Origin of the sequence: Staphylococcus pasteuri (genome assembly GCF_030547725.1) — a bacterium.
GTDB classification, from domain to species: Bacteria; Bacillota; Bacilli; order Staphylococcales; family Staphylococcaceae; genus Staphylococcus; species Staphylococcus pasteuri.
The window spans coordinates 115,343-292,795 of the sequence record NZ_JAUOQO010000004.1; the positions used below are offsets into that span (position 1 = coordinate 115,343).

165 protein-coding genes, 3 tRNA genes, 1 rRNA gene, 1 other RNA gene, 1 pseudogene, 2 riboswitches and 2 other annotated features are annotated in these 177,453 nt (G+C 32.3%); of the genes and pseudogenes, 97 read left to right on the plus strand and 74 right to left on the minus strand.

Features of this window, described 5'->3' with window-relative positions:
- Positions 1–78 precede the first annotated feature (78 nt).
- From Q4528_RS05570 to hutH, 12 genes are all read right to left on the minus strand, one after another.
- Positions 79–151: transfer RNA gene (locus tag Q4528_RS05570), tRNA-Asp, on the minus strand.
- A gap of 7 nt (positions 152–158) precedes the next feature.
- Positions 159–233 (minus strand) — tRNA-Glu (locus Q4528_RS05575).
- 325 nt (positions 234–558) lie between these two features.
- Positions 559–1,842, minus strand: coding sequence for an adenylosuccinate synthase (locus tag Q4528_RS05580; RefSeq protein ID WP_017636739.1), 1,284 nt, complete (start codon positions 1,840–1,842; stop codon positions 559–561).
- Positions 1,843–2,127: 285 nt separating this feature from the next.
- A complete protein-coding gene (dnaB, locus tag Q4528_RS05585; protein WP_017636738.1) occupies positions 2,128–3,528 on the minus strand; it encodes a replicative DNA helicase in 1,401 nt (466 codons plus the stop codon).
- 29 nt (positions 3,529–3,557) lie between these two features.
- Complete coding sequence (gene rplI / locus Q4528_RS05590; protein WP_017636737.1) at positions 3,558–4,004, minus strand: 50S ribosomal protein L9; 447 nt, start codon at positions 4,002–4,004, stop codon at positions 3,558–3,560.
- Positions 4,001–5,968, minus strand: a complete 1,968-nt coding sequence (locus tag Q4528_RS05595; RefSeq protein ID WP_046467301.1) for a DHH family phosphoesterase — start codon at positions 5,966–5,968, stop codon at positions 4,001–4,003. Before Q4528_RS05595 ends, rplI begins: the two co-directional genes overlap by 4 nt.
- Positions 5,969–5,982: 14 nt before the next feature.
- On the minus strand, positions 5,983–6,924 hold the full coding sequence (locus Q4528_RS05600) for a YybS family protein (RefSeq protein ID WP_026083452.1): 942 nt from the start codon (positions 6,922–6,924) through the stop codon (positions 5,983–5,985).
- A 139-nt stretch (positions 6,925–7,063) separates the two neighbouring features.
- Positions 7,064–8,029 carry a homoserine O-acetyltransferase MetX gene (metX, locus tag Q4528_RS05605; protein ID WP_029056648.1) on the minus strand — a complete coding sequence of 322 codons (966 nt, stop codon included), beginning with the start codon at positions 8,027–8,029 and terminating at the stop codon, positions 7,064–7,066.
- Positions 8,030–8,094: 65 nt separating this feature from the next.
- Positions 8,095–8,200: riboswitch (SAM riboswitch) on the minus strand.
- A gap of 103 nt (positions 8,201–8,303) precedes the next feature.
- Complete coding sequence (locus Q4528_RS05610) at positions 8,304–8,633, minus strand: branched-chain amino acid transport AzlD family protein (RefSeq protein WP_029056647.1); 330 nt, start codon at positions 8,631–8,633, stop codon at positions 8,304–8,306.
- Positions 8,630–9,322 carry an AzlC family ABC transporter permease gene (locus tag Q4528_RS05615; protein WP_029056646.1) on the minus strand — a complete coding sequence of 231 codons (693 nt, stop codon included), beginning with the start codon at positions 9,320–9,322 and terminating at the stop codon, positions 8,630–8,632. Before Q4528_RS05615 ends, Q4528_RS05610 begins: the two co-directional genes overlap by 4 nt.
- A gap of 332 nt (positions 9,323–9,654) precedes the next feature.
- Positions 9,655–10,941: a serine--tRNA ligase gene (gene serS / locus Q4528_RS05620; protein ID WP_017636731.1), complete on the minus strand. Its 1,287-nt coding sequence runs from the start codon at positions 10,939–10,941 to the stop codon at positions 9,655–9,657.
- An 84-nt stretch (positions 10,942–11,025) separates the two neighbouring features.
- Positions 11,026–11,243, minus strand: a binding site (T-box leader).
- Between the two features lie 78 nt (positions 11,244–11,321).
- A complete protein-coding gene (hutH, locus tag Q4528_RS05625) occupies positions 11,322–12,821 on the minus strand; it encodes a histidine ammonia-lyase (protein ID WP_046467303.1) in 1,500 nt (499 codons plus the stop codon).
- A 346-nt stretch (positions 12,822–13,167) separates the two neighbouring features.
- Between hutH and Q4528_RS05630 the strand changes: the two genes are divergently transcribed.
- A complete protein-coding gene (locus Q4528_RS05630; RefSeq protein WP_046467304.1) occupies positions 13,168–13,980 on the plus strand; it encodes an NAD(P)H-hydrate dehydratase in 813 nt (270 codons plus the stop codon).
- 100 nt (positions 13,981–14,080) lie between these two features.
- On the opposite strand, the gene gyrA is transcribed toward Q4528_RS05630, so the two are convergent.
- The 6 genes from gyrA to dnaA all read right to left on the minus strand — a co-directional run bounded on the left by gyrA (position 14,081) and on the right by dnaA (position 23,248).
- Positions 14,081–16,765: a DNA gyrase subunit A gene (gene gyrA / locus Q4528_RS05635; protein ID WP_303520813.1), complete on the minus strand. Its 2,685-nt coding sequence runs from the start codon at positions 16,763–16,765 to the stop codon at positions 14,081–14,083.
- A gap of 37 nt (positions 16,766–16,802) precedes the next feature.
- Complete coding sequence (gene gyrB / locus Q4528_RS05640) at positions 16,803–18,737, minus strand: DNA topoisomerase (ATP-hydrolyzing) subunit B (protein ID WP_026083451.1); 1,935 nt, start codon at positions 18,735–18,737, stop codon at positions 16,803–16,805.
- A gap of 9 nt (positions 18,738–18,746) precedes the next feature.
- Positions 18,747–19,862 carry a DNA replication/repair protein RecF gene (gene recF, locus Q4528_RS05645; RefSeq protein WP_046467306.1) on the minus strand — a complete coding sequence of 372 codons (1,116 nt, stop codon included), beginning with the start codon at positions 19,860–19,862 and terminating at the stop codon, positions 18,747–18,749.
- Positions 19,859–20,104 carry a S4 domain-containing protein YaaA gene (yaaA, locus tag Q4528_RS05650; protein WP_176745273.1) on the minus strand — a complete coding sequence of 82 codons (246 nt, stop codon included), beginning with the start codon at positions 20,102–20,104 and terminating at the stop codon, positions 19,859–19,861. The genes recF and yaaA overlap by 4 nt, the downstream gene beginning before the upstream one ends.
- 324 nt (positions 20,105–20,428) lie before the next feature.
- A complete protein-coding gene (gene dnaN / locus Q4528_RS05655) occupies positions 20,429–21,562 on the minus strand; it encodes a DNA polymerase III subunit beta (RefSeq protein ID WP_017636724.1) in 1,134 nt (377 codons plus the stop codon).
- A gap of 321 nt (positions 21,563–21,883) precedes the next feature.
- A complete protein-coding gene (gene dnaA / locus Q4528_RS05660) occupies positions 21,884–23,248 on the minus strand; it encodes a chromosomal replication initiator protein DnaA (protein WP_017636723.1) in 1,365 nt (454 codons plus the stop codon).
- Positions 23,249–23,992: 744 nt separating this feature from the next.
- Here dnaA and rpmH point away from each other — a divergent pair.
- From rpmH to Q4528_RS05705, 9 genes are all read left to right on the plus strand, one after another.
- Positions 23,993–24,130, plus strand: coding sequence for a 50S ribosomal protein L34 (rpmH, locus tag Q4528_RS05665; protein ID WP_000240855.1), 138 nt, complete (start codon positions 23,993–23,995; stop codon positions 24,128–24,130).
- A gap of 189 nt (positions 24,131–24,319) precedes the next feature.
- Positions 24,320–24,667 (plus strand): ribonuclease P protein component, encoded by a 348-nt coding sequence (gene rnpA / locus Q4528_RS05670; protein ID WP_017636722.1) that lies wholly within the window; start codon positions 24,320–24,322, stop codon positions 24,665–24,667.
- 166 nt (positions 24,668–24,833) lie between these two features.
- Positions 24,834–26,213 (plus strand): tRNA uridine-5-carboxymethylaminomethyl(34) synthesis GTPase MnmE, encoded by a 1,380-nt coding sequence (mnmE, locus tag Q4528_RS05675; RefSeq protein WP_017636721.1) that lies wholly within the window; start codon positions 24,834–24,836, stop codon positions 26,211–26,213.
- Positions 26,214–26,297: 84 nt separating this feature from the next.
- Entirely contained in the window at positions 26,298–28,175 is a 1,878-nt protein-coding gene (gene mnmG / locus Q4528_RS05680) for a tRNA uridine-5-carboxymethylaminomethyl(34) synthesis enzyme MnmG (RefSeq protein WP_046467307.1), read from the plus strand.
- The gene (gene rsmG / locus Q4528_RS05685; RefSeq protein WP_046467308.1) at positions 28,175–28,894 is read left to right on the plus strand and encodes a 16S rRNA (guanine(527)-N(7))-methyltransferase RsmG; all 720 of its coding nucleotides are present in this window, start codon (positions 28,175–28,177) and stop codon (positions 28,892–28,894) included. Before mnmG ends, rsmG begins: the two co-directional genes overlap by 1 nt.
- A 42-nt stretch (positions 28,895–28,936) precedes the next feature.
- Positions 28,937–29,776 (plus strand): nucleoid occlusion protein, encoded by an 840-nt coding sequence (noc, locus tag Q4528_RS05690; RefSeq protein ID WP_017636718.1) that lies wholly within the window; start codon positions 28,937–28,939, stop codon positions 29,774–29,776.
- 201 nt (positions 29,777–29,977) lie between these two features.
- Positions 29,978–30,337, plus strand: coding sequence for a DUF3147 family protein (locus Q4528_RS05695; protein WP_046467309.1), 360 nt, complete (start codon positions 29,978–29,980; stop codon positions 30,335–30,337).
- A gap of 19 nt (positions 30,338–30,356) precedes the next feature.
- Positions 30,357–30,752: a DUF3147 family protein gene (locus Q4528_RS05700; protein ID WP_029056637.1), complete on the plus strand. Its 396-nt coding sequence runs from the start codon at positions 30,357–30,359 to the stop codon at positions 30,750–30,752.
- Entirely contained in the window at positions 30,718–31,257 is a 540-nt protein-coding gene (locus tag Q4528_RS05705; protein WP_017636715.1) for a TetR/AcrR family transcriptional regulator, read from the plus strand. The genes Q4528_RS05700 and Q4528_RS05705 overlap by 35 nt, the downstream gene beginning before the upstream one ends.
- Positions 31,258–31,428: 171 nt before the next feature.
- Here the strand turns inward: Q4528_RS05705 and Q4528_RS05710 are convergent, their stop codons facing one another.
- Positions 31,429–32,103: a YIP1 family protein gene (locus Q4528_RS05710; RefSeq protein ID WP_046467310.1), complete on the minus strand. Its 675-nt coding sequence runs from the start codon at positions 32,101–32,103 to the stop codon at positions 31,429–31,431.
- Between the two features lie 233 nt (positions 32,104–32,336).
- On the opposite strand from Q4528_RS05710, the gene Q4528_RS05715 reads away from it, so the two are divergent.
- Genes Q4528_RS05715 through Q4528_RS05725 form a run of 3 tightly spaced genes read left to right on the plus strand, consistent with a single transcriptional unit; the run spans position 32,337 to position 35,345 of the window.
- Positions 32,337–33,467, plus strand: a complete 1,131-nt coding sequence (locus Q4528_RS05715; protein ID WP_046467311.1) for an efflux RND transporter periplasmic adaptor subunit — start codon at positions 32,337–32,339, stop codon at positions 33,465–33,467.
- Entirely contained in the window at positions 33,464–34,150 is a 687-nt protein-coding gene (locus Q4528_RS05720) for an ABC transporter ATP-binding protein (protein ID WP_017636712.1), read from the plus strand. The genes Q4528_RS05715 and Q4528_RS05720 overlap by 4 nt, the downstream gene beginning before the upstream one ends.
- A complete protein-coding gene (locus Q4528_RS05725; protein WP_017636711.1) occupies positions 34,143–35,345 on the plus strand; it encodes an ABC transporter permease in 1,203 nt (400 codons plus the stop codon). Before Q4528_RS05720 ends, Q4528_RS05725 begins: the two co-directional genes overlap by 8 nt.
- Positions 35,346–35,534: 189 nt before the next feature.
- Here the strand turns inward: Q4528_RS05725 and Q4528_RS05730 are convergent, their stop codons facing one another.
- Entirely contained in the window at positions 35,535–36,269 is a 735-nt protein-coding gene (locus Q4528_RS05730) for an SDR family NAD(P)-dependent oxidoreductase (RefSeq protein WP_303520815.1), read from the minus strand.
- Between the two features lie 244 nt (positions 36,270–36,513).
- Here Q4528_RS05730 and Q4528_RS05735 point away from each other — a divergent pair, with 244 nt between their 5' ends.
- From Q4528_RS05735 to isaB, 3 genes are all read left to right on the plus strand, one after another.
- Positions 36,514–37,356, plus strand: coding sequence for a patatin-like phospholipase family protein (locus tag Q4528_RS05735; protein WP_029056631.1), 843 nt, complete (start codon positions 36,514–36,516; stop codon positions 37,354–37,356).
- A gap of 177 nt (positions 37,357–37,533) precedes the next feature.
- Positions 37,534–38,244, plus strand: coding sequence for an SDR family NAD(P)-dependent oxidoreductase (locus tag Q4528_RS05740; RefSeq protein WP_046467314.1), 711 nt, complete (start codon positions 37,534–37,536; stop codon positions 38,242–38,244).
- A gap of 583 nt (positions 38,245–38,827) precedes the next feature.
- Positions 38,828–39,349, plus strand: a complete 522-nt coding sequence (gene isaB / locus Q4528_RS05745; RefSeq protein ID WP_046467315.1) for an immunodominant staphylococcal antigen IsaB family protein — start codon at positions 38,828–38,830, stop codon at positions 39,347–39,349.
- A gap of 492 nt (positions 39,350–39,841) precedes the next feature.
- Here the strand turns inward: isaB and Q4528_RS05750 are convergent, their stop codons facing one another.
- The 4 genes from Q4528_RS05750 to Q4528_RS05765 form a co-directional block, all read right to left on the minus strand.
- Positions 39,842–40,054, minus strand: a complete 213-nt coding sequence (locus Q4528_RS05750) for a hypothetical protein (protein WP_017636704.1) — start codon at positions 40,052–40,054, stop codon at positions 39,842–39,844.
- 154 nt (positions 40,055–40,208) lie between these two features.
- A complete protein-coding gene (locus Q4528_RS05755; protein ID WP_046467316.1) occupies positions 40,209–40,403 on the minus strand; it encodes a VraH family peptide resistance protein in 195 nt (64 codons plus the stop codon).
- Positions 40,404–40,422: 19 nt separating this feature from the next.
- Positions 40,423–42,303, minus strand: coding sequence for an FtsX-like permease family protein (locus tag Q4528_RS05760; protein ID WP_046467317.1), 1,881 nt, complete (start codon positions 42,301–42,303; stop codon positions 40,423–40,425).
- Positions 42,293–43,051 (minus strand): ABC transporter ATP-binding protein, encoded by a 759-nt coding sequence (locus Q4528_RS05765; protein ID WP_046467318.1) that lies wholly within the window; start codon positions 43,049–43,051, stop codon positions 42,293–42,295. The genes Q4528_RS05760 and Q4528_RS05765 overlap by 11 nt, the downstream gene beginning before the upstream one ends.
- Positions 43,052–43,328: 277 nt before the next feature.
- Between Q4528_RS05765 and Q4528_RS05770 the strand changes: the two genes are divergently transcribed.
- The 3 genes from Q4528_RS05770 to Q4528_RS05780 all read left to right on the plus strand — a co-directional run bounded on the left by Q4528_RS05770 (position 43,329) and on the right by Q4528_RS05780 (position 44,841).
- Entirely contained in the window at positions 43,329–43,466 is a 138-nt protein-coding gene (locus Q4528_RS05770) for a hypothetical protein (RefSeq protein WP_176745274.1), read from the plus strand.
- Positions 43,467–43,493: 27 nt separating this feature from the next.
- Positions 43,494–44,069, plus strand: a complete 576-nt coding sequence (gene lepB / locus Q4528_RS05775) for a signal peptidase I (protein WP_046467319.1) — start codon at positions 43,494–43,496, stop codon at positions 44,067–44,069.
- 229 nt (positions 44,070–44,298) lie between these two features.
- Entirely contained in the window at positions 44,299–44,841 is a 543-nt protein-coding gene (locus Q4528_RS05780) for a GNAT family N-acetyltransferase (RefSeq protein WP_046467320.1), read from the plus strand.
- 65 nt (positions 44,842–44,906) lie between these two features.
- Here Q4528_RS05780 and Q4528_RS05785 read toward each other — a convergent pair whose 3' ends face one another.
- The 4 genes from Q4528_RS05785 to Q4528_RS05800 are packed head-to-tail and all read right to left on the minus strand — an operon-like array spanning position 44,907 to position 47,352.
- Entirely contained in the window at positions 44,907–45,539 is a 633-nt protein-coding gene (locus Q4528_RS05785; RefSeq protein ID WP_017636696.1) for an ABC-2 transporter permease, read from the minus strand.
- Positions 45,539–46,381, minus strand: coding sequence for an ABC transporter ATP-binding protein (locus Q4528_RS05790; RefSeq protein WP_017636695.1), 843 nt, complete (start codon positions 46,379–46,381; stop codon positions 45,539–45,541). Before Q4528_RS05790 ends, Q4528_RS05785 begins: the two co-directional genes overlap by 1 nt.
- 48 nt (positions 46,382–46,429) lie before the next feature.
- Positions 46,430–47,152, minus strand: a complete 723-nt coding sequence (locus Q4528_RS05795; protein WP_046467321.1) for a DUF3169 family protein — start codon at positions 47,150–47,152, stop codon at positions 46,430–46,432.
- Positions 47,149–47,352: a helix-turn-helix transcriptional regulator gene (locus Q4528_RS05800; protein ID WP_046467322.1), complete on the minus strand. Its 204-nt coding sequence runs from the start codon at positions 47,350–47,352 to the stop codon at positions 47,149–47,151. Before Q4528_RS05800 ends, Q4528_RS05795 begins: the two co-directional genes overlap by 4 nt.
- A gap of 134 nt (positions 47,353–47,486) precedes the next feature.
- Between Q4528_RS05800 and Q4528_RS05805 the strand changes: the two genes are divergently transcribed.
- Genes Q4528_RS05805 through Q4528_RS05815 form a run of 3 tightly spaced genes read left to right on the plus strand, consistent with a single transcriptional unit; the run spans position 47,487 to position 48,750 of the window.
- The gene (locus Q4528_RS05805) at positions 47,487–48,014 is read left to right on the plus strand and encodes a DUF3267 domain-containing protein (protein ID WP_046467323.1); all 528 of its coding nucleotides are present in this window, start codon (positions 47,487–47,489) and stop codon (positions 48,012–48,014) included.
- Between the two features lie 24 nt (positions 48,015–48,038).
- The gene (locus tag Q4528_RS05810; RefSeq protein ID WP_046467324.1) at positions 48,039–48,239 is read left to right on the plus strand and encodes a hypothetical protein; all 201 of its coding nucleotides are present in this window, start codon (positions 48,039–48,041) and stop codon (positions 48,237–48,239) included.
- Positions 48,223–48,750 (plus strand): MepB family protein, encoded by a 528-nt coding sequence (locus tag Q4528_RS05815; RefSeq protein ID WP_046467325.1) that lies wholly within the window; start codon positions 48,223–48,225, stop codon positions 48,748–48,750. The genes Q4528_RS05810 and Q4528_RS05815 overlap by 17 nt, the downstream gene beginning before the upstream one ends.
- A 463-nt stretch (positions 48,751–49,213) precedes the next feature.
- Here Q4528_RS05815 and Q4528_RS05820 read toward each other — a convergent pair whose 3' ends face one another.
- A complete protein-coding gene (locus tag Q4528_RS05820; protein ID WP_046467326.1) occupies positions 49,214–50,938 on the minus strand; it encodes a glycoside hydrolase family 3 protein in 1,725 nt (574 codons plus the stop codon).
- A 14-nt stretch (positions 50,939–50,952) separates the two neighbouring features.
- Positions 50,953–51,789: an HAD family hydrolase gene (locus Q4528_RS05825; RefSeq protein WP_046467327.1), complete on the minus strand. Its 837-nt coding sequence runs from the start codon at positions 51,787–51,789 to the stop codon at positions 50,953–50,955.
- Between the two features lie 51 nt (positions 51,790–51,840).
- Here Q4528_RS05825 and Q4528_RS05830 point away from each other — a divergent pair, with 51 nt between their 5' ends.
- From Q4528_RS05830 to Q4528_RS05885, 12 genes are all read left to right on the plus strand, one after another.
- On the plus strand, positions 51,841–53,073 hold the full coding sequence (locus Q4528_RS05830) for an AraC family transcriptional regulator (RefSeq protein WP_046467328.1): 1,233 nt from the start codon (positions 51,841–51,843) through the stop codon (positions 53,071–53,073).
- A gap of 408 nt (positions 53,074–53,481) precedes the next feature.
- On the plus strand, positions 53,482–54,123 hold the full coding sequence (locus Q4528_RS05835) for a bifunctional 2-keto-4-hydroxyglutarate aldolase/2-keto-3-deoxy-6-phosphogluconate aldolase (protein WP_046467329.1): 642 nt from the start codon (positions 53,482–53,484) through the stop codon (positions 54,121–54,123).
- Positions 54,124–54,127: 4 nt separating this feature from the next.
- Positions 54,128–55,138, plus strand: coding sequence for a sugar kinase (locus tag Q4528_RS05840; protein WP_108000187.1), 1,011 nt, complete (start codon positions 54,128–54,130; stop codon positions 55,136–55,138).
- Between the two features lie 15 nt (positions 55,139–55,153).
- Positions 55,154–56,557 carry a glycoside-pentoside-hexuronide (GPH):cation symporter gene (locus Q4528_RS05845; protein ID WP_029056613.1) on the plus strand — a complete coding sequence of 468 codons (1,404 nt, stop codon included), beginning with the start codon at positions 55,154–55,156 and terminating at the stop codon, positions 56,555–56,557.
- Between the two features lie 15 nt (positions 56,558–56,572).
- Positions 56,573–57,976 carry a glucuronate isomerase gene (uxaC, locus tag Q4528_RS05850; RefSeq protein WP_046467331.1) on the plus strand — a complete coding sequence of 468 codons (1,404 nt, stop codon included), beginning with the start codon at positions 56,573–56,575 and terminating at the stop codon, positions 57,974–57,976.
- A gap of 12 nt (positions 57,977–57,988) precedes the next feature.
- The gene (gene uxuA / locus Q4528_RS05855) at positions 57,989–59,035 is read left to right on the plus strand and encodes a mannonate dehydratase (protein ID WP_303520821.1); all 1,047 of its coding nucleotides are present in this window, start codon (positions 57,989–57,991) and stop codon (positions 59,033–59,035) included.
- Between the two features lie 20 nt (positions 59,036–59,055).
- Positions 59,056–59,898, plus strand: coding sequence for an SDR family oxidoreductase (locus Q4528_RS05860; protein ID WP_029056610.1), 843 nt, complete (start codon positions 59,056–59,058; stop codon positions 59,896–59,898).
- A gap of 19 nt (positions 59,899–59,917) precedes the next feature.
- Entirely contained in the window at positions 59,918–61,726 is a 1,809-nt protein-coding gene (gene uidA, locus Q4528_RS05865) for a beta-glucuronidase (protein WP_303520823.1), read from the plus strand.
- A 574-nt stretch (positions 61,727–62,300) separates the two neighbouring features.
- A complete protein-coding gene (locus Q4528_RS05870; protein ID WP_154875764.1) occupies positions 62,301–63,485 on the plus strand; it encodes an acetyl-CoA C-acetyltransferase in 1,185 nt (394 codons plus the stop codon).
- Positions 63,486–63,753: 268 nt separating this feature from the next.
- On the plus strand, positions 63,754–64,293 hold the full coding sequence (locus Q4528_RS05875; protein ID WP_303520830.1) for a hypothetical protein: 540 nt from the start codon (positions 63,754–63,756) through the stop codon (positions 64,291–64,293).
- A gap of 34 nt (positions 64,294–64,327) precedes the next feature.
- A complete protein-coding gene (locus Q4528_RS05880) occupies positions 64,328–64,891 on the plus strand; it encodes a DUF805 domain-containing protein (RefSeq protein ID WP_017636677.1) in 564 nt (187 codons plus the stop codon).
- Positions 64,892–64,908: 17 nt separating this feature from the next.
- Entirely contained in the window at positions 64,909–65,463 is a 555-nt protein-coding gene (locus Q4528_RS05885; protein ID WP_046467336.1) for a zinc-ribbon domain-containing protein, read from the plus strand.
- Between the two features lie 656 nt (positions 65,464–66,119).
- Here the strand turns inward: Q4528_RS05885 and Q4528_RS05890 are convergent.
- The 4 genes from Q4528_RS05890 to Q4528_RS05905 all read right to left on the minus strand — a co-directional run bounded on the left by Q4528_RS05890 (position 66,120) and on the right by Q4528_RS05905 (position 68,673).
- The gene (locus Q4528_RS05890; RefSeq protein WP_038978326.1) at positions 66,120–66,683 is read right to left on the minus strand and encodes an LPXTG cell wall anchor domain-containing protein; all 564 of its coding nucleotides are present in this window, start codon (positions 66,681–66,683) and stop codon (positions 66,120–66,122) included.
- 225 nt (positions 66,684–66,908) lie between these two features.
- Positions 66,909–67,829, minus strand: coding sequence for a membrane lipoprotein lipid attachment site-containing protein (locus Q4528_RS05895; protein WP_017637592.1), 921 nt, complete (start codon positions 67,827–67,829; stop codon positions 66,909–66,911).
- Between the two features lie 29 nt (positions 67,830–67,858).
- Positions 67,859–68,179: a hypothetical protein gene (locus tag Q4528_RS05900; RefSeq protein WP_017637593.1), complete on the minus strand. Its 321-nt coding sequence runs from the start codon at positions 68,177–68,179 to the stop codon at positions 67,859–67,861.
- Positions 68,180–68,193: 14 nt separating this feature from the next.
- Positions 68,194–68,673, minus strand: coding sequence for an HTH domain-containing protein (locus Q4528_RS05905; protein WP_017637594.1), 480 nt, complete (start codon positions 68,671–68,673; stop codon positions 68,194–68,196).
- A 687-nt stretch (positions 68,674–69,360) separates the two neighbouring features.
- Here Q4528_RS05905 and Q4528_RS05910 point away from each other — a divergent pair.
- A complete protein-coding gene (locus Q4528_RS05910; protein WP_017637596.1) occupies positions 69,361–70,506 on the plus strand; it encodes an MFS transporter in 1,146 nt (381 codons plus the stop codon).
- Positions 70,507–70,810: 304 nt separating this feature from the next.
- Here Q4528_RS05910 and Q4528_RS05915 read toward each other — a convergent pair whose 3' ends face one another.
- A complete protein-coding gene (locus Q4528_RS05915; RefSeq protein WP_017637598.1) occupies positions 70,811–70,993 on the minus strand; it encodes a hypothetical protein in 183 nt (60 codons plus the stop codon).
- A 29-nt stretch (positions 70,994–71,022) separates the two neighbouring features.
- Positions 71,023–71,223, minus strand: a complete 201-nt coding sequence (locus tag Q4528_RS05920; protein ID WP_046467337.1) for a hypothetical protein — start codon at positions 71,221–71,223, stop codon at positions 71,023–71,025.
- 340 nt (positions 71,224–71,563) lie between these two features.
- On the opposite strand from Q4528_RS05920, the gene Q4528_RS05925 reads away from it, so the two are divergent.
- Positions 71,564–71,806, plus strand: coding sequence for a hypothetical protein (locus Q4528_RS05925; protein ID WP_046467338.1), 243 nt, complete (start codon positions 71,564–71,566; stop codon positions 71,804–71,806).
- Positions 71,807–71,933: 127 nt separating this feature from the next.
- On the opposite strand, the gene Q4528_RS05930 is transcribed toward Q4528_RS05925, so the two are convergent.
- From Q4528_RS05930 to Q4528_RS05940, 3 genes are all read right to left on the minus strand, one after another.
- Positions 71,934–72,569, minus strand: coding sequence for a class I SAM-dependent methyltransferase (locus Q4528_RS05930; protein WP_303520839.1), 636 nt, complete (start codon positions 72,567–72,569; stop codon positions 71,934–71,936).
- Between the two features lie 191 nt (positions 72,570–72,760).
- Positions 72,761–72,943, minus strand: coding sequence for a hypothetical protein (locus tag Q4528_RS05935; RefSeq protein WP_046467340.1), 183 nt, complete (start codon positions 72,941–72,943; stop codon positions 72,761–72,763).
- A gap of 41 nt (positions 72,944–72,984) precedes the next feature.
- The gene (locus tag Q4528_RS05940) at positions 72,985–73,158 is read right to left on the minus strand and encodes a hypothetical protein (RefSeq protein ID WP_197073467.1); all 174 of its coding nucleotides are present in this window, start codon (positions 73,156–73,158) and stop codon (positions 72,985–72,987) included.
- Positions 73,159–73,312: 154 nt separating this feature from the next.
- Between Q4528_RS05940 and Q4528_RS05945 the strand changes: the two genes are divergently transcribed.
- Positions 73,313–73,444, plus strand: a complete 132-nt coding sequence (locus Q4528_RS05945; RefSeq protein WP_303520843.1) for a hypothetical protein — start codon at positions 73,313–73,315, stop codon at positions 73,442–73,444.
- A gap of 280 nt (positions 73,445–73,724) precedes the next feature.
- Entirely contained in the window at positions 73,725–74,327 is a 603-nt protein-coding gene (locus tag Q4528_RS05950) for a stage II sporulation protein M (protein ID WP_177244147.1), read from the plus strand.
- Positions 74,328–74,637: 310 nt separating this feature from the next.
- Here the strand turns inward: Q4528_RS05950 and Q4528_RS05955 are convergent, their stop codons facing one another.
- A complete protein-coding gene (locus Q4528_RS05955; protein ID WP_046467343.1) occupies positions 74,638–75,207 on the minus strand; it encodes an LPXTG cell wall anchor domain-containing protein in 570 nt (189 codons plus the stop codon).
- A gap of 299 nt (positions 75,208–75,506) precedes the next feature.
- Entirely contained in the window at positions 75,507–76,388 is an 882-nt protein-coding gene (locus Q4528_RS05960) for a LysR family transcriptional regulator (RefSeq protein ID WP_046467344.1), read from the minus strand.
- A gap of 103 nt (positions 76,389–76,491) precedes the next feature.
- Here Q4528_RS05960 and Q4528_RS05965 point away from each other — a divergent pair, with 103 nt between their 5' ends.
- From Q4528_RS05965 to Q4528_RS05990, 6 genes and pseudogenes are all read left to right on the plus strand, one after another.
- Entirely contained in the window at positions 76,492–77,067 is a 576-nt protein-coding gene (locus tag Q4528_RS05965) for a UbiX family flavin prenyltransferase (protein ID WP_046467345.1), read from the plus strand.
- Positions 77,068–77,080: 13 nt separating this feature from the next.
- Positions 77,081–78,511: pseudogene (locus tag Q4528_RS17155) on the plus strand (non-oxidative hydroxyarylic acid decarboxylases subunit C).
- Between the two features lies 1 nt (position 78,512).
- Entirely contained in the window at positions 78,513–78,740 is a 228-nt protein-coding gene (locus Q4528_RS05975; RefSeq protein WP_046467347.1) for a non-oxidative hydroxyarylic acid decarboxylases subunit D, read from the plus strand.
- Between the two features lie 12 nt (positions 78,741–78,752).
- Positions 78,753–79,220 carry a hypothetical protein gene (locus tag Q4528_RS05980; RefSeq protein ID WP_046467348.1) on the plus strand — a complete coding sequence of 156 codons (468 nt, stop codon included), beginning with the start codon at positions 78,753–78,755 and terminating at the stop codon, positions 79,218–79,220.
- Between the two features lie 159 nt (positions 79,221–79,379).
- Positions 79,380–79,724: a hypothetical protein gene (locus Q4528_RS05985; protein WP_052728893.1), complete on the plus strand. Its 345-nt coding sequence runs from the start codon at positions 79,380–79,382 to the stop codon at positions 79,722–79,724.
- Positions 79,725–80,048: 324 nt separating this feature from the next.
- A complete protein-coding gene (locus tag Q4528_RS05990) occupies positions 80,049–81,029 on the plus strand; it encodes a tRNA dihydrouridine synthase (protein WP_046467349.1) in 981 nt (326 codons plus the stop codon).
- Positions 81,030–81,254: 225 nt separating this feature from the next.
- On the opposite strand, the gene Q4528_RS05995 is transcribed toward Q4528_RS05990, so the two are convergent.
- From Q4528_RS05995 to Q4528_RS06005, 3 genes are all read right to left on the minus strand, one after another.
- Positions 81,255–81,983, minus strand: coding sequence for a CHAP domain-containing protein (locus Q4528_RS05995; protein ID WP_029056602.1), 729 nt, complete (start codon positions 81,981–81,983; stop codon positions 81,255–81,257).
- A 402-nt stretch (positions 81,984–82,385) separates the two neighbouring features.
- Complete coding sequence (locus tag Q4528_RS06000) at positions 82,386–82,691, minus strand: hypothetical protein (protein WP_303520847.1); 306 nt, start codon at positions 82,689–82,691, stop codon at positions 82,386–82,388.
- Between the two features lie 419 nt (positions 82,692–83,110).
- The gene (locus Q4528_RS06005) at positions 83,111–83,194 is read right to left on the minus strand and encodes a type I toxin-antitoxin system Fst family toxin (RefSeq protein WP_225880645.1); all 84 of its coding nucleotides are present in this window, start codon (positions 83,192–83,194) and stop codon (positions 83,111–83,113) included.
- Positions 83,195–83,288: 94 nt separating this feature from the next.
- Here Q4528_RS06005 and Q4528_RS06010 point away from each other — a divergent pair, with 94 nt between their 5' ends.
- Positions 83,289–83,495 (plus strand): DUF6440 family protein, encoded by a 207-nt coding sequence (locus Q4528_RS06010; RefSeq protein WP_017637506.1) that lies wholly within the window; start codon positions 83,289–83,291, stop codon positions 83,493–83,495.
- Positions 83,496–83,765: 270 nt separating this feature from the next.
- On the opposite strand, the gene Q4528_RS06015 is transcribed toward Q4528_RS06010, so the two are convergent.
- The 5 genes from Q4528_RS06015 to Q4528_RS06035 are packed head-to-tail and all read right to left on the minus strand — an operon-like array spanning position 83,766 to position 90,841.
- A complete protein-coding gene (locus Q4528_RS06015; RefSeq protein WP_046467350.1) occupies positions 83,766–84,509 on the minus strand; it encodes a cyclase family protein in 744 nt (247 codons plus the stop codon).
- 21 nt (positions 84,510–84,530) lie between these two features.
- Positions 84,531–86,777, minus strand: coding sequence for a 5-methyltetrahydropteroyltriglutamate--homocysteine S-methyltransferase (metE, locus tag Q4528_RS06020; RefSeq protein ID WP_046467351.1), 2,247 nt, complete (start codon positions 86,775–86,777; stop codon positions 84,531–84,533).
- Positions 86,774–88,612 carry a bifunctional homocysteine S-methyltransferase/methylenetetrahydrofolate reductase gene (locus tag Q4528_RS06025; RefSeq protein WP_029056599.1) on the minus strand — a complete coding sequence of 613 codons (1,839 nt, stop codon included), beginning with the start codon at positions 88,610–88,612 and terminating at the stop codon, positions 86,774–86,776. Before Q4528_RS06025 ends, metE begins: the two co-directional genes overlap by 4 nt.
- Complete coding sequence (metC, locus tag Q4528_RS06030) at positions 88,566–89,741, minus strand: cystathionine beta-lyase MetC (protein ID WP_303520852.1); 1,176 nt, start codon at positions 89,739–89,741, stop codon at positions 88,566–88,568. The genes Q4528_RS06025 and metC overlap by 47 nt, the downstream gene beginning before the upstream one ends.
- A complete protein-coding gene (locus Q4528_RS06035) occupies positions 89,738–90,841 on the minus strand; it encodes a PLP-dependent transferase (protein WP_046467353.1) in 1,104 nt (367 codons plus the stop codon). Before Q4528_RS06035 ends, metC begins: the two co-directional genes overlap by 4 nt.
- A 62-nt stretch (positions 90,842–90,903) precedes the next feature.
- Positions 90,904–91,282, minus strand: a binding site (T-box leader).
- Between the two features lie 255 nt (positions 91,283–91,537).
- Here Q4528_RS06035 and Q4528_RS06040 point away from each other — a divergent pair.
- The 4 genes from Q4528_RS06040 (at position 91,538) to ychF (ending at position 94,715) form a co-directional block, all read left to right on the plus strand.
- The gene (locus tag Q4528_RS06040; protein ID WP_046467354.1) at positions 91,538–92,380 is read left to right on the plus strand and encodes a ParB/RepB/Spo0J family partition protein; all 843 of its coding nucleotides are present in this window, start codon (positions 91,538–91,540) and stop codon (positions 92,378–92,380) included.
- A 123-nt stretch (positions 92,381–92,503) separates the two neighbouring features.
- On the plus strand, positions 92,504–93,382 hold the full coding sequence (locus Q4528_RS06045) for a mechanosensitive ion channel family protein (protein ID WP_046467355.1): 879 nt from the start codon (positions 92,504–92,506) through the stop codon (positions 93,380–93,382).
- Positions 93,383–93,402: 20 nt separating this feature from the next.
- The gene (locus Q4528_RS06050; RefSeq protein WP_017637499.1) at positions 93,403–93,606 is read left to right on the plus strand and encodes a DUF951 domain-containing protein; all 204 of its coding nucleotides are present in this window, start codon (positions 93,403–93,405) and stop codon (positions 93,604–93,606) included.
- A gap of 11 nt (positions 93,607–93,617) precedes the next feature.
- Positions 93,618–94,715 carry a redox-regulated ATPase YchF gene (gene ychF / locus Q4528_RS06055; protein ID WP_017637498.1) on the plus strand — a complete coding sequence of 366 codons (1,098 nt, stop codon included), beginning with the start codon at positions 93,618–93,620 and terminating at the stop codon, positions 94,713–94,715.
- Between the two features lie 131 nt (positions 94,716–94,846).
- Here the strand turns inward: ychF and Q4528_RS06060 are convergent, their stop codons facing one another.
- Entirely contained in the window at positions 94,847–95,038 is a 192-nt protein-coding gene (locus tag Q4528_RS06060) for a hypothetical protein (protein WP_017637497.1), read from the minus strand.
- A 64-nt stretch (positions 95,039–95,102) separates the two neighbouring features.
- A complete protein-coding gene (locus Q4528_RS06065) occupies positions 95,103–95,924 on the minus strand; it encodes a GH25 family lysozyme (RefSeq protein WP_046467356.1) in 822 nt (273 codons plus the stop codon).
- Positions 95,925–96,302: 378 nt separating this feature from the next.
- Here Q4528_RS06065 and rpsF point away from each other — a divergent pair, with 378 nt between their 5' ends.
- The 8 genes from rpsF to Q4528_RS06105 all read left to right on the plus strand — a co-directional run bounded on the left by rpsF (position 96,303) and on the right by Q4528_RS06105 (position 103,229).
- Positions 96,303–96,599 (plus strand): 30S ribosomal protein S6, encoded by a 297-nt coding sequence (gene rpsF, locus Q4528_RS06070; RefSeq protein WP_017637495.1) that lies wholly within the window; start codon positions 96,303–96,305, stop codon positions 96,597–96,599.
- Positions 96,600–96,620: 21 nt separating this feature from the next.
- Positions 96,621–97,136: a single-stranded DNA-binding protein gene (gene ssb / locus Q4528_RS06075; protein WP_046467357.1), complete on the plus strand. Its 516-nt coding sequence runs from the start codon at positions 96,621–96,623 to the stop codon at positions 97,134–97,136.
- A 43-nt stretch (positions 97,137–97,179) separates the two neighbouring features.
- On the plus strand, positions 97,180–97,422 hold the full coding sequence (rpsR, locus tag Q4528_RS06080; protein WP_002451519.1) for a 30S ribosomal protein S18: 243 nt from the start codon (positions 97,180–97,182) through the stop codon (positions 97,420–97,422).
- 253 nt (positions 97,423–97,675) lie between these two features.
- The gene (locus Q4528_RS06085; protein ID WP_046467358.1) at positions 97,676–99,538 is read left to right on the plus strand and encodes a DUF262 domain-containing protein; all 1,863 of its coding nucleotides are present in this window, start codon (positions 97,676–97,678) and stop codon (positions 99,536–99,538) included.
- A gap of 447 nt (positions 99,539–99,985) precedes the next feature.
- The gene (locus Q4528_RS06090) at positions 99,986–100,504 is read left to right on the plus strand and encodes a VOC family protein (RefSeq protein ID WP_029056593.1); all 519 of its coding nucleotides are present in this window, start codon (positions 99,986–99,988) and stop codon (positions 100,502–100,504) included.
- Between the two features lie 559 nt (positions 100,505–101,063).
- Entirely contained in the window at positions 101,064–101,315 is a 252-nt protein-coding gene (locus Q4528_RS06095; protein WP_046467359.1) for a GlsB/YeaQ/YmgE family stress response membrane protein, read from the plus strand.
- A gap of 683 nt (positions 101,316–101,998) precedes the next feature.
- The gene (locus Q4528_RS06100) at positions 101,999–102,628 is read left to right on the plus strand and encodes a LysE family translocator (protein ID WP_303520858.1); all 630 of its coding nucleotides are present in this window, start codon (positions 101,999–102,001) and stop codon (positions 102,626–102,628) included.
- A gap of 22 nt (positions 102,629–102,650) precedes the next feature.
- Complete coding sequence (locus tag Q4528_RS06105; RefSeq protein ID WP_046467361.1) at positions 102,651–103,229, plus strand: histidine phosphatase family protein; 579 nt, start codon at positions 102,651–102,653, stop codon at positions 103,227–103,229.
- A 76-nt stretch (positions 103,230–103,305) separates the two neighbouring features.
- Here the strand turns inward: Q4528_RS06105 and Q4528_RS06110 are convergent, their stop codons facing one another.
- The 5 genes from Q4528_RS06110 to ahpC form a co-directional block, all read right to left on the minus strand.
- Positions 103,306–103,686 carry a YdeH family membrane protein gene (locus Q4528_RS06110; RefSeq protein ID WP_017638452.1) on the minus strand — a complete coding sequence of 127 codons (381 nt, stop codon included), beginning with the start codon at positions 103,684–103,686 and terminating at the stop codon, positions 103,306–103,308.
- 177 nt (positions 103,687–103,863) lie between these two features.
- Positions 103,864–104,490, minus strand: a complete 627-nt coding sequence (locus Q4528_RS06115) for an NDxxF motif lipoprotein (RefSeq protein ID WP_017638451.1) — start codon at positions 104,488–104,490, stop codon at positions 103,864–103,866.
- 139 nt (positions 104,491–104,629) lie between these two features.
- Positions 104,630–106,363, minus strand: a complete 1,734-nt coding sequence (locus tag Q4528_RS06120) for a hypothetical protein (protein ID WP_303520859.1) — start codon at positions 106,361–106,363, stop codon at positions 104,630–104,632.
- Positions 106,364–106,572: 209 nt separating this feature from the next.
- Positions 106,573–108,096 (minus strand): alkyl hydroperoxide reductase subunit F, encoded by a 1,524-nt coding sequence (gene ahpF, locus Q4528_RS06125; RefSeq protein ID WP_046467363.1) that lies wholly within the window; start codon positions 108,094–108,096, stop codon positions 106,573–106,575.
- Between the two features lie 17 nt (positions 108,097–108,113).
- Positions 108,114–108,683: an alkyl hydroperoxide reductase subunit C gene (ahpC, locus tag Q4528_RS06130; RefSeq protein WP_002451489.1), complete on the minus strand. Its 570-nt coding sequence runs from the start codon at positions 108,681–108,683 to the stop codon at positions 108,114–108,116.
- A 494-nt stretch (positions 108,684–109,177) separates the two neighbouring features.
- Between ahpC and nfsA the strand changes: the two genes are divergently transcribed.
- Complete coding sequence (nfsA, locus tag Q4528_RS06135; RefSeq protein ID WP_046467364.1) at positions 109,178–109,933, plus strand: oxygen-insensitive NADPH nitroreductase; 756 nt, start codon at positions 109,178–109,180, stop codon at positions 109,931–109,933.
- Between the two features lie 68 nt (positions 109,934–110,001).
- Here nfsA and Q4528_RS06140 read toward each other — a convergent pair whose 3' ends face one another.
- Positions 110,002–111,390, minus strand: a complete 1,389-nt coding sequence (locus Q4528_RS06140) for an L-cystine transporter (protein WP_017638448.1) — start codon at positions 111,388–111,390, stop codon at positions 110,002–110,004.
- A gap of 307 nt (positions 111,391–111,697) precedes the next feature.
- Between Q4528_RS06140 and Q4528_RS06145 the strand changes: the two genes are divergently transcribed.
- From Q4528_RS06145 to Q4528_RS06160, 4 genes are read left to right on the plus strand one after another with little or no spacing between them, the layout of a single operon-like run.
- On the plus strand, positions 111,698–112,414 hold the full coding sequence (locus Q4528_RS06145) for a D-ribitol-5-phosphate cytidylyltransferase (protein ID WP_096807861.1): 717 nt from the start codon (positions 111,698–111,700) through the stop codon (positions 112,412–112,414).
- Positions 112,407–113,432 (plus strand): ribitol-5-phosphate dehydrogenase, encoded by a 1,026-nt coding sequence (locus tag Q4528_RS06150; protein WP_046467366.1) that lies wholly within the window; start codon positions 112,407–112,409, stop codon positions 113,430–113,432. The genes Q4528_RS06145 and Q4528_RS06150 overlap by 8 nt, the downstream gene beginning before the upstream one ends.
- Positions 113,433–113,450: 18 nt before the next feature.
- Positions 113,451–115,139 carry a teichoic acid ribitol-phosphate polymerase TarL gene (gene tarL, locus Q4528_RS06155; protein WP_096807860.1) on the plus strand — a complete coding sequence of 563 codons (1,689 nt, stop codon included), beginning with the start codon at positions 113,451–113,453 and terminating at the stop codon, positions 115,137–115,139.
- 40 nt (positions 115,140–115,179) lie between these two features.
- A complete protein-coding gene (locus Q4528_RS06160; protein WP_046467367.1) occupies positions 115,180–116,661 on the plus strand; it encodes a glycosyltransferase in 1,482 nt (493 codons plus the stop codon).
- Between the two features lie 54 nt (positions 116,662–116,715).
- Here the strand turns inward: Q4528_RS06160 and Q4528_RS06165 are convergent, their stop codons facing one another.
- From Q4528_RS06165 to Q4528_RS06175, 3 genes are all read right to left on the minus strand, one after another.
- Positions 116,716–117,615, minus strand: coding sequence for a coiled-coil domain-containing protein (locus tag Q4528_RS06165; RefSeq protein ID WP_046467368.1), 900 nt, complete (start codon positions 117,613–117,615; stop codon positions 116,716–116,718).
- Between the two features lie 117 nt (positions 117,616–117,732).
- A complete protein-coding gene (locus Q4528_RS06170; RefSeq protein WP_046467369.1) occupies positions 117,733–118,401 on the minus strand; it encodes a hypothetical protein in 669 nt (222 codons plus the stop codon).
- Positions 118,402–118,563: 162 nt separating this feature from the next.
- Positions 118,564–118,971 (minus strand): general stress protein, encoded by a 408-nt coding sequence (locus tag Q4528_RS06175; protein WP_029056579.1) that lies wholly within the window; start codon positions 118,969–118,971, stop codon positions 118,564–118,566.
- Between the two features lie 214 nt (positions 118,972–119,185).
- Positions 119,186–119,288, plus strand: a riboswitch (purine riboswitch).
- Positions 119,289–119,552: 264 nt separating this feature from the next.
- On the opposite strand from Q4528_RS06175, the gene xpt reads away from it, so the two are divergent.
- The 5 genes from xpt (at position 119,553) to Q4528_RS06200 (ending at position 125,887) form a co-directional block, all read left to right on the plus strand.
- A complete protein-coding gene (xpt, locus tag Q4528_RS06180; RefSeq protein ID WP_017638440.1) occupies positions 119,553–120,131 on the plus strand; it encodes a xanthine phosphoribosyltransferase in 579 nt (192 codons plus the stop codon).
- Positions 120,131–121,399, plus strand: a complete 1,269-nt coding sequence (gene pbuX, locus Q4528_RS06185) for a xanthine permease PbuX (protein WP_046467370.1) — start codon at positions 120,131–120,133, stop codon at positions 121,397–121,399. The genes xpt and pbuX overlap by 1 nt, the downstream gene beginning before the upstream one ends.
- Before the next feature lie 36 nt (positions 121,400–121,435).
- Positions 121,436–122,902 (plus strand): IMP dehydrogenase, encoded by a 1,467-nt coding sequence (gene guaB, locus Q4528_RS06190; RefSeq protein ID WP_017638438.1) that lies wholly within the window; start codon positions 121,436–121,438, stop codon positions 122,900–122,902.
- 25 nt (positions 122,903–122,927) lie between these two features.
- Entirely contained in the window at positions 122,928–124,469 is a 1,542-nt protein-coding gene (gene guaA / locus Q4528_RS06195; protein ID WP_017638437.1) for a glutamine-hydrolyzing GMP synthase, read from the plus strand.
- A 218-nt stretch (positions 124,470–124,687) separates the two neighbouring features.
- Positions 124,688–125,887 (plus strand): GTP-binding protein, encoded by a 1,200-nt coding sequence (locus tag Q4528_RS06200; RefSeq protein ID WP_017637009.1) that lies wholly within the window; start codon positions 124,688–124,690, stop codon positions 125,885–125,887.
- Positions 125,888–125,990: 103 nt separating this feature from the next.
- On the opposite strand, the gene Q4528_RS06205 is transcribed toward Q4528_RS06200, so the two are convergent.
- Positions 125,991–126,848 carry a trypsin-like serine peptidase gene (locus Q4528_RS06205; protein WP_083426153.1) on the minus strand — a complete coding sequence of 286 codons (858 nt, stop codon included), beginning with the start codon at positions 126,846–126,848 and terminating at the stop codon, positions 125,991–125,993.
- Positions 126,849–127,508: 660 nt separating this feature from the next.
- Positions 127,509–127,577 (minus strand): hypothetical protein, encoded by a 69-nt coding sequence (locus Q4528_RS16825; protein ID WP_219906379.1) that lies wholly within the window; start codon positions 127,575–127,577, stop codon positions 127,509–127,511.
- A gap of 786 nt (positions 127,578–128,363) precedes the next feature.
- Here Q4528_RS16825 and Q4528_RS06210 point away from each other — a divergent pair.
- From Q4528_RS06210 to Q4528_RS06220, 3 genes are all read left to right on the plus strand, one after another.
- Positions 128,364–129,863, plus strand: coding sequence for an NADH dehydrogenase subunit 5 (locus Q4528_RS06210; RefSeq protein ID WP_046467372.1), 1,500 nt, complete (start codon positions 128,364–128,366; stop codon positions 129,861–129,863).
- 14 nt (positions 129,864–129,877) lie between these two features.
- Positions 129,878–132,454, plus strand: coding sequence for a DUF2309 domain-containing protein (locus tag Q4528_RS06215; protein ID WP_046467373.1), 2,577 nt, complete (start codon positions 129,878–129,880; stop codon positions 132,452–132,454).
- 118 nt (positions 132,455–132,572) lie between these two features.
- Entirely contained in the window at positions 132,573–132,944 is a 372-nt protein-coding gene (locus Q4528_RS06220; protein WP_017637013.1) for a Na-translocating system protein MpsC family protein, read from the plus strand.
- 53 nt (positions 132,945–132,997) lie between these two features.
- On the opposite strand, the gene Q4528_RS06225 is transcribed toward Q4528_RS06220, so the two are convergent.
- Positions 132,998–133,243: a hypothetical protein gene (locus Q4528_RS06225; RefSeq protein ID WP_026083468.1), complete on the minus strand. Its 246-nt coding sequence runs from the start codon at positions 133,241–133,243 to the stop codon at positions 132,998–133,000.
- A gap of 485 nt (positions 133,244–133,728) precedes the next feature.
- Here Q4528_RS06225 and Q4528_RS06230 point away from each other — a divergent pair, with 485 nt between their 5' ends.
- The 4 genes from Q4528_RS06230 to Q4528_RS06245 all read left to right on the plus strand — a co-directional run bounded on the left by Q4528_RS06230 (position 133,729) and on the right by Q4528_RS06245 (position 137,016).
- Positions 133,729–134,403: a phosphatase PAP2 family protein gene (locus Q4528_RS06230; protein WP_046467374.1), complete on the plus strand. Its 675-nt coding sequence runs from the start codon at positions 133,729–133,731 to the stop codon at positions 134,401–134,403.
- Between the two features lie 66 nt (positions 134,404–134,469).
- Entirely contained in the window at positions 134,470–135,201 is a 732-nt protein-coding gene (locus Q4528_RS06235; protein WP_046467405.1) for an alpha/beta hydrolase, read from the plus strand.
- Positions 135,202–135,228: 27 nt separating this feature from the next.
- Positions 135,229–135,471 carry a hypothetical protein gene (locus Q4528_RS06240; RefSeq protein ID WP_017637016.1) on the plus strand — a complete coding sequence of 81 codons (243 nt, stop codon included), beginning with the start codon at positions 135,229–135,231 and terminating at the stop codon, positions 135,469–135,471.
- Between the two features lie 216 nt (positions 135,472–135,687).
- The gene (locus tag Q4528_RS06245; RefSeq protein ID WP_096807859.1) at positions 135,688–137,016 is read left to right on the plus strand and encodes a sodium-dependent transporter; all 1,329 of its coding nucleotides are present in this window, start codon (positions 135,688–135,690) and stop codon (positions 137,014–137,016) included.
- A gap of 71 nt (positions 137,017–137,087) precedes the next feature.
- Here the strand turns inward: Q4528_RS06245 and Q4528_RS06250 are convergent, their stop codons facing one another.
- The 3 genes from Q4528_RS06250 to Q4528_RS06260 form a co-directional block, all read right to left on the minus strand.
- Complete coding sequence (locus Q4528_RS06250; RefSeq protein WP_177244148.1) at positions 137,088–137,708, minus strand: LysE/ArgO family amino acid transporter; 621 nt, start codon at positions 137,706–137,708, stop codon at positions 137,088–137,090.
- A 205-nt stretch (positions 137,709–137,913) separates the two neighbouring features.
- On the minus strand, positions 137,914–138,792 hold the full coding sequence (hchA, locus tag Q4528_RS06255; protein ID WP_303520879.1) for a glyoxalase III HchA: 879 nt from the start codon (positions 138,790–138,792) through the stop codon (positions 137,914–137,916).
- 145 nt (positions 138,793–138,937) lie between these two features.
- A complete protein-coding gene (locus Q4528_RS06260) occupies positions 138,938–139,474 on the minus strand; it encodes a pentapeptide repeat-containing protein (protein WP_017637020.1) in 537 nt (178 codons plus the stop codon).
- A 295-nt stretch (positions 139,475–139,769) separates the two neighbouring features.
- On the opposite strand from Q4528_RS06260, the gene Q4528_RS06265 reads away from it, so the two are divergent.
- From Q4528_RS06265 to Q4528_RS06280, 4 genes are all read left to right on the plus strand, one after another.
- Positions 139,770–140,678, plus strand: coding sequence for a PLP-dependent cysteine synthase family protein (locus tag Q4528_RS06265; RefSeq protein WP_096807858.1), 909 nt, complete (start codon positions 139,770–139,772; stop codon positions 140,676–140,678).
- Positions 140,671–141,816, plus strand: coding sequence for a bifunctional cystathionine gamma-lyase/homocysteine desulfhydrase (locus tag Q4528_RS06270; RefSeq protein ID WP_046467379.1), 1,146 nt, complete (start codon positions 140,671–140,673; stop codon positions 141,814–141,816). The genes Q4528_RS06265 and Q4528_RS06270 overlap by 8 nt, the downstream gene beginning before the upstream one ends.
- A gap of 258 nt (positions 141,817–142,074) precedes the next feature.
- Positions 142,075–143,142 carry a Leu/Phe/Val dehydrogenase gene (locus tag Q4528_RS06275; protein WP_046467380.1) on the plus strand — a complete coding sequence of 356 codons (1,068 nt, stop codon included), beginning with the start codon at positions 142,075–142,077 and terminating at the stop codon, positions 143,140–143,142.
- A 736-nt stretch (positions 143,143–143,878) separates the two neighbouring features.
- The gene (locus tag Q4528_RS06280; protein WP_303520885.1) at positions 143,879–144,280 is read left to right on the plus strand and encodes a YSIRK-type signal peptide-containing protein; all 402 of its coding nucleotides are present in this window, start codon (positions 143,879–143,881) and stop codon (positions 144,278–144,280) included.
- A 203-nt stretch (positions 144,281–144,483) separates the two neighbouring features.
- Here the strand turns inward: Q4528_RS06280 and Q4528_RS06285 are convergent, their stop codons facing one another.
- Positions 144,484–144,717: a hypothetical protein gene (locus Q4528_RS06285; protein ID WP_303520888.1), complete on the minus strand. Its 234-nt coding sequence runs from the start codon at positions 144,715–144,717 to the stop codon at positions 144,484–144,486.
- Between the two features lie 115 nt (positions 144,718–144,832).
- Here Q4528_RS06285 and Q4528_RS06290 point away from each other — a divergent pair, with 115 nt between their 5' ends.
- On the plus strand, positions 144,833–151,237 hold the full coding sequence (locus Q4528_RS06290; RefSeq protein ID WP_303520890.1) for an Ig-like domain-containing protein: 6,405 nt from the start codon (positions 144,833–144,835) through the stop codon (positions 151,235–151,237).
- A gap of 99 nt (positions 151,238–151,336) precedes the next feature.
- On the opposite strand, the gene Q4528_RS06295 is transcribed toward Q4528_RS06290, so the two are convergent.
- Both Q4528_RS06295 and Q4528_RS06300 read right to left on the minus strand, forming a co-directional pair.
- Positions 151,337–151,696, minus strand: a complete 360-nt coding sequence (locus tag Q4528_RS06295) for a DUF1304 domain-containing protein (protein WP_029056568.1) — start codon at positions 151,694–151,696, stop codon at positions 151,337–151,339.
- 154 nt (positions 151,697–151,850) lie between these two features.
- Positions 151,851–152,051 (minus strand): cold-shock protein, encoded by a 201-nt coding sequence (locus Q4528_RS06300; RefSeq protein WP_002461971.1) that lies wholly within the window; start codon positions 152,049–152,051, stop codon positions 151,851–151,853.
- A 374-nt stretch (positions 152,052–152,425) separates the two neighbouring features.
- Between Q4528_RS06300 and Q4528_RS06305 the strand changes: the two genes are divergently transcribed.
- From Q4528_RS06305 to Q4528_RS06320, 4 genes are all read left to right on the plus strand, one after another.
- Complete coding sequence (locus Q4528_RS06305; RefSeq protein WP_017638304.1) at positions 152,426–153,448, plus strand: methionine ABC transporter ATP-binding protein; 1,023 nt, start codon at positions 152,426–152,428, stop codon at positions 153,446–153,448.
- A gap of 4 nt (positions 153,449–153,452) precedes the next feature.
- Positions 153,453–154,112: a methionine ABC transporter permease gene (locus Q4528_RS06310; protein WP_029056567.1), complete on the plus strand. Its 660-nt coding sequence runs from the start codon at positions 153,453–153,455 to the stop codon at positions 154,110–154,112.
- Between the two features lie 38 nt (positions 154,113–154,150).
- Positions 154,151–154,993 (plus strand): dipeptide ABC transporter glycylmethionine-binding lipoprotein, encoded by an 843-nt coding sequence (gmpC, locus tag Q4528_RS06315; RefSeq protein WP_017638306.1) that lies wholly within the window; start codon positions 154,151–154,153, stop codon positions 154,991–154,993.
- Positions 154,994–155,341: 348 nt separating this feature from the next.
- Positions 155,342–156,346 carry a LysM peptidoglycan-binding domain-containing protein gene (locus Q4528_RS06320; RefSeq protein ID WP_017638307.1) on the plus strand — a complete coding sequence of 335 codons (1,005 nt, stop codon included), beginning with the start codon at positions 155,342–155,344 and terminating at the stop codon, positions 156,344–156,346.
- A gap of 185 nt (positions 156,347–156,531) precedes the next feature.
- Here Q4528_RS06320 and Q4528_RS06325 read toward each other — a convergent pair whose 3' ends face one another.
- The gene (locus tag Q4528_RS06325) at positions 156,532–158,040 is read right to left on the minus strand and encodes a glycosyltransferase (protein ID WP_017638308.1); all 1,509 of its coding nucleotides are present in this window, start codon (positions 158,038–158,040) and stop codon (positions 156,532–156,534) included.
- A gap of 229 nt (positions 158,041–158,269) precedes the next feature.
- Positions 158,270–158,554, minus strand: coding sequence for a hypothetical protein (locus Q4528_RS06330; RefSeq protein WP_017638309.1), 285 nt, complete (start codon positions 158,552–158,554; stop codon positions 158,270–158,272).
- Between the two features lie 164 nt (positions 158,555–158,718).
- Here Q4528_RS06330 and Q4528_RS06335 point away from each other — a divergent pair, with 164 nt between their 5' ends.
- Positions 158,719–159,105, plus strand: a complete 387-nt coding sequence (locus Q4528_RS06335; RefSeq protein WP_017638310.1) for an NUDIX hydrolase — start codon at positions 158,719–158,721, stop codon at positions 159,103–159,105.
- 12 nt (positions 159,106–159,117) lie between these two features.
- Positions 159,118–159,582, plus strand: coding sequence for a GNAT family N-acetyltransferase (locus tag Q4528_RS06340; protein ID WP_046467382.1), 465 nt, complete (start codon positions 159,118–159,120; stop codon positions 159,580–159,582).
- 58 nt (positions 159,583–159,640) lie between these two features.
- Here the strand turns inward: Q4528_RS06340 and Q4528_RS06345 are convergent, their stop codons facing one another.
- The 3 genes from Q4528_RS06345 to gltC all read right to left on the minus strand — a co-directional run bounded on the left by Q4528_RS06345 (position 159,641) and on the right by gltC (position 162,540).
- Complete coding sequence (locus Q4528_RS06345; RefSeq protein WP_046467383.1) at positions 159,641–160,414, minus strand: YibE/F family protein; 774 nt, start codon at positions 160,412–160,414, stop codon at positions 159,641–159,643.
- Positions 160,411–161,523, minus strand: coding sequence for a YibE/F family protein (locus Q4528_RS06350; protein ID WP_046467384.1), 1,113 nt, complete (start codon positions 161,521–161,523; stop codon positions 160,411–160,413). Before Q4528_RS06350 ends, Q4528_RS06345 begins: the two co-directional genes overlap by 4 nt.
- Positions 161,524–161,664: 141 nt before the next feature.
- Positions 161,665–162,540, minus strand: a complete 876-nt coding sequence (gene gltC, locus Q4528_RS06355) for a glutamate biosynthesis transcriptional regulator GltC (protein WP_046467385.1) — start codon at positions 162,538–162,540, stop codon at positions 161,665–161,667.
- Between the two features lie 193 nt (positions 162,541–162,733).
- Here gltC and gltB point away from each other — a divergent pair, with 193 nt between their 5' ends.
- From gltB to Q4528_RS06415, 12 genes are all read left to right on the plus strand, one after another.
- A complete protein-coding gene (gltB, locus tag Q4528_RS06360; RefSeq protein WP_046467386.1) occupies positions 162,734–167,230 on the plus strand; it encodes a glutamate synthase large subunit in 4,497 nt (1,498 codons plus the stop codon).
- 15 nt (positions 167,231–167,245) lie between these two features.
- Complete coding sequence (locus Q4528_RS06365) at positions 167,246–168,709, plus strand: glutamate synthase subunit beta (protein ID WP_017638316.1); 1,464 nt, start codon at positions 167,246–167,248, stop codon at positions 168,707–168,709.
- 53 nt (positions 168,710–168,762) lie between these two features.
- Positions 168,763–168,855, plus strand: a tRNA-Ser gene (locus tag Q4528_RS06370).
- A gap of 311 nt (positions 168,856–169,166) precedes the next feature.
- The gene (gene treP, locus Q4528_RS06375) at positions 169,167–170,603 is read left to right on the plus strand and encodes a PTS system trehalose-specific EIIBC component (RefSeq protein WP_046467387.1); all 1,437 of its coding nucleotides are present in this window, start codon (positions 169,167–169,169) and stop codon (positions 170,601–170,603) included.
- A gap of 75 nt (positions 170,604–170,678) precedes the next feature.
- The gene (gene treC / locus Q4528_RS06380; RefSeq protein ID WP_046467388.1) at positions 170,679–172,316 is read left to right on the plus strand and encodes an alpha,alpha-phosphotrehalase; all 1,638 of its coding nucleotides are present in this window, start codon (positions 170,679–170,681) and stop codon (positions 172,314–172,316) included.
- 24 nt (positions 172,317–172,340) lie between these two features.
- Positions 172,341–173,075, plus strand: coding sequence for a trehalose operon repressor (treR, locus tag Q4528_RS06385; protein WP_046467389.1), 735 nt, complete (start codon positions 172,341–172,343; stop codon positions 173,073–173,075).
- A gap of 90 nt (positions 173,076–173,165) precedes the next feature.
- An RNA gene (ffs, locus tag Q4528_RS06390) (signal recognition particle sRNA large type) lies at positions 173,166–173,435 on the plus strand.
- 159 nt (positions 173,436–173,594) lie between these two features.
- Positions 173,595–174,125, plus strand: a complete 531-nt coding sequence (locus Q4528_RS06395; protein ID WP_303520914.1) for a GNAT family N-acetyltransferase — start codon at positions 173,595–173,597, stop codon at positions 174,123–174,125.
- 70 nt (positions 174,126–174,195) lie between these two features.
- Complete coding sequence (gene dnaX, locus Q4528_RS06400) at positions 174,196–175,896, plus strand: DNA polymerase III subunit gamma/tau (RefSeq protein ID WP_046467391.1); 1,701 nt, start codon at positions 174,196–174,198, stop codon at positions 175,894–175,896.
- A gap of 90 nt (positions 175,897–175,986) precedes the next feature.
- Positions 175,987–176,304 carry a YbaB/EbfC family nucleoid-associated protein gene (locus tag Q4528_RS06405; RefSeq protein WP_017638322.1) on the plus strand — a complete coding sequence of 106 codons (318 nt, stop codon included), beginning with the start codon at positions 175,987–175,989 and terminating at the stop codon, positions 176,302–176,304.
- Between the two features lie 4 nt (positions 176,305–176,308).
- Positions 176,309–176,905, plus strand: coding sequence for a recombination mediator RecR (gene recR, locus Q4528_RS06410; protein ID WP_046467392.1), 597 nt, complete (start codon positions 176,309–176,311; stop codon positions 176,903–176,905).
- Between the two features lie 473 nt (positions 176,906–177,378).
- Positions 177,379–177,453 (plus strand): 16S ribosomal RNA (locus Q4528_RS06415); the annotation flags it as partial.

Sequence of the window (177,453 nt, forward strand, 5' to 3'; positions counted from 1 at the left end):
ACGAATAAGTTGATGAACGACTTTGCTAATCAGTAAAAATAAACATAAAAAAATGCCTACCCTCTTGGGTAGGCAATACGGTCTCGACGGGAATCGAACCCGCGATCTCCTGCGTGACAGGCAGGCGTGTTAACCGCTACACTACGAGACCTAAAAAATGGTGACTCCTACGGGACTCGAACCCGTGTTACCGCCGTGAAAGGGCGGTGTCTTAACCGCTTGACCAAGGAGCCGTTCTTAAGCACAAGATAGATTATAGCATAGCCGTTATTTACATGACAAGCTATTTTTTTACATAAATATAACATTATTTTTGAAATGTTAATAAAGGAGAAATATTGCTATAAAAGTGACGATAGACTTATGATTATTTGAAAATGACTTACTTGAATTGAATATGTGTATATACAATGGCATTGAATTGAAATGATTTAAACATGCTCCCTCATTACCACAAATTTTAATTGTTTATTTAAACAAGAAAAAACCGATTCGCTTTTATGGACGAATCGGTTTTTTTCAAAATATTAGAGTATAAAATTTATTGTTCCCTAAACTTTACCATAATTTTTCTAATAGGTTTGTTTGCTCACGGTCTGGACCAACTGAGAAGATTGAAATGTGTACGCCACATAACTCAGAAATACGTTCTAAATATTTACGTGCATTTTCAGGTAATTCTTCTAAACTGCGACAACCCGTAATATCTTCTGTCCAACCTGGTAACTCTTCGAAGATTGGTTTACAACGTTGTAATTGATCTAGGTTTGCAGGATATTCAGTAATTTTTTCACCGTCTAATTCATAAGCAGTACAAATTTTAACTGTATCTAAACCTGTTAAAACATCAATTGAGTTAATAGATAAGTCTGTGATACCACTCACACGACGTGAATGACGTAATACTACTGAGTCGAACCAACCTACACGACGAGGACGTCCTGTTGTTGTACCATATTCACGACCAACTTCTCTAATATGATGTCCATCTTCATCAAATAATTCAGTAGGGAATGGGCCATCACCAACACGTGATGTATATGCTTTACAAACACCAATTACTTTAGACACGTAAGTTGGACCTACACCTGTACCTACAGTTACGTTACCTGCTACTGGGTTACTTGAAGTTACGAATGGGTATGTACCATGGTCGATATCTAACATAACACCTTGTGCACCTTCGAATAATACTTTCTCATCCGCAACAAATGCATCATCTAATATTTTAGGTGTATCTGTAACGAATTCTTTTAAACGTTGACCTGCAGCATAATATTCTTCAAACATATCTTCAAAGCTAGGGCAAGTTTCGTTAAACATACCTTTGAAATATGCTGATTTATATGCAATATTTTCTTTTAGACGTCTTTCGAAAGTTTCTTTTTCCATTAGGTCTCCCATACGGATACCAATTCGTTGTGCTTTATCTACGTATGCTGGGCCGATACCTTTTTTCGTTGTACCGATTTTATTATCACCACGAAGACGCTCTTCAAATTCGTCTTGTGCGATATGATAAGGTAAAATCACTTGCGCGCGGTTTGAAATACGTAAGTTATCTGTTGAGATACCACGTTCATTTAAACCGTCTAATTCTTTAAGTAATGCAACTGGATCTACAACTACACCATTACCGATTACTGCTAATTTATCTTTATAAAAGATACCTGATGGTACTAAATGTAATTTATATGTTTCTCCACCAAATTGAATGGTATGTCCTGCGTTATTACCACCTGAAAAACGTGCAATAACATCTGCTTGCTCTGCTAAGAAATCAGTAATTTTACCTTTACCTTCGTCTCCCCATTGTGTCCCAACTACTACGATTGATGACATATGAGCACCTCCAAATTTTTCTCATTTAACCATGAAGTATTTTACCAATATAAATACCATAATGCAAATAAAAATCGAACATTAATTTTGGGCAACATGATTTACCTTTTAAGAAAATATATAATCTTCAAAAGTCTGACAAACCCTTTAAATAAAGTATTCTAGAGTAATTAACTAAAAATCAATATACAAAATTATTCATAATATCAAGCTAAAAGACAAAATAAAAACCGTACAATAAAACTAAAATTAATTTTATCGTACGTAAATTTATTTGTAATATTTTTATCCCATTTCTGCATGAGCATAATCAATATCAGTAAATTTATTATATTGTTTCATGAAGTGTAGTTTAACGGTACCGGTTGGGCCGTTACGTTGTTTAGCGATGATGATTTCAATTTCACCATTATCATCATTAGTTTGTGGTTCAAAGCTTGAATCATCGTCATCATCCTCATCTTCACCACGATTATAATAATCATCACGGTATAAGAAAGCGACGATATCAGCATCTTGCTCGATAGAACCTGATTCACGAATATCACTCATCATTGGTCGTTTATCTTGTCGTTGTTCCACACCACGTGATAACTGACTCAATGCGATAACTGGACATTCTAATTCACGGGCAATAGCTTTAAGCGTACGTGAGATTTCAGATACTTCTTGTTGACGGTTGTCTGAGAATCTTGAACCACTACCTTGTATTAATTGAAGATAGTCAATCACAATCATATCTAAACCGTGTTCTTGTTTAAGTCGACGGCATTTAGAACGTATATCATTGATTCGAATACCCGGCGTATCATCGATAAATATTTTAGTTCGGGATAACTTACCGACTGCAATAGTAAATCTGTTCCAGTCTTCTTCCGTCATAGTACCAGTTCTCAAACGGTTAGAGTCGACATTACCTGAACTACAAATCATACGTGTAGCTAATTGGTCTGCACCCATCTCTAGTGAGAAGATTCCAACAGTATATAAATCTTCATGTGTCGCTACCTTTTGTGCAATATTAAGCGCGAAGGCAGTCTTACCTACAGATGGACGTGCCGCTAATATAATCAAATCATTTCGGTTAAATCCTGCTGTCATTTGGTCTAAATCACGGTAGCCTGTTGGTATACCTGGTGTTTGACCACTATTTTGATCGAGTTCTTCCGCAGTTTCATACACTTTACCTAATACGTCTCTAATATCTTGAAAGCCATCACTCTCACGTGTGGATGACAATTCTAAAATACGTCGTTCCGCATCACTTAAAATAGTATCTAATTCTAATTCATCATTATATCCATCATTAGCAATACTATCTGCAGTTTGAATTAACTTACGTTTAAGCGCGTGTTTGAATACGATATCCGTATAATACTGAACGTTTCTTGTAGTAGGTACGTTTGTAGATAATTCTGCAAGATATTGCGGACCACCCGCTTCACTTAAACTTCCTTCAGTTGTAAGTTGATCCATCAACGTCACAACATCAATTTCTTTGTTATCTTCATTTAAGTGCATCATCGCACGGAAAATGTGTTGATGGGCGCCTCTATAAAATGACTCAGGAAGTAACACTTCCTGAGTTGTATTAATCAATTCTGGATCAATAATAATGGCACCTAAGACAGATTGTTCGGCTTCGTTGCTATGTGGCATTTGATTTTGCTCGTACATATTATCCATTATTGATCACACCTCTATTTCAATCCATCTTATTGTTCTACTGTATGCACACGAATTGTACCTTCAACTTCTTTATCTAATTTAACAGGTACGTTTGTATAACCTAATGTGTGGATACCTTGTGGTAAATCCATTTTACGTTTATCAAGTTTAATATCATGTTGATCTTTAAGTGCTTGAGCAATTTGTTTCGTACTTACTGAACCAAATAATTTGCCGCCTTCACCAGTTTTAGCAGATACTTCAACTTCGATATTTGCTAATTTTTCTTTTAATGCTTTAGCATCTTCAATCTCTTGTTGTCTATCTGCTTCAGCACGTTTATTTTGTTGTTCTAATTGTTTTAAGTTACCAGGAGTCGCTTCTACAGCGTAATTATTTTTTAATAAGAAATTATTTGCATAACCTACTGGTACATCTTTAACTTCGCCTTTTTTACCTTTACCTTTAACATCTTGTGTAAAAATTACTTTCATGCGTTTTCACTCCTACTCATTTGTTCTGTTATAGCTTGTTGTAATTGTGCGATAGCCTCTTCAACTGAGACACCTTTTAATTGAGTCGCTGCGTTAGTTAAGTGTCCACCGCCACCTAAGGCTTCCATAGTTAACTGAACGTTAACAGCACCTAATGAACGGGCAGATATACCAACTAAATTATCTTCACGTTTCGCGACTACATAAGAAGCTTCTATACCTTCTAAACTTAACAACTCATCGGCTGCTTGTGCAACTGTAACAGGATGATAAATCTTATCGTCAGATCCATGGGCAATTGCAACGCCATTATCTTGTACTTCTACTGTTCTAATTAATTCAGAACGATTAATGTACGTATCGACATCATCTTTTAAGAAGTGTTGCGTTAAGATTGTATCTGCACCATGAGCACGTAAATAGCTTGCCGCATCAAACGTTCTTGAACCTGTACGTAATGTAAAGTTACGTGTATCGACAATAATACCAGCATACATTACTGTTGATTCAAGTCTTGTTAAGCGTTGTTCTGTTGGTTGATATTCTAATAACTCTGTTACAAGTTCTGCTGTTGAACTTGCGTAAGGTTCCATATATACCAATAAAGGATTAGAAATAAAGCTTTCGCCTCGTCTATGGTGATCAATGACTACTTTACGGTTAGCTTTGTTTAATACATTTTCATCTAAAACCATTTCTGGTTTATGTGTATCAACGACAACGACTGTTGTTTTCGAAGTCATCATGTCCCATGCATCATCTGACGTAATGAAACGTTCTTTAAGTTCTGGTTTCTTGTCAATTTCATCCATAACACGACGCAATGTTGGGTCGATATCTGATTCATTTAACACAACATATGATTCTAAGTTATTCATTAATGCAAATCTAGATACACCGATTGCTGCGCCTATAGCGTCTAAGTCTGGTCGTTTATGTCCCATAACGATAACTTTATCGCCTTCAGTTAAGATATCTTTTAATGCATGTGAAATAACTCGCGCTCTTACACGTGTACGTTTTTCCATTGGGTCAGTTTTACCACCATAGAAACGTACGTTACCGTTCATATTTTTAATAGCAACTTGGTCACCACCACGGCCTAATGCTAAGTCTAAGCCTGATTGTGATAATTCACCAAGGTCAATAAGATTTTCAGTACCTTCACCAACACCTATACTTAATGTAAGCTGGGCGCGGTAGCCGACACTTTTTTCACGTAATTGACTTAGAATATTGAAATTTGAGTTTTCAATTTCTGCTAAAATCTTTTGGTTTAAATATGCTACGAATTGATCTGAATTATAACGTTTAAAGAAGATACCATATTCTGAAGTCCATCTGCTGATTACTCGTGTAACCATAGAGTTAATTTCAGAACGTTGTGTATCGTTCATATTTTGTGTGATTTCATCGTAGTTATCTAAGAATAATGTCATGATAATTGGTTTAGAATCTTCATATAACTGATTTGTTTGTACCTCTTCTGTAATATTAAAGAAGTATAAACAATGTTCATTATCAGAATAACGTACTCTGAAATGATAATTTTCGTGTTCAATTTCAATTTCTTGAACTTTCTCTAATTGCTTTAAAATATTGGGAAATACTTCATTAACCGATTCTGAAATCACGTTTGTTGTTAGATGTTCAGACATAAATTGGTTAACCCATTCAATATGGTCATTTTCATCTAATACAATCATCCCGATTGGCAAGTGTTTAATTGCCTTATTACTACTCGTTGTAATATGGCCACTTAAATCATCCACGTAATTGTCCATTTTCATAAAAGCTTGTCTCAACAAGAATCCACTAGCAATCAACATCACTAGTAGTACTCCTGCCGCTATACCTGCGATAATTTGGTTAAATATAAACCAAACGACGACTAAGGCAATGGCTGTTAATGCCATTACAATAAAAGGTATGAGCAAAGCTTTTTTAGTGGATTGACGGTTCATTTTTCCACCTCTCATCACTTTTTATTATTATTGTTATTCATTAGTTGTTTTAAATTAATACATAAATCAATGACACCAATTAATCCTACAATGTGTGTCATAGGTGTTAATAATGTTCCTAAAATCATTAATATAACTGTTACTACATTCGGTAATCGTTTCGCTTTCCCGAAGAAATGAATGACGCTCATCCCTTGAATGTACATCACTAATGATAACACAACTTCAAAGTTCAAAACGATACTCTGGAAAGTATTTGGTTGAGTCGCAAACATCACGCAAATTAAATCAATAATATAGATTGTTAATAGCGTACGATTCATTTGCCAAGCAAATAATGGCTTGAATATAGGCGTCGCTACTTTGAATTTACGTAGGATTGGAAATGTTATAATCAGATTAATTAAAACGATAAGGAAAACGATAATAATGAGATAACTTGGGAGTTGGACCGTCATTTTGCGGATGCTTTCTTCAAGCATCTGTCTATAATCAGCATTTGCTCCACTTGTTAATAAAACGTTATGTACGGTTTCTTTAACAGGGTTAACTAATGCGGTTGCTCTTGGTATTTTTTCAAATACTTGTAATAACATGAATCCTATCAATGTCATTAAGCTTAGAGATACCGTTGTTACATATAAAATTCTTTCTTTTGTTGCTCTTTCCTTAAGTAATTGTCCAATGATTAAACTTGTTAAAATCACTAGAACCATGATACTTAAGACGAATGTATTACCTAATAAGGTTGTAATTATAACTGTTACTAAAGCACTAATTCCAAATGATTGAATAGATTTATTCCATAACACGACACCTGGGATTGTTGCAAATAAACATAAAATTAAGCCGAGAATAGGTAATACATGTGTTACTAAAGCTACTATTGCTAATACTAAAGTCCCTATAATAGTTGCTTTAGGTTGTATTTTTGAAAACACACACGCCACTCCCATACTTTTTTTGACTATAACTACTATTTTAACCTCTTTGAAAAAAATAAACAATAAAGTACTATAGTCATTTACGAAGGGTGATTTCTCGCATGCTTCCTATTAAAAATATTTATTCTAATTACTACTTCAAGTTAGTTAACTAACGTCTTATTTGTTTTAAATTTAAAAAGTAATATAGATTAGGTGCCCAAGTTTCAAAGTTTAGTAAAAAGCCATCATGTCCAACATTATCTGGTACGAAAATGTGACGATGATATTTAAATCGTTGCCCGGCAGCTAACACTTGGTCGTCAGGGTATAATAAATCATCAATAAATCCCATTGTTAAGACTTTAGTATCTAGTGATTTGAACACTTCATCAACATCATCTCTACCTCTATCAATATTATGACTATCTAAGACATCTAGCAGTGTTAAATAGCATGATAAATCAAATGATTCTTTGAATTTATCTCCTTGATGTTGTTGGTAATTGACAACTTCTTCTGGAGTGAATCGCTGATCATAACTTTTCGAAGAACGATAAGTTAAGAATCCTAATTGACGAGCAATACTTAAACCTTCCTTGCCTCCGATATGAATGGCTTGTCTTGCAATTTCATTAAATGCTCGACTATATGATGACGTTTTTTCAGTAGCGGCTAGTATGACCGCTTTATTCACTGGAAAACGTTGATTATAAAGAAATTCTAACGCTTGCATACCACCTAAGCTTCCACCAATCAATATATCAATTTTATTAAATCCTAATGCTGCTATCCCTTTTTCAAGGGCACGAACTATATCTCTTAATGTTAAATGATTAGGAAAGTGCTTATCGTTAAATTTTGAACTTGAACCAAACGGACTGCCAATGACGTTAAATGTTAAAAATTGATAATCATTAATTGGCATATATCCACCATCAATAATTTCACGCCACCAACCTGGATTGTCATTAGTACCATATGTTAAATGATTACCAGTTAGCGCATGACAGATTAGTGCTAATGGTTGTCCAGGATAACCTACATGTTCATATCTTAGTTTCAAATCTTGTATTGTTTCTCCTGACTCAGTCGTGAATTCGCCTAAATGTAATGTATCAACAATATAATTCGACATATATCAATCCATCCTCCTTTAAATAAAAAAGCTTCTTACTCTTTGAAAAGTAAGAAGCGGTTCAGTACTTATCATTCGAGTAATCGTTGGTTTTAGCACCGTACTCTTAATATTTGTAGCCGGTTGCTGAAGCGTCTACGGGCCAAGTCCCTCAACTTCTCTGAATAAGGTTTTATGATTAAGTTTTTAAGAAAAACGATAATTATCAAAATATTCTAATTACTTAAAGTTTAACTAACTCGAATTTGAAATTCAATATGATACGAAGAAAATGTTAAATAAAATATCTTAAAATCGCTATAAAGACAATACCACCTAAAATAGTCCAAGTTAGACTTCTCGTTAAAATTGCTAAAAGTACTGTAGGTATAAGAGCAATAATGAATGGAATATTTAAAGTGTATCCTACACTACCCTCATGTTGTTGAATGATGCCGTCTAAAACGAGTGCTGTAAAAAGTGTAATAGGAATAAATGAAAGCCATCGTATCACAACATCTGGCAAACTAACTCGTGAAATCATCATAAATGGAATAATTCTAACCAATAGTGTAACTACACCACATAATATGATTACAACTAACATATGCGTATCTGTCATCATCTATCCATCACCACCCCAAGTGCAGAAGCGACCACTGCTGAAATAATAATCGCTACATATGATGGCATAACAAAGCTTAACGCTAGCATCATCACAATAACGAATAAAATTAAAACAAGATAAATATTAATTTTAGATTTCTTAACCGATTCAAATTGAGCGATACCTAAGAAGACGAACATAGCAGTAATAGCAAAGTCTAATCCTAACATTTCTGGGTTTGAAATATATTTTCCAAAGAGCGCCCCAACCACACATGAAAATGTCCAAAATAAATATGCAGTAATATTTAATCCATGTAACCATCGATCATTAATTGATTCTCCCTTTAAATACGGCGTGATGGCAACACCAAATGTTTCATCGGTTACGAGTGACCCTAAACCAACTCTATTCCATAAACTATAAGATTTATAATTGGGCGCTAAAGTCATACTCAATAGAAACATGCGTGAATTCACAATAAATGTTGTTAATACTATCGCAGTTATAGGTGTACCTGCAATTACTAAAGCACAAATAATAAATTGAGCAGCACCTGCATAAATAATTAAACAAAGTAAAATAATTTCTAACAAACTAAACTTTTGAGATGCGGCAACAATTCCAAACGAAATACCTACGCCTGCATATCCAAATAAAGTTGGAATACATTCTTTCACGCCTTGTCTAAATGTGAGATGTGTCATATATGTATGTGTCGCCCCCTTTTTCATTCTATTTATAAGATCGTAAATAATAAATTCAAGTCTAATATACAATTCACAAAACGGCAATATTTTTAGACTACTGTATGTGTGACGTTAGACAAACTTCCGTTTAAAACCGTTGTCATTACAACGTTTAATATATGACAGAATTTTCAATAAATATTTAGACTTACCCGCATATAATTACAGATATTTTTTTAAATTTAATGCTCCCCTACCCTGCTTCATATATAAAATGGCATAAAAAAATACGTGGCAATGATGGCTCTTCATTACCACGCATGTTTACTATTTATTCGCAAACAATCTTATTATTTAGTTGGCTTTTGAATGTGAGTTTTACCACCCATGAATGGTACTAAGGCTTCAGGGATTGTTACAGTACCATCTTCATTTTGGTAGTTCTCAACGATTGCTGCGAATGTACGACCTACAGCTAAACCACTACCATTTAACGTATGCGCTAATTCAGGTTTAGCTGCATTATCACGTTTGAAACGGATATTTGCACGACGTGCTTGGAAATCAGTACAGTTTGAGCAAGAACTAATTTCTTTGTAATCATTGTAGCTTGGTAACCATACTTCTAAGTCATATGTTTTACTAGCACTGAATCCGATATCTCCAGTACAAAGAATCACACGACGGTATGGTAAACCTAATTCTTCTAAGATAGCTTCAGCGTTTGATGTCATTTCTTCTAAAGCATCCCAAGAATCTTCAGGTTTTTCGAAACGTACCATTTCAACTTTATCGAATTGGTGTAAACGAATTAAACCTCTTGTATCTCTACCAGCTGAACCCGCTTCACTACGGAAACATGCAGATTGTCCAGTGAATTTTTCAGGTAATACACCTGGTTGAATAATTTCATCACGGTAGAAGTTAGTTAAAGGTACTTCAGCAGTTGGGATTGTGTATAATCCTTCTTTTTCTACTTTAAATAAGTCTTCTTCGAATTTAGGTAATTGTCCTGTACCAAACATAGTATCAGAGTTAACTAATTGAGGAACCATCATTTCAGTGTAACCATGTTGAGTTGTATGTTTAGTAATCATATAGTTCATTAAAGCACGTTCTAATTGTGCGCCATCTCTTGTTAAGTATACGAAACGTGCACCAGAGATTTTAGCAGCACGATCAAAATCAGCCATTTTAAGATCTTCTACGATATCCCAGTGAGCTTTAGCTTCAAAATCAAATTCACGTGGTGTACCCCATTTTTTAACTTCAATATTTTCTTCATCTGAATCACCTTGAGGTACATCATCATTGATAAGGTTAGGAATACGGACAAGAATGTCAGTCATTTTATTATCAATTTCATTTAATTGTGTATCATATTCTTTAATATCATCACCTAATTGACGCATTTCAGCAATAACGTCATCAGCGTTTTCTTTATTACGTTTCTTCTGAGCAATTTCTTCACTTACTTTATTACGTTGTGCTTTCATTTCTTCTGTCTTGCTAATTAAAGTACGACGTTTTTCGTCTAATTCTAATACTTCATCGACTACTTTAGGGTCGTCTCCTCTTAATTCAATTTTGCTCTTAACTCTATCTGGCTCAGTTCTAAAAAGTTTAATATCTAACATGAAACCTTCATCCTTTCCCATTTCCTATAATTTATATTTAGCGTGACAACAATGTATAAAAGCATACAAAAAGACCACGCCCCAACAAGGGACGTGGTCTACGCGTTGCCACCCTATTTAACAAACAAAGAAAATATCTAACAAAGATATTACTTTATCTGCACTTAACTAAAATAACGGTTATTCACCGGTTGTTCACTATATGTAGGTAGATTCACATTAAAGTGGATTACTTGTTCTCACTAACCACAAGCTCTCTGAAATCCATCATTAATACTACTTGGCCTACGAACAATATTTTATTAACTTACTCACAATATAGCAAAGTTTTTTGTAATTTTCAAGTTATTTTAAAATTCAATAATTTTATTTAACTGATCTTAATGATATGCACTATCTTTTAGATACTGGGATACAGCTTCTATATCTTTATGGAATTGTCTGTCTTGTTTAATAGATGGCACAATATTTCTAAATTCGTCATATTTAGCACGTGTTTTTGGTGATAATCCTTCTATACCTTTAAGTTCGACAGCTTGTAAGGCAATAATACATTCAATTGCAATAACTCTTCTCGCATTTTCAATCATTTGATAACCGTGTCTTGAGGCGATAGTTCCCATTGAAACATGGTCTTCTTGGTTAGCTGAAGAAGGGATAGAATCTACACTCGCTGGATGAGCTAATGTTTTATTTTCAGAAACTAAACTTGCTGCTGCATATTGCATAATCATCGCACCACTTTGTAATCCAGGCTCTGGACTTAAAAATGCTGGTAAATCTCCATTAAGTTGTGGATTAACTAAACGTTCAACACATCGCTCAGAAACGTTTGCTAGTTCGCTCACACCTAGTTTTAAATGATCTAAAGCAAATGCAATCGGTTGGCCATGGAAATTACCTCCAGAAATAACTGTAGTTTCACCATCTTCTTCAAATATAAGAGGATTATCATTAGCGGCATTCATTTCAAACTCTAACTTTTCTTTTACATAATTAAACACTTGATAGCTAGCGCCATGAATTTGTGGAATGCAACGTAAAGAGTATGCATCTTGAACGCGAATTTCAGCTTGTCTTGTCGTTAATTGAGAATCTGCTAACCAGTCACGCATACGTGCAGCTACATCAACCTGTTCTTGACTATTTCTAACGGTATGCACTCTATGGTCATATGCATCAATGATACCGTTTAATGCTTGGTGAGTTAATGAAGCAACCCATTCTGCTTGGTATCCTAAATCTTCCGCTTCTATATAGTTGATAACGCCTTGAGCTGTCATAGCTTGTGTACCATTGATTAAGGCTAATCCTTCTTTTGCTTGTAAATGTAATGGTGTTCTTCCTAATTCATTTAAGACATATCGACTGTCTACTTCTTCATTTTTATAATATACAAGACCTTCACCGATAAGCGCTAACGCTAAATGGGATAAAGGCGCTAAGTCACCAGAAGCACCTAATGAACCTTGTTGTGGAATCACAGGTATAATGCGTTCATTGATAAAATATTGTAATTGATCAACTAATTCTAATGTTACACCGGAATGTCCTTTCAATAATGTATTTAAACGTAAAATCATCATAACAAGCGATACTTCTTCAGAGAAGGGTTCACCCATACCACATGCATGTGAACGTATTAAATTGACTTGTAAATCATTATATTGCGTAGAATCAATACGCACATCACTAAATAGACCGAAACCAGTTGTAATACCATAAATCGTTTCATTATTATTAATAATTCCTTCTACTACACTTCTACTTTTTTTAACTCTTTCTAATGCTTCTTCTGTAATTTCAATTTTTAAATCTTGGTGTAATAATTGTTTGATATCTTCAATCGTTAAAGCATCTCCATTTAAAAATAAAGTCATAGAAACAGCTCCCTTTTTGTAGAATTAAAACTTCTATTAGTAAAAAGTATACGTTTTCATTTTTACATAAACAATACCTTTTATAATTTTTGTATTACATTACCAATTTAATTATTTAATACGCTAAAATATTTTAATTTTGATGTATGAGGTAGACTGTGATATTTCTTAAATACCTATTGACGAAAGTCTATTACAGGTATAGTATTTTCTATTGTATTTGAAATGAGTAAGCCTTTTTCATAAGTAAATGTATTAGGCTACAACTATATATTAATTAAAAATTTGAACCCGGTAAGTACTGTTAAATCAAATAGATAATACCGGTAAAAGGAGGTTTAGGTAGATGGAAACTTTAGATACGGTTAATATCCCCAAAAGAAAAGAAGATACTCATAAAGGCGATTACGGTAAAATTCTATTAATTGGTGGCTCTGCCAATTTAGGCGGTGCAATTATGTTAGCGGCACGTGCATGTGTCTTCAGTGGTAGTGGATTAATCACTGTTGCGACGCATCCAACAAACCATGCAGCATTACATTCTAGATGTCCAGAAGCCATGGTAATTGATATTAATGATACTAAGATGCTTACTAAAATGATAGAAATGACTGATAGTATCTTAATTGGTCCAGGACTTGGTATAGATTTTAAAGGGAATAATGCGATTACTTTCCTACTACAAAATATTCAACCTCATCAGAATTTAATCGTCGATGGTGATGCAATTACTATCTTTAGTAAACTTAAACCTCAATTACCATCATGTCGTGTTATCTTCACGCCTCATCAAAAGGAATGGGAACGATTAAGTGGTATTCCAATTGATGAACAAACATATGAACGTAACCGTGAAGCGGTAAATCAATTAGGGGCTACAGTTGTACTTAAAAAACATGGTACTGAGATATTCTTTAGAAATGAAGATTATAAATTAGCTATCGGTAGTCCAGCAATGGCTACTGGTGGTATGGGTGATACACTAGCTGGTATGATTACTAGTTTTGTAGGACAATTTGATAGTATTAAAGAAGCGGTAATGAGTGCCACATATACACATAGTTATATTGGCGAAAAGTTATCAGAAAAGATGTATGTAGTACCACCATCTCGTTTAATTAGTGAAATCCCATTTGCTATGAAGCAATTAGAAGAATAGGATATAAGATATTTCTTAAAGTCCGATTTCAATCATATATAACACAAAATAAGACTTCCCTTATTATAGGGAAGTCTTATTTTTAGTCTATATTTTAATTTTATTCTTCTTCGTTATCTTCGTCTGAATCATTTTCAATGTCTTCGTTGACACGATCCATAAAGTCTTGTCTTACATCGATACGTTCATCGTTATCTGAATTATCTTCAGTATCTTGTTCTTCGTCAGTAACTTCTGTTTGAATAGCTTGACCAGGTGCGCCACCTTCAATGACTTCTTCATTGCTAGGTCCAGTTCGATCATTTTGAGTACTGTCTTCGTTCTCATCTTCTACATCTGCTTCGTCTTCTTGTTTTACTTTAGCAACTGTAGAAACGAATTGTTCGTTACCTAAACGCATAAGTCTAACACCTTGTGCAGAACGTCCATTTTGAGAAATATCATGTACATCAAGGCGAATAATCACACCTGCGTTTGTTACAACCATTAAGTCTTCTTCACCTGTTACTGTAGTAATACATACGATATTACCATTACGTTCTGTAATCGTTGCAGTTTTAATACCTTTACCACCACGATTAGATAATCGGTATTCACCAACTGGTGTACGTTTACCGTAACCATTTTCAGTAACAACTAACACTTCGTCTTCACTATTAGCATGAGCAACGTCTAAGCCAACAACTTCGTCATCTTCACGTAAGGTAATACCTTTCACACCTGCTGCTGTACGACCAAGTGGACGTAACGCTTTTTCAGAGAAGCGAATTAATGATGCATGTGCTGTACCGATGAGTATATCTTCTTCACCATCTGTCAGTCTAACCGCAATTAACTCATCATCTTCTTTAAAGTTAATTGCAATTTTACCATTTTTGTTAATACGAGAGAAATTACTTAATGATGAACGTTTAACGATACCTTTACGTGTAGCAAACACTAAGTAGTTATCTTCTCTTTCTAAGTCTTTAACAGCTATCATTGTACTAATACTTTCATCATTTTCAAGTTCAATGGCATTCACAATTGGAATACCTTTAGATTGACGAGAAAGTTCTGGTAATTCATAGCCTTTAAGTTTGTATACGCGTCCTTTATTTGTAAAGAATAAAACGTTATCGTGTGTACTTAACGTAACCAATTGACTCACGAAATCTTCTTCTAAAGTATTCATACCTTGTACACCACGACCGCCACGATTTTGTGCACGATATGTAGATACAGGGAGACGTTTAATATAGTTATTATGACTTAGAGTAATAACAATTTGTTCTTCTGGGATTAAGTCTTCATCTTCAATGTCATCTAAGCCACCAAGTTGAATTTCTGTACGACGTTCGTCACCGTAACGTTCTTTAACCTCTGTTAATTCGTCACGAACTAATTGTAATAACACTTCTTCGTCCGCTAGAATAGCTTCTAATTCATCGATGTATGCTAATAAATCGTTATATTCTGATTCAATTTTGTCTCTTTCTAAACCAGTCAGACGTCTTAAACGCATGTCTAAAATGGCTTGTGCTTGTCGCTCAGACAATTTAAATCTTTCTTGCAAGCTTTCCATTGCGACTTTATCTGTTTCAGACTCACGAATTGTCGTAATAATTTCATCGATATGATCTAGCGCTATACGTAAACCTTCTAAAATATGCGCACGATCTTTGGCTTTTCTTAAGTTATATTCAGTACGTCTACGTACGACTGTTTTTTGATGTTCTAAGTAGTGTACTAATGCTTCTTTAAGATTGATTAGTTTAGGTCTGCCATTAACTAGGGCAATCATATTCACACCAAATGATGTTTGTAATGGTGTTTGTTTATATAAGTTATTTAATATAACGCTAGCATTTGCATCTTTACGAATATCAATAACAACTCTTACACCTGTACGTAAACTTGTTTCATCACGTAAATCAGTAATACCATCGATTTTCTTATCACGAACAAGTTCAGCAATTTTCTCTATCATACGTGCCTTGTTTACTTGGAAAGGTATTTCTGTAACAACGATACGTTGACGACCGCCACCACGTTCTTCGATTTCAGCACGTGAACGCATTTGTATAGAACCTCTACCTGTTTCATAAGCACGTCTAATACCACTTTTACCTAAGATAAGGCCTGCAGTAGGAAAATCAGGACCTTGGATATCTTCCATTAATTCGCTAATAGAGATATCTGGATTCTTACTTAAACTTAAGACACCATCAATGACTTCAGTTAAATTATGTGGTGGTATATTCGTTGCCATACCAACCGCGATACCTGCAGCACCGTTTACTAATAAGTTAGGAAAACGAGCAGGTAAGACTGACGGCTCTCTTTCATTACCATCATAGTTATCAATAAAATCAATTGTATCTTTATTGATGTCACGTAAAAGTTCTAAAGTGATTTTAGTCATACGTGCTTCGGTATAACGCATGGCAGCAGCTCCATCACCATCCATAGAACCAAAGTTACCTTGTCCATCAACTAATGGATAACGATAACTGAATTCTTGTGCCATTCTTACCATTGCTTCATAAATTGATGAGTCACCATGGGGGTGATATTTACCCATTACGTCCCCAACAATACGTGCTGATTTTTTATAAGATTTGTCTGGTGTCATACCTTGTTCATTTAATCCGTATAAAATACGACGATGAACTGGTTTCAATCCGTCTCTGACGTCTGGCAATGCACGAGAAACGATAACACTCATTGCATAGTCTAAAAATGATTCGCGCATTTCATTGGTTATATTTCGTTCATTAATTCTTGATTGAGGTAATTCAGCCATCAAGAGATCCTCCTTCAAAAGTTCAGTTCATTTCTACTTAGAAATCTAGGTTGGCATAGACTGCGTTATCTTCGATAAATTGTCTACGATTTTCAACAACATCTCCCATTAACATTTCAAATGTTTGGTCGGCATCAATAGCATCTTCTAAAGATACTTGAAGCATTGCACGATGTTCTGGATTCATTGTTGTTTCCCATAATTGATCAGCGTTCATTTCACCAAGACCTTTGTAACGTGCAATTGACCATTTAGGTGTTGGATTCAATTCTTCTTTTAATTTATCTAATTCTCTCTCGTTAAAGACGTAATATTTTTGTTTACCTTGTGTTAATTTAAACAATGGCGGTTGTGCAATGTATACATAGCCCGCTTCTATAAGTGGTCTCATAAAACGATAGAAGAATGTTAATAATAATGTTCTAATATGCGCACCGTCTACATCGGCATCTGTCATAATAATAATTTTATGATAACGTGCTTTTGAAATATCAAACTCTCCGCCAATACCTGTACCAAATGCAGTAATCATAGAACGGATTTCATTGTTATTTAAAATACGATCTAAACGTGCTTTTTCAACGTTAAGGATTTTACCTCTTAATGGCAAGATTGCTTGTGTACTTGAGTCACGTCCTGATTTTGTAGACCCACCTGCAGAGTCACCTTCGACAATAAATATTTCACTTTCTTCTGGGTTTTTACTTGAACAATCAGCAAGTTTACCAGGTAAACTTGAAATTTCTAAAGCTGATTTACGACGTGTGACTTCACGTGCTTTTTTAGCTGCTACACGCGCACGAGATGCCATAATACCTTTTTCAACAATAATTCTAGCCACATTAGGATTTTCATATAAGAAACGTTCAAAGTATTCAGCAAACAATTTATCTACTACTTGACGTACTTCTGAGTTACCTAATTTCGTTTTAGTTTGACCTTCGAATTGAGGATCACCATGTTTGATAGAAACAATAGCTGTTAAACCTTCACGTGTATCCTCACCTGAAAGTCTATCTTTATCTTCTTTGATAATTTTACTACTCATACCATAACTGTTTAGTACACGTGTTAATGCTCGCTTGAAACCATCTTCATGTGTACCACCTTCATACGTATGAATGTTATTAGCATATGTTAATAGGTTAGTTGCGTAGCCTTTATTATATTGCATCGCAATTTCTACTTCGATATCGTCTTTAGATTGATGAATATAAATTGGCTCGCCGTGAATCGGTTCTTTATTTTCATTTAACATTTCTACGTAAGACTTAATACCACCTTCATAGTGATATGAGTCTTGTCTTATTTCATCTTCATCACGTTCATCAGTTAAAGTGATTTGAATTCCTTTGTTTAAGAAAGCTAATTCACGAATACGTTGTTGTAATGTTTCATAGTTGTAAACAGTTGTCTCAGTAAAAATACTACTATCTGCTTTAAAACGAATGACTGTACCTGTCTTATCAGTGCTACCAACTTCTTTTAAATCAAATTGTGGTACACCTTTTTTATAAGCTTGGTGGTAAACTGTTTCGTTACGATGTACATATACTTCTAAGTCTTCTGATAAGGCGTTTACTACAGATGACCCAACACCATGTAAACCACCTGAGACTTTATATCCACCGCCACCGAATTTACCTCCGGCGTGAAGTACAGTTAAGATAACTTCAACTGCTGGGCGTCCCATTTTTTCTTGAATATCAACTGGAATCCCACGTCCATTGTCAGTAACTTTAATCCAATTATCTTTTTCAATTGTTACGTTAATTTCATCAGCATAACCTGCTAATGCTTCGTCAATACTATTATCAACAATTTCCCATACTAAGTGGTGCAATCCTCTTTCTGAAGTTGAACCGATATACATACCAGGTCGCTTACGAACCGCTTCCAGTCCTTCTAGTACTTGGATCTGGCCAGCACCATAATTATCATTGTTGTTTACATCTGACAATGTATTCACCATCACTTTCTGTTACTTTATAATTTCACCTTGATTAATACGGTATAACTTAGCGTTATTCATGATTTCATGATCAATACCGTCTACGGATGTCGTAGTTACAAATGTCTGTACTTTATGTTGAATTGTGCTTAATAAATGTGTTTGTCGAGAATCATCTAGCTCACTTAACACATCATCTAATAATAAAATTGGATATTCTCCAACTTCTATATTCATTAATTCAATTTCTGCTAGCTTAATAGACAATGCAGTTGTTCTCTGCTGTCCTTGTGACCCATATGTTTGTGCATCCATGCCATTAACATTGAAACCTAAGTCATCACGATGAGGTCCAAACAGACTTACACCGCGGTCTTTTTCTCTTTGAAGATTGTCATTAAGTAATGCTAACACCTCTTCAAGCATTTCTGATTCTGATTGGTCGTGGTTGCTTATTTTCAAACTTGGTAAATATTTGAGCGCTAATCGCTCACGCTCGTTTGTAATACCTGCATGTATGGGTTGAGCTAATTGTTCTAATTCTTTAATAAAATGTTCTCGACGTAACGTTACCTTCAACGCATACTCTGCAAATTGCTCATTTAAGACTTCTAGCATAGTTGTGTCAGTCTTATTTCCAATTTGTAATTGTTTAAGGTAATTATTCTTTTGTTTTAAAATACGTTGATATTGAGAAAGGTCGTTTAGATAGACAGCTGAAATTTGTCCCAACTCCATGTCTATAAAACGACGACGTACTAGAGGTGCTCCTTTAACGATGTTTAAATCTTCTGGCGCAAAAAGCACCACATTTAGATGTCCGATATATTGTGTCAATCGACTTTGCTCTAAGTGGTTAACTTTAACTTGCTTACCTCTTTTAGTAATGAACATCGTTAGTGGCATTGTGCCATGTCTATAATTTAGCTCACCTTCTATTTTAGCATACTCAGAATCAAAACGTATGAGTTCCTTATCATTTGAAGTTCTATGGCTTTTTGCCAAAGCTAAAGTGTAAATTGATTCAAGGAGATTCGTCTTTCCTTGTGCATTCTCGCCAATGAGAATATTCACTTCAGGATGACAATCGATTGTAACCTCTTCATAGTTACGATAGTTTTCCAATTGGAGTGTATTTAGTTTCATTGTTCACCTTGGTGAATGATTAAAAAGGCACCTGTATCTTCAGGTAATTCAAGTATATCGATACGGTCATGATGTTCTAATTTTTTGCCACGTCTTACTTCACGTTGCCCATTGATTAAAACTTCGAAATCTTGTAAGAACCATTTCGCTTGTCCACCTGATTCAATAATACCTTCTGTTTTCAGAAATTGACCTAAAGTAATGTCACCTTCTACAACAACTTCTTGAATCAAATTCATCACTCCATTTCTTTTTATGTCATTAATATATTATACCTGTTTTGCGCTTAAATTTCATGTAAAACAAAGAAAGTAAACGTTTACTTAATGTGATAATTTTCTATTTTTATTTTTAAAGCACATTTTAATACGATTTTCGAGAGTTACATTATCTTTTTTTAATTTTAAAGGCAATATTTGCTTCGTTTTTTCTGAAACGATAAATTCCTCCTAAAATTTTTTCTTAAGCTTATACAGAGGCTCACACACTTTAAAACTCAAATAAAATAAAAAAGCTGAGACAAATATTTGTGTCTCAGCTTTTTTACTTTTGATCTATAACATATTTTAGTAAGTACGAATCGGTAATATAAGTTGTGTTACTGAATCGTCATCTTTCGGTTTTAAGATAAATGGTTTCATCGTACCGAAGAATTCAACTTCAACTTCGTCATTATCAATGGCTTTTAAGGCATCCATCATATATTTTGAGTTGAAAGAAATTTTAAGATTTCCACCTTCAACATCAGTTGCTGTCACTTCTTCTTTAACAGTACCGATTTCTGGAGATGTTGAAGACAATTCAACTAATTCGTTTCCAGTACTTAACTTGATAACATTATTGCCGCCTTCTCTTGCTAATAATGAGGCACGATCAATTGCGTGATAGAACTCACCGTTGTTAATACCTAACTTAATTTCATAGTTTTCAGGGAACAAACGAGTTGTATCAGGATAATGACCTTCAAGTAAACGAGAAATGAAATTGACATGTCCTACTCTGAATAACACTTGGTTAGACGCAAAGAAAATATCAATATCTTCGTCAGTGTCACTCATAATTTTATTTAATTCAGATAATGCTTTACCTGGAATGATGACATTTTTGTTTTCAGATGTATCTTCTAATTTCAACTTTCTTACAGCCAAGCGGTGTGAGTCAGTTGCTGTGCATATTAATTCATTATCTTGTATAAGCCAGTTCACACCAGTTAGTACTGGGCGTGTTTCTGAGGTGGACACTGCAAAATTCGTTTGTGCAATGATATTTTTTAATACTTTTACAGATAATTGAATTGCATCATCTCTAGATACCTCAGGTAATAATGGATATTGATCTGGATCTAAACCACTTAAGTTAAATTCAGAATGACCTGATGTAATTAGTGTTTGGAATTGTTCATTAGTAGATAATTTAACGTCTTTTCCTGGTAACTTTTTGATAATATCAACGAAGAAACGACCAGGAAGTACGACTGAACCAGTTTCTGATATATCTACAATATCTTCACCATCTACTTGTTTAGGGATTGAGATTTCAATTGAGATTTCAGAATCTGAACCAGTTAAGATGACTTCATTATCTTTAGCGTCGATTTTAATACCTGTAAGTATAGGTAATGTAGTTCTTGGTGAAATAGCTTTTAGTGTATCGTTTAATTGATTAATAAAATAATCTCTTTTAATAGTGAATTCCATCATTAAAATTTAAACTCCTTCCAGTCGTTTATATATAATTATATAGGTTTTAAATTCATAGTAATAGTAGTAGGGCTTGTGAATTAGTGGATAAGTGACATTAAGTCTGATGTGCCAAAGTTATACACATGTGGATAAAGTGTGTATACTGTGTACACCTTTTCAACATTGTCCACAATCCACAAGTTGATTATCTCTATTAGCTTTATAAAAGAAAAAGTAAGCGAAATAAAATATCCGATGTAATTATTCCCTTTTAGAGTTAAATTCAATCTTAAATTATAGCTGTATTATAACAGTTTAATATTTAAAATTATTTCCCAACTATTGATTTCTAATTTCTTTCTCTAAATTCTCTACTTCTTGTTTGAATGTTGGATCTGCTTTAATATCATTTACAATTTTTTCGTGAGCGTGAATCACAGTAGTATGATCACGACCGCCAAACTCTTCCCCAATCTTAGGTAGTGAGAAATCTGTTAGTTCTCTTGAAAGATACATCGCGATTTGTCTTGGATAGGCAATGGATTTAGTACGTTTTTTAGCACTAAAGTCTTCAATACGTACATTGTAGTATTGACCTACCACTTTCTGAATATCTTGAATTGTAATCTTTTTAGATTTAGGTGCTTGAATAATATCTTTTAAAGCTTCAGCAGCTAATTCAGTTGTTATTGGTTTACCTTGAAGTTGTGAATAAGCCAACAAACGTGTTAGCGCACCCTCGAGTTCACGAATATTGGATTGAATTTGATTAGCAATATAATTTAGAGATTCCATTGGTATATCTAAATTTTCTTCTTCTATCTTTTTCTGTAAAATAGCCATTCGTGTTTCGTAGTCTGGTGGTGTGATATCCACAATTAAACCCCACTCGAAACGTGAACGAAGTCTATCTGATAGTTTAGAGATTTCTTTAGGTGGGCGATCGCTTGAAATAACTATTTGTTTACTATTATTATGTAGCTCATTAAATGTATGGAAAAATTCCTCTTGGGTTTGTTCCTTATTTTGGATGAACTGAATATCGTCGATTAATAATACGTCGATATTACGGTATTTCTCTCTAAATGCATCACCTTGATTATCACGAATAGATTTAATAAATTCATTCGTAAATTTCTCACTAGATGTATAAATCACATTAGCATTAGGATTATTACTTAAAACATGATGCCCAATCGCATGCATAAGATGGGTCTTTCCTAATCCAACTCCACCATAAATAAATAAAGGATTATATGCTTCTGCTGGTGCTTCAGCTACGGCTAAACTGGCTGCGTGTGGGAAGCGGTTGCCTGGACCAATAACAAATGTATCAAACGTATTATGTGTATTAAATTGTTCGATACCACCTGGGTTTTCAACATTATGTGAAGTTGTTTGTTCTTTAGTAGAAGTTGGTTCAGGTTGTTTTTGATCTGGGTTCATATATTTAGACAATTCTTCTTCAGTTATAAAATGTGGTTTAACCTCATAACCAATGACGTCATATATGATGCTTTGCATAATCTCACTATATTTTTGATTTAGCCAACTCGCATTAAATGATTCACTTACTAATACGATGGCTTCGTCATTTTGGAGTGAATAGAGTTGCGTATCTTTTACGAAGGTATCAAAGCTTATTTTTGAAATTCGTTCTTTGGCAAGATCTAATACTTTTTCCCAAATTTCTTTTTCAGACATAAATAACTCCATCTTTCTCAAAAATTTTTAGTTATACACAAAAATAACACCCGTGGATAAAAATAATCACAGCATGTTAATAATTATCCACAAGTTAATCACAGATAGTGGATAACTTAATTCATACTATGATTTGTTCACAGACTTTTTGTATATAAATCTAATAAATAAATCCTTATAAAATCAATGATTAAACGACTTATCCACACAATTATACTTTTTCAGTCAGATAGATGTCAAATGACTGTGAATATGTTCGTAAAAGATATGTAAACTTGTGCATAGTATAGTAATTATCCACACAGAAAACACGAATCACTGTTGATAAGTGGATAACTCAACGTCATACTTATTAATAATGAAAATAAGGGACTATAACAGTTTGGGAAATAATTTATAAAGCTGTATGAAAAATGAATATGAATAAGAGGCTATGTTTTTAAGAAAATAAAAAATCACGAATTATAGTTAAGATTAAATCGTAATAGCGTATTAAAATGAGCTTGCTTTATAAGTAGTAATTTGTTATATTGTAGTAGTTGCTTGAAATATGACTAGATAATAAGTATATTAAACCAAGAATTTCTTATAGCAGTCAGTCAATAAGAGGTATCTCTTATATATAAGTTTTGTTGCTATTACATTAATAGTTACACACTTTAACAATTTATCTATCTATGAAATTTATCAGGAAGTTTAATCCTGGAGATGTTAGATAACTTAATAAAGATGGAGGTGTTTTGCATGGTAAAACGTACTTATCAACCAAATAAACGTAAACATAGTAAAGTTCATGGTTTCAGAAAACGCATGAGCACTAAAAATGGCCGTAAAGTCTTAGCGCGTCGTCGTCGTAAAGGCCGTAAAGTATTATCTGCATAAGATCACTGACTCATCAGTGGTCTTTTTTTTCGTTTAGAATAAGAAAAGCTAACTAACTTCAGATAAATGATACAACTAGACTTCAATTGAAATCAGCGTTTTCCCGATAAATGCTGGTTTATTTTTAGTTAAAAAATGAAATGAGTTATAATAATGCAGTAAGAGAATTTAATAAGCGAGTGATGTTTGGTGGAAAAAGCGTACCGTATAAAAAAGAATTCAGATTTTCAAAAGATATATAAAAAAGGAAAGTCTGTTGCAAATAGACAATTCGTTGTATATACCTATGACAATAGTGAACAAGAACATTTTCGCTTAGGCATTAGTGTTTCAAAAAAGATAGGAAATGCTGTCACAAGAAATAGAATTAAGAGAGCGATAAGAGAAAATTTTAAAGTTCATAAACAAGATATGATCTCGAAAGATATTATAGTTATTGCAAGACATCCTGCAAAAAATATGTCGACATTAGAAATACAAGGAAGCTTAGAACATGTTCTCAAAATAGCTAAAGTATTTAATAAGAAGATTAAGTAGGGTGGGGGAAGAGAAAAAGGGGCGGACTTTTAGACAACCCTAAGTCTAACCTCAGACAACCCTAAGTCTAACCTGTCTATTTCAAAACAAGATAATAGCTTTTTAAAAAGAAACAATTTACAATATAATATTGAAAATTTACTTGAATAAGGAGGCCAGCCTAACAATGGATTTTGATACAATAACTAGTATTTCAACGCCAATGGGTGAAGGTGCAATTGGTATTGTGAGACTCTCAGGTCCACAAGCAATTGAAATTGGCGATAAGTTATATAAAGGTAAGAAAAAATTAGCAGAAGTAGATTCACATACAATTAATTACGGTCATATTATTGATCCGGATACTAAAGAAACAGTTGAAGAAGTTATGATTTCAGTTTTAAGGGCACCTAAAACTTTTACTAGAGAAGATATCATCGAAATCAATTGTCATGGCGGTATATTAACAATTAATCGTATTTTAGAATTAACAATGACACATGGTGCACGTATTGCTGAACCAGGTGAATATACAAAACGAGCTTTCTTAAATGGAAGAATTGACTTATCTCAAGCAGAAGCAGTAATGGATTTTATTCGTTCTAAAACAGATCGTGCTTCTAAAGTAGCGATGAATCAAATTGAAGGTCGTTTGAGCGATTTAATTAAACGTCAACGTCAATCAATATTAGAGATACTCGCACAAGTAGAAGTGAATATTGATTATCCTGAGTATGACGATGTAGAAGATGCAACCACAGAGTTTTTATTGCAACAATCTAAACGTATAAAACAAGAAATTAATCAATTACTAGAAACAGGCGCTCAAGGTAAAATTATGAGGGAAGGACTCTCAACTGTTATTGTAGGTCGACCAAACGTAGGTAAGTCTTCCATGTTAAATAACCTTATTCAAGACAATAAAGCGATTGTGACTGAAGTAGCTGGTACCACACGTGACGTACTTGAAGAATATGTTAACGTCAGAGGCGTACCATTAAGATTAGTAGATACAGCAGGTATTCGAGATACTGAAGATATCGTTGAGAAAATAGGTGTTGAACGATCACGTAAAGCACTTAGTCAAGCAGATTTAATCTTATTTGTATTAAACAATAATGAAGCATTAACAGAAGATGACCAAACATTATATGATGTCGTTAAAAATGAAGATGTCATTGTTATTATCAATAAAACAGATTTAGAAACGAATTTAGATATAAATGAAGTAAAAGAAATGATTGGTGACACACCATTAATTCAAACGTCTATGTTAAAACAAGAAGGTATTGACGAATTAGAGATACAAATCAGAGATCTATTCTTTGGTGGAGATGTTCAAAACCAAGATATGACATACGTATCAAATTCACGACATATTTCATTACTTAAACAAGCAAGACAGTCTATTCAAGATGCGATTGATGCGGCAGAATCTGGTATTCCGATGGATATGGTACAAATCGATTTAACACGCACTTGGGAAATACTAGGTGAAATCATTGGTGAGTCAGCAAGTGACGAACTTATCGATCAATTATTTAGTCAATTTTGCTTAGGAAAATAAGGATTCACAAGATTAAAGGCAGTCAAAAACAAAATCAAAATGTGAGATGTATATAGATTTACGATTAATAAGGAGGTTAAACAATTGGTTCAAGAATATGATGTAATTGTAATTGGTGCAGGCCATGCAGGTATTGAAGCAGGTTTAGCATCAGCAAGACGTGGCGCTAAAACATTAATGTTAACAATCAATTTAGATAATATCGCTTTTATGCCATGTAACCCATCTGTTGGCGGCCCAGCTAAAGGAATAGTTGTACGTGAAATAGATGCATTAGGTGGACAAATGGCAAAAGCAATAGATAAAACGCATATCCAAATGCGTATGTTGAATACTGGTAAAGGGCCTGCTGTGAGAGCATTACGTGCCCAAGCAGATAAAGTACTATACCAACAAGAAATGAAAAAAGTTCTTGAAGACGAAGAAAATTTAGATATCATGCAAGGTATGGTAGATGAATTAATTATTGAGGATGAAGAAGTTAAAGGTGTACGTACAAATATTGGTACCGAATACCGTTCTAAAGCTGTTGTTGTAACAACAGGTACATTCTTACGCGGTGAAATCATTCTTGGTAATATGAAATATTCAAGTGGTCCTAATCACCAATTACCATCTGTGACATTAGCAGATAACTTAAGAGGATTAGGTTTCGAAGTTGTACGATTTAAAACAGGTACACCACCACGTGTAAATTCTAAAACAATTGATTATTCAAAAACTGAAATCCAACCAGGTGATGAAGTTGGACGTGCATTCAGTTATGAAACAACTGAATACATTTTAGATCAATTACCATGTTGGTTAACTTATACAAATGATAAAACGCATCAAGTTATTGATGATAACTTACATTTATCAGCAATGTACTCAGGTATGATTAAAGGGACTGGACCAAGATATTGTCCTTCAATTGAAGATAAATTTGTGCGTTTCAATGACAAACCACGTCATCAACTATTCTTAGAGCCAGAAGGACGTAATACTAATGAAGTTTATGTACAAGGACTTTCAACAAGTCTACCTGAACATGTTCAAAGACAAATGTTAGAAACAATCCCAGGCCTAGAAAAAGCAGATATGATGCGTGCAGGTTATGCTATTGAGTATGATGCAATTGTTCCAACTCAATTGTGGCCAACACTTGAAACTAAAAAAATTAAAAACCTTTATACTGCAGGTCAAATCAATGGTACTTCTGGTTATGAAGAAGCGGCTGGACAAGGTATTATGGCAGGAATTAATGCTGCTGCGAAAGTATTAGGTAAAGAGGAAGTTATCTTAAGTCGTTCTGACGCTTATATCGGCGTTTTAATTGATGACTTAGTAACTAAAGGAACTAACGAACCATATCGTTTATTAACATCACGTGCAGAATATCGTTTATTGCTACGTCATGATAATGCTGATTTACGCTTAACTGATTTAGGTTATGAATTAGGTATGATTTCTGACGAACGTTATGAAAAATTCAACCATAAACGTCAACAAATTAAAGATGAAATTCAAAGATTAACTGAAATTCGTATTAAACCAAATGAACATACTCAATCTATAATTGAAGCAAATAATGGTTCTAAACTTAAAGATGGTATTTTAGCAATTGATTTATTACGCAGACCAGAAATGACTTACAATACTATTCTAGAAATTTTAGAAGAAGACCATCAATTACCTTCAGATGTTGAAGAACAAGTTGAAATTCAAACTAAATATGAAGGTTACATCAATAAATCATTACAACAAGTTGAAAAAGTAAAACGCATGGAGAAAAAGAAAATACCTGAAGACTTAGATTATAGTAAAGTGGATAGCTTAGCTTCTGAAGCAAGAGAAAAATTAGCTGAAGTTAAACCATTAAACATTGCACAAGCATCAAGAATTTCAGGTGTAAATCCAGCAGATATTTCAATTTTACTTGTGTATTTAGAACAAGGTAAACTTCAAAGGGTGAATCAATAATGAGTATAGAATGGCTATCTGAGAAATTAAAAGAACACGACATCGAATTATCTAACACTCAAAAAGAACAATTTCAGACATATTATCAGTTACTTGTTGAATGGAACGAAAAAATGAATTTAACAAGTATTACCGATGAACATGGTGTTTATTTAAAACATTTTTATGATTCCATTACACCTAGTTTTTATTACGACTTTAATGGACCATTAACTTTATGTGATGTGGGTGCAGGTGCAGGTTTCCCTAGTATTCCATTGAAAATTATTTTTCCTGAATTAAAAGTTACTATTGTTGATTCATTAAATAAACGTATTCAATTTTTAAACCACTTAGCAGATGCATTAGGGCTACAAGATGTAAGTTTTGTTCACGATCGCGCAGAAACATTTGGTAAAGGAGACTACAGGGAGTCTTACGATATCGTTACTGCTCGTGCAGTAGCTCGTTTAACAGTACTTAGTGAATTATGCTTACCATTAGTTAAAAAAGGTGGACAATTTATAGCTTTAAAATCATCTAAAGGCGAAAAAGAGTTAGATGAAGCCAAGTTTGCGATTAATGTGCTAGGCGGTAACGTGAAAGAGACGTTTAACTTTGAATTACCAGAAGACGCAGGAGAAAGACAAATGATTGTCATTGATAAACGACGACAAATATCTAAGAAATACCCGAGAAAACCCGGTACACCCAATAAATCCCCTTTACTTGAAAAGTAAGATGTGATGATATAGAAATAAATGAGAGGGAGCGAATGGATTATGAAGAAACCTTTTTCAAAATTATTTGGTTTAAAAAACAAAGATGACATCATGGGTTCTATTGAAGAAGACCGAAATAATAATGTTGAGTCCATTCATATTGAACGTATCGTACCTAATCGTTATCAACCACGACAAGTATTTGAACCAAGTAAAATCAATGAACTTGCTGAATCTATTAAAGAACATGGATTATTACAGCCGATTGTAGTAAGACCAATCGAAGAAGATATGTTTGAAATCATTGCTGGTGAACGTAGATTTAGAGCAATGCAATCTTTAAATATGTCTCAAGCAGATGTGATTATTCGCGATATGGATGATGAGGAAACTGCAGTTGTTGCACTTATTGAAAATATTCAACGCGAAAACTTATCTGTCGTTGAAGAAGCGGAAGCCTATAAAAAACTACTTGAACTTGGTGATGTGACACAAAGTGAATTGGCTAAAAGTCTTGGTAAGAGCCAAAGCTTTATTGCTAATAAGTTACGTTTACTTAAATTAGCACCTAATGTTATTACACGATTAAGAGAAGGTAAAATAACAGAACGCCATGCTCGAGCTGTCCTTGTACTATCACATGAAGATCAAGAAGAATTGATTGAACAAGTCATAGCACAGAAATTAAATGTGAAACAAACAGAAGATAAAGTTCGCCAAAAAACTGGTCCTGAAAAGGTTAAAGCTCAATCATTCCAATTTTCACAAGATGTGACACAAGCGCGAGATGAAGTAGGTAAAAGTATCGAAGCTATACAACAATCAGGTTTATATGTTGAACAAAAAGATAGAGATCATGATGATTATTATGAAATTAAAATAAGAATATATAAGAAATAGCGATAACTCCTTTTGTCTGTAACTGACGGAAGGAGTTTTTTTGTTGAAACAAATTTAGAAAAGACCTAATGGACGGCTGTAGCAAACGTTAATAATTAGAAAATTAGGTATATTCATTTTAATGTTTACAAGATAGTAGGACAGTTTTAAACTAAAAGTAAACGAAACGTTTCGTTTAATAATTAGCAAAGAAGGATTATTGTGTTCGGAATATCTATTTCAAGTGCGATACTTCATTTTGTCATTGGTGGGTTTGCAGTAGCATTAGCTTCTATTATTGCTGACAAAGTTGGCGGTAAATTAGGAGGCATAATAGCCACAATGCCTGCAGTCTACTTAGCAGCAGTAATAGCATTAGCTATAGATCATCGTGGAGATTCGCTCGTTAAAATGTCTATGCATTTAAGTACAGGTGCCATTGTCGGTATTATCTCTTGCATTTTAACTGTATTTTTCACCTCAATTTTTATAAAAAAGAAAGATTATAAGAGTGGTACAGTATTTGCCGTATTATGTTGGTTTATTATTTCTGTAGATATTTTTATAGTCAGACATTTATAAAAAGGGAGGTACATTTTTGATGAAATTAACAATAATTAAGTTTTTAGTTGGAGGCTTAGCAGTATTAGTCAGTTACATCGTATCAGTAGTACTTCCTTGGAAAGAATTTGGAGGTATTTTTGCTACGTTTCCTGCAGTCTTTTTAGTGTCTATGTTTATATCTGGTATGCAATATGGAAATAAAGTAGCTATGCATGTCAGTAGAGGTGCGATTTTCGGAATGACTGGTGTTTTATTCAGTATATTAGCTACATGGGGCATGCTAAAGGTAACAAATATTTGGTTGCTTAGCATTATTGTTGGATTTATAGTATGGTTTGTTAGTGCATTTATAATATTTGAAATCGTGGAAGTCATTGCACGAAAAAGAAGGGAAAAATATGGCTGGAAGACCGAAAGACCCAACAGTAAATAAAAAAATTTATCAAGAAATTAATCGTTTATTAGAAACAACACATTTTAAAGATATGACCATTGATCAGATTGCTGAAAATACAAGCGTATCAAAGGCAACGATTTATCGTCGATGGAGAGACAAAGAATCAATGATTGTTGATATGTTTGTAGACCAATCACGTATTATTGAGCCAGAATTCGATACTGTATTTGATAATTTATATGACTTTTTAATCAAAATAATGAACATCTATAAGACACCTTTAGGTAGTGCTGTGATAGAAATTCTAATTAGTAATCAGCAAACTGAAGCAAAAGATAAGTTTATGAAAGAATACTTTGAACGTAATAGAAGTATTTTAAAGTCAATTATTAGTAAGGATATTGATGAAGCGGACCAAGATTTATTTATAGATATTATTTTTTCACCTATTTATTTTAATATTTTAATTAAACCGCAAACACTAACTAAAGAGTATATAGAAAATATGTTGAGCGTTGCTTTAAAAGCTTATGATATATAATTTTACGACGTCCTTGATAGAGGGCGTTTTTAATTTGGCTAGAATAAGGAGATAGTCTAAAGGAAGTCTTATAAAAGCTATTTTAAAGAGATAGATTATCGCAATTCGACTAACTATACTCATACATAATTATATCCTGAGACACATACCTATGCCCCAGGATAATTAATTTTATTGCATATTAGCTAAGCCTTTCATAGATTCTGTAAACGCAGCTCCTCCTAGCGTAAAGCCAACCATCACGATTAAGGCAATGACTGCCCAAATAATAGATGCTTTTTTAGAAAGTTTACTTGTACCGTAATAAACTGTAAAAATAACATAGGCAGCTAATAAATTCGATAAACTAAAGGCGGCTAAATAATTATTACCCTTGTCGAATATATTCAGGCTATCTAATTGAGTTTCTGGAATTGTAAGACCAAATAATGCTTGTATCGCATAAACAATAATTGAAAATGAAGTTGTAATGATTAAGTAAGAGATAGATGCAGAAAAAATATGTATTGCTTGTGCATCAGATTTCATAATTTTAGAGATAACTAAGAAAATTACAAATGTGATTAATAATCCTAGGATAAGACCACCAATTGATTGTCCAATAGTAACTGCTAAATTGAATTGATTTTGTTTATCAATTTCAGATTGGCTCATTCCCATATCTTTGAGCATTTTGGTGTTGTCAGTTATATGTGCAGTTAAAAGTCCTAAAATAATAGATAACACAATAAGTACAATCAATTTCACTATCCATTTAGGATTTTGACGGATTTTTCTAAAGTGATCAACAAAAGGTAAGTTAGAACTTGTCTCTTCTTCAGTCTGTGTTGCATTAGATTGTTCCATTTATGTATCTCTCCTTTTTTAATATTTATTAACAGAATAACATTGTTAACTAATATTTAAAATATCAATTTTTATTTTGAATAAGTATAATAAATAGACTAAGTAAAAATAATATTAAAAACATTTCATTAATCTCAAACTTAAAAATAACTTAAATATCCTTAAATTCAATATATATAATAATTAAAGTGTGTTATCATGCAAAATATAATACATTTTAAGGAGCATAGGATATGAATAAGAAACTATTATGGAGTATTATTGGCGTGGCAATTATCTTACTTCTTATCATTGCCGCATTTATCGCAAAGCAATCAACAAGCTCTGACGATAAAGATAGTAAGGGATACGATACATATACAGTTAAAAAAGAAACACCGATTAGTTTGGAAGGTAAAGCATCTCCCAAATCAGTCAAAACATATAACAACAATAGCCAAATAGGCACATTCCAAAGTCCTGCCGTAGACGATGGTCAAAAGGTTAAACAAGGCGACCGTCTCTTAAGCTACGACACGAATAATAGTAAACGCCAACAACTCGCAAATAAAGTTGATCAAGCACAACAACAAGTGAACGATGATTATCAAAAGATCAATCAAAGTCCAAATAACAATCAACTACAGTCTAAATTGACGCAAGATCAAAGTTCACTTAATGAAGCACAACAACAATTATCACAACATGATAAACAAATGAATGACAGTATTTATGCATCATTTGACGGTAAGGTAAATATTAAAAATGGTGAAGATGCTGGTGAAGGTCAACCTGTTCTACAATTGATTTCAGACAATCCACAAATTAAATCAACGGTTACTGAATTTGATGTCGATAAAATCAAAGAGGGTGACGAGGTTGATGTAACCGTGAATAGTAACGGTAAAAAAGGCAAAGGTAAAATCCTTAAAGTAGATGAACTACCAACTAGCTATGATGATAGCGCGAGTGGTGAATCAAGTGGAGCTCAGGCAAGTGCTGGAGGTCAAGGCGAAGATAGTGAAGAAGGCGCAAGTGCAGCCCAAGCTTCTAATCCAACAGTTAACAATCCTTCTGGCGGTAAAGAAGGAGATACGTCTAAATATAATGTCATTATTGGTGATTTAGACATCCCTGTACGTGCTGGATTCTCTATGGATGCTAAAATTCCTTTAAAAACTAAGAAATTACCTAATAATGTGTTAACAAAAGATAATGATGTATTTGTAGTAGATAAACATAATAAAGTTCATAAACGTGATATTAAAATTGATCGCAGTAATGGCCAAATTATTGTGAAAAAAGGACTTAAAGCAGGTGACAAAGTCATCAAAAATCCTAAAGGTAATCTAAATGATGGAGAAAAAGTTGAGGTGTCATCATGATTGAATTGAAAAAAATCAATCGACACTTCAAAAATGGTGACGAAACGAATCATATCTTAAAAGATATTGATATCCATATTGATGAAGGCGAATTTATCGCTATTATGGGACCATCCGGTTCAGGTAAGAGTACCCTCATCAATATCCTTGGATTTATTGATCGTGGTTATGAAGGTGAATATCTTTTTAATGGTGAAAATTATAAAAAAAGTTCAGATAATAAACTCGCAACCATTCGTAATCACACAGTAGGATTTGTCTTCCAAAACTTTAAGCTTATTCAAAATAATACAATTCTTGAAAATGTCAGCATCCCACTCATATACAACGGTATGGGTAGTAAAGAACGTAAAGACAAAGTATTGAAGGGATTAGAAGATGTTGGCCTTCACAACAAGGAAGACTTACTTCCCAATAAATTGTCTGGTGGTCAACAACAACGTGTAGCTATCGCAAGAGCCATTATCAATGAACCTAAGTTTGTCATTGCTGACGAACCTACAGGGGCTCTTGATTCAAAAACATCAAAAGACATTATGGATTTATTTGTAACGTTAAATAAAGAAAAAGGTACAACCATGATTATGGTAACCCATGATCGTGAGGTCGCGAACAAAGCGGATCGTATCATTCATATTTTAGATGGTCGTGTGAAAGAGGAAGAGGTGTTGGCGCATGAGTAACTTTTCTAATATTTTGTCTGTCGCCTTTCGCTCTATTTTAAAAAATAAACGCCGTAATATCTTTACGATGATAGGGATTATTATCGGTATTGCTGCTGTTATTACAATCATGGCATTGGGTAATGGTTTCAAAAAGACAACCAATGAACAATTTGATGATGCAGGTGCAGGTAAAGACCAAGCCATGATTACTTATATGACAGAAGATATGAGTGCACCTAAAGACAACCCGTTTAAACAAGAAGATCTCAGTGTTGTAGAACAAGTTAAAGGTGTTAAAAGCGCGAAAGTAAAGGAAAGTAAAGATAGTACTTATGCCGCTAAAATTACAAATACTCATGGAAGTGGCGATGTTGATTTGAAAAAAGCGAGCCAGGTCTCAGACGTTGATCATGGACATGGTTTTACAAAAGATGATAATGACACACAGGAAAAAGTTGTGGTTATAGATAATAAAGTCGCTAAAAAAGTCTTTCATAATGCAGATAGTGCGGTAGGAAAATCAATTTATATTAATGGGGAAGGCTTTAAAGTCGTTGGTGTTGGTGATGCAAGCGGCCAAGATGCGAGTGGCATGCCTCTCGAAACGGTTGTTCAAATGCCAACGAAAACAGCTGACCATTATATGAGTAACCTGTCTCAAGGAACACCTCAAATACAAGTAAAGGTCAATGATGGCGAAGATAAAAAAGAGATCGGTAAAAAAGTTGAAAAAGAACTGAATAAAAAAGGAACTGGTGTTTCAAATGGCCAGTATAGTTTTAATGATAACGAAGAAATGATGAAAAGCATTGGTAAAGTCTTAGATACCATCACATACTTTGTGGCAGCAGTCGCAGGTATTTCACTATTTATCGCAGGTATTGGTGTCATGAATGTGATGTATATTTCTGTTACAGAACGAACAGAGGAAATTGCGATACGTCGTGCCTTCGGTGCTAAAGGTCGAGACATTGAAATACAATTCTTAGTTGAAAGTGTTGTACTTTGTCTACTAGGTGGTATTATCGGCTTAATACTAGGTATTATCATCGCTACAGTGGTCGATATAGCAACACCAGATATGGTTAAAAGTTCAGTTAGTATAAGTTCAGTCATCTTGGCTGTAGGCGTATCAACGCTTATTGGTGTTGTCTTCGGTTGGATACCAGCCCGCGCAGCCTCTAAAAAAGAATTAATAGACATTATTAAATAATAATATTTCAATTTTAACTAAATATATATGAAAAGTTCGTCACAATTATCATTTGTGGCGAACTTTTTCTACTCCAATTATTATAATATAAATAATATTTTCTGAGATACAGTATTTATTTTTATAACTAAAAATTAACAAGTTGGTATGAGATGTATTTATGTTTAATTAACATTTTATCTATATTAATTAAATCGCTGTAATGCCACCATCTATAACAAATTCTGAACCTGTAGAGTAAGAAGCCTCATCGGATGCTAAGAAACAAACCATGTTTGACACTTCTTCAACTTCAGCTATACGTCGCATTGGTATTTGTTTAGCAAATTCATCGACGGCTTCTTTAACATCTTTTTGTTGAATCATAGGTGTATTAATAACACCTGGGTGAACAGAATTTACGCGAATATTATACGGCGACAATTCATGTGCTGCAGCTTTAGTCATACCTCTTACTGCAAATTTTGTATCAGTATAACCAATGGCACCTCCAACTAATCCATCAATAGAAGAAATATTGATAATGGCACCATTTTGTTGTTCTTTCATTACCTTAGCTACTGATTTGATACCTAAAAAGACAGAGACTTGGTTAATATTAACAATCTTCATATAATCGTCTAGTGTTAAAGACTCTAACGGCTTGTTATAAGTCATACCTGCATTATTAACTAGAACATCAATTTTATTCCATTTTGCTAAAACAGTTTCAATTACATTATGCCAATCATCCTCACTAGTCACATCATGTTTGATAAAAAGCGCATTAGAGCCTAAAGTTTTGGCTAATTCATTTCCTTTTTCCTCATTGATATCAGTGATAACGACTTTAGCACCATGTTCTATAGCTTTTTTTGCCTGCATTTCTCCCATACCTTGAGCGCCACCAGTAATAATCATTACCTTATTATTTAGCTTTTGCATATTGTTATTCCTCCTTAAAAATACGACATTCCTTTATATGAAATAATTATAAAACTTATTATAAATAAAGTGTAATACTAACTAAAAATTATGATGATTTTTGTTGTGCGAATCTTTATTATTTAAAATTTTACCTGCTATAAGTACAATGCTTTTAACTGTTTATATAATGGGAAATAATATATTGTATATAATCATAGTAACAACATGTAATTTAGACGGAATAACGAGGGGGTAGTCTAAAATGAGTAAGGATAAAGCACTTGTATTAGGCGGCGGTGGTATTACAGGAATTGCTTGGGAAGCTGGCGTACTAGCAGGGTTAATAGATTCAGGTATAAAAATGAATCAAGTAGATAAGATATTAGGTAGTTCTGCAGGTTCATTTGTTGGAGCGATTTTAGCAAATAATCAAAACATGCAAGCATATTATCAAGATTTAGCAACACATCATAGTGAATCCGATAATGCTCAACTTGATCCAGCGATATATGGCTTGTGGACTAAAGCATTTATTAAAGGTAGGGATAATGAACAATTAATCGGTCAGTATCTAGGAGATATTATTAATAGTCACCCATCAAATGTTTCACCAGAGACTCGAAGTGATTCAATACAACAAAGATTAGGTAATGCTAAATGGACGGATCAACTTGAAATTACTGCGATAAATGCAAGGACAGGCAAGTTGTCGACTTTTAATGAGAATAGCGGCGTGAGCTTAAAAGAAGCAGTGACTGCTAGCGGTGCTGTGCCAGGTCTTTGGCCACACATTAATTTATTGGGAGAATCTTGGATTGATGGTGGTATGGTTTCATCAACAAATGCGATGTTAGTGTCAGACTATCAAGATATTATTATTCTGGCTCCTCTTAGTCAAAAACTAGGTCAAGTGCCTTCAGTGTATGAAGAAGCGGAGAAATTAAAAGAACAAAGTAACGTTACCTTAATTGTACCTGACGAAAACAGTAAAGGTAGTATAGGTCAAAATATTTATTCATCAAAAAATATTAAAGAAATTGGTGATGCTGGATATGAACAAGGGAAGACACTAGCGACATCTTTAACTGAAAATATTGAGAATTAGAAATAAAATATGAAATTGTAACAAAAAAACCTCATTAATGATTGTATTGAGGGAATTTTTTCTTTAACAATGAAAGTATCATTGTCAGCTATTATATTAAGAGGTGTGTCTAGTTAATAAAGCAATATTGTAGTAATGTAAATTTAAAGAGATAAGTCATGAAAAAGGAGACTTAATATGACACAAAAAGTATTAATTACAGGTGCGAATAAAGGATTAGGATTTGAAACGGGGAGACAATTAGGAAACAAAGGATGGGCTATTTTATTAGGTGCTAGAGATGAAGTAAGAGGTACTGAAGCGGTAAAGACGTTACAACAAAAAGGTATTAATGCGGAATGGATCAAAATTGATTTCAATGATTTAACAACCATTCACGAAGCGGCAAAATATGTTGAAAATAACCATGCTGATTTAAATGTACTCATTAATAATGCAGGCATTTCAGGAAATATGGAAGCATCTCCATTAGATGTTGATATTGAAGAATTAAAAACAGTGACAGAGGTCAATGTTTATGGAAACTTTGAAATGGTTAAGTCGTTCACGCCAATCCTAGCACGCAATAAAGGGAGAATACTCAATTTAACCATTCCTACTAAACCAAGTAATTTTTTCCATCCATTTAGTTATATGACAACGAAAACGGCACTCAATTCAATGATTAAATTATTTGCGAAGTATTTTAAGAAACATAAGATTTCTGTTGAAATATTTGGAGTCATGCCTGGTGGTATTACAACAGATTTAAATAATAACCAAAAAGGCTTTTTAATGCGTACAGTAAATGAAGGTGCACAATCAATTGTTAATGTAATAATGGATAAGCGTAATCATAACGGGAAAATTTTGATTCGATTGAGACCTTTTAAAATATTTAAAAAATAGAAATGAAGAGTTATAAGTACCGTTATTAAGAGCGTAAAATATAGAATAAAATTATAAGATTTATTTTATCTATTATTGTATAATATTTAAAGTAAGCAAGTTGAATGATGGTGGCTAATCTCATAATAATGGGGTGATGCCTATGATTTTGGTTGTTACTCCTAGAAAGGAGTAACATGACTGATTATGAAATATTAATGATCGTTTTAACGATTATTGGCTTAATATTAATTAGTAGTAAGCAAAATTAATAGACCATCTCAACTTTAGCAATTAGATGGTCTAAATAGACAATTTCAAAAGCTACCGTCTTTTTAACGGGCTTACATAGGCGCAAGTGTTGGTAGCACTTGTGCTTTTTATTTGTTGCTCTCTATTAAATAGAGAAACAATTTACACCCTTATTATATAATCCATTCCTATATATGTAAATATTTATATTATTTTTGAGAGTGATGTATCTAGAATACAGAACCAAGGAATGTGTAATTTGAAACGTTGTAACTTTTGTGTAATAATGTAATCGAAATGTAATCGCTTGCATTTGTATTGCATTTCAAAAAATAAAGAGGAGAGATTGAATATGAAAAAGACTACAAAAGCAGTTGTTGGATCAATGTTAGCAGTAGGAACAGTATTCGGAATCGGCGCCTCAGTAGAAACACCACAAAGTAACGAAGCACATGCAGCAACACAACCTTATTATAATTATCAAGGTCATGCAGGTAATGACACAAGCTTTTTACTTACTAACCAATTTAAAAATGGAGTTAAATACGGAAATGTTAAATTTAATGGTAAAAAAATAGTTCAGACAAAAGGTGAAGGCCGCGTTAATATTTATGATCAAAGATTTTCTGGCGTAACAAAATCAGGTAAAAGTGCATCAGATGTTTCATTTGATGTCAAAGATAATTTATCAGTTTCGCAAATTAAGAACTTTTACGGCAATGACTTAAACAGAGTAGGTCCACCTAATACGCCGGAAAGTAAAGAGTCTGTATACAGTTATAGACCTTCTAACAATGGACCAAACGTTCTCTTTACTACGAAAAATAATAAAGTTACAAATGTTAGTGTAACTTATCAAGGAATTGGATTTTAATAATTAAATATAAGTTGATGTAATTGAATAATTAAACCATTTAAATTTTAATCGATAGAATTATAAAAGAAGGGCAGTCTAATAAGATTACGCATTAGGCTGCTTTTTTATATTGAGGTTTTGATATGACATCTAATTCAAAAAATTTGTAACTTAATGATTAGATTTGAGATAAGCGGGTATATAATATGAATTATTATTATTTTAATAATTTGCATCTGTAAAAAACTTAATTTGTTTAATTATCAAAAGTAAGAACAAATAGTTTTTACGCTTAAATTAAGTTGTTATATACATTTTATAAAAATGGTGTTATACTACAAGTAGTTTGTTAGGTAAAAAATCTTGTTTTTTTTAAGTCTATGTACGCCCGTTCAGCGGACATAGGCTTTTTTTATTATATATAGAAGTTATAAATACAAACACAGCTAAATTGATTCAAAAAAAAAGCTACTCGCTTATTAAATAGCAAGTAGCATAAATATATGACAACTAATGAATGATGACGTAGGACAAACCTGTTAACGTAAGTGTCAGAATAATTGTTAAAACAAGTATTGTTATGATTTTTTCTTTAAAAGATACAGGTTTTAAACCTATGAAAACTGTTAAAGTAAAGAAAAATAAACTTGCGATAAGATAAAATATAAACAATATAAAGATAAAACTATCAGGATGATTTAAAAACTCTTGATATTGATTCATAAGGAAACTCCTTAATATGTATTAATAATCCCAATATAACAAACATGTAAAGTGGTAGCTAATGTTTATATATTTAAATATTCCAAGCTATAAAATATGATCAAATCAAAAAACATGTGCGCTCAATGAATAATGAGCACACACTTTTTTTATATTATAAATTCTTTTTTTCATCTCTGCGTTTTAAGAAGTAAGCGCCACCTAATAATCCGACTGGAATACCTGCAATCGGTGTGATAGCACTACTTAGTACTATGATTATAAGTGTGAGCATCACTACATTAAATAAGTTCACTTTTAAATTTTTTAAATCCTCATATGATTGTTTGATTAAGTCTTTGAATTTCATTATAAATCTCTCCTTTATTTTATATCGTTTTTTTAATAATGCGATTTGAATGTATGAAAGCAATGAGTGCAAATGCGAAATAGACGAGAGAGTATATGACCATTACGACAATAATAGGTGTGTAAGAGACGTTACCCATCAATTTCATAAACGCAATTGCTGCAAAAAGTGCGTGTAATAAAGCAATGATAAGTGGTAAACCGAAATTAAAGATAATTTTCAATCCGAGTCCTTTCAACATATCCATTTGAGTGAAACCAATTCGTTTTAAAATACGGAAGTTATCAATCTCATCTTCGGTTTCGTCCATTTGTTTAATATAAATGATACAACCGGCAGTGATAAGGAATGATAAACCTAGGAATGATGTGACAAAGATTAATATGCCATTGGTTGAATCTAAGAGTTTTTTAACTTCATCGCGTGGTTGAATTTCAGGATTGATCTGTTTAGCAATAGCTGCTGCTTTCTTCATATCAGTATGATCTTTGATATTGATGCCATACATATTTTGCATGATGTCATTTGTCTTCAATTTATTAAATTCGGCCCTGCTAATTTCAATTACTGGCATATTAGTCGTCAAATCAAGGGGAAGCATTGTTTCTTTATCCTCTTTTGTTACTTTAAACGTTTGTTGTTGTTTACCTTCGACAGTAACGGTTTTATTTAAATTAATTTGCATCATACCTGGTGTATTTTTAGTATTTGTAATAATTGCATTGGTGCCTTTAAGTTGATCATTAGGTACTAAAACGTTTTTGGCAGACATACTTTTACTATCATCTTTTAACGTCATCACCTTATCTTCTATTGTTTCGGCTGAAATAGACTCATACGTTTTAGTGCTATATCCGATATGATTTTTATCTAATTGCTGTTTGAATTGTTGTGCTTGTTTTTTGGATGAAAAATCAAAATCTTGTGGTGACATTGTTTGGAAAGTATTATTACTATTTTCCTGAGTTATTGTCGCAAAGCAAAGGACAGTTACCGTGATCGCTGAAATCACTGCAATAACAGTAAGCGACATCGCATTTTTCTTCATTCTATGCATAATTGAAGCAGTGAACACGACATCCGTAATAGATACATGACCATTTTTGAAATGTTTCAATGATTTAAAAATGAGTGATACAGAACTTCTGAAAAATAAATAGGCACCAACGACCGTTAAAAATAATATGATGAATGGTGAAGTCATAGTAAATGTTAATTTTTTAAATGTACCAAACATTTCAGTCGCTATATAGTAACCGAACACTATCATGACAATGCCTAATATACCGCTTAATACTTCTAAAAATGTAATTTTAACTTTTGTAGTTTCAGTTTGACGGCGGTCTTTCATCAATGCCAATATACTGCGTTTTTTCAAAAATAAATAACTTTGAAATAAAATAAGTATAAAAGCAGTGAGTAATAAAAATAATGTTAATGCTAAAGCCATAGGTTCAAAATTAATAGATAATTTTACTGTTAAATGCATTAACTTAGATGCAACATATAGTAAAAATTGAGAACCAAATATACCTAAAACGATGCCCAATAATCCAGTTATTACAAAAATAGCGATCTGTTCGACACAAAGCATTCTTAAAATATTATTTCTAGTAAAACCTATCAACTGAAATAACGCAAATTCTTGAGTACGTCTTTTAATAAATAGGTGGTTGGCATACATTAAGAAAATCGCTATCATAATAAATAAAAATATTGAGCCGACTGATGCACCCTTTCGAATAATAGCTAAAGACTGATCATTATTAATACTGTCAGTGAACTGTAATGTCGTAAAACTAAAATATAATATGATACTCAATAACAATGAAAATAAATACATACCATAATGTTTTATATTCATTTTTAAATTTTTGAGTGTAATTTGATTAAATGACATTCGCTACACCACCTAAAGAAGATTGCAGTTGAATAATGTTTTGATAAAAATCTTGTTTAGAATCTTCTTCTTGGTTTATTTCAGAATGAATATGTCCGTCTTTTAACATAATGACACGTTTGGCAAAGCTCGCTGCGACTGAATCATGTGTGACCATAATAATTGTTGATTGGAATGTACGATTCATTTCTTCAAGACGGTTGAGTAAATCTTTCGCACTTTTCGAATCTAATGCACCAGTTGGTTCGTCGGCAAAAATAATCTTCGGTTTATGCACAAATGCTCTGGCAGCGGCTGTTCGTTGTTGTTGACCTCCTGATATTTCACTTGGATATTTATTTCCCAGGTCATGAATACCTAATGCTTCAGTGACTTCTTGATAAGATTGTTCCATTTCTTTTTTGCCGTAATGCTGAACTGATAAAGGTAGCATAATGTTTTCTTTAACCGTGAGAGTTGGTAATACACTGTAATCTTGGAAAATAAATCCTAATGACTTTTTACGATATTGTGCAAGTTGTTTATTCTTTAATTGACTAATATTGTGACCGTCAACAATGACTGAGCCGCTTGAAATTGTATCAATCGAACTTAGAACATTGAGCAATGTTGTTTTACCAGACCCTGAAGGCCCCATTATTGCTACAAATTCTCCCTTTTCAACTGAAAAATTAATATCATTCAATGCTTGATATTGCTTCTTCTTACCATAAATTTTTGATAAATGATCGACTTGTAAAATTGACATGTTATCACTCCTTATTGCTTATATCTTAATTTTAGGAGCAATAAGATATTCCAGCCTTTATCTAAACTTACAAAATACGCTACCAAACTTACAGCATTGAAAGGTTAGATTTAAGAGGGAAGGGATAGTGGATTTTTGAATTTTTATAGAGGATTAACTAATAATAAAAAATAAAAGTTTAGTTTTTGTAAATATAATTGAAATAAATAATTAAGTTATGTAATGATAGAATTAATTGATTTTACATATGAAAATTTAATTTAAGTTGAAGCATCAAATGAAAGATGGAGAAAAATTATATACCGTCACAGTGGATACTAAACAAGGTAAACGTGTTGTGGTTTTACCTAAAAAACAGTACGACAAAGTGCAAAAAGGACAGCACATTAAAATAAAAAATGGTGTTGTAGAATAGTGATTAATAAATGCGAGGAGAGCTTATATGGGAAAAGAATTAGTTGAGTGGATTATTACCTTAGCGACAGGTATTATCATAGCTATCATTCTAACTGTATTTATCGGTACTTCATATACGGTATCGGGAGAATCAATGCATCCCACTTTTGAAGATAGAGATAAAGTTATAGTGAATAAAATTTCGAAAACATTGAATCACATTGATTCAGGGGATGTTATTATTTTTCACGCTACTGCTAAAAAAGATTATATTAAACGGTTAATTGGTAAACCTGGTGATACTGTTAAATATAAAAAAGATCAACTGTATATAAATGATAAAAAAATAAAAGAGCCTTATTTGAAAGAAAATAAAAAGAATAAAGTAAGCAAATATTTAACAGAAGATTTTAATTCCAAGACACTGAAAGGTGCTAAAGGGCATGCTAAAATTCCTAAAGATAAGTATCTAGTATTAGGGGACAATAGACAGAACAGTATAGATAGTAGATATGACGTTGGGCTAATTGATAAAAAGCAGATTGTAGGAAAAGTTATGTTTAGGTATTGGCCTATCAGCAAATGGGAAGGCGGTTTTAATCCAGATACTTTTCCAAATTAAATGTTAACAATCTCCATAGTTGATTCATTTTTATGTAAACAATGAATTGATTATGGAGATTTTTTATAGGCGTGGATAATTGGCACGGCTGTGGATAGATTTTGATTGATATTCTTTAAAACACTGTTATATCAGGGGTTTGATATGTAATTTGAGTTATCCACAGCATATGTTAAAATGTTGATAATTAACAGAATTGTGTGACAATAATGTAAATGGGGTGTAAAGCATGTTTGGATTTAAGGTAAACGATGAAGTGACTTTAAAAATATTAGAAACAAGAGAAGCGGATGCACTTTTTAAACTTATAGATCAATCACGAGCGTATTTAGCAAAATGGTTACCTTTTGTAGAATATACAAATCAAGTTGAAGACAGTCAGAAATTTATTCAAGCAGCATTACAACAATTTGCTAGTGGTAATGGATTCCACTGTGGCATTTGGTCAGAAAATGAATTAGTTGGTGTGATTGGCTTACATTATATCGATACTGTTAATAGAAAAACGTCTATTGGTTATTATTTAGGTGAAAGTCATCAGAAAAAAGGAATTATGACGCAATGTACTAAGGCGGTTATTGATTATGCATTTAATGAGTTGGATTTAAACCGTGTGGAAATTAGAGCTTCAGTGGAAAATACGAAAAGCCAAGCTATTCCAAAAAGATTAGGATTTACAAAAGAAGGAAAATTACGAAGTGAAGAATGTGTACAAGGAAAATTTACAGATAGTTATGTATATAGTTTATTAAAATCAGAATGGCAATCATAGAAAAAAGACTAGGCGAGATTAGGGCATAATCATAAGGTTAGCCCAATCTTACCTAGTCTTTGATTTTATAAATCTTGCTTGTTGAAAATCTTAATAGATAAAATGTATGAAATTACTGTTGTCATAATACCAAATAATGCATAAATGATTAGTACAACTTGATTGAAAGGTGTTAATACATTTTCAATATTATCTGCACCACCCATACCAGGGAATACAAAGGCAAATACTACAATGAAATAGAATAGCATTACAATAAGAACCGTTGTTGTTAAAACAGCATTTGAATTTTCAGGACCAAATTTAAAAGTTAATGGAAATGCGACAGCATATGTGCCAGCAGCTCCTATGCCAATAAGAGCAGATGCTATGATTATATTTAGATTATGATTAATAATCGTAAGTGATACTGTACCAATTACTAGTCCTATTACTATTAAAATACAATTTAAAAGAAAGTAACTTTTGATATAAAGATTACGACCTGTAGGTAATGTTGATACATAATACATCCATTTTGATTCTTTTTCATGTTTTAAATTATCTGAGATTGGTGAAATGAGAAATAACATTGAAATAAAGCAAGATATTAATGGACTTGTTAAAGCCATAAATAAAGATACAACGATAGAAACAATGAAATAAGTGATTAATGATTTTTTTGCTGTATAAAGCATGCTAAGGCATAGACCTTTCATTATTGTTCACCTCTCATTAAAATTTTTGTCGCATCATCAATGCTAGAAAGTGGCTCTGCACCTTCAATTTGATGATAATTATTAACTAATGCGATTATTCTATTTTGTCGTGTTCGAGATGCAACTATCATTTCATTAGGTACTTTGAATTGCTCTTCATCAACGTCTAAAACTCCGTAATTTTCAAGTAATGTTCGTTTATCTTCTTCTAAAATAATACATCCATCTTTCATAAATACGAGTTTAGTGGCTAATTGTTCAATATCTTCAGAGATATGGGAAGAAATTAATATACCATTATCTTCAGCTACAAAATCTTCTAATATTTCAATGACTTCTTCACGACCTGAAGCGTCCATACCTGCTGTTGCTTCATCAAGTATTAGTAGATGACTATCATGAGCTAAAGCAATAGCTAAAGCAGATTTCATACGCATACCTCTTGAAAATGATTTAATTTGATTTTTAGTTGGCAATTCAAACTGCTTAATTATTGAAAAGAAACGATCACTTTTCCAAGTTTTGTAAATATTACTAAAGACTTTATCTATATCAGTTAAAGTAAGTTTATTCGGTACGCGTAAATCATCAAAGACGACACCAAGATGTTCTTTATATGAAAGATCATTATTTGAAATTTTTTGGTCGAAGAAATAAATATCTCCTGTATCTTTATGACGATTGCCTACTAAAGTATTGATGAGGGTAGACTTCCCTGAGCCATTCTTACCGATTAATCCTACAACTTCTTGAGGTGTAATCGACAAATTAATATTTGAAAGTCGAAATTCTGAATCTTTATAAGACTTATTAAGATCTTGAACATTTAAAAGTTGTTCCATGAATATGCCTCACTTTCTAAAATATATTTAAAAGTATGGTAATTACATTTAAGATTTATAAAATTTTCTAACTTTAGACAGATAGCCAAATGCATTATATATAAATAAAACAATAAGAAATATTACACCCATTGTTTGATTAATACCAGAGCTTATTGAATGGATTGCTAAAAAGATAGCAAATACAATGATTAGAACTAAATTAATGTGATAAGTTTTAAACATTGATGTAAGAGTTATGTGACGCTCTCCTTCGTCCATAATTGATAATAACTTTTCAGTATATTTATGTTCTCCTAGTTTTGGATAACGTTCATCGACTTTTCTGGCATATAACCCTATTAGAAGAGCAGGAATGACTGTTATCATATATGGGATAATAGCAAATAATACATAAATATCTTTAATATTTCCTATAACAAGAATTAATAAAAAGATTAAACTAATTAAAATTTGAAAGTAGTATATAAAACTGGCATTTAAAAATTTCAAATTAGATTTTTCTTCGGATTCATCTTCGCTATATTTATTATCAGGATTGTTTATTTTATTTTTAAAATAAACAGAATTTTTTAACTCTCTGTACAAAATTACAGTTAAGATAATATTAATTAATGTCGCGATGAAACAAACAACCATAATAGAATTTTGATTGGTAAAAAGAATTTTATTAAAGAAACCCATGTCATTAAGGGTTGGTATTAAGTAGCCAGCAGCTCCTCCGATAATACCTCCAAGTAAAACTAGTAACAGATATCTACCTACTTTCATAAATCTTCCTCCTCAATGATAAAGATGTTTTCAACAGGTTCGTTAAATATTTTGGCGATTTTTAACGCTGTGAGCACAGATGGTGTAAAATCTTTTCTTTCTATCAAAGACACTGTTTGTCTGGAAATCCCAGCTTTTTTTGCTAATTGGGTTTGGTTATAACCATCACGAGCTCGTAATTCCTTAAGCCGATTTCTCAAGTGGATCAACTCCTTGTTAATTTGAGTGTATATTAATTGCGTCATTTTGACAAGTATATTTGTCAAAATGACATGTATACTGTATATTGAATATAACAATGAAATGCAAAATATAAACAAAGGGGAGAGTATGATTGCAACGTATTGATATATTGAATAATGAAAATTTAATGAAACAGTTTTCTCAGTATATGATTATATCTTTTATTGGCTTTGGGCTTATATTTTGGTTGATAGAAAAAAGTACAACCACAAAGTTTTTATATGACTCGGCCATAATTAATATATTGAGTATTATTATTTTATATATTTTAATATTTACTATTCATGAGTGTATACATGGTATCTTTTTCAAGTTATTTTCACCTCATCAAAAAGTGCATTTTGGTTATTCAAGTGGAATGATTTATTGTGCAATTCCAGGTGGCCAATTTACACCAATGACTTTTTTAATAAGCGCAATCGCACCTTTTATGATTATAACTATGATTTTAATCATTGCACTTTATTCAGGAGTATTACCTAAATTTTTATTCTTATTTTTTGCGACATTCCATGCTGGTAGTTGCGTTGGTGACTTTTATTGGGTGATTAAAATGATACAGGCACCTAAAAATTCTACAATTGAAACTACGGATGAAGGTATTATTATTCACGAATAATTTTAAACAAAGGGGCAATTCAATATGAAAGATAGAGGATTTATAATTTCGAATTTATTAAATGTATTGTTAATGGTAGTGATTGCTTTAGGAGTGACTTTTAATCATTTAATTTTAGCTATTATCATTGCTATCGTTGCAGTAATAAATGCAGGCTATCTAATTTATAAAAGTAATGAAATCAATAAAAGGAATAAAGGTAAAGCAAATGGCAAAAAATCTTGAATCATTTCAGTCAATAACACCATTGCAAGAATTGGAAAATATTTATCAAACTAAAATAGTAAATACAGTTCAAGTCGAAGAGTGGAATCAAGAATATGAAGCGATGGAATTTGAATTGTTTCAATATCGTATTAAAAGTAGATTGGGCAAAAAGACACCAAAGAAAAAGGGCTATTTTGTAACTCTATGGGAGAAGGATAAAAATCATCAAAATATACCTATACATTTTGATAAAATGAGTGACTATTTAATTATTCACATTTTTGATCAGGAACTTAACGGCATGTTTGTGTTTGATAAGAAGACCCTTTTAACCAAAGGCATTTTAAGAAATATGAACCATAAAGGTAAGATGGCATTTCGTGTTTATCCAACTTGGGATACAGATTTAAATACTACGGCCTTTAAAACACAACAGTGGCAGAAATCCCATTTTATAGATTTAAGCCAAACTTCATTAAAACAACAAAAGCCCAAACTAGATTCGTTACTAAATCATGAAATAAATTAATTAGACTTTTTTAATTTCTATAAATCAATCTCCAAAAATAAAAGTAGTTATTTCATGGATTTCATTAAGGTGTTGTGACATATCATTTATGTACAAATTGGACAAAGGATTTTATCTTGGAGCATCTTTTAGTTTCAATTTACATATAAATACGGAGCATTTTGGCGAGACTCTTGAGGGAACAGGACAAGCTGAAGACCTTAGAAATCCTTACAGATTTATCTGTGTAGTATTTCTGGCTGAAGCTGTCCCCTAAGAAGGGACCCAACACAAAGAAACTGGTTTATCCAGTTTCTACAAGCAAAGCAGGTTGGACATAGGGAGCCAATAATGCGAAGTATTATAAATAAAGAAGCCAGTAAATGAATTTATAAAACTCATTTACTGGCTATTTTTCTAGGGTTTATTCTTATACTGTTTTTTGTTCTATAACAAGCATATTAAGCAGAAATCCCACTAACTTCTATAATTTAGCTTGCCATTTATTTGTCCAAACTAGGTCGTTTGGTACCCCTTTAAAGTCTGATTCTCCCATGATTTTATCTACCACTGTTTCTAAACTGATTTGATTTGAATGATAAGCATTGATATATGCTTTAACCATTGTTGCGTCATGTAAATGAGTTGTGAAGTTAAGTGAAGTGAATACTGTTGGTACTTCATGTACATACCAAGGGATTTCATTACTCATAGCAGTTGACCAACGGATACGGTAGTTGTTTTCAGCAGCGTAACCTACAATATTGGCAAATACTAAAGCAGCATCAACTTCATCACGATATTCTAAAGTTTTACCTTTAATACGTGTTGAACCGTCGTTTACTGTTACATTAAAGCCTCGTTTTTCTAAGATATCTACTAAATTATCTGTAAGTGAGTCATCAGATTTGTACAATCCATTTTTTTCACCTTCAATAACATAAAGACGAATGTTTTTATGTGTTTCAGGTCGAATAGGTAATTGGTTAAGTGTATTTTTCACTAGTGTAATACCTAAATCAGCTGCTTCTTTTTGTATTTCAATATGTTTATCACAACCAACAACTTCTAATGCTTTTTCATCTTTTTCTAAAGTGTTATTAGCTTGTTTTTCATGTAGATTAATTTTTGCTTTTAATCCAAGAATACGTCTTACAGCATCATTTAAACGTTCGTCAGTAATAACGCCGTTTTTATAACCATTAAGCATGAAATTAAAATCTTCTTCAATATCGTTAAAGAATAAGAACATGTCACAACCAGCAGCAATGGCTTGAGGTACATAATCTTCACGTTTCATCGCAGCTGTCATACCTAACATATGACTCGCATCAGTTACAACAAGTCCGTTAAAGTTTAAATCATCTTTCAATAAATCTGTAATTAATTCTTTAGATAATGTTGCTGGTAAAATGTCTTCATCATTTAAAGCTGGGTTTAATTTTTTAGAGTAGTGAGGTAGTGCGATATGACCAGACATAATCATTTCAACGCCATTATCAATGTGATTAGCATATACTTTACGGAAACTTTGATCCCATTCGTCTGGAGTCATTTCATTTACGCCTAAAACAAGGTGTTGATCTCGTTCTTCTGTGCCATCACCTGGGAAATGTTTGATACATGTAATCATATCTTTTGTTTGGTTAAAGCCTTCGATAAAGGCATTTGTATATTTAATCACTGTGTCAGCATTTGTTCCGTATGCGCGAGTATTAACGATAGTATTTCTCCAATTTTCAAGAATATCAACACAAGGGTCAAAGTTGATATTTACACCTAATGCACTAGATTCTTGTCCAGAAACATATCCTGCATTATATGCAACTTTAGTATCTTGAGCTGCTTCACATTGAGCTGCAGAAGCAATGTAAGTACCGTCTTTACAAGCGCCATTACCACCTGAATCACAATTGGCAGCGATGAGTAATGGGATTTTACTGTTATGTTGTAAATCGTTAAGTAAGTGTTGTACTTGTTGTCCATTGCCACCTTGGAATCTTGCGCCTCCAATATGGTATTTATCAAGAATATCTTTATTTGTTAATTCATTATCATTAAAGTTTGCATCGTCTTCTAAAAAGAATAAATTGAAAAATAATTGACCAATTTTTTCTTCATCTGTAAGTTCTGATAGTGTATTTTCTACCCATTGAATTTGTTGATCGTTAAGATTATAAGGTTTAGATTTTAGATCTACTTTTACCATAAATAAGCCACTCCTTAGTCAAAATTATTATAAAATTGTTGAATTACACGGTCTTGAATAGTATTATCAAACTGATTATTAGTAAATAAATCGATATAAGTATGATCTAGGTCATACCAAGATTGTGCTTCATGTCCCGCTAATATTGGATAAAAATGAACATGGTTGTCTTGAGCTGCTTGTAAATCTCCTCTGGCATCTCCTAATACTAAAATATGGCCAGATTTGTAAAATGGTTTTAGTTGGTTAATACAATGCTTTTTAGTGCCTGCTTCTTGCGCAAATATACTTGAAAGAAATGGTGTAAGTTCATGCTCTGTCCATTCAGTTTCTACTGCTTTTAAATTGGCAGATGATACAATAACAATATCTGCATCTTTATGTGCATGTTTCAAAGCAGAATGTACATTATCAAATGGACCTATACTAGGTAATTTCACGATTAATTCATTTACTCGATTAGACCAATCTAAAGCTAAGCGTAGTCCTTTCTTTTCTGGATGCGCTTTCATATCTTGTTCTAATTGAGGATTAGAAAATGTTGAAGTGTTGTCTACCCATTCTTTAATGTCTTGATAGCCGTCAACTGTACGACCTTGCTCATGTAATTCTGTGAGCATTTTTTCCAGACCTTGAAATCGATTAATACCTCGTGTGATTTCATATAGGTTAAATTGGTTCCAACGTTCTAGTACTTCGTCTTTTATATCGTCCAAGTTCCAAATATCAAGTAGGGCTGGACCAAAAGCACGTTCATGTTTAATCGTCATTGTATCCATTCCGCAACCATCTGAATCTACACAAATGAGATAGTCATGTTGAGGTTGAAAATGTTCTAGTGAATAATTCAAATTTTTCAATCCTTTCCATTCTGTTTATAGTCTTAAGTGAAGGTGATTATTATGTTGAATCAACAAATTTTTGATGTTTTAAAAGTTCATGCATTTGAATTATTAATGGTTGATATAAATCATTATGACTTATCCGATATTAAAAATATCAGTAACCATTTAAAGTCTCCTTTTACCAATACTAAAAGTAAAAAATACAAATTAGAGTTAAAGAAACTTTTAGAAAATATGAAAAGTGATTGTATTTATCATTATGTGAATCAATTTGATGTTAATTTTTTATTATTTAAGTATAGAAAATATAATCGAGTTGTCATTCTCGGACCTTTTTTACATCAACGTCCTAATGAAAAAAGATGTCATGAGATGTTACAACAAGTACAAATTAAATATTCTAAATTATCAATTTTAAAACAATACCTTTTACAAATACCTGTTTGTCAATATAGCCAAGCATTAAAAATGGGGCGTCTAACAGTACGATATTTGAAAAATAGAAATGTAAATTATAAAGTTGAAGAATTAGATTTTAGTTTTCACCGTAATCCTGAATCCCATTCGCACGACAAAGAACAATATGAATATACATTTAACCAAATCAAAACAGCTTATGACATTGAGAATAAGATGCTAACAGCAATTCAAAATGGCAATATTGATGAAGCGTTAAATCTATATTCCGTAATGAAAGTTTCGGTTTCCGGTATTAGGCGTGTAAAAGATGATTTATTAAATCAAAAATACAAAGCCTATCTGCTTAATACGCTATGCCGTAAAAGTATAGAAAAAGCAGAAGTGAATTTACTCATCATCAATGAACTATCAGCATATTATGCTGCTAAAATTGATGATGCTATGGATGTCGAAACATTAGAAATGGTTTCAAAACAAATGATCAGTGATTATGCGCGAACAGCATTAAATGTAACATCATTAAATTATAGTTCTAATATCAACACAGTCATTCAACATATTAAAATTAACTTAGACCACCCGATACATCTAGAAGAATTGGCTGATTTAGTTGGGTTGGCGCCATCATATCTTTCAAGATTATTTAAGAAAGAAACAGGTCAGTCTATGTCTCAATACATTATGAAACTACGTGTTGAAAAAGGACGAGATCTATTAATCAATACGCCTATGACAATTGAAGAAATAGCAAACTATGTAGGTTTTAAACAACAAGGCTATTTTTCAAAATGTTTTAAGGAACAATATCAACTTGCGCCCTTAGAATATAAAAAATCTTACAATGGTGAAAACGATGAAAAAGTTACATAACGTAAATGTTTATGATTTTGTTTAACTTTTACATTACATTTTAAAATTATCATTCATTTTTGTTTTTCACTAGTTAAACACAAAGAAAAATATGCAAATAGCTGATTTTTCTGAAAATAACGTCAAAATTTTATAAAAGACTTAAAAAAATTACAAAAAATCATATAAAATTATGCTTCTCAAATGCAATTTAGTACGGCTAGTTGTTTCATTCACTGAATTCACACTGAAAATGAGCATATTTTAAAAACCCTTTGATACCAACACTTTTTTAAGATTGGATGAGAGGGTTTTTATTTTTTATTAATTCCTAGTAGTTTACACTGAATTGACGTTTTCTCATTTGGAAATATAATGAAGTTGGGTTGGCGAAGAAAAAAACTTTTTAAATAGCAAGGAGCTGAGTAAATGAAAAAAGCAGAGATATTAAATCGTTTACATGAAAATTACCTTGTAGCTTTTGTAAGAGGTAAAAGTAAAGATGATGCTATCGCAGCTGTAAATCAAATGATAGAAGGCGGTATTTACAATATCGAAATTACCTTCACAACACCACAAGCTGAAGAAGTTATTCAATATTTAAATCAACATCAAACACATGACGATGTAGTGATTGGTGCAGGTACAGTTTTAGATAGTACTACCGCTCGATTAGCTATTTTAAATGGAGCAGAATATGTAGTTAGTCCACACTTTGATCCTGAAATTGCTAAAATGTGTAACCGTTATTCAATACCTTATTTACCAGGTTGTGGATCAGTCACAGAAATTGTTCAAGCAATGGAAACAGGTGTTGATTTAGTAAAATTATTCCCTGGAGATTTATTAGGAGCTAATTTTATTAAAAATATACATGGACCTATTCCACATATTGAATTAATGCCATCTGGTGGCGTGTCATTAGATAACATGGAAGACTGGTATCAAAAAGGTGCGTATGCAGTTGGAATTGGTAGTGCATTAATGAAAGGTTCCAAAGACGGTAACGATTCAGTTATCAAAGAAAACACACAAAAATTTGTCGAAAAATTCAAAAAAATAAGAGGGTGATGAGATGTCATTCATCACATTTGGCGAAATTTTAATGCGATTAAGCACACCGAATCATCAAACCTTCAATCAAGCTCAATCATTTGATACGTACTACGGTGGCGCAGAAATGAACGTCGCCATAGGATTATCAGGATTAGGCGTTGATACTGCAATGATTAGCGCTGTACCTAACAATGATTTAGGAAACCAAATCATTCAAAACTTAAAACGGTATAACGTTGATACAAAGCATGTGAGCCAAGCAGAAGGAAGGTTAGGACTCTATTTTACTGAAAGTGGATATGCACAACGCGCACATCGACTTATCTATGATCGTCAAATGAGTACATTTAGTCAATTTTATCATCGTGATGATGATATCGAAGTAATACTAAAGGGGCATGATTGGTTCCACATAACAGGTATTACAGCTGGTTTGAATAACGAGCTATTACAATTTTTGAAAAAAGCTGTAAAAGTAGCCAAAAAGCTAGGTCTATTTGTAAGTTGCGATTTGAATTTTAGAGCTGCTTTATGGGATTTTGAAACAGCTAGAAAAGAAATGTCAGACATATTATATGATGTGGATTTAGTCTTCGGTTATGAACCAATTGCATTGCCAGACAATGAAGGACATGACCAAAAAGATGGATTAGATAGAATGGCTGACATTGAGGAAATACAACCATATTTAGAACAAATTCACGATAAATACAATATTAAATATATTGCGTTTGTACAGAGAAAAATTTTTAGCCATAAAAGAAACCGCTTACAAGGATTTCTATCTACACAGAATCAGATAGTAAAAACTGATCCTATAGATGTCGATATATTGGATAGATTAGGAACTGGGGATGCATTTAGCGTAGGTGTCATTTATGGGATTATGCAGAAATGGAATTTAGCAAAAATTGTTGAATTTGGAATTTATAACATGAGCTATAAACACAATATATTTGGTGATTTTAGTTATGCAAGTCTAGAAAATATTTACGCGTCTATTCAAAGTAACCGAGACATTAATAGATAGAAAGAAGGCACGATTATGGGAGACACAGTTGAAAAAAGAGAAAGTAGAAAAGTTAAAAAGCTTAATCATATTGCAGAACCTGCTTTAGGATTTAAAGAAAAGTTATCATACGGTTTTGGTGACTTAGGTAACGGTATGATGTTTGACATGGGACAAATTTATTTAATGATGTTCTTTACAGATATTTTAGGTATTTCAGCATTTTATGGTGGTCTTGTATTTTTGGTAGCAAAGATATTTGATGCATTTGTTGATACTGGTGTAGGTACTATCGTCGACTCACGACGTAATATTGGTCCCAAAGGTAAATTCAAACCATTTATTTTATATGGAACTGTACCATTAGCAATTGTAACGGTCTTATCATTTACTGCACCCGATTTTAGTTATACAGGAAAAGTAGTGTGGGCATTTGCTACATACTTACTATTCAATGCCGCATATTCAGTTGTTAACATTCCTTACGGTTCATTATCTGCTGCTATGACAATGAACTCAGATGATAGAACACAATTGTCTGTATTTAGAAACTTAGGTTCACAAAGTGCATTATTTATAGCAGGAATTGTCGTTATACCATTAGTATCAAAATTTGATAACCATGCTATAGGTTATCCAGTAGTTGTTGCTGGATTAGCAGTATTCGGTGTTATATTCCATTTGATTTGCTATAAAGGTGTTAAAGAACGTCACGTTGTTGAACGTCCTAAAGAAAAAGGTCTTAATAAAAAAGCATTCTTTAACTTAGTGAAAAACGAAGCATTTGCAGTATTAGCAATCTTTACATTATTAACAATCATGTCAATGTTCTTAATTCAATCTTGTCAGCTTTACTACTTTAAATATGTATTAGATGAACCTAATTTAGTAGGTTTAGTAAGTACATTGAACTTTGTTGTATTATTACCTGCATTATATGCAACAACACTTATTAGTAAAAAAATGGGTAAAAAAGCAACAGCACTTATCGGTATTGGTGGTTTTGTAGTATTCGAATCTATAAATTTCCTATTATTTAGTGAAAACCACATCATGTTCTTAGTAATGAATACTATTGCACAATTCTTCTTAGTTATTCCAAACACTGTCATTTGGGCATTTATTGCTGACGTTGTTGAATATGGACAATGGAAATTTGGATTACGTTCTGAAGGTATTACGTATTCTAGTTACAGTTTCACAAGAAAAGTATCACAAGCACTTGCAGGATTTGTTCCTGGATTAGCTTTAACATTAATAGGATATAAACCAAATGTAGAACAATCAGCTGGTACAATTCAAGGTCTTAAAATATTATTCTTTGCAGTACCAGCAGTGGCGTGTTTACTAGCACTAATCATCTTCTTCATATGGTATCCATTAACAGATAAACGCCATAAACAAATTGTAAAAGAACTTGCATTAAGAGAAGAAATATAAAGGAGTGTATATAGGATGGCTTTTATTAACGAAGACTTTATGCTAGAAAATGAAACAGCTAAACATTTGTATCATGATTTCGCGAAAGAAATGCCGATTTACGACTATCATTGTCACCTAGATCCAAAGCAAATTAGTGATAATGTTAAATGTGATAATATTGCCGACTTATGGTTAAGTGGTGATCACTATAAATGGCGTGCAATGCGAGCGCAAGGTATTGAAGAAAAATATATTACTGGAGACGCTGAACCACTTGAAAAATTTAAAAAGTGGGCTGAAGCATTAGAAAATTCAATTGGCAATCCACTATATCACTGGTCACAATTAGAATTAAAAATGTATTTTGAAATTGAAGACTTATTAACAAGTGACAATGCTGAAGAGATTTATCACCGAGCAAATGATTATTTAAAAGAACATAACGTGACGACACAATCATTAATCACTAATTCAAATGTTAATTTGATTTGTACAACTGATAACCCAACAGATGACTTAAAATATCATGATGAAATTAAAGAACAAAACGATTTTAAAACTGTAGTCTTACCAGCGTTTAGACCTGATGATGTGTTCAAAGTTGGTGACAAAGCATTTACTGATTTAATACAAAAATTAGAAGGCTTAACACATAAAATAGATAATCCATCTCAATTTGTAGATGCGTTAAATCAACGTATTCAATACTTCCATGACAAAGGCGGACGTCTTGCTGACCATGGTTTAGAAGAAATACATTTTGAAAGTTATACAACACAAGATATTGAAGCAATCTTCAATAAGGCTATAAATAATGAAGACGTTTCAAAATATGAAGCATTCCAATTCCAAACATTTATTTTGAACGAATTAAGTAAAGCCTATCATGAACATGGTTGGGTAATGCAAATTCACTTTGGCGCTATCCGAAATAACAATACTAAAATGTTTGAACAAGTGGGTAGAGATGCTGGATTTGATTCTATCCGAGATCAAGACAACTTAGCGTATCATTTAAACGCAACGTTAGACATGATGGAACAAGGTAATCATTTACCAAAAACAATTTTATATAATTTAAACCCAATTTATAACGATATTGTAGGTTCTACGATTGCAAACTTCCAAACTGAACCTGGTATTCAAAGTAAAGTTCAACACGGTGCTGGTTGGTGGTTTAATGATACAAAACGAGGTATGTTACGCCAAATGTCATCATTAGCAGACCAAGGATTATTAATGCATTTCGTAGGTATGCTTACTGATTCAAGAAGCTTTATTTCATACTCAAGACATGATTACTTTAGACGAATTTTATCTACTTTTATAGGTGATTTAGTAGAAAAAGGTGAAATTCCAAATGATGATCAATTGTTACAACGAATGATTGAGAACATCTGTTATAACAATGCATATCATTATTTCAAACTTATTTAGGAGGACAATATTATGAAAATGTCATTTAGATGGTATGGGAAAGATGATCCCATTAGCTTAGAATATATTAAACAAATACCAGGGATGAAAGGTATTGTAACTGCGATATACGATGTGCCAGTTGGAGAGGTATGGCCATTAGATAAAATCAAAGCATTAAAACAAGAAGTGGAAGATGCAGGTATGGAAATATCTGTGATTGAAAGTGTACCAGTACATGAAGATATTAAATTAGGTAAATCAACAAGAGATAAATATATTGAAAATTATTGCCAAACTTTACGCAATTTAGGACAAGTCGGTATTAACACAGTATGTTATAACTTTATGCCAGTATTCGACTGGACAAGATCTCAATTAGATTATCGCTTAGACGATGGATCTACATGCTTAATTTATGATGAGAAAGATGTTGAAAAAATGAATCCACTAAGTGGTGAATTATCATTACCTGGTTGGGATTCAAGTTATACAAAAGAAGACTTAAATCAATTATTTGAAGATTATAAACAAGTGGATGAAGAAAAATTATGGGAAAACTTAAATTACTTTATTCAAAAAGTCATTCCGGTCGCTGAAGAGGAAGACGTTCTAATGGCGATACATCCGGACGATCCACCTTGGAATATCTTTGGCTTACCACGTATCATCACTAACAAAGAAAACTTAGAACGATTCATTAACTTATATGATTCTAGAAGTAATGGATTAACAATGTGTTCTGGTTCTTTAGGTGCAGATAGAAAAAATGACTTTGTAGATATGTTACGTTATTTCGGCCAAAAAGACCGTGTTCATTTTGTACATGCACGTAATGTTAAATTAATTGGTGACAAATCATTCCAAGAATCTGGTCATTTATCTGAAGATGGATCTATTGATATGTATGAAGTCGTTCAAGCAATGTATGATTTCGGATATGAAGGACCAATTAGACCTGACCATGGACGTATGATATGGGGCGAAACAGGTAAACCAGGTTATGGATTGTATGACCGTGCCTTAGGTGCAACATATTTAAATGGGTTATATGAAGCAGTTAGTAAAACTAACAAATAAACTAAAGGAGAAATCAATTTATGAAATTACCTTTCAATATAGATTTAACTAACAAAGTAGTAGTAATTACAGGCGGAACAGGCGTACTTGGAAGTGCGATGTCAACAGCATTAGCACAAAGTGGCGCTAAAGTCGCTATGGTTGGAATTGCAGATGATAATAATGGTTTAGTTGATCAAATCAAAGCATTAGGTGGAGAATCTAAAGTATTTTTAGGAGACGTCACTAAAAAAGCGGACATGGAAAGAGTAAAACAAGAAGTTAATGAAGCTTTCGGTAGCGTTGATATTTTAATCAATGGCGCTGGCGGAAATTCTCCAAAAGGTACAACTGATGATGAACGTTTTGAAGGCCAACTTGATCAAGAAGGTAAGACATTCTTCGACTTAGATGAAAAGAGCGTAGGATTTGTGATGGATCTTAACTTCTTAGGTACATTTATTCCTTCACAAGTATTCGCAACTGATATGTTAGATAAAGAAGAAGCATCAATTATCAACATTTCATCTATGAACGCATTTACACCATTAACTAAAATTCCTGGTTATAGTGGTGCTAAAGCAGCAATTAGTAACTTTACACAATGGTTAAGTGTTTACTTCTCTAAAACTAATATTCGCGTCAATGCGATTGCACCAGGATTTTTATTAACAAAACAAAATGAAGCATTATTATTAAATGAAGACGGAAGTTACACTGATCGCTCTAGAAAAATCATCAATGCGACACCTATGGAGCGCTTTGGTAAACCAGAAGAACTTATTGGTGCATTATTATTCCTAGTAAGCGAAGAAGCATCTAGCTTTATAAATGGTGTAGTATTACCGATTGATGGAGGATTTAACGCATATTCTGGTGTTTAATGAATAGGAGGAGCTTAAGTTGTTATATCCAATATTTACAGAAACAAGACAACTACTTGATTTATGTGGAACATGGAAATTTAAATTAATTCAGCATCAAGAGAAAATTGATGTAAGCCAACCTTTAGATACAGATGAGGTAATGGCTGTTCCCGGTTCATTTAATGATCAAGGTGTGATTCAAACTATTAGAACTCACGTAGGTGATGTATGTTATGAACGCGACATCATTATTCCTAAACATCTAAAAGGTGAACGCATTGTATTAAGATTCGGCTCTGTGACACATCATGCTAAAGTTTATATCGATGGTCAAGAAGTCGTGACACATTCAGGTGGATTCTTACCATTTGAAGCGGATATTTCTGATATCGCTACTGTTGGTGCACACCGTTTAACAGTTGTTGTGAACAATGTTCTGACACACAGTACATTACCTGTAGGAAACTATAGTGAACGTACAGATAAATACGGCAATGTGACACCTGTCAATGTACCTAACTTTGACTTCTTTAACTACTCAGGTATTCATCGCCCAGTGAAAATTTATTCAACACCTCAAACTTATATTGAGGACATTGTTATTAATCCTGAAGTAAAAAGTGAATCACAAAGTATTGTGAATTACAAAGTGAGCACACAACAACACGGTGATCAAATCGACAAAGTTAAAGTAACTGTTTTAGATGAAGAAGGAACAGTAGTCGCTGAACATGAGGGTACTGAAGGTCAGATTACTATTGAAAATCCACGTCTATGGGAACCATTGAATGCTTATTTATACAATATGAAAGTAGAATTATTAAATGGTACTGAGTGCGTGGATGTTTATACTGAACGTTTTGGTATTCGTTCAGTTGAAGTGAAAAACGGTCAATTCTTAATTAATAATAAGCCATTTTACTTTAAAGGATTCGGTAAACACGAAGATACTTTTTATAATGGACGTGGCTTAAATGAATCAGCTAATGTGATGGATATTAACTTGATGAAATGGATTGGCGCAAACTCATTTAGAACATCACACTATCCTTATTCAGAGGAAATGATGCGTCTAGCTGATGAACAAGGTATTGTTGTGATTGATGAAACAACTGGTGTTGGTATTCATCTTAACTTCGCAGTCGAACTTATTGGTGATGCCGAACAACAAGATACGTGGAAAGATATTCAAACACATCAAGCGCACAAAGAAGTGATTGAAGGATTAATTGAAAGAGATAAAAATCACGCATGTGTAGTAATGTGGTCTATTGCGAATGAACCAGCTTCTAATGAAAAAGGTGCGAAAGAATACTTTGAACCATTTATTAACCTAGCAAGAGAAAAAGATCCACAAAATAGACCAGTGACAATTGTTACAATTCTAATGGCGCAACCAGATGTTTGTGAAGTACAAGATTTAGTTGATGTACTTTGTCTCAATAGATATTACGGTTGGTACACACAATCAGGTGATTTAGAAAGTGCTAAAGAAGCATTGGATAAAGAATTGTCTGAATGGTCTAAGCGTCAACCTAATAAACCAATTATGTTTACAGAATATGGCGCTGATACAGTTGCAGGTATGCATGCGATTGATGATCAAATGTTTACAGAAGAATATCAATTAAGATACTATAAAGCCAATCATGAAGTGATGGATCAATATCCTCAATTTATTGGTGAACAAACATGGAACTTTGCTGATTTTGAAACATCAAATGGTATTATCCGTGTTCAAGGTAATAAAAAAGGTATCTTCACTCGTGATCGTAAGCCAAAAGCTATCGCACATTACTTTAAAGAGCGTTGGCATAATATTCCAGATTTCGGTTATAAATCATAATCGAACCTAAACCCAAACCTTAACGAAGAGTTATAATGTAAGCTAAAAAATATAAAATATAAACAGACCAACATATAAAACCAACTAAAGCCTCCAACTTTAGTTGGTTTATTTTTATATACTGCTTTCAATTAGTACCCTTCCCAAGGTTCAGTTTTAGCCAGAAATACGACACAGATAAATCCGTGAATATTTCTAGGGTCTTCAACTAGTACGGTTTTCTCGGGGGTCTCGCTATAAATATGACGTATTAGTCTATAGATTTATTTTTAAATGCTGAATACTATTTTAATCATTTTAAAGAACTATGTGAATACTCTAGTGTTTCATTTTCAATTGCTGTTTTAATTTAAAATAATGCTGCTTGTTAATAGGCTCTTTCTGGTAAATGTGAATAAGATTTTGGTAAAATATCAACAATGAGTAAATAAAAATTTAGTCACTAACTTTTCATGTTAACTCAATTGATGAGTGATTTATCCATGATGTTATGGGTGAGGAAACGTTGATTTATTCATTAATGATGAAAACATGACATACCTATATATAAATGAGAAGGAGATGAATATGTCTTATGTCTAGAATCGTTTTAGCTGAAGCATATCGTACACCAATTGGCGTTTTTGGAGGTGCATTTAAAGACCTACCTGCCTACGAATTAGGAGCAACTTTAATACAACACATTTTAAAAACAACAAATATCGATCCTAAAGAAATTAATGAAGTTATCTTAGGCAATGTTTTACAAGCTGGCCAAGGACAAAACCCTGCACGAATTGCGGCGATGAAAGGTGGCTTACCAGAAACAGTACCATCATTTACAGTTAATAAAGTATGTGGATCAGGTTTGAAATCGATTCAACTTGCTTATCAATCTATTTTAGCTGGCGATAATGAAGTCGTACTCGCAGGCGGTATGGAAAGCATGTCACAGTCCCCAATGCTAATGAAAAATGCGCGCTTTGGATTTAAAATGGGCGACCAAAAATTAGTCGATAGTATGGTAGCAGATGGTCTAACGGACGTCTTTAATGACTATCATATGGGTATTACTGCTGAAAACTTAGTCGACAAATATAACATCAGCCGTGAAGCTCAAGATGAATTTGCAGCTCAATCCCAACAAAAAGCAGAAGCAGCACAAAATAGTGGCGCTTTTGACGCAGAGATTGTCCCAGTTGAAGTACCACAACGTAAAGGTGAACCTTTAGTAGTATCTCAAGATGAAGGTGTTCGAAAAGGAACAACAGCGGATAAATTAAGTCATTTAAGACCAGTCTTTAAAAAGGATGGCTCAGTGACAGCAGGTAACGCTTCAGGTATTAACGACGGGGCATCTGTGATGTTAGTGATGACTGAAGATAAAGCTAAAGAATTAAACATCAAACCTATCGCAGTGTTAGATGGTTTCGGTACAAGTGGTGTTGATCCTTCTATTATGGGTATTGGACCAGTTGAAGCGGTTAATAAAGTATTACAACGTACAAATAAATCAGTAGATGACATTGATGTATTTGAATTAAACGAGGCATTTGCATCACAAGCCTTAGCTGTAAATCAAGAACTTCAATTACCAGAAGATAAAGTTAATACTAAAGGCGGCGCAATTGCGTTAGGTCATCCTATCGGCGCATCAGGTGCACGTATTTTAGTAACACTTTTACATCAATTAAATGAGGACAAACAAACAGGACTTGCTTCATTATGTATTGGTGGCGGACAAGGTATCGCAACAGTCGTGTCACGTTATCAAGATTAAATAGAGATATTATAAAAGAATCATTAAAAAATAGTAATACAAAAATAAAAAAGTGAATAAAGGTCGGAGATATTACTTTCTTCGATTGGAGTTAAAAGGCAATTTCTATTTAGAAATTGTCTTTTTTATTATGCGGATTTTTGAAATTTTACTCCATGTATATAGTTTAACAATATATTAAATTAATTTGTAAAAATGTTATAACTATAGTAAAAAACAAATAATATTGTGTTAAAATATTGTTACTAAACAAAAAGGATGGAGAAACATGAAAATTAAATATTTAGCAGTACCTAGTTTAGCTATTACTTTATTATTAACTGGTTGTGGTCAAAAAGATAGTGATAATAATAAAGAATCTAAAGATAAACAAGAAGAAAAAAAGAAAGATAGTAAGAAAGAGAAATCAAAAGATAAAACTACAAATAATTCTACAGAAAATAATTCTAATGAGAGCAATCAACAAAATAATAGTACTCAAGAAGCTTCAAATAATTCTAATAACCAACAAGAGACACAAGCCGAAGCCAATGAACGTATGCAAAATGAAAGTCGTTCAGAACATAATGGAATGAGCAACTCTGAATATGCTGAAAAAGTCTCTAATGACGCTAACAGTAATAGTAAAGAATATCAAGATTACTTAAACGCTAAAGAAAGTCAGCACGCTGTAACTCACCTAACACCTGAACAAAAAGCTAATGGTGCAGGTGGTGGTGGAGCTGCTTGGAATTATGCAGATGAAGATGAAAGTTTTAATGATTGGAAAGAAAGAACTGATAGTGAGAAAGCCCAGGCCGGTTATTAAAAAATAATTAATAAGATTAGGAGATTAAAATAATATGTATTGTCCAAATTGCGGAAATAAGTTAGAAAGTAATACTAGATTTTGTGCTAATTGTGGTACGCCAATTAATAACGATAGCTCTAATCAAGGTTATCAAGAAAATAATTACTACAATCAAACTCAATCTATTCAGCAAACTAAATCACAAAAGAATCCATGGGAATTATATGTAGACGCTTGGAAGAATGCTTTTAATTATCAAGGTATTACTTCTCGTCGAGGATTTTGGTGGACATATTTAATTCATGTAATTATTGGTATAGTCCTTACTCTATTTGTACTCTTAATACAAGCTACTGATAGTATTTTAGAATTGTTATTAATAGGTATCTTATACCTACCTTTAGTTGCTATTAGTGCAAGAAGAATGAGAGATACTAATAAATCAATATATTGGGGAATAATCCCTATAGTAGTTCAATGGTTTTTCCAGCCAGTTATGGTTGGGGATTATTTAAGCGGTGTTATGCAAATTGCTGTGATACCTTTAACTATAGTTTTTATTGTTTTTGCTTGCCAACGTACTAAAAATACTGAAAATAGAGAGAGAATTAATTAATGTGAGGAAATAAATTTATGTATTGTTCGAATTGTGGAAATAAATTAACAAGAGGATCAAAATTTTGTGAACATTGTGGAACTCCATTAAATAATGTTGAATATGACAACTATCAACATCCAGATGAAAGCTTTAATAATGATAAACAATTAAAGAATAATGATTTCCCTACTAAAAACCCGTGGGAATTATATTTAGATACTTGGAAAAATATATTTAATTATAAAGGTGTCACATCACGTAGAGGATTTTGGTGGGCTTTTTTATTTCATGATATTTCATTAGCATTAGTAAGTGGAATACTTAGCAGGTCTACACTACTAATTTTTATTTTAAGAGTAATTATCTTCTTACCTATTTTATCAAGTGGAGTTAGAAGAATGAGGGATGTTAATAAACCAATATTTATACCTTATGTGTTAATTATCGGAAGCTTGGTCTTTAATGAAAATATGTTTTATTCATACATCTTATTAATTCCTAGAATTATATTATTTATCACAATGGTTATATTTATTGTTTTTGCTTGTTTTGAAACTAAAAACTATAACAATCGTGATAGAATTAATTAACTTTACTTTGCTAAGTCAAGTTGTATTATTTTAAAAAATATTTTAATTTTATCGAGTTGTATTTAATCCAATAACCGTGCATATTCAAAAGAAAAGACGAAATTTAGGTAAAAAACCTTAACTTTAAGCAAGTCTGTCTACTATGTATAATAAAGATTTTAAAATATTAGTTAACAAAATTGTCATATGTCATCACTTAAACTAAGAAAGTGAGGTGATGTCTATATGACGATAAACTTCGATTTAGGTTTATCTTTGGCTTTTAGTATTATTGGAACTATCTATTTAGTTATAAAGATGAATATAAAAAATAAGCCCTCGTATTGGAGTACGAGAGTAAAATATAAAAGAAGTAATAACACATAGAGTTGACGAGTTCACAATACGTTAACTAAGTTTTATGTCCAGTTCGTTTTTACGAACTGGTTTTTTGTTATCTATATACTAGCTTACTACATTTACACATAACAACATCAAAGGTGTATCTTTTTGTGCTTTTTGTTTGTTTATGATAATATTTTTTCGTGAATTTATACACAAAAATTGTGTATAAAAACAATTACTTATTTATACGAACCTATGTTAAAAATGCACCCACAAATTTAGATTTTTAGTCCAATTTTTGGGTGCACATTGAATACTTCCATAGTTAGTTGTTATTGGTTTTTAGATACACGTCTGAATGTTAATAATGAACCTACAGCTAATAAAATAGCTGCTAATGTTGTAACGAATGTTGTATTAGATTGTCCTGTTTCTGGCAATGCTTTAGCTTGGTCTTGGGTATTGTTTTGAGTTGTAGCATTACTATTTGTAGCTTGTGTTTGTTGTTCGTTTTGTTGAGTATTTACTGTATTGTTAGTCGCTTTTTCTGATTGGTTATTATTTTGAGTAGGTTGGTTTTGTGCTTTAGCGTAAACAATACTTTTTGTTGGTTCTTGAGGATTATTACCAACGACGCGACCATCTTTGTAAACTTTTGCAGATGCAATTCCGTTATCTTTTTCCGTACCGAATCCTAACGTGTAATAATCGCCTTTATCTTCAATATTACCTGCAGTGATTTTACCTGCATTATTATATTTTGAACCAATTGTTTGTTCTGCATATTTCTTAACATTTGCGTCATTGATGACTTGGTCGGCATGTGCTGTTCCTAGACCTGTAAATAATAACGTTCCTGCTACTGTTGTGGCACCTAACATAGTTAATTTTTTCATTTTAAATGCACTCCTCATTATTTTTGTGATTTTTATTTATATTTCACAGTGATGATTAATCGTAAAATATAAATTTAGATAAATAGTTCGTCATGGTTTTTAACCTCCCAATACAGGTTTTTTAAAATGAAATAAGATAATGATTTATAAAATGAAATAAGATAATGATTTATAAAATGAAAGACACCATAAATACAGTGATTAATGGTGCCTATACATAGAAGTTTATAAATTGTCGAATGAATGATCTTCTTTGTCTTTCTCTTGTTTGCCAGAATCGGTATCGTTATAATCAATGACTTTAGTTACGTTATCTTTGTCATCTTTAGTGACTTTAGTATTTTTTGGTACTTCAACTAATGTTAATTCTGAAATATATTGATCAATTTTAGGTTGATTGTCATTATCAACATCACTCGTTAATTTCGCAAATCCGGCAAATGTTTTACCTTTATATTCAAATGGCTCGATTTCGTAGTCTGACGATTGAGGGAAGTTACTTTTTAAGCCATCTTCATCAATTTTGTTATGGTTAGATAGCCAATCTGTTTTTTCTTCACTAATGTCACCACTCATATCCATTTCTCTTTGATAATCGGCTAATCGCACGTCTTCTTTGAGAGCGTCACCTTTTTTAGTGTATAAAATAGTTTTCAAATCAGAAGGCTCGTATTTAATGTTGACTTTATTTTGGTCATCATTAATGCCATGATTCATCTCATATTCTGTTAGCTTAGTTAATTTACGGTCAATATCTGAAACATCAGTACTAACGAGTTGATCAAAACTTACTTGATCATTGATTTTGTCGCTATAATTGTAACCTTGTCCGTCTTTAATATAGCCAATATTAGTGATACTGAATTTTTTCAAACTATCTTTTGGATGTTTGATGAAATCGTTGTTAGATACTTTTTCACTTGGAACACTATCGTTTTTTAATGTAACGATTAATTGTTCTTTTGGATTGTCTAACAATTGTTTAAGTTGAACAGTTTTAGTTGAATGATGTGAACTATCCTTAGTTTGATGTTTGTCTGATTCCGCTTTGTGACTTGAGTTAGACTGACCGTCGTCTTGATGTGATGTACTACAAGCTGTTAATAGTAATGTTGCACCTAATATACTTACTAAAATTCTTTTCACTATAAAAAACATCCTTTGAATTTAAAATATTATTTCACACGTGTGAATGTAGTTTCGTCATCTGCTGCTTCACCGGGTTCTTCGGTAACTGTAAGTGTGTCATCTTTGACTTTAACGTAAGCTGTTTCACCTACCAATTTGATCTTAGCTAAATCTTTATGGTCTTCATCGTCTTTAATCGTTCCTTCAACTGTAGATCCTTCAATGTTAACTTTTAATTTATCGTCTTTAACTGTCAGTTCTTGACCTTCACTGTTTTTCCATTTTCCTTCAGCTTGTTTTGCGGGGCCATTAGAACAAGCCGCCGCAAAAGTAATTAGTAAAGTTAATAGTATTAGAATTTTTTTCATGTGGTTAATCTCCTTTAAATTTTGTTTAATATATAATTATTTTGTAATTTCCATAATTCTTTGCTAAATGTCTCAATTAATGTTTGAGGTGAAACCATACGTAAAGAATGTCGATACATGAAACAGAGGTTAAGTGCATCAGATTCTGATATCGCAAGTACCACTGTGATTGTTTGACGCGTTCTTTGAATGGTATACGTTTCATATTGTTTGTTTAATTGTCTATAGAGTTGATAAGTCATTTCATAAGTTACATTGATATAAGTAGGGTCATCGTCTTGGGTGAATTGATGTGATAAATAATAATTACATGTTGATTTTTCATATATTATTGTTTGATTATGTGTATTTAAAAATGACTTAATATCTTTAATATCTCTTTGAATCGTGCGTTCATTTGTATTAAAAAATCCAGCCATATGTTTAACGTTCACGTGATGGTTAGATAACAATTTTTTATAAATAGATAAAATTCTTTTTGTTTTGTACCCCACAGTGTCGTGCCCTCCCTAGCCATATTATATTGAAAAAGTTGCTTGATAATTGTCGTTTCAATGATTTTGTAGATATGGATTTAAAACGCTTTATCATGATGTTTTGAGTGTTTTAAGTTGGTAGAAATAAAAATAGAACCACTGACAAAATGTGTCGTGGTTCTAGTCGTCTTAGTAATGATTGATTTGTGATTATGGTGGGGCACTGTGTTTTATTAATAGTTCAATATAAACTTGAATATATGTCATGTCTCTTCATCCTTTTTTACGTATTCAAGTTGTAAACTAAGAAACAATTGAAAATTGTTTCTCTTGAACTTGAACTTTGGAATGAACAAAGTTTCATTTGGAGGAGGGGATAGGGATGTGTTGCAGTATAAGGAGAGAACGTGCAGTTAAAAATTATTTTTTCTTTGAAAAAATAATTTCGATTTTGGTTTAGTGGTGTGTTGATTTATGAATTGTCGAATGAAATTGAAAGGGTTATTAATGTATTTAAAAAGCCCCAAAGGTGGATTGAATATCCACCTTTGGGGTGATTGCTTTCGTATATCTCCTTAAATGTCTAAATAATATTGTTATCCTTTAAAAATATAATCCATTAATTGATTAATTGTAATTAATTTTAAAATTCAAATTAAAAGGATTACAATTATATATAGATAATAAATTTTAGAGGTGTTGGTCGTGAATATTAAAATTACTAAAATACTAGAATTAGTAATTTCATGGATTACGTTATTTATCATTGGTACGGATTTATTTGTCATATCGCCTTTGTTGCCAAACATTCAACAAAATTTTGATATCTCTAAATATGAAGCTAGTTGGTCTGTGACAGTATTTTCAATTATGTATGCTATCATGGCTCCAATATTTGGGATATTAGCGGATAAATGGGGGAAAAAACGTAATATAGTCGTTGGTTCAATCTTCTTTGCTTTATCTAATTTTTTAACGTTTTTAACTCCAAACTTTGTATTACTGTTAATTAGTAGAATTATTGCTGGTACCTCTGCGTCTATGATTACATCTTCAGTGTTTGCGATAACAGGGGATCTCGCACCGTCTTCTAAAAAAGGATTATGGCTATCAATAGCAACTTCTGGATTTTTAACTTCAATTTGGATTGGTGCTCCACTAGGAAATCTTTTAAGTAACATTACAAATTGGAGAACTGTATTTTTATATCTTTCAATAGCTTCGATCATCAGTGCTATTTTGATCATATTTATATATCCGAATCATATTAATTCTGGAAGTGCTCGTCAGCTTGATGCTAAAACACTTTCTCCTATTATCAAAGATGTTGTTGTGACTACATTTTGGGCATTTGCGATTTACGGTTTATACACTTATTTAGGCAGTGCACTACGAGATATTAATCATTTAAATTCAAGTATTGTGGGTGTTGCCTTTGTATTTTATGGTGTGGGAGCACTTGTAGGAAGTCTACTAGGTGGCGTACTTTCCGATCGCTTAAAAAATAATACATTGATTTCTAGCACATTTATCGGACTAGCCATTGCTTTAGTACTAGTAGGTATTACGTTTAAAAATATCTATCTAGTTTATCCTTTATTAACATTATTAGGTATAAGTGGCTATATTGTATTTTCAGCCTTTCAAGCCTTTATATCTAAACGTCATCGTGAAACATCAGGCAGTGCCATGTCTTGGAATCAAACTGCCATGTACTTAGGCATCACATTAAGTTCTGTTGTTGGAGGCATTTTAATAGAAAACAGTCATATTGTATTACTAACACTATCATGCGCGTTATCAGCGGTATTAGGAATGATTTGGTTTAAATCTCGAATAAAACATAGCTAATATGTATAGCGGACTGTTTTAGAAAAATAGATGATTTTTTTGAAAAGTGAATACGGCATATGTTCTTTATATTTATGGTTTTATTTTTAAAACGAAATTTGTATGGTTTATCAACGAAAAATCCCCTCAAAATTAGAATTGGAATCTAACTTTGAGGGGATACATTTATCTATAATAATTTAGTCTATTTTTTATTTTTCTTATTACGTTCGTTCATAGAAATGATTATCGGTAATAAACCACAACAAATCATGATCATGAATAAAGTTTCAGCGTTCATGTTAAAACACCTCATTTGTTTTAATTATTTATGTTCTTTTAATTTTTGATATGATGTATAAAATTTAACGCTATCTACAAAAGCCAAAATTAATGGATATAAACTAGCCAAATAGTTATGCTCATAAAAAATGAAATAGGCAGCAACGGTTAAACAAATTAAAAATAAAATAGTGGTTAAAATAAGCATTGATTTATGGTTTTCCATATATTATGTTTCACCTCTATAAATTCACTTTAGTTGTTGTTATGTTCATCATCTTCCTTATTAGGTTTAGTTAAAATATCTGTGGTAAATCCCCATACTGCGACAATAGCAACAAATAGCAATGAATATAGAGCATTAATGTAATCTGTTGTAATGACAAGTATTCCATATACGATTACAAATAAAGTTAACAGTAAAAAAGAAATAGTTCTTATTTTAGATTTAGTCATAGTATAGTCAACCTTTCACGTTACTTTTAAAATTCTATTTTTTTAAATAAGGTTTTTCTAACGGGATAGCTAATGATTACACATTTCTATTCATCTAGTTTTATTATTGAATATAATGTTTTATCGTAAAAAATTCTCTTTTCATTAAAATACTTCTCATAATTTATGATAACTTAAAAATACAATATTTATCTACATATTTTATGTATTTTTATAAAAACAAAGGAATTAGATTAATATATTCAAAGTGAAAAATATTAAATTAAAATGAATAATTCATATATACCGATTACACATAAAGATTAATATGTTATGTTGAAGAAAAAAGGGTGTGGAAAATATGCTAACTAAAAACATAAAGTATCCATATACTAAATTCATTTTTGATGTTGTTGGTGTGGTTTCAAGCATTGGTCTCTTATTATTATTGATATTTAATTCTTACGCTAATTTTGAAAGTAATGGTAGTTCAGAGTTGGGAATTGAATGGACAGGAAATACTTTAATTTCTGGAGCTATATTAATTGGTCTAATCGTAGTATGTGCTTGTGTTTCTTTTATTCTTAAAAAAATTAAACAATAATAAGAATTATATGTTTTTAACTCGTATAATCGAATAGACAGTATTAAAGGCAACTTTTATTAAGTTGCCTTTTGTATTTTAAGTCAACATTTGACTCAAATCATCTTTTAATTTTTAAACTTTTGAATCATCGTTTGTTTTCTATGATAATTTCCCATGCAAAAGTATTTTTTTGAGTGATAGTATATTGGAAATCATTTTTCTTAAGTAAAGTGTCTATTTCTTCTAGATAGGGATAGTATTCAGTTTTTAAGTCTTCAACTAAATTAATGTAGTTCTTTTTTGTATATTTCTCTATAATTTCTTTTTTAGATAATTCATCTTTGAATAACGTATCTAATATAATAATATGTCCATCCGTATTTAAATGCCTTTTCATATTCTTAAACGCAGCATCTTTCTCTTTAAAAGTAAGGTGATGGAAAGAAAATGAAGCAACAATAAAATCGAATTTCTTAGTTGTAGGAATATCTAAAAAGTGCCCATATTCAATATCGATATTCTTATCTTTTTTAGCAACTTCGCGCATTTCTTTGGAAGGATCAATAGACAAAATGTTTTTTATATCATTATTTTTATACATTAACTCTGTTAAATTTCCGGTACCAGCACCAATATCTAGAACATCACCATAAACCTTTTTAGATATTGGTGAAATTAGATCGTTATAGTTATAAAATACATCATAATATTCCTCGTTATTACCATTAACTGTTTGATCATAGTCGTTTGCCCAATTTTTAAAAATATCCATAAACCGCATAAAGAAGTCCCCTTTTCGAGTAATCATATAGAAATCATCAACTTTAAAATACTACTTTTTGTTTTATATTTCATCATATAAGTCTTATTACCTTATAGAATATGTAGGTTTTATTGCAAAGTCAGAAAAAAGACACCTTAATTAAAAGCTGTCTTTTGTATTTTAAGTCAATATCTGAGTTGAATAGTTTTTCAATTTTTAGATTTTTTGTTTTGATAATAGCGAGTAATTATCAAGGCAGTAATAGCACATGCGATGCCACCAATTAATCTAGCAATCCATATATTGATTGGAGCACTTTCGAAAATCATCAATACCATATTACCAACAAAAATAGATATAAAAATTATTAAAATAGTTCTTAACGTAGACATATCATCGACCTCTTTCATCTATAAGTACTAGCATCAAACTTTTATTTATTTTTATCCTTCAGTAAATCAGAAGTTGGAGTAAAAAACAAAGCTAATATAATACTTGTTGCTAGGCAGTCAATCCATGAGAAATCTTTAGCTAAAATCCAGTCAATAACGTAATGAACTATAAAAATAAATATAAAAAAGAATAAAAATCTCCGAAGATGCTTCATAATAACGTCTCCTTCAATGGCATTCTTTTTATTAAAATTGGAGTTAAATATTTTAATAAATCAATATTAATGATTTCTTTGTAGAAAAACATTTATTATTAACCAAATTAGTTGAATGAGTAATGGTATGCCAAACAGGCCAACCAATAACCAAATGAATGTCATCAATTCTCTAGATGTTGCACTAGTGAGTCCATTAAACATGGAATATATTACTATAAATAGTATTATTAATAACCAAAATGAGGATACACACCACCATAATATCCAAGATAATCTCATATAATAAACTCCTTTTATGATTACGATAACATTTATATTTAACTAAATCATGTAATATTAAAATATTTAATAGAATAAGAAGGAATAAAATACTAACAGATTAACAAAGTTCTATAGCAGAATCTAATGTATATGGAATATAATTAATAAATTCAGATTGTAAAATAAAAAATAAATTAAAAATTAATGGTAACTAGAAATCATTTTATGTTAAAAATATAAGAGAGGATAATTATTTATAGAGTTAAAATATTTTAAGAATTTTCATTAATGAGGTGTAAATAGTGTTCGAAATTAAAGATGACAGTTACGTTAAACGTGCATTCAAAGTATTCATAGGTACAATGATTGTTTTGTTAATTACCTTTATTTTAGCGCTTATATTTAGTCCTTCATTAGAGACATTCAAACATATTGGAGATAAAGTTAATATAACTGCAACACATGGTTTAGAAAAAGTTTGGCAATATATTGTAAATAATGGTCTTAAAACTCCATTACAAATGTTCATACTTTCTTTAATTCCAATTCCATTTTTATATTGTTTAAATTTAATATCTACTACAGTCATAACTGGAATTATGTTTGGTTTTGCGATTAACTTTGACTTGCACAAAGGTACAATAATGGTAGTTGGTGCAATTCCACATGCAATTCTAGAATTACTAGCATTTTGTTTCGTAGTCAGCGCACTGTATAAATTTAATCAAGCAATTGTTAGAAAAGTAAGTAATATGTTTAGAAAAACTAAAAAAGTTAATTATTCTATTAAATTAGCCTTTGCTAATCTAATCAAAATCTATGTTTTAATTGCTTTACCTCTATATATTATCGCAGCCTTTTTAGAAACCTACTTTACAGATTTTATAAATAATATATTCGCTTAAATATATTTTGAGAGACAAGTTTCTAAAATTAGAGTGGAGGTTCGAATGAGGTATGACAAAAAGAAACTTAAGACTATTATTTAATATTATCTTTTCTGTATTATTCGTTCTTTACTTTGGACTTGAATTTTTTACAAAAATAAATGCGTTTTATTACTTTATACCAATTATTATTTTAATGGTTATTTGTTTAATATTAAGAGATAAATTAGCACCCCAAAATGGCAGATGAGCTATGAAAAACATAAATAATAGGGATAAAAAAAGAGTACAAAGCATTGCTTTGTACTCTAAATTAGTCTATATGAACTTATTTATTATCTTTAGAAAAGCGTTTGAAAGTTAATAATGAACCTGCTGCTAACATTACTGCTGCAATCATAGTTACTAAAGTTGTGTTAGATGTTTCACCAGTTTCTGGTAAAGCTTGAGTTTCAGATTGTGCTTGAGTATTGTCTTGAGTTACTGTGTTATCAGTGGCTTGAGTAGATACATTGTTGTCAGTAGCTGGTGTTTGTTGATCGTTGTTTTGAGTAGTTGCAAATTCATATTTTCCTGCTTTTTCGAATTCAGCTTTACTATCATCATCAGCACCTAAAATACCTGATACTGCTTCAACTGTACCATCTTTATAAACTCTTACACCACCAACACCGGCACCAGATTTATTACTATAATTAATGAAATAATAATCACCTTTGTCTTCAGCATTTCTAAAGTTTACGTTTTCAGGTGATTGACCATCTTTTTTCATTACGTCAGTAGCAATATTTGCTGCATTGTTAGGTGTTACTTGACTTTCAGCAGCATGTGCATTAACCCCTGTAAATAATAATGCGCCTGCTAAAGTTGTTGCCCCTAAAATTTTAGTTGTTTTCATAAAAATATCTCCCATCTATAATTTTTTGAATAATTCTTAGTATTTAGACAATACAAATAAATTGTCATAAAATGTATGAATTATTAGGTATAGTATATGATTTTAATTTACAAAATTTAAGTACATTAACATGAATATAATAATATGTGTCACGATGGATAGTTACTATGAAAGAGGTTTAGTTAAAATTAGTGGTCATAAAAAATAGGAAACGCCCTCGATAATTTATCACCAAAAACTTCATTTATTATATGCACAAATCCCTTCACTACTCGTCATAGTGAGGGGACTTTTTAGGTTCATTCTAATATCATGTCTATATATTTTGATAAGTGGGTCGGTTGGTAATTATCTTTTTTCCAAGCTAGTTTAATTTCTAGTTTCCATGGGTTATTTTGAATAGGTAAAACGGTATATTTCTTTCTAATCTCATCGGTAATCAGGGAACTTGGTAGGATCGTTCCACCAAATCCTCTGGCTAAAAGTTGTGATAATACTGAAGAATCGTGACATTCACATAAAATCTCCGGATTAAGTTGATATGTTTTAAGTGTATCAACAATTTGTTTGTATAAACCTGTACCATTATTGGAATCTAATAAAATTAAAGGTAGTTCAGCTATCTCGTTAATAGATATCGTTTTACCTAAATGACTTTCATTGTTAATAGGAGCGACATAGACACAATAATCTTCAATAATAGGTACATACATAATTTCTGAAAAGCTTTCCGTTTCGTGTATGTAGGCGATATCTATTTTTCTATCATTTAAAAGATGTAATAAACTCAAACTATCTTCTTCCCAAATATTAAAATTAATATTGTCGGTAATTAAACATTGATAGTTTTCAATATCCTTAAACATTAACTGTGAAGAATATATCGTCGTTCCTATCGAAAGTTTTTTATTAACTTTTTCATCCATTTCTCTAGCTTGCATAATGATATTATCAGTTTTATATAATAATTCTCTCGCTTTTTCTAAAAAGAATACACCTTGTTCAGTTAGCGCTATACCTTTGTTGTTTACTCTCTTAAATAGCTTAAACCCTAGCTCAGCTTCTAATATTTTTAACTGTCTGCTCAATGGTGGTTGTGAAATATTTAGTGTTTTAGCAGCCTTTGTGATACTGCCTGCATCAGCAATCGTGACAAAGTATTTTAATTGACGAAATTCCATTTTACTCACCCATACCTTTTAAGTATATATACGATATTAATTATATATTTATTGTATCAGTATATTAAGTCATATAATAGATATTGAGAGGAGGTCATATCTATTGAAAATTATTGTTGGAATTTCAGGTGCAACGGGTGCCATTTTTGGTATTAGATTGTTAGAAGTTTTAAAAGATGTTGAAAATGTAGAAACACACCTAGTTATGTCACCTTGGGCTATCACTACTATTAAAGAAGAAACAGACTATAGTGCGTCTGAAGTACGTGAACTAGCTGATTATCATTATTCAGATAAAGATTTAGGTGCAGCGATTTCAAGTGGCTCATTTAATGTTGATGGCATGATTATAGCACCTTGTAGTATGAAATCTTTAGCCTCTATTAGTGTAGGTTTAGCAGATAATCTTATTACTAGATCGGCAGATGTCATTCTTAAAGAAAATAAAAAATTAGTATTAATGACAAGAGAAACGCCTCTCAATCAAATACATTTAGAAAACATGCTTAAACTATCAAAAATGGGTGCTACTATATTCCCACCTATGCCCGCTTTTTATAATCATCCTAAAAACTTAAACGAAATGATTGATCATATCGTTTATCGATTATTATCACAATTTAATATTCATAGATTACCTGACGAAAAAGTATGGACAGGATTAAATAAATCAAAATAAAGGAGAGACAGATATGGCTTATAAAGATTTAAGAGGGTTTTTAGACTTATTAGAGTCAGAAAATCAATTATTAAGAGTAAAAGAAGAAGTTATGCCTGAACCAGATATTAGTGCAATTGGTCGCGCAACACCAGACATGGATAGTGCACCTGCAGTAATGATAGAAAACATTAAAGGTTATAATACACCACTAGTATTGAACGTACATGGTAGTTGGCAAAATCATGCGTTAATGCTTGGATTACCTAAAAATACTTCTATCAAAGATCAATTCTTTAATTTAAAAGAAAAATGGGACAAATATCCAATTGGACCTGAATGGATAGACAAAAAAGATGCCCCTGTTAAAGAAAATGTGATTACTCAAGAAGACGGAATTAATTTATTTGATGTATTACCATTATTCCGAATTAATGAAGCAGATGCAGGATTTTATTTATCAAAAGCATTAATCGTAAGTAAAGACCCTGACAAACCTGATAATTATGATGAACAAAATATTGGTACATATCGTGTCCAAGTAAAAGGTAAAGATAAAGTAGGTATCCAACCAATTCCTTTTCATGATATCGCTGTTCATTTACAACATGCTGAAGAAAAAGATGAACCACTACCAATCGCAATTTGTTTAGGTAATGACCCAGTATTAAGTTTCATGGCTAGTACTCCAATTGAATATGTTCAATCTGAATATGACTTCGCTGGTGCATTAAAAGGTGAACCAATTGAACTAACTAAAAGTGAACATGGTAATTTAGATATTCCTGCACGAAGTGAAATTGTATTAGAAGGTTATATTGAACCAAGAAAACGTGAAATTGAAGGACCATTTGGTGAATTCCCTGGTAGTTATTCAGGTGCAAGAAGATAGCCAACAGTTAAAATCACTAAAATCACACATAGAACTAATCCAATCTTTGAAAACTTATATTTAGGTATGCCTTGGACTGAAATTGATTATCTAATGGCATTAAATACAAGCTTACCTCTATACAAACAATTGAAACGAGACTTCCCAGAAGTTGAAGCAGTGAATGCGATGTATACACATGGTATTGGTACAATCGTTTCTACTAAATCCCGTCTTGGTGGTTATGGTAAAGCAGTCGCAATGCGTTTACTTTCAACACCACATGGTATGCCATATACTAAAGTCGCAATTATTGTTGATGAGTTTGTTGACCCATTCAATCTTGAACAAGTGATGTGGGCAATTACTACAAGAGTAAGACCTGATAAAGACGTGTTCAAAGTGCCAGCAGCGCCAGGTATGCCACTAGACCCATCTTCAGAACCAGCTGGTATGCATACTAAATTAGTCATCGACGCAACAACGCCAACAGGTGCTGACAAAGCGAGAGATACTAACTTACTAGAAACACCTAAAAATTTAGATACATGGACTAAAAAATTAGATGAATTAAGAAATGGGGAGGAAAAATAATATGATGTGTCCAAGATGTGATTCAAAAGACGTAGAATTATTAACTAAAGCACCTAAAGATGATGCATGGGAAGTACACATTTGTAATACTTGTACTTTCTCATGGAGAAGCACAGAGGGTGAACATATAACAGACCCAGAAAAGTACGATAAAAGATTTAAATTAAATCCTGAAGAATTCGAAAGCTTAGATCAAATTCCACCTATCCCAGAACTAAAATCTAAATAGTTTAGAAAGGAAATGTCTATGAAACTTTCTAATGAAGTTGTTGAATTACTCAATGGTAAACAGTTAAATGAAAAGCAAGATTTAGCAATGATGTTACAATCTGTGACTGAAGACGGTTACCCTCATACTGCTATGGTGAGTGTAGGGGAAGTTGTAGCAGTGAATTCAGAGCAACTTAGAATTGCCTTGTGGCCCGACACAAAAACAACCAATAGTCTTATAAAATTAAAAAAAGCAAGCCTTGTTATCGTTCATAATCATAAAGTGAATTACATCGAATTAGATGTAAACTTCATGGCTCAAATTCAGATAGATTCTTTTGAAAGAGCATGCTTTGAAGCAAATGTTAAATCTTTCAAAGAAGATGTTGCAAAATATGCGGATATTGACACAGGCATTACTATTACATTGAAAGATCCAGAAGACGTTCTTCAAAGATGGAGAACAACGATTGATCGATTATTAGAAGTCAGTAATTAATATGTGTAGGCACTGATGAATGTTGGTCAATTGATAACAGTAATTTTAATCCCTTTGTTATTTTAACTAACTCCTCCAAGTATTAAGTTAAATAATGGAATATGCTGGCGTAAAATAGTCAGGAAAGTAATAAGATAAATTTAAGTACGTTAAAATCCCTTGTTAGCCAAATGTTTAACAAATGATGATTTAAATAACTTATCTACAAGTAAGCCTAAAAATGAAGAAGAACAAAAAGAGAAAAATAAACAAATCTTATATTGGGCAGAATATGAAATTAGACAATATACTCATTCAAATTTGACGATTGATAACCTAGCGAGTAATAAAGATAAAATCACATTACTAACTGGAGAAGAATCTAAAGGGAACTTTGTTTACAAAGTTAACCAATATATTGCTGAGCAATTAAATATTGATGTTGTTGAGACACCTAATGGCCACTTTGGTTATGTACAACAGCCAGAAGCATTTAAAAATGTGTTATTAAACGCTTGGTTCTAAATGAGATTAAGAAAAGTTGTGAAAATATCTAAGTTGATTGGTATTTTCACAACTTTTTATTTATGCACAGTAATAGGATATATAGTTGTTTAGGATTTAAAGGATAATGTGATTGATTGGAATTTAAACGTTATAATGCTTTCTTAATAATAGAATAGAGTAGACATTTGTTTTATGATTATATGAATTTTAGACTACTCTTAGGCATCCTTGGATCAAGTGGGTGACTTGTCTAAATTCCTTTTGTATAAGTTCATGATTTGTGGTAATATCATCATGCATAAAAATACGAGATACTAATAGATAAGAAGGTTTAAATATATTATGAAGGAAAATTTTTGGAGTGAACTACCACGTCCGTTTTTCATTTTAGCTCCTATGGAAGATGTGACGGATATCGTCTTTCGTCATGTCGTGAGTGAAGCGGCTAGACCGGATGTGTTTTTCACTGAATTTACAAACACAGAGAGTTTTTGTCATCCTGAAGGCGTGCATAGTGTTCGTGGACGCTTAACATTTAGTGAAGATGAACAGCCTATGGTTGCACATATATGGGGAGATAAACCCGAGCAATTCCGCGAAACAAGTGTCCGTTTAGCAGAGATGGGCTTTAAAGGTATTGATTTAAATATGGGTTGCCCTGTAGCAAACGTTGCTAAAAAAGGTAAAGGATCTGGCTTAATTTTAAGACCTGAAGTTGCGGCTGAAATTATTCAAGCGACTAAAGAAGGCGGATTACCTGTAAGTGTTAAAACGAGATTAGGTTATTATGAAATTGATGAATGGAGAGATTGGTTGAGACACGTCTTCGAACAAGACATCGCAAATCTTTCTATCCATCTTCGTACACGTAAAGAAATGAGTAAAGTCGACGCACACTGGGAACTCATCGAAGCCATTAAACAATTGCGAGATGAAATTGCACCGAATACATTATTAACAATTAATGGTGATATTCCAGACAGACAAACAGGTCTTGAACTTGCTGAAAAATATGGCGTTGATGGTGTCATGATTGGTAGAGGTATTTTCCACAATCCATTTGCCTTTGAAAAAGAACCACGTGAACATACGAGTAAAGAATTATTAGGATTGTTAAGACTACATTTATCATTATTCCAAAAATATGATAAAGATGAAGCCAAACAATTCAAAAGCTTACGTAGATTCTTCAAAATATACGTAAGAGGTATCAAAGGCGCTAGTCAGTTGAGGCACCAATTGATGGAGACAAAATCGATAGCCGAAGCACGTGAACTGCTTGATGAATTTGAAGCCAATATAGAAGAAGACGTAGAAATTTAAGAAGTGAGATAATGTTGCATCCCAAAGGTTGGACTAAAATCTAACTTTACGGGGTGCATTTGTATGGATAAATATTATAAATTTAAATACACTAAACACCCCTGTTAACCATATGGCTAGCAGGGGTGTTTTTTGGATATTTATCGCATTTTTAATCTCTTTTTATTTATAAGATAAACAGTTAAACATTTTCAGTTATTAAAAACATATGTCGAATTCAAACTTTTATAAGTGGATATAATTGTAAGATTTAGCTTGGCTAGCTGAAATCGTACGAGTGTCTGTTACATAAGGTCCGCCTGAATAGTTCATTTCAGAAACAGTAACGGATCCATCACTACCGACACTTTCTACATAAGCCACGTGACCATAAGTACCTTCAGATGTTTGTAGGATAGAACCTTTTTCAGGACTATTGTCTACAGTATAACCAGAAGATTGTGCTGCACTTGCCCAGTTGTTCGCATTGCCCCATGTACTAGGGATTTTTCCACCAGTTCTATCATAAACGTACCAAGTACATTGTCCAGCAGTGTATAAGTTACCAGATGTAGATGATGTTGTTTGTTTTGAAGTTGATGTAGTTGTAGATGAACTACTTGATGATGAGCTAGAGCTGCTTGAACTTGATGACGAACTATTACTTACTGATGTTGAATTTGATGTGTTGTTATTATGATTGAATGATTGTTGTTTAAACTGAGGTTGTTTATAACCGCTAGATTGATGATTATATTGCGGATGCCATTGACCATTCATTTGATTATAATTTTGATGATTTTGTTGATTAAATTGTCCATTAAACCCTCTAGGTCCTTGTTGATTAAATTGACCTTGTTGTTGAGGTGCTTGATGGTGATTATATTCTGCAGCGTCTGCATGATTAGCATTTATTCCTATTGCTGCTACACCGATGCCTGCTGTTAGAGTTGAAATTGTAACGATTTTTTTCATAATAAATAAGTCCTCCCAAAAATTTGTGATTCTACCATTAATTGAAGTAGCGATAGGTAGAATACACCGTCAGTTTTATTTATATTTTTTCGTCGCTCCCAACGACAAGGTATACTCTAACAGAAGAATTTGAGGTTATGGGTGATGTTACGTTTTCGTAATTGAAATTCAACTCAGTTGCACATCTCCGTAACAAAAGACTTTCCAATATTACTTGCTGTAACAAAACGTGAAGTGTAGATGTTTACTATATTAATTTAATATTTTGGCTTTATTGAATGCGCATTAACATTACAGAAAGTTGTAATAATTGAGAGAGAGGGATTTATGGTTAAAGTGATTAATATGAGTTCTATTATTTCTCAAAATAAAACAAGCACTCGTAGTTGAGTGCTTGTTAATTTATGTGAATAGAATGAATATGACGAATAGAGTAACAATAATAGATATGATGACTTCTTTCCAGTTTTTCTCTAAAGCATATGCCACAATTGATATTAATAATCCGGCAACAATAAAGATGCTCTCTACTGATTTAAAAGGAGAACCTCCATACATAGTATCCAATATGATACGAAGGATAAATATTAATATACCTATAATAATCAATGTCCCACTAGCTATATTCAAGTAAAAGGATAATTTGTTTATATTTGTGTTTTTCTCATCTTTATTAATAGTACTCATATTATCAACTCCAATTAGCATTCTTAAATAAAATTACCAATTCGTTTAAATTTATAGTAACAAAATTTTATGATGTTTTGGAAAAGAATCTGAAAAGGTTAATGATTTTTGTCTAGTCAATTTAACTTGATTAAAAGGGGATTCCAGTTTGGCTTTTAATTAAATACTTTCTTTTGAATATTTAGTCGATATATGAATGCTATTAGTCTATCATTTGCTTATGAATCCAAGGAAAATATTGAATATGCACTTAAGAAAATACGTGAATATGTAGATGGAATCTAAGGGAAATAGAGGGATTCAGTTACTACACACATAATTGTGTTGCATTTCATGGTGTATTATGTTACTATATTATTAACAAATATTTCATTCAAATATGCACCAAATCCCCTAACTACGCCTATAGTTAGGGGATTTTTTAGTGTGGCTAAAATCGCCTATTTATCATTGCGCTTACGTAGCCAATGCGTAAACAAAGCAACGATGCAGCCACTTATCATAGTGGCTTGTTCATAGCATATGCTACTTTTCTTAATGGCAACCAAATTATACGTTTCAAATAATAGTTTAGTGAAATAGATAATTAGAGATTGATAATAAAGGAGGCTTTAATTGATGTTTAATAACAAAAAGAATGATAATCGCTTTAATGTAGAAAATGTCTCTAAGAACTCAAATGTACGTTGTTATGTATTAACTGATAAAGATACGGGCATTCAATATCTTGCGACATGGGTTAGTACAGGCGGTGGCATTACACCTTTATTAGATGAAAACGGTAATGTATCTAAAGTAGACACAACTTCATTGAAAGATGATTAATATACATATTTATTTTTAAAGGAGGTTTTACCTTGTTACCTATGATCATAGGTGGAATAGTAACTATCCTTATTTTAATAAGTATTAGCAAAGTTTTTAATGGCAATGAAAAGTAAAAGACTACATAAAATGATGTAATTATAAATGCAACGGGTAGAGCGCACTTTAAATAGTACGTTACCCGTTGCATGATTTATATTAGGGAGTGTTTTATCGTTATTTTGGATATGTGTCAACGCTCAAGTACAGAATAGGGGGGCTCTATACTTACTAGGGCTTTATCGCAAATGCGCGAACTGGGAAACCAGGTGCGTCTTTAGGTTTAGGGCTGATTGCATAAATGACGGCACCACGTGTAGGTAATTGATCTAGGTTAGTTAATAATTCGACTTGGAATGTATCTTTCCCTAAAACATATCGTTCTCCTACAATATCGCCGTTTTTAGCAATATCAACTGAAGCATCAGTATCAAATGTTTCATGGCCAACTGATTTAATATGACGTTCTTCAATTAAGAACTTGAGTGCGTCTAATCCCCAACCAGGTAAATGCTGGTTACCATCTTTATCTTTGTTTTCAAATGCTTCGATATCTGGCCAACGTTTAGACCAATCTGTGCGCAGTGCAACAAATGTACCATCTTCAATTTGACCATTTTCAGCTTCCCACTGTTCTAAATGTTCGCGAGTTACAATAAAATCTGGGTTTTCTGCAACTTCTTTTGAAAAATCTAAGACAATCAATGGTAATACTAATTCTTTTAAATCTAATTCCTCAAGATATCTTTGATTTTCAACAAAATGAATAGGTGCGTCTATGTGTGTACCATATTGGGTTACAATATTCCATCTTTGCACATAGAAACCATGTTCTTTAACTGTAAATAATGTAGATACTTCACCTTTTTCAAAATCACTGAACCTTGGAATATCAGGGTCGAAAGTATGTGTTAAATCGACCCATGTTGATTCTTTCAATTGATTTAATTGATCCCATAAAGGATAGTTTGTCATAAGCATCACCCTTAATTTATTTTATGCTGTTGTAGCATTATTTTCTTCACGTTTCTTTCTTACTGCGTTAACTAGTACAGTTAATGCTTCTTTAACCTCATCTTCTTTACGTGTTTTTAATCCGCAGTCTGGATTTACCCAGAATAATGAGCGATCAATTTGCTGTAAAGAACGATTAATAGCAGTTGTAATTTCATTTTCTGTAGGAATACGAGGACTATGGATATCATATACCCCTAAACCAATACCTAAGTCATAATTAATATCTTCAAAGTCTTTAATCAAATCACCATGACTACGAGATGTTTCAATAGAAATCACGTCTGCATCTAGATCATGGATGGCATGAATGATTTGACCAAATTGAGAATAACACATATGCGTATGAATTTGTGTTTCATCTTTGACGGATGATGTTGCTAATTTAAATGAATGTACGGCATCTTTAAGATATTGTTCATGGTATTCAGAACGAAGCGGTAAACCTTCTCGTAGGGCTGGTTCGTCTACTTGGATTACTTTAATACCATTTTCTTCTAATGCTAATACTTCAGCATCAATAGCTAAGGCGATTTGATCTTGTACTGTTTTGCGTGGGATATCTACACGTTCAAATGACCAGTTTAAAATTGTAACTGGACCAGTAAGCATACCTTTAACCGGCTTATCAGTTAAACTTTGAGCATAAACAGTTTCTTTAACTGTTAATGGCTCAGTCCATTTAACATCACCATAAATAACAGGTGGTTTTACAGCACGTGAACCATATGATTGAACCCAACCAAATTTGGTAACTAAAAATCCTTGTAATTTCTCTCCGAAGAATTCAACCATGTCGTTTCGTTCGAATTCACCATGTACAAGTACATCAAGTCCAATCTCTTCTTGAATTTTGATCCAACGAGCAATTTCATTTTCTAAAAATTCATTATAGGTTTCGTCTGAAATACGATTATTTTTCCAATCAGCACGGAATTTACGAACTTCTCGTGTTTGTGGGAATGAACCGATAGTAGTTGTTGGTAAATCTGGTAAGTTCAATCTTTCGTATTGTGCTTGCTTACGTTGTGAGAATGGTGATTGACGTTGTGTTGGAACACTATCAAAATCATACTCTAAGTTTTTAAATGACTGACTTTGGAATCGTTCATATCGAGATTTAAGTTCATCAAATTTAGTAGTGTCATTGTCGTTAAATACACGACGTAAAGCATCTAATTCATCTAATTTTTCAGTCGCAAAGCTTAAACCTTCAGCGATAGATTCATCTAGCGTTTCGTCATCTAATGAAACAGGGACGTGTAATAATGAAGATGATGGTTGAATAACAATATTTTGTGCATATTGTTGTAATGTTTCAATAAGTGATTTTTTAGATTCGATATCAGCAGCCCAAACGTTTCGGCCATCAATGATACCTGCGTATAAAGTTTTATTCTTATCAAATTCACTAGCTTTAATTTGTTCTAAGTTGAATCCATGATCATGAACGAAGTCTAATCCTAAACCGCCAACTGGTAACGTACTTAAGAATTTAAGATTTACACGTTCAAAATATGTTTGAATAACTAATTTTTCTCCTAAACCTGCTTCTGCAAAATAATCATAAGCTTCTTTAGTAATACTTTCATAACTTTCACTTTCATCTGTAACCAAGACTGGCTCATCAACTTGGATATATTCAGCGCCGGCGTCAACAAGTGATTGTAGTACTTCTTTATATAATGGAAGTAACGTTTTTACTTTTTCTTCAAATGATTGGTGACCACCTTTTGATAATTTTACGAAGGTAATCGGTCCTACAATAACAGGGTGTGCATTAACATTAATTGATTGTGCATATTTAAATCGTTCTAATAATACATTATGATTTACTTTTGGCTCCGCGTTATCCCATTCAGGTACAATGTAGTGATAATTTGTGTTAAACCATTTAATTAAGGCACTTGCGACATGTTCTTTATTACCACGTGCAATATCAAATAACAAGTCATCGTTGACTTCTCTGCCTTGGAAACGTTCCGGAATGATGTTGAATAATAATGATGTATCTAAGATATGGTCGTATAAAGAGAAATCACCTACAGGAATACTGTCTAAATTATAATTTTTTTGTAGTAAAAGGTTCTCTTTGTGTAAGTCAGTTAGTGTTTGATCTAAAGTTGGTTTATCAATTTTTTGAGCCCAATAGCTCTCGATAGCTTTCTTCCATTCTCTTTTTCTACCTAATCTTGGGAATCCTAAGTTTGATGTTTTAATTGTTGTCATAATATTGCCTCCTTATGAGTGGTAATAGATTTTGAATATGCTGCTAGTTCTAATGAATAATCGACCTTTTGAAAAGGTGTGATAATGTACAATCCATTAAAGTATTCATGTACCGTGTCGATAAGTTCCTTAGAAAGTCTAAGGCTAAGTTCTTTTGTTTTTTCTTTATCATCTTTAACTGCTTTGAATTGATTAAGTACATCTTCTGACATTTTTATGCCAGGTACTTCGTTGTGTAAAAATAGAGCATTGTTATAACTTGCGATTGGCATAATACCTATAAAGAAAGGTGTATTTAAGTGTTTCGTAGCTTCATAGACCTGTTTAATCTTTTCTTTACTATATACAGGTTGTGTTATGAAATAGCTCATACCACTTGCTACTTTCTTTTCAAGGCGTTTAACTGCTCCATCAAGTTTTCTTACATTCGGATCAAATGCTCCGGCGATGTTAAAGTTCGTATGTTTCTTCAGCGCATCACCATCTGTGTTAATACCTTGGTTAAAGCGAAGTGCGATTTCAGTTAAACCTTTTGAGTTAACATCATAGACATTAGTTGCTCCTGGTAAATGACCGACTTTGGAAGGGTCACCTGTAATGGCTAAAATTTCATTTACGCCAATTAATGATAGGCCTAACAGATGAGATTGTAAGCCTATTAGATTTCGGTCACGACAAGTAATATGAACTAACGGTTCAATGTTGAATCGTTGTTTGATAATACTTGCAGCAGCAATGTTACTAACACGGACAGTAGCTAATGAATTATCTGCTAGAGTGACGGCATCAATATCGGCATCATCAAGTTTGCCAATATTATTAAAGAATTGTTCAGTGTCTAAATGTTTAGGTGTATCAAGTTCGACTATAACTGTAGGTCCTTGTTTGACCTTTGAAGTCAGAGACTGTTTGAAACTAATATCTTTCTCGCGGTTAACTTTCTTATGAATTGGTATAACGTTTTTATGATTGACCGGTTTTAAATTAGAAACTGATGTTTTAATGTAATTAATATGTTCAGGAGTGGTGCCGCAACAACCACCTATTAATCTCACACCTTCGTGTATTAATTCCTGAGCTATATCACCAAAATATTGAGCGTTATCACTATATTTAAATTCACTATTCTTAATATCTAATAAGCTTGCGTTCGGATAGCAGGAAAGAAAAGCATTATTAGGTAATTCAATATGTGAAAATGAACGTTGCATATGATGTGGACCGTGATGACAATTGAGTCCTACAATATCTGCACCACATTCTACAAGATGTTTTAACGCATCGTTGATAGGTGTTCCATCTACCAAATAATTTGTATTTGAAGCGGTCAATTGCGCTACGATTGGAATGTCATATTTTCTTTTAGTAGAAACGATAATGCCTGTTAATTCTTCTAAATCATAATAAGTTTCGAATAATAGGGCATCTACACCTTCATCTACTAAAGTATCTATTTGATTTTCCGTGTGATATTGAATTGTTGAAAGACTTAATTCATCTTGTTTAACACCTCTAAAGCCACCAACTGTTCCTAATATGAAAGTGTCATTGTTTGCGGCTTTTTTAGCAATTTGGACAGCGGCTTTGTGAATTTCTTTAACTTTATGTTCTAAACCAAAGACTTTTAACTTTTCAAAATTGGCTCCATACGTATTGGTTTGAATAACATCAGCGCCAGCTTCTATATAGGATCGATGGATACGTTCAACCTTTTCAGGATGCGTTAAGTTATAAGCTTCAGGGCAGGTGTCCAAGCCTTCGGAATAAAGAATAGTTCCCATTGCACCGTCAGCTACTAAAACGTTGTTCTGTAATTTCTTCAGGAATTGACTCATTAAATGCCTCCTTTAAAGCGTAGTTGATGTCAGCAATGAGTTCATCCGGATTTTCTAATCCTACGCTTAAGCGGAATAATCCAAATGTAATACCTCTTTCGTTTCTAATATTTTCTGGTATTGCTGCATGTGACATGGTGGCAGGATGAGATAATATCGTCTCAACACCGCCTAAACTTACTGACACGAGTGGGATAGTAAGGGCATCTACAAATGCTTGGGCTTTTGTTTCATCTTTTAACCTAAAGCCAATAACTGCTCCACCGGTCTTAGCTTGTTTGAGATGTATTTTGTTATTTCCTGGGTAATATACTTCGGATATTTCATTTCTTTGACTTAAAAATGTTACTAGTTGTTCTGCATTTGCTACAGATTGTCTGAATCTGACAGGAAATGTTTTAAGATGTTTGGCTAATGTCCAACTATCATATGAAGATAAGGCATTTCCAGTACCATTTTGTATTAAATATAATGCGTCAGCTACATCTTCACGATTAGTGATGACCGCACCAGCTAGTAGGTCGCTATGTCCACCTAAAAACTTAGTTGCACTATGAATGACAATATCTGCACCAAGTTCTAGAGGGGATTGGCCTAGTGATGTCATAAATGTATTGTCAACTGCCAGTAATAACTGATGTGTTTTAGCTATTTTCGCAACGGCTCTTATATCTGTCACTTTAAAACAGGGATTAGATGGTGTTTCTACATAAATTAACTTCGTATTAGGTTGAACAGCTTTTTTAATATTTTCTGAATGCGTAGCGTCTACTGTTGTAAATTCGATATTAAATCGTTTTAAAATATCTTCTGTTAAGCGAAAAGTACCACCATATACATCATTAGGTAATATGACATGGTCACCAGTTTTTAAAGTAAGTAAAACTGCAGATATTGCTGCTATGCCAGAAGCAAAAGCATATCCATATTTTCCATTTTCTAAGTGTGCCAATTTTTCTTCTAAAATTGTTCTGTTTGGGTTACCACTTCTTGCATAGTCATATAACTGATTGCCACCAAGTTGATCTTGATGAAATGTTGATGAATCATAGTAAGGTGGATTTGCTGAAATATAATCTTTTCCGCGTCGTTCATCAAAAATCACTTCAGTATCTATTGATAAATTCATGAAATCACTCCTAATTTTGAATGCGCTAAAGCTTGAATAATATCTGCTTCAATATCGTTATAATCTCCTATTCCGACTGATAATCTAATTAACTGTTCATCGATACCACGTTTATCTTTCTCTACGTCAGGCATGTCAACGTGAGTTTGGGTATAAGGGAAGGTTATAAATGTTTCAGTACCGCCTAAGCTTTCAGCAAAGATGCAAATATCTAAATTTTCCAAAAATTTAGGGACGCTAAACGCCTTATTGAGGCGTAAACTTAACATTCCAGTGCGACCACTATATAGTACTTCGTCAATTGCTTCTAATTTCTGGCATTTAGTAGCTAATTTTTTAGCATTTTCTTGAGAACGGTCAATACGAAGATGTAATGTTTTAAGCCCTCTTTGTAATAAATAACTGTCTAAAGGGGAAAGGGTAGCACCTATCATATTATGAAATTGTCCCAGTTCTTCAGCTAAACTTTCATCTTTAACTGTTACTACACCAGCTAAAACATCATTGTGTCCGCCTATATATTTGGTTGCTGAATGTAAAACAATATCAGCGCCTTCTTCTAATGGTGTTGAGAGATATGGCGTTAAAAACGTATTATCAATGATTGTTAGTAAATGACGTTGTTTACTTAATACGTAATATGGTGTGACATCAATATCGATCATTTGCGGGTTTGAAATAGGTTCAATGAAAAGTGCTTTCGTTTGTGGTGTGATTGCCTTTTCAACTTCTTCATAATTTAGAAAATCAACGTATTTAAACTTCACGCCATATTGTTGTTCATAGAAATCAAATAATCTAAAAGTACCGCCGTATAAATCAAAAGCGACTAAGACTTCATCTCCTGGTTTGAATAAATTACAAACTAATTGAATCGCAGCCATTCCACTAGATGTTGCAAATGATGCAATGCCTTTCTCTAATTTAGCGAATGATTCTTCAAATGCTGAGCGAGTAGGATTTTTAGTTCTTGTATAGTCATAACCTGTTGACTGACCTAGTTGAGGATGTTGGTAAGCAGTTGATAAGTATATTGGATTTGCGATAGCTCCTGTATGATCTTTAGTTAAAGCTATTTGTGCTAGTTCTGTATCCTTCATTACTAGACCCTCCTTAATTAAAATAAAAAAGCTTCCGTCCTTTAAACCCGATAGATTCGGATGTAAAGGACGAAAGCTTTAGTTTCGTGGTACCACCTTTGTTTGCTACTTTATTGCTAAAGTAACCTCTATCAGTACACCATTTTGTTAAAATAAGAGGCACTGATAAATAATAAGAATCACAAAATTATCATTAAAAAAACTCATTAATTCAAACTGAAGAAATGAGTATTAACGATAAAATGTGCGTCTAGAAATTCCAGTACGCCATTTAACAAAATGTTAATACTGTATCGCTATAACGGGCGAACCCGTTGATACCTCGTATTGGCATCAACACTCCAAGGCCATTTTCAAACTTTCTTTCAATATCTTCTCTCAGCGTGTGAAGATTCTCTGTATAAGCAGTGTAAGTTTTACTTTCCTTTTTATAGTGTGTAAAATGTTTCGTTTTGTAATTGTTAATACATAGCTTACATATAGTAGAATCATTTGTCAACAATTTTTCTGAAAATTTAGATTAAAAAATAAATTCAGATATTAACGTTTCGCTGATGACATAGTTAAAAACATGAAAAGAATTTCTTGTAAGTTATCATTACTACTTGTGAAAAAAGATGTAAATTTTTAAAATGAATAGAGATACGATATACATCAATATCAAAGCATTAAATTCATATAGAAAGATGTGAAAAAATGGCTCATCAAGAAGATCAAAGATTAAAATTAAACAAAGATGAACATATACATTCCGTTTCATTAGCATTAATCAAAACTAATCCTTATCAACCGAGAAAAACATTTGATGAGTATAAATTAAATGATTTGGCACAATCGATAAAACAACATGGTGTATTACAACCTATTGTTTTAAGAAAAACTGTTCAAGGTTACTATATTGTTGTAGGTGAGAGACGTTTTAGAGCATCCAAACAATTAGGTTTAACTGAAATTCCTGCAATTGTTAAAGATTTATCCGATGAAGATATGATGGAATTAGCCATCATTGAGAATTTACAACGAGAAGATTTAAACGCGATTGAAGAAGCTGAAAGTTATAAGAAACTTATGGAAGATTTAAATATAACACAACAAGAAGTAGCTCAACGACTTGCTAAATCACGTCCATATATTGCCAACATGTTGCGATTATTAAAACTTCCTACTGATGTTGCTAAGATGGTGAGAAATGGTGAATTATCTGGAGCCCATGGACGTACACTATTAGGTTTAAAATCTCCTCAAAAAATGAAATCAGTAGCTAAAAAAGCAGCTAAAGAATCATGGAGTGTAAGATACTTAGAAAGTTATATCAATGATTATTTAAACCAAAACTCCACAAAGACAAATACAGACGAAACTAAATTAAATAAACCTAAATTTATTCAAAAACAAGAAAGAGAACTCAAAGAACAATATGGTGCTAAAGTTGATATATCAACTAAAAAGAATGTTGGAAAAATCACATTTGAATTCAAATCAGAAGAAGAATTTAAGTTGTTAATTAAACAACTTAATCAAAATTTTGATGAATCGTAATGATTAAAATAATTAAACTGCAATATATTAGAGCTTATAAAACCGTAGACCGATTAAAAAATCGTGATTTTAAGATATAATGATTTAATTATGAAATGATTGAGATGAGGAGGTAATTACACAATGAATCAAGTCAAACATATCCTTTCTTCTTTATTAGAACCTCTTACAAAAGTAGAAACATATGAAAACTTAGCTATTAAAATTATTACGATTTTGATTTATATTGTAGCTGCTATTATTGTAATAAGTATTTTGAACAAAGTTATAGAACAAGGATTCAAAATTCAAAACAAAAGTAAAAAAGGAAATAAAAAACGTTCCAATACGTTAATATCACTCGTGCAAAATGTAGTTAAATATATAGTTTGGTTTATTGTTATTACTACAATTTTAAGTAAATTTGGTATCAGTGTTGAAGGAATTATAGCCAGTGCTGGTGTAGTAGGGCTAGCAGTTGGTTTTGGTGCGCAAACAATAGTTAAAGATATCATAACTGGATTTTTCATTATATTTGAAAATCAATTTGATGTTGGTGACTATGTTAAAATCAATAGCGGTGGTACTACAGTCGCTGAGGGAACTGTAAAATCTATCGGGCTTAGATCAACACGTATTAATACAATTTCTGGTGAATTAACAATCTTGCCAAATGGTAGTATGGGTGAAATTACTAATTTTTCTATTACTAATGGTACATCAATTGTAGCTATACCAGTTTCAGTAGAAGAAAATTTAGATCACGTTGAGAAAGAGTTAAATAAATTATTCCAATCACTTAGAAGTAAATATTACTTATTTGTGAGTGACCCAGTAGTAGAAGGTATTGATTCTATAGATAATAATAAAGTTACTATTAGAATTTCTGCTGAAACAATACCAGGCGAAGGTGCATCTGGAGGAAGAATTATTAGAAAAGAAGTACAACGATTATTTGTTAGAGAAAATATTAAGATGCCTAAACCTATTTTTGCCCCATACGATGAGCAAAAACGTGGCTAGTTATCATTGGAGGTAATTTCATGACGTCAAATTACGGAATAAATGATATAGTAGAAATGAAAAAACAACATGCATGTGGAACAAATCGTTTTAAAATCATAAGAATGGGCGCTGATATTAGAATTAAATGTGAAAATTGTCATCGTAGTATTATGATTCCACGTCAGACGTTTAATAAAAAATTAAAGAAAATTTTAGTATCCAATCAAGATACAGAAAGTTAGGAGAATGATTAATGGCTTTAACAGCAGGTATTGTAGGATTACCAAACGTAGGGAAGTCTACACTTTTTAATGCAATTACTAAAGCGGGGGCTTTAGCTGCGAACTACCCATTCGCAACAATTGATCCAAACGTAGGAATCGTAGAAGTTCCGGATTCACGTTTATTAAAATTAGAAGAAATGGTTCAACCTAAGAAAACGATTCCGACAACATTCGAATTCACGGATATTGCTGGTATTGTTAAAGGTGCATCAAAAGGTGAAGGTCTAGGAAATAAATTCTTATCACACATTAGAGAAGTAGATGCAATTTGCCAAGTTGTACGTGCGTTTGATGATGAAAATGTTACTCACGTTTCTGGACGAGTAAATCCATTAGATGACATTGAAGTTATCAACATGGAATTAGTATTAGCAGATTTAGAGTCAGTAGAGAAACGCTTACCTAAAATTGAAAAAATGGCTCGACAAAAAGATAAAACAGCAGAAATGGAATTACGCATTTTATCAAAAATCAAAGAAACATTAGAAGAAGGTAAACCAGTACGTAGTATTGAATTCAATGATGAAGATCAAAAATGGGTTAACCAAGCACAATTATTAACCTCTAAAAAAATGTTATATATTGCTAATGTTGGTGAAGATGAAATTGGCGATGAAGAAAACGATAAAGTTAAAGCAATTCGTGATTATGCTGCACAAGAAGATTCTGAAGTAATTGTAATTAGTGCGAAAATCGAAGAAGAAATAGCAACATTAGATGACGAAGATAAAGAAATGTTCTTAGAAGATTTAGGTATCGAAGAACCAGGATTAGATCGTTTAATTCGTACAACTTATGATTTATTAGGATTATCAACATACTTCACTGCTGGTGTACAAGAAGTACGTGCATGGACATTCGTACAAGGAATGACAGCACCTCAATGTGCCGGAATTATTCATACTGACTTCGAACGTGGTTTCATTCGTGCAGAAGTAACAAGTTATAGTGATTACGTTGAACATGGTGGAGAACATGGTGCTAAAGAAGCGGGTAGACAACGCTTAGAAGGTAAAGATTATATCATGCAAGATGGCGACATTGTCCACTTCAGATTTAATGTATAAACGTTAAATAATAGGGATTATAACTACTCTAGAATATCTAGAGTAGTTTTTTATATTAAAAAAAGCAATGTAGTGCTAGGTCGGAGTTGCTTAGTGACAGACTACATTGCTTGATTTAAAAATAATTTATTTTAAAAGAAGGGAATAGTTTCGCTTGCTTTAATAATATCTGTTGTTCTAAAAAATTGTTTACCTTCACCAGTATAGGCAGGTTCTAAAATCATATTTGCTTTAGCATTATACAACCATTCTGGGTGTAAACCACAATTTAATATATCCTGAAACTCTTGAAAGTCTTTATCCCAATCTAAATTCAATTTCATGTTTAACACCTCAATATTATTATAGAACAAGTGTTCGTATTTGTGAAGTGCTTTTTATAAAAATTTACGATGTAAACCATTTTGTGTTTACGTTTGAATCTACATAGTTAGCATCTACGTTCTGGTTTAACTCAGGTGAGTAGAAGCTATCAGTATATTGCCAAAGTACTTTTTCGCGAGTTGGTTCTTGAGCTTGATATGACGCTAACCAGTAACCATCGTATGAACTAACGGCATTTGCCACATTGTTTACCATAAAATTCTCATAAGAGTAGAATAGAACTTTTTTATCGCCAGCTAATTTTTTCATTTGGTTAGCCCATGCTATTGTGGCGGTATTAGCATCGCCAGAAGTAACAGTTTGTTGTTCGTAGTCATTAACATAAAATTCAGCTTTTGGCGCACGATTATATAACATTTTCGCTTCGTAGCGAGCATCGTCAGCATTTTCATACATACTATACGAATAAACACCAAACTTCATATTGTTCTTATCTAATAGTTCAGAATTATGTTGTAAACATTTATCGACATATTCAGATCCGTATTGTCCTCGAATGATTATAAAGTCATACTTTTTCTTTAATTGTTTGACTTGAGCGTCAGTCAAATTACCTTGCCATTCAGAAATATCTAATACTCGCTCACCATTATTTGTTGTTGCTGCACGAGATTTAGTTGAAAAAGTAGAACGATTTTGTGTTTTATTTTCAGCTTTTTCTGGATGTTTTTTCATATATTGTTGATAACCATAACCCATTGTGCCTTTTTCATTTTTATTGTCATCAGTATTTTTTGAATTTTCGTCAGCGTATGATAAATTGATACCTGAAATTGTAGTTAACATCGATGCGGCTAACACCGAGTATGATACTTTCTTTAACATATATGTACTCCTTTGTTTATAAAAATTAAATGCAATTAAATTAAAAACGTAACAATGATATTATTACAATTAAATTCTATTTACAATGATGAAAATTGCACAATATACCGATAGATTTTACTATGTAGATTAATGTTTATTTTTATAAAAAGTTATTAAAAAATTTATGCAAAAATAAGTGTGCGAACATTCTAAATTAATGGATAACTGTCAGTTACTAAGCTAATGATAATTTTTGAGGACTATGTATTATTAAATATGATTGTAAAAAGTAATACTCTGTGCTATAATTCTTGATTGTGAGTAATGAAAATTATTCCTTGCTTATCACAAAAATGATGGTAAGCCGTATAGACCACAAGGAGGTGCAAATATACAATGAGAACATATGAAATTATGTACATCGTACGTCCAAACATTGAAGAAGATGCGAAAAAAGCAGTTGTAGAACGCTTTAACGGTATCTTAGCTTCAGAAGGATCAGAAGTTTTAGAAGTAAAAGACTGGGGTAAACGTCGCCTAGCTTATGAAATCAATGATTTCAAAGAAGGTTTCTATAACATCGTACGTATCAAATCAGATAACAATAGAGCTACTGACGAATTCCAACGTTTAGCTAAAATCAATGACGATATCATTCGTTACATCGTTATCCGTGAAGACCAAGATAAGTAATAATTGGACGGGGGCGTTTAAATGATAAATAGAGTTGTATTAGTAGGTCGTTTGACGAAAGATCCAGAATACAGAACCACTCCCTCAGGCGTAAGTGTAGCGACATTTACTCTAGCAGTTAATCGTACTTTCACGAATGCTCAAGGGGAACGCGAAGCAGATTTCATTAACTGTGTTGTTTTTAGAAGACAAGCAGAAAATGTAAATAACTACTTATCTAAAGGTAGTTTAGCTGGCGTTGATGGTCGCATACAGTCACGTAGTTATGAAAATCAAGAAGGTCGTCGTATCTTTGTAACTGAAGTCGTTTGTGACAGTGTTCAATTCCTTGAACCTAAGAATTCACAAAACGGCGGTGGCCAACGTTCACAAAACAACGAATTCCAAGACTACGGTCAAGGATTCGGTGGTCAACAATCAGGACAAAATACTTTGTATAACAACAATTCATCTAAATCTAATTCAAATCAATCAGATAACCCATTTGCAAATGCAAACGGACCTATTGATATTAGTGATGATGATTTACCATTCTAAAAAATAACTAATTAAAAAATAAATTAAAAGGAGGCAGTTAACCATGGCAGGTGGACCAAGAAGAGGCGGACGTCGTCGTAAAAAAGTATGCTATTTCACAGCAAATGGTATTACTCATATCGATTATAAAGACACTGAATTATTAAAACGTTTTATCTCAGAACGCGGTAAAATTTTACCACGTCGTGTAACTGGTACTTCAGCTAAATATCAACGTATGTTGACAGCTGCTATCAAACGTGCACGTCATATGGCTTTATTACCATATGTTAAAGAAGAACAATAATATATAATTTATTGTCAAACCCCGTAAGCTTAGGCTTACGGGGTTATTTTTTGTGCGTTGAAAGTTAAGGAGAGGGTAAAATATTGTGCGTCTTATAGGTTTATGTTTTTAGTACAACTTTTAGGATGCACATTATTCTAGTGGATGGTGTTTTTTATTATATTAAATAATTACTTATAACAAATAAATAATTAGTAGTGGTAATATGAAATTTAATATATAATTAAATGTAAATATATAAGGGGGGGCAAATATGGATTTAAAACCAGATAAAAAGATTGTTTCTGAAATGTTTCCAATTGAAATAGATGTGACCTATAATATTCCGATATACCAAAGAAATTATTCATGGAGAGATGAAAATATTGAAGCATTAGTCAAAGATATTGAAAAAGAAGATAGTGGCTATTACTTAGGGAATATTATAGTTACGGAAAGAAAAGATAAACCCAATTTTTACGATATTATTGATGGCCAGCAGAGGATTACTACAATATTATTAATATTACTAGCTATTTACGATAATTTAAACATTAGTATGGAAAAATTAAATCAAGAAAATGAAAAAGATTTATTTCGTGATGCAGCTAATAATCAAGGTAGAATAAAAGATAAAATCTTAAAATTAGATGGATCTTCACCCTTGTTGCTTTTATCTCCAGATAAAGAAATATATATAGATCTTTTAAATCGTATAATTAATAATGATGAGAATGCTAAGCCACATAAAAACAAGGTTTTAGGAAAAAGATATGAATTTACTAAAAATTTGTTGAGGAATAATTTCTTTGGTGAGAAGGAAATGTTAGATACAAATTGTATAGAAGATGGTACAAAAAGTCTTATACACTTTTATAATAAATTAAATAATGCCGAAATCCTCCGTATAACAGTTCCTAATCTGAATGATGGTTTTACAGTTTTTACATCATTTAATGCTAAAGGTGTACCATTAACATTAATAGATTTATTCAAATCATTTTATTTGAAAGAGACTGATGGCAATATTAGCCAACAGGAAGCTACATCGAAATGGGAAGAGTTAATTTCTATATTTTACAACGAGAATGATGAGCCTATTTCTAGTGTAGTTACGCAATTTTTACTCAATAATTATGATGCTTTTGAATCAAAGAAACAATCGTCTATAACACAAAGCTCTGCGTTAAAATTATATGAAAAAATTTTTAAGGATAAAGGTTACAAATATATAGATGAACTTATACTCAGGGCGAAAATATTTTCTAATATTAGTGGAAAAATTGAAACTCTAGATATTTTGAATTTGGATCAAGATATTCAAAAAAAATTTTTTGATCTTGAAAAACTTGAATCGACTCAAACTTACCCTATAACTTTCTTTTTACTTAATAAATATTATGAAGGTAAAGTCACTAAAGATTTGATTTCCGACTTTTTAGATTTTCTATTAACTTATTATGTAAGAAGAAACATAATATTAAAACCTAAAGCATCTAATATTCGAGCAAGAGCAATACAAAGTGTAAAAAAACTAAATGAAGTAGATATTATTGAAATAGGTAATGTTGAGAATATAAAAAATATTTTTAAAAGTATTGCTGCCACTGATGAAGATTTTAGAAATGCGCTTAATGGTCCTATTTATTTAACATCAAAGAATACAACCCGGATTATATTAGTGAATTTAGAGAGAAAACATGGTAACTTCTTTAGTAAACAAACTCCAGAAAATTTAGATAGTATTACAGATAAAGGAAATTATATATGGACTTTAGAACATATAATGCCACAGTCAGCATATAAAAATGAAAATTGGAAAGGAATTTTAACAGAAAAAGTTGAAAATGAAGAACAGCTAAAAGTGTTGATAGAAAATAATATACACAAGGTAGGGAATTTAACGTTAACTGGTTATAATTCTGAAATGAGTGCTAAAACTTTTGTTGAAAAAAGAGATTATAGGGATGGTAAAACTAATAAAGAAACAGGATTGAAAACCAAATTATTTTTAAATGAATCGATTTCTGGGGAAAAAAAAGATATAAATGATAAAGAAATTTGGGATATAAAAGACATTGAAAGAAGAACAAAAGAGTTAATTAATTATATATTGCCTATGTATAGTTTTGAATAGCAATTTGGATCATGTAATTCCAAAGTATAGAGATATAATTTTAAAATTAGTCCTAAGTATAAAAATTTGCTAAGTTATGAGTATACACGCTCATAGTCTTTCAAAAAGAAAATTCGTAGCATAGAATGTTATTTTAACAGATTTATAAACACTAATGATAATTAATAGAATAAAAGCATATAAAAGAAGAACAATAATATATAATTTATTGTCACCCCCCGTAAGCTTAGGCTTACGGGGTTATTTTTGTGTTTTTTAAAACTAGAGATAAGGCAATGTACGAATGATTTAGAAAAGATAGGTAAGTAATATCTTAATATTATTAAAAATCTTATCAATGAATATGCTCCATTAAATAGGGGAAGTAAGTAGAGTAAATTAAATCGCTTGTTACAACTTGTTATTAGAAGTAACGAGTTAATAAAAAATACGTTAGGAGTATTGTTGATGGATAATATTAAAGGTATTAATCATGTAGGTTTAACTGTTCCCAATATCGATGAAGCAACAAAATTTTTAAAAAATGCATTTGGAGCAAAAGTTGCTTATGATGGATTAACTTATGATGACGAACCTCGTAAGGGTAAAGAGGTTGAGAGAATGCTTGGTTTATCAGAAGGAGCAGAAATTATAAAGCAAAGAATGATTGTCATAGGTAATGGCGCCAATATAGAAATGTTTGAAATTCAAAATAGTGATCAAAAATCACCTTTAAGATTAGAGGATTTAGGTTTTAATCATATTTCAATTTTTGTAGAAGATATGGATGTAGCAATCAAACAAGCAGTAGAAGCAGGAGCAATACCTTTATCAGAAAAACATGATAATTCTAGATATGAAGATAGTGAAAATAGTAGTAGTGTTTATTTAAAAACTGAATGGAACTTATTGATAGAATTGCAATGTATTCCAAACGGATATTACTATCCAAATGATAGTGAAGCAGAAGTATTTATTCCTGAATAAAGTCAAATATAAATCATCAAAAAAGCTATGGTTAAGACACTTGATAATAAATGTCATAACCATAGCTTTTTCCTATTTATTCTTACTAACATGGCCAATAATATATGAAGTTAAGCTGCTACAAATAATTAATAGAATTAAAAATGTCATTAAATATATTTGTTTACTTTCCACATGAAATCCGATTTCAAACTGACCGTGTAAATGACCTTTGATAAAGAAGTTAAGCGTAATAATAGATAGGATTAGAATAATTGAAATAGCACTCAACACATCGAAGCATATTTTAAAAAAGGATAGTTTATTTTTCTTCATATAATGCATCCTCCCATAATCATTATGTTAACAACCATCCCATTGAGTTAGTAGTTATTTATTTTTGTTAAATTAATCGCAATTAAAAATTTTAAACTAATGATTAATAAGAATCAATCAATAAATATCTATTTATTTACTGAATTTAATAAATTTTTATCCAAATTCGTTTTGAATAGTGAATATGGGGTATACACCTTAAGTAGACAATATAATAATTACATATTGAAAGGAGTGAAGATACATGGGTCTAATAGGAATGATCATCGTAGGTGGTCTTATCGGTTGGATTGCAGGCGCAATTCTTGGTAAAGATATCCCAGGCGGTATTTTAGGTAATGTTATTGCTGGTATCGTTGGTGCTTGGGTTGGTTCAATGATTTTTGGACATTGGGGTCCAGAATTAGGTAGAATTTATATCTTCCCAGCATTACTAGGTTCAATTATTTTAATTTTTGTAGTTTCTTTAATCTTAAAAGCTTTAAGAAAAAAATAATTGAAATATAGTTATAGAGATGACCTTCGAAAATAAGGACATCTCTATTTTTGTATATCATTTTATTTTGGAATTGTAAGTATCAGTTTATCATTCTACGTATATGCTTGCTAAAATGGTCATTAGAAGTGTTAAAAGACAAGAAAGAAGGATAATATTTTGAATTCTAATTGATTGTTGGCCATAACCCTTCTTTTTAAATACATAGAATAGGTAACTCCATGACAACATAACTAGTATGCCTAATATTATAATAAGTGTTTTCATAAAAACCCTCCTCATTTATTTTGCACCCTAAAAGATAGTTAATAAATAAAGTAAATGGTTTTTAAATAATTTATAAAATGCAAATTGCAATATCACTTAAATTTTTGCATAAAAAGAGGATGACGCTGGGTAACGCCATCCAGGAGTATTATGTTCATGAATATAAAAGACTTTGTAGTTACTTAATAACTACATGTACATAGTATCATGAATCAAATTAAAATACCAATTAAAACAACTTAATTCTATTAATATTTTTTTGTTGTACACATTTAATTTTAATTATGCAATCATATTTGAATATGTTTAATTCTATTAATTTTATATACATAAATTGTTAGTCTATTCTCAATATTTTTCGTTTTGTTGTATGTTTATGCGACTCTTGATAGGATACTATTATGGAGGGATTCATCATGGAAGGTATTGTAACGTTTATTTTAATTTCACTATTAATGATTATCGTACCGGGACCAGATTTTCTAATCGTCATGAAGAATACTGTCCATTCTGGAAAAAGAAATGGTATGTTAGCTGCATTGGGCATTACGACTGGTCATATTGTTTATGCGAGTTTAGCTATTTTCGGAATTATATACATATTAACAAGTTTATATTACGTCTTTCTATTAATTAAAATATTTGGGGCGTGTTACTTAATTTATTTAGGTATTCGTTCTATTTTGTCAGCGCGTCAGTCTATGTCTTTTAATGATCAAAAGCAAAATTTAAACAAAGTTTCATATCTTTCATCGTATAGACAAGGATTTTTAAGTACCATATTAAATCCTAAAGCATTACTTTATTACGTGAGTATACTGCCTCAATTTTTATCACAAGGAAATATACATATGACATCTCAAGTGGCGATTTTAGTCTTATCTGTAGTGTTAGTCGTATGTTGTTGGTTTTTATTTTGTGTATTCATATTCCAATATATTAAATTATTATTCAGTAATCCGAAAATTAAAGCAATTTTTGATTATGCAGTAGGTATTATTTTGATCGGCCTATCAATTAATTTATTATTAAGTAAATCAAGTTAAGTATATTAGGGTGGGAATTAATGTGAAAGTATATTTAGTAAGACATGGTGAATCTAAATCAAATTATGATAATAAGCACGGAGAACCTTATTTCTGTGGTCAACTTAATGTGCCATTAACTGAAAAGGGGACTGAAAGTGCACAAGCATTAGTAAGTTACTTTGCGAATAAAACGATTGACCATGTGTACGTATCAAGTTTATTGAGAACACAGCAAACATATGAAGCAATATTTCCATACAATATTCCTACGACTTCTACAGATTTACTTAAAGAGAGATCATTAGGTGTATTTGAAGGTAAATTTAAAAAAGAGGTTTCGGAAGATCAGCATTTTTATAAATATTTTAATGACGATAATTACAAAGATTTTCGCCATAGCTTTACTCAAAAAGCACCTGAAGGAGAAAGTTATCAAGATGTTTATGATAGAGTTTCGATGTTTTTCGATACGATTGTAGATGAAAAGGCAGAAGAGATTGTTATTGTAGCGCATCAAGTTGTTATTAGATGTCTATTTGTTTATTTAGAGCAACTAACAAAAGACGAAGCATTAACTGCTAACGTTGAAAACTGTAAGCCATATTTGATTGAAATATAATAAAAAAAGTGAAATGCGTGTATAATACAAACGCATTTCACTTTTTTTATAAATTAAGACAGCCGGGTGTCTTGTTTTATGAATTTTGTTTCTTCTGTTTGGGATATCCTACAATTAAAGTGACGAATGTACTAATAATAATTAAAATAACAGAAATTGCAGCAGTAATACCGACTGAATAGTCTTCTAGGATAAATGCGACAACAGCTAATCCAGACCAAGGTACAATTGCAATAATTTGTAGAACGCTAGATATAATTCTAGTAGTAAGATGATTGAAAATACTTAAAATAAGTGCAGGTAGCGCAAATGCAACTACAGTACCAATAGCAGTCCAAAGTTCTGCAGGTTTATCTAAGCTTATTGTATGTGGGCCTGTCGGATGCTTAGCGCACATAATGATTGTAGCAACAGTTGATAAAATTGCAATAATCACAAAAATTACGCGACGTTTCATGTTCTCACTCCTATAAATATATGTTGTTTTTAAAATTTTGCTCATTTATTAGTGTGACTAAGTATTGTAATGATGTCAATGTTACGATAAATGCGTATAACCAAATAAATACAGCATACAAAAAGCTTCTACTCGATTAGTTTTCATAATGAAACTTACCGAATAGAAGCTTATTTACTATTTATCAAAAACGTCTGTCTTGATATTTTTCTTATCCAAGAATGATTTGATTTTATCTTGTTGTTTTTTATTTACATCGCCTGCATAGTTAGTTGGCACATCAACAACATTGATTGAATTTTGAGGTTGATAGTTTAATTGTTCAATCTCTTCATCGACATCAGCAATAGTACTATTTAATGCTTTGAAATATTTGATAATACGATTGGTTGGATCTTTATATTCATTTGGAATTTTATTATTATTCACGAATTTTTTGAAGTGTAAGTCGTTTTTAACAGCCAAATTAGATAGTTCACTTAAACGATCTGATTGTTTTTTAGTAATCTTTTTACTGCTATCACTTTGACGATCTAATTGGTGTTGGATAACGTACTTATTATCAAGAATATCGCTATTGACTTGTAAATATTTTTCAAGTGCTTTGTTCATTTCATCTTCACTTATTGTTGCATTCTTTTTGTTAGAAGTGAAAATATCTTTTTCTTTTAATTGCTTAGCATTTTTAGGTGCATGAGCATTACTATGTGAATCTTGATCATTGTCATCTTCACTTTTATTGGCACAAGCTGATAGTACAAGTGCAAATGATAAGATTAACGTGAGTAGGACTCTTTTCTTCATTAGGTTTGGTACTCCTTTTATTCGTACAATATTCATTGTGTTTAATTTATTATATATTATAGCGTATCACGTATCAAAAATGATTTGAATGTTTAAGCATTGATTAAATAATGAACTATGAACATTTTGTGTACGTTCATTATTTAGTGGAATTCAAGATTTCTTGAACTGTAAAACCACGTGTACTCCATAATCTCAGATGAGTCCAACCTTTTTCTATTTGTTTGCTCAATGTTTTATCTGGAACTGGTAAAATCTTATCCTCTTTAATAAGATTGTTCATCATTTCAACAGCATTTTCTTCATCGGGTGCTATTCTTAAATGAAATAGTATATACTGAACGGCTTTTTCTTTTTCAATATCATCATTTGCTTTAATGTTATTTCTAATGAATTTAATGAACTGTTTAAGTTTGGTATTGCGTTCATAATACTCATTGTTTACATATGTTAGCAGTTCATCTAAATTGTCTGGTACATAGAACTCTTTAAATGGGTCATCAATATCACTACTATTTGTTAACAAAGGAATGACAGGATGTAATAGCATATCGTTTTGAATAGTGACTAAACGATTGATACCCATATCTTTAATCTCATCTTTGATGTCATTTTGGGTCATCTCTTTATTGTATAGATGTTTCATCAAATAGGACACACGCTCTAAAGAAGCATAACCATACAGATTTGTGATTGCAATATAGATATTTAGAGGTGTAACGTAATGTTGTTTTTTAGGATCATTTTTAAAATGCTTCAATTGCTCTTGCACTAAATTTTGACGGATTTCTGGATCCATATAATTTTCTATGTTAACTGATTCTAATGAACTGTTATCTAACTCGTCTGGATTATTTTCCTCAAATGCCTCAATGATATCATTTTTAGTAAAATTGTCTTCAGAATCTGCTAAGCTATCAAAGTCACCTAAACTATCCCAACCAGTTAAATCATCCTCAATTTCAGAGATTAATGAATGTTCTGCTAGTGATTCAAATATATTATCTTTTTGAGTGCCGATTCTTTCAATTTGGTCATCAATAACCGATTCTAAGCCACCAGTTGACTGAATATATTTATCTATAAAATCTAATGCGTCATATGGTATCGAAACGATATTATAACGTGCATTGTAGTTGAATATAAATGAATAATTGAATAACTGTGATGGTGAAGTGAGTTCTTGAACGTCATTAACTGTTGATGCGATATCTATATTGGAAGTGTAATTTTTGTCGTTTTCATATATAGATTGAAATATAAATAATGTTGAATTTGTAAATTGATTGAATACACGTTCTAACAATTCATTATTTTCAAAGAATGTATCATTGATTAATTTCACAGCATCAGCTTTTTTTAATTTTGAAGTATTTTTAAATTCGTAAAATTTTAAGATGTTTTGAATATCTTTTGCTTTTAAAGTTGTTAAATAATCTTTTAAATTAGTATGTTCTATATTGTAACGTACTTTTTCATCTAGCTTTTTAAATTCTTTTAGCAATTGCTTGTTATCATTATCTAAGTCTTTATATTCATAGAGTCCAGTAAAAACATATTCATTTACCTTATTTAAATAGATAGGGTCTATAATATATTCATCTGTAGATTCTTTATAGAAGAATCCTAATTGATCTGTTAATTTGCAAGTAGTCTTTATGTCTTCATTAACGTTAACAGTTGATGAAGCATCCTTTAACAAGTTTTCGATGTATGTTTGTTCGTCTTTTCCCATATTGTTATAAATAAGGTTCACATTGTGTGGTTGAAAAGCAATATGTAAGGTTTCGAGTGGTGAAAGTTTTCTAGGGATGTCTAAAAATGTTTGGATTTCATAAATTTTCACTTTAGTAATATGATTTAAGGTATTCATAATAGCTCCTTTAAAATATATGATGTGTGATGGATTTAGACTAGAAAACAGTTTACGTCATAATGTAAAAACCCAACGATGTTAAAAGATAAAAATTTTTCATTACTTATATCATAACATGTTTATTGAATATAATAATAAAAAAACAGAATTCCATTAAGGAATTCTGTTTTGAAGATATATTTTAATGAAACGTTTTATAGCGGGTATTAATTTCTAATAATATAATCGAATGCGTTTAGGGCAGCATTTGCGCCTGCACCCATAGAAATAATGATTTGTTTGTTTTTCTGATCAGTCACGTCACCAGCGGCAAAGATACCTGGAACGTTTGTGCTGTTATTATTATCAATAACAACTTCTCCACGACCATTTAATTCAACAGCATCTGATATCCATGCTGTGTTAGGTACTAAACCGATTTGTACAAAGATACCATCTAAATTAACCACTTGTTCTTCGCCAGTGTTCATATCTTCGTATTTAATACCAGTGACATGGTCTTCACCAATAACTTCTGTTGTTCTTGCTTTAGTTTTGATATCAACATTTGATAATGAACGTAAACGATTTTGAAGTACACTGTCAGCTTTCAATTCTTCTGAATATTCGAAGACAGTGACATGCTTAACAATTCCAGCTAAATCAATCGCTGCTTCAACACCTGAGTTACCGCCACCGATTACTGCAACGTCTTTGTTTTCAAATAAAGGACCATCACAGTGAGGGCAGAAAGCAACACCTTTGTTGAGTAAACGATCTTCGCCTGGAATATTAAGTTTACGCCAACTTGCACCTGTAGAAATGATGGCTGTTTTAGTTTCTAGTACAGCATCGTTTTCTAACGTAACGCGAATTGCACTATCTGTTTTTTCAATATTAGTAGCACGAATACCAGTCATAGTATCAATGTCGTATTGAGCAATATGGTCTGCTAAATGAGATGAAAATTCAGAACCTGTTGTTTCTTTAACAGTAATGAAGTTTTCAATACCAGCAGTATCATTAACTTGTCCACCAATGCGGTCAGCCACAATACCAGTGCGTAAACCTTTACGTGCCGTATAAATTGCAGCACTACCACTTGCTGGACCGCCACCGATAACTAATACATCATAAGGGTCTTTGCCTTCGAATTCTGATGCGTCAGCAGTACTTCCTAATTGGTTAAGAATATCTTGAATTGACATACGGCCGTTACCAAACTCTTCTCCATCTAAGAAGACAGCAGGTACTGCCATGATGTTTTCAGATTCTTCACGGAATACTGCACCGTCAATCATTGTATGTGTAATGTTAGGGTTGATTACACTCATTAAGTTTAATGCTTGAACAACATCTGGACATTTTTGACAAGTTAAACTTACAAAGGTTTCAAAATGGAATGAACCTTCTAGGCCTTTAATTTGATCAATAACAGATTGTTGTTCTTTAGGTGGACGGCCACTTACTTGTAAAATAGCTAATACAAGTGAGTTAAATTCGTGACCTAAAGGAATACCTGCGAAAGTAATACCAGTTTCTTCGCCTGGGCGATTTACTGAGAAACTAGGTGTACGTTTCAATTCTTTTTCAGTAAGAGTGATGTGAGATGACATCTCTGTTACTTCATCTAATAATTCTTTTAATTCTTTAGATTTATCATCAGAGCCAAGGCTAGCGACGAATTCAACGTCGCCTTCCATTAGCTCAAGTAATTGTTGTAATTGTTGTTTTAAATCAGCATTAAGCATAATTAATTAATGCCTCCTTAAATTTTACCTACTAAGTCTAATCCTGGTTGTAAAGTTTCAGAACCTTCTTCCCATTTTGCAGGGCAAACTTCACCTGGATGTTGACGTACATATTGAGCAGCTTTGATTTTGTGAACTAATGTACTAGCGTCACGGCCGATTCCATCAGCATTGATTTCTGCAGCTTGTACAACACCATCAGGGTCGATAATGAATGTACCACGTTGTGCTAGACCAAGTTCTTCATCTAATACGTCGAAGTTACGAGTGATTGTTTGAGAAGGGTCACCAATCATATTGTATTGGATTTTGCTAATAGCATCTGAATGATCATGCCAAGCTTTGTGTACGAAATGAGTATCAGTAGAAACTGAGAATACATTTACGCCTAATTCTTGTAATTTGTCATATTGGTTTTGTAAGTCTTCTAATTCAGTTGGACAAACGAATGAGAAGTCTGCAGGATAGAAGCATACAACACTCCAAGAACCTTTTAAGTCTTCTTGAGATACTTCTTTGAATTCATCTTTCTTTGGATCGTAAGCTTGCGCTGTGAATGGTAAGATTTCTTTATTAATTAAAGACATAGTTAAATTCCTCCTGATTAATTGAGAATGTTTTATTAGAATTAGATAACAATCATTGTTTAATTATAATAATTCTAATCTCTTGTTTAATATTATTACATCTAGATATTAAATAGTCAACTTCATCAACTCGTACATATGAATATATACTTTTAAAATTGATGTTGTAAGTGTTTTAGCATATCTAATGAAATTATTATTTAGAATAGAGTAAGTAATTATTAATATTAATAATGATACTTTTTAATATTAAAATAATAACTTCATTCTCAACTAAATACTTATGATTGATAATATGGTGTAATTTTATTACATCATACTATACCTCGATACTAACATGTTAAATCATAACTTTCATAAAACACGATTTAATCATTGTAAGACTATCATTTTAGTGAGTGCAACTCATTTAAAATCTAATTGAAAAGGGTATACAATAATTAAAGATAAATTACGGGAATTTTATTTTTCGAATATATAGGAGTGGAACTATAATGTCAGATTATGTATATGAGTTAATGAAAAAGCATCATTCGGTGCGTCGTTTTAAAACAACACCATTAAGCCAAGAAATAGTAGAGAAATTGGTTGAAGCAGGTCAAAGCGCATCAACATCTAGTTTTTTACAAGCATATTCAATCATTGGTGTTGATGACCCTAAAATTAAAGAAGATTTGAAAGAAGTATCAGGACAACCGTATGTTGTTGAAAATGGATTCTTATTTGTATTTGTTTTAGATTATTATCGTCATAATTTAGTTAATGAAAAAGCAGAATCAAATATGGAAATTTCATTTGAATCAGCTGAAGGTTTATTAGTAGGTTCTATTGATGTTGCACTTGTTGCAGAAAACATTGCAGTCGCAGCTGAAGATATGGGATATGGTATGGTTTATTTAGGTTCATTACGTAACGATGTTGGACGAGTACGTGAGATTTTAGACTTACCTGAATATACCTTCCCTCTATTTGGAATGGCTGTTGGTGAACCAGCTGATAATGAAAATGGTTCAGCGAAACCTCGCTTACCTTTAGAGCATGTCTTCCATAGAAACAAATATAATTCAGATAAAGACAAACAAATTAGTGAATTACAAGATTACGATCAAACAATAAGTAATTATTATAAAGAACGTACCAATGGTGAAAGAAGCGAAACATGGTCAGAACAAATTGAATCATTTATGGGAAATAAAACAAGATTAGACATGTTGAATCAATTGAATAATGCAGGATTAATTAAAAAATAATAAACACATGAACATAAAAAAGGGAGAATGCCACTACAATAGGCATTCTCCCTTTTTTAATCTGAAATTTAATTCGTTGTTAATTCACCGTATTCATTAGATTCAAATGATTTTTTGTCCCAATTTTTAGTGAGTTTTGCGGTACCAGTACCGGCTAAAATAGAATCGTTGACGTTAAGTGCAGTACGACCCATGTCTATAAGTGGTTCTATAGAAATTAAAACCCCGGCTAAAGCTACAGGTAAGTTTAGAGTTGATAAAACTAAGATAGAAGCGAATGTCGCACCGCCACCTACACCTGCAACACCAAATGAACTTATGATAACAACTGCTACTAATGTCACGATGAACTGTAAGTCGATATCTACATGAGCTACTGGTGCAACCATAATTGCAAGCATAGCAGGGTAGATACCCGCACATCCATTTTGTCCAATTGATAAACCGAATGTTGCTGAGAAGTTTGCGATACCTTCAGGAACACCAAGACGTGTTGTTTGTGTTTGGATATTTAATGGTAACGCTCCAGCACTTGAACGTGATGTGAAGGCAAACACTAGCACTTCGAATGTTTTCTTCATATATTTTATTGGATTAATACCAAGGATAGATAAAATGATTAAGTGAATGATATACATCGTAATTAGTGCTGCATAAGATGCAATCATAAATTTACCTAAAGTCCATATAGCAGCAAAGTCACTTGTCGCAATTGTTGATGTCATAATGGCTAAGATACCATATGGTGTCAATCTTAATACGAAAGTAACAATAGCCATGACAACTGAATAAATGGCTTCTATACCACGTTTAAGTACATCGCCATGATTAGGTTCTTTACGAGCTACACGTAAATAGGCAAATCCTACAAATGAAGCGAATATTACTACGGCAATCGTAGACGTAGTTCTTTGACCAGTAAAGTCTAAGAAAGGATTGCTTGGTAATAGTTCTAATATTTGTTGAGGTAATGTGTGTGCAGTTAAGTTTTTAGCTTCTTTTGAAATTTCACTACCACGTGAATGTTCTGCACTACCTAAATCAATTGAAGATGCATCTAAACCGAATAATAAAGCATATCCAATACCTACTAATGCAGCTATTGCAACAGTTCCGATGAGGAACATAAAAATGTAGCTACCAATTTTAGCGAATTTATCCCCAATTTGAATTTTACTAAATGCTGAAACGATTGAAATAAAGATAAGCGGCATAACAATCATTTGTAGTAATGCGACATATCCGTCACCTACGATACTAAACCAATCGCTTGTAGTTTCGATTACTTTTGAGTCCACACCATAAATGAGGTGCATTGCGATGCCTAAAATGATGCCTATAGCTAATGCTGTAAACACACGTTTAGGAAATGATATATGCTTTCTAGCCATGACATTTAACATGACAATAAAGGCAATAAGCACAATAACATTAACCACTGTTAAAAATGGAACCAAAATCAACACTCCCTTAACAATTCATTTTTTATAAAAGTTATGTATTAAGAATATAACTGTTATTTTTATAAATCAAGGGTATGATTGTAAATATTATAGGAATACTCAGAATTAAAAATAAAACATAAATTTGTAGATTTAGTTTTATTTATCAACATATTTTTAGTCATTATAAAAAGACGTATTCATTATGAATCACTTCGCTAATATATAGATAGACAACTTAGTTTGTTATGTTATATATTAAATATGTTATATAATAATTTTAAAATGATATCCTTGTTACGATTAAAAGGAGAGTTGATAAATGAAATATGCTGGAATACTTGCTGGTGGAATAGGTTCAAGAATGGGGAATGTTCCTTTACCTAAGCAATTTTTAGATTTAGATAATAAACCGATTTTAATACATACAATTGAGAAATTCATTTTGTTAAATGAATTTGAAAAGATCATCATTGCTACACCGTCAAAATGGCTATCTCATACGATTGATACATTGAAAAAATATAATATTTCAGATTCAAGAATTGATGTCATTGCAGGCGGTAAAGATAGAAATGAAACAATTATGAATATTATTGAACATATTGAAAAATATAAACCTATAGAAGAAGACGATATTATAGTCACTCACGATGCTGTGAGGCCTTTTTTAACATATCGAATAATCAAAGAAAATATTGACGGTGCTATTAAATATGGTGCTGTAGACACTGTTATTGAAGCTATTGATACTATTGTCGTTGCTAAAAATCAAGACAGTGTCACTTCTATTCCAATAAGAAGTCATATGTACCAAGGACAGACCCCGCAGTCTTTTAAAATCAAATTATTGAAAGAAAGTTACAACCGATTAAATGAGAAGCAAAAAGAAGTATTGACGGATGCTTGCAAAATTATTGTTGAAAATAATCAGACAGTCAAACTAGTTAGAGGAGAAACATTCAATATTAAAGTAACGACGCCATATGACTTACAAGTAGCTAACGCTATTATCAAAGGTGACATCCATCATGATTAATCAAATTTATCGCCTTACTTCTCCAAGACAATTTGAAGTTTCATACGATAGTGTCGATATTTTTAGTGATTATGTTATAGTTCGTCCTCAATATTTATCCATTTGCGCTGCAGATCAACGATATTATACAGGTAATAGAGATAAACAAACGTTAAAAAAGAAGTTGCCTATGTCTTTAATTCATGAAGGGGTAGGTGAAGTTGTATTCGATAGTAAAGGTATCTTTAAAATAGGTACTAAAGTAGTCATGGTTCCCAATACGCCAATAGAAAATAGCGAATTCATTTCAGAAAACTATTTACCAACCAGTCAATTTAAATCGAGTGGCTATGATGGATTTATGCAAGATTTCAATTTATTAAAACATGATAGGGTTGTACCTCTGCCAGAAGGTAGCGACTTAAGTATATTGTCATACACGGAATTAGTTACTGTTAGTTTGCATGCGATTGATCGTTTTGAACAAAAGGCAACTGGTCATAAATCGTCGTTTGGCGTATGGGGAGATGGCAATTTAGGTTATATTACCGCACTTCTACTTAGAAAATTATATCCAAAAGCCCAAATATATGTTTTTGGAAAAACAGATTATAAATTAAGTCATTTTTCTTTCGTAAATGGCGTTTACCACATAGATAATATAACCGATGATTTAGACATAGATCATGGGTTTGAATGTGTTGGAGGTAAAGGTAGCCAAGATGCAATCAACCAAATCATTAATTTAATTAGACCAGAAGGAAGTATTTCTTTATTAGGTGTTAGTGAAATGCCAGTTGAAATCAATACTAGACTTATTTTAGAAAAAGGACTGACAGTGATAGGTAGTAGTCGAAGTGGTGCTGAAGACTTTAAAAATGTAGTTAATCTTTATGAAAAACACCCTGACATTATTGACAAGTTAGCATTATTAAAAGGCGAAGAGTTTGAAATTCGTACTATTAATGATGTTATCAACGCTTTTGAATCAGATTTATCTAATTCATGGGGAAAAACAGTTTTGAAATGGATTATGTAATACGAAAGGATGCTCATATTGATCAAGACAAAACTATATATAGATAATATTTACTGGGAAAGAGTGCAGTTATTTATAGAAGGACATGTAGATAATTTAAATATTGAAAAGAGTGAGTTTGTTTTAAGAAACTTAACAGAAACAAAAGAATTAAAAGCTAATCAAGTTGAAATTAATGAAAACAGATTTATTTGTCGATTTAATGTGGCTATTCTTGATAATGGCTATTATTTATCTTCAGGACAGTACCTACTAGTTAATAAACAACAAGAAGAACATATTGCTACTATGAATCAAGAAGTCATTAATCAATTTTATGAACAGCTTGATGAGACAGAGTTAGTCTCGTATGAAGCTCTGGAAACCTCAAACGCAAAAATGAACTTTTTACTTGAAAGATTAATGAAAGAATTCCATAAAGGTGGTAGCTCTAATACGACTGTTTATACAGTTAAACCCGAAATTTCAAGTGAAGTAAACGAACTTGTATTAAATGTAATGTATAAGGTGCCGAGAAAGAGAAATAGTATGTTAATAGAAATGTATAAAGAGATGAGACTTAAATATAGAAGTTATGCATATAACATTCGAGATAGTATCTTCAAATCAATATTTTATGTTACTAAGTTTTTCCATCTTCGAAAGGGTAAAACAGTATTATTTACTTCGGATTCAAGGTCAAATATGTCTGGTAACTTCAAATTTATATATGATGAAATGATTAAAGCTAATTTAGACCAAAAATACGATATTCATGCGTTATTCAAACCCCATATTACAGAAAGAAGAAAGTTTATAGATAAATTTAAATTCCCATATTTATTAGGAAAAGCGGATTATATTTTCGTTGATGATTATCACCCTATGCTTTATAAAGTTAAATTTCGTAAGTCACAAGAGATTATACAAGTTTGGCACGCAGTTGGGGCCTTTAAGACAGTAGGGTTTAGCAGAACAGGAAAAAAGGGTGGGCCATTCTTTAATTCTCTTAATCATAGAAATTATACTAAAGCATATGTTTCTTCGGAAAATGATATTCCGTATTATGCAGAAGCATTTGGGATAAAAGAACAAAATGTAATACCTACTGGAGTACCTAGAACAGATATATTTTTTGATGAAGAATATAAAACTAAAATTATCAATAAAATGGAAACAGTAATACCTAATATTAAAGGAAAAAAAGTGATATTATTTGCACCAACATTTCGAGGAAGCGGACATCATACTGCACACTATCCGTTCTTTAAAATTGATTTCCAAAGGTTGGCTAAATATTGCAAAGATAACAATGCCATAGTTTTATTTAAAATGCATCCATTTGTTAAAAATAAATTGAAAATTCCGAATAAATTTAAAAAGTATTTCTTGGATATATCTGAATTAAGAGAAGTAAATGACTTGTTATTTATTACGGATATTTTGATTAGTGATTATTCTTCATTAATATATGAATTTGCAGTATTTAAAAAACCGATGTTATTTTATGCATTTGATTTAGAAGATTATATTACGACACGAGATTTTTATGAAAGTTATGAAACGTTTGTACCTGGTAAAATAGTGCAAACATTTGAAGCGTTAATGGATTCGCTTAATAATGAAGACTTTGATCAATATAAAGTAGAACCTTTTTTAAATAAACATTTTAAATATCAAGATGGCAGGTCAAGTGAACGATTGGTTAGACATTTATTTGGTAGTTAGAAGTGAAGTGCATTAAGCAATGACAGCAAGGAGGTCATCAATGAAGCAAGCATATATGATAGTGCATGAGTTAGATGTTAATAAAGGCGGCATGACGACAGCTATGCTTACAAGAAGTAAGTACTTTTTTGATCATAAAATCAAAGGACATATAGTTACTTTTGATTATAAAGTACATTATGATAGCATTCTTAAAAGTTTAGTATCTTCAAATAAAATGGATAAAAGAACGGAAATGTTTAATCCATTTATCTATTTTAAAAAGAAATCTAACAAATTAATAAGAAAGAAAAATAGTCATCCATATAAAGAATTTGCAAAAATGTTAAAAGGTACTGTGGAGATAAAACAAAATAAAAATATATCAAGATATTTTAATAATAAAAGTGGTAAATATATAGCTTATAAACGAAAGATAAATCGCCAACAAAGCGTTATCGATGTATTTGAAAATAATACACGATTAAAACGAGTATATTTATTTAATAACAAAATACATAAAGTTGATGTATTTAATAAAGATAATAAACTGGTTGCTGAACAATTTTATGATAATCAAACTTACTTATATTTATATAGACAGATTAGCGCTAAAAATGGTGTGATTGGTAATACCTATTTAATTAATGAGAAAAAGCAATTTAGTAATAATGTTGAATTTTGTAGTTATTTTTTAGACAGGCTAGTCAAAGACGATAAGAATAGTATTATGATTTGTGATGGTCCAGGTAGCTTTCCTAAAATGTTAAATACTAAGCATAAAAAGGCCAAAAAATTCTCGGTTATTCACACTAACCATCATAAAAACTTTGATAATAGCGGTGCTAAAAAGAAACATGAAGATTATATATTGAAAAAAGCAGGTTTGATAGACGGTGTCATTGTGTTAACAGAAGGACAAAAGAAAGACATTATTAAAGAATATGACATCAAAAACTTATATGTGATTAGTAACTTTATAGATATTCAAAAGGATGATTTAAATAATAAACACCATAAGGTTGTAGGACAAGTCTCTAGGTTAGTAGCAACAAAGGGTCTAAATTATCTATTGGAAGTCGCTGAAAAAGTAATATCAAAAGATAATAGCATAGAATTTCATATATATGGGGATGGACCAGAAAAAGGTAATTTGGAACGAATGATCAAGGAAAAACAGTTACAGCATAATGTTAAGTTGCTTGGTTATACAAATGAACCTTTGAAGAAGATTAAAAAATTTGGTTGTGTTGTTTCAACTTCTCAAGTGGAATCTCAAGGTTTGAGTATTGCCGAGGCAATGTTACAAAGAAAACCGGTAGTAGCTTTTGATATTAAATATGGTCCATCTGATTTTATAAAAGACGGTGAGAATGGATATTTGATTGAAAATAAAGATATTGAAAGTATGGCTGAAAAAGTTTTAGAAATTATTAATAATAAAGATTTAGCGAATCGACTTGGTGAAAACGCAAGAAATAATGTTGTAGGATTATTTAGCCCTGAAAAGATAATGAATCAATGGCTTAATATTTTTAAATAAAATTAAAAAAGTGTTAGGACAATTACAACTTTGTCCTAACACTTTTCTTTTTTATTATAAGTTAAATAATCTAGCGAAAAATCCTTTTTTCTCTTCTTTAGGCTCTTGATGAGCTAGAGGAGAAGATTGTGATTCAACATGGTCTTTATTAGTATTAGATACTTCAGATGTAGATGTTGAATGAGATGTAGATTGTGCTTGAGTTGATTGTTCTGAAGTACTTAATGATGTACTTTCTTTTTTATTATCAACACTATTAGAAGTGCTCAAGCTGTCAGTAGTTGTTGACACTGATGTAGATGCAATTGTTTTATTTTGCTCTGAATTATTTTCACTTGATGAAAGTGACGTAGATTGTGATGATGAAGTACTTTGGCTTGAAGTACTATTCACAGCATCATTATTGCTTTGTTTTGATTCAGAAGCAATAGCTTGTTGCTCATCTAACTTTTTAGTATGAGATTGTTGAGTTGATTGTATTGCATCTTGTGTAGTTTGAATCGCTTTTAATGATTCAGTGTTAGCATCTATTTTAGAAGTAATTTGGCTTTGTAGTTCTTTTAATTCTTGTTGTTGATGATGAACTTGACTAATCATTTGGCCTAACATTTGACGTTCTTCACGCATTTTTTGAATTTCACTACGTAAGTCTTCTACCAATTGTGAAATATTTTGATCAGTTGGTAATTGACTATTATCTTCTTTTACTAAGACTTGAAGGAAATCTTTTTCCTTTTCTAATTCTTCAAATGCTAAATCATAGCTATTAGTTTGCTTTACTTTATCAGCAATATCTTTAAATAATTCGATATCTTCTTCTTTAAAATCAGTTGCTTCACGTCCACGATATTCAGTCTTACTAAGTTGATAGCCACGTTCTTCTAAATGTTGGACGATTTTACGGACTTGTTTTTCACTTAGCTCGACGCGTTGTGCGAATTCTTTAGTTAACATTAATAAAGTCCTTTCATATTATGGTTTATGTATACTGACGGTTGTCTACGGTTAGTGAAACCTCAGTCTTACCTCATATGATAGTTTACCGTTATTTATAGTTAATTTCAAGTTTTGTTACAGAGGGCTTCTTAATTTCATTTGCTCAAGTAATGGATATATTATATCTCTTGAAATACGGTTGGCGAAGACATATTTAAGAATGTAGTTAGACTTAACACTTGTGCCATAAATATCTTTTGATAAAAGAATGTTAGCTTTGATAAACAAGTCAATTTCTTTGGGATCTTCATCATTAGTATAATTTGGATGAATATAATCAATTTCGGTTTGTTTTTCGAATTGATGTTCATATAAAAATTGTCTGCGACGCTCAAGTACTTTATTTGTTTCTTCGTCAGTTGTTAGAGGTTCTCTTGGAACTTCCATCATTATAAAATTGATATCTCTATCATGAATGTCGTTAGATAGAACATTTAGTTGTTCTTCAATTTTTTCTAATGTTTTAGACATGACCTCATCATGGTTATCTTTGTTCTTAGTGATGAGATAAATGAGGAAAGCAGAATTTGTTGTTGCTTCGTAATGTGCACTAGCCATACTAACAACTTCATCATTTTCAACACCAACAATAAATGCATAATCTTTTTCAGTCTTATTATTTTCAAGTGATTGTTTGAAAATATGACTGTCTTCTGTGAGGCTGATGTCTAATTTTGAATCGTAAATTTGTAATGCTTCGTTGAAATATGGGTCGTTAGCAGACGTTATCGTTTTAAATTCCATTATGACACCCCCGAAAATATATTTTGTAAATTATATCATAACTTTGTACCTGGTACGGAAAGATGAATGTGTATGAAAATATTTATAAAAAAACACTATAACTGTAACGACATTGCGTATCAGTTATAGTGCCATGCTTAGCATTGTTTTAACATTAGCAAATTATGATTTTGGTCCTTTTGATTCAGAAGCATAATGTGTAATGTCAATTTCTTCATATGCTGCATTATGTTCTTCAACTTCATTATGAGAAGAACGGTCACGATTAGCAATAACTAAAAATTTACCGTCCAAAATGTCTTGTTTATGACTTTCGATTTCGTCATCACTTAGATTATATCTTGTAAGCACAGCTTGTTCGCCGTCTTCACCAATAAGTAATCTAGACATACGGTCACTAAATGAACCGCTTGTAGCAATTAAACTAATTTGAGAATCGTGTAAATCATCTAAATGTAATTTTGAACGACTAATAACTGCTAATTCACTTTCTAAATAGCCTTCAGATTTCTTTTGGTTAATCACGTTGTATAATTCTGATTGATTTTCTACTACTGTAATTTCTGCCATGATTATCGCCCCTTATTTTTTCTCTTAGTTCAAATTCTATACCCTTGCCCTATAATTATAAAACTTTTGTTTATATAATTATATAATTTTACTGATTTATTTACCAAATTTATTTTTGAATTAAAAATCAAAACGCTTTCAGTGAGAACTACTGTTAAGACAAGGATGATAGTGTATGATAGATATTGAAAAAGTAGCTGAAATTTGCTATCATCATTAAATAATTTATATGACTCATATAATCTAAAGAATATGGCTTTAGAAGTTTCTACCATGTCGCCTTGAACGACATGACTATGGGTAACAACTCAATACTTAGGAGCAGTTTAAATCGATCAAAATATGAAGGGCTAATGTTAAATGTGTTATTGATATAGGGATTTGTTATGCAATCTTACAAAGGTCCTTTATCTATTTGTATACATTTAATTATCGATTAATTTGACGTATCTACTTCTCTATTTGCTAATTAACGCAATGTATTGCACGTTCCCTCATAGATCCTGAAACTTAATCAAAGTTTGGGGATTTTTTTGTATCAACAAGTCTATGGATTACATAAATTTGAGGAGGTTTTCCGGGTGGAGTCGTTAGGACGTAAAGTAAAAGAAGATGGTGTAGTCATTGATGAAAAGATTTTGAAAGTAGACGGTTTTTTAAATCATCAAATTGACGCAAAGTTAATGCATGAAGTAGGGCAAACATTTTATAATCAGTTTAAAAATGAAGGTATTACTAAAATATTAACTATCGAAGCATCTGGTATTGCACCAGCCATTATGGCTGCTCTTCATTTTGATGTACCATGTTTATTTGCTAAAAAAGCAAAACCTAGTACTTTGAAAGATGGTTTTTATCAAACAGATATCCATTCATTTACTAAAAATAAGACAAGTACAGTTATCGTTTCTGAAGAGTTTCTTGGTGAAGATGACACGGTCTTAATTATTGATGATTTCTTAGCTAATGGCGATGCATCATTAGGTTTAAATGAGATTGTTAAACAAGCCAATGCTAAAACTGCAGGCGTTGGTATTGTCGTAGAAAAAAGCTTCCAAAATGGTCGTCAAAGACTTGAAGATGAAGGGTTGAATGTATCTTCATTATGTAAGGTGGCATCATTAAAAGGTAATAAAGTGACGCTATTAGGTGAAAATTAATGAAGAATTTTATTCTTAGTATTCAACATTTATTAGCCATGTATGCAGGAGCGATTTTAGTACCGATTATCGTTGGTACTAGTTTGAAATTCACACCAGAAGAGATTGCGTATTTAGTTACAGTTGATATTTTCATGTGTGGTATTGCTACATTCTTACAAGTTAATAAGGTGACAGGTACCGGATTGCCAATCGTCCTAGGGTGTACTTTTACGGCGGTTGCACCTATGATTTTAATCGGTCAGACAAAAGGATTAGGTGTATTATACGGTTCATTATTCCTATCAGGTATCTTAGTGATTATTATAGCGCCATTTTTCTCTCATTTAGTTAAATTCTTCCCACCAGTAGTAACAGGAAGTGTTGTAACAATTATTGGTATCAATCTTATGCCAGTTGCAATGAATTATTTAGCAGGTGGCGAGGGTGCTAAAGACTACGGTAATCCTAAAAATATCATTTTAGGCGGCGTTACACTGATTGTCATTTTAATTCTCCAACGATTTACTAAAGGATTCTTGAAATCTATCGCTATTTTAATAGGGTTAGTTATCGGAACAATTTTAGCAGGTATCTTTGGTATTGTGGATATCAAACAAGTTGGAGAAGCCAATTGGGTTGGTATACCAATGCCATTCCGATTTTCAGGATTTGGATTTGATTTAAGTGCAACGTTAGTATTCTTTATAGTAGCCATTGTAAGTTTAATTGAATCAACAGGTGTCTATCACGCATTAAGTGAGATTACTGGGAAAAAATTAGAAAGAAAAGATTTTCGTAAAGGTTACACTGCGGAAGGTCTAGCTATAGTAATAGGATCTATGTTTAATGCATTCCCATATACTGCTTATTCTCAAAATGTTGGGCTTGTATCTTTATCAGGCGCTAAGAAGAATAAAGTAATTTATGGAATGGTAATCTTATTACTTATTTGCGGATGTATTCCTAAATTAGGTGCTTTAGCTAACATTATTCCATTACCAGTATTAGGTGGTGCTATGATAGCAATGTTTGGTATGGTAATGGCATATGGTGTGAGTATTTTAGGTAAAATTAATTTTGCAAATCAAAATAACTTATTAATTATTGCTGTATCAGTTGGTTTAGGTACAGGAATTAGTGCCGTACCACAAGCATTTAAAGGTTTAGGAGAACAATTTGCATGGTTAACTCAAAATGGAATTGTTTTAGGCGCTATCTCTGCAATTATCCTAAATTTCTTTTTTAATGGTATAAACTATAAACAAAGTGAAGAAAATGTGAAATAATAGAACAAACTATATAATATTGGAGGCTGTTTTTAAATGTGGGAAAATAAGTTTGCTAAAGAGTCATTAACATTCGATGATGTATTATTAATTCCAGCTCAATCAGACGTGTTACCAAGCGATGTTGATTTAAGCGTTCGTTTATCAGATAAAATTCAATTGAACATTCCGATTATTTCTGCTGGTATGGATACAGTTACAGAATCTAAAATGGCAATTGCGATGGCAAGACAAGGTGGACTAGGCGTTATCCATAAAAATATGGGTATCGAAGAGCAAGCTGATGAAGTACAAAAAGTAAAACGTTCAGAAAATGGTGTTATTAGTAATCCGTTCTATTTAACTCCTGATGAAAGTGTTTTTGAAGCAGAAGCTTTAATGGGTAAATACCGTATTTCAGGTGTTCCAATTGTTAACAATAAAACAGATAGAGAATTAGTAGGTATTATTACTAATAGAGATTTACGTTTTATTGAAGACTTTTCTATTAAAATCTCAGATGTAATGACTAAAGAAGACTTAATTACAGCTCCAGTAGGTACAACGTTAGATGAAGCAGAATCAATTTTACAAGAACATAAAATTGAAAAGCTTCCTTTAGTAGAAAATGGCCGTTTAGAAGGACTAATCACAATTAAAGATATTGAAAAGGTATTAGAATTCCCATATGCAGCTAAAGATGCTAATGGTCGTTTATTAGCAGCGGCAGCAATCGGTATTTCTAAAGATACTGATATTAGAGCTGAAAAATTAGTAGAAGCAGGCGTTGATGCACTTGTTATTGATACTGCACATGGTCATTCAAAAGGTGTTATCGAACAAGTTAAACATATCAAAGAAAAATATCCTGACATCACATTAGTTGCTGGTAATGTGGCAACTGCTGAGGCGACTAAAGCACTATTTGAAGCGGGTGCAGATGTAGTTAAAGTTGGTATTGGACCAGGTTCAATCTGTACAACTCGTGTAGTTGCAGGTGTTGGTGTACCACAAATTACAGCTGTTTATGATTGTGCAACTGAAGCACGTAAACAAGGCAAAGCAATTATTGCAGATGGCGGTATTAAATTCTCTGGAGATATCATTAAAGCATTGGCAGCTGGTGGACACGCTGTAATGTTAGGTAGCTTATTAGCAGGAACTGAAGAAAGTCCTGGTGCTACTGAAGTATTCCAAGGTAGACAATACAAAGTATATCGCGGTATGGGATCTCTAGGTGCTATGGAAAAAGGTTCAAATGACCGTTACTTCCAAGAAGATAAAACGCCTAAGAAATTCGTACCAGAAGGTATTGAAGGCCGTACAGCTTATAAAGGACCTTTACAAGATACAGTTTATCAACTTATGGGCGGTGTAAGAGCTGGTATGGGTTATACTGGTTCTGAAAATCTTGAAAAATTACGTGAAGAAGCACAATTCACACGTATGGGACCAGCTGGTTTAGCAGAAAGCCACCCACATAATGTTCAAATCACTAAAGAATCACCAAACTATTCATTCTAATAAGATTTAAAGGAGAACGACAATTATGGAAATGGCGAAAGAGCAAGAGTTAATTCTTGTCTTAGACTTTGGTAGCCAATACAACCAATTAATCACAAGACGTATACGTGAAATGGGTGTATATAGTGAGTTACACGACCATGAAATTTCTATTGAAGAAATTAAACGTATGAATCCAAAAGGTATTATATTATCAGGTGGTCCTAATTCAGTTTATGAAGAAGGTTCATTTACTATCGACCCTGAAATTTATAACTTAGGTATTCCTGTATTAGGTATTTGTTATGGTATGCAATTAACTACTAAATTATTAGGTGGTAAAGTTGAGCGTGCCAATGAACGTGAATATGGTAAAGCAATCATTAATGCGAAATCTGATGAATTATTCTTTGGCTTACCATCAGAACAAACTGTATGGATGAGTCATTCAGATAAAGTGATCGAGATTCCAGAAGGATTTGAAGTTATTGCTGATAGCCCAAGCACAGATTATGCAGCTATCGAAGATAAATCTCGTCGTATTTATGGTGTTCAGTTCCATCCAGAGGTACGTCATACTGAATACGGTAATGATTTATTAAGAAACTTTGTGCGTCGTGTTTGTAATTGTACAGGCGAATGGACAATGGAGAACTTTATTGAAATCGAAATTGAAAAAATTCGTGAACGTGTAGGTGACAGAAAAGTACTATGTGCCATGAGTGGCGGAGTAGACTCATCTGTTGTTGCTGTATTATTACACAAAGCGATTGGTGATCAATTAACTTGTATCTTTGTCGACCATGGTTTACTTCGTAAAGGTGAAGGCGACATGGTTATGGAACAATTTGGTGAAGGTTTCAACATGAATATTATTCGTGTTAATGCACAAGATCGTTTCATGGATAAATTAGCTGGTGTATCAGACCCAGAACAAAAACGTAAAATCATTGGTAATGAATTTGTTTATGTATTTGATGATGAAGCATCTAAGTTAAAAGGCGTAGATTTCTTAGCGCAAGGTACACTTTATACAGATGTCATTGAATCAGGTACTAAAACAGCTCAAACAATTAAATCTCACCATAATGTAGGTGGATTACCTGAAGATATGGAATTTGAATTAATCGAACCAATTAACACGTTGTTTAAAGACGAAGTACGTGCTTTAGGTATCGAGTTAGGTATTCCAGAACATTTAGTATGGAGACAACCATTCCCAGGTCCTGGTTTAGGTATCCGTGTACTTGGTGAAATTACTGAAGATAAATTAGAAATCGTACGTGAATCAGACGCGATATTAAGAGAAGTAGTTAGAGAAGAAGGTCTTGAAAGAGACATTTGGCAATACTTCACTGTACTTCCAGGTATTCAATCTGTAGGTGTTATGGGTGACTACCGTACATACGATCATACAGTAGGAATTCGTGCTGTAACATCAATTGATGGTATGACTAGTGACTTTGCTCGTATCGATTGGGAAGTCTTACAAAAGATTTCAAGCCGTATCGTTAACGAAGTTGACCACGTTAACCGCGTTGTCTACGATATTACTTCTAAGCCACCTAGTACAATAGAGTGGGAATAATAAAATAATTTAAAATTAAGGCTAGAAACCCTATATTAGCGGTTTTTCTAGCCTTTTATTTTGCTTTGAATAAGCCATGTATAAATTGTTCAATATTTTTAAGGACTTTTTTTCGATAATCTTATTTTAAATCTTTATTGATTAATCGTAATTAATCCTATAGAATGTAAAACGTAATAATTACTATTTACATAACAGAAAAAGAAAGGGAGTTTATTATGGCTAAAATTCCAGTAACTGTGTTAAGTGGGTATCTAGGTTCTGGTAAAACAACATTATTGAATCATATTTTACAAAATCGTGAGGGACGACGAATTGCGGTTATTGTTAATGATATGAGTGAAGTGAATATCGACAAAGACTTAGTAGCAGAAGGTGGAGGTTTATCTCGAACTGATGAAAAATTAGTCGAGCTATCAAACGGCTGTATTTGTTGTACGTTGCGCGATGATTTGCTAAAAGAAGTTGAACGTATTGTTAAAAAGGGTGGTATTGATCAAATAGTGATTGAATCCACAGGTATTTCTGAACCAGTACCTGTTGCACAGACGTTTTCTTATATCGATGAAGAATTAGGGATTGATTTAACGGCCATTTGTCGATTGGATACAATGGTAACGGTTGTAGATGCTAATCGATTTATTAACGATATTAATTCCGAAGATTTATTAATAGATCGTGATCAAAGTGTAAGTGATGAAGATGAACGTACCATTGCGGATTTACTTATCGACCAAGTAGAGTTTTGCGATGTGATGATTATTAATAAAACAGATTTAGTATCAAAAGATGCATTAAATCGATTAGAACAAGTTTTAACGACACTTCAACCTGAAGCGAAAGTGATTAAAACTGTAAATGCTAAGGTTGATTTATCAGAAGTATTAAATACACAACGTTTTGATTTTGAAAAAGCAAGTGAATCTGCTGGCTGGATTAAAGAATTAACAGAAGGGGGCCATGCGGAACATACACCAGAAACTGAGGAATATGGAATTTCTTCATTTGTATATCGTCGACAATTACCTTTCCATGCTGAAAGATTTAATGAATGGTTAGAACACATGCCGGAAAATATTGTTAGAGCTAAAGGAATAGTCTGGTTAGCTCAATATAATCAAGTTGCATGTCTATTTTCTCAAGCTGGATCGTCTCAATCGATATATCCAGTAACATACTGGGTAGCGAGTATGCCACGTGCAAAGCAGGAAATGATTTTAGAAGAAAGACCTGATGTTGCAGAAGAATGGGATTTAGAATATGGAGATCGTCATACACAATTTGTTATTATCGGTACAAATTTGAATCAAGAGCAAATCATTAAAGATTTAGATCAATGTTTAATCAATAGTAATGAAATTGATGCAGATTGGTCACAATTGTCAGACCCGTATCATTGGACGATTACATCCCAATAATTTAGATTTTAAAAAATAAAGTTTCACGTGAAAACTACATATAAAAAAGATACGCCCTTGTACTACTTATAAAGTAACAGTAGTACAAGAGCGTACCTTTAAATTATTTAATATTATCTTTTACAAATTTACCGGCTTTTCCTTTAAATGATTCTCCGCCAGCGATTTCTTGTTTGGCATATTTATCTGTAGAATTATTCCATAAATTATAGCCATAAGTACGAAGACCATAAATTTTTGAATATTTCCCATCTAACATAGGAGAACCAGAAGCACCAGCTCTGAAAATATCTTTTGTCATAATTTCAGTACCATTTGCTGAAAATTGGACGAATCTTAATTTACTAAAATAAGCTTTAGTATTGTCGCCATTTTGCCATGGATATCCTAATGAATATAATGGTGTATTAAATTTTAATCTTTTGATTTCCTTGTCAGTTGCTAATCGTATTGGCTTAGCATATTTAGACATTTTCTCTTTGGTATGAACAACAGCAATATCATAACCTGATAATTTTTTTACATCAGAGGCATGGAATTTATAAGGAATATGCTTCCCATCTCGGTTCATTGCGAACGAGATATATTTCGCTGAAGCGGCTTTCCCATTTTTATCATCAATAACATGAGCATTTGTAACAAACGTATGATCTCCGATAACTGTACCTGTGCCCATTGAATCTTTGCCTTTACCTTTATGGCCATTCATATTAGAAACTCGACCAATCGCTTTTAAATTATTTTTATTAGCTTTTGTATAATGTTCAATACTGATTGAGTTTTTACTTATTTTCTTAGCTTTGGGATAAGCTTGTTGGTCAGATGGAGAATTTAATCCATCACGGTAGTAATGATCTGTTTCAGCATGCGCTTGTTGAGAAAATGTTGCAGTGGCTGTCAACGCAATTGTAGTGATCATGACACTGCTAATAATCGTTTTTATTGGTTTGAAATATGACAAAATAGAAGTCCCCTTTGTTTTTTAAAGTTGATACGAAATTTTAAAAAAAGTCAAAATAAAATAATGATTATTGTAAATTTATTATCATCAATCAGTTTCATTATATGTGAAATAAGTTGTATTACAATAGAAAATCTAAAATTTGTTGTAATTGATTAATTAATAATAATAAATATGTAAAATGTAACAATAATAGCAATAATATAAATTGATAATTACTGCATAAAATAAAACAACGACTTTTCGAATCATAAAAATGTTGCTTTAAAGAATAATTCACTAAATATCTATATCTTTTCTTATATAAATGTGATATTTTTTATTGTAACAAAGAAATCATTTTATCCGATTACATCTAGCTCTCATGTAGAGTTAGATGTTTTTTAATGACACAATCAATAGGAACGAATGAGATGGACATATTATATCTAATAAGGTGTAAACTGTTTGAACCGTTTATTTCCGTATTATTGTAATGCAAACTAAAAGAGGCGAGACCTAATGTCTCGCCTCTTTTATATATTTATTGTCTTTATTTGAAGAAGCCAATGATAGTTTTGATGATTGAAATGATGCTTGTAACGATTTCCATTGATAGTCCTCCTTTTCAATCAGAATGAGTTATTTATTGGGTTAGTGCAATTTTTGGATAATATTAGATTATTTATTGCCTTTTACAAGATCGATGATTGTTTTCACTAAAGAAACGATACCTGAAATAATACTCATGTATAGCCCTCCCTTTTAAATGGATTAGTGTTATTTAAATACATATAATCGTCATTAAAGACGAATTATTTATTACCTTTTACAAGGTCGATGATTGTTTTTACTAAAGAAACAATGCCTGAGATGATTTCCATTATAATTACCTCCCTTGTTTGACTTGTTAAATACATTGTAACGAGATAAAGGATGGTTTATGACGAAATTTCCTAACTTGTATTTTGAAGGTCATAACTGGGCGTTTTCATTGAATAACTCACAGAATTTCATGCCTAAGTGTATTAACTATTAAATGCCTTTACAAAAGCTTTACATGGCTGTTTTGAAGTTGTAAAGATATTGAATTTTCATATAAAATTAGCGTCCTTATTGGTATGAGATTTGACATAGTTAATATCATCGACTATATTAATATTAATATGCTCAAAAGTAGAATTAAGCTTTAGCTAGCGATGATTGCTATAAAATTATAGTGTTTATCGAGAGTGAAAGAATAGTTGGCTTTTGACCGGACACAGAAAATTAAAAAGGTAGCTTTTTAAAAGGAAATAACATCATTCTAAGATTAAAATACATACGTAGATTTAAAATGCGAGGAAAATGAGAAGTTAAGTCGACTTTTTCACAAGGAGTAAAGACCGCTAACTTATTTAAAATTCAAGTCGTAATGTTGATGATATTTCAAGTTGAAATGAAGCCTATAGTAGCATGTTTCTCATAATTCAGAGTGTGGGATATTGTCTATTGTAGGCTTTTTATAGTACGTAAATTTAAACAGAGGAGGTATCGATGTTAAGTATGAATGCACTCTTAATTGTGTTCCTTATCACTTTACTCATTGCTATGCTGAGTGGTTTAGTATTTTTATCTGCTAAAGTTCCCACTCAATATATTAAGATACATATGTATATGCTTGTCTTACCTATCATTGTAGGACTGATTGGATTATTTTCAACGACAAATCAACTTATCATTGGCCCTTTTAAATTAGATAAATTGGCTTGGTTAATGGGAAGTTTCATTTTAATATTAGGTTTTATTATCCAAAAGTTTTGTGTTCGTTATTTGCTTGGAGATAAAAATTATCGTCAATATTTCCCATTATTCACTTTGATTACCGTTTTTGCATCTGTTGCATGGTTAAGTGGTGATTTAAGATTTATGGTTGTAAGTTGGGGCGCAACATTATTATGCCTTACGTTATTAATTAGAGTTAATCGTTTCTGGAAAGTACCGCACGAGGCTGCTAAAATTTCTGCTAAATTATTTTTAATTGGATGGCTAGCATTAGTTGTAGCTGTTGGTTTGTTATATATTTTTACAGGTCATTGGTATATTGATGAAGTAGCAGTTGATTATAGTCATTTATCTTTTGGTATGAAATTAATTATAGATTTATGTATTGTACTAGCTGTGATTATTCCCGCAGCACAGTTTCCTTTCCAAAGTTGGTTAATTGAATCTGTTGCAGCACCGACACCTGTATCAGCTATTATGCATGCCGGAATAGTCAATGCTGGTGGGATTATATTAACAAGATTCGCACCTGTATTTGATAATGCAATAGCGATTACAGTTTTATTGTTGATTGCGAGTGTCTCAGTGTTACTTGGTTCAGGAATCAGTTTGGTTCATGTCGACTATAAAAGACAACTTGTAGGATCTACAATGAGTCAAATGGGCTTTATGCTTGTTCAATGTGCATTAGGTGCATATTCGGCAGCTATTATTCATCTTGTGTTACACGGCGTATTTAAAGCAACATTATTTTTACAATCTGGATCTGTAGTTGGCAGATTTAATATACCAACGCCACCTAGTGCTAAAAGATCATATGGATGGATCTTGTTAGGTCGACTATTGGCGTTAGTGATTGCAGTGCTATTTTGGATGAATAGTGATCATAGCGCTTATGAGCTAATTAGCTCGCTTATACTAGCATGGTCGTTAATGGTGTCATGGAATCAACTAGTTGCCTTTAGTAAGACGATTATGGGTAAAGTGGTTGGTGTTTGTATGATTATTATTGTTGCTGTAGTTTATATTGTGACGCATCATTTCTTTAAATATTTATTAAGCACAGTGGATATTAGTGTGACGCATCCACCGATTATAAGTAGCATTATAAGCATTGCTATCTTAGTATTTGGAAGTGTATTTAGTATTTGGGTATCACGACATCGTAACTCGCATGCATTTGCTGTATTGTATTTATGGTTAGTTAAATTGGGTGAGGCGAAATCAGCTTCAGTTGAAAGCCATCCAACATATTTGAAAAAGTATTTATAAAAGGGTGAAAAACTATGGTTAATTCACAACAAAATAGCAATATCGAAATGATTGTCTCTGAGGCTAAGCGTGTCATTACACCGTTATCACCAATTTCTATTTTTGCTGCGAGAAATCCTTGGGAAGGTTTGGAAGGACAAACATTTAACGAAATAGCTACATGGCTAAAAGATATAAGAGATGTCGATATTTATCCTAATTATAGAGCGGTTGAAAATGCTGTACAACATGGTGAGATAGATGAAGAAATCTTTGAAACATTATTAAATGAAGCAATTCAATCGTCTAATATCAAAGTAGAAACCGAATTTGAAAAACGTTATATAGATAACATTAAACATATTGAACCAATTTCAGATGATCTTTTAGATACTACTATGCGTCATCGTATCTTTGAAACTTTACCTAAGGTTTCAAACAGAGATGTAAATCAAGATTTATACCGACCTAAGAGTGCGGATAGTGTTAATGCAAAAGGTGAACGATTAATTGATGAGGTAGATATGCATATGATTAAGTGGTCTAAACTGTATTTAGACCAGTTTCAATCTAGTTGGACTATGCCTAAGAGAGAGCAAGGCTTTTATACTGCATGGTTACATTTAGCACAACATGATCCTAATCTGTCTAAACAAGCAAGACAACTTGTTCGTCAGTGTGCATCTACTTCACACGAAATGATTAGCCAAGTATTAACAGATTTGAATATTCAAAGTGCAGACTGGCAAGCTTATATAGAAGGACAGTTGTTAGCTTTACCAGGTTGGGCTGGGATGATGTATTATAGAGCAGAAGAAAATGAATCAGAGCGTCAACTCTTAACAGATTACATAGCAATAAGATTAGCCACTGAATATATTTTATTATCAACAACTAAAGAACAATACAACGTGTCTAATATTTATCACTATAAAGACGTAGATTTAGTTATAGCATTAATGTTTTATGGTCATTTATCACTTGAAGAGTGGGATCAATTATCTAAAGAAGATAAAATAAGATACTTAGATTTTGCGAGAACATATCATAGACAGTATTTCCAAAAATTATGGCTTGATGCATGGGAAGAAACACATGAACGTGATTTAGTAGATACAATTTATGAGTCGTCAAATTCAGATAGTGAACCACAAAAGACACAAGCCCAGTTAGCGTTTTGTATCGATGTTCGTTCTGAACCGTTTCGTCGTCATCTCGAAGGAGAAGGCCCATTTGAAACAATAGGTATTGCCGGTTTCTTTGGTTTACCTATTAAAAAAGAAGTTATTGACGCACAATTCGATCATGAATCTTTACCTGTCATGGTACCACCAGCGTACAAAATTCAAGAATACGCAGATCGCCATAAATTAGAATATTATCAGCAACAACAACATACAATTACATCAATGCTTTATACGTTTAAATTAATGAAACATAATGTTCTACCTAGTCTATTATTACCAGAATTAAGTGGGCCATTTTTAAGTCTAAATACCATTGCCAATACGTTAATACCAACAAAAGCAAGACAATTTGCGCATCGGTTCACTAAAAAATGGCTTAACAAACCTGAAACAAAGTTAACCATCGAAAGAGAGCATCATGTGTATTCAGAACTTCCTATTGGTTTAACGGAAGAAGAGCAAGTTCAATTTAGTAAACAAGCACTACAATTAATGGATTTAACGAAAGATTTTGCACCACTTGTCGTATTAGGTGGACACGGTAGTGAATCTCATAATAATCCTTATCATTCTTCACTAGAGTGTGGTGCTTGTGGAGGGGCTTCAAGTGGATTTAATGCTAAATTGTTAGCGATGTTATGCAATATGTCTTCTGTAAGAGAAGCACTGAAACAAGATAACATTAATATTCCTGATGAAACTGTATTTGTTGCGGCAGAACATAAAACTTCTGTAGATAAGTTGGAATGGATATATGTCCCAGAATTAACAGAAAGTGCACAACAAGCGTTTGATTTAATAGAATCTGTTATGCCACAAGTAAGTTATAAAGCTAATTTAGAACGTTTGGCAAACTTGCCTAACTTAAATAAAGAGCATAAAGACCCAGTTGCAGCAGCATATCAATATGCCAGTGATTGGAGTGAGATAAGACCTGAATGGGGATTAGCTAAAAATGCCGAATTTGTTATTGGTAAACGTTCAATTACTGAAAACAGTAATTTAGAAGCTCGAGCATTCTTGCATAATTACGATTGGACAGAAGATCAAGATGGTCATTTACTCAATACAATTATTTCTGGACCAGCACTAGTTGCACAATGGATTAACCTACAATATTATGCTTCAACTGTAGCACCACATTACTATGGTAGTGGTAATAAGAGAACACAATCAGTCACATCTGGACTTGGTGTCATGCAAGGTAACTCTAGTGACTTAATGTACGGTTTGCCTTGGCAATCAGTAATGGCTCAAGATAACGAAATTTACCATTCGCCAATACGTTTATTAGTCGTTATTCAAGCACCTGATACGCATATTCAACGCTTATTAGCAGATAATCAAAAATTTGCTCAAAAAGTCGATAATGGATGGGTACGTCTAGCTAGTATTGATGAAAATCATAGTTGGAAAGATTGGTAAATGTATATATAGATAGCTTACTTAAGAGATAACAATTGGTTATGGCGTTTTTGATGTTATTTTCGAATAATATGGAAAATGTTAAACTATATGTAATCAATATTTAGGAGTCGTCTATATGAAAAAGTCTAAAGGTGTATATGAAGCTGAAATTAGTAAAGCGATCACTCAGTGGGAAAAGGATTATTTAGGAAGAGGTTCTTTATCTGTTAAAACTGACATACTAAGAGATATGGTGATTATCAATTTGCAAGGAATATTAACACCTGCAGAATATCGCGTTTGTGAGACGAGTGAAGGTTTATTGAATATTAAACGCACAAGATCTGAATTAGTTGAATCGGGTCAAAATGATCTTAATAACATTATTCATCAAATTACAGGAATTGAAGTAGTCAGTTTCCATAGCGATTTAAGTACCGTTACAGGTGAACGTGTGATTGTCTTTAAATTAAAAGACAACTTTGAAAAATTAATCAACCAAGCTTGATTTATATAGGAACAGTATGATTTTACGTTAATAGACAAAGGTCATACTGTTTTTTATTTTAAATATAATAAGTACATCACGTAAACATAAAGTCTATAAATGATACCTAATAAATTCGGAAAAATAATCATAGAGGCTAGTAATTTATCACCTTTGAAACCGACAATACATAAAATAATAGGTATCATATAGAGAATGAATAACCAATATAATAGTGTGTCAAATGAGGGATGAATAGGTAAGAAAAAGCGAAATAATGTAATTAACAAGGCACAATAGATTAATATTATTTTGCTCATAAAGGATACCTTTCTAACTATCAAACATAAATGGGTACAGTTGAATGATTACAGTACTTATATTTGAATACGTTTTTAACGTGTGATAGCTATATTTTTTAGATTTTTATTATTCTTATAAATTCAATTATACAATAATTTATATGCAAAAGGTATGAGAATTCCAAAGCACTATAGTCATTTAATATCAATTATAAATGGTATCTTAACCTCACTTTAAGCGATTGAATTGTATATAATATATGTAATGGTTGAAAGCACAAAGGATATCATTAACGAAATATAATGAATATAGGTCAAAATAATAGACGTTTAAATAATGGTACAAACGATGGCTTAGTCCAAGAGATTTTGATGGACACAGTTATCAAATAGCAAATCTAACATAATTAAAATCCGACATAAGGCCGAGCCCAACATATGGTCATTTTGTATATGATATAAGAGTTAAGTAACTAAAGTTTGTAAGAGATAGAGGAGATTATATGATAAACAACAAAATAACGACAGGAAAATTTACCATTCCTTTATTTTTAATCAGTGTGTGCTTGTTTATATTTGTTGCATTGCGTATTACTCATGAAGGCGCATTTTTAAAAACACTTGATTTAAAGTCATTACATTGGCTTACTCAGGAATTTGGTACACCACATCGAAATTTTGAAGGTAATTGGTTCAATCATTATATGACATTTTCTGCCACTATAGGCGACGTAAGTGGTGTAATTATTATGTCACTTATTATTACAGTAGTTTTAATGTTTAGATATAAACATATTGCTTTATGGTTTATTTTAACAATTTTAAGTGGCACATTAATGAATATATTAATCAAAATGACAATAGAGCGTACAAGACCGTTTAATCATTTAGTCGTTGACAAAGGGTATTCTTTCCCTAGTGGTCATTCTAATGCCAGTACGCTATTATTTGTAACAATGATTTTTGTGATTATACCAGTAGTTCGCCATGCTATATTGAGGTACGCAATGCTCGTTCTTGCGATCATATTGTGGTTAAGTATATTATTTTGTAGATTATACTTTCATGCGCACTACCTTACAGACGTCATTGGTGGTGTCACATTAGCATTGGCCTGGATAGCACTATGGCTTGCTGTATATCCATTGTTTAAAAAATTAAAGTTAAAAGACAAATAGTTAATGTCTTTTTAAAAGTGATATTATATACGTATTAAATTTTAAAAGTGAGGAGAGTACGACATGATGAATATTAAATCACCAAGTCCACTTTATTTAAAAGGTACAAACAATCAAGCGATATTATTATTACATTCATTTACAGGTACCGTTAAAGACGTGAAACATCTTGCAACAACATTGAATGAACAAGGATTTACTTGTTATGTACCTAATTATCCTGGTCACGGACTACCAGTGACACAGTTTGTAGCGTACAATGTTGAAGATTGGTGGCATTGCGTGCAAGAAGCGTATCAATTTTTAAAAAGTGAAGGATTTGAGAAAATTAATGTTGCTGGCGTCTCATTAGGTGGTTTATTCACATTACGTTTAGCTGAAAACGTTGAGTTAAATCGTATTGTCGTCATGTCTGCACCAAGTGAAAAGACGAAAGCAGGTATCTCTTGGCGTTTGGAAAAATATGGGAAACGTATGAATGACATAATGAGATTATCAGAAAGTGAAAGCACTCATGAATTAGCGCAAATAGAGGATTATCAAAATGATATAAAAACATTCCAAGAGGTTATTAATGATATTATGTCACATTTGAATGAAATTACTGCAACTGCAAGAATAGTATATGGTGGTCAGGATGAAGCGGCTTATGAAGACAGTGCCCACTATATTTTCAACCAAATCAGTAGTGAACATAAAACGATACAAGAATTCCCACGCAATCAACACTTGATGACGCATGGTGAGGGTAGAGACGAATTGGAGCAAGATATTGTTAAGTTCTTCACTGAGCAATAATATCTTTATAAAAGGGCGTGTTCATAGATGAAAAGGACTTTTTTATTAACATATATAACGACTTCGGGTAAAACATATACAGAATTTAAGACATTTGAAAATGGCATAGATAAAGATAAATGTGTGAGACGAATTTTAGATGAATTTGATGAGTTGCCATATTTATATTTAGAAAAGGGAAATAGCATCCATTATATCAATGTTGATCACATTGAAAGTTTAGAGATTGAAGAAGTACATGATGGACAGTCAATCACTTATAGCAGTTAAAATACGAAAAGCTAAAAATTTAAAATAATGTTACAAGGAAAATAGTCATAACTCATTCATTTTCAGTTTATATTTAAATATAAATTGAAAAAGGTGAGCAAGGCTATTTTTTTATTATTCTGACAATTTAGATGGATATTGCACATATATGCTATAAATGGTAAAGTGTTACTTAAATACATAAACGCTTTAACGTGCTAAAGGAAGTGATCGGATATGAGCAAACAATCAGAATGGAAGACATCAACTGGTTTTATATTAGCAAGTGCTGGTTCTGCAATAGGTCTAGGAGCAATGTGGAAATTTCCTTATATGGCAGGCATTTACGGTGGCGGCGCATTTTTATTAATGTTTTTAATCTTCACCATATTTGTAGGACTACCATTATTAGTTATGGAATTTACAGTTGGGAAAATGGGAAGAACCTATACCACACAAATATATAGTAAACTTACAGGCAAAAAATGGTTAAATATTATAGGGTGGAATGGTAACTTAGCAGTATTTATCTTATTCGGTTTCTATAGTGTTATTGGCGGATGGATTATAATCTATATGGCTAATGTCATTTGGCAAATAGTTACGTCGAATACATCTGATCTTGGTCAAATTCAATTTGAAGCGATTATTAGTAATCCATGGTTAACAGTGACAGGACAGGGCATTTTTATTTTCTTAACAATGATTATAGTCATGCTCGGTGTCGAAAAAGGCTTAGAAAAAGCTTCCAAAATCATGATGCCGTTATTATTTATCTTTCTAATAATAGTTGTTGGAAAATCGTTAACTTTAGACGGTTCTATGGAAGGCGTACGTTATTTATTGCAACCCCGAATTAAAGATATATCTATGGAAGGCATCTTATTTGCTCTTGGACAATCCTTCTTTACATTATCATTGGGAACGACTGGGATGATTACTTACGCAAGTTATGCTCCGAAAGCTATGACAATCAAATCATCGGCTATTTCAATTGTATTGATGAATATTTTAGTTTCAGTCTTAGCGGGATTAGCTATTTTTCCAGCGTTAAAAACATTCGGATACCAGCCGCAAGAAGGGCCCGGTTTATTATTTAAAGTGCTACCTTTAGTATTCGATAAAATGCATTTCGGTATCGTCTTTTATCTTATCTTTTTAATTTTATTTTTATTTGCAGCATTAACATCATCTATTTCATTATTAGAGTTAAACGTTTCTAATTTTACAAAAAATGATAATACTAAACGTCGACCTGTTGCACTTATCGCAAGTATACTCGTATTTATTATTAGTATCCCAGCCACTTTATCGTTCGGTAGTTTAAGTGGAATTAAATTTGGCGCTGGCACTGTATTCGATAACATGGATTTTATTGTATCTAATATTCTAATGCCATTAGGAGCGGTAGGTACTACACTTGTTGTAGGCCAATTATTAGATAAAAATTTATTAAGAGAAAACTTTGGTAGAGACAAATTCAAACTATTTTTACCTTGGTATTATTTAATTAAATTTGTCATGCCAATCGTAATTATTTTAGTATTTATAGTTCAGTTATTTTAAAACTAGATTTTAGATAAAAATATAGCAATAAAGGCTTATCGAAACTACGAATTTCGATAAGCCTTTTTATGTTATCTAACCAAAATACGCCAAATATTTTTGATGATAAGTAAACTGACAATGAGAACGATAATACTCGAGATTTTATTTAAAATAATGATGTATTTACCAGTTTTATCAACAGATCCTAACATTTTTCCAAGGACTGCTAAAAAAATAAACCAAATCCAAGAGACTGAAATAGTAGCCACTGCGAATAATAACTTTTCATTACCTTGATACATAGAAGCGCTAGTACCAATGACGCCGATTGTATCCATAATCGCGTGAGGGTTAAGTAGTGAAACAGAGAGTGCAAATCCGATTTGTTTCTTAGCGCTCATAGGTTCCATATGTTCTAAATTATTTGGCTTTTCATTCCACAATGACCAAGCCATATATAATAAGAAGGCTAGGCCAATAATATAAATTACTAATTGTAAAATAGGTAGTGACATTAAAACGAGTGAAACACCTAATATAGCTAATACTATTAAAGTCGTATCACATAAACCTGCTGTAATAATGACTGGTAATGCTTTGGTTAATTTCTTTTGATTAGCTCCCTGGTTAAATACAAATACGTTTTGAGCACCTAATGGCAAGATAAGACCTAAAGCAAGTAAGAATCCATGAATCATAGGTTGCATAATAGTACCCCTTTTTTATGAGCTAGAATATTTATCTTAAAAAGTTTAAATATCTGAATATTTAAAAATATTATACGGAAGACATATATACTTTTCAATATTAAATATTTTATTAGGGATTGTTCTCATAAAAAAGCCCAAAGCAGTTGTGTTTTAAATGCTTTGGGCTATGAAACATATATTTTGAAATTGAGATTAACAAATTAGATTATGACTCTTTTGTGGCCGCGACTAATGTATCTGCTGCAAGTAAACCAAGATTATTTGAAGCTAATGGACTATCGCCAGTTAATAACTTACGGTCTTGGTGTGTCTGGCCACTCATTTCTTTATTTACAATATTAAGTCCTTGTTTGCTTAATAAGTCTGCAACTAACCATTTAAGTTTACCTGGCAAGTAACCAATGTCGATATTAGCGCCGTCATCAAGCGCATCAGGGAATACACAAACTGAATAGCCTTCAAATGGTGATGATTCTCTATTTAAACCAGCAGATAATAATGCAGCAGGACCATGACATAATGTGATAATAAACTTATCATAATCTAATGCCCAATCTAACGTTTGTTGTACATCTTCACTTTCGGAAATGCCAACTACAGCCGCATGTCCACCAGGTATAAATAGGGAAATATAATCTGAATCAGCACCGAGTTCATTTTTGACTACTTCTGATAACACTTTTGGTTGTTTTAGTTTTTCTTTTAATTTATTGTAAGTTGATTGAACAGCCTCATCTTCTTCAGGCATAGCCCAATGTTCTAATTTTACAGGATAACCCGTTAATGTAGCTACATCGACATCGAAACCTGCTTCCATTAAATGATGCAATGGTAATAACATTTCTACTGGGTGATTACCTGTGGAGAACATTTTGCCGTTTTCTAATAATACATATCGCTCTTCTGCGGCAATCATTAATACTTTCCATTTACCTCCAGTATAAGCGTTTTTATGTTTGACACCATCAAAGTCTGTTTTAGGTGCTGTATATTGACTTAATGAATAAGGAGAAGGGAAAAATGCATTATCCTCCGCTTTATCAGGCGTTGGCGCTTTACTTAATTCATTTGTGTCTTGAGTCATATTCAATTCCTTCTTTCGTAGGTTTGTAATGTTTATTACCTTGTAAGATGCTTCATAAACATAAACCAATAGCTACATGTCTCTCTTTTAATATAAAAAAATGTACACTAAGACAGCATTATAAGGTCTAAGTGTACACGTTGAATTAGATGTATTGTACATTTTCAAAAATTACATTTTGTTTTTGAAGTTCTTCTGCAATATTTTGAGGTAATTTAGTATTTTTAAATGTCACATGATCAAAGAAGCAGTGTTTCAATTTTATATTTTCAAATACAGATTGGTTAATTTCTGTTTTTTTAAAAGTGACATTTTTAAATGTAGTATCAGTGATTTTAACCTCACTAAACGTATTGCCATCAAATACAACATCTTGAAAGACTGTATTATTAATCGTTGTTTCATCAAACGTTGTATTTTCTGCGTTAATGTTTTTAAATTGGTTTTTGTAAAAATTAACTTGTTCAAATATGCAGTCATTCAAACTACTATTTACAAATTTACTATTTGAGACAGCGTTAATGTTTTTAAATATACCTTCATTAAAATTACAATTTTTAAAACGACTTTTATTAACTTCTAATTCATCGTACATAGAATTTCTAAAATTAGTTGAATTATGATTTACATTTTTATAGTTTTCTTGAGTGAATACAGATAGCGATAAGTCTTTATTTGCCATATAATTACAAACTCCTTTACTAGCGTTAAATGATATTTCTTTTCTTATACAGGAAAAATAAATATAAATTTATAGAATTAATATACGTTATTCATCATAACATGAGATGGCTTCTGGCACATTTGATTGAGTTTGAAAATAGAAATATAAAAATATGATTTATTATAAACAGTGAAATTGCAAAATATTCTAAAATCATTTATAATTCATACCTGTTAAATAAGAATTATTGGAATATGGGAAAAGGGTATTGTATAGTTTTCCTTAAAATACATAGGAGATGTATATATATAACATGATTGCATACGATTTGATTGGACAAACACCACTTGTTTTATTAGAAAGTTATAGTGATGAAAACGTTAAAATTTATGCTAAACTTGAGCAATTTAATCCTGGAGGCAGTGTCAAAGATAGGCTAGGAAAGTATCTTGTTGAACAAGCAATAGAAGAAGGGCGTCTTCAACGCGGTGATACTATAGTGGAAGCTACGGCTGGAAATACTGGCATAGGATTAGCTATAGCAGCTAATCGCTACGATCTAAAATGTGTCATATTTGCACCTGAAGGCTTTTCTGAAGAGAAAATTTCAATTATGCGTGCGTTAGGTGCTGATGTAAAAAGAACAGCTAAAGATGAAGGTATGATTGGAGCACAACAAGTTGCCAAACAATACGCTACTGACACACAATCCATTTATATGAATCAGTTTGAAACTAAACATAACCCTGATGCCTATACACACACCTTGGGGAAAGAACTTACAGATGAACTGAATCATATTGACTATTTCGTAGCTGGTGCTGGATCTGGTGGTACATTTACAGGTGTAGCAAGACATTTACAACCTTTAGGTGTTAAAAGCTATATTGTTGAACCAGAAGGCTCGATATTAAATGGTGGACCAAGTCATGCTCATGACACAGAGGGCATTGGTTCAGAGAAGTGGCCTGGATTTTTAGAGAAAACTTTAGTCGACGGTATTTTTACAATTAGTGATAAACATGCTTTTGAAAACGTAAAAAATATTGCTAAAAATGAAGGATTACTTGTAGGTAGTTCATCTGGTGCAGCATTACAAGGTGCACTTGAATTAAAACAACAATTAGACAAAGGGATAATCGTAACCATATTCCCTGATGGTAGTGATCGATATATGTCAAAACAAATATTTAATTATAAGGAGATGGATGATAATGAATAAAAAAACACAAATGATTCATGGCGGACATACTACAGACGAATATACAGGTGCTGTAACAACACCTATATATCAAACAAGTACTTACTTACAAGATGATATTGGAGATTTACGTCAAGGTTATGAATATTCTCGTACAGCCAATCCAACGCGTGCATCATTAGAAAGTGTCATTGCAGATTTAGAACATGGTAAACATGGTTTCGCATTTGGGTCAGGTATGGCTGCAATTAGTGCAGTTATTATGTTATTAGATAAAGGCGATCACCTTATATTAAATTCTGATGTATACGGTGGCACATATCGTGCATTAACTAAAGTATTTACAAGATTCGGATTAGATGTTGATTTTGTTGATACTACAAATATTGATGAAGTTGAAAAATATATTAAACCTGAAACTAAAATGTTATATATTGAAACACCTTCTAATCCGTTATTACGTGTAACAGATATTAAAGGTACTGTAGAAATTGCTAAAAAACACAATTTAATTTCTGTTGTAGATAATACATTTATGACACCTTATTATCAAAATCCATTAGACTTTGGCATTGATATTGTTTTACATTCTGCTACTAAATACATTGGCGGACACAGTGATGTAGTAGCTGGATTAGTAGTAACTGCTGACGATGAATTAGGAGAACGTATTGGTTTTATTTCTAATTCAACAGGTGGCGTTCTTGGACCACAAGATAGTTATTTATTAGTAAGAGGAATCAAAACACTTGGCTTACGTATGGAACAAATTAATCGTAATGTTGAAGCGGTTATTGATATGCTTCAATCTCATGACAGTGTACAAAAAGTATTCCATCCAAGTGTGAAAAGTCACCTAAATTATGATATACATGCAGCGCAAGCAGGCGGTCATACAGGTGTAATCGCTTTTGAAGTGAAAGATACTGAAGCAGCTAAAAAAGTGATTCACGCAACACAATATTTCACTTTAGCTGAAAGTTTAGGTGCAGTTGAAAGCTTAATCTCAGTACCTGCTTTAATGACACATGCGTCTATCCCATCAGATGTGCGAGCTAAAGAAGGTATTACTGACGGCTTAATTCGTTTATCAATAGGTATTGAAGATACAGATGATTTAGTCAATGACTTAAAACAAGCACTTAACACATTAAATTAAATCTAATTAGTCATATATAAGCGTATCTTTCTTTCATTTAATAATTCACAACATTAATAGATCGAGATTAGTATAAACTGACGACAAAGAATCAAATTTTGTCGTCAGTTTTTTATTTTTAATAGAAAATTAAGTGTAAATAAATTTTCATATAATTCTCAATTTGGCTAATATTGTGCGTGTTTTAAATTAAGATTATTCATTTATTGTCAGGGTATGCGAACAATGTACATTGAATTATAGAGAGGGGTATTTTTAATGATTTTCGAAACTATGGAACAAGAAGACTATGAACAAATGGTTTTTTGCCAAGATAAAGCAACAGGCTTAAAGGCAATTATTTGTATTCATGATACGACACTTGGACCAGCATTAGGTGGTTGTCGCGTTAGAAATGATTATAATTCTGAAGAAGAAGCAATAGAAGATGCTATGAATTTAGCACGTGGTATGACATATAAAAATGCAGCTGCTGGCTTAGACCTTGGTGGAGGTAAGACAGTAGTGATGGGTTCACCTAATAAAGAAGATGAAGAAGCATTTTATAGAGCATTAGGTCGTTATGTTAATACGTTAAATGGTCGTTATTATACAGCAGAAGATGTAGGTACATCTGAACATGAAATGAATTTGATTTATAAAGAAACACCTTATGTTTGCGGTACTAGTCAATCATTTGGATCAGCAGGTAATCCTAGTCCAATGACAGCTTATGGTATTTATATAGCAATGAAACGTACCGCTATGGAACAATTTAATGGTGAATCACTCGAAGGTAAAACAGTAGCCGTCCAAGGTGTAGGTCACGTATCATATGAACTTTGTCGCTTATTACATGAAGACGGAGTTAAGTTAATTGTGACTGATATCAATAAAAATAACGCACAACGAGCAGTTGATGAATTTAATGCACAATTTGTCGAACCAGATGACATCTTTTCAGTAGAAGCGGATATTTTCGCACCATGTGCACTAGGTGGTATTTTAAATGATGACACTATTCCTCAATTAAAAGTTAAAGCCGTATGTGGTTCAGCGAATAACCAATTAAAAGATGAAAATAAACATAGTAAAATGTTAGAAGAAAAAGGTATATTATATGCACCAGACTATATTGTTAATAGTGGTGGTGTAATCAATACAGCTGACGAATTAAATGGTTATAACGAAGAACGAGCTAAAGAAAGTATTGAAGGTATTGATAAAATTGTAAAACATATATTCGATATTGCTAAAGAACAAAATAAGACACCATTAGAAGCTTCACAACATTTTGCTGAAACACGTATGAATCAAATGTCACGTATTCATGATATTAGAAAATAAAAATGATGAAATAAAATATAGAATTGTTGTAGCCTGGGATAAATAACTGTCTCAGGCTACAATTTTATATTGGCAGTAGTTGACTGATAAAGTAATTCTTTTTCTTTAGAAATTAGAATTACTTATGCATGAGTGCTAACTCATGTAATCCTTAGTGGAACACCTTAGCTAAAGCTAATGTGTAAGTATCACTAAACTATTTAAAAATAGTAGTGATACTTTATTTTAAATTCTAGTCAACCTTGCCGGGGTTAGACTACGAAATAAATTTTAGGAAAATATTATTTCTGTCTAACTCCCTTTTTAATTGTGTAATGAAATTGATGAGATATGATACTCAACTTGAAGTAATAACTGCAATTTTGAAAAATTACTTTAACAAATTTGAATAATCGAAAATGATTTTGGTTATTCGGGTTTATAAATCATATATCCGGATAAAGGAAAGTTATCAAAGTACAATTTTATTATTGAATAGAGAAAGCATATAAAAAATAAAACATAAAATGTATATCTGTATTAATTGAAATTTCGACAAACTTAATTGCGTACAAAATAGTTTTGTCAAATCCATTTTATATATTTATTCATATTATTACTAAAAAATGATAAATATAAATTTGGATAAAAATTGTACAGATATATAGTTTTGTAACATTTGTAAAAAGTAAATCAATTAAGTATTATATGTATATACAATATTAAAATTGTGCAAAATATATGAGGTGATTCATAAATGAAGAACAAACAAGGCTTTTTACCACACAAACTAAATAAATATGCAATTAGAAAATTCACAGCAGGTACAGCATCACTATTAATAGGTGCAACATTAGTATTTGGAGCAGGAAATGTAGCTAGAGCAGATGAATTAGATAATGCATCTTCTCAAAATAGCGATGGCAACAAAGATAAAAGTGAACCTGTTGATATAACAGAACTCACTAATAGTAATGAAACAAATAGTACAGAAACGAGTGCCACAGACAAAACAGCTACTCAAACAGACAATGCTAATAGTGACCAACAAACTACTACAACTAATAAAGATGTAGAGGAGAAAACAACAAATAATACTGGCGATAAGCAAAGTACCGAACAAGCGAATTCAAACAACGTTTCTTCAGATAAAACATAAGCACAAGAATCCTCAAGTATTGAACAAAACACAATTGATAACTCAAACAAAAAAGCATCGACAACAAAAGATGAATCTACAACAGAGTCAGCAACTTCTGAGAACAAAACAACATCTACAGATGACAAACAAGTAGAGTCAAATAAAGACGATGAATCTATAAATAAACAAGATAGTGAAACTAATTCTACTTCTAAAGAAAATCAAACTTCAGATAAAACGACTTCAGACAAAACCTCTTCAGAAAAGAATAATACTTCAGATAAAACATCAACTAAAAATGTAGACAAAACAACTTCCAATAAAACAACATCTAAAACAGAAGAAAAAACAACTAAAGCAACAACTAAAAATTCGACATCTAAACAAGATACTAAAAAAGTAACAACTAAAAAGGCTACTGATAAAACATCAACTAAAAAAACTGAATCAAGCAAAAAAGAAACAACATCTAAAAATTCTAGTAAGTCTACTAAAACAACTAAAACAACAGCAAAAGAAACTACTGAATTAACAAAACAATTAGCGAAATCTAAAAATAAAGAAAAAGCAGTGCAATCATTTTTAAATGATCAAGTTTCAACAACTGAAGCAAAAGAAATATTGAAAAATACAGATGTAGACTTTAACAAAGCAACTGATGAAGAAATCAATCAAGCTGTATTACAAGCTGCTTTAAAAGAAATGGTAGACAAACAAAAGAGCACAGAAACATTAGCTACTCAGCCTAGAACTAGAACATTTATGCGCGCAATGGCTACACCTAGAATGCTTGCTGCCGCTGTTAGTGGTGACGAAAAAGCACAAAAATCATTAAATTATTCTGATAACTATACATTTGCGTCACTAGTATTTGATCCTGAAGCTTTAGATTCTGACGCAGTTAAAAATAGTACATCAATTCCATTTAATATTCATGCATATATGTCAGGTTCTAACTCAGGTTCTAGATATAAAATTGATTTAAATTTAGACTCTAAAATTGCAGATCATGTTACTAAAATATCTGTAAATCAAGCTGGTGGTAGCAATCCGGTCACATTTACGAGATTGAAAAATGATGATGGCACACCGTCTAATATTTGGGAGATTAACTATATTCGTGCGAACGGTGGTTTATTTGGTGGCGCTGAAATTTTAGCTAATAAAACAGCAGCTGGTGGTCAAATTGAATTAGATGATACTGTTGAAAATATTCTTAATGAAGCAGGAGATTTAAGTAATAATAAACTTAATTATCAAATCTATGTTAGAGACTCTTCTGCCAATACGATTGTACGTTCATCAGAAAGTAGTGGTTATTTCCTTACATCGACTGATGATGATTTAGTTAAGTTAAATAATAATACATCTACAGCTAATTCAAAAGATTTTAAAGCAAGTAGTGGTACAGCTATTTTAGATACTAAAGTTGGTGATAACGGAGCGATTATTGTTGACCAACAAATCGTTAAAAATGGCACATTTGGTTATGGTGGTGCTTCAAACAAACAATGGAGTTATAACTATCAAATCGATAAAGACTTAATTCCATTTATTCAAAGTGTTGAATTAGATAGATATGATTACAATGGTTTAAATGGATTTAATAAAACTTATAATGCATCTAATAAGGTAGCAGATCTATCTATAGATGCGAACGGTAATGGTACAATTACTGCTAGTGATTTAAACAGTTTAATTGAATTTAATAATGGATTACCAGAGCCAATTGGTATGAGAATTGTTATTAAATTAAATCAAAGTGCTAATAACATTCTGACTAAAGATGCACAATATGACGCAAATGGAAATTTAATTACTTCTACAGCTGACCAAGTTGAAGACTTTACATTTGCAGGTTATCTTACTGATAATGCTGGTCAACTTATTAATAACTCTTTAGGAATATCTTCTTTAGAATTACAAGACTATGATCAAGATGGTCTTTTAGATAGATATGAAAGAGAAGTATCATTAACAGATCCAAATGATGCAGATACAGATGATGACTCTAAAAATGATGGAGATGAGGTTAAGACATATAAAACTTCACCATTAGTAGGTAAACCAACTGCAGCCGATATTACAATTAATGATACAAAAGTAAGTGGATCAGTCACTTTAAAAGCAAATGCAGGTACTCAAACTGCTAAAGTAATTAATTCAGCAGGACAAGTTATTGGTACATCTACTGTGAATAGCGATGGAACTTTCTCAGTTACTATCCCTAAATCAGCAGCAGGTCAGTACACAATAGCTATTGATGCATCTAACTATGATAATGATGAAACAAATACATTTAATATTATAGATAATACAATTGTTCCTGCGCCTTTAGTGGATCCTGTAGACGATAATGATACGACTATTGGTGTTCATGGTACGGCTGGTTCAACAATTACAGTTAAAGATAACAATAATAATGTGATAGGCACAGTTACATTAGGGGCTAATAGTACGACAGGTACATTAACATTATCTAAACCATTAACAGCAGGAACTCAGTTAACATCTACTGCTAGTAAAAATGGAAAAACAAGTGCAGTATCACCAACAGTAACTGTAACAGATGCAACTGCACCAGACGCGCCGGTTATTAATCCTGTAACAAGTGAAGATACAACGATTACAGGTAAAGCGGAACCAAACTCAACAGTAACATTGACATTCCCAGATGGAACAACACAAGTTACTACTGCTGATGCGTCAGGTAATTACACTGTTAATATTCCATCAAATGAAGATTTCACTGGTGGAGAAACAATTAAAGCTTCTGCTAAAGATGCAGCAGGTAATAAATCTGTGGATTCAAATATTACAGTCACAGATGCGACAGCACCAAATCAACCTACTGTTAATAGAGTAACAAGTGAAGATAAAACAATTACAGGAACAGCAGAACCAAACTCAACAGTAACAATCACGTTCCCAAATGGAACAAAAGTGGAAGCAATTGCGACATCAAATGGTAGTTATAGAGTTGCAATTCCAACTAATATAGATTTAAAAGGTGGAGAAACATTAAACGTTACTTCAACAGATAAAGCAGGTAATAAATCTACTAACGCTAATACAACAGTTGTTGATGTAACGGCACCGGATGAACCTACAATCAATACTGTAACAAGTGAAGATACACAAATTACAGGAACAGCAGAACCAAATTCAACAGTGACAGTAACATACCCAGATGGAACAACGTCTACAGCTACAGCAGATGCTTCAGGAAATTATACTATGGACATACCAGCTTCTGAGGATCTCATAGGAAATGAAGAATTAAGCGTAACAGCAACTGATGCAGCAGGTAATGTTTCAACAGAAGGTGGAACGACTGTACTTGATACAACAGCGCCAGAAGTACCAACAGTGAACTCTGTAACAAGTGAAGATACAACGATTACAGGAACAGCAGAACCAAATTCAACAGTAACAGTAACGTTCCCAGACGGCACAACAGCGACAGGAACTACAGATGACAATGGTAACTATGTTATAAATATACCTGCGAATGAAGACCTAAAAGGTGGAGAAACATTACCAGTTACAGCGACAGATAAAGATGGAAATAAATCAGAACCATCAACAACAACTGTGGCAGATACAACAGCGCCAACAGCACCAACTGTCAATCCAGTAACAAGTGACGATACACAAATCACAGGTAAAGCAGAACCAAATTCAACAGTTACTGTAACGTTTCCAGACGGTAAAACTGCAAGTGCTACAACAGATGCAGACGGAAACTATGTCATCAATATTCCATCTAGTGAGGACTTAAAAGGTGGAGAAACGTTACCAGTTACTTCAACAGATAAAGCAGGCAACACATCTGATCAAACAACAACAACAGTGACAGATACAACAGCACCAACATTACCTTCAGTAAACCCAGTAACAAGTGATGATACAGAAATCACTGGTAAAGCAGAACCAGGTTCAACGGTAACTGTGACATTCCCAGATGGAACAACAGCAACTGGTACAGCAGATGACAATGGTAACTATGTGATTGAGATTCCAGCTAACGAAGATTTAAAAGGTGGAGAAACGCTGCCAGTAACGTCAACAGATAAAGCAGGCAACACATCTGATAAAGCGTCAACAGTTGTAACAGACACAACAGCACCGACAGTACCGTCTGTCAATCCAGTGACAAGTGACGATACACAAATTACAGGTAAAGCAGAGCCAGGTTCAACAGTGACAGTAACGTTCCCAGATGGCACAACAGCAACTGGCACAGCAGATGACGATGGCAATTATGTCATTAACATTCCATCAAGTGAAGACTTAAAAGGTGGGGAAACACTACCAGTTACAGCTACAGATAAAGATGGAAATAAATCAGAACCAGCAACAACAGTTGTAACAGATACAACAGCACCAAATGTACCTACTGTCAATCCAGTGACAAGTGACGATACACAAATTACAGGTAAAGCAGAGCCAGGTTCAACAGTGACAGTGACGTTCCCGGATGGCACAACAGCGACAGGAACTACAGATGACAATGGTAACTATGTTATAAATATACCTGCGAATGAAGACCTAAAAGGTGGAGAAACATTACCAGTTACAGCAACAGACAAAGATGGAAATAAATCTGATCAAGCAACAACTACAGTTGCAGATACAACGGCACCAACAGTACCAACTGTGAATCCAGTAACAAGTGAAGACAAAACAATCACAGGTAAAGCAGAGCCAGGTTCAACAGTAACAGTAACGTTCCCAGACGGAACAACAGCGACAGGAACTGCAGATGATAATGGTAACTATGTCATCGACATTCCATCTAATGAAGACTTAAAAGGCGGAGAAACATTACCAGTTACTTCAAGAGATAAAGATGGTAATAAGTCTGATCCAGCGACAACAGTTGTCGCAGATACAACAGCACCGACAGTACCGACTGTGAACCCAGTAACAAGTGAAGATAAAACAATCACAGGAACAGCTGAGCCAAACTCAAGAGTGACAGTGACATTCCCAGATGGCAATACAGCAAGTGCAACAACAGATGCAGATGGTAATTATGTGATTAATATACCTGCAAATGAAGATCTAAAAGGTGGAGAGACATTACCAGTCACAGCGACAGATAAAGACGGTAACCAATCAGATCCAGCGACAACAACAGTAACGGATACAACAGCGCCAGAAGCACCAACTGTAAACCCAGTGACAAGTGACGATACACAAATCACAGGTAAAGCCGAGCCGAACTCAACAGTAACAGTAACGTTCCCAGACGGAACAACAGCAACTGGAACTGCCGATGCAGATGGTAATTATGTGATTGACATTCCATCTAACGAAGATTTAAAAGGTGGAGAAACATTACCGGTAACAGCGACAGACAAGGATGGCAACACTTCTGATAAAGCGACAACAGTGGTAACAGATACAACAGCACCAACAGTGCCGACTGTGAACCCAGTAACAAGTGAAGATAAAACAATCACAGGAACAGCCGAACCAAATTCAACAGTAACAGTGACATTCCCAGACGGAACAACAGCAACTGGAACTGCCGATGAAGATGGTAATTATGTGATTGACATTCCATCTAATGAAGACTTAAAAGGTGGAGAAACATTACCAGTTACAGCAACAGACAAAGATGGCAACACGTCAGAGCCAGCAACAACAGTGGTAACAGATACAACAGCACCAGATACACCAACAATCAATCCAGTGACAAGTGATGATACACAAATCACAGGTAAAGCCGAGCCAAACTCAAGAGTGACAGTGACGTTCCCAGATGGAACAACAACTACTGGTATCGCAGATGACGATGGTAACTATGTCATCGACATTCCAGCTAACGAAGATCTAAAAGGCGGAGAAACATTACCAGTCACAGCAACAGACAAAGATGGCAACACATCAGAGCCAGCATCAACAGTAGTAACAGACACAACAGCACCATCAGTACCGACTGTGAACCCAGTAACAAGTGAAGATAAAACAATTACTGGAACAGCAGAACCAGGCTCAACTGTGACAGTAACATTCCCAGATGGAACAACAGCAACTGGAATTGCCGATGAAAATGGTAATTATGTGATTGACATTCCAGCTAATGAAGACCTAAAAGGTGGGGAAACATTACCAGTTACTGCGACAGACAAAGATGGCAACACTTCTGAAAAAGCATCAACTGTTGTTAAAGATACAACAGCACCAGAAGCACCAACTGTTAATCCTGTTCATAAAGGCGATAAAACAATCACAGGAACAGCAGAACCAGGTTCAACAGTAACAGTAACGTTCCCAGATGGAAGAACTGCCAGTGGTACAGCAGATGAAGATGGTAATTATGTGATAAATATTCCTACTGGTGAAGAACTAAAAGGTGGAGATCATATCGGAGTAACAGCAACGGATGCAGACGGTAATATCTCACCATCTACTGATGGAACAGTTATTGATAACAGTAAACCGGTCGACCCAACTCAACCAACAGATCCAACAAAACCAGTCGACCCAACAAATCCAAATCATACAAAACAACCGACAGATTCTGATGATTCAACAAATCCTAGTCAGCCGTCTGAACCGAAAGAAACAAAAGATACAACTCAACCAACAGCACCGTCAAATGATAGTAAATCAACATCATCAACTCGTGCATATGAAAGCAATAAAGCATCCCATAATTCAGTTCAACGAGATACTGAAGAACATGCACAACCACAACCAGATAACAACAGCGAAGTAACTAATTCTAACCAAAATAATGGTAGTAAAGTAGTAGATATGAATGGACAACAAGTAGAAAAATCTACGAAATCATCAACAAATACAGATAAAGAACAAGGTAAAGATCAGAGTGAACTACCTGAAACAGGACAAGATGGAGTTAATAAAGGAACGTTGTTCGGTACATTATTAGCCGGACTAGGTGCACTATTCTTATTCTTCAAACGTCGTAGAGAAGATGAAGACGAAGAAGAAAATAAATAATAAAATGAAATATTGATATCACAAGGCTCATTCCATTTTTGGAATGGGCCTTTTATTATAAAAAAACCGTTGAATCGAGTTTCGATTTAACGGAAATAATTAAAAAATTAATGATAAGAGAGCTAGAATTGGTAATAGACCTTGTTTAATAATGATAGACTTTTGACTTGTTAAACTACCATAGATTGCAACTATAATCATATATACAAGAATACATATAATGAGTTCTCTAGGATGATTACTAAAAAATGTCGCATAAATTACGAAAAGACCGAGAAGTCCATTATAAATACCTTGGTTTTTCATTAATGTATTTAAATTGTTATCTTCTAATGCAGATTGACTCATTTTAAAAGTTTGACTAGTTTTTTTAGAGCTTGTCATAAATGTTTGAAGTATCATAATAAAGATAAACTCAATTGCTACAAGTAGTATCAAAATAATTGAGAGTAAACTCAAAGTTAAATCATTCCTTTATGTATTAATAGTTATAAAAAATGTAAAAGATATAGATATACTTTCTAATAATAATAGATGTATAAGAAGACTGACTAGTATTTTATTAAATTTAAGCATAAAAAAAGCAACCATTACAGTTGCTTTGAAAATGTTATTACATTTTTACGACATTAGCTGCTTGTTCTCCACGATCGCCTTCAACGATGTCGAATTCAACTTTTTGTCCTTCTTCTAATGATTTGTATCCATCTTCAGCGATTGCTGAGAAATGTACGAATACATCATTTCCATCTTCTCTTTCGATGAAACCAAAACCTTTTTCTGCATTAAACCATTTAACTGTACCGTTATTCATATCGAATACCTCCATGTGCTTTTGCACTAAATATTTGTAACAAATTTCATTAATCAAAAGGAGTATATTCTAAACAAATAAACTTCAATCAAATTCACGACCTTTTATTACGTTAGATTAACTATACACCCATAAACTAGATAAGTAAAGTAAGAATTATAATTAATGTTAATTATTGATAGATAATCGGTATAGATGAAATGGGGTTGTTGTTGAAAACTGTTAATTATTATGGAACATCTAAAACAAAGAAGTTAAAATAATTGCTATTTTTAGAAAAATCAGAAAATGGTGTTGACTAGATCACGCCCTTACAATATAATGCAAATATTCAGATAATAATTATCGGGATTAAAACAGGAGGAGGGTTATGATTGATTGAATTTAACAATGTAAATAAAGTATTTCATAAAAAGAAAGAAAAGATACATGCATTGAAAAATATATCATTCACGATTAATCAATATGATATTTTCGGTGTCATAGGGTATAGTGGCGCAGGTAAAAGTACCTTAGTTAGATTGGTGAATCAATTAGAACATGCTACTGATGGACAAGTAATAGTTGATGGACATGAAATTAATACATATAAGGAAAGGGAATTACGTAAAGTTAAAAAAGATATCGGTATGATATTCCAACATTTTAATTTATTGAATTCTAAAACAGTCTTTAAAAATGTAGCAATGCCCTTAATTTTAAGCGGAAAAGATAAAAAAGAAATTCAAGAAAGAGTGGATTCCATATTAAAATTTGTTGGTTTAAGTGATAAAAAGAATCAATTTCCTGATGAATTATCGGGTGGACAGAAACAAAGAGTTGCCATTGCTCGTGCCCTAATAACTAATCCTAAAGTATTGTTATGTGATGAAGCAACAAGTGCACTTGATCCCGCTACAACCAATTCAATATTAAACTTATTGAGTAATGTAAATAAAACATTTGGCGTTACAGTGATGATGATCACACATGATATGAGTGTTATACAAAAAATTTGTAATAGAGTAGCAGTTATGGAAAATGGCGAAGTAGTTGAGATAGGTGACGTTAAAGAAGTATTTAGCAATCCTAAAACCAAGACCGCTCATAACTTTGTAACTACTGTAGTCAATATGGAACCTTCTAAATCACTTATAGATTCTTTTAATCGTTATAAAAATGAAAGTGATATTGATTTAAAATTATTTATTGATCAAGAACAAATTGAATATCCTTTATTAAATGAAATGATAAACAACTATCATTTAAATGTGAATGTCTTGTTTTCATCTATGTCTGAAATACAAGGAGATACGGTTTGCTATATGTGGATTCGTATCAAAAAAGATGAAAATTACAAGAAATTTAATCTTAATTCATTTTTTGAAAATAACAAAATACATTATGAGGAGGTTTAGATAAATGTTTGGTTCTAGTTTAGATTCATCACAATTAATGCAAGCACTATATGAAACACTTTATATGGTTACAGTAGCATTGGTAATTGGCGCATTAATCGGCATACCATTAGGTGTATTGCTAGTTATTACTAGAAAAAATGGGATTTGGCCCAATACGATTTTACATCAAATACTTAACCCCATCATAAATATATTAAGATCTATACCTTTTATTATTTTACTAATTGCAATTATACCGTTCACCAAAATGTTGGTAGGCACTTCTATAGGTACGACTGCTGCAATTGTTCCTTTAACAGTGTATGTTGCACCTTATATTGCAAGACTTGTAGAAAACTCATTATTAGAAGTGGATGATGGTATCATAGAGGCCGCAAAAGCAATGGGAGCGTCTCCTATACAAATTATCCGTTATTTCCTACTTCCAGAAGCATTAGGATCACTTATTTTAGCAATTACAACTGCCATTATAGGCTTAATAGGAAGCACAGCAATGGCTGGAGCTGTTGGTGGCGGAGGTATAGGTGATTTAGCACTTGTATATGGTTACCAACGTTTCGATACAATCGTCATCGTCATAACTGTAGTTGTATTAATTATAATTGTACAAATTATTCAATCACTCGGTAATTTTATTTCACGTAAAATTAGAAGAAATTAAAATCTATTTATTTCCATGATATAGGAGGCGTAAACAATATGAAGAAAATTTTAGGAGTAATTATTTTAGCGGTATTAGTATTATCTGCTTGTGGTGGGAAGAACGACAAACAAGTTACAGTTGGTGTAGCATCTAATGACACTAAAGCATGGGAAAAAGTGAAAGAACTAGCTAAAAAAGATGGTATCGATGTACAAATCAAGCATTTTTCTGATTATAATGTTCCGAATAAAGCATTAAGTGATGGAGACATCGATATGAATGCCTTTCAACATTTTGCGTTTTTAGACCAATATAAGAAAGCACATAAAGATGCCAAAATCTCAGCAATGAGTACAACGGTATTAGCACCTTTAGGTATTTATTCAGATAAGATAAAAGATATAAAAGATGTGAAAAAAGGAGCTCAAGTAGTTATACCAAATGACGTATCAAACCAAGCACGTGCACTTAAATTATTAGAATCAGCAGGCTTAATTAAATTGAAAAAGGATTTTGGTTTAAATGGCACTACAAAAGATATAGTTGATAACCCTAAAAATTTAAAAATTAAAGCAGTCGATGCACAGCAAACTGCACGCGCATTATCAGATGTAGATATATCAGTTATTAATAACGGTGTGGCGACAAAAGCAGGAAAGAATCCAAAGAAAGATCCAATTTATTTAGAAGATCAGAATTCTGATGCAGTACAACCGTACATTAATATTATTGCAGTTAATTCAAAAGACATAGATAATAAAACTTACAAAAAAATAGTTAAGTTATATCATTCAAAAGAAGCTCAAAAAGCATTGAAAGAAGATACTAAAGATGGCGAAAAACCTGTAGATTTATCTCAAAAAGAAATTAAAGATATTGAAAAAGAACTAAAAGAATAATGATTAGTCTTACATCGAGATAGTAAGAAGTATACATTTTCAAATTGTTAGAAACTATAACAAAAATGTATTTGCCTTACTTTCTCGATGTTTATTTTATGAAAGCAAATAATTTTAAAAGTAACATTATGAAAAATAAAATGTAATTTGTAACTTTAAAGTGTAAAGAGGAAATGTGCAATTTATATAGTAGAAATGTATTTTATGTAAGAATCAATTTGATAATATTATTATATTTGTAATCATAATGTCATGAAATACAAATATCATATACATATAAAACAAGTATAATAGATATTGTATAAATAATCCGAGATATAAATAGAGTATTTTAGGAGGAATAAGTAATTGAATAAAAAAATTATTGCTGCAATCGTTGGAACTAGTGCAGTAAGCGCTATTGCAGCAACGCAAGCCGATGCAGCAACAACGACACATAAAGTTAAAAGTGGAGAGTCACTCTGGTCTATATCGAATAAATATGGTGTTTCCGTTTCGAAATTAAAATCATTAAATGGAATGACATCTAATATAATATTTCCAAATCAAGTTTTAAAATTATCGGGATCAACTAGTAGTACGAGCAAACCAAGTAATTCAACTTCAACAAGTAGTTCATCTACTTATACAGTTAAAGCAGGAGATACATTATCTTCAATTGCTTCTAAGTATGGAACGAGCTATCAAAACATAATGAAATTGAATGGTTTGAATAGCTTTACTATTCATCCTGGACAAAAATTAAAAGTATCAGGAAAAGCTACTAGTACAAGTAAGCCAAGTAGCTCAACAACTACAAGTGGTAGTTCATCAACGTATACAGTTAAAGCAGGAGATTCATTATCTTCAATTGCGGCTAAATATAACACATCTTATCAAAAAATTATGAGTTTAAATGGGATGTCTAACTTCTTTATTTACCCTGGACAAAAGTTAAAAGTAACAGGAAGTGCTACTGCATCTAACACTGGTTCTAGTAATGCAAGTGCAAGTAATAATGGTTATAAAACACCTGTTTTCAATCATCAAAACTTATATACATGGGGACAATGTACTTATCATGTATTTAACCGTCGTGCTCAAATCGGTAAAGGTATTAGTACATATTGGTGGAACGCTAACAATTGGGATAACGCAGCAGCAGCTGATGGTTACACAATTGATGGTAAACCAACTGTTGGTTCAATCGCACAAAGTGATGCAGGATATTATGGTCATGTAGCATTTGTAGAACGTGTTAACAGTGATGGTAGTATTTTAATTTCAGAAATGAATTGGGCTGCTAAACCTGGAATTGTAACATATAGAACAATTCCATCATATCAAGTAAGCTCATATCGATACATTCACTAATAAATAGATATAACAATGGACTACTGATTAAGTTAATTAACTTTTTCAGTAGTTTTATTTTTTATTCATATAAATTGGATACGTGAAATTAGAAGTAATGACTATTGTAGAGAATTCAATCAATTATATTATTCACAAATAAAACATCCACCTCACCTTTGAATAGGTAAGATGGATGTTTAGCATTAAATTACATTTAAATGTTCAAGCAATTGCTTATAGTTATTTACTGCTGATGAATAATAAAGTTTTTCATTATTTTTAACATTTGTTAATGGATGTTCGATAATTTGAGTCATATATTCAGCCAACTGATTAATATTGTTGGCTTCTACTAAGTAACCGTTTTGACCATGGTCAATAATTTCATTCGGACCGTATCTAACATCGTACGAAACAACTGGACAACCCATTGAAATACTTTCCATAATCGTTAAACCAAATCCTTCGTAGCTACTTGTTAAGAGAGATGCTTTAGATTTTTTGAATTCTGCTAATGGATTCGATGTATATTTGTGAATACTCACTTTGTCATTTAACTGATATGTTTCAATTAAATCATCCATCATTGCTCTTTGATTATCCACATCTCTACCGAAAAGCGCCAATTTGGTCTGATGACCACTTTTAAGAAATTCATTATAAGCTTTGAGTAAGTGATCTAATTGTTTTTCTTTACTGAATCTACCTATAAACACGAAGCGGTCTTCTTTTTCATCGTCTTTAGTTGGCTCTTTAGCTGTAGTATCCTCAATAAAATGTGGTATAAGTGTAAATTGGTTATCTGCAATATCGTACATTTGTTGGATATCTTCTTTTTGTTGCTGAGTCAAAACGATAAATTTTTCTACATTTTCTTTATGTTCAAAGGCGTATTTAAATGATTTTTTAATTTTTTTACCAGATAAGTGTGAACTATGCAGAACTAATATGTTTCGTGTTTGATGTGATTGGGAGAGTAGCGGATCGTCTAAAAGTCTAGCATCGCAGAATACGATATCATCATCATTGAATTTATGTTCAAAATAGTATTTTGCAAAAGCTTTGTCGTCAGAGAAAGTTTCATAGACTTCTCCATTTTTAAGCAATTTAACGAGATTCACACTATTTTTATCATTATCTTTAAAATGACGTTCACAGTACATTTCACCGTCAGGGTAAAACATCATTTCCTGGCTTTTCTTTTTTGAACCGTCAAAATAGTGAAGTACTCTATGTAAATAACCATAAGAGTTGTATTCATGACGCATTGTTTTCATACCTGTTTCTGGAGAGATAACATCTTCGTAATGTAATATTGAGTTGTTAGAAAAATATTTTCTAAAACGTACTAATTGATGATTTTTGTCATAATATTTAATTTCATGATTTTGAGGATTTTTTTCAGCTTTAAGACCAGAAATACGTTTTGATACTTTGTTATATTTTGGTTTCTTTAAAATTTTGGTCTTTGGAACATCATAAATTTTGAAATTTGTTAACCATTCATAAATATTTTCAAATTCTATATTATCTGTAACTTTATGATCTTCTAAAAATTTTTTATAAATATTGGGATAGTTTCTATTATAATTCGTCGTCAAAATTTTAGTTGGTACATTAAATTCTTCATCGATTAACTTTATTCTTCTTAATAAGGCTTGTGTTCTACCACCGTGTGAGGGAGGTAAAGTGGACGTGACTGTATAAATCATGTTGCAAGCTCCTTTCGGTAGTATCCATAGATTATTATAAAATGATAAATTCAACATTATTCAATTTTGAATTATTGTCATAGTAAGATTTTTTAATGAAAATTACAAATATTTTGATAAATAGTTGTTTGAAGTAAAATGTAAAAAGAAGAAAGATATTAATTGGTTGATATGAATGAATATAGCCTAAGACTTCGATGTCCTAGGCTACTAAAAATTTTATTTGTGCTTATTTGAAATCATCTGAGTATTCATTTTTAACTTTTCTAAAGCTAGTAAATAAACGTGTACCATTAATTGCAAAAGATACTAAAGCGTTTAATTTACGGAATTTACTAGCAGATTTAATTGATACATAGAAGTCTATTATTGTTCCTAATGCACTTAAACCTAATGATAAATAAACAAGTTGTTTATTTTTTGCATCATATCTAATACCATTATATCCATCAACAATAAAGCCTGCGATTCCAAATAAATTTGATAAACGTGTTGTACTTGATTTTGTTGCCATGATTTTCCCTCCAATGTAAAACTTTTGATTATACTGATTACCCATATTTTATTAATTATACACTAAAAATTATAAAATGATGAAACAAACCTTTAGGGGAATTATGATAACATAATACTAAATATATTTTGAATTTTAAAATATTTGATAAGGGAGTTAATGACATGATTAAGTGTGTTTGTTTAGTTGAAGAAACCAAAGACAAAATTTTACTTGTACAAGTGCGTCATCGTGAAAAATATTATTTCCCGGGTGGTAAAATTGATGAAGGAGAAACACAATTAGAAGCACTAATCAGAGAACTTAAAGAAGAATTGAATCTTCACCTTTCAGAAACTGAGTTATCATATATAGGTACAGTAGTAGGAAAGGCGTATCCTCAGGAAAATATGCTTACAGAACTAAACGGATATCGTGCTACAACAACAATCAATTGGGATAATATACATACAGATAATGAGATTACTGATATTAAGTGGTTTGATAAAGATGATGTTGATATGATTGCACCTGCCGTTTTAAAATGGATTAATGAAATGTCTACAGAGTAAATAGGTGAGACTATGAATATATTGAAATATGAAACTAAATATTATGATGCAGTAAAATCAATAGAACTATTAGAAGAAGATTTACGATTTGCTAAACCGCCATTAGAAAACTTAGCATCTGCAAGGAAAAATGAAAATAGACATCCTACTCTAGTGATGGAAGGTCAGCAATGTTTGGCTTTCTTTACTTTACATGAAGGTGATGGCCCAGAATCGTATTCATCTAATCCTAATGCCATTTTCTTTAGATCATTTGTTGTAGATTCTCGTTATCGTGGTAAAGGCATTGGTAAATATGTAATACAACAACTTGATCAGTACATTAAAGAAGTATATCCGCATATTAATGAAATTGTTTTAGTTGTAAATACTGATAATCTAAAAGCAAAATATATATATGAACAAGCTGGCTATCGACATACAGGTAAATCTACAATGATAGGTAAACCTGTTTATGTTATGTCACATACAATTTAAAAAGCAGAACGTAGATAAGAATGATGAAGCATGTTTCATTCCTACGTTCTGCTTTGTTTTATTGTTTTGTATTTGGCTGATTTATTTTTCTTTTAATTAAAAATGCAGTTATCCATGCGGTGATAGGGATACTTATAGCAACAGCGATACCACCGAATAGGATTGAGATAAATTCTTGTGCAAATATTTTTGAATTAATGATATGACCGAATGAATAATTGAGTTTGAAGAACCAGAAAAACAAAGTCAACTGACCGCCAAAATAGGCCAAGTATATTGTGTTTGTAGATGTGGCTAAAATTTCTCTACCTACACGCATCCCTGATTGGAATAATTGATGTTGACTTAAATTTGGGTTCGTTTCATTAAGTTCATACATAGGTGAACTAATGGTTATGGCTAGGTCGATCACTGCAGCTATCACTGCTAAAACAATAGTAAATATCATGAATTGGACCATGTTGATGCCAATGTTCATTGAGTATACATATGTTTCGTCTTGTTGTTCTGTAGCGAAACCTTGTAAATGACCAACGTTTACTGAGATGTAAATAGCTAAAATTAAAATTACTGTCGTTACAAGTGTGCCTATAAAGGCGGCTTGTGTTTTAACGTCGTAACCGTTTAAGATGAATAAATTACATGCAGCTACAACGATACAAAATATAATTGTCGTGAGATAGATAGGGACTCCAAAGATAATCATTAAGATGCTAATAATGAGTACAATAAAGTTTAAGAATAATGTAGCAAATGATATTAATCCTTTTTTACCACCAAAAATAATCATTAATATTAATAATAAGAGACCTAATATAGTAATAGCACTCATCGTTGATGCCCCCTTACTTTAAACCATAATTTCATTAGAGCAATCGTAATTGGAATCGTTAAGACAATACCAATACCACCTATTAGAGCGCGGGCAACTTCTAATGACCAATTCATAGAAATAGTATAAGTAATGGTATTAGCATTTTTTAAATAAATAAGGAACATAGGCAAACTACCAGCTAAATAGGAAAATAATAAAATATTTGTCATTGTTCCCATAATATCTTGCCCAATGTTTCTTCCAGCAAGAGCCCATCTTTTCATACTAATTTGTGGTGTGCGTTGTAGTATTTCATTCATACCACTAGCAATAGTGATAGCAACATCCATCACAGCTCCTAGTGAACCAATTAACACAGAAGCTAAAAATACATCTTTAGGTGGTAATGTTAGGAAACTCATCGTTTCATATTTAATACCGTTGCCATGTGTCATACGAATGACTAGCTCAGCAATACCTATACAAAGGAAGGTTCCGGTTAATGTTGAGATAATAGTGATAAGTGTACGCATTCGCCATCCAATAACGAGTAATAGAGTGAGCGTTGTCGATACAATCATAGCTATTACCATCAATAAGAATAGACTAGTGCTACCTATTTGATTATGAATGTATATAGCTCCTAATACTGCTATTGAATTTAATATGAGTGACAGAATGGATTGCAAGCCAACTTGTCTACCTACTAATAGTATAGTAATAAGGAAAACACCGGTTATAAGGACGACAAGACTATCACGCTTTTTCTCAATAATATAAGCATCATTCGGTTTTTTAGAGATATGTAATAAAACTTTATCGTTTTTAGAAAAACGTTCTGAATCAGCCTGTGACTTAACGTAGTCGTTAGTAATCGTTGATTTAGCGCCTTCAAATTTACCATTCAAAATTTGGATAGTAAGTCGATCTTTATATTTGATATCTTTATTATGCTGTTCGTCAGTCACATGTTGTGTATTGATTCTTTGGACATTTGTAACTTTACCTATAGGCATTTGATAGAACTTTTCGTTAAATAACGTAAAGATAAATAATCCTATAAAAAGGAAGATGAATATCATAACGATCCAATAAAATTTATTTTTGAAAAAGGCATGGAATTGCATTCAATAACCCTCAATTCTACAGTTGAAATAATAGAATGATTATACGATTATTTAATTTATATTTCAAAAATTAACGTAGCCTTTAATTTTTAAGTCTATAAAAGTTGTCTATTTAAATTAGTTCATTTGATGATTTCATATTTAATGATATGTAGATGTTTTGTTGAATAAGGTTTTTATTGTTTGTAATGCTATTGGTAAATCTGGTTTGAGATTTTCCTTTTTAGCAATAACGCAAATTGTACGCTTTAATTCCGTATGACTAAGTGATACCTTAGTCCATTGGTTTGACTGTTTATCTAATGAAATCGTTTGGGGGGTAATAACTACACCTCTTTCATTCTTTAAAAGATATTGTGCTAATTGTATATCTGTAATCGTACGGATTGAAGATGACAATTTAGCTTTAATAGACTCTGGTAATGCTGTTAGACAGTATACATTTTCTTGTTGTAATTGTTGCAATTGTGGTTGTAACGTGAACGTAATTGAATTGTTTTTATTTGAATATAAGTGATAGTGTTCTTCAAATAAAGGCGTCATAATTAGGTTTGTATGATGCTTGATTTGATCGGTTAATTCAACAATACCAATATCTATTTCCCCTGCTAAAACACCTTCTAAAATAGTTTCATCCTCACTTAAGTCTGGAAAAATAAGGCTTTCTGTTTGCTGTTCAAATGTTTGGACAAGTCGTCCTAGTATATTGGAAATGTCACTTTCACTATAGGATAAGTAAATACTTTGATTACTCAATATATTTTGATGTTGAAATAATTGAACAGTTTTATCAAACTGATCCAAAATTTTAGTTGCCTCTTCTAGTAATTGTTTGCCCTCAGTTGTTAATAAAATATTTCGACCTCTTCTTTTAAATAAAGAGACGTGTAGTTCCTTTTCTAATTGGGTTATTTGGCGGCTTATAGCTGATTGAGCAATGTTTAATTCTAGTGCAGCTTCTGAAATATGTTCGCGTCGAGCGACTTCTACAAAATATTTAAGTTGTTTTATTTCCATGATTAAACCCCTCGCTTTAACAATCCATGCTTCTTGATTACATTTAATACTTATTATAACAGTTTATACACAAATCATTCTCTTTTTTAGATAAATATTATCTAATTTATATATTGAACAGATGAAAAAATTACATTATATTATTTATTATCATGTATCAATTGTCAGAAAATTCTAAAAGGGAGTGTGCATTATGTATAATGAGAGGCTAAAAAAGGGATTATACGACTATCGTGAGGAACATGATGCTTGTGGTATTGGTTTTTACGCTAATATGAATAATATTAGAACTCACGATGTTATTGGAAAATCATTGGAAATGTTGTGTAGATTAGATCATCGAGGCGGTGTTGGCGCTGATGGAATGACTGGTGATGGTGCGGGGATCATGACAGAAATTCCTTTTGAATTCTTTGAACATTTCTCTGATTTAGAGCTTCCAGATGAAGGCGAGTATGCTGTTGGTATGTTTTTCTCAAAAGAGAGAGTGATAGGAAGCAATCATGAAGCGGTATTGAATCAATATTTCGAAAATGAAGGACTAAAAATTATTGGATACCGGGATGTGCCGGTCAATAAAGAAGCAGTAGCACAACATGTTGCGGATACAATGCCTTATATTCAACAAGTATTTGTAGATATTAGACACGTTAATCATATTGAAAAACAACTTTACTTAGCTAGAAAGCAAATTGAATTTTACGCTGAAAAAGAAGACTTGGAACTATATTTTACAAGTTTGTCCCATAAGACGATTGTTTATAAAGGTTGGCTGCGTTCGGACCAAATTAAATCTTTATATCTGGATTTAACGCATGAATCTTATCAATCTAAACTTGGACTTGTTCATTCAAGATTTAGCACGAATACATTTCCAAGTTGGAAGCGAGCACATCCAAATAGGCTCCTCATGCATAATGGAGAAATTAATACCATAAAAGGTAACGTGAATTGGATGCGTGCACGTCAAAATAAATTAGTTCGTACATTATTTGGTGAAGACCAACATAAAATACACCGTATTGTCGATGAAGATGGTAGTGATTCTTCAATTGTAGATAATGCATTGGAATTTTTATCTTTAGCAATGGAACCGGAAAAAGCAGCGATGTTATTAATTCCAGAACCGTGGCTTTACAATAAATCAAATGACAAAGAAGTACGTGCATTTTATGAATTTTATAGTTATTTAATGGAACCATGGGATGGGCCGACTATGATTTCATTTTGTAATGGGGATAAAATTGGCGCTTTAACAGACCGAAATGGTTTACGTCCAGGTAGATACACGATTACAAAAGATAATTACATTGTATTCTCATCTGAAGTGGGAGTTATAGATGTACCTGAATCTGAAGTAGCATTTAAAGGACAATTGAACCCTGGTAAGTTATTATTAGTTGATTTTAAACAGAATAAAGTAGTTGAAAATAATGATTTGAAATCAGAAATTGCAAGCGAACATCCTTATTCGAAATGGATACATACAGACAAGTATGACGCTAATATTGAGAATACTGAATATCGTTCAAGTCATTTAGATTCAAAAACATTGTTAAAATTGCAAAATCAATTCGCTTATACGAAAGAAGAAATCAATAAATATATCGTTGATTTAGTAACTCAAAAGAAAGATCCGATAGGGGCGATGGGCTATGATTCACCTATCGCAGTCTTGAACGATAGACCTGAAACCCTATTTAATTATTTTAAACAGTTATTTGCACAAGTGACTAATCCACCTATTGATGCATATAGAGAGAAAATCGTTACAAGTGAGCTATCTTATCTAGGTGGAGAAGGTAACCTATTAAGACCAGATCAAACTGTACTACATCGCGTTCAACTTAAAAGGCCTGTAATGACAGAAGCACAGTTAGAAGTTATCGATGTAAAGAAATTTAAAACAACATATGTATCGACAATTTATCAAGATAATTTAGAACATAGTCTTGATTTGTTGGCAGAAACGGTTATACAACATGTTAAAGATGGTGCAGGAATTATTGTATTAGATGATAGTTTATTAGAGTCTAATGAAGGATTTGCAATGCCAATGTTATTAGCAGTAAGTCATGTTCATCAATGTTTAATACGTGAAGGACTAAGAATGGAAACAAGCATAGTTGCAAAATCAGGAGAAACACGCGAAGTACATCATGTAGCATGTTTATTAGGTTATGGAGCTAATGCAGTTGTACCTTATTTAGCACAACAAACAGTAGAACAATTAACCATTAATAATCAATTATCAGGAACGGTTGCAGCTAATGTTAAAACTTATACCGATGTTTTATCAGAAGGTGTAATCAAAGTAATGGCCAAAATGGGTATTTCAACAGTTCAAAGTTATCAAGGGGCACAAATTTTTGAAGCTGTTGGTATATCACAAGATGTTATTGATAAATATTTTACAGGTACACAATCTAAAATTTCTGGTATTAGTATTCAACAAATTGATGATGAAAATAAAGCTAGACAGAGTCATCATTCAGATTATTTAGCACCTGGTAGTACATTCCAATGGAGACAACAAGGTCAACATCATGCCTTCAATCCACAGACTATTTTTCTATTACAACATGCTTGTCGTGATAACGATTATAAGTTATTCAAACAGTATTCAGATGCGGTCAACTATCAAAGACAAGATTTTATACGTCATTTATTGGAATTTAAGTCTTGTAAACCAATTGATATATCTAAAGTGGAACCAGCCTCTGAAATTGTAAAACGATTTAATACTGGTGCCATGAGTTATGGTTCTATTTCAGCAGAAGCACATGAAACATTAGCACAAGCGATGAACCATCTAGGTGGTAAGAGTAATAGTGGAGAGGGTGGCGAAGATCCATTACGTTATCAACCTCAAAAAGACGGTAGTAGTAAAATAAGTGCTATCAAACAAGTAGCGTCAGGTAGATTTGGAGTAACAAGTGATTATTTACAACATGCGAAAGAAATTCAAATCAAAGTAGCACAGGGTGCTAAACCAGGGGAAGGCGGTCAATTACCAGGATCTAAAGTATATCCATGGATAGCCGAAACAAGAGGATCTACACCAGGTATAGGATTAATTTCACCGCCACCACACCATGATATTTATTCTATTGAAGACTTAGCACAATTGATTCATGATTTGAAAAATGCGAATAAAGAAGCGGATATCGCTGTTAAGCTTGTTTCGAAAACAGGTGTAGGAACAATTGCCTCAGGTGTAGCTAAAGCTTTTGCTGACAAAATTGTAATCAGTGGTTATGACGGAGGTACAGGGGCATCCCCTAAAACGAGTATTCAACATGCAGGGGTGCCATGGGAAATCGGATTAGCCGAAACCCATCAAACATTAAAATTAAACGATTTACGTAGTAGGGTGAAATTAGAAACAGATGGTAAATTACTCACTGGTAAAGATGTAGCGTATGCATGTGCGCTTGGAGCGGAAGAATTTGGATTTGCAACAGCACCGTTAGTTGTACTTGGATGTATTATGATGCGTGTTTGTCATAATGATACATGTCCAGTGGGAGTTGCTACTCAAAACAAAGATTTACGTGCGTTATTCAAAGGTAAAGTACAGCACGTAGTTAATTTTATGTACTTTATTGCAGAAGAATTAAGAGAAATACTTGCATCTTTAGGATTGAGAACAGTTGAAGAATTAATAGGACGTACAGATTTATTACAACGTGCCTCACATATAACACCTGGTACTAAGGCTGCATCTATTGATATTGAGCGTTTGCTAAGCATAGTAGAAGGACCAGATACTAAACAAATTGCGCAAGATCATCATTTAGATGAAGGTTTTGATTTAAATTATTTATATCCTGATGCTATACAAAGTATAGAAGCAGGACGTGCATTTTCAGGAAGTTATACAGTTAAGAACGTACAACGTGATGTTGGCGTAATTACTGGTAGTGCGATTGCTAAACAATATGGGGAAAAAGGATTGCCTGAAGATACAATATATGTACATACGGAAGGTCATGCTGGACAAAGTCTAGCAGCATTTGCACCTAAAGGGTTAACCATACATCATAATGGTGATGCGAATGACTATGTTGGAAAAGGTTTATCTGGAGGAACGGTGATAGTTCAAGCGCCAAATCAATCACGTGAAAATGAAATTATTGCAGGAAATGTTTGTTTCTATGGTGCGTCGAAAGGTAAAGCTTTCATTAATGGTAAAGCTGGCGAACGTTTTTGTATCAGAAATAGTGGTGTCGATGTAGTAGTTGAAGGTATTGGTGACCATGGACTTGAATATATGACAGGGGGACATGTATTAATTCTTGGTGACGTTGGAAAGAATTTTGGTCAAGGTATGAGTGGTGGTGTTAGTTACATCTTCCCAAGTGATGTTAATGAATTTAAAGAAAAGCATGCACTTTCTACTATGGAATTTAGTGATGTGACATATGAAGAAGAAAAGCAATTTATTAAATCAATGCTAGAAGCTCATGTGAAATATACACATAGTTCAAAAGCACAAACACTACTACAACGCTTCGATCAAATTTCAGAATCAGTCGTAAAAGTGATACCTAAAGATTATAAATTAATGATGCAAAAAATTGATATTCAATTACGTCATCATAATCAAAAAGACGAAGCAATGTTAGCAGCATTTTATGATGAAAGAACAAGTATAGATACAAAATTAAAACCGGCAGTAGTTTATTAAGAAAGAGGGATTATCATGGGCGAGTTTAAAGGGTTTATGAAATATGAAAAACAAGCATTATCAGAGTTGTCTTTGATTGATCGTCTTTCAAACCACAAAGCATTTCAAAATCGATTTTCAAAAGATGATGCTTCAATTCAAGGTGCAAGATGTATGGATTGTGGTACACCATTTTGTCAAAGTGGATTATCCTATGGGAATGAAACCATAGGATGTCCAATTGGTAATTACATACCTGAATGGAATGATCTTGTTTATCGTGGTGACTATAAAACTGCCTACGAAAGACTTAGCGAAACTAATAATTTTCCGGAATTTACAGGGCGTGTATGTCCAGCACCATGTGAACATGCATGTGTGATGAAAATTAATAGAGAGTCAGTAGCGATTAAAGGTATTGAACGAACTATTATTGATGAAGCTTATGACAATGGCTGGGTTAAACCGAAATATCCTGAAGCGGATAGAAATGAAACAATTGCAATTGTTGGAAGTGGTCCGGCCGGTTTGACAGCAGCAGATGAACTTAATCATCGAGGATATAAAGTGACAGTATACGAACGTGCTAAAGAACCGGGTGGATTATTGATGTATGGTATTCCTAATATGAAGTTAGATAAAGATGTTGTGAGACGTCGTGTCAAATTAATGGAAGAAGCTGGCATTACATTCAAAACAGGTATAGAAATAGGTGTAGATATCAATCGTGAAGAACTAGAAAAGATGTATGATGCAATAATTCTATGCACTGGTTCTCAAAATGCTAGAGACTTACCTTTAGAAGGACGTATGGGTTACGGTATACATTTTGCAATGGATTATTTAACTGAACAAACTCAATTTTTAAATGGTGAAATTGACGAGGTAACAATAACAGCTAAAGATAAAAATGTCATCATTATCGGAGCAGGTGATACAGGTGCAGACTGTGTTGCTACTGCATTACGTGAAAATTGCAAATCTGTCGTACAGTTTAATAAGTATACGAAATTACCTGAAGAAATCACTTTTGAAACCAATACGTCATGGCCATTAGCCTTACCAGTATTTAAAATGGATTATGCTCATAAGGAATATGAAGCACGTTTTGGTCAAGAACCACGTGCTTATGGTGTACAAACGATGAGGTATGATGTGGATCATATTGGTAATGTTAGAGGACTCTATACACAAGTAATTAGTGAAACTGAAGATGGAACTGTAATGGGAGAAGGGTCAGAAAAATTTTGGCCTGCTGATTTAGTATTACTTTCCATTGGTTTTGTAGGTACTGAAACGACAATTCCACAATCATTTGGTATTAAAACTGAAAGAAATAAAATTATTGCTAATGATAGAGATTTTAGAACGAATCATTCGAAAATTTTTGCTGCTGGTGATGCTCGAAGAGGTCAAAGTCTTGTTGTTTGGGCTATTAAAGAAGGTAGAGCAGTGGCTGATGCAGTTGAAAGTTATTTAAATCAAAAAATTCTAGTGTAAAAAAAGAATTGACTTTTAATGAACGCTATTATAATATATTTATTGTGTTCAATGGAGGAATACCCAAGTTCGGCTGAAGGGATCGGTCTTGAAAACCGACAGGGCCTTAACGGGCCGCGGGGGTTCGAATCCCTCTTCCTCCGCCATTAGAATTTTAAATCCAAGACTAATAGATATAAAAGGCAAGTATTCATTTATCAATGAGTATTTGCCTTTTTTATTTGTTTTTGGAGTCAAAAACCCTCATCTTTAATGCATTAGTAATGTCCGTCCACATTTGATAGATACAGGTTTTAATCTGCGCAGTCCATAATTAGTTCTTAACTGTTAAATCAATATTAATAATGGCGTATTTGTGAATTTAACATTGAACGATTAACTCTACTTTTCTGAAAGCCTTTACATAACTTGTCTAGACAAGTTATAATCAGCATAAGAAAACAAAGGAGTGACGGCTATGGCTGTAAATAATAAAGATGTAAAAGCCATTGTAGATGCAATTGGGGGCAAAGAAAATCTAGACACTGCAACACACTGCGTGACAAGGTTACGATTAGTGTTAAAAGACGATAACAAGGTAGATAAAGATGCATTAAGTGATAATCCTTTAGTAAAAGGACAATTCAAAGCAGATCATCAATACCAAATTGTTATTGGTCCGGGGACAGTTGATGAAGTCTATAAACAATTTGTAGCAGAAACCGGAGCAGAAGAAGCATCTAAAGATGACGCTAAACAAGCTGCAGCGAAAAAGGGGAATCCTATACAAAGATTGATTAAATTGTTAGGGGATATATTTATACCAATCTTGCCAGCGATTGTAACTGCAGGTTTATTAATGGGGATTAATAACATTTTAACCATGGAAGGTCTTTTTGGTCCTAAAAAGTTAATAGAAATGTACCCGCAAATTGCGGATATTTCAGATATGATTAACGTTATAGCTAACACAGCCTTCATTTTCTTACCAGCGTTAATTGGTTGGAGTAGTATGCGAGTGTTTGGAGGAAGTCCGATTTTAGGTTTAGTATTGGGACTTATTTTGATGAATCCACAACTTGTCTCTCAATACGATATCGGTAAAGGACATATACCAACTTGGAATTTATTTGGATTAGAAATTAAACAATTGAATTATCAAGGACAAGTTTTACCAGTATTATTAGCTACATATGTTTTGGCAAAAATTGAAAAAGTACTTAATAAAGTTGTACATGATTCCATTAAAATGCTAGTTGTTGGTCCAGTTGCACTGTTAATAACAGGCTTCTTGGCATTTATTGTTATCGGACCAATTGCCTTAATATTAGGTACAGGAATTACAAATGGAGTAACATATGTTTTCGAACATGCAGGTTGGTTAGGTGGTGCCTTATATGGTTTATTATACGCGCCACTTGTTATCACAGGACTGCACCACATGTTCTTAGCTGTTGACTTCCAATTAATGGGTAGTAGTTTAGGCGGTACATATTTATGGCCAATTTTAGCCATTTCTAATATTTGCCAAGGGTCAGCAGCATTTGGTGCATGGATTGTCTACAAACGTAAGAAGATGGTTAAAGAAGAAGGACTTGCATTTACTTCAGGTATTTCAGGTGTATTAGGAGTTACTGAACCAGCATTATTTGGTGTGAACTTACCATTGAAATATCCATTTATCTCTGCAATTCTAACATCAAGTGTACTCGGTGGATTCATTGGTGCTAATAAAGTATTAGGTAAAGTGGGTGTTGGTGGTTGGCCAGCATTTATTTCAATAAAAAATGAATTTTGGTGGATTTATGTCCCGGCTATATTAGTGGCTACGATTGTCCCAGCAATTTTAACGATAGTATTTTCAAGATTTAGTAATCAAAAAGCCAAAAAAATGGTCGATACATCTAACTCATAAAATTAAAGCGTTCATGTTTAGCAAACCTCTGAACGCTTTTTATTATTAAACAATGTACAAAAAGGTGGTTTTACAATGAAAGAACAAGACTGGAGAAAGTCAGTAGTTTATCAAATATATCCTAAGTCATTTAATGATACAACGGGAAATGGTGAAGGTGACCTCAAAGGTATTATAGAAAAACTCGACTACTTACAATTTTTAGGAATTGATTATATTTGGTTAACACCTATTTATGAATCACCAATGAATGATAACGGATATGATATAAGTAATTATCTGAAGGTTAATGAGAATTTTGGTACATTAGACGACTTTAAACTCTTGGTAAAAGAGGCACATCAAAGAAATATTAAAATAATGATGGATATCGTAATCAATCATACATCAACTGAACATCAATGGTTTAAAGAAGCGATTAAATCTAAGGATAGTCCATACCGTGATTATTACTTCTTTAGATCATCAGAAGAGGGGCCTCCAACCAATTGGGAATCTAAATTTGGTGGGAATGCTTGGAAATATGATGAACAAACAGATGAATATTATTTACATTTATTCGATGTTACGCAAGCTGATTTAAATTGGGATAATCCCGACGTACGACAAGCATTATATAAAATTGTAAATCATTGGATAGACTTTGGTGTGGATGGATTCCGTTTTGATGTGATTAATCTTATTTCTAAAGGTGAATTTAAAGATTCTAAAAAAATTGGTAAAGAATTTTATACAGATGGCCCGAGAGTACATGAATTTTTACATGAGTTAAATCAAAATACATTTGGAAATAAAGACATGATGACTGTAGGTGAAATGTCATCTACAACAATTGATCATTGTGTTAAATACTCTAATCCTAATCGACAAGAATTAAGTAGTGTATTCAATTTCCATCATTTGAAAGTTGACTATCCTGATGGAGAAAAATGGGCTAAAGGGAAAATGGATTTTCATCAGCTTAAAGAAATATTAATGAATTGGCAATTGGGTATTTACGAAGGTGGAGGTTGGAACGCAATATTTTGGTGTAATCACGATCAACCACGTGTTGTTTCGCGTTTTGGAGATGATAGTTCAGAAGAGTTACGTCAAGCAAGTGCAAAAACTTTAGCCATTGCACTACATATGTTGCAAGGTACACCCTATATCTATCAAGGTGAAGAGATAGGTATGACAAATCCTCATTTTAAATCAATAGAGGAATATAGAGATATAGAATCTTTGAATGCTTTTCATTATTTGAAGAGCCAAGGTTATTCAGAACAACACATTCTAGAAATATTAGACCAAAAATCACGCGATAATTCTCGAACACCAATGCAATGGGATGATTCAGAAAATGCAGGTTTTACTTCAGGAGAGTCATGGATTGCTACTGCCGATAATTATCAAAAAATTAATGTTGAACAAGCAATGAAAGATTCCGAATCCGTTCTGCATACTTATAAAGCATTAATAAATTTAAGACATCAAAATGATATTTTAACTTATGGTAATATAGAACCGATGTATATGGATCACAATCAATTATTTGTATATCGTCGACATTATCGTCATCAAACTTGGTTAATTATAGCTAATTTCTCAAAAGATGAAGTCACTTTACCTGATGATTTAGATATATCAGGCGATACTATTATTCAAAACGGAACTGTAAATCAGCATAAAATATCAGGATTTGGCGCGATTGTTATAGAAACAGCAAAGTAAATACGATTAAAAGAGGAATACACCATGGTACAAAAGAAATTCATCACAATTTATGAACAATTGAAAAATCAAATCTTAACAGAAGTATATGGATATAGTGAGCAGCTACCTTCTGAAAATGAATTAGTTACAACATATGGAACTTCGAGAGAAACTGTTCGTAAAGCGCTGGACTTATTAGCTAATGATGGTATGATTCAAAAAATTAGAGGTAAAGGTTCTGTTGTAATATACCAAGGGATAACTGAATTTCCTTTTTCAGAATTAATTAGTTTTAAAGAGATACAACATCAATTGGGTTTAAAACATCATACTGAACTTGTGATTAATGAAGAAATAAATGCCGCTGATGCAGAAAAAGTACAATTTGAATTAGGCTTGGAAAAAGATGATAAATTAATTCATGTTATTCGTACACGTTCTATAGAAGGAAAAGTAAAAATTTTAGATGAAGATTTCTTCGTAAAATCTATTGTTGGAAACATTAGTGATGAAGTAGCAAGACAATCCATATATGATTATTTAGAAAATGATTTACATCTAGAGATTAGTTATTCGAGTAAATCAATTACTTTTGAACCATTTTCTAAGATAGATGATGAGGTATTTGGCGATATTAATCCGCCTTATACCGCTACTGTAAGAAGTACAGTCTACTTAAAAGATACAACTCAGTTTCAATACAATATATCTAAACACATTGCGACAGATTTTAAATTTAAAGAGTTTTCTCGACGTCGTGAAAATCTTATCCAGTAGTTTCTTTAATATAATAGTTCTAATAGATATTTTTAAGGATAAGATTTTAAACTTGCAAACAATAGAGGAATTATAGTATTATAAATCTTACCGTGCTAGGTGGGGAGGTAGCGGTTCCCTGTACTCGAAATCCGCTTTATGCGAGACTTAATTCCTTTGTTGAGGGCGTATTTTTGTGAAGTCTGCCCGAAGCACGTAGTGTTTGAAGATTTCGGTCCTATGCAATATGAACCCACGAATCATGTCAGGTCCTGACGGAAGCAGCATTAAGTGGATAATCATATGTGCCGTAGGGTAGCCGAGATTTAGCTAACGACTTCGGTAACGTTTGTGATATACGTTCGATACAAAGGTGCACGGTTTTTAATTTTAAAAAACTAATTATACAAAATATAGATTTGAGCGACTTATTTTCGATGAGTCGCTCTCTTTTTTATAAATAGATAAATATGACATAATTTGATAAAGTTAAAGCGATATATAAGTGCAATAGCTAATGACAAACATGGTGGTGAAACAATGCAAATATACTTGAGTACCTTAACCGAAGTGGATTATGAAGAATCGTTGAATAGTATTGAAGAAAACTATGATGATCAACCTGAAACGAGTGGGCAAGAAAAAGCACTCGTTAAAAAATTAAGAAAATCAGATGACTATAATTATGAATTAGAAGTCATTGCGAAAAATGAGCAAAATAAAGTTATTGGACATGCCTTACTAATAGAAGTAAGTGTTACATCGGAAGAAAAGAAATATACAGCTTTAACCATCGCGTCTTTATCAGTAAAAAAAGAATTAAGAAATCAAGGATTAGGTAAAGCTCTTGTGCAAGCTGTTGAAGAACGAGCTAAATCCCAAGATTATACAACGATTGTTGTTGACCGAGAACAAGTCTATTTTAAAAAGTTAGGTTATCAACTGGCTAGTGAATTCGGCTTATATTCAGAATATGGAGATGAGTCACAACCTTTATTAGTGAAATTTCTATGGGATAACTTAATAGATCCACCAATTGGAAAAGTAAAATATCCAAGTATTATGCGTTAACACACTTTTATTGATGAACAAGTTTACGTGCGTGATATAATAGAATGTAATTGCTAATGGAGGTGCTAAGTTGAATTATCAAGCGTTATATCGTATGTATCGCCCTCAAAGTTTTGATGATGTTGTTGGTCAAGAACATGTAACTAAAACTTTGCGAAATGCGATTTCTAAAGGGAAGCAATCTCATGCTTACATATTTAGTGGCCCAAGAGGAACTGGGAAGACGAGTATTGCTAAAGTATTTGCGAAAGCTATCAATTGTACAAATAGTTCGGATGGAGAACCATGTAATGAGTGTGCGATTTGTAAAGGCATTACGCAAGGTACTAACTCTGATGTTATTGAAATTGATGCCGCAAGTAACAATGGTGTAGACGAAATTAGAAACATTAGAGATAAAGTTAAATATGCTCCAAGCGAATCAAAATATAAAATTTATATTATAGATGAAGTTCACATGCTGACTACTGGGGCTTTTAATGCATTGTTAAAAACATTAGAAGAACCACCTGCACACGCGATTTTTATTTTAGCGACAACTGAACCTCATAAAATTCCACCAACGATTATTTCAAGAGCACAAAGATTTGATTTTAAAGCAATCAGTTTAAATCAAATTGTTGATCGTTTGAAATATGTAGCTGATTCACAATCATTACCATACGATGATGAGGCCTTAGAGTTTATTGCCAAGGCATCTGAAGGTGGTATGCGAGATGCGTTAAGTATTATGGACCAAGCTATTGCGTTCGGAGATGAACACTTAACTTTACAAGATGCGTTAAATGTTACAGGCAGCGTTGACGAAGCGTCACTTAATGAATTATTTAAAGATATTGTTGAAGGTGATGTTAAAGAATCATTTAATAGATATCACCAATTTGTTACAGAAGGTAAAGAAGTTAATCGTTTGATTAATGATATGATTTATTTTGTTAGAGATACTATTATGAACAAAACGTCTAACCAAGACGTTGAATATGATGCACTTATTCATTTTGACTTAGATACCTTATATCGTATGATTGATATCATTAATGACACATTAGTTTCTATACGTTTTAGTGTAAATCAAAGTGTTCACTTTGAAGTACTGTTAGTAAAATTAGCGGAAATGATTAAAGCTAAACCAGAAACAGTACAAAATGTTGCGACTACACAAGTTGCCACAGAGCCTAATAATGATGTTTTATTACAACGTATGGAACAATTAGAACAAGAACTTAAAACCTTGAAATCTCAAGGAGTGGCTACATCAGGACAAACGCAACAACCTAAAAAACCTGTGCGTAGTCAACAACGCTCTAAAAACGCATTTTCAATGCAACAAATTGCAAAAGTTTTAGATAAAGCGAATAAGGATGACATTAAGTTACTTAAAAATCATTGGCAAGAAGTAATTGATCATGCTAAAAATAATGACAAAAAATCTTTAGTGAGCTTACTTCAAAATTCAGAACCTGTTGCTGCTAGTGAAGATCATGTACTAGTTAAGTTTGAAGAAGAAATTCATTGCGAAATTGTTAATAAAGACGATGAAAAACGTAATAATATAGAAAGTGTTGTTTGTAATATCGTCAATAAAACAGTCAAAGTGGTAGGCGTGCCTTCAGACCAATGGTTACGTGTTAGAGCTGAGTATCTCCAAAATCGTAAACAAGATCAACATCATGAAGCGGAAGAAAATGAAAAAGAATCAGAACAAGAGGATATAGCACAAAAAGCAAAAGATTTATTTGGCGAAGAAACAGTTCATATGATAGATGAATAGCCACACATGACAAGGCTAATATTCGTATGTATAATATAAACAAAGTAATAATTTAAAGAATATGAAGGATTATAAGGAGGAAACGGAATTATGCGCGGTGGCGGAAATATGCAACAAATGATGAAACAAATGCAAAAAATGCAAAAGAAAATGGAACAAGAACAAGAGAAATTAAAAGAAGAACGTGTAGAAGGTACAGCAGGTGGAGGTATGGTTACTGTAACAGTTACTGGCCACAAAGAAGTTGTTGACGTACAAATCAAAGAAGATGCTGTAGATCCAGATGATGTTGAAATGTTACAAGACCTAGTATTAGCTGCTACAAATGAAGCAATGAATAAAGCTGATAAATTAACACAAGAACGTCTAGGTAAACATACTCAAGGCTTAAACATCCCTGGAATGTGATAACATGCATTATCCAGAACCAATATCCAAACTTATAGATAGTTTTATGAAATTGCCAGGCATTGGCCCTAAAACAGCTCAACGTCTGGCTTTTCATACATTAGATATGAAAGAAGACGACGTTGTTCAATTTGCGAAAGCACTTGTGGATGTTAAACGTGAACTTACTTATTGTAGTGTTTGCGGACATATTACAGAGAAAGATCCTTGTTACATTTGTGAAGACAAACAACGAGATCGTTCAGTAATCTGTGTTGTTGAAGATGATAAAGACGTTATCGCAATGGAAAAGATGCGAGAATTTAAAGGATTATACCATGTGTTACATGGATCTATTTCTCCAATGGATGGTATAGGTCCGGAAGATATCAATATACCTGCATTAGTCGATCGACTAAAAAGTGATGGAGTTAAAGAATTAATTTTAGCGATGAATCCTAACTTAGAGGGTGAGTCAACGGCGATGTATATTTCAAGACTTGTAAAACCTATTGGGATAAAAGTAACGCGTTTAGCCCAAGGTTTATCAGTTGGCGGAGATTTAGAGTATGCTGATGAAGTGACCTTATCCAAAGCAATTGCCGGTAGAACTGAAATGTAGTTTAAACGCTGATATGTATAGTATCAGCGTTTTTTTGTATTTCTTAATAAAAATTTTAAAAAAAGATAAAGTTTGTAAATTGAAGATTTATCTTAGGGATAAGTAAGTAGTTCTATGGAATGTATAATCAAAAAATGAACTTTATATAATGGATAGTCTATATCGTTCGGTATATGATTAAATAGGCATTCTCGTTTGTTAAGAAAGTGTAAATTTTACTGTTGTTAAAAACTTTGTGAGCCTGTATAGTATATATTTGTTGAGCGGAACAAAGCGAAACACAAAAAAACACTTCAAAAATTAATTATAAAAAGTTGTTGACTTTAAAGTTAATAAAGCGTATAATTAATTCTTGTCGGTAAAGAAATGAACATTGAAAACTGAATGACAATATGTCAACGTTAATTCCAATAATGTAACGGAAGTTACAACAATTAATTTAGTTTTTATGAGCTAATCAAACATCATAATTTTTTATGGAGAGTTTGATCCTGGCTCAGGATGAACGCTGGCGGCGTGCCTAATACATGCAAGTCGAGCGAACAGAT

Coding starts and splice junctions, on each gene's coding strand:
- dnaN (WP_017636724.1), bottom strand. CDS start 21,562: ATGATGGAATTCACTATTAAAAGAGATTATTTTATTAATCAATTAAAC.
- Q4528_RS06275 (WP_046467380.1), top strand. CDS start 142,075: ATGATTTTCGAAACTATGGAACAAGAAGACTATGAACAAATGGTTTTT.
- Q4528_RS05875 (WP_303520830.1), top strand. CDS start 63,754: ATGAAAATTAAATATTTAGCAGTACCTAGTTTAGCTATTACTTTATTA.
- Q4528_RS05615 (WP_029056646.1), bottom strand. CDS start 9,322: ATGACACATCTCACATTTAGACAAGGCGTGAAAGAATGTATTCCAACT.
- metE (WP_046467351.1), bottom strand. CDS start 86,777: ATGACAACAATTAAAACATCAAACTTAGGATTCCCAAGATTAGGTAGA.
- Q4528_RS05960 (WP_046467344.1), bottom strand. CDS start 76,388: ATGGAATTTCGTCAATTAAAATACTTTGTCACGATTGCTGATGCAGGC.
- Q4528_RS06260 (WP_017637020.1), bottom strand. CDS start 139,474: ATGGCAAATAAAGACTTATCGCTATCTGTATTCACTCAAGAAAACTAT.
- Q4528_RS06000 (WP_303520847.1), bottom strand. CDS start 82,691: ATGCTAATTGGAGTTGATAATATGAGTACTATTAATAAAGATGAGAAA.
- Q4528_RS06065 (WP_046467356.1), bottom strand. CDS start 95,924: ATGTTAAAGAAAGTATCATACTCGGTGTTAGCCGCATCGATGTTAACT.
- Q4528_RS05790 (WP_017636695.1), bottom strand. CDS start 46,381: ATGGAACAACTTTTAAATGTTCAAGATCTTAATAAGTCTTATAAAGAT.
- treR (WP_046467389.1), top strand. CDS start 172,341: ATGGTACAAAAGAAATTCATCACAATTTATGAACAATTGAAAAATCAA.
- gltB (WP_046467386.1), top strand. CDS start 162,734: ATGTATAATGAGAGGCTAAAAAAGGGATTATACGACTATCGTGAGGAA.
- Q4528_RS06245 (WP_096807859.1), top strand. CDS start 135,688: ATGAGCAAACAATCAGAATGGAAGACATCAACTGGTTTTATATTAGCA.
- Q4528_RS06095 (WP_046467359.1), top strand. CDS start 101,064: ATGGGTCTAATAGGAATGATCATCGTAGGTGGTCTTATCGGTTGGATT.
- Q4528_RS06405 (WP_017638322.1), top strand. CDS start 175,987: ATGCGCGGTGGCGGAAATATGCAACAAATGATGAAACAAATGCAAAAA.
- treP (WP_046467387.1), top strand. CDS start 169,167: ATGGCTGTAAATAATAAAGATGTAAAAGCCATTGTAGATGCAATTGGG.
- Q4528_RS06115 (WP_017638451.1), bottom strand. CDS start 104,490: ATGAAGAAAAGAGTCCTACTCACGTTAATCTTATCATTTGCACTTGTA.
- Q4528_RS06210 (WP_046467372.1), top strand. CDS start 128,364: ATGTTAAGTATGAATGCACTCTTAATTGTGTTCCTTATCACTTTACTC.
- Q4528_RS05595 (WP_046467301.1), bottom strand. CDS start 5,968: ATGAACCGTCAATCCACTAAAAAAGCTTTGCTCATACCTTTTATTGTA.
- Q4528_RS05890 (WP_038978326.1), bottom strand. CDS start 66,683: ATGAAAAAATTAACTATGTTAGGTGCCACAACAGTAGCAGGAACGTTA.
- Q4528_RS06265 (WP_096807858.1), top strand. CDS start 139,770: ATGATTGCATACGATTTGATTGGACAAACACCACTTGTTTTATTAGAA.
- Q4528_RS05760 (WP_046467317.1), bottom strand. CDS start 42,303: ATGTCATTTAATCAAATTACACTCAAAAATTTAAAAATGAATATAAAA.
- guaB (WP_017638438.1), top strand. CDS start 121,436: ATGTGGGAAAATAAGTTTGCTAAAGAGTCATTAACATTCGATGATGTA.
- Q4528_RS06200 (WP_017637009.1), top strand. CDS start 124,688: ATGGCTAAAATTCCAGTAACTGTGTTAAGTGGGTATCTAGGTTCTGGT.
- Q4528_RS05820 (WP_046467326.1), bottom strand. CDS start 50,938: ATGGTAAAAGTAGATCTAAAATCTAAACCTTATAATCTTAACGATCAA.
- guaA (WP_017638437.1), top strand. CDS start 122,928: ATGGAAATGGCGAAAGAGCAAGAGTTAATTCTTGTCTTAGACTTTGGT.
- Q4528_RS06350 (WP_046467384.1), bottom strand. CDS start 161,523: ATGCAATTCCATGCCTTTTTCAAAAATAAATTTTATTGGATCGTTATG.
- Q4528_RS05930 (WP_303520839.1), bottom strand. CDS start 72,569: ATGCGGTTTATGGATATTTTTAAAAATTGGGCAAACGACTATGATCAA.
- uxaC (WP_046467331.1), top strand. CDS start 56,573: ATGGCTTTTATTAACGAAGACTTTATGCTAGAAAATGAAACAGCTAAA.
- Q4528_RS05830 (WP_046467328.1), top strand. CDS start 51,841: ATGTTGAATCAACAAATTTTTGATGTTTTAAAAGTTCATGCATTTGAA.
- Q4528_RS06010 (WP_017637506.1), top strand. CDS start 83,289: ATGTTTAATAACAAAAAGAATGATAATCGCTTTAATGTAGAAAATGTC.
- Q4528_RS05885 (WP_046467336.1), top strand. CDS start 64,909: ATGTATTGTTCGAATTGTGGAAATAAATTAACAAGAGGATCAAAATTT.
- Q4528_RS05860 (WP_029056610.1), top strand. CDS start 59,056: ATGAAATTACCTTTCAATATAGATTTAACTAACAAAGTAGTAGTAATT.
- gmpC (WP_017638306.1), top strand. CDS start 154,151: ATGAAGAAAATTTTAGGAGTAATTATTTTAGCGGTATTAGTATTATCT.
- Q4528_RS05980 (WP_046467348.1), top strand. CDS start 78,753: ATGTCTATGAAACTTTCTAATGAAGTTGTTGAATTACTCAATGGTAAA.
- Q4528_RS05735 (WP_029056631.1), top strand. CDS start 36,514: ATGAGTAAGGATAAAGCACTTGTATTAGGCGGCGGTGGTATTACAGGA.
- Q4528_RS05720 (WP_017636712.1), top strand. CDS start 33,464: ATGATTGAATTGAAAAAAATCAATCGACACTTCAAAAATGGTGACGAA.
- rpsF (WP_017637495.1), top strand. CDS start 96,303: ATGAGAACATATGAAATTATGTACATCGTACGTCCAAACATTGAAGAA.
- Q4528_RS05710 (WP_046467310.1), bottom strand. CDS start 32,103: ATGGAACAATCTAATGCAACACAGACTGAAGAAGAGACAAGTTCTAAC.
- Q4528_RS06225 (WP_026083468.1), bottom strand. CDS start 133,243: ATGAGCAAAATAATATTAATCTATTGTGCCTTGTTAATTACATTATTT.
- Q4528_RS06270 (WP_046467379.1), top strand. CDS start 140,671: ATGAATAAAAAAACACAAATGATTCATGGCGGACATACTACAGACGAA.
- Q4528_RS06145 (WP_096807861.1), top strand. CDS start 111,698: ATGAAATATGCTGGAATACTTGCTGGTGGAATAGGTTCAAGAATGGGG.
- Q4528_RS06230 (WP_046467374.1), top strand. CDS start 133,729: ATGATAAACAACAAAATAACGACAGGAAAATTTACCATTCCTTTATTT.
- Q4528_RS06090 (WP_029056593.1), top strand. CDS start 99,986: ATGGATAATATTAAAGGTATTAATCATGTAGGTTTAACTGTTCCCAAT.
- metX (WP_029056648.1), bottom strand. CDS start 8,029: ATGTCGAATTATATTGTTGATACATTACATTTAGGCGAATTCACGACT.
- Q4528_RS06120 (WP_303520859.1), bottom strand. CDS start 106,363: ATGAATACCTTAAATCATATTACTAAAGTGAAAATTTATGAAATCCAA.
- mnmE (WP_017636721.1), top strand. CDS start 24,834: ATGGATTTTGATACAATAACTAGTATTTCAACGCCAATGGGTGAAGGT.
- Q4528_RS05600 (WP_026083452.1), bottom strand. CDS start 6,924: ATGGGAGTGGCGTGTGTGTTTTCAAAAATACAACCTAAAGCAACTATT.
- Q4528_RS06060 (WP_017637497.1), bottom strand. CDS start 95,038: ATGAAATTGAATTTAGATTGGGATAAAGACTTTCAAGAGTTTCAGGAT.
- Q4528_RS05785 (WP_017636696.1), bottom strand. CDS start 45,539: ATGAAAGGTCTATGCCTTAGCATGCTTTATACAGCAAAAAAATCATTA.
- Q4528_RS06175 (WP_029056579.1), bottom strand. CDS start 118,971: ATGGCAGAAATTACAGTAGTAGAAAATCAATCAGAATTATACAACGTG.
- recF (WP_046467306.1), bottom strand. CDS start 19,862: ATGAAACTAAATACACTCCAATTGGAAAACTATCGTAACTATGAAGAG.
- rplI (WP_017636737.1), bottom strand. CDS start 4,004: ATGAAAGTAATTTTTACACAAGATGTTAAAGGTAAAGGTAAAAAAGGC.
- Q4528_RS06300 (WP_002461971.1), bottom strand. CDS start 152,051: ATGAATAACGGTACAGTTAAATGGTTTAATGCAGAAAAAGGTTTTGGT.
- hutH (WP_046467303.1), bottom strand. CDS start 12,821: ATGACTTTATTTTTAAATGGAGATGCTTTAACGATTGAAGATATCAAA.
- Q4528_RS06330 (WP_017638309.1), bottom strand. CDS start 158,554: ATGGCAACAAAATCAAGTACAACACGTTTATCAAATTTATTTGGAATC.
- Q4528_RS05900 (WP_017637593.1), bottom strand. CDS start 68,179: ATGAAAAAAATTCTAATACTATTAACTTTACTAATTACTTTTGCGGCG.
- Q4528_RS05815 (WP_046467325.1), top strand. CDS start 48,223: ATGGCAAAAAATCTTGAATCATTTCAGTCAATAACACCATTGCAAGAA.
- Q4528_RS06150 (WP_046467366.1), top strand. CDS start 112,407: ATGATTAATCAAATTTATCGCCTTACTTCTCCAAGACAATTTGAAGTT.
- Q4528_RS06040 (WP_046467354.1), top strand. CDS start 91,538: ATGGCTCATCAAGAAGATCAAAGATTAAAATTAAACAAAGATGAACAT.
- Q4528_RS06335 (WP_017638310.1), top strand. CDS start 158,719: ATGATTAAGTGTGTTTGTTTAGTTGAAGAAACCAAAGACAAAATTTTA.
- recR (WP_046467392.1), top strand. CDS start 176,309: ATGCATTATCCAGAACCAATATCCAAACTTATAGATAGTTTTATGAAA.
- Q4528_RS05610 (WP_029056647.1), bottom strand. CDS start 8,633: ATGATGACAGATACGCATATGTTAGTTGTAATCATATTATGTGGTGTA.
- noc (WP_017636718.1), top strand. CDS start 28,937: ATGAAGAAACCTTTTTCAAAATTATTTGGTTTAAAAAACAAAGATGAC.
- Q4528_RS06235 (WP_046467405.1), top strand. CDS start 134,470: ATGAATATTAAATCACCAAGTCCACTTTATTTAAAAGGTACAAACAAT.
- Q4528_RS05870 (WP_154875764.1), top strand. CDS start 62,301: ATGTCTAGAATCGTTTTAGCTGAAGCATATCGTACACCAATTGGCGTT.
- isaB (WP_046467315.1), top strand. CDS start 38,828: ATGAAAAAGACTACAAAAGCAGTTGTTGGATCAATGTTAGCAGTAGGA.
- Q4528_RS05755 (WP_046467316.1), bottom strand. CDS start 40,403: ATGAAATTCAAAGACTTAATCAAACAATCATATGAGGATTTAAAAAAT.
- lepB (WP_046467319.1), top strand. CDS start 43,494: ATGGGAAAAGAATTAGTTGAGTGGATTATTACCTTAGCGACAGGTATT.
- rpsR (WP_002451519.1), top strand. CDS start 97,180: ATGGCAGGTGGACCAAGAAGAGGCGGACGTCGTCGTAAAAAAGTATGC.
- Q4528_RS05740 (WP_046467314.1), top strand. CDS start 37,534: ATGACACAAAAAGTATTAATTACAGGTGCGAATAAAGGATTAGGATTT.
- Q4528_RS06345 (WP_046467383.1), bottom strand. CDS start 160,414: ATGAGTGCTATTACTATATTAGGTCTCTTATTATTAATATTAATGATT.
- Q4528_RS05945 (WP_303520843.1), top strand. CDS start 73,313: ATGAATGTCATCAATTCTCTAGATGTTGCACTAGTGAGTCCATTAAAC.
- Q4528_RS06110 (WP_017638452.1), bottom strand. CDS start 103,686: ATGAAACGTCGCGTAATTTTTGTGATTATTGCAATTTTATCAACTGTT.
- Q4528_RS05795 (WP_046467321.1), bottom strand. CDS start 47,152: ATGAAAGTAGGTAGATATCTGTTACTAGTTTTACTTGGAGGTATTATC.
- Q4528_RS05990 (WP_046467349.1), top strand. CDS start 80,049: ATGAAGGAAAATTTTTGGAGTGAACTACCACGTCCGTTTTTCATTTTA.
- Q4528_RS05705 (WP_017636715.1), top strand. CDS start 30,718: ATGGCTGGAAGACCGAAAGACCCAACAGTAAATAAAAAAATTTATCAA.
- Q4528_RS05975 (WP_046467347.1), top strand. CDS start 78,513: ATGATGTGTCCAAGATGTGATTCAAAAGACGTAGAATTATTAACTAAA.
- Q4528_RS05810 (WP_046467324.1), top strand. CDS start 48,039: ATGAAAGATAGAGGATTTATAATTTCGAATTTATTAAATGTATTGTTA.
- uxuA (WP_303520821.1), top strand. CDS start 57,989: ATGAAAATGTCATTTAGATGGTATGGGAAAGATGATCCCATTAGCTTA.
- Q4528_RS06045 (WP_046467355.1), top strand. CDS start 92,504: ATGAATCAAGTCAAACATATCCTTTCTTCTTTATTAGAACCTCTTACA.
- Q4528_RS05780 (WP_046467320.1), top strand. CDS start 44,299: ATGTTTGGATTTAAGGTAAACGATGAAGTGACTTTAAAAATATTAGAA.
- Q4528_RS06170 (WP_046467369.1), bottom strand. CDS start 118,401: ATGGAATTTAAAACGATAACGTCTGCTAACGACCCATATTTCAACGAA.
- Q4528_RS06160 (WP_046467367.1), top strand. CDS start 115,180: ATGAAGCAAGCATATATGATAGTGCATGAGTTAGATGTTAATAAAGGC.
- Q4528_RS05840 (WP_108000187.1), top strand. CDS start 54,128: ATGTCATTCATCACATTTGGCGAAATTTTAATGCGATTAAGCACACCG.
- Q4528_RS05925 (WP_046467338.1), top strand. CDS start 71,564: ATGCTAACTAAAAACATAAAGTATCCATATACTAAATTCATTTTTGAT.
- Q4528_RS05940 (WP_197073467.1), bottom strand. CDS start 73,158: ATGAAGCATCTTCGGAGATTTTTATTCTTTTTTATATTTATTTTTATA.
- ssb (WP_046467357.1), top strand. CDS start 96,621: ATGATAAATAGAGTTGTATTAGTAGGTCGTTTGACGAAAGATCCAGAA.
- Q4528_RS05955 (WP_046467343.1), bottom strand. CDS start 75,207: ATGAAAACAACTAAAATTTTAGGGGCAACAACTTTAGCAGGCGCATTA.
- rpmH (WP_000240855.1), top strand. CDS start 23,993: ATGGTAAAACGTACTTATCAACCAAATAAACGTAAACATAGTAAAGTT.
- Q4528_RS06050 (WP_017637499.1), top strand. CDS start 93,403: ATGACGTCAAATTACGGAATAAATGATATAGTAGAAATGAAAAAACAA.
- Q4528_RS06100 (WP_303520858.1), top strand. CDS start 101,999: ATGGAAGGTATTGTAACGTTTATTTTAATTTCACTATTAATGATTATC.
- Q4528_RS05915 (WP_017637598.1), bottom strand. CDS start 70,993: ATGGAAAACCATAAATCAATGCTTATTTTAACCACTATTTTATTTTTA.
- Q4528_RS06015 (WP_046467350.1), bottom strand. CDS start 84,509: ATGACAAACTATCCTTTATGGGATCAATTAAATCAATTGAAAGAATCA.
- Q4528_RS05730 (WP_303520815.1), bottom strand. CDS start 36,269: ATGCAAAAGCTAAATAATAAGGTAATGATTATTACTGGTGGCGCTCAA.
- dnaA (WP_017636723.1), bottom strand. CDS start 23,248: ATGTCTGAAAAAGAAATTTGGGAAAAAGTATTAGATCTTGCCAAAGAA.
- Q4528_RS05880 (WP_017636677.1), top strand. CDS start 64,328: ATGTATTGTCCAAATTGCGGAAATAAGTTAGAAAGTAATACTAGATTT.
- Q4528_RS06035 (WP_046467353.1), bottom strand. CDS start 90,841: ATGAAGGATACAGAACTAGCACAAATAGCTTTAACTAAAGATCATACA.
- Q4528_RS05750 (WP_017636704.1), bottom strand. CDS start 40,054: ATGAATCAATATCAAGAGTTTTTAAATCATCCTGATAGTTTTATCTTT.
- ychF (WP_017637498.1), top strand. CDS start 93,618: ATGGCTTTAACAGCAGGTATTGTAGGATTACCAAACGTAGGGAAGTCT.
- serS (WP_017636731.1), bottom strand. CDS start 10,941: ATGTTAGATATTAAACTTTTTAGAACTGAGCCAGATAGAGTTAAGAGC.
- gyrA (WP_303520813.1), bottom strand. CDS start 16,765: ATGGCTGAATTACCTCAATCAAGAATTAATGAACGAAATATAACCAAT.
- Q4528_RS06165 (WP_046467368.1), bottom strand. CDS start 117,615: ATGTTAACTAAAGAATTCGCACAACGCGTCGAGCTAAGTGAAAAACAA.
- Q4528_RS06310 (WP_029056567.1), top strand. CDS start 153,453: ATGTTTGGTTCTAGTTTAGATTCATCACAATTAATGCAAGCACTATAT.
- dnaB (WP_017636738.1), bottom strand. CDS start 3,528: ATGGATAATATGTACGAGCAAAATCAAATGCCACATAGCAACGAAGCC.
- Q4528_RS05770 (WP_176745274.1), top strand. CDS start 43,329: ATGAAAGATGGAGAAAAATTATATACCGTCACAGTGGATACTAAACAA.
- pbuX (WP_046467370.1), top strand. CDS start 120,131: ATGAAGAATTTTATTCTTAGTATTCAACATTTATTAGCCATGTATGCA.
- Q4528_RS06280 (WP_303520885.1), top strand. CDS start 143,879: ATGAAGAACAAACAAGGCTTTTTACCACACAAACTAAATAAATATGCA.
- Q4528_RS06025 (WP_029056599.1), bottom strand. CDS start 88,612: ATGAGTCAATTCCTGAAGAAATTACAGAACAACGTTTTAGTAGCTGAC.
- Q4528_RS06325 (WP_017638308.1), bottom strand. CDS start 158,040: ATGATTTATACAGTCACGTCCACTTTACCTCCCTCACACGGTGGTAGA.
- metC (WP_303520852.1), bottom strand. CDS start 89,741: ATGAATTTATCAATAGATACTGAAGTGATTTTTGATGAACGACGCGGA.
- hchA (WP_303520879.1), bottom strand. CDS start 138,792: ATGACTCAAGACACAAATGAATTAAGTAAAGCGCCAACGCCTGATAAA.
- gltC (WP_046467385.1), bottom strand. CDS start 162,540: ATGGAAATAAAACAACTTAAATATTTTGTAGAAGTCGCTCGACGCGAA.
- Q4528_RS05935 (WP_046467340.1), bottom strand. CDS start 72,943: ATGTCTACGTTAAGAACTATTTTAATAATTTTTATATCTATTTTTGTT.
- Q4528_RS05630 (WP_046467304.1), top strand. CDS start 13,168: ATGGAAACTTTAGATACGGTTAATATCCCCAAAAGAAAAGAAGATACT.
- rsmG (WP_046467308.1), top strand. CDS start 28,175: ATGAGTATAGAATGGCTATCTGAGAAATTAAAAGAACACGACATCGAA.
- Q4528_RS05715 (WP_046467311.1), top strand. CDS start 32,337: ATGAATAAGAAACTATTATGGAGTATTATTGGCGTGGCAATTATCTTA.
- ahpF (WP_046467363.1), bottom strand. CDS start 108,096: ATGCTTAATGCTGATTTAAAACAACAATTACAACAATTACTTGAGCTA.
- ahpC (WP_002451489.1), bottom strand. CDS start 108,683: ATGTCTTTAATTAATAAAGAAATCTTACCATTCACAGCGCAAGCTTAC.
- Q4528_RS05580 (WP_017636739.1), bottom strand. CDS start 1,842: ATGTCATCAATCGTAGTAGTTGGGACACAATGGGGAGACGAAGGTAAA.
- Q4528_RS06340 (WP_046467382.1), top strand. CDS start 159,118: ATGAATATATTGAAATATGAAACTAAATATTATGATGCAGTAAAATCA.
- Q4528_RS06240 (WP_017637016.1), top strand. CDS start 135,229: ATGAAAAGGACTTTTTTATTAACATATATAACGACTTCGGGTAAAACA.
- nfsA (WP_046467364.1), top strand. CDS start 109,178: ATGTCAGATTATGTATATGAGTTAATGAAAAAGCATCATTCGGTGCGT.
- Q4528_RS06220 (WP_017637013.1), top strand. CDS start 132,573: ATGAAAAAGTCTAAAGGTGTATATGAAGCTGAAATTAGTAAAGCGATC.
- Q4528_RS06085 (WP_046467358.1), top strand. CDS start 97,676: ATGGATTTAAAACCAGATAAAAAGATTGTTTCTGAAATGTTTCCAATT.
- Q4528_RS05765 (WP_046467318.1), bottom strand. CDS start 43,051: ATGTCAATTTTACAAGTCGATCATTTATCAAAAATTTATGGTAAGAAG.
- Q4528_RS05995 (WP_029056602.1), bottom strand. CDS start 81,983: ATGAAAAAAATCGTTACAATTTCAACTCTAACAGCAGGCATCGGTGTA.
- Q4528_RS06395 (WP_303520914.1), top strand. CDS start 173,595: ATGCAAATATACTTGAGTACCTTAACCGAAGTGGATTATGAAGAATCG.
- Q4528_RS06365 (WP_017638316.1), top strand. CDS start 167,246: ATGGGCGAGTTTAAAGGGTTTATGAAATATGAAAAACAAGCATTATCA.
- Q4528_RS05845 (WP_029056613.1), top strand. CDS start 55,154: ATGGGAGACACAGTTGAAAAAAGAGAAAGTAGAAAAGTTAAAAAGCTT.
- Q4528_RS05835 (WP_046467329.1), top strand. CDS start 53,482: ATGAAAAAAGCAGAGATATTAAATCGTTTACATGAAAATTACCTTGTA.
- Q4528_RS05725 (WP_017636711.1), top strand. CDS start 34,143: ATGAGTAACTTTTCTAATATTTTGTCTGTCGCCTTTCGCTCTATTTTA.
- gyrB (WP_026083451.1), bottom strand. CDS start 18,737: ATGGTGAATACATTGTCAGATGTAAACAACAATGATAATTATGGTGCT.
- Q4528_RS05700 (WP_029056637.1), top strand. CDS start 30,357: ATGAAATTAACAATAATTAAGTTTTTAGTTGGAGGCTTAGCAGTATTA.
- treC (WP_046467388.1), top strand. CDS start 170,679: ATGAAAGAACAAGACTGGAGAAAGTCAGTAGTTTATCAAATATATCCT.
- Q4528_RS05920 (WP_046467337.1), bottom strand. CDS start 71,223: ATGACTAAATCTAAAATAAGAACTATTTCTTTTTTACTGTTAACTTTA.
- Q4528_RS06215 (WP_046467373.1), top strand. CDS start 129,878: ATGGTTAATTCACAACAAAATAGCAATATCGAAATGATTGTCTCTGAG.